Here is a 230,686-nt window from a genome sequence, read left to right on the forward strand (position 1 = left end):
GGGTGCCACTCCTGAGGGTGTTGATCTGACGGCTGCTGTGGAGCAGGAGCCTGCCAGTGGTGCGTTGGAGCTGGCTGGTGATGGGTCGTTCACTTATGAGCCGGAGTCCGGGTTTGTGGGTGAGGATTCGTTCACCTATACCGCGACGAAGGTGGTCGACGATCAGGAGTTGGTTTCGGAGCCGGGTGCGGTGAGCATCGCTGTCACTGAGGAGGATGTGCCGCCGCCGGAGCCGGAGGTTCCTGTGGTGGTTGATCATGCGTTCGAGGTGGAGCAGGATTCGGTGCTCGAGGTGGCGGCTCCCGGTGTGTTGGGGGGTGCCACTCCTGAGGGTGTTGATCTGACGGCTGCTGTGGAGCAGGAGCCTGCCAGTGGTGCGTTGGAGCTGGCTGGTGATGGGTCGTTCACTTATGAGCCGGAGTCCGGGTTTGTGGGTGAGGATTCGTTCACCTATACCGCGACGAAGGTGGTCGACGATCAGGAGTTGGTTTCGGAGCCGGGTGCGGTGAGCATCGCTGTCACTGAGGAGGATGTGCCGCCGCCGGAGCCTATCGAGGTGAACTACGATCTCACCGGTGAGACCTACGTGCAGGCCGCTGACGGCACGTTGCCGCTGACCGGAGTCATTGAATCCACAGTGGATCTTCAGACCGGCGATGTCGAAGCTGATGTCCATCTCGATCCTACCAAGGGAAGCTTCCGGGTATTCGGATTCCTGCCCGCCAGCGCGAACGTCGAGTTCGAACAGGTCGGCAAGACTACCGGTACGTTCGCCAACGGCGAGCTGACGACGAGTTCGGATGTGCTCGTGAAGCTGCCGAGGGTCAACCTGCTCGGCTTCCCGATCTCGAAGCGGGACACCTGCCAGACCGAGGAACCGGCTGAGATCGCGATGTCCAGCACCGACTTCAGCCCGTTCGACGGGGGTGTGCTCTCCGGCGAGTACACGATTCCGAGGCTGGAAGGCTGTGGATTCTTCACCCCGCTGATCAGTGCGCTGACCTCGGGGCCGGGCAACACCATCGAGTTGGACCTCGTGCCCCGGCCGGAAAGCTGATCGGCTCGACAACAGGATAATCCACGAAAGTGGCGCTGTGCCCCTGTTGCCCGTGGTGGCAGGGGCACAGCGCCCACCGTGATGAGAGTGGAAGGTAACCCAGATGCTCAGACGTCGTGAGCTTGTCGCTGTAGCCGTCGTCGCCGGGATGCTCGCGGCGGCCTGCAACTCGGATGCCAGTGGTGACTCGGAGCGTGACCCGGGTGGTGGCTCCGCGCCCGACGATGCGGCGGTTGCGTGGGCGGGAAAGGTATGTGAGTCACTGTGGGAAGGCGGCGAAGCACTGGGGGAAGCCCCAGCGCCAGACAGCGCCGATCCGCTCGCGGCACGCGACGCCGTTCTGGACTTTCTCGGAAACGTGCACGAATCACTCACCGGTCTGGAGGGGACGCTCGAGGATCTCGGCGAGCCACCCGTTCGAGGCGGACCGGAAGTTTACGGTGAGGCCATGGCAACGCTGGAGGACACGCAATCGGCGGTGGCTCGGTCCATCGACGAACTGGACGCCGCCGAGATCGTCGACGGGGAGAGCTTCGAGGCGGCGATGGAACGGGCCGGTGAGACGTTCGCGGAGCTGGATACCCTCGACGGGCCCGCGGGTGAGTTCCGCCAGAACGATGATCTGCGTGCGGCGATGGACGAGGCGCCGGAGTGCCGTTCGTTGTAGCCTCGATATTCGAAACGCGAATCGTTCCGGGTACCCGAAGAACGCGGAGTACGGAGGGGAACCGTGCCCTGGCAGCACGTGAAGCAGGTGAAGCGGCCCGCGCGTGAGCGCGGCGTACCCGTGAACGACCTGCTTTCGCGTGAGGGCGTGCGGCCGCGATTCGAGCACCGGCAACAGTACCCGGTGCGGCAAGATCCCCCGGTGCTCGGTGAGGCGCTGGCCACGGTACGCAATGGCATGCTCGGCGTCGCGCTGCTCGTCGCCGTGCTCGCCTGGGGCGGTCCCGTCGTCTACAACGCGTTGCTCGACAACCCACCGGCAGTGGGCAGTGAGGCCGACTCCGATGACGGTACCGAGGAGGCCGACTGGGCGGATGATCCCCGTTCGCCGCCGACGACGTCCCCGGGACGGGAGACCGAAACCCGGGTGCCGCACGGCTCGCCACCGGGCTGGCAGGACGCCGAAGGCTGGCAGGACTACGTGCCCGAGCGATATCGGGAGTATCTGGAGCGTGATCCCTCCGATGGTGACGGCGGTTGAGCTTGCTTTCCGTTTCCCACCTCTGTGCGCATCGAAGCGCCCCCTTCCGCTGTATCAGGGAGCACGGCGGCGCCGGTAGCTATCCCGCGGCGCTGGACGCCCGGCGAGCGTCACGCTCGGTACCGAGGTTCCGCAGAGTCCTGAGCGCGATCTCGATCATCAGTCGTTGATCCGGATCGTCGAGCTTGTCACCAAGCAGCTTGTTGACCTGCTGCATGCGGTACCGCACGGTTTGTGGATGGACTCCGAGCTGTCGCGCCGTGTCGTTGACGCTTTCCCTGTTCTGCAACCAGCTGAGCAGTGTGGAGCTGAGCCGTGACCGCTGCTTGGGGGTGAGCGAGTCGAACGGTTCCAGCGCCCGCTCGGACAGTTGTGACAGCAGGAACTCGTTGTTGAACAGCAGCAAGTTCGCAAGATGCTGCTCGCACCACAAAATCGGGGTGTCCGGAAGCGCACCGCGCTGAACGAGGTCCAGGGCGTGGCGAGCGGTGAGCAATGAGCGGTGGACATCGGCGAGCGGTACCACGGGACCGACGGCTGCGCGGCGGTCGCCGAGCAACTGGCCGAGTTGCTCGACGTGAGCCTCCGGATCGGCCAGCACGAGGCAGGGCTCCTGGCTTTCCAAGTCGACGAGAACATCGGGATGCAGCACGTGCGTGCAGTACCGGTACTGGTCCTCGTGGAACTCCAGCGCGACCGCGGCAGCTCGTTCGGGCACGGGCCAGTGCGTGGCTGCCGCGAGCTCGTCGATACTCGTCGTGGAGGCGGGCTGATCGGACAGCAGTAATCTGAGCAGTTGGTGCCTGCGGCGTGCGTATGTTCCGGTGGCATGGGCTTGGGCTTCGGTATACCCGGCGACAGCGACCGAGCACAGCTCGTCGGTGTAGCCGAAGATCGCGTCGGCGAGCGCGAACAAGGTGTTGGAGGGAATCCCGACCGCCATCCCGGCGGCATGCACATGCCGCCAGGCCACGCGCGCACCGACCCGCACGGACTTGTGCAGCGCGTCGAGTGTGCGACCTTCGTGGTACTCCACCTTGCCGACATACCGGAACCAGTCGCGCCACTCGGACTTGTCGACCTCACTGCGCCCCAGGTTGTCGACGACCTGTAGTACCGACTTCTCCACGCAGGTCACGAGGATCTTGCCGAACTCACCCTCCAGCGGCTGAGCGTACTCTGGTACAGCCTTCCTGACCTCTTGGATGATGTCCTTGATCATCCTGTTGGCCATCGGGCGGATGTAGTTCTCGAGCTGCGCCTTCGGCACCGCCGCGAAGACCGCTTGTGGGTCGATGCTGGTCAGGCGCAGCCCGTGCTGGCGCTGCTTCGGTGAGTGCACTTGTCGGTCCGTAGTCGCTGTAGCCCCGTTTGGGCCTGTCTGACCACTGTGGTTGAACGCAGCGCTCATGGATCTCGCCCCCGATACGCAGTGAGCGTGACAGACTAGCGAATTACGCGCCGTTGCGAGCCTGGTGAATTCTGTGAACCGCACGATAGACCTGGGCACTTTGACTGTCAATTGGTACAGTTACCGACCAGTAAGATCCCCACTTTCGACGGGGTCCGAGCGGATGACCTGCGCACACACTCGCAACAGTGGCTGGTTCACCTTGTTGTCATGTGACAAACACGTTCTCGCCACTTCGAATTCTATGAGTATTCTTCATGTTCTCCTCGGTGGGTTCCGGATGGGGCGCGAGTGATAGCCGTGCGACACCCGTAGGGCTGCGGGTGCCGTGACGGCTCACCCGGGGGACGCGGGCGCTACCGAGTGCGGTTGATGTCGCGTTGTGGGCTCGCGCGCATCACGGACTCGCAATCTTGTTGGGGACTTAGCAGGTTCGCGAGCACAGTCGCTTGTGGGCTCGCGCTGTGCCAGGATTCGGCTCTACAGCGAGCGGATCGCGTGGCCCATCGGGCGCGCTGAACGTGTGAGGACGGGAGGTCGTGCTCGTGTGGCGAGCCGGTGGCGCTCATCGATCGAAGTGTCGAACAGCGGCTGCGTGGTGTGGCGCCCTCCTCATGCTGCTTTCACTCCAGGTGACGTCCAGTGCGGCGAGCGCGCTCGAGGAACCGGCAGGGCTGACTGACCGGGCGTCACTGCCGAACCCTCAGCACGAGAGTGCCGATTTCTATCGGCCCCCGTCGCCGCTGCCGGAAGGTGGTCCGGGCGAGATCATCCGTTCTCGGCCATCGTCGGCGGGTCCGCGTTCGGCACAGGCGCTCGCCGAGGCCTGGCAGGTGATGTACCACTCCACCGATGCGCTGGGCGAGCCGAACGCGGTGACCGGGACCGTCCTAGTGCCGCGCGACGTGCCCGGCGAGGAAGTGCCGATCGTGGCGCTGGCACCCGGTACCCATGGGCCTGCGGCCCGCTGCGCGCCGAGCGGGATGATCGACGCAGGGGCGTACTACGAGCAGAATCCGCTGAACGAGCTGCTGCGCAGTGGCTATGCCGTGGCGGTTCCGGACTACGAGGGCTACTACGAGGGCGGAGGCACCACCTACCTGGCCGGACGGGCCATGGGCGCGGCCACGCTGGATGTCCTGCGGGCGGCACAGCGGTTGCCCGAGGCGGGCCTCGGCGAGAATGTGCCGGTGGCCGTGCGCGGCTACTCGCAGGGAGGGGCTGCGGCGATGTGGGCGGGTGAGATGCACTCCGGGTACGCCGGCGAGCTCGACCTGGTCGGTGTCGTGGGCGGTGGAGTTCCTGCGGACCTCGTCGAGGTCGCGCTGCCCCTGGACGGGACGTGGGGATTCGGCGTTCTGGCTTACGGCCTGATCGGCCTGGACAATGCCTACCCGGAGCTCGATCTGGACAGTTATCTCAATGAGGAAGGCCGGACGGCATTCGACGAGATGCGTGCCGACGCGTGCACGTTCGAGCTGCTGACCCGGTACGCGGGTGATCGCATCGCGGACTACACCGAACGTAGCCCCGTCCTGCGGCCGGACTGGCTTGCGCGGATCGAGGAGAACGCGCTCGGTGCCGGTTCGATCGATGTACCCGTTTACCTGTATCACGCGACGAACGACGACCTCGTCGCGTTCGGCCAGGCGCGGTCGCTGCGGGATACCTACTGCGATCAAGGAATGGACGTTCGCTGGGAGGAGTACGAAGTCGACTCCCCTGCGCCGCACATCACGATGATCAACGTCGCCGACGCGGGCGTACGGGCGTTCCTTGCCGAACTGTTCGCCGGGAATCCGGTGACAGACGGCTGCTGAACCGGCCGAGGAGGTGTTCATGTATCGCGGGAGCCGAACCCTGCTTACGCTCGCCGCATCGTTCGCAGGCACGCTGGTGCTGGCCGTCGGAGGAGCATCTGCCGTCGCCGAATCGGAATCACGAGCCGACACCCGTTCCACCGCTGAGGAACAATCTACATCGGAAGGTCCGGAGACCTCTAGTTTCGTGCGTGCGTTCCTATACTCGCAGGTGAACTGGGCCGTCGACCCGCCGGGCGCCAACGACTGGGACTGCGAGCCGCCTGCAGACCGGCCTCGACCGGTGGTGCTGGTCCACGGGACATGGGAGAACCGGTACAGCAACTTCGCGAAGATGGCGCCGGAACTGGAGCGTGCCGGCTACTGCGTATTCGCGCTGGACTACGGGGACGATCGCGGAAGCCTCATCGGCCTGCACCCGGCGCTCAAGGGGACTGGCGATATCGCCGGGTCCGCCAGGGAGCTGGGACAGTTCGTCGACGAGGTACTCGATGCCACCGAAGCGTCCCAAGTGGATATCGTTGGACACTCGCAAGGTGGCATGATGCCACGCCAGTACCTCAGGTTCGAGGGTGGAGCGGACCCGGAGAACCCGGAACGCAACAAGGTGCGAAACCTCGTCACGCTGGGTGCGACGCACAATGGCACGACGCTGAGCGGGTTGGCCACACTCGCGGAGTGGTTCGGGCTGCTCGAACCGAGCGAGCTGCTGCTTGGCACGGCAGCCGTGCATCAGGTGCGGGGTTCCGACTTCCTCGAGGAGCTCAACGCCGAGGGGCATACCGAACCCGGTGTCGATTACACCGTGATCGCGACCAGGTATGACCAGGTCACCACGCCCTACGAGTCGACCTTCCTCGAGCCCGGCCCGGGTGCGACGGTGGAGAACATCACGCTGCAGGATGGCTGCCACAGGGATCTGTCGGATCACCTGTCGATGTCGTACTCGCCGCGGGCGATCGGGTACGTCAAGCAGGCCCTGGACCCGGCCGCGGGCGCGCCGCCGTGCGAGTTCCACCGACCGGTGGGCTAGGCAGGACACCGTCCACTGCGGTGTTGTCGAGCAGGCAGGCCGCGAGGAATGGGCTCGCTGTCACTCGATGGAGTGAGCTCGGGTTGGATTGCTGAATAGCCGCCGTACCGGCCTGCGTTCGACAGGGCGACGCGTTCCGGATGCCCGCCTGTCGGATGAGCCGGTCAGGGCACGAATGCACCCGCCGTTCGGGGGAGTCCCCGGACGGCGGGCCCGCTGCCCTCTCGGCGTCGTGCGCGCTCAGGCCTGCGGATGCCGGGTACGGGAGCTGACCACCGGCGTGGGCTGCCCGCCCGAGCTCGGCCGATCCTGGGCGTTGATGATGACCCGAAACGCGACAAAGACGAGCACACCGAGTATCGGAATCCATTCGAGAATCATGGCGCACTCCAATTGCGCGGTATATTCCACCTGATCGAGTGATATGCACACTATCGACCTCGATGTCGGCATATAGCCGCTTGTCCGTCATCGTAGCGCCGGAGCATCCCCGTCGGAATTCGCGACGCACGTACGCAACACAAGAGTGTGACAGGGGTGAAATCCCGCAGGCGGTGTTGTACGACGGGACGAGGTTTCGGTGGTCCTGGAGGGTTATTCACAAGTTTCCGGGCGGGGGTCGGCGCAGCCGACTCGCGAACGGAAACTGCAGGTGGCGCACGGTGCCCGGTGTCGTGGACACAGGAGGCGGGCGCGAAGCGCCTCCGATTCGGGTGGTGGTGGGCGACGGGCGGGAGAATAGCCCGACTTATGAGTAAGGCACTGCCGCCCACTCCCGCGGCAGGCTCGTACCGCCCTGCGGCTCGGCGTGGGCCGTGGCGGACCACCACCGGCTGGCCGGTCTCGCCCGCCGCCGTAGGCTCCCCGGTGAGCACGGTTACCTCGGCAGTGAACGGAGCAGCGTGTGGGTTGGGAATTCTGGATCGACCGCGGTGGCACCTTCACCGACATCGTCGCTAGGCGGCCCGACGGCGGCCTCGCCTCACACAAACTGCTGTCGGACAACCCCGAAGCCTACTCAGACGCCGCGGTAGCCGGGATCCGTCACCTGCTCGGCCTCACCGGCGACGAACCGGTACCTGCCGACCAGGTCGACGCCGTGCGGATGGGCACGACCGTAGCCACCAACGCGCTCCTCGAACGCAAGGGTGAGCGCACCGCGTTGGTGATCACCAAGGGGTTCGCGGATGCGCTGCGGATCGGTTACCAGAACCGGCCCCGCATCTTCGACCGCCACATCGTACTGCCCGACCTGGTGTACGAGCGGGTGATCGAGGTGGACGAGCGGGTCACTGCCGACGGTACCGTGCTGCGGGCACCCGATGTGGACCGGCTTTCGGTGGAGTTGCGGGAGGCGCACCGCCGCGGCATCCGGGCGGTGGCGGTGGTGTGCCTGCACAGCCATCTCTACCCGGAACACGAGCGCTTGATCGGTGCGCTGGCCGAGCGGATCGGGTTCGGGCAGGTCTCCCGCTCCAGCGAGACAAGCCCGTTGATGAAGCTCGTGCCGCGAGGCGACACGGCGGTGGTGGATGCCTACCTGTCCCCGGTGCTCGGCCGTTACGTGGCGCAGGTAAGGGGACAGATGCCCGGGGTGCGTCTGATGTTCATGCAGTCCAACGGCGGGTTGACCGACGCGGGTCACTTCCGGGGTAAGGATGCGATCCTGTCCGGCCCGGCAGGCGGCATCGTCGGTATGGCACGGATGTCGCAGCTGGCCGGCTACAACCATGTGATCGGCTTCGACATGGGCGGCACCTCCACCGATGTCTCGCATTACGCGGGGGAGTACGAGCGCGTGTTCGACACCCACGTCGGCGGGGTCCGGTTGCAGTCACCGATGCTGGAGATCGACACGGTGGCCGCCGGAGGCGGGTCCATCCTGCACTTCGACGGCAGCCGTTACCGCGTCGGTCCGGATTCCGCAGGCGCCGACCCGGGGCCTGCCTGCTACCGCAGGGGCGGTCCGCTGACCGTCACCGACGCCAACCTCATGCTCGGCCGTATCCAGCCCGCGCACTTCCCGCACGTGTTCGGGCCCGGTGCGGACCAGCCGCTGGATGCCGAGGTCGTGCGCGACTGGTTCGCCGAGCTCGCCGCACGGATCACCGAGCACACCGGGGACCGGCGCAGTCCGGAAGAGGTCGCCGAGGGCTACCGGCAGATCGCGGTGACGAACATGGCCGGTGCGGTCAAGCGGATCTCGGTGCAGAAGGGCCACGACGTCACCAAGTACGTGCTCACCACCTTCGGCGGGGCAGGCGGGCAGCACGCCTGCGCCGTGGCGGATTCGCTCGGCATCGACACCGTGCTCGTTCCGCCGATGGCCGGGGTGCTCTCAGCGCTCGGTATCGGCCTCGCCGACGCCACCGCGATGCGGGAACAGTCGATCGAAACACCCCTGTCGCTCGAGGCGATGGAGCGGTTGCACGGCGAGGCCGACACGATAGAGGCGGATGCCAGGGCGGAGCTGCACGCCGAGGGTATCGACGAGCCACGGATCCGCGTGACGCGCCGCGCGCACCTGCGGTACGACCGCACCGACACGGTGGTGCCGGTGGAACTGACGGGTCACGACGAGATGGTCGCCCGGTTCGAGGAAGCACACCGCGCGACGTACTCGTTCCTGCTGGACCGGCCACTGATCGTGGAGGCGCTGTCGGTGGAGGCGACGGGGCTGACCGATCAGCCCGACTTGTCCGCCCTCGGAAGCTCCGCCGGTGAGGTCGGCGGTGCGGTGGCGACGGTGCCGCTGTACAGCGCGGGAGCCTGGCACGAGGTGCCGCTGCACCAGCGGGACACGCTCCGGCCGGGCGACGAGGTCAGCGGGCCGGCGATCATCGCGGAGGCCAACGCGACCACGGTGGTCGACCACGGTTGGCTGGCTCACCTGACAGAGGCCGGTCATCTGGTCGCCGAGCGGGTGCACACCAGGGCGGGAGCGGACGTGGGAACCCGCGCCGATCCGGTCCTACTCGAGGTCTTCAACAACCTGTTCATGTCCATCGCGGAGCAGATGGGATCCCGGCTGGAATCGACAGCACAGTCGGTCAACATCAAGGAACGCTTGGACTTCTCCTGCGCGCTGTTCGATCCGGACGGCAACCTAATCGCCAACGCGCCACACATCCCCGTCCACCTCGGATCCATGGGAACGAGCGTGAAGGAGGTCGTGCGCAGGCGCGAGGGAACTATGCGGCCGGGCCAGGTGTACGCCGTCAACGACCCGTACCACGGCGGCACGCACCTGCCTGACGTCACGGTGATCACGCCGGTCTTCGACAGGGTGGGGGAGTCGGTACTGTTCTACGTCGCTTCGCGCGGTCACCACGCCGAGATCGGTGGCATCACGCCGGGATCCATGCCCGCGGGCAGCACCCACCTCGACGAGGAAGGCGTGCTGTTCGACAACTGGCTGCTGGCCGAGGACGGTCGCTTCCGTGAAGAGTGGACGAGGGAACTGCTGGAAAGCGCGCCGTACCCCTCGCGCAATCCGGAGACGAACCTCGCCGACCTGCGGGCACAGATCGCCGCCAACCAGAAAGGCGTCGACGAGGTCAACAGCATGATCGACCACTTCGGGCTCGATGTGGTGCAGGCGTATATGCGGCACGTGCAGGACAACGCCGAGCAGGCCGTGCGCCGGGTCATCGGCACGCTGTCCGACGGCGAGTTCCGGTACGAAATGGACTCCGGTGCGGTCATCGCTGTACAGATCACTGTGGATCGTGATCAGCGCTCGGCCGTGATCGACTTCGCGGGCTCCTCGGCACAGTTGGACAGCAACTTCAATGCCCCGTCCTCGGTGGTGACCGCGGCCGTGCTGTACGTCTTCCGTACTCTTGTGGCCGACGACATCCCGCTCAACGACGGTTGTCTGCGGCCGTTGACGGTACGAGTACCGCACGATTCCATGCTCGCGCCCGGATACCCGGCCGCGGTGGTCGCGGGCAACGTGGAGACCTCGCAGGCGATCACCGGAGCGCTGTACGGGGCGCTCGGGGTCCAGGCCGAGGGCTCGGGCACGATGAACAACATCACCTTCGGTAACGATCGCTACCAGTACTACGAGACGATCGGCTCGGGATCGGGTGCGGGGGAGGGCTTCGACGGTACCGATGTGGTGCAGACCCACATGACCAACTCCCGCCTGACCGATCCGGAAGTACTCGAGTGGCGCTTCCCCGTGTTGCTCGAGGAGTTCGCGATCCGCCCCGGCAGCGGTGGCACCGGCCGTTGGCGTGGCGGGAACGGCGCGGTGCGCAGGTTGCGATTCCGCGAACCGATGACGGTGTCAACGTTGACCGGGCACCGGCGGGTCCGGCCCTACGGCCTGGCGGGTGGGTCGCCGGGCGCGCTCGGCGTCAACCGGGTCGAACGTGCCGGTGGGGACGTCACCGAGCTCGCCGGGTGCGATTCCGCCGAGCTGGGCGAGGGGGACGTTCTGGTCGTGGAGACTCCGGGTGGCGGCGGCTACGGCAGCACGGATGGTACGGACGCCGCCGACCCGCGCGACGAGTAGGCGGGCCAAGCCGCGGTCGTCGGCTGGCCTCCGGCCGGTTCCGAGTCTCGCGAAACGGGATCACCGCACCGCCGGTACCCGGTAGGCTGGCCCGGCGCGCGCCGGGAATGGCACCAGGCGGAAGGGGCGACGATGGACCGGCAGCTCTGCGAGTTCGACACCCAGGACATCCGGATCGCGGTGGTGATGAGTGGTGGGGTGAGCCTGGCCGTGTGGACCAGCGGGGTGACCATCGAGCTGTCACACTTGGCACAGGCACGCGCCGAGCCGTCCCCTGCGGTGGAGTACCGGGAGATCCTGGACCTGCTGCGCGCGACCGCCACGATCGACGTAGTGGCGGGAACCTCGGCCGGTGGCCTCAACGGGGCGTTCCTCGCGCTGGCGCTCGCGAAAGGCCGCAAACTCGAACGGCTGCGGGAGCTGTGGCGGGATCGTGGTGGCCTGGACGACCTGCTGCGGGACCCGATGCAGCGTGGGGCCCGCTCGCTGATGCGGGGTGACTACTTCACCGATGTGATCACCGGAGGACTCCGTGACCTGGCTGCGAACGGCACGCCGGTGGCCTTGCACGGAGCTGGGCAGGATGCCGAGCACGCGGCCGCGCCGCTCGAGCTGATCCTGACCGGAACCCTGTGGCACGGCCGGAGTTCCACGTTCACCGACGACCTGGGTACCAGCCTGAGCGAGGTGGACCACGACGCCACGTTCCGTTTCAGTACGACCGAGCTGCCCGCGGCCCCGGAGGGAGCTCCCGCCTGCGGTGACCTCACCGACCCCGGGGTGGTGGAGCAGCTCGCCGCGGCGGCGCGGTGTACCTCGTCGTTTCCCGGCGCTTTCGAACCCCGGTGGGTGTCGGTCCACCCGGAGGAGAGCGGTGTGGACAACCGCTACGCTTCCGATGCCGGGCGGGCCGACTTCCGCCGATCCCAGTTCGTCGTCGATGGCGGCGTGCTGCTGAACAGGCCGTTGCGCCCCGCGCTCGACGCGATCTACCGGCAGCCTGCCGATGTCCAGGTGCGGCGGTTGCTGGCGTACGTGGTGCCGAACCCGGCCGAGGCGCCCGCCTACGATGACCACCGCGATGGTGGGAGCACCGGGGTCCCGGACGCCAGGAGCGTGCTGCTGGACGTCGTCACCCGCATGCGCGACACCGACTCCGTCAGTGCCGAGCTCGGCGAGATCGCGGAACGCAACTCGGCGGTCGCGGCACGGCGGCGGGCACGGGCGTCGCTGGCCGCTGCCCTCGCGACTCCGGGGGGAGACGGTTTCGCCGACCGCACCTGGCAGGGCTACCGCCAGGTGCGCACCGATCACGCGGTTCGCACCATCGCGCGGTACCTCGCGCGTGGTCAGGACGGTTCGTCGGGTGGCTGGACCGAAGGTGAGCTGGTCGACGCGTTGCGCGAGCACGACCTGTGGTTCGTCCCCCGGGACGCGACCCTGGATGAGGCGCTACGGCGCACCGGGGAGGAGTGGCCGTGGGGACAGTCCACCGTGTACCGGCTGGGCGAGATGGTGATCGATGTGCTCAAGCGCGCCGTCTGGCTCGCCGATCCGGGAAGCGAACCGAAACGGGTGATCGTGGATTGCCGCCGTTCGATCCACGCGACGCTGCGGCGGATCCGAGCCGAGGCCGCGACGCTGCGCGAGTACTGGCTCACCGCGCCACGCGGCGACTCCCGTTATGGTATCGCGCGGATCCCGGAGCGCATCGGTCGCCGCGACACGACGGCAACCAACCAGGACCAGCTCCACGGCTGGCTCGACCGGCTGCTCGACGGTGCCGACACCGATGTAGCCGAGCACGTCGGGCAGGTGATCAGCACCCGAGATCGCCGGCGGCAGCTGTACGACCAGGCACAACACCTGGCGGATCACCTGTACGGCTGTGCCACCGCGATCATGCGGGTGTGCGAGCGCGGCAATGACACCGTCGACCCGGACGGCGTCGAGCGGGAGCACCTGAACTCGCTCGCCCGGTACGTGCTGGAGGGCTCGGGATCGGCAGGCGAGGTGCTCCGGCGCCTGCTCCGGCTCCACGTGGCGCAGGCGGCCGTCGGTGACGCGATGGCCGATGTGGACCAGGAGGTGGAGCTCGCGCAGGTCGCCGCCGAGCACGGCGACTGCGTGACCGGCACCCAGGCGCATCACTTCGGCGCTTTCTACCGGGGAACCTGGCGGGTGAACGACTGGATCCACGGCAGGCTGGACGCGGTGCATCACATGGTCCGGCTGCTGCTGTCGCCGGAACGCATCCGGCAACTCGGCGATGCCGGGCCCGCACTCGCGGACATCCGCAGGTTGGCGGTCGGCCAAGAGGGACAGGGCAACCCCGATCGCGATTGGCTCGACGGGCGCTGGCAAGCAGAGGCGGCGGAATGCGAGCGGGAGCTCGCCGCGCTCGGCACGGTATCCGGTACCCCGCGTGCGTTGCCGTGCTGCGCCGTGCGGATCGCCGAGCGTATCCAGACTCGAATCCTGCGTGAGGAGCTGCACGCGCTGGCCGTCGCGATCCGCGCGGAAGCCGATGTCCCCGAATCCAGTACGGCCTGGCTGACCTGCTACGACGCCGCCGCGGCCACGGCGGGTCCCGGCGGGATCCCCGCAGGGGAGCTCTGGGAGCTCTGGGAGCTCGCCAAGCAGCGGATCGGGTCGCAGCGGATCGGCGACGAGGTGGGTGCCGACACCTTCGCGCGGACCGCGGCGCGCGCCGCGGCGGTAGCAACCAACGTGGTCGGCTCGCCCACCCGGCCCAAGCCCGTGGCCACCGTGCTCGCCGGGTTCCGCGGTTACGCGCTGGCGGTGTGGACGTTGGTGCGGTTCCTGACGACGGGGAGCAGCTTCGGCACCCGGGTGGTGGACATGGCCCTGGTGGCTGGTGGCCTGCTGCTGGCGGTCACCCTCGTCGTGCCGGGTATCCCGCTGGGGCTCACGCTGGCAGGGGTGGCGCTGATCTCGATCGCTTTCACCGCTGCCGCGCTGTTCGACAGCGGCACCGACACGGGACGGCGCGCCCTCGGCTGGCGCTTCCTCACGCTGGCGGCGATCGCGCTTGCGGCTCTCGCAGGTTATCTCGCTTGGGACATCGCGGCCCACGGCTGGCGCGGCTCGGCGTGGACGCTCGTCCTCAAGGTGGCCGTCGCGGTCGCCATCGTGTTGGCAGGGGTGTGGGTGGCGCGCGCGCAGCGCCGCTGACCGGGTGGGGGGTGAGCCGAAGGACTCCTTCGGTACATATCCGGTACCCGAGGAGTCCTTCGGCTCACCCCCGCCGTGCGATCGTCCGGGCGACAGGCAGCTGAGTCATTCGGGCGCGTATCGCTGGGTGACCTCGGTCCATGACAACAGCGACAGCGCTCCCTGCCTGCTCGCACCACCCGCGATGATCAGCTCGTCGTCGATCACGCCGTAACCCGCGCCGTGGACGGCGAGCACGGAATCCAGGGCTTCCTCCCACTCTTCCTCGTCGGGTGGGAGCACGAGATGCCGATCGATGATGCCTCCGGTGACCAGGCTCGGGTCCTCCCCGTCGACGACGTGGATCGCGTCGCCGAGCGTTCCCACCGCCATTGCGCTCATCGGCTCCGGCAGGCTCGGCCCCGCCCGCCAGGTGCCGGTGTCGGGTTCGTAGACATCGACCCAGTCGAGCAGGCCGCTGGTCCTGCCACCCAGCGCCCACACCTCACCGTCGCGGGCGACGGCACGGAGGTGGTCGCGGTTGTCGCCGAGCGGTGCGCCGCGCTCCCACCCCTCCCCGGGCGTGAAGGTGAGCACTTCCGTCGTCGGCCCCTCACCGCCGACAACGTGCAGTCGGTCGTCGAGCGCCACCATGGCGTGCCCCTGCCTGCCTTCGGGCATCGGCGCGACGGACTCCCATCGTTGCGCGCCGGGTTCGAGCGTCCAGACCTCCGCCCGCGGCGTCCAGTCGGTGATCGACTCGGCTCCCCCCGTCACGTAGATCGTGCCGTCGAGCTCGGCGGCCGCGGCGTGGTGGCGCGCTTCGGGCAGGTCGGGCGCTTGCCGCCAGCCGTCCTCGTCCGGGTCGTAGGCGTGCACCGCCTGCGAGGTGCGCCCGACACCTGCGAGCCCTCCGATGATGAACAGCTCGCCCCCCGCTACCGCCGAGGCGACCTCCCCCCGCTGCTCGGGCAGGTCGGCGGCACGTTGCCAGGGCGGCTCGGCTTCCGGTGCCGGATTGGTGACCACCAGCGCGACCACCGCCACCGCCACGATCACCGCGATCGCGAGGATGGTCACCAGCACGGCGCGCAGCACACGCACACCGGTTCCGGGACGCCGCTTGGCTGCCATCACCCCATGATGGCCGACACCGGAAGTGGACCGTGAACATTCACTCGGGTGGTGGCGTGCCGTCCGCCGGGCGTTAAGGCCCGGTGTTCTCGGTGAGCGGGTCGAGGCCCAGCGCATGCATCATGGCGAGGAACACCTCGGTGTTGTCCAGGAACGCGTTGAACCGGGCGGCTCCTGGCCCGGAGGCGAAGATCGGCACATCCTCCACGGTGTGCACGCAGTTCGTCTGCGTGAGCGGCAGGTTGCCGGTTTGCAGCTCGGCATCGGGGTCCCTCTCGGGGTTGTCGACGGCGTTGCCGGTGTCCTCGTCGAGCAGCGATGGTTCCCGGAACACCGGCTGGTGCCGGAATCCGTCGGTGTGGTCAGGGTGGTTGGACCACCCGTAGAACAGCGACACATCGGGATCGGGGTCGTCCGGGAACCCGTCGCCGTCGGAGTCGGCGTAGGTCGGGAAGCCGGCTGCGGCGTAGACACCGTTGCCCGCCCTGCCGTCGGCCTCGCGCCGGTCATGGGTGCCCACGATGCTCATCGAGTGGTTGTGGTCGGCGGTGACCACGATCAGCGTGTCGTCCCTATCCTCGGCCCACCGTTTCGCCAGCCCGATGGCCTTGTCGAACTCGATCGTGTCGTACACCGCCCTCGGCCCGTCGAGCGGATGCTCCATTTTGTCGATCGAGGCCGCTTCGATCATCAGGAAGAAACCGTTGTCGTTGCGGGAGACCACTTCGAGCGCGGCTTCGGTCATCTCCATCAGCGTCGGCTGGTCGGTCCAGTCGCCGAGCCGGTCGGGGTCCTTGGCGTGCTCGCGGTCCAGGTACACGTCCATGTCGCCGTCGTGGAACAGCCCGAGCAGTTTGTCGGGCGGCCCTGCCGAGGTCACCCGCCGCAACTCTGCGCGGTTGCTGACGTGGGCGAATCCCGCCTGACGGAACTCCTCGATCACATCGCGATCGTCGTCCCGTTCGGACCCTTCGGCGTCGCGGGGCAGGAGGTAGGCGCGGCCCCCGCCCATCCACACGTCCGGCATCCGCTCCGGTTCGAGCGCCTGGTCGGTGATGTCGAGGTACTCGGACCGCCTGCGGGCGTGGGCGAACACGGCCGCGGGGGTGGCGTCCTGGATCTCCGAAGTGGCCACCACACCGATCGACATCCCCCTGGTGCGCTTGAGCAGTTCGGCGACGTTCTCCACGCGAGGGTGACCGTCGGGGTCATCGGCGTTGCTCTCGTAGACGCCCATGGCGTTGACCGAGGACTTGTGCCCGCACATGTAGGCCGACATGGAGTTCGCCGAATCGGTCGCGATCGAATCGGCGCCGGAGGTGCCGACGAACCCCCGGTACTCCATCCGGTCCATCTCCAGCAGCCCGTGGTACTTGCCTTCGGTGATGCCTCGCGACAGGATGCGTGCCGCGGTGATCGCAGGCGATCCCATGCCGTCGCCGAGGAAGAAGATGATGTTCTTGGCCGGGCGCTTGCCCGCGGGAACCCGCACCACCTGGTGTGTCACGCTGGCACGGCTGGTCCTGCCTCGGGAACGCGCGGTGGCCCGCACCGTGTACTCGCCAGAGCCTGGGTATCCCAGCCCGCGATAGGTGACCTCGAGGCTGTCGGTGGCCGAGCTGGTGCGTTCGGGTTCGCCGTCCAGTACCGGTTCCGGACCGTCTGGTCCGTGCACGGTGATGTCGATCCGGGTGGTCCGGGGGTCGACGCCGGTGACCTCCACGCGGAGGTCGAACCGGGCACCCGCCAGCACTGTCGCCCTGTCGATGGGCAGGATCCGGATGTCGGGCACCGGCCTGCCCCGTACCGGGCCGCCGGGCGGGCGGCCGGTCGCCGCGTGCGGCTGCCGCGCCGCCAGCGGACCCCGCGGCACCCGAGGCCGTGGCGAGGTGGCCGCGCCCTGCCTGCGGGGGCTCGCGGCGGCGTTCCCGGAGCCGAGCCCGACGAACGCGGCGGCCGCCACGCCGCCGGTGCCTGCGCGGAACAGTGAACGCCGGGAGAACCCGCGCCACGACTCCGCCTGCTCACCGCTGTCCTGCCCGCCTGGCTGCTGATCGGATCCGTGCTCGTTGCCGTGCGACATGCCGTCCCTTCCGTGGTGTTGCGGGGTCCGCTGAACACCGTGGGATGCGCATGTGGTGATCGATCGACGCGCGCCTGGAGGGTGGATGACACGGGGGTGAACAGTTCGCCGAGTCGACAGCGGCTACCCGGGAAGTTAACCCCGGTCGGCTGCCGTGCTGCGGGTGCGCCTGCCGCTGCCCGCCGCCGCGGTGACATAGCACCACGCGAACAGCGCCCAGGCGGCCGCGAAGATCAACCCGACGGAGATGTAGCCCACGGTCCACAGCACCGCGGGGGTGTCCTCCTTGCGCTCCCGCTGGAGGAACGAGATCTCGCTGATGAACTCGCGTTCCCCGGAGACAGCGGGGATTTCCGCCGCCTCGGCCTCCGGGTCCTCCGGGGCGTACAGCGGGGCGATCGCCATCGTCCGCAGTGGGGTGTGCAGCCGCAGTCCCGTCTTCCACTCGCCGTAGACGGGTAACGGCTCGGTCGTTCGGTAGACGCCGTCGCCGACGCGTTCCAGGGAGGCGTCGTGGAAGTCGCCACCCTGCCAGGACAGGAACCGGAACCAGATCGCGTCCCCGGTGGCATCGGCGGGATCAAGCGAGACGGTGGCGTGCACCCAGCGCGGCTCGGCGTCCTCCTGCGGGTAGGCCACCTCCTTCGCCTCGGAGGTCTCGGTGAGCTCGAACTCCGCGGTCGTTCCTTCTTCGGGGGCCTGCGGCGGGACGGTCACCGCCAGCAGCGCGGTGACCAGCAGCGCCCCGCCGAGCCCTGTGGCGTGCTTGGTCGCGAACCGCCTGCCCGCGGGGCCCGTTGTGGCCGGTTGCCGTGGATCGCGGTGGGCGATGGCCTCGACACGCTGGTGCTGCCAGGCAGCGATCGCCGCCCCACCGACTGCGGCCGCGGTGCCGAGGACGAGGAACGTGGGCATCATCGCGGTGGGCCACGGGTAGGGCATGACCAGCTGCGAGAAGCCCCATTCGGCAGGCATGCCCGCTATTCCGCAGGCCAGCCCGGCGAGCAGCGCGAAGCGGTAGCCCAACTCCTTGCGTGCCATGGCCAGTGCGACGAGCTCCACCACGAGCGCCTGCGCGAGGTAGGGCAGGAACGGTGAGGTGGGCATGTCCAGCGTGGCGGGCACCACCGCGTAGAGCGCCCGCGAGGCGAAGAAGACCGCCAGCACGATGAGGGTGGCCCCGGGGCCGAACTGCATCCGGGCGTAGATCAATGCCCACGCGGAGGCCAGCCCCACCAGCACGACCTGGCTGGCCAGCGGGAACTGCGGCACCCCGAGGTCGAACTCCATCAGGAACGCCGATACGCCCATCAGCCAGGCACCGGCAAGCACCGGCGAGAGCACGCGCACGAAGCGGCCATTGCTGCCGACCTGACGGGACTCGGCCAGCAGCAGCTGGAGGCCGAGGATGACGCATATGCCGCCGCCCACCATCAGCACGTGGGTCGGTCCCCAGAGCGTGACGTCCTGTCCGAAGAGCCGGTGCCAGATGTCGTCGAGAGGGAAGCCGCTGACCGCCACGACCCCTGTCGCGGTGATCAGCACGGCGCCCATCGGCACCCGCCAGTCGCCGGGGAGCCGGAGCGTGCGCGCGGGCAGCGGGTCCCTGGCCAGTGCCGCGCTCATGACGCCGGTGAGGAAGATACCGATCAGGCCGAGGTAGATGGGGTAGTGGGAGGGATTGTCCAGCGGCCCCTCGTCCCTGCCGAAGATGATGTGGGAGGGGACATCCCAGTAGACGCCGACCAGCGCCGCCACCCCGGACAGCAGCGCCGTGCCCATCGGCAGCGCCGTCCAGCGTGGCAGCCCCGTGCGCCGGGCGGCCCAGTCGGCGAGCTTGCCGAGTAGCGTGCGCTTACCCCGGCGTTCGGCCATGCCGAGCCACACCAAGGGGACGACGATCAGCACGAAGATGCCGAACGCGATCAGTACCTGGTCGAGCGCGGCGCCCCCTGCCGGGGCGGAGTGGGCCAGCTGCATCGACGCATCCTTCCGCACGTGTACCCGTCATCCCTGGTCGGAACCGGTCAACCGGGTGTCGATCCCAATATGGCGACTCATAGTAACAGTTACTACCGGTAACAGAAAGGTCCGGGGCGGCTCGTCAGGGCGTGCCCACCGCGTCCCCGCTCGCGCCGGAGCTCCAGCGTCGCATCACCGGGGGCGAGGCGCCACTCGCAGCGCAGCGGCCGGTAGCACCGTCGAACGGCACATGTGTCGCCACGGCGCCGGTAGGCTGCTCCGGGTGGGCCGGGTCGCTCGGGTCGCGAGTACCGGCGCGCCGGTCGACCGTGACGCTCGGGAGGTGACGATTGGCCGGGCACATGTCCCCTGAGGAGTTCCGGGAGCACGGCAAGCGGGTCGTGGATTGGATCGCCGACTACCTGGCGGGCATCGAGCGGCACCCGGTGCGTGCCACGGTAGGCCCCGGCGAGGTACGGGCCGCCTTCCCCGACGAGCCCCCGGAGCAGGGGCGGCCGTTCGAGCAGCTGCTCGGCGAGCTCGACCGCTCGGTGATGCCCGGCATCACCCACTGGCAACACCCGCGTTTCCTCGCGTACTTCCCGGCCAACGCCAGCGGCCCCGCCGTCCTCGGTGACCTGCTCTCGGCCGGGCTCGGCGTGCAGGGCATGCTGTGGGAGACCAGCCCGGCCTGCACCGAACTGGAAACCGTGGTGGTGGACTGGCTGGCGGGGCTGCTCGGGTTACCGGATCAGTGGCGAACGGACGCGCGCGGCGGCGGAGTGATCCAGGATTCGGCGTCGAGCGCGGTACTGGTGGCCCTGGTCGCTGCCCTGCACCGGGCGTTCGGCGAGCGTGGCAACCGCGCAACCGGCACGCTGTACGTGTCCGAGCAGACCCACTCGTCGGTGGCCAAGGCCGCCAGAATCGCGGGGGTGCCTCCCGGCAACGTCCGCGTGGTCGAGCAGGACCCGCGCACGCTGGCCATGTGCCCCGAGCACCTCGGCACGCTGCTGGCCGCCGACCACGCGGCCGGACGGGTCCCAGTGCTGGTCTGCGCCACCATCGGCACCACCTCCACGGCGGCGATCGACCCCGTGCGCGCGATCGGGCAGGTGTGCCGCGAGTATCGGGCATGGTTGCATGTCGACGCCGCCTACGCCGGGGTCGCCGCAGTGTGCGAAGAGCTGAGGTGGATCAACGACGGTGTCGAGTACGCCGATTCGTACGTCACCGACCCGCACAAGTGGCTGCTGACGAACTTCGACTGCAGCGTGCTGTGGGTGGCCGACCGGCAACCGCTGGTCGACGCGCTGTCGATCCTGCCGGAGTACCTGCGCAACGCGGCGACCGAATCCGGGGAAGTGATCGACTACCGGGACTGGCAGGTGCCGCTCGGCAGGAGGTTCCGCGCCCTGAAACTCTGGGCGGTGCTCGGCTGGTACGGGGCAGAGGGGCTGCGCGAGCACATCAGGACGGGGGTGGCGCTCGCGGCGGAGTTCGCCGAGCTCGCCCGCGCGGACGGGAACTTCGCCGCCGATGAGGATCCGAGGCTGGGCCTCGTGTGTTTTCGTCCACTATGGCCGGGATACACGGCCGAGCAAGCCGACAGGGCGACCGGGGCGTTGCTCGACCGGCTCAACGACTCGGGAGTGCTGTACCTGAGCCACACGCGCGTGGCGGGACGCATGGTGCTGCGGGCCGCGATCGGAGCGCCCGCCACGCGCAGCGAGCACGTACACCACGCCTGGCATCGCATCGCGGCAGAGTACCGGGACATGCGTCAGGGGTAGGACAGCGGCCCTACCCCTGACGTCCCGTCTTACTTTCCGCTCAGAAGCAGGGCTCGGTCATCTCGTGCTGCTCGGCCGTAGGCCCGGCGAAGAAGTCCTCGAGCAGGGTCAGGCCCGTGGGTGCGTCGGTGTCGACTTCGTTGAGCAGGCTCTCCCTGAAGACCGCGTCATCGGGTTCGCCCGCGTAGTTGCCCGCCTCATCTGGCAGGATGCCCTCGTAGTCCACCGACTCCAGCGAGCCCGCTGCCTCTCTGAGCCCTTCGCGGGTCAGGTCGCCGGCCTCCACGGCCTGCTCGATGGCCTCCCGCATCGCGTACGACCACGTCCAGCCCGCAGTGTAGCCCTCGTTGGGCGTCACGCCTTCGAGCTCCGCGCGCATCGCCTCGTGCCCTGGCGTGTCGGCATCCCAACTAGCCCACGGAGCCGCATGCAGGTACTGCGCCTCGAACGCATCGGCGGCCGGGCTGTCCAGCAGCGCGGGGTTCCAGGTGGGGCTGGACCCGATGAACGTGCCCTCGAAGCCGCGCGCGGCCGTCTGGCCGACCACGACGGCGGCGTCGGCGGGTGCGGTGGTCAGCATGACCATATCCGGATCCTCGGAGAGGACTGCCTGGATGGCGTCACCCTGGTTGTCGGTGCCGGGTGGGGTTTCCACGGCGCGGAAGTCGAGACCGCGCTCCTCGGCGGCGATCTCGGCGCCACCTGCCGCATCGTCCCCGTAGTCGCCCGCGTAGTGGACCGCGACCACCGATTCGGCGCCGAGCTCGTCGACGGCGTAATCCACGGAGTTCATCGCCTCGAGGCAGTAGTTGGTACCCGCCTGCAGGATGACGTCCTCGAACAACCATTCCGAGGACCACGACGCCGGGGCGCCGATGACGTCGTTGCCCTCCATATCGGGCAGGATCGCCGCGGTCTGCGGCGAGCCGAGGGTCTGGGCGAGCGCCAGGACGTCGTCGCGGATGTCCCGGTAGACCTGGTTGTGGATCTCCGGGTTGTACTGGTTGTCGCGCACGAAACTGGTCACGTCGATGTCGTAGCCACCGATGCCGCCGTCCTCGTTGACCCGGGCCCAGAACGCCTCCTGCGCCTCGGTGATCGGCTGCGCAAGTGCGGCGAACGGGCCTTCGCTCAAGTCAGAGATGGTACCGAGGTAGATGCACCCGTTGTCTTCATTCGGGGTGTTGGGGCAGGGATCCTCGGTGACGCCGACGTCGATCTCGGCGTCACCGTCGCGGAACCCGCAGGCCGAGGCGACGAGCGCCACGGCGGCGAAGCTCGCCACCAGAGCTGCTTTCCGTCTTCTCATGATGATTCCCTCTCGTGTCCGTCTGGTGTGGTTAGTAGGTAAACGGCCAGGCCTTCCAGTAGTTGCGTATTCGGAGCCAGATGCCGAACAGCCCACGTGGTTCGAACAGCAAGAACCCGATGATCAGTGCGCCATACAGGACTCCTTCGAGGATGAAGTGGTTCAACACGGCGGTGGGGTCGGTCGTCAGGAACGGGATGTAGTCGGCCAGCTCGCGGGTTACCGGGTTGAGCATGGTGATGAACAGTGCGCCCATGATCGAGCCGGAGATGGTGCCGATCCCCCCGATGAGGATCATCGCGATGTACTGCACCGACAGCAGGAGGTTGAAGGAACTCGGGTCGAAAAAGCCGATGACAGTGAACAGCAGCGCGCCCGCGCATCCCGCGTAGAAGGACGACACGGCGAAGGCGATGGTCTTGTACTTGGTGAGGTTGATGCCCATCGCCGAAGCGGCCATGTCGCGGTCGCGGATCGCAGTGAACGCCCTGCCCACCCGGGAGCGCGTCAAGTTACGGGCCAGCACCGCGAGGATGATCAGAACGACGAGGATCAGCAGGTAGAGCTTCTGGTCCCCGGTAAGGATCTCGCCGTCGCTGTCGAAGGAGAAACCGAAAAGCTCAGGGACGGCGGCCTCCCTGCCCACCTGCTCACCACCGGTGAGCGAGCGCCACTCGGAGAAAATGTGTTCGCCGAGGAACACCAGACCGAGCGTGACGATCGCCAGGTACAGCCCGCGGAGCCGGGTCGCCAGCGGTGAGATCAGGACACCTGCGAGGCCTGCGACGATTCCGGCGGCCGGGAGCCAGATCAGGATGTTGGTGACGCCGAATCCGATGGTGCGGCCCTCGGGATCGCCCGAGATCGCCGCTGCCGTGTAGGCGCCGAGGGCGAGGAAGAAGGCATGTCCCAACGAGACCTGGCCACAGTAGCCGGTGACCAGGTTGAGCCCGATGGCACCGATGGCTGCGGCGAAGCCGAGCGCGAGGATGTGCAGCGTGTTGTCGTCGAAGACGAACGGCACCAGCAGCGCCACCACCACCAGCGCCACGACCGCGCGGCGTTTCGGGGCAGTGTTGAGCATCCGCATGTGCTCGGCATACGAGGTGAACATCTCCGGTCGCCCGGACAGCCGGGCGCTGCGCCGCCGTGGTGTAGCTTCCGGGGTGGTCATACGCGCTGCACCTCCTTGGTGCCGAACAGCCCGTATGGTCGTACCAGTAGCACAAGCAGCATGACCACATACGGCGCGACGATGGAGAAGTTGTTGCCGAGCCAGGGGGCGTAGTCGGCTTGGTAGGTCGAGACCAGAGCTTCCACCACCCCGACGGTGATGCCGCCGATGACCGCGCCTTCCAGCGATTCCAGACCGCCAATGATGATCGCAGGCAGGGCCTTCAGCGCCACCACCCAGAGCTGCTGGTCGATCCCCGCGCCCGAAGCCGCGAACACGCCAGCGACCGCAGCGAGACCGCCCGCGATAGCCCAGGACAGCGCGAAGACGCCTCCGACGGACACGCCCTGGGTCAGCGCTGTCTCCTGGTCGAAGGCGGTGCCGCGCATGGCAAGGCCGAGGCGCGAGTACTTGAAGAACGCGAACAACACCGTGATCACCACTAGCGTGGTCACCACCATGGCGACGTGCCGTTGCTGCACGCTGATGCCGAGTTCGGCGAGGAACTCCACACGTTGCAGGCCCCACGGGCTGCCGACCTGACGCACGTCGGCGCCGATGAAGCCGCTGAGGACGTTCCGCAGCGCGATGTCGATCCCGATGGTGATGATGGCGATGATGAACACCGGCCTACCGATCATCGGCCGCACCACCGTGCGCTCCAGGCTCAGTGCCAGCGTCGCCACCGCGGCCACGGCCAGGATCACCGCGAGGTAGAAGCCCAGCGGACCGACAAGGTAGCTCACGATGACCGCGCCGGCCATCATCAGCGCCGGCTGCGAGAAGTTGATCACGCGGGTGGACTTGTAGATGATCACGAACCCGAGCGCGACGAGGGCGTAGACCGACCCCATTCCGATGCCTTGCACAAGGCTGCTGAGCAGTTCGGTCATGCTCCTGCCTTCCCGTACATGTCCTCCACGAGGTTCTCGAACTGCTTGTGCAGCGCGGAGCGCTTGACCTTCTGGGTGGCGGTCAGTTCGCCGTCCTCGTGGTCGAGTTCCTTGGGCAGCATGCGGAACTTCTTGATCTGCTCGACCTGGGAGAACTTCTCGTTGACGTGATCCACGATCTGCTGGATCAGGGCGATCACCTCCTCACGTTCGGCGAGGTCGCGATAGGTGGTGTAGGGGATATCTCGCTGCTGTGCCCACTCGCCGACGGTGTCGAGTTCGATGCCGATCAGCGCGGTCAGGTACTGCCTGCCGTCGCCGATGACGACGGCTTCCTTGATGTACTCGCTGGCCTTGAGGGCGTTCTCGATCTCCGAGGGCGAGACGTTCTTGCCGCCCGCGGTGATGATGATGTCTTTCATCCGGTCGACGATGCGTACATGGCTACCATCGACCCACTCGCCGACGTCGCCGGTGTGCAGCCAGCCGTCGCGGTCGATGACCTCGGCAGTGGCCTCCTGATTGCGCCAGTAACCGGCGAACACCCCTGGATGGCGTGTCAGGATCTCGCCGGTGCGTTCATCGATCCGCAGCTCGATGCCCGGCTGGGGCTCACCCACGGTTCCCAGCTTCACCCGGCCCGGCCGGTTGGCGGTGGCGACCGCGGTGTTCTCGGTCATGCCGTACACCTCGTGCATCGGCACGCCGATACCCATGAAGAACTTCAACACCTCGGGCGCGATCGGGGCCGCTCCGGAAGCGGCGAACCGCACCTTGCGCATCCCGATGCGATCCCGCAGCGGCCGGAACAGCACCAGCCAGCCGAGCAGGTACAGCAACCGGGTACGTAGCGTGTGGTTGCCACCGGTGCGCACCAGATCGTCCCCGATGCGGTCAGCCAGCCGCAGCCCCGCCCGTGCGATCGCGCGCTTGACCGGCGAGGCGGAGGCGATCTTGATGTGGATCCCGGCCAGGATCTTCTCCCAGATCCGAGGGACCCCGAACAGGATGGTCGGCTGGATCTCCCGGAGGTTGGCCTGCACCGTGTCGATCGACTCGGCGAAGTTGACCTGCACGCCCGTGGCTGCGTTGAACCACGTGGTGAAAATCCGCTCGGCGACGTGGCACAGCGGAAGGTACGAGAGCATCACGTCGTTCGAGTTGGGCGGGGGAGAGGTGAAACCACCACCGTCCACGAGCTCGCTGATGCAATACTCCACATTGGCCACCGTGAGCATCGCTCCCTTGGGGGGACCGGTCGTGCCGGAGGTGTAGACCAGGGTCATCACGTCGTCCGGTGTCACCAATGCCATGCGCTCGGCGACCGCGTTCGGGTGTTCCTCGCGGTGCCGCGCGCCCCTGGCGAGGAAGTCCTCCCAGGGCATCAACTTGGGGTGGGTGTAGCGTTTACGGATTCCTCGGGGTTCGACATAGACGATCCATTCCAGATCGGGAACGTCGTCGAGGACCTCGAGGGCCTTGTCCACCTGTTCCTGGTCCTCCGCGATGAGGATCCGGGAGCCGGAGTGTGACAGCAGGTACGACACCTCCGCGGGTGGGTTGGTCGGGTACAACCCCACCGTCATCGCCCGCACCGCAACGGTGCCGAGGTCGGCGAACAGCCATTCCTTGCGGTTCTCGGAGTGCACCGCGACCCGGTCGCCAGGGGCGATGCCGAGATCCAGCAGCGCGTGGGCCACAAGCTCGACCGAGTCCCAGTAGCCTGCCCAGGTCACCTCTTGCCAGATGCCGTAGTCCTTCTCCCGCAGCGCCACCTGGTCCGGGGTGTCGCGTGCCCGATCGGCCACCCTGGTGACGATCGTGGTTGTCGTGGTGCGCGGTACGGTTGCCGTGGTCATGCCGCGTGCTCCCCTCCGTTCCCGCTGCCGAGGTAGGCGCGGATCACGTCCGGATTCGACTGCACCTCGCCCGGCGTGCCGGTGGCCAGCGCCTTGCCGAAGTCGACGGCCATCACCCGATCCGCCAGGTCCATCACCAGCCCCATGTCGTGCTCGACCATGATGATCGGGATGTTCAGCTCGTCCCTGATGTCCAGCACGAACCGGGCCATGTCCTCGGTCTCCTCCAGGTTCATCCCGGCGACCGGCTCGTCGAGCAGCAGCAGTTTCGGTTCCATCGCCAGCGCACGGCCCAGCTCCACGCGCTTCTGTACGCCGTAGGGCAGCAGGCCAACCGGTAGGGTGCGCCAGGATTCCAGCTCCAGGAAGTCCACGATCTCCTCGGCGGCTGCGCGAGCGGCCAGCTCCTCCTTGCGCGCGCGGCCGAACCAGGACAGTGCCGCTGCGACGCCGTAGCTCAAGTGCGTGTGGCGGCCGAGCATCAGGTTCTCGATGACCGTCAGGTTGGCGAACAGCTCGATGTTCTGGAACGTCCGCGCCACCCCGAGCTCGGCGATGGCAAAGGGCCGCAGCCCGACGAGATCGTGCCCGGAGAAGGTCACCGAACCGCGCTGTGGCCGGTAGAACCCGGACAGCACGTTGAAGATCGACGTCTTCCCTGCGCCGTTCGGCCCGATGATCGCGAACAGCTCGGCAGGGGCGACGTGGAACGACACCCCGTCGACCGCGGTCACCCCCGCGAACGACAGCTGGATGTCGGCAACGTCCAGGATCGCGTCCGTCTGTTGTGGCACGGCCGTGCTCGCGGTCATGACAGCCACCTCTTCCGCCGCTTGTAGTGCTTGACCTCCCGGAACGACTTGGCCGCTCCTTCCGCGCCGAGACCTAGGTAGAACTCCTGGATGTCGGAGTCAGCCAGTAGCTCATCGGCGGGCTTGTCCATGACGACCTTGCCGTTTTCCAGCACGTAGCCGTGTTGCGCGATCGACAGCGCCATGGTGGCGTTCTGTTCGACAAGCAGCACCGTGGTGCCCTGTTTGTTGATCTCGACGATCAGGTCTTTGATCTGGCCGACGAGCAGCGGCGCCAACCCCAGGCTCGGCTCGTCGAGCAGCAACAATCGTGGGTTCGACATCAACGCCCGGCCCATGGCCAACATCTGCTGTTCCCCGCCGGAGAGGTATCCGGCGGTGGCCCGTTCGCGCCCGCGCAGTGCGGGGAACAGTCCGTAGACGCGATCCAGGTTCTGTTTGATGTTCTTCGGGGAGGTGTGGCCCCCGATGCGCAGATTCTCGTCCACGGTTAGCTCGGCGAAGATTCGCCGCCCTTCGAGTACCTGCTTGATGCCCAAGCTGACGATCGCGGTGGGGTTGGCCTCGTGGATGGGCTTACCGTCCATGGTGACCGACCCCTTGGTCACCTCACCGTCGTGGAGGTCCAGCAGGCCGCTGACCGCGCGTAACAGGGTGGTCTTGCCTGCTCCGTTGGCGCCGAGCAGCGCGACGATCTGCCCTTCGGGTACGTCGAGGCTGACTCCCCGCAACACCAGGATCACATCGTTGTAGACGACCTCGAGGTTGCGGACTGCGAGCATGCGACCTCCGTCTGTAACAGGAAACCCGGTCCATAACACCGTTAACCGGAAGCTTTCACGATTCGCGGCGCCGTTCCAAGGTCTGGAGTCGAAACCGTTATCGAGCTTTGTTCACGTTTATTGGTAACGAGCGATTAGGGACCCTAGCGACGGTCGCGACGACCGGCTTCCTCCAACAGGAGGAGGCCGTTTCGCAGGGCGCCGATGCACTTGTCATTGACGTAGCGGTCTCGTTGTCGCAGGATCCTTGGTTAACCACGCGAAGCTGCGGGAGGTGTGATGCCACCGGGTGCTGCGGACGGAATCGCGGTCGAGGACCAGGTGCGGAAGGGCATGCGGAAGGTCGTGCGGCTGGACGGCGTCTCCGCGGCCATCGGCGGTACCGTCTCGGCAGGCGGTTCGAAGTTGGTGCTCAGCGAGCTGCTGGATATGCGAACCTGCCTGCTGCAGGGCGCGGTCATCCGACCGGGGATCGGGCTCGGCGGGGTCGCCTTGCAGCACAAGCGTCCCGTGGCGGTGGAGAATTACGTGCAGTCGAGCACCATCACTCACCACTTCGACCGGGCCGTCATCGCCGACAATCTCACCGCTGCCGTCGCCATCCCGATGCAGGTGAACGGCGTGGTCAGGGGCGTCATCTATGCGGCGAGTCGCAACGGGCTCCCGCTCGGTGAGCGCACCATCGATGCCGCCATGGGCATCGTGCGGGGCGCGGCGCAGGAGGTCGCGGTCGAGGAAGAGGTGCAGCGGCGGGTGCAGCGCATCGTCAGCAGGCAGCAGGAGGGTGGCGAGTCGGTCCCGGTCGACGAGCTCGTCGAAGTGCGTGAGGAGCTCGTGTCGATCGCCTCCTCGGCCGCGGACGGCGAGGTGCGGCAGCGGCTGTTCGGGCTGAGCGAGCGGTTGACCCGCTCGTCACGGCAGCGTCCCGTCGAGCGCGGCGTCATGCTGTCGCAGCGCGAGTCCGATGTGTTGCTTCACGTCGCCGCAGGACGGACGAACGCCGAGACCGCGGAGTTGCTCGGTGTGCTACCCACGACGGTCAAGACACACCTGAAGAACACCATGCGCAAGCTGGGCACCCGCAACCGGATCGAGACCCTGACCGCGGCGCGCAGGGCGGGGCTGCTCCCGTAGGAGGGTGAGCCGAAGGACTCCTTCGGCTCGCGTACCGGAAACGGCCAGTGGCCTACCAGTCCACCTCCGGGTCAGGGTGGAAATCGATGCCCTGTGCTGCCATCCGCTCGCCGTGAGCGCTTAACCGGGAACGGAAGTCCTCCCAATCCCTGCTCTCCTGCGGTGTCCAGCCGACCTCGGCGACGGCCTGAGTGCGCGGGAAGGCCATCCGCTCGATGTCGCTTTCCTCCTGGACGAGTTCGGTCCACAATGGTGCTTCGACGCCGAGGATCGCTTCCTCTCCTACGCCGGTGAGGTACGTCGCCGGGTCCCATTCATAGGCGGCGCGGGTGCTTACCGCGCCCGCCCAACTATTCCCCCACGGGTCGGAATCGTGGTACTTCATGTCCAAGTAGGAGTGATCAGCGGGGGACATGATCACCTGATTGCCGTCCGACGCGGCCGCGCTGGTATCCGGATGGTCCGCCTCGATCCGCCAGTACTGCACCACGGCGCTCTCCGGCAGGTCCACCGCCGCGTACTCGTGCCACCCCACGGGGCGTTTGCCCGCGTCGGTGATCATCGGCAACACCCTGTCGAAGAACCGCCGGTACTCGGCGTCCGTGGTCGCCTCGGCCTCGTCCCCGCCGATATGGAAGAACTCGCCCGGAGTCAGCGCGGCGACCTCCGAGATCACGTCGGCGGCGAACTCGTAAGTCGTATCGGAATCGATGCACAGCGAGGAGAACCCCACGTGCGTGCCGGTGTACGGCTCGGTCGCGTTCCCGTCGCAGTTCAGCTCGGCATAGGAGGCCAGGGCCGCGTTGGTGTGACCGGGCATATCGATCTCCGGCACGATCGTGATGCCTCGGTCGGCGGCGTAGGTCACGATGTCGCGGAACTCCTCCTGCGTGTAGTACCCGCCGGGGCCACCGCCGACCTCGTTGGCCGCGCCGACCTCGGTGAGGCGTGGCCAGCCGGGGATTTCGATCCGCCACCCCTGGTCGTCGGTCAGGTGCAGGTGGAGGTGGTTGATCTTGTACTGCGCGAGCCGGTCGATGTGGCGCTTGACCACATCGGCCTCGAAGAAGTGCCGCGCCACGTCGAGCATCGCGCCCCGGTAGGCGAAGCGAGGATGATCGACGATCGTGCCGCCTGCCACTGCCCAGGTGCGCTCCACCGGTTCGTCACGCTCGACATCGGCGGGCAGCAGCTGCCGCAGGCTCTGGACGCCGGCGAAGAACCCGCCGCCCGAGCTCGCAGAGAGCTCCACCCGGCCCGGGGTGACCTCCAGCCGGTACCCGTCGGTCGGGAGTTCGTCGGCGGCGTCGTCCAACACGACGAGGGGAAGCTCGTCGTTTGCTCGCTGCTCCTGGCGCACTGGCAGGGTGAACCCGGTGGCGGGCCGCAGCAGTTCGGCCAGGTACTCGGCGGCACTCCCAGCCTCGGACTTCTCGCTGCCCACCAGGATCTCGGTGTCGGCGGTCAGCTCGAAGTTGCCGTCCGCGTCGGGAGTCGTGGCGCGGGGGGCGGGCACGATCTCGTGCAATGCAGGGGTGTCCTCCGGTAGCTCCACGGGGGGCATCGGGCTCTCCTCGGTCGGGGGTTCGGGGCCATCCCCGTTGCCCCCCGACGTGCATGCGGCGAGGAGCAACGCCAGTGCCATGATGATGCTGGTAACGAGACGCGGCATGCCGACCTTCCTACGGGTGGTGACCACTCGACCTTAACGGGCCGGCCGGGGTTCGCGGATCGAGCGGGTGGGCGACGCGCCGTGTTTCGGTCCCGCGCGTACGACCCCTCTACAGTTATGGGCGACCGCGAGAGTCGGCGCGGCTGATGACGTGCGGTGTAACCGAGCGTGAGGGGTGCACGAGTGGACGTGTTCGCAGAGCTCGCCGCGGGCCTGCTGACCTGGGCGTACCAAGTGTTCAGCCCAGGGGTGTGTCCCGGCGACTGGGTGTTCGCCACGAGCGTGGCGGGGGCGCTGATCGGGCTGCTGCCTCCGCTGGGGGCGTTCGTCATCGCCGTGGTGCGCAAGTTCACCGCCAACCGGTACACCCCGGCGACGGTCGGTACATTCGCGACGATCAGCGCGATCTGCGTGCTGATCGTGCCGTGGACGCTGCTGCTGGGTATCTCGGCCACCTACCGGGCGGTGTTCGCGGGTGAGAGCGCCGGCTTGGAGTCCGGGCAGGTCGCCGCGCTGCGGACCACGTATTGCGGTGTCGTCGGGGATCAGGCGGTGTACCTCGGTGGTGGCCCCACGGTGTACGAGACCCTGCTATCGCCTGCCGACGGCCTGCTGTTCCTGGTGCATCTCGGGGGGCTGATCGGTCTGCCGCTGCTGATCCTGTTGCTGATCATGGCGCAGGCGCGTCTCGCGTTCCGCAGGGGACCGGTGTGGCCGGGAAGGTTGTTCTGGATCCCGTTCCTGGCGCTCGTGGTGACCACGGTGGGAATCAGCGCGAACACCGCGATACACGCCTGGCTCGGCTTCCTGGCGGCGAGCCTGCTCGGCCTCGTCCCGCTGTCGATGATCCGCCCGCCGAGCTGGAAGGCGGTGCGGCGCAGTGAACGGCCACGTACCCGCGAACCGGAGCCGGAGCCGCCACGGCAGCGATACCAGCCGACCAGGGTGGCAACCGCCGCAGCACCGATGACAGGCGGCGGGAGGCGGTACCGGCGGGTGCGCAAGCTCGGCCACGGCGGGTTCGGCACGGTGTGGCTGGCGCACGATACGGAGCTGGGGCGGACGGTCGCACTGAAGATCGCGCACCAGCCTGACCAGGAGACCGTGGAGCGCATGCAGCGCGAAGCGCGGGCGCTCGCGGCGGTGAACCACCCGAACTGCGTGCGGGTCTACGACATCATCTCGGAACACGACGGGTTGGCGCTGGTGATGGAATACCTCGAGGGCAAGGCGCTGGCCTTCGCGGTGGACGACGATGGCCCGCTGGGCGACCTGCACGCGGCCAGACTGTGGTCGACCCTGGCCGGCGCGTTGTTGGCCGCGCACGCCAAGGGAGTGCTGCACCGTGACGTCAAACCGTCCAACGTCATCATCGACCCTGCCGGGACACCGCACCTGATCGACTTCGGTATCGCCAGGGCCACCGGCGACGCGAGCATGACCGCGACGGGAATGATGATCGGTACACCCGACTACACCGCGCCGGAGATCGCGGCGGGCGGGCGTGCCGACGCGGCGGCTGATGCCTGGCAGCTGGCGGCCACCGTGAACTATGCGCTGACCGGCAAGCCCCCGCGTGGCGAGCGGGAGACCGCGATGGCAGCGCTGTCCGCCGCCGCACGCGCCGAGCCCGCGACCGAGCTGCCGACACACAGCGCGCATGCCGCGCTGCTGGCCCGCGCCTTGGACACCGACCCAGCGAACCGCCCCACCCTGCGCCAGGTCATCCAGGAGCTGGATGCCTGGATCGCGGGCACCGGCCAGACAGTGCAGGGGCCCGTCACCAGCGTCCTGCCGAAGGGGTAGGCGCTGAACGTGACGTTCAGCGCCTTAGACGGAACGGACGTGACGTTCGGTGCCTCAGGTGAGCTCGGCGAACTTCTCGGTATCGCCCGCCTTACCCGCGACGATGAGGAGGTCGCCGCGGCGCACCACGGTCTCGGCTGTGGCGTAGGTGAAGCCCTCACCGCGGCGTTTGATGCTGACCACGGTCACGCCGTATTTGGAACGCAGCTGGCTCTCGCCAAGCGGGCGACCGACTGCCTCGGCGGGCGCCACGGTCTTGACCATGGCGTAGTCGTCCTCGAACTCGATGTAGTCGAGCATGCGGCCCATCACCAGGTGCGCCACCCGCTCACCCATGTCGTGTTCCGGTAGCACCACGTGGTGCGCGCCCACCCGTTCGAGGATGCGGGCATGTTGCCGGGACAGCGCCTTGGCCCAGATGTTCGGGATGCCGAAGTCCGCCAGCAGCGAGGTGGTGAGGATGCTGGCCTCCAGATCGGTGCCGATGGAAACGACGGCGCGCTTGAACTTGTGTACGCCGAGCTGCCGCAGCGCGTCCGGGCTGGTGGAATCGGCCACCGCCGCGTGGGTGACCGATTCGCTGTACTGGTCGACCAGTTTGGGGCTGGCGTCGATCGCCAGCACGTCGGTCTTCTGCCGGATGAGCTCGAGCGCCAGCGAGCCCCCGAACCGGCCGAGGCCGATGATCACGGCGCGGTTGCCTGCTGCACTGTTCTTAACCAACGATGGGTCGCTCCTCGGGTAGTTCGTAGCGGCGTGGCCGGTCACGTAACGCCAGCGCTGTCGCCAGTGTGATCGGTCCGAGCCTGCCGATAAACATCAGTACCGACATCATGACGTGCACGCCAGCCGGGAGGTCGGCGGTGATCCCGGTGGACAGGCCCACATTGTTCACCGCGGAGACCGATTCGAACAGCACCTTGTCCAGCGGGAAGTCGGTCGCCGCCTGCATTGTGATCGTCGTGATCATGACCAGCGCGACGGTGAGTAGCGCGATCGTCAGCGCTTGTCGCTGTACGCTCGCCGCCAGCCTACGCCCCATCACGTGCACCGTCGGCTCACCCCGGATCTCGGCGAGGATGACATAAGCCAGCAACGCGAAGGTGGTGACCTTGATCCCTGCTGCGGTACTGGCGCTACCGCCGCCGATGAACATCAGCACGTCGATGACCAGCAGCGTGTGCCCCTGCATGTCCCCGGTTTCCACGCTGTTGAATCCCGCCGAGCGCGGCATGGTGGCTGCGAACAGCCCGGCGAGCAGCTTGCCGCCCACCCCGAGCGGCCCCATGGTGTCCTGGTTGTTCCACTCCGCCAGGGTGATGAACAGGAAGCCGATGGCGAGCAGCACACCCGAGGTCAGCAGCGTGATCTTGGTGTGGATGGACCACCGCTTACCGTCCCGCTTCCGTAGCCTGCGCGCCACCTCGAAGATCACCGGGAAGCCGAGACCGCCCAGGATGACCGCGATGATCACCGGCAGCGAGATCCACGGATCGTTCACGAACCGGGACATGCTGTCGTGGTACAGCGAGAAGCCCGCGTTGTTGAACGCCGAGATGCCGTGGAAGATCCCGGTATAGAGGGCCTCACCGAAGGCGTAGTCGTAGGCCGCCAGCAGCCTGCCGGTGAAGAGCAAGGCCACGATGGCTTCCACGGTGAGGCTGATCTTGACGATGCCCGCGGTGACGCTGCGGACCTCACCGAGCTGCAGGCTCTTGGTCTCGCGCTGGGCGGACAGTTGCAGGCCGAGCCCGAACCGCCGGGACACCAGTAGCACCAGTAGGGAGGCGGCCGTCATGATGCCGATGCCGCCGAGCTGGATCATGGCGAGGATGACGATCTCGCCGAAGGTGGTCCAGTACTCGCCGGTGTCGACCACGATCAGCCCGGTGATGCACACCGCCGAGGTCGCGGTGAACAGCGCGGTGACAAACCCGGCCGACCCCGGTTCCTCGCTGGCCGCCGGCAGTGCCAGCAGCACGGTGCCGATCCCGATGGCGATGGCGAACCCACCCAGCACCGCGCGCGCCGGGTGACCCCCTGTCGGCAGGGCCTTGCGGAGTGCGGTGCGGACCCGCCCGCGTGGCGGGCCGGGCACGTTCGGGTGCTCACTCCTCATGAGCCGCGGGGCTCCCGGACGCAGCTCGACGTGACGTGGGCACGCACTCCTGCAACTCCTTCGCTTCGCGTGGTGGGTCCCTCGCTTGTCCGGGAGGGATCGTGTCGCTGGGCAGCAGATCCGCTCACTGGGCCTTGCGCCATAGGGCAGCTTAATCCGGTACAGTGCCGGCCGCACTCGCGCTCCCGCCCCGATCGTGGCGTGCCCGCGGTGAGTTCGGTCACCGCCAGGACGGCAGCCACATGCGCGCGTCCCACTCCTGCTGGGTGATCGCTTCCGCGTTGAGAACCGGCCACAACCAGATAAAGTTCGCCACCGCGAGCCCGATGTACAGCGAGACCGCCAGCAAGCCCGTGGTGCGGCGTTCGTCGCCGGAGTTCGCGCTGCCGAGTAGGTGCCCGAGCACCAGCGTGATACCGATGACCAGGAACGGTGCCATCGGGGCGGCGTAGAAAAAGTACATCTGTCGGTCGAGGTTGGCGAACCACGGTAGGAAGCCGGCCAGGTAGCCGGTGAGCACGAAGCCGTAGCGCCAGTCGAGCCGGAACACCGCCCGCCACAGCGCCCAGGCCAGCAGTGGCAGCGCCAGCCACCACAGCGCGGGCGTGCCGATGAGCATGGCGGCTTCCACGCATTCGGACTGGCCGCAGCCGGTGACCTCCTCACCCGATTCGTAGTGGTACAGCATGGGCCGCAGTCCCATGGGCCAGGTCCACGGTTTCGATTCCCACGGGTGCGGGTCCCCGTCCGGCGTGTCCAGCGTGCTGTGGAACCGGTAGATCTCCAGCGTGTAATGCCCCAGCGAGCGCAACGCGTCTGGCAGGAATGCCAGCGCCCCGTGCCCAACCTGGTTGACCTCCACGTAGTGCCGATCCGTCGCGGTCTCGCTGCCGAGCCAGGCCCACCAACTCGCGAGGTAGACGAGCAGGGTCATCGCGCCCAGCGCGAACGCGGCGGGCAGCAGGTCCAGTCGCAGCGTCGCACGCACTGGCTTGGCGACTCCCGCGGTGCGGCGCGCTGTTATGTCGAAGATCAGGACCAGCAGGCCGGCCGCCACGACGAAGTACAGCCCGGACCATTTCACCGCGCAGGCCAGGCCGAGACACACCCCGGCGCCGAACCGCCACCAACGCATGCCGAGCCGCGGTCCGTACGGGCTCTCGCCGATCCAGCCCTGGCGGACGGCCTCGGCGAGCCGTTGCCGGACCTGCTCCCTGTCGCGTAGCACGCAGCCGAACGCGGCGAGCACGAACAGCACGAGGAAGATGTCCAGCATCCCGATCCTGGATTGCAGGTGCATCATGCCGTCGACGATCACCAGCACGCCAGCCGCGCCGCCGAGCAGCGTGGAACGCGTCAGCCTCCGGGTGATCCGGATGGTCAGCAGGATGATCAGGATGCCGGCCACCGCGGCGGTGAACCGCCAGCCAATGGCGTTGTAGCCGAATAACCACTCACCGACCGCGATGAGCTGCTTGCCGAGTGGCGGGTGCACGATCAGGGTGAAGCCGTAATTGTCCTCGAACCCGCCGTTGCGCAGCATCTGCCACGCCTGCGGCACGTAGTGCTTCTCGTCGAAGACCGGCGTGCCGCCGTCGGTGGGGGAGCCGAGGTTCCACAGTCGCAACACCGCGCCGATCGCGGTGACCACCAGCGTGACGATCCACCCGCGCACCGGGTCCAGCGGCATCGGCCTGCCGAGCAAGGCGAGCTCGCGCTCGTCCGGCGCCTGCCCACCGTCATCGGCCGACCGGGGCTCCGCCCGGCCCCGGCGCGTCCCGCGACGGTGGCGCGGCACGGCCGCACCGGAGGGGCCGGAGGTCATGAGGCGGCCCGCGCCGCGTCCGCCTGCCGCGGTCGCAGGCCCGTCGCACAGAGTCCGGTCACGGGGAACAATGCTATGGGAAGCAGCAGCGCCCCCGGCACGGCCCGCCCGCCGTGCGCACAACCCGCCCGAACGGCGACGACCCCACGAAGGACACCATGGCACCTGCTGACCGGAGCGCGGGAGCGCTCGTGCTCGGCGCGACACCGCTTGGCGACGCGCGGGACGCCTCGTCCCGCCTGGCCGAAGCTCTGGCCACCGCCGACGTGGTGGCAGCGGAGGACACCCGCAGGACGAGGGCGCTGGCCGCGGCGCTGGGCGTTACGCTGGCGGGAAAGGTGGTGAGTTGCTACGACGCTGTCGAGCGCGCCAGGGCCGCGACGCTGGTCGAGGCGGTACGTGCCGGGCAGACGGTGCTGCTGGTCACCGATGCCGGAATGCCCAGCGTGTCCGATCCCGGATACCGACTTGTAGCGGAGTGCGTGGCCGAGGATCTGCCGGTCACCTGTTTGCCGGGGCCATCGGCGGTGACGGCGGCGCTGGCGCTGTCAGGGCTGGCCACGGACCGCTTCTGTTTCGAGGGGTTCGCCCCCCGCAAGCAGGGTGAGCGCGAGCGGTTCCTGGCGGCGCTGCTCGAGGAGCCGCGCACCGCGGTGTTCTTCGACTCCCCGCACCGGCTGGCGAGCACGCTGGCGGACGCGGTGCGGGTGCTGGGGGCGCACCGGCGAGCGGCGGTCTGCCGGGAGCTCACCAAGCCTTACGAGGAGGTGCGGCGCGGCACGCTGGGCGAGCTGGCCGCTTGGGCGGGCGAGGGAGTGCGTGGCGAGGTCACCGTGGTGATCGCGGGAGCGGAGCCGTGCACGCCTGCCGCCGAGGATCTGGTCGAGGCGGTGCGGCGGCGGGTGGCCGAGGGGGAGCGGCTCAAGGCGGCCACCGCGGCGGTGGCCGCCGCCGAGGGGGTGTCGAAGCGGGAGTTGTACGAGGCGGTGCTCGCCGCCCGCGAAGGCGAGTAGGTCACTGCTGCTCGCGGGTGTCCAGCTCGCAGGACTGCTCGGGGCTGGGGTGGCGCTGTTTCGCGGCGGACGGCAGCGTTTCCCGTGCCGGGAGCCACACCAGCGCGGCGACCAGGCTCAACGCGCCTGCGACGAGGAATGCCGTCGTGTAGGAGAGCTGGTCGGCGATCGCGCCCGCCGCGAGCGGCCCGAGGATCGCGCCGATGTCGGCCGACATCTGGAACGTCGCCAGTACCGGCCCGCCGCGCCCTTGCGATCCGACGACGTCGGCCACGGCGGCCTGCTTGGGCGACTGCAGCGTGCCGCTGCCGAGCCCGGCGACCACGGTGGCGATCAGGAACTCGGTCAGCGAGTCGGTGAAGCCGACCCAGGCGGTGCCCGCCCCCGAGGCCACCAGCCCGATCAGCACCAGCGGTTTGCGCCCGACCGTGTCGGCGAGCCTGCCTGCAGGCATGAGCATCACCAGGTTCGCGGCCGCGAAGACCGCGAACGCGATCCCGGCGAAGGCCTCGTCCTGCCGGAGCACCTCGACGATGAACAGCGGGATGAGCGAGATCCGGACGCCGAACACGATCCAGCCGAAACTGAAGTTGGCCAGTAGCGCCGAGCGGTAGGCGTGGTCCCGCAGCGCGTCGGTCAGCCGGACGGCTGGGGCGTCCTGCTGCTCGACGTCGGCGATGAGGGGCGACCGCCGCAGCAACAGCCACACCAGCAGCGTCGCCACCAGCAGCAGGACGGCGTAGAACAGGAACGGGGCACGCAGGCTGATGGTGATCAGGCCGCTGCCCAGCAGCGGTCCGGTGACGTTGCCCGCGAGGAAACCGGCACCGAACAGGCCCGACGCTCTGCCGCGCAGCCCGGCGGGGGTGACCCTGATGAGCAGGGCGATCGCGGAGACGGTGAACATGGTGGAGCCGATCCCGCCGAACGAGCGGAACAACACCAGTTGGGTGTAGCTGGCGGCGAAGGCCGCCGCGCCGGTGGACACCGCGACGATCAGCAACCCGCTGAGGTAGATGCGCCGCTCGCCGAGCAGGCTGACGCCCTTGCCTGCCAGCGGGGCGAACACCAGCCGGGCAAGGGCGAACGCGCTGACGACGAACGACGCGGCGGTGACGCTGACGTCGAAGCTGCGGGCGAACATGGGGATGGCCGGGGCGACGATGCCGAACCCCGCAGCGATGACGAGGTTGGCCGCCGCCAGTACCCATACCTCGCGGGGGAGCCGCTGCCGGGCAGGCGCGGTCGTGGCGTCGTCACGCGTGGCTACCAAGCACGCCCCTTCCCTCTGTTTCTTAGTCATGCTAACTATATGGGCGGTGGGAGCCCAACGTGACGTCCGGTTCCCTAGAGGGAAGCAATGTCCCGTTCAGCTTCATTCCCCGGCGCGAAGTCGGGGTGTCCCATCGCACCCGACCCAGGGGTGAGCGGGGTGCCGAGCAGCCGTTCGAGGGGCGCGGCCTTGTGGCGGCACTCCTGCCATTCGAGTTCGGGATCGGAGGAGGCGGTAATTCCGCCGCCCGCACCGAGGGCGACGTCGAACCCGCCTGCGGTGTTCGCCGCCAGCTCCAGGGTGCGGATGGCGACGTTGAGCTCCATTCCGGCTACCGGTGAAGCCAGGCCCACCGCACCGCAGTAGACCCCGCGCGGCGCGCGCTCCAGCTCGCCGATCAGCTCGGTCGCTCGCACCTTGGGCGCACCGGTGACCGATCCCGGCGGGAAGGTGGCGTGCAGCAGCTCGGCATTGCCCATGCCCGGCGCGAGGGTGCCCGCCACGGTGGACTCCAGGTGCCACACCCCGGGAGCCTCGCGGACAGTCAGTAGCTCGGGCACCCCGACGGTGCCGACGGTGCTGACCCTGCCGAGATCGTTGCGCACCAGGTCGGTGATCATCACGTTCTCCGCGACGTCCTTCTCCGAGGCGCGCAGCCGTTGCGCGTTGGCGTCGTCGGCCGGTCCCCTGCGCGGGAGCGTGCCCTTGATCGGGGTGGAGTGCACGCGGTCGCCGTGCCGGGCGAGGAACAGCTCTGGCGACAGCGACGCGATCGCTCCCCAGACACCGGCGAGGTAGGCCGCCCGGCGCGGGTGCAGCGTGCGGACGCCTTCGGCGAACAGCTCGGCCGGTCGGCCGCTGAAGGTGCCTGCCAGCCGGGTGCAGATGTTGGCCTGGAAGATCTCGCCGTGCTCGATGGCCTCGATGCAGCGGCGCACCGCGTCGATGTGGCCGTGGCTCGATGGCCAGCCGAGCGTGACGGGTTCCCAGCCGCGTGGCGGGCGATCGTCGTCGCCTGCCAGTGTCTCGGCCAGCTCGCGGGCGAGGTCGTCCGGTTCCGGATCCCCGGGGCCGACCAGCGCCTCGAACCACCAGGCTCCCTCGGCGTCCATCCGGAGCACGTGGTCGGCCCACCCCCAGCCCGCGGGTGCCAGGGGCGCGCGCTTACGGGCCGGATCGGTGAGGTCGTAGGAGAGGTAGCCGAACCACCCGCCACCGACCGCGCCCGGAGCGGCCGCCGAACGGTCGGTGATCTCGGGCAGCTCGCCGGGGATGGCGAAGGCGCCGTTGACCCCCGGGCAGGCGGTGATGCCCACGCTGGGGGCGATGACCGCCCGCGAACCGAACCACTGGCCGGTCAGCGCGGCCGGCTGTGGCAGGCCAGCCCGGCGTGCGCGCGCGTCCAGCCGCAGCAGTACCTGCTCCGGCGTGAGGCTGCACAGCAGGGCCCGGCACACCACTCGCATGCCTCCATCCTCGCGCGCGCGAGGATGGAGGGGTCACCCGGGCGGGTGCAGTCGGGCTGAATGTGACGTTCGTTCCATAGAAGGCGCCGAATGTCACGTTCGGCCCCATCCGCCACAGCCGGACCACGCGACGCGCCCCGATCGGCCATCCGTAGGGTTGTCGGGTATGAGCACACCCGTGTTGACCGCGGTGGCCTGGCCCTACGCCAACGGCCCCCGCCACATCGGCCATGTGTCCGGTATCGGGGTCCCCTCCGACGTCTTCGCGCGCTACCAGCGAATGGCTGGCAACCGGGTGCTCATGGTCTCCGGTAGTGACGAGCACGGCACGCCGATCCTGGTACAGGCCGAGAAGGAGGGCCTGACCCCGCGCGAGACGGCGGACAAGTACCACCGGGTGGTCGCCGAGGACCTGCGCGGGCTCGGCGTCACCTACGACATGTACACCAGGACCACCACCGGCAACCACTACGCCGTCGTCCAGGAGATCTTCCTGGCGCTGCACCGCAACGGCTACATCATCCCGAAGACCACCACCGGTGCGGTCAGCCCGTCGACCGGCCGCACGCTGCCCGACCGTTACATCGAGGGCACCTGCCCGATCTGCGGCTACGACGGCGCGCGCGGCGACCAGTGCGACAACTGCGGTAACCAGCTCGACGCCGCCGAGCTCATCAACCCGGTGTCCCGGATCAACGGGGAGAAGCCCGACTTCGTCGAGACCGAGCACCTGTTCCTCGACCTGCCCGCGTTCACCGACAGCCTGGGGTCATGGCTGTCGACCAAGACCGGCTGGCGCTCGAATGTCCTGAACTTCACCAAGAACCTGGTCGACGACATGCGGCCCCGGCCCATCACCCGCGACCTGGACTGGGGCGTGCCGATCCCGCTGGACGGCTGGCGCGACCAGAGCATGAAGAAGCTCTACGTCTGGTTCGAGGCGGTGATCGGGTACTTCTCGGCCAGCGTGGAGTGGGCCCGCCGCAGCGGCGACCCCGACGCCTGGCGCGAGTGGTGGAACAACCCGGACGCCAGGCACGCCTACTTCATGGGCAAGGACAACATCACGTTCCACGCCCAGATCTGGCCCGCGTTGCTGCTCGGCCACAACGGCGCGGGCGACCGGGGCGGCCAGCCGGGACCCTACGGCGAGCTGAACCTGCCGGGTGACATCGTCTCCAGCGAGTTCCTCACCATGAGCGGTTCGAAGTTCTCCACCTCGCGCGGCACCGTCATCTATCTGACCGACTTCCTGCGCGACTTCGGCCCTGACACGCTGCGGTACTTCATCTCCGCGGCGGGTCCCGAAACCCAGGACGTGGACTTCACCTGGGACGAGTTCGTGCGCCGGATCAACTTCGAGCTGGTCAACGAGTGGGGCAACCTGGTGAACCGGGCGGTGTCGATGGCGCACAAGAACGTCGGCGCCATCCCCCGGCCCGCCACACCGAGCGAGGCCGACGCCGAGCTGCTCGCCACCTCCCGGGCTGCCTTCGACACGGTCGGCGGCCACCTGGAGCAGTCCCGGTTCCGCGCCGCAACGGCCGAGGCGATGCGAGTGGTGTCGGCGGCGAACAAGTATCTCTCCGACCAGCAGCCGTGGAAGCTGGGCGACGATCCGGAACGCAGGGACACCGTGCTGCACACCGCGCTGCAGGTCGTCTCGGATGCGAACACGCTGCTCACCCCGTTCCTGCCGCACTCAGCGCAGCGGGTACACGAGCTGCTCGGTGGTCAGGGCACCTGGGCCGCACAGCCGGAGCTGTCCGAGGTGGACGACCTCGACGTGGCCGATCGCCGTAACGCCGTCCTCACCGGCGACTACACCGCTGAGCAGGCGCGGTGGAGTTCGGAGCCGATCGAGCCGGGGCGGCCGCTGTCCAAGCCCTCCCCGGTGTTCGCCAAACTGGACACGGCGCTGGCCGAGACAGGGCCGTCGTGGGCACCGATCCCGAGCTGACCAGGCCTCGACCCATGCCTGCTGGAAGCCGCTGGAGCCGACCGTGAGCCGAGAGCTGCCCCCCGAGCCGGAAGTCCTGCCTACTCCGATCGTCGACGCGCATACCCATATGGACGCCTGCGGCGCGGAGTCGGCAACCGACGTCGCGGCGATGGCCGACCGTGCCGAGCGGGTCGGCGTGGCCGGCGTGCTCACCGTGGCCGACGATCTGGAAGCCGCTCGCTGGGCGGTGCGGGCGGCCTCCTGGGACAGCAGGGTGCGCGCCGCCGTGGCCATCCACCCCACCCGGACGGGCGATTTCGGTGAGCGTGAGCAGGAAGCCGTCGAGAAGCTGGTGATCGCCGACGGCGTGGTGGCCGTCGGCGAGACCGGGCTGGACTACTACTGGGATTTCTCCCCGCCAGCCGCGCAGCGGGAGGCGTTTCGCTGGCACATCGACCTCGCCAAGCGGGTAGGCAAGCCGCTGATGATCCACGACCGGGACGCGCACGAGGACGTGCTGCGCATCCTGGAGGAGGAGGGGCCGCCGGAGACGGTGGTGTTCCACTGCTTCTCCGGGGACGCCGACATGGCGCGCTACTGCGTGGACGCCGGGTACGTGCTGTCGTTCGCGGGCACCGTGACGTTCCGCAACGCGCGTTCGCTGCGCGAGGCCGCGTTGCTGGTGCCGCAGGGCCAGTTGCTGGTGGAGACGGACGCGCCGTACCTGACGCCGCACCCGTACCGGGGAAGGCCGAACGAGCCGTACTGCGCAGCGCACACGCTGTGCGAGTTGGCGCGGCTGCGCGAGGAACCGGTCGCCGGGCTCGCCGCAGCGGTCTCGGCCACGGCGGGCAGGGTGTTCGCCGTCCCGGCATGGGCCGCGCTCGCTGAGGTGGAGCTGGGATGACCGCGAACACCGCCCGAGTCGTGACTACCGAACGTGAGGGCGGGATCAGCGGACTGCGACACGGGGGTCATCGTGTCGTCCGCCCGGGGTGTGATAACCGACACGTGATCGCGTGGGGTGATTGCACAACCTCTTGTGCTCCGTTACTGTCTTGTAACCGTACCGCTCGATCGCAATTTGCTTTGTGGTCGATGCCGGTCCCATCAGCACTTCGGGGGGTGCGGAGCGAGACACCGGAACCGCTTGTGCGAAAGGGATGGATCCCGTGACTGTTGAAGAGTCGCGTAGCCATTCGCGTCACGGCACTCGTCGCAACCCATCTGGTGCATATTCCCCGGCTGGTCAGCTCGCGGGTGATGCGGTGGCTCAGTCGCCGGGCGCGCTCGCGACACTCGACCCGAGCGAACGCTCCTGGCCGGGCACCGACACGGACTTTCCGGACTTCAGTCCGGAACCACGGGTGACCTATCAGGACCTCCGCGCGGCACTCGGGCCACAGGTCGACGACCTGATGCTGGAGGCGGACGTCGATGCCGATGAGCTGATCCAGCTGATCAACGCGCAGACGACGGTGCTGCCGGTGATCCCCGCCGCCCCGGAATCACCGGCCGGTGTGTACATCGACGATGCCGTCACCATCGAGTTCCCCGCGGTCGCTCCCGAGGCCATCAGCGGTGGACAATCGGAGGAGACCCGGCTGGCCACTGCGACCAAGCAGTGGAAGCGCCGCTTCCTCAAGGGCGCGGTCGCCGCCGTACTGCTGTCCCTGGCCGGGGGCGGTGCGAGCGCGATGGCGATGAGCAAGAGCGTGACCGTTGAGGTCGACGGGCACGAGCAGACGGTCCGCAGCTTCGGGTCCACAGTGGGAGATGTCCTCGAGGACGCGGGCATTTCCGTGGGGACCCACGACGCGCTGTCCCCGTCGCCGGACGCCGCGGTCAGCGACGGTGGCGTGATCACCCTGGAGCGAGGCAGGCCGCTGGAGCTCGTGGTCGATGGCGAGGTCAGGGAATCCTGGGTGCGCGCGCCCACCGTTTCCGAGGCGCTGGACCAGCTCGGTCTCAGCGAGCTGGTGGCCGACGGCGCCTGGCTGTCACAGCCCGCCAACGGGCCGGTGCCGGTCGACGGCATGACCCTCGAGATCAAGACGTTGAAGAGCGTCACCGTCGTCGACGGGGGTGACCAGCCCCGCGAGATCACCACCCACGCGGTGACCGTGGAGGAACTGCTGGCCGATCTCGGGCTCGAGCTCGGCTCCTCCGACGAGGTGGTGCAGGACCTCGGCAGTGCCGTCACCGACGGTGGCACCATCGAGATCATACGGACCGGCACCTCGGAGATCGAGGTCACCGAAGAGATCGAACCTCCGGAGGAGGAGATCGTCGATGACAGCCTCGCCTTCGGCGAGCGTGTCGTCGAGGACGAAGGCACCGCAGGCGAGAAGCTGGTCACCTACCGCGTGACCCACCGCAATGGTGAAGAGGTCGAGCGCGAGCAGCTCGCCAGCGAGGTGCTGACCGAGGCGGAGCCCAGAGTGATCCGCGTCGGCCCGGAGATCTCTGACGAGGAGGTCTGGGACCGGCTGGCGTTCTGCGAGTCCACCAACAACTGGTCCATCAACACCGGCAACGGCTATTACGGCGGTCTGCAGTTCGACAAGCAGACGTGGGACGCCTACGGCGGCACCCAGTACGCCGAGTACCCGCACCAGGCCACGCGGGAGGAGCAGATCGCGACCGCGATCAGACTGCGCGACGACAGGGGCGGCTACGGCGCCTGGCCCTCGTGCGCCCAGCAGCTGGGCCTACCGACCTAACGATCGCCGCTACCTGCTCGCCGTGGGTGGGTGCGAGCCGAAGGACTCCTTCGGTACACGATGTGTACTCAAGGGCCCCTTCGGCTCGCCGCCCAGCCCCGGAAGCGACCCGTAAGCTGGACCGCGTGGCCGATACTGTCGATGCTCGCGGCACCGCGGGCGAGCCTGCGCACAAGGACGTGGCGCTGCTTGGCGCCACCGAACTGCGTGAGCTCGCCGCGGACCTGGGGCTGCGGCCCACCAAGAAGCTCGGGCAGAACTTCGTCCACGACGCCAACACCGTGCGCCGCATCAGCAGGCTCGCCGGGGTGGGCGCCGGGGACACGGTGCTGGAGGTGGGGCCGGGGCTCGGCTCGCTCACTCTGGGACTGCTCGCCACCGGGGCAGACGTGACCGCTGTCGAAGTGGACGGCACCCTCGCCGAGCGGCTCCCGACGACCGTCACGGCCAGGGCCCTCGGCGCGGCCGGAAGCCTGGTCGTGCACACCGCCGATGCGCAGCGGCTGCGTCGCGCCGATCTGACCACCACCCCGACTTCGCTGGTCGCCAACCTGCCCTACAACGTCGCGGTGCCGGTGGTGCTGCACCTGCTGGCCGAGTTCCCGTCGATCACCCGTGCCGTGGTGATGGTGCAGGCCGAGGTCGCTGACCGGATGGTCGCGGCACCGGGAAGCCGCGTGTACGGGGTACCGAGTGTCAAGCTCGCCTGGTTCGGCGAGGCCCGCAAGGTGGGCGCCGTGCCGCGTTCGGTGTTCTGGCCGGTGCCCAACGTGGATTCCGCACTCGTCCGGTTCGACCGCCAGCATCGGGACCAGCCGGCGGTCGAAGCGCACCGGGAAGCCGTGTTCGCGCTGGTAGACGCCGCGTTCGCGCAGCGGAGGAAGACGCTCCGCGCCGCGCTCGGGGCACGTTTCGGCTCGGCCGCCCGCGCAGCGGAGCTGCTCGACGCCGCGGGCATCGATCCCGGAGCGCGGGGTGAGCAGCTCGGCGTCGCCGACTTCCGGCGGCTCGCCGTGCAGGTGGCACGGCATCCGTGAGGCGGCTGCCGACGGCGACCGGCGCAGGCCCCGGCGCTCGCGGCTCGGTCGCGGCCGAGTGTGAGTTAGCTCAATGCTAGGCACCGCTGGCTTGCCAGCCGGTGGTCCGGTGAGCTGTAATGCGTGAAGTATCCATCCCGAGCGGCTGAGAGACCTGGCTCGTCGAAGCCGCAGCAACCGCCGCCGGGCAGTGGCACTTCGCCCCTGTCCGGGCGCACGGCAGGTGCTACAGCCAGGTTCGATGGAGGAACCGATGTACATGTCACGAATGCTCACCCGGCGCCGTGTCGTCGACGAGGGACGTCGCACCAACAGCGCCTGTCGCCGCTGACAGGTCCGTCCCGCCGTCCGTCCCACACCACCGCGGTGCCGCGGCCGTTCGACTGCCGCGTGCGCGCGACTCACGAGCCGAGGAGCTATTCGTGCTTTCCGCCGACCACATATCTAAATCCGCACCACTGTCACCGGCCGCTACCGGCGCAACGGGCGCCTCCGCGGCAGGGACCGCGAGAACGCTGTACGACGTGACCATCGAGGTCCCCGAGGGCGCCCGTAGTGGCTTGCTCGGTCCCGCCGGGGCAGGCAAGACCACGCTGTCGGCCATCCTGGGCCTGTGCGAGCACCCTGATTCCGGCGTGGTCCGCGTCGCCGGAACCGACGTCGCCGCGCTCTCACCAGCCGGACGCCGGGAGTGGCGCGGCGCGATCGCGCGCGTCGACACCACCTACGTGCTCCACCCGGAGCGCACGGCCGCGGGTAACGTCGCGGCCCCGCTGGAGCGGGCGGGCTTCGACGCGCCCGCACGCCGGAGGCGGGTGGCCGAGCTGATCGACCTGATCGGGCTCAACCGAGGCGCCGCCTGGCGTCCAGCCGAGCTCACCGAGGGGCAGCGCAGGCGCGTGGCGCTGGCCCGCGCGTTGGCGCTGCGCCCGTCGGTGCTGATCACCGACGGGCTCACCGACGATCTGCCTGCCGAACAGTCCGGCGCGGTGTTGGCCGCGCTGGACAGGGCGTGGGCTGAACTGGGCGTCACGGTGCTGGTGGCCACCACCGATGCCGGCGTGGTGCGCCGGTTCTGTGACCACGTCAGCGTGCTCTCCGGCGGCAGGCTGCTGGAGAGCGGGTCGATGCTCGAGCTGCTCGCCGACCAGAACAGCTACACGGCGCGCAGCGTGCTGCCCGCCGTGGGGCACGCCGAGGATCTCGCGGGCTTCGACGCGGTGGCCGACGTGGTGCTGGTGGGGCATGCCACGGTCGGGTCGCTGCTGCCGGATGCCGGTGCGCGGTTCGGCGTCGAGCTCGCCACGCTCGGCGGCGGCCTCACCCGCATCGGCGACACCCCGGTTGCGCGGTTCCGGCTCGGGGTGACCGGCGAGCAGGCAACGGCCGCGGTGCGCTGGATCGGCGAGCGCGGCGGTTACGTGAGCGAGCTGGACCCGGTCGACACCCGGTTGCCCGGCGTGCACGACCTGCTGGCGGAGGGCGCACGCGAGCTGGCTGGCACCGCCGCGTAGTGGCGCGGACCCCGGACCGGCGGTCACCCGATAGTGGGAGGAGGCGCGTCGTTACGCAGCAGGTATGCGGGACCCCGAGACCGGCGCTAGGTACCCTGAGAACGTGCTAGCCGTCGTGCCCCCGCCCGTGACGGTCCGCGCGCCGTCCAAGGTCAACCTGCACCTGGCGGTCGGTGATGTGCGTGCGGACGGTTACCACGAGCTCACCACCGTGTTCCAGGCGTTGTCGCTGTCCGACGACGTCACCGTCGCGGCCGCGGACGAGCCGGGGGTGGAGGTCTACGGCGAGGGCACCAGCGCGGTGCCGACGGGGGAGAGCAACCTGGCGTGGCGCGCGGTCAGGGAGCTGGCGACCTACGCGGGACGCAGCGAGGAAGATTCCCGCGTCCGGGTGATGATCCGCAAGGAAATCCCGGTCGCGGGTGGCATGGCGGGTGGTAGCGCGGACGCCGCGGCGGTACTGCTCGGACTGTCGGCGCTGTGGGACCTGGAGATCTCCCGCGAGGAACTGATCACCATCGCCGGTTCACTCGGCAGCGACGTGCCGTTCGCGCTGTCGGGTGGCACGGCGCTCGGTACCGGCCGTGGTGAGCAGCTGGTGCCGGTGCTGTCTCGGCATACGTTCCACTGGGTACTCGCATTCGACAGCAAGGGCCTGGCGACTCCGAAGGTGTACCGCGAGCTGGACCGGCTGCGAGCCGCGGGGGACCCGCCACGGCTGGCGGGCCACACGCCGTTGGTGGAGGCGATGGCCTCCGGCGACGCGCGGCAGCTCGCGCAGCTGCTCGGCAACGACCTGCAGGCGGCCGCGGTGTCGCTGCGCCCGAACCTGCGCCGCACCCTGCGCGCCGGGGTGGAGGCGGGTGCGCTCGCGGGTATCGTGTCCGGCTCGGGGCCGACGTGCGCGTTCCTGTGCGCCGACGGTGATTCCGCCGTGGAGGTCGCCGCGCAGCTGGCAGGCGCGGGCGTGTGCCGGACGGTGCGGGTAGCGCACGGGCCCGTGCACGGTGCGCGCATCGTCGATGACGACGACACCACCCAGCCGACCCCGCCACCACAGGTGCACGCCTAGCGGGTGCGAGCCGAAGGACTCCTTCGGTACACCATGTGCACCCGAGGACCCCTTCGGCTCGCCACCCCGGCGAGACAGCCAGGGCCGTGACGCTGCCGGGTGGGCGGGCGCCGGGCATCCGCAGCCGGGACAATGGACGGCGATGGCGAATCTGATCAATACCGAGGCGATCACCAAGACGTACGGCGAGCGGACGTTGCTCCGCGACGTCTCGCTCGGCGTTCAGGACGGTGACCGCATCGGGGTCGTCGGCCTGAACGGCAGCGGCAAGACGACGTTGCTCGAGATCCTCGCCGGGGTGGAGCCACCCGATGACGGCCGCGTGAGCAGGGCGCGCGACCTGCGCCTCGCCGTGGTCACGCAGCGCACCGAGACCGGTGCCGGGACCACGGTCGCCGATGCGGTACTGGCGGGATACGCCGCCGAGCACGAGTGGGCGGCGGACCCGAGGGTGCGATCCATCGTCACCGGCCTCGGTATCGATCGGTTGGGGTTCGACTCGGATGTGGGCAGGTTGTCCGGGGGTGAGCGCCGCCGGGTGGCTTTGGCCGAGGCGCTGGTCGCCGAGCTCGACGTGGTCGTGCTGGACGAACCCACCAACCACCTCGACGTCGAGGGGATCGGCTGGCTGGCAGACCACCTGCTGGCGCGCAAGGTGGCGCTGGTCGTGGTCACCCACGATCGCTGGTTCCTGGACACGGTGTGCAGCCGAACCTGGGAGGTGGTCGACGGGTCGGTCGAACAGTACGAGGGAGGCTACGCCGACTGGGTATACGCCCGCGCCGAGCGGGCGCGGATCGCGCAGGCCACCGAGGAGAAGCGGCGCAACCTCGCCCGTAAGGAGCTTGCCTGGCTGCACCGGGGCGCGAAGGCGCGCACCACCAAACCCAAGTACCGGGTGGAGGCCGCCGAGGCGCTGATCGCCGATGTGCCGCAGCCGCGCGACACCGTGGAGCTGCACGCCTTCGCCCGGCGCAGGCTCGGTAAGACGGTGATCGAGCTGGAGGACGTGACGCTGACGGCGGGAGCCACGCTGGTACTTGACCGCGTGACCTGGCGCCTCGGCCCCGGCGAACGGATCGGCATCGTCGGCGTGAACGGTTCCGGCAAGACCACGCTGCTACGGCTGCTGGCAGGGGCGGCCGAGCCCGACAGCGGCAGACGCGTACAGGGCAGCACTGTCCGGCTGGCCTACCTCGCGCAGCAGCTGGAGGACCTGCCGGGAGAGCGCAGGGTGCTGGAAGCGGTCGAGGACGTGGCGCGGCGGGTCGCGCTCGGCAGACAGGAGTTCACCGCGTCCCAGCTGGCCGAGCGTTTCGGTTTCGGTTCCTCACGGCAATGGACACGGATAGCCGACCTCTCCGGCGGCGAACGCAGGCGGCTCCAGCTCGCGCGGCTGCTGATGACCGAGCCGAACGTGCTGCTGCTGGACGAGCCAACCAACGACCTGGATATCGACACGCTGCAGCAGCTGGAGGACGTGCTCGATTCCTGGCCGGGCACGCTGGTGGTGGTCTCGCACGACCGATACCTGACCGAGCGGGTGTGCGACTCGGTGTACGCGCTGTCCGGCCACGGCAGCATCACCCACCTGCCCGGTGGTATCGACGAATACCTCACTACCCGCGCCCGCACCGCCGAACGCACCCAACAGGGAGGGAACTCCCCGGACCTCGAGCAGGGGGCAGTGCCGACTGCCGCGCAGCAGCGGGCGACCCGTAAGGAGCTGACCAAGCTGGAACGTCAGCTCGATACGCTGACCCATCGAGAGAAGCGGCTGCACGAGGAGCTGGCTCAGGCGGCTACCGACCCAGAGCGGCTGATGGAGCTGCACGGCACGCTCAAGGAAGTGCGTGCCGAACGCGAGGAGCTGGAGGCGCGTTGGCTGGAACTCGCCGAGTACCTCGAGTAGCGGAGACTCCGGTAGCTCCCGATAAGGTCGGGGCATGAGCCGCTTCGTTGACACGTTGATCGCCACGGCCGCGAGCAGCGGCCAGCACAGGGGTATCACCACCGGTGAGCCGAACGAACCGGTGCGCAGGACCTGGGCCGAGGTGCACGAGCAGGCGCGCCGCGTAGCGGGAGCCCTCGTTGTAGGCGGTCTGCGCCCCGGGGCGTCGGTGGGCGTGCTCGCCGCAGCGCCCGCGCTGATCGCGCCGGTGGCGCAGGGTGTCTGGCTGGCCGGCGGTAACGTCACCATGCTGCACCAGCCGACCCCACGCTCCGACCTCGAGGAATGGGCAGAGGACACGGTGCGGGTGCTGCGCATGATCGGATCCGACAGGGTGTTGCTCGGCAATCCCTTCGATCAGCTCGCATCCGTGCTGGAACAGAACGACATCACGTTCCAGATGATCGACGACTTGTTCGAGGCCGAGCCGATCGGCGACGCCGTGGCCTCAGCCGAGGACGACCTGGCGTTGCTGCAGCTGACCAGCGGCTCCACCGCGGACCCCAAGGCCGTCAAGATCACCCACAGCAACCTGTACTCGAACATGACGGCCATGATGGAGCGGTCCCACTTCGACCCGGCCACCAACACGATGGCGTCCTGGCTGCCGCTGTTCCACGACATGGGCATGGTGGGGTTGCTGACCCTGCCGATGACCTTCGGGGTCGAGCTCGTCAAGGTCACCCCCGCCGACTTCCTGAGCAGTCCGCTGCTCTGGCCGGACCTGATCTCCAGGTACCGGGCGACCATGACCGCGGCCCCGAACTTCGCCTACGCGATCACCGGCAAGCGCATGGCCAGGGTGGACGCCGATGATGCCTACGATCTTTCCAGCCTGCGTATCGTGCTGAACGGCGCGGAACCAGTGGACGAGGAATCGATGCGGACGTTCATGGAGGCGGGCGCCCGGTTCGGGTTGGATCGCTCGACGGTCTTTCCCGCCTACGGGCTGGCCGAGTCCACGCTCGCGGTGTCGTTCTCGCACGTGGGATCCGGGTTGCACATGGACGTGGTGGAGGCCCACCCGCTGGAAGCCGAGAACCGCGCGGTTCCGGTGCCCGAGGGCGATCCGCGTCGCGGGTCAGAAGAGGCGCGCTCCTTCGCGATCCTCGGTCCGCCGCTGCCGGGCCTCGAGGTGGTTGTGGTCGACGAGAACGGCACGGAACTGGCCGAGCGCGAGGTCGGGGAGATCAAGGTGCGCGGCGAGGCGGTCACCCCCGGCTACCTCACCGTGGACGGGCCGACGCCCGCGCTGGACGCCGAGGGCTGGTTCCCGACCGGCGACCTCGGCTACCTGGTCGACGACGAGATCGTGATCTGTGGCCGGAGCAAGGACGTCATCATCATGGGCGGGCGCAACATCTACCCCACCGACATCGAGCGCGCCGCCTCAGCGGTGGACGGCGTACGAGCGGGTAACGCAGCCGCCGTGCGGCTGGACGCGGGCACCAGGAGGGAACGTTTCGCGGTGGTGCTGGAATCCAAGCAGGCCGGTGACGAGCAGGCCGAGCGCGAGATCGCCAAGGAAGTCACCCGCCGCGTGGTCGACGCCGTCGAGTTCCGGCCGTTCTCGGTGGTGGTGCTACCCCCTGGCAGCCTGCTCAAAACCCCCTCGGGAAAGGTGCGCCGCGCCGCCACGGCATCCGAATACGCCGAGCAGATCACCAAACACGGCCACGTCTAGTCTCACGCCGTGTCGGGTGTTCCGACACGCCGAGTTGGGCGTTCCGGCACGCGCGCTGAGCCCGGTGGGGCTCAGCGCGCGTGGAACACCGTTTGGGCGGCGGCGAGACCCTTGCTCACCAGCATCTCGACCGCGTCGGCGCAGCTGTCGATGTGCACCGCGAGGTCCCGACGTTCGGCGCTGGAGAAGTCGCTCAGCACGAAATCGGCGGCCGCCGTCCTACCCGGTGGCCTGCCGATGCCGAAGCGCACCCGGTAGTAGTCCTTCGTGCCGAGCGAGCGGGTGATCGAGCGCAGGCCGTTGTGCCCGTTCTCGCCACCACCGAGCTTCAGCCGTACAGCGCCGAAGTCGAGGTCCAACTCGTCGTGGATCACGACCACGCCGGTTGGGTCGATGCCGAAGTACCTGGCGGTGCCCGCCACCGGGCCGCCGGAGAGGTTCATCAACGACCGGGGCTTGGCCAGGACGATCCGGCAGCCTGCGAGCCTCCCGTCGGCAACCTCGGCCCCTGCCTTGTGCTTGCCGAAACGCTCGCCGAGCCGGCGGGCTAGCTCGTCGGCGACGTGGAACCCGATGTTGTGCCGGTTTCCTGCATAGCCCCGGCCGGGGTTACCGAGGCCGACGAGCAGCACCCGCTCGCCCGCCCCCGGCACGTCGTTCGCCTCGGGCACGTCAGCCCCCACCGATGAGCCGGACAGGTGCGGTCACTCCTGCTCGCCGGAGCCCCCGCCGGAAGCCTGCTCCTCGTCCGAAGGCTCCTCGACGACCCCTGCGCCCTCGGTGTCGGCCTCGGCCTCCATGGACTCGGCCGTCGGAGCCTCGTTGACTGCGACGACGAGGGCTTCCGGGTCGGTGAGCAGGGTGACCTCGTCGGGCACCGGGACATCGGCCGCGGTGATCTGGGTACCCGCCTCGAGGCCGTCCACGGTCACCTCGATGTACTCCGGGATGTGCAGGGCATCGACCTCCACCGACAGCGTGTCCAGGTCCTGGTAGATCAGGGTCGCGTTGGCCGCGTCACCGGTGAGGTGCAGCGGCACGTCCACGGTCACCTTCTCGCCGCGCTTGAGCGCGAGCAGGTCGACGTGCTGGATGTAGTTCTTCAGCGGGTGCACTGTGATGCTCTTCGTCAGCGCGAGCTGCCGCCGCGAACCGTCGACGTTGAGGCTGAGCACCGCGTTACGACCGTTCTCGCGGATAACCCTGGCGAACTCGATGGTCGGTAGCGCGAGGTGCTTGGGCTCGCTGCCGTGGCCGTAGAGCACCGCGGGGATCTTGCCGTCGCGGCGGAAGCGGCGCGCCGCGCCCTTGCCGAACTCGGTGCGGGGCTCGGCGGTCAGACGTACCTCGGACACTGGTGTGCTCTCCTTGAGTTCCTGGTGCGAATCGGCGCCGGTCCGGCGCCTGGCTCGGCGGTCAACACAGCCGGTACGAGCAGCGCGAGAGCACGCGGTGCCTCTCGCCACGTCGATCACGCTGGGCCGTGCGGCTCGCCTGTACTCGCTGGCTGCTCGCTGACTGCTTGCTTGGCCCGCCTCGCCGGGGCAACTTCCCTACTCTACCAGCGTGCTGATCGGCGCTTTCGCGCCACACGGGGAGCGTGGACGAACGTGCCGCTGGTGCCCGCGGAGTTCACGCCTGGCCGTCGAACATGCTGGTGACCGAACCGTCCTCGAACACTTGCTGGATTGCGGTGGCCAGCAGCGGCGCGATGGACAGCACGGTCATTGTGGGGAACCGCTTCTCCTCCGGGATCGGCAGGGTGTTGGTAAGTACCACTTCCCTTGCCGAGCAGTTCGCGAGGCGTTCCGCGGCCGGGTCGGACAGGACACCGTGCGTCGCGGCGATCACCACGTCCGATGCTCCCTCCTGCCGCAACGCCTCGCAGGCCTTCACGATGGTGCCGCCGGTGTCGACGATGTCGTCGATCAGCACGCACAACCTGCCCTGCACCTTGCCGACCACCCGGTTGGCCACGGCCTCGTTCGGTTGATCGGGGTCGCGGGTCTTGTGGATGAAGGCGATGGGCCGGTCCCCGAGCTGTTGCGCCCACTTCTCGGCGAGCCGTACGCGCCCGGAATCGGGCGAGACGACGGTGATGTCCTCGGTCCCGTAGTTCTCGCTGAGGTACTGGCACAGCACGTTCTGTGCGAACAGGTGGTCCACCGGGCCGTCGAAGAAGCCCTGGATCTGCGCGGTGTGCAGGTCGACGGTCATGATCCGGTCGGCTCCGGCGGTCTTGAACAGGTCCGCGATGAGCCGGGCCGAGATCGGTTCACGACCTTTGTGCTTCTTGTCCTGCCTGCTGTAAGGGTAGAAGGGCATGATCACGGTGATGCGCTTGGCGCTGGCTCGTTTGAGCGCGTCCACCATGATCAGCTGTTCCATGACCCACTCGTTGATCGGCGGGCACTGGCTCTGGATCACGAAGGCATCGACACCGCGCACCGACTCCTCGAATCGCACGAAGATCTCGCCGTTGGCGAAGGTCCGCGCCTGCTGCGGCGTCACACTCACGTTGAGGTGCTTGGCGACTTCCTCGGCCAGCTCGTGATGCGCACGACCGGCGAACAGCATCAGATTCTTCTTAGGGGTCCCCGACTTGGGGCTCATGGCTGCGACTCCCGATCCGTTTCGGCGTGGTCTGCTGCGGCTTGTGCCTTCCTCGCCGCCTCGGCGGCAGCGGTGTCCGGCCTTCTCCGCTCGACCCATCCCTCGATGTTGCGTTGTGACCCGCCGGACACGGCTAGCGCCCCGGGCGGAACGTTGCGCCGTACGACGGTACCCGCCCCGGTGTGCGCACCGTCGGCGAGCTCGACAGGGGCGACAAGCACCGTGTCCGATCCGGTCCGCACGTGCGAACCGACGGTGGTGTGGTGCTTGGCGACGCCGTCGTAGTTGGCGAAGATGTTGCCGCACCCGATATTGGTCCGCTCCCCGATGGTCGCATCACCGACGTAGCTCAAGTGTGGGACCTTCGCCCCCGGGCCGATGTCGGCCTTCTTGGTCTCCACGAATGCGCCGATCTTGCCGTCCTCGCCCAGCTGGGTGCCGGGACGCAGGTAGGCGAACGGCCCCACCGTGGCACTGCGCCCGATGATCGCCCCGCTGCCGTGCGCACGGATTACCGACGCCTGCGGCCCGACGGTGACATCGGTGAGCGTGGTGTCCGGGCCGATCAGCGCCCCCTCGGCGACGCTGGTAGCGCCGCGCAGCTGTACGCCCGGTTCGATCGTCACGTCCGGCGCCAGTGTCACCTCGGCGTCCACCCAGGTGGTGGCCGGGTCGACGACGGTGACCCCGGCGCGCTGCCACCGATGGACGATCCTGCGGTTGAGCTCGGCACCGAGGGTGGCGAGCTGCACCCGGTCGTTGACCCCCTCGACGAGCCAGGCGTCGTCGACGACGAGCGCCCCGACGGTGTTTCCGTCCGCGCGGGCGATGCCGAGCACATCGGTGAGGTACAGCTCACCTTGCGCGTTGTCTGTCGACAGCCGGTCGAGCGCGTCGGTGAGCACACCGGCGTCGAAGGCGTACACGCCCGAATTGATCTCGTTGATCGCCAGTTGCTCGGGGGAGGCGTCTGCCTGCTCCACGATGGCGCGGACCTCCCCGTCGGTACCGCGCACGATGCGCCCGTAGCCGGTCGGGTCGGCGACCTCGGCTGACAGGATGGTCACCGCGTGACCCGCGTCGTGGTGTTCGGCCAGTAGTCGCGACAGCGTCGCTGTGTCCAGCATCGGAACGTCGGCGTAGCTGACCACGACGGTTCCCGACAGCGAGCGGGGAAGCTCCGCCAGCCCGCAGCTCACCGCGTGACCGGTGCCGTTCTGCTCCGGTTGTATCGCGGTGGTCAGCGGCCTACCCAGCCGGTCAGCCACGGTGTCGAGGTGGGGTGCCACAGCCTGTCGCCCGTGCCCGACGACGACGACGAGATGGTCGGGATCCAATCCCGCCGCGTTCCGTACCGCATGCTCGGCCAACGAACGCCCCGCTACCCGGTGCAGGACCTTGGGGGTCGACGACCGCATCCGGGTGCCCTCGCCCGCGGCGAGGATCACCGTGCTCAACACGTCCTGTCGTGCTCGACCGTTCGGTTCGTTCACCCTGTGACCACCTGTTGCGGTTGGAGATCGTGGTGCGTGGACACCGGGCCGTGACAGCGTCGCGGCGCCGGGATACCCCCGTAGGGGTGAGCTTGGCTACTGCTTCCGGGTGTACCGGGGTACTCGCGTGGCTCGATCTTACGTGTCGTCGTGCCGCGGCCATTGAGGGAGTTGGCCCCGCTCGACGTCGTCGCGTTCGGTGCGGAGCTCGGGCGGCAGGTCGGTGACGGAGTGGGCCGAGGGAAGGTCCGGATCGTCGACCGGGAATCCGTCGGCGGTGGTAGCCGGCCGCGGCACCGGTGCCTCCTCCTGCTCAGCTCGCCGCCCGGTGGTGCAGGCGTCCCTGGGCATGGCTGTGCTGGCTGTGCTGGCTGTGCTGGCTGTGCTGGCTGCGCCTGCTGTGCCGGCTGTGCCGTTCACGCCGGTCACGCCACCCATGTCCGGGTGCTGGTCGGCCTCCGGGGGTGTGACCGGTGCCGCATCCGGGCTGTCCTGCGGCGCGAGCGTATCCGGGCCATCCGCAGGCGCCGCCGGTTCGGCTGCCTCGGCGGTGGCATCCGGCGTGCTCGTCGCGACCCGGTTCCCGCCTCGCCGCTTCGCCTCGTACATGGCCTGGTCCGCGCGGGCGAGTACGGCCTCGGGATGCTCGTCGGGGTCCATGGACACCAGCCCGACCGAGAGCGTGACGCCCTGCGAGAGGTGGCTGGGGATGGCGGCCACCGCCGAGACCGCGCGGTTCATCGCGCCCTTGGCCGAGGACGGCGGCGCGCCGGGCAGCAGCACGATGAACTCGTCACCGCCGTACCGGGCGACGAAGTCGTCACCACGGAGCGAATCGCGCAACGTGCTGGCGATCACCCTGAGCACGTTGTCGCCCTCGGCGTGCGATTGCTCGTCGTTGACGACCTTGAAACCGTCCAGGTCGACCAACGCGACCGACAGCGGCTGCGCCGTCGTGGTCGACGCCAGGCTACGGAGCTGATCGTCGAGCGCGCGCCGGTTCGGCAGGAAGGTCAACGGATCCTGGAACGCCTGAGCGGCGATCGCCCCGTGCTCGGCCGACAGCCGTTCGTGCTCGCGGCGCGTTTGCAGGGTCGCTGCGCGCGACTCCCGCATCGTCCACAGTTCGGCTTCCAGCATGTCGGTGTAGGACAGCAGGGAACAGGGCGGATCTCCCTGCTCGGCGAGGTCGAGGCGCACGATCTCGCGTTCGAGCGTGAGCCGGACCGCGGCCGACACGCCGCGCGCGCGGATCTCGTCGAGGGTAGCGCCGAGGACCTCGACGCCCTCAGCGGTGCGCGCCTCGGACTCCAGGCAGCGGGCGAGGGCGATGGCGACCAGCGGCTTCTCGTGCGAGGCCGACTGGCTGGTCATCGGCAACAGCCGTTGCAGCCGGGGAACGTGCGTGCCGCCCGGGTTCGCCAGCGCCACGGCCGCGGCCAGCGTGCCGATCTGCTCGACAGCGGGCAGGTCCTGCCTGCGGAACAGCGACTCGGCGAACGGTGCCTCCGCAGAGGAGGCCATGGACGCTGCGACCCGGAACTTCTCGCGGGACTCCTCGGACCTGCCGACCCGTTCCAGCCGCAGGCCCCACGCGAGCAACATGGTGATGAGATTGAACACCTGCAGCGTGATCTCGTGTGGCCCCGCACTGTCGCGCAGCGCGCGGTGGGTCATCGTACTGACCTCTTCGGCCACCTCGTAGATAGCCAGCTCGTTGAGCACGATCCAGCAGTCAACCAGCGAGCTGGCCAGCGTGCGGTCGAACTCGCGCCGGTCGACGTCGCCGGAGGGGAGGGTGACGTCGTCGATGATCGCCAGCGCGCGCGCCAGCTCGGTCAGCGCGGCATCCTCCTTGCCTTCACGGGTGAGCCGCCTGCCGAGTAGCGCGTGGGCACCCGCCCGGTGCGGGGCGAGGCCGTACTTACGGGCATGCGCCAGCAGCTCGTCGATGAGGGGTTGGGCTTCGTGCCCTCGGCCGGGGATCGCGAGCCTGCCCATGGCCGCACTGCGGAGCAGGTTGGCGATCAAGCTGGAATCACCGCGGCGTTGTGCCTCCGCGAGGATCTCGTCGATCTCGGCGAGGGTGGCGTCCTGCTCGGTGGGGTCGACCAGCTGCATCGCGGCGCGCAGCTCGCGCGCCCGCCCGGCCAGCCAGGCGTCGGACATATCTGTCAGCGCCGGTTGCCTGGTGGCGTGTCGGTCGTGCGGTCGCTCGCGCAGCTGCGCCACCCCTAGCGGTTCCTCGGGGTCATTCGCCTAGCCTCGGGTGGAGTGCTCCGCCGCCAGGATTCGAACCTGAACCGTCAGAACCAAAATCTGAAGTGCTGCCAGTTACACCACGGCGGATCGTGCCCGGCTGTCATCGTACCCGGATGCTCGTCCCGCGCGGGGCTCCGGGTGGATCACTCCAGCGCGGCGCCGTTCGAATCGACGGCCGGAATCCTCCAGGTATCCGTCACACGGTGGTGTCTGCGCGCCACAACTTCCGGTACCGTAACTTACGGGACCGTAGGAAACTCCAGGGAGCTCTTTCGGAGGGACCGGGTAGCCCTGCTTACGTAGGACGATTCAGGAGAGTGACGCGCATGACGGTAACCCTCGACCGGCCGACCGAACCCGCTGACAAGCACGAGCGTCAGGGGCCGAAGCCGATTATGGGCGGGAGGAGGCCCGTCGGGGTGCAGGTCTCCGTGTATCTCGGGGTGATCATCCCGCTGCTGGCGTTGGCGGCTGCGGTGCCATTCGCCTGGGGATGGGGCCTGACCTGGCTCGATGTGGGGCTGTTCGTCGCCTTCTACCTGATCTCGGCGCTGGGGGTGACAGTCGGTTACCACCGCTACTTCACCCACGGCTCGTTCAAGGCCAAGCCGTGGCTGCGTAAGACGTTGGCCATCGCGGGAAGCACCGCCCTGCAGGGGCCGGTGATCACCTGGGTTGCCGATCACCGGCGGCACCATGCCTTCTCCGACAAGGAGGGCGATCCGCACTCGCCGTGGATGTTCGGTGCCTCGCCGCTGGCGCTGGCGAAGGGATTCTGGCACGCGCACATGGGGTGGTTGTTCGACAGGAACAGCACCAACGTGGAGCGCTTCGCCCCCGACCTGGCCAACGACCCGGCCATCGCCCGCATCGACCGGCAATTCGCGCTGTGGACCGCGGTCAGCCTGGTGCTGCCCGGCGTACTCGGTGGCCTGCTGACCTGGTCACTGTGGGGCGCGGTCACCGCCTTCTTCTGGGCGGGACTGGTGCGTGTGTGCGTGCTGCACCATGTGACCTGGTCGATCAATTCGATCTGCCACATGATCGGCGACCGGCCTTACTCGGCACGGGACCGCTCGGCCAACGTCTGGCCGCTGGCCATCGCGTCGATGGGCGAGTCTTGGCACAACCTGCACCACGCCGATCCCACTTGCGCGCGGCACGGCGTCGGTCGCGGCCAGATCGACATCTCAGCCAGGCTCATCTGGTTCTTCGAGAAGTTCGGCTGGGCGTGGAATGTGCGCTGGCCGACCGACCAGCGGCTATCCAGGCTCGCCGTGACGAAGGACGCGTGACCGGCGGGTACAGCGTCGAGGCGGCGGGCGTCACGACGCCCGCCGCCCACCGCTGTCGCCTCTCGCCTGTAGGCTGACGGCGTGGCGGCCAGACGACGCGCGAAGAAGCAAGCTGCCACCGGGGCGCGGCCTTCGGCTCCCGTTGCCAGGGTCCGCATGACCGGGACCGAGCGCAGGCAGCAGTTGCTGGACGTGGCCAAGGAGCTGTTCGCGGAGAAGGGCTTCGAGGGCGCATCGATCGAGGAGATCGCGCACCGGGCCGATGTCTCCAAGCCGGTCGTCTATGAGCATTTCGGCGGCAAGGAGGGCGTGTACGCCGTCGTCGTCGACCGCGAGACACACCTGCTGCTCGACAGGATGGTCGCCGCGCTGCACGGCGGGCATCCTCGCGCGATGTTGGAGCAGGCGGCGGTCGCGCTGCTCGGCTACGTCGAGGAATCGCATGACGGTTTCCGCATCCTGGTGCGCGACTCACCGGTGGCGAGCTCCTCGGGGACGTTCTCCAGCCTCCTCAACGACATCGCCAGCCAGGTCGAGCACATCCTGGCTCAGCAGTTCTCCGCTCGTGGCTACGACCCGAAGCTGGCTCCGCTGTACGCCCAGGCACTCGTCGGCATGGTTGCGCTCACCGGGCAGTGGTGGCTGGGCGCGCGTAAGCCGAAGCGCGACGAGGTCGCCGCCCATCTGGTCAACCTCGCCTGGAACGGCCTATCCCACCTGGAGGGCAAGCCCAGGTTGCACCTGGACGGCCGCGACTAGCGCGACAAGGTAGTGACCGCGAGCGGCGCACCGGCCGGTGCGCCGCTCGCGGCTACCGGTCAGCGACCGCCGCCGGGCCGTTCGGAGTCCAGCTGGAACACCCACAGCCCGGAGTTGATGTCGCTGGCCAGCGCGTAGCGCTGGAACGGCTTACGGTCCTTGAAGTCCTCGTGCAGGAACACGCCCCATACGTTCGGGAACTCCACGCCTTCCGGCCCGAAGAACGCGAACGGATCCTCGGTCGGTGGCGGCACGAACTGTGCCACCAACGCGTCGTCCTCGCCTGCGACCACTCCGGCATCGAGGTCGCTGGCCTCGATCGCGGCGTCGATGTCGACAACGGTCACACCCTCGGCGTAGTGCGAGAAGTACACCAGGTTGTCGTCGCCCGGCATCCCCGTCCGCACCTTGGGGTCGTGCACGGTCCAGAAACCCGTCGGCAGGTTCTCGGGTGCCTCGCGGGTGGTGTCCATTTCGAACCCGCCGACCGGTTCGGGGTTGGACGGGTCGGAGATGTCGGTGAAGCGCGGGTACCCGAACGCGTGCTCCTGGTCCGACCCCTCCTGTGGCGTCGGATCGAAGACCTCGGGTGCCTCGATCAGCAGGTCACCACCCTCGGCCAGCCATGAGGAGTGCATGGAGCCGCGTGACCACAGGCCCTCGGTGGGGACGTCGACCGAGGAGATCAGCTCCGGAGAGCTTGGATCGGAGACGTCCAGCATCACGGTACCCCTGTCCCAGTAGGAGAGGTAGGCGATGCCGTCGGATGCGGTCAGCGAGTGCACAAACCTCGCGCGCTGGATGCCGTCGGCGTCCGGGCTCTGCGGTTCGATGCCCTCGTCCTGCCAGACTCCCCAGGAACCGACGTTGTTCGGCTCCTCGGGCGCGGAGACGTCCCAGATCTGCATGTCCGGCTCGAAGTGTCCCTCCTCGGGATCACTCTGCCGCTGCTCGCGCAGGATCTCCGCGGTGTAGACGTAGGCCTCGTCACCGTAGGGGCCTGCGTCCTCGCGGACCTCGAGCCAGATCTCGTGGGAACCCGCCCTGGACTCGACCTCGGGTTCGGTCTCCTCGTAGTGCAGCCGTTGCGGGTCTGTGGGATCGGTGACGTCCCATACGCCCCAGCCTCGAGCGCCGTCGGGCTGGCAGTTCTGGATGGATACCGCTGCCAGCGTGCCGGTGAACGCATCGCTGTCCACATCGGCGACGATCACCTTCTCGGTCCACGAGCCAGCCAGCTCGGGCTCGGACGCCGCGTCGGCGAAGGTCGCGCTCTGCTTGGGATTGCGCGGGTTCTGCAGGTCGAACACCCGCACACCCTTGGACCGGCAGAACGGGTAGCTGCCGTCCTCGTCGGGGTCCGCGGCGTTGCCCCAGCTGCCGAGGTAGGCGTAGCGCCCGTGGGCAACGACGTCGGCGTTGAAGCCGCCGGGATCGGCATGCCCGAGGACGTTCACCCCGAACGATTCGCTGTACTCGCCGTTCCCGTTGCCGGTGTGATTGTCCTGATCTCCCTTACCGTCCGGATGTGCGGCCGCCACTGTAGGAAGCGCCGCCCCCACCAGCGCGACAGCAGCCGCGCAGGCAGTGGACAGCACGAATACTCTGCGTCGTGATCGTGTCATACACCTCATCCCTTCCGATCCCTCATCCGGGTGGATCGTTTGGAAGGCGAAGGATGTTACCCGTGTCACATGGCCGCTGTGTGGCGAGCAGTGGGTGCGAGCCGAAGGCCTCCTCGGGTACCGGATATGTACCGAAGGAGCCCTTCGGCTCACCCACCCAGCCGCCTGATGGCTTGGCGCGGCGCCACGTACCCTTGAGAGAGGACCCCTGGCGCGTGTGGTGGGGGCGGGGTACGGCAGAGGTATGCCCGTCCGGCGCGGGTAGGGGTCTGCCCGCATGTTCGCACTTCATCTCGGGGAGGTACGCGCGCCCGTGTCAGCGCAGCTGTCCGGACTGCTGTCCAGTGTCCTACCCACCCCGGCCATCCGTACGATCGTCGAGCGCGCCGATACCCCCGTGCTCGAACTCCACGGTGCACCGCCGGCACGGCAGCTCGTGGCGGCGGCGCTGGCCGCCAGCGGTGGCGCCGATCGGCCGGTGCTGGCGGTCACCGCCACCGGCCGCGAGGCCGAGCAGCTCACCGCCGCGCTGTGCGGCATGCTCGGCGAGGGTGCCGTGGCACTGCTGCCCTCCTGGGAGACGCTGCCGCACGAGCGGCTCTCGCCGCGCGCCGACACCGTCGGCAGGCGGATCGACGTGCTGCACCGGTTGGCGCAGCCGGATCGCGGTGGCCTGCGTGTCGTGGTCACCGCGGTCCGCAGTCTGATCCAGCCGATGGCGCCGGGGCTGGGATCGCTGGCTCCGGTCGAGCTGCGCGTCGGTGAGGAGAGCGAGTTCGAGGACGTGGTCAGCAGACTCGCCGACCTCGCCTACACCCGCGTCGACATGGTGGAAAAGCGCGGCGAGTTCGCGGTGCGCGGCGGGATCGTCGACGTCTTCCCGCCGACAGCGGCGCACCCGTACCGGGTGGAGTTCTTCGGTGACGAGGTCAGCGAGATCCGTACCTTCGCGGTCGCCGACCAGCGCTCGTTGCCGACCGATGACGCCGCGGTCACCGGGATCACCGCGCCCGCGTGCCGGGAACTGCTGCTGACCGAGGACGTCAAGCAGCGAGCCGCCGCGCTGGCCGAGGAACGCGCGGACGACGAGGGGCTCACCGAGATGCTTGGCAAGCTCGCGGCAGGAGTGCCGTGCGAGGGGATGGAATCGCTGATTCCCGCGCTGGTTCCCGGCCAGCTTGAGCTGCTCACCGACGCGATGCCGGAGGGCACGCACGTACTGGTCGCCGATCCCGAGAAGGTGCGGGCGAGGGCGCAGGATTTGGTGCGCAGCGGCCAGGAGTTCCTGGAGGCCTCGTGGATGAACGCCGCGGTCGGCGGGCAGGCGCCCATCGACCTGGGTGCTTCGGCCTACCGGGAGTTCGCCGAGGTGCGCAAGCACGCCACCGACACCGGCCGGTGCTGGTGGACGCTGTCCCAGCTCACCAGCGAGGACGACGACGTCATCGGGGTGGCGGTGGATGCGGCGCCCGCGTACCGGGGCGATCTCGAGCGGGCGGCCGCCGAGCTGCGGGCGCACACCTCCGCAGGCGGGGCCGCGGTACTGGTGGTGGCGGGCGCGGGCACCGCTGCCCGTGCCGTCGAGCAGCTCACCGCCGCCGAGGTTCCCGCGCGAGCGGCCACCGAGGGGCTACCCGAGGCGCCGTCAGCCGGGGTGGTCACCGTGACCTGTGGTGAGATCAGCGACGGGTTCGTGCTTACCGATGCGGGCCTCGTGGTACTCGCCGAGTCCGATGTGACCGGTCGGGGTGCCACGGCAGGCCAGTCGCGTGGTGACCTGAACACCAAGATGCCCGCGCGCAGGCGCAACGCGGTGGACCCGCTGGCGCTCAAGCCGGGCGATTTCGTGGTACACGACCAGCACGGCATCGGCAGGTACGTGGAGATGGTGCAGCGCACCATCGGTGGGGCGACCCGCGAGTACCTGGTGCTCGAATACGCCTCCTCTAAGCGAGGGCAGCCGGGGGACCGGCTGTTCGTGCCGACCGATCAGCTCGACGAGGTTTCCCGCTATGTCGGCGGTGAGACGCCCGCGCTGAACAAGCTCGGCGGCTCGGACTGGAAGAACACCAAAGCCAAGGCTCGCAAGGCGGTCAAGGAGATCGCGGCGGAGCTTGTGCAGTTGTACGCGGCGCGGCAGGCCTCGCCCGGCTATCCCTTCGGCGACGACACGCCCTGGCAGGCCGAGCTCGAGGACGCCTTCCCGTATGTGGAGACTACCGACCAGCTCGCCGCGGTCGACGAGGTCAAGTCCGATATGCGCAGCGGCGTACCGATGGACCGGGTGGTTTGTGGGGATGTCGGCTACGGCAAGACGGAGATCGCGGTACGGGCGGCGTTCAAGGCGGTACAGGCGGGCAAGCAGGTCGCTGTGCTGGTACCGACCACGCTGCTGGCCCAGCAGCACGTGAACACCTTCACCGAGCGGATGGGCTCGTTCCCGGTCGTCATCAAGGCACTGTCTCGGTTCACCGATCCGCCCGAGGCCGAGAAGGTCATGGCGGGTCTGGCCGACGGCGAGGTGGACATCGTGATCGGCACGCACCGGCTGCTACAGACCGGGGTACGTTACGCCGACCTCGGCCTGGTCATCGTCGACGAGGAGCAGCGTTTCGGTGTCGAGCACAAGGAGCACATCAAGTCGCTGCGGACCCATGTCGACGTGTTGACCATGTCGGCCACTCCGATCCCGCGCACGTTGGAGATGAGCCTTGCGGGGATCAAGGAGATGTCGACCATCCTCACGCCGCCGGAGGACCGGCACCCGGTACTGACGTACGTGGGCGCCTACGACGCCAAGCAGGTTGCCGCGGCGATCAACCGCGAGCTGCTGCGCGACGGTCAGGTGTTCTACGTGCACAACCGCGTCTCGACGATCGAGAAGGCCGCGCGTACGGTCAGGGAGTTGGTACCTGACGCTCGTGTCGTGGTCGCGCACGGGCAGATGAACGAGCACAAGCTCGAGAAGATCATTCAAGGCTTCTGGGAGCGCGAGTACGACGTGCTGGTGTGTACCACCATCGTCGAGTCCGGATTGGACATATCTAACGCCAACACGCTGATCGTGGAGCGTGCCGACCAGCTCGGTCTCGCGCAGCTGCATCAGCTGCGCGGCCGGGTGGGTCGAGCCCGGGAACGCGGATACGCGTACTTCCTGTACCCGCCGGAGACCGCGCTCACCCAGACCGCGCACGACAGGCTGGCCACCATCGCGCAGAACACCGAGCTGGGCGCGGGTATGGCTGTGGCCATGAAGGACCTGGAGATCCGGGGCGCGGGCAACATCCTCGGAGCCGAGCAGTCCGGCCACATCGCTGGTGTCGGGTTCGACCTGTACGTGCGGCTGGTCGGCGAAGCGGTGGAGTCGTACAAGAAGGAGCTCGACTCCGCGGGCACCGGTACGGGCGAGGCGGAGGAACCGGCGGAGGTGCGGGTCGATCTGCCCGTCGACGCCCATATCCCGCACGACTACGTACCGGGCGAGCGGCTGCGGCTGGAGGCCTACCGCAAGATCGCTTCCGCTGCCGATGCCGAAGAGCTCGAAGCGGTGGGCGAGGAGCTCGCCGACCGGTACGGCCCGCACCCGCACCCGGTGCGGCGGCTGCTGGCGGTGGCGGCGTTCCGGCAAGTCTGCCGTGCTGCGGGCATTACCGAGGTGACCCTGCAGGGCAGCACGGTCCGGTTCAGTCCGTTGCCGCTGAGCGACTCGCAGCTCGTCCGGCTCAAGCGGCTGTACCCGAAGGCGGTGTACAAGGCGGCGACGACGACGGTCTCGGTGCCGCGTCCCACGGAAGGACCCGCGGGCGGCAGGCTGGGAGCGCCGCCGCTGCGCGACGAGGAGCTGCTCGACTGGTGCACCCAGCTGATGCGTTCGATGACCGCTGCTCCGGTGGCGGCCACGTCATGACGCGGCGTTAGTGCCCCGTGACATGACCTCTGGCACGGGGCACTAGATCCAGCCGTAGCGGCGCGCGATGGCGCAGGCCTCGTGGCGGTTGGCGGCGCCGAGCTTGGCGATCGCCGAGGAGAGGTAGTTGCGGGTGGTACCGATGGTCAGCGAGGCGCGGCGGGCGATCTCGTCGGTCTCGGCCCCATCCGCTGCGTATTCGAGCACATCGGACTCGCGTGGCGTCAGCGGCGAGTCACCGGCACCGATGGCCTCACCAGCCAGCTCCGGGTCGACATAGCGACCGCCATGGCGCACCGTGCGGATCGCCTCGGCGAACGTGCGTGCCTGCACCGTTTTGGGCAGGAAGCCACGAACCCCGACCGACAGCGCCTTCTTGAGGTATCCGGGCCTGCCGTGGCTGGTCACGATCAACGGCAGGCACCCTGGCAGCTGGTCGAGGAGCTGCGCTGCGACCTCGATGCCGTCCGAGTCCGGCAGCTGGAGGTCGAGCACGGCCACGTCCGGCCGGTGCCGAGACGCCATGGCCAGCGCCTCCTGTCCGGTCGCGGCCTGGGCGACCACGACGATGTCACCCTCCAGATCCAGCATGGTCGCCAACGCGTCCCGGATGAGGTGCTCGTCCTCGGCGAGCAGTACCCGGATGGTTTCCCGCTCGACGCGGTCCTGACTCGTCATCCCGCGCTGTCCTTTCCGGGGAACGTCACCGTCACCGTGAACGAGCCCTCGCACGCGTCGGTGGCCAACGTGGCGCCCGAAGGCGCGAGCCGTTCTCGCAATCCGGCGAGCCCGTTGCCTTCCTCGTGCCGGTCGCGGCCTGCCCCGTCGTTGCTGACCACCAGCGTGCGGCCTGCCAGCCGGATCGCGCACCGCGTGGCGCTGCTGTGGCGCAGCACGTTGGTGACCGCTTCACGCACCACCCACGCGGCCATCTCTTGCTCCTGACCGGTCAGCTCCGGTGTGTTCCTCGTCCCGAGCTCGATGTCGCAGTCGATACCCGCCGACTCGAGTAACGATCGCGCCCCGGACAGTTCCGAGTCGAAGCTGACATCCCGGTAGCCGCGAGCGAGCTCGCGCACCTCACGTAGCGAGTCGTGCGCGAGCTCGTGCACCCGCCGCATCCGCTCGGGTGCCCGGTCGTCACCGCGAGCACCGAGTTCGGCCGCCAGCTCGCTGGTGACCGCGATCGCCGAGAGGTTGCGCCCGAGCACGTCGTGCAGGTCGCGGGAGAAGCGCAACCTCTCCTCGGCCACGTCCAGCGCACCCTGCGCGGTACGCGCCCGGTCCAGCTCGCGCACCACCTCCCGCAACCACAGCGATGTCCGCACCGTCGCGATGAAGATCGCGGCGATGGCCAGGTGGATGGCGGCCAGCGTGGGCTCGCGGAACGCCACCAGTGACGCGATCCCCACCACGACCGCCCACGTAGTGGCCGCGTGACTTCGCAGCAGCGGGGACACCGCGATCGTCAGCACATACCCCGTTGCCAGCATGCCCCAGTGCGTGGGCTCGTCACCGGGTGCGGTGTTGGCGGCGGCGACGCAGACCGTGGCGGCTAGCGCGAGCACGGCGAGCGGGGCGAGCGGTCGTTGCCTACCGCCGGGATAGTGGCGCATCGCGAGGTGGAGCTGCCAGCTGCCGGTGCAGCCGAGGAGCACGACGGCGCCGGTGAGCGTGGCGACGGCCGGGGCGTGCTGGCCTGCGGTGAGCTCGGCGATGAGCCGAACCAGTGCGACAGCCGGGAGCACCCACAGCATCACGTGCAGCGTGACCGCCGTGTAAGCGTCGACACGCTGCACCTGGGTGGCATGGCGCCACCACCGGAGCGGGGACGGCGCGAGCGGCATGAGCCGAGCCTGCCACGACCCGCCGCGTTCCCGCATGCCGGTCGGGACCGCGCTCACCTCCGGGGTTCCCAGCGGAAGTACCTGTGCGCCACCATGGCGCCCAGCACCAGCCAGGCGAGCATCACCAGCGCCGGTTGCCAGGCGAGCTGGAAAATCTCGGCGAAGGCCACGCGGTCGCCGCCGGGAGTGAGGCCGAGCCAGCCAAGCATGGTCAGCTCGGCCACCGGTGCCAACGGGAGGTAGGGCACGACCTCACCCACCGACTGCGGGAGCGCATCGGCCACCCACGGCAGGCCGAGCACGCTGATCCCGATGACGGGCAGGCTGGTGATCTGCGCAGCCTCGGAGTTCTTGGTGAACGTGGTGGTGATCAGCGCCAGCGAGGTGAACACCGCGGCACCGCCGAGCACCGCGAGCAGCAGCACGATCGGGTTCTCCGGGGCGGGCAGTCCGAGCGCCAGCGTGCCGACCAATGACATCAGCAGCACCATGCCGAGCGCGACCGTCACCGCGGGTAGCGCCGTGCCGAGGAGGATCTCGGCATCGGAGCACTCGCCGGTACGCAGCCGTTTGAGGACGAGCTCCTCACGGCGGGCCACGTAGGAGGAAAGCAGGTTGTAGTAGACGACGAACAGCAGCAGCACCAGCACAAGCAGGGCCAGCGCGATGACGGCCGCCTCCTGCGGAACCCGGCCGCCGGATCGTGCCGGTATCAGCAACGCGATCGGCAGCAGGGGGATCACGAAGGCGTTGACCATCAGCAGCTTGTTGCGTCGCAGCAAGGTGAACTCGGCCCGCGCTAGCGCGGCAAGGCGATGCGCCGGGGTGACGCCGGGCCGCGTCTCGGCTGGAGCTGCGCTGGCCTTCACGTTGCCGTTCATGCGCTGACCTCCTCGGTGACCGCGGAGCGGGAATCGCCGGCGATGGACAGGAACACCGTCTCCAGTGAGGCGGTACTGGCGCGTAGCCCCGGTAGCCGCACCCCGTGCTCGTCTGCCCACGTCAACAGCTGCGTCAGGGTGCGCTGTAGGTGGTGCGTGTGGATGGTGATGCCGCGTCGTCCGGTGGTGACGGTGGTTCCGTCCAGTTCGGGCAGCGGTAGGTCAGGCGTATCGAAGCTAATCTCGGAGGGATGGTCGGCCACCACGTCAGCCACGGTTCCCAGCCGTTCGATCCGGCCCTCGTGCAGGATCGCGAGCCGGTCGGCCAGCTGCTCGGCCTCGTCGAGATAGTGCGTGGTCAGCACGACGGTGGTGCCAGCGGCGTGCAGCTCACCGATCAGCCGCCAGGTGTTGCGCCTGCTCTCCGGATCCAGCCCCGTGGTTGGCTCGTCGAGGAACAGCACTTCGGGATCGCCGAGCAGTGCCAGCGCCAGGTCGAGCCGCCGACGCTCGCCACCGGAGAGCTGCTTGACGAGCGTCCCGGCACGGTCGTCGATAGCGACCTTCGCCAGGACGTTTCGCACCCGCGTCGCAACAGGCCGGGGCACCGACAACGTGCCTGCCCACATACGTGCGGCCTCGGCCACGGTGAGATCCGTGGGGAAGCCACCTTCCTGGAGCATGATGCCCATCCGGGGTCGTACCAGCCTGCGTTGCCGCACTGGATCGCAACCGAGGACACGCACGGTGCCGTCGCTGGGCGCGACCAAGCCTTCCAGCACCTCCATGGTGGACGTCTTGCCCGCGCCGTTGGTGCCGAGCAGGGCGAACAGCTCGCCCCGCTCGATCCGTAGATCGATTCCGGAGACCGCTTCGAAGCCCGACTCGCCGCCGTAGCGGCGGCGGAGCCGGGTCGTTTCGATGACGGGTGGGTCGTCGCTGATCATGGTCACAGCATCCGTCACACCGGCAGGAGCCGGTAGTGCGTTCCGTCATGGCCGCTGCCGGGCTGTGTCAGTGTTCGGCCATGACGGATGTCATGGGTGCCGCGCGCCGTGCCGGGGCGCTGTCCACTGGATCGGGGTAGCGCACGGCAGCCGAACCTCCACCTGTTGCGTTGTGATCACCATTGGACCACATCGCGTGACGTAACACACGCCAGCACAGTATGAAGGGGGTGTGGACCGGAAGCCGTTGGAGACGCTGATCGCCCTGCTCGCCGCCGTCGGGGTGGTCGGTGTGATGGTGGGTGCGGTGCTGCTCGTCGGCGGGGGAGACGAGCGGCATGCCGCGCGCTACGCGGCGCCGCCCGCGACGGCAGAGCACCCGCCCCCGGATCCGGAACCCGAACGTGAGTCCGCTCCCGAGCCCGCACTGTTCCCTCCTGCGTTGGTCACCAAGATCGACGCGGGCGGCAGCCAGGTCCGGCACGTCGGGCTCGGGTCGTCCGATGCCATCTACGTGCAACCCGTCGAGGGCGGGCTCACCCGGCTGCTGTCGGTGCACTGGGGTGAGCGCCCAGACGTGCTCGGGCCAGTGCGCAGCGCTCGGGAGACCGACATCGAGTTGCTCGGCCAGTTCACCGACGCTGTATACGCCTACTCCGGCTCCGCGTCCCAGCTGGCGGGGCCGCTGGCGGACAGCGGCCTGACCACCGTCGCCCCACACCACTCGAACGCCTTCTACCGGGACGGCTCCCGACCCAGCCCGCACAACCTCTACGTGCGGCCGGGCAGGCTCCCCGGAACGCCCGCGGCTGCGGAGCCGTTCCCGACGGGAGCCCCACCAAGCGGTGGCGAGCCAGTCGACAGCTATCGGGTCGCCTACCAGAGCGCGTCCTACGACTTCGCCTGGTCAGGCGACCGCGACGGTTGGCTCGTCTCGATGAACGGCAGCCCGTTCACTTCAGCCGAGTACGGCAGGCTCGACGCGGGCACGGTCGTGGTGCTGCGGGTGCCGATCGAGGCGGGCCTGGGTATCACCGACTCGACCGGCAGCCTCTCACCCGTCGCCCGCACCGTCGGTCAGGGCGCGGCGGCCGTGCTGCGCGACGGGCGCGCCTACCAGGGCAGCTGGGCGCGCGATGGCGCGAACGAACCGCTGCGGCTGGTCACCGGTGGCGGCGACCCCATCCCGCTCGGCGAGGGCAGGCTCTGGGTGCTGCTCGTGCCCGCGTGAGCCAGGCGCGCCCTCCGTGCCTGTGCCGTCACCCGGTTGTGAGAGGCTAGCCACCGTGGGCAGGATCATGCGTCGTTTCGCGCCGACCATCGCGCTGGCCGGCTCCGCGTTGTTGATCGCCGCCTGTGGGGAGGGGCCGACTCGGGCGTCCTCCGCGGCGGTCGTCGGCGACGAGCGCATCCCGCTGGAGCGCGTCCAGGACGATGTGCGGTGGTTGCTGAACAACATTCCCGAGGTGCGGCAGGCCGACGACGAGGGCAACCTCGGTCTCTACACGCGCCACGTGGTGCAGAGCTACGTCGTCAGCGAGTTGCTCGAGGTGGCGGCCGAGGAGGAGGATCTGCAGGTCGACCGCGAGGTCGTCGACGAGCGGCTCGAGGCGTGGGGCGGTCGTGACGAGGCGCCCGCGATGGTCGGGGTGCCGCCGGAGCGGCTCGAACGGTTCGCCACCGATGTCGCGCTGATCGAGCAGCTGGGTGAGCACTACCTGGATCGGATCTCGGTCGAGGTGATCGGGGCTGAGGTCAGCGCCGACACGCCGGACGACCCGATGCGGGAGCAGGCCGTCGCGCTCGGCGAGGAGATCGCCGCCGACCCGGAGCGGGCCGCCGAGCTGGCAGGCGACGAGGGCAGGCGGGTCATCGACGAGACGTTCACCCCGGCCGAGCTCGTCGCAGGGGGAGCCGCCGAGCTGGCCACCAGCGCGCTGTTCAGCGCCGAGCCCGGTACCGTCACGGTGATCCAGCCCAACCCGCAGCAGCCGGTGTGGTTGGTCGCGCTGATCACCGACCGCACCGTGGACGCCGCCGCAGGCGACGACGATGTCGCGGAAGCTCCGCAGGCCGATCCCAACGTGCTCTACGGCTTCGGGTTGCGCATGCTCGCCCCGGTCGCCGAGGAGGTCGGCGTCGAGATCAATCCTCGCTACGGGGTGTGGGACCCGGTCGGCATGAGCATCGCCGAGAGCGAGGAGCACACGTTCGGCGAGCTGATCCCGTCCCGTACCGCCCAACCGTGAGCCAGCAGGTCACCGGGCAGAGCGGGGCGCGCGTCGCGCACGGTAGCGCGGTGGTGCAGTGCGCCCGGCAATTGTCGGACGCGTTGCCCGCAGCGGCCGTGCCAGTGCTTGGCTCCGCGTCGGCGATCTACGCCACGGCAGGGGTGCCCGACAGCGTCCGGCGGGTCACGGGTGCCGAGCCCTGTCCCGATCCGGCGGTGCTGCGCGCCGAAGCCGCTAGTTCGGCCGTGGTGCTGCTCGTCACCGACCCCGACGGCAAGGCGGCCGCGGCGCTGCACGACGCGGGAGCTCCCCGGATAGCGGCGACGGTGCCCGCACTGCTCGACGCCGTCGGGGTGATGGACCGGTTACGCTCCCCCGGTGGCTGCCCGTGGGACGCCGAGCAGACCCACGAATCACTGCGCCAGTACCTCGTCGAGGAGACCTACGAGCTGCTGGAGGCGATCGAGTCCGGCGACCGGGCCTCGCTCCGGGAGGAGCTCGGTGACGTGCTGCTGCAGGTGCTGTTCCACGCGCGGGTGGCCACCGAGCACGGCACCGATCCGTTCGATATCGAGGAGGTCGCTCGTGGGCTGGTCAGCAAGCTGGTTGAGCGGCATCCGCAGGTGTTCGGCGGCGGTGAGGACGGTGAGAACACGGCAGAGCGGCAGGATCTGCGCTGGGAGGAGCTCAAGCGTTCGCAGCGGGGCAGGCAATCGGCCGTGGACGGTGTCGTTCTCGGGCAACCCGCCGTGGCGCTCGCCGCGAAGCTCGCCCGCCGCGCCCGCCGGGCCGGTATCCCCGACGACCTGCTGCCCAGCGACACCGGTATCGGTGCGGGGCTGTTCCGGTTCGTGGCCATGGCCGAGTGGGCAGGCCACGAACCGGAGGGTGAGCTGCGCGCCGCGGCGAAACAGTTCATCGCCGACCTTCGTGACGCCGAGGCGGCGGCCACCCGCGATGGTGCCGATCCCGCGGCGCTCGATGCTAAGGCCTGGCGGTACTACTGGCCCGAGGCTCGGACAGATTGATGGGTGCGACCGGTGACCGGGCGCTACGCATCCCGCTGCACTGCCAGCCGGGCGCTGACTTCCCCGAGCGCTTCCTGATAGTGCGGTAACGGGTTCATCGCCGAGGCCATGCGGAGCTGGCCGAGCGCTTCGACGAGCCTGCCGAGCCGTTGCAGTGTCTTACCGAGCGCGAAGCGCGCGTAGTCGTCGGCGGGGTCGATCTCCAGCACGTGGTTGAACGCGTGCTCGGCCTTGTGCAGCTGCGCGGAGCGGAAGTAGGCCCGTCCGGCAAGCAACTGCACGCTGGGCTTGTTCGGCTCGACGTCCAGCAGGGGGGCGAGCTCGTTCAGCGCATCCAGCGGTCGGCGGCGGGCCAGCAACGTCTCGGCGCGACGGAACGCCGTGGCGTAGGACGTCCCGTTGCCGTCGGCCTCGGGCGCAGGGGCATGATGATCCTCCATGGCTCCATCGACGGTACCCGCCGTGGGCGCCACGCACGACCGTTCGGCAGGATGGGGCTTCCGGCGGCGTAGGGTTCCGGTACCAGGTCCCGTATAGGCATGGCGTATTGATCCGGCGACGTACTCGGGTGGAACGTATGAACGAAACGCAGGACGGGCAACCGAACCAGACGAGCGCGCGGCAGGTGAACTACCTCGGTCTCGCGCCCTACCTGTACTACGCCGACGCCGGGGAGGCGCTGGAGTGGCTGGTGCGTGTGTTCGGTTTCGCCGAACGGGTGCGTTACGTCGACTCGGCGGGCTTCGTGTTCCAGGCCACGATCATGGCGGGTAGCGCCGAGATCCAGCTGGCCAGTGTCGGGGCGGACTACTGGGAGGCCAAGGGCGTCGGCGGCCCCGTAGGGCAGCTCAACATCGTCTACGTGGACGACGTCGACGCCCAGCACGAGCGGGTGCAGACCGCGCTCGGCGATACCGAGGTGTCGCAGCCCCAGGACCAGCCGTACGGTGCGCGCATCTTCACGGTGCAGGACATCGGCGGGAACAGCTGGACGTTCTGGCAGCACATCTCCGATACCGTGGAGCTACCCGCCGGCTGGCAGGAAATCAGGGCCGATTGAGCTCGCCTCGGCGAACACAGCCGAACACAGCCGAACACAGCCGAGCTCACCACCGGATGCTTGCCCGCGTGCGCTGGGATGACCACCAGCGGCGCCCCGATATCGGGCGCGCCCGGGTGTGCCGCACACGGGTGAGGTTGTCCCCCGTTAGGCTACAAGGCAGTGCTCGGCGACAAGTCGATGAACCGAGCTGGTAGACGACGGAGAAGACGGTAGGCGAGGAGTTCGCGTGGCGGTCATCGAACAGGTAGGTGCACGGGAGATCCTGGACTCGCGGGGCAATCCCACGGTCGAGGTGGAAGTGGCCCTGGACGACGGGACGATGTCCCGCGCCTCGGTACCGTCCGGGGCGTCCACCGGTGAATACGAGGCCGTGGAGCTGCGGGACGGGGACACGGCACGGTATGGCGGCAAGGGCGTGGAGCGCGCCGTGGCGGGTGTGCTCGACGAGATCAACGACGAGCTCTCCGGCGTGGAGGCCGTCGACCAGCGCATCGTCGATCAGAAGCTGGTGGACCTCGACGGCACGCCGGACAAGTCGCGCCTCGGAGCGAACGCCATCCTCGGTGTGTCGCTCGCGGTGGCACGCGCCGCCGCGTCCTCAGCCGAGCTGGAACTGTTCCGCTACCTCGGCGGACCCAACGCGCACGTCCTTCCGGTTCCGATGATGAACATCCTCAACGGCGGAGCCCACGCCGACACCGACGTGGACATCCAGGAGTTCATGATCGCCCCGGTCGGGGCCGAGTCCTTCCGCGAGGCGCTGCGTTGGGGAGCCGAGATCTACCATGCGCTGAAGTCGGTGCTCAAGGGACGTGGCCTCGCCACCGGCCTCGGCGACGAGGGCGGTTTCGCGCCCAGCCTGTCCAGCAACCGGGAAGCACTGGACCTGATCGTGCAGGCCATCGAGAAGGCCGGGTACGCGGTCGGCCAGGATATTGCGCTGGCACTGGACGTCGCGGCCACCGAGTTCTACTCCGACGGCCGCTACACTTTCGAAGGCACTGGCCGGTCCGCCGCGGAGCTGACTGCTTACTACACTGAGCTGCTTGACGCCTACCCGCTGGTGTCGATCGAGGATCCGCTGGCGGAGGACGACTGGGAAGGGTGGACCGAGCTCACCTCCAAGCTCGGCGGTCGCGTGCAGCTGGTCGGTGACGACCTGTTCGTCACCAATCCGGAGCGGCTCGAAGAGGGCATCAACCGCAGCGCGGGAAACGCGCTGCTGGTGAAGGTCAACCAGATCGGCACGCTGTCCGAGACCCTCGATGCCGTGACGCTGGCCGCCTCCTACGGCTACAAGAGCATGATCAGTCACCGGTCGGGCGAGACCGAGGACACCACGATCTCGGACCTGGCTGTGGCGACCGGTGCCGGGCAGATCAAGACCGGTGCGCCCGCACGGTCGGAGCGCGTGGCCAAGTACAACCAGCTGCTGCGGATCGAGGAGAACCTGGGCGACGCCGCCCGGTACGCCGGGGATATCGCTTTCCCGCGCTTCAGCCAGGAGGCGTGATCGCCCATGCCCGGCGACAGCAGGCCCCGCCGGCCCAGCGGTGCGCGCAGACCGGTGCGCGCTGGGCGTGCCGGGCCCGGCGGGGCCGGCCGGGTGTCTGGTGCGATGCGCACGATCGGGTTGACCACGACGCGGCGTGCCGCCGTGGTCGCCCTCGTGCTGTGTGCCCTGGTGTTCACGCTGGCCGTTCCGCTGCGGACCTACCTCGCGCAGCAGGCTGAGATCGCCGAGCAGGAGGAGCGGCAAGAGCAGCTCGAGGCCGAGATCGAACGGCTGGAGGAACGCCGAGCGGAGCTGGATGATCCCGTGCAGGTGGAGGCCGAGGCGCGGGCGAGGCTGCGATACGTGATGCCGGGGGAGACCCCGTTCATCGTGCAGCTGCCGGAGGACACCGCTGAGGCCGCGGGTGCCGATGAGGACGACGGCGAGGACGCCGCCGGCCCGTGGTACGAGCAACTCTGGTCGAGCATCACCGGGTAATGCGGTGGGGTGGCGCTGAACGTGACGTTCAGCGCCTTCTACGGAACGTACGTGACGTTCAGCTCCCCGCTCCCGGGGGTGATCGGAGGGGCACGTCCTCGCGGTATCGCACGTGGTGCCGAGTACCGTGGACGCGTGAGCGTACCGGAGGACTCGCGGTTCGAGCCGGTCACCGAGGTGGACCGGGAAGTGGTGGCCGAGCAGCTCGGTCGGCCACCCCGAGCGTTACGGGCGATCGCCGCCCGCTGCCCGAGCGGGCATCCGGCCGTGGTGCAGACCCACCCCCGACTGGAGAACGGCACCCCCTTTCCGACGCTCTACTACCTCACGTGCCCGCGATTGGCTTCGCTCGTGGGCTCGCTAGAGGCCACGGGAGTCATGCGCGAGATGACCGACCGACTGGCCGCCGACGCCGAGCTAGCCGGGCGCTACCGAGCCGCGCACGAGTCCTACCTGTCCGAGCGTGACGCCATCGAGCCACTCGGCCACGACGTCTCGGCCGGGGGGATGCCGGACCGCGTGAAGTGCCTGCATGTTCACCTGGCTCACCGGCTGGCCGTGGGTGCCGGGGTCAACCCCTTCGGTGACGAAGCGCTGGAGTTGCTCGCGGACAGCTGGCCGTCGGGAGAGTGCGTGGCTGAACAGGCGCCGGCCGGCCAGGACGCGCGGTACGCCGGTGGCTAGGGTGAACGCCATGACGAGGGTTGCCGCGATCGACTGTGGAACGAACTCCATCCGCCTGCTCATCGCCGAGCTCCTCCCGGGGCATGACGGCACCGTTGCGTTGCGTGACCTGCACCGCGAGATGCGGGTGGTGCGGCTCGGCCAGGCGGTCGACGCCACGGGAGCACTGGCGCCCGAAGCGTTGGAACGGACGAGGTCGGCGCTGGTGGACTACGCGGCGGCGGCGGGGCGCGAGGGCGCCGAGCGGGTACGGATGGTGGCGACCTCGGCCACCAGGGACGCGAGCAACACCACCGAGTTCTTCGACATGACCGAGCGCATCCTTGGTGCGCGTGCTGAGATCATCACCGGTGACGAGGAGGCCGAGCTCTCGTTCGCCGGTGCGGTGGCCGAGCACCAGCCTGCGGACGGGCCGTTCCTGGTGGTCGATGTCGGTGGCGGCTCGACCGAGCTGGTGCTCGGCGACTGGGACGGCCGCACGGCGCGGGTGCGGGCGGCGCGGTCGGTGGACATCGGCTGCGTGCGCATCACCGAGCGTGCGCTTCCCTCGGACCCACCGACGGCGGCCGAGATCGAACAGGCCCGCAAACTCGCGGCGGAAACGCTGGTCGAGGCTTACGAGGACGTGGACGTGTCGGCAGCGCGCACCTGGATCGGTGTTGCGGGGACCGTGACCACGATGTCGGCGATCGCCCAGGAACTATCGAGTTATGACTCGGAGCGCACCCACTTGTCGGTGCTCGACCGCGGGGCGATCGAGCGAACCACCGGCTGGTTGCTCGCAGCCGATCACGACACCCGGGCCGCCAACCCGGTGATCCACCCCGGCAGGGTGGACGTCATGGGCGGCGGAGCGTTGATCGTTCAGGCGCTCGCCGAGCAACTCGCCGAGCGCGGCGGCCCGGCCGACCTGGTCGTCAGCGAGCACGACATCCTCGACGGGATCGCCCTCTCGCTGAGTGGCTGACCGGCGAGTGTGGCGCTGAACGTCACGTTCAGCGCCACACCCGCTGCCGTCATCGGTTGGCGGCGGCCCGTACGAACGCGGCCAGGTCCTCCGCCTGCCGCAGCCGGGAGGCATGGTGGATGTACATCATGTGGCCCGCTGGATAGTAGGCCCGCGTGATGTTGTCCAGCAGCGAGTCCGGAACGGCCAGATGTGCCAGAGCGTGCTCCGCAGCGTAATAGGGTGTCGCGCCGTCGTAGTAGCCGAACGACACGTGCAACTTCAAGTGCGGATTCGCCCGCATGGCGGCTGAAAGCTTGTCCGCGACGGTAACGTGGGAGTTCTGGAATTCGGAGTAGGACCACGCCGAGTTCACATCGAAGCTGAGCACCTCGTAGGGCAGGTCGTTCTCGTAGCCCAGCTCGTTGCGTACGTAGTGGTTCAGCGCCGTGGCGAAGGGGCTGTAGATCGCCGAGAAGGAGGGATCGGCCGACATACGCTCCAGCCCGTAGTCCATATCGGATCCGGTGAAGCGCGAGTCGAGTCTGCCGACCACCAGCCTGCGGTGCCGTAACAGCTCGGTGAAGAACCGCAGATGTTCCACCCGCAGGTCCACCCGCTCCACGTAATCCCGGGACAGCCCGGTTAGCGCAGCCAGTCGGGTGGCGATGTCCGCGCGCTCACTCGCGGTCAGCCGGGAACCCCTGGCCAGGGCCCACAGGTAGTCCCGGCTGGCGAACTCCTCGGCCTCGGCGAGCAGCTCCGGCAGCGACCGGTCAGGGTGCATCCCGTGGTAATGGGCGATGGCGGCGTAGGTCGGTACGTAGAGGGCGTAGGCTAGGTCGTTGCCCTTGGTGAAGAACTGCGTGCCGAAGTCCAGCACCGAGGACAGCAGCATCAGGCCGTTCAATGACATGCCGTACTTGGACTGCAGGTGTTCGGCCAGCCCAGCGGCACGGACGGTCCCATAGGATTCGCCTGCCAGGAATTTCGGCGACAGCCATCGGCCGTTGCGTGTGACCCATAGCCGGATGATCTCGCCCACCGAGGTGATATCGGTGGTGAATCCGTGGTAGTCCTTGGGTTTCTTGCCCTGCGCGGCTCGCGAGTAGCCCGTCGATACGGGATCGATGAACACCAGATCGCTGTGTTCCAGCAAGGATTCGGTGTTGTCGACCAGCCCGTACGGTGGGGGTTCCAGCGCATCGACATCCCCGGACAGTGCCCGTCGGGGGCCCAGGATCCCCAGGTGTAGCCACACGCTCGACGACCCGGGCCCGCCGTTGAAGGCGAAGGTCACCGGCCGGTGAGTCGGGTCGGCGCCGTCGAGGGTGTAGGCGGTCAGAAACACCTCGGCCTTGGGTATGTGACCGTCGAAGGCGTCGTCGGTGATCACTTCTTCGCGCAACACCATGCGCCCGGTCTGTGCGGTGTAGTGCAGCGTGGTGTCACGCGTGGTCAGTGCGTGCTGGGTGGTGACCAGGTCATCAGTGGGTGTGCTGGCGGCGCGGTCGCTGGTGGCGGTGCTGTCCTCGGCTGGCGTGGCCGGGTTGTGCCCGGTGTCGTCAGGAGTGGATGTCATGGCGTCACTCTAATGTGCGAGACAATGTCGGCTGTGCCGTTTCCCCCACAGAACGCCGTGCCCGGCTGTGGCGATCCCCGTCCGGCCGACCAGCACAGTATCGCCGAACTCGACAGCGCCATCACCGGCTGCGCCGCATGCGATCGGCTGGTGTCCTGGCGGGAACGGGTCGCACGCGACAAGCGTGCCGCTTACGCCGACCAGGCCTACTGGGGACGTCCGGTACCCGGATTCGGCCCAGCTGACGCGTCGCTGGCGATCGTGGGGTTGGCGCCTGCCGCGCACGGCGCCAACCGGACCGGGCGAATGTTCACGGGCGACCGGTCCGGCGACGTGCTCTACGCCGCGCTACACGCGGTGGGGATCGCCTCGCAGGCGGAGGCGACGCACCGCGACGATGGGCTGAGCCTGTACGGCACCCGCATCACAGCGCCGGTGCGCTGCGCGCCGCCTGCGAACAAACCAACCCCTGGCGAGCGCGATACCTGTCAGCCGTGGCTGGTCAGGGAGTTCGAACTGCTGGCGCCGACGCTACGGACGGTCGTCGCGCTGGGAGCGTTCGGTTGGCAGTCCACGCTGCGGGTGCTCGCCGAGCTCGGCTGGCAGGTGCCGAAACCCCGCCCTCGGTTCGGGCATGGCGCCCACGTGGTGCTATCCGAGCACGACCGCCCTGACTTCCACATCGGGAAACAGTCCTGTGAACTGCACTTGTTCGGGTGTTTTCACGTGTCGCAGCAGAACACTTTCACCGGCAGGCTCACCCCGGCGATGTTGCGCGATGTGCTCGCCGATGCAGCACGCGCCGCGCGGCTTCGGTAACGGTGGCGTGTTAGCTCACAGCACACCGGGCTCGGCTCGTGTTACTCGCGGTGAAGTGCAACGATGGCATTATGAGCGCACGTAAGTCCGAGCCGACCCGCATCCTGATCCTCGGGGGCGGCTACGTCGGCCTGTACACCGCGCTGGGCCTCCAGCGGAAGCTTCGCGCCAACGAGGCTTCGGTGACCGTCGTCGACCCCCAGCCGCACATGACCTACCAGCCCTTCCTGCCGGAAGCGGCCGCGGGTTCGGTCGAGCCGCGGCACGTGGTCGTGCCGCTACGACGTTCGCTCAAGCGCTGTCACGTGCTCACCGCCAGGGTGAACAAGATCGAGCACGAGCGCAGGGCGGTGACCGTCGAAGCCGCCGACGGGCACATCCAGGAGCTGTCTTACGACGTGTTGGTGATCGCGCTCGGTTCCGTCGCGCGGTTGCTGCCGATCCCCGGGTTGGCCGAGCAGGGCATCGCGTTCAAGACTATCGGTGAGGCGATCTACCTGCGCAACCACGTGCTGTCGCGAATGGATCAAGCGTCCAGCACGCTGGATCCCGACCTGCGCAGGCGGCTGTTGACTTTCACCGTCGTCGGTGGCGGGTTCGCGGGTATCGAGGCGCTGGCGGAGCTGGAGGACATGGCCAAGTTCGCCTGCCGGTACTACGCCAACATCGGCCCGAACGACCTGCGCTGGGTACTCGTCGAAGGCGCGGGCCGGATCCTGCCCGAGGTCAGGGAGACCCTCGGCGTCTACACCGTGGAGCAGCTCGAACGGCGCGGTATCGAGGTCTACCTGTCGACGCTGGTGAACTCTATGGAGAACGGCCATGTCGTGCTGTCCGACGGCACCGAGTTCGACAGCGACACCATCATCTGGACCGCCGGTGTGAAGGCCAACCCGGTGCTGTCGTCCTCCGACCTGCCACTGCACCGGTCGGGGCGCGTGCAGGCCACGGCGGCGCTGCAGGTGGCAGGGCGGCCGGGGGCGTGGGCCGCTGGTGACTGCGCCGCGGTGCCCGATCTGTCCAAGACGGAGGACGACCCCACGGCGATCTGCCCGCCGAACGCGCAGCACGCCGTGCGGCAGGCCCGGCATCTGACGAAGAACATCCTGCGTACGTTGCGGCATGGCCGGGCTAAGGACTACCACCACAAGAACGTGGGCTCGGTGGCCAGCCTCGGCCTGCACAAGGGCGTCGCCGATGTGTACAACATCAAGGCCAAGGGGTTCACGGCGTGGAGCATGCACCGCCTGTATCACGTCAGCCGCATGCCGACCTTCAACAAGAAGGCCCGCATCACCGCTGACTGGCTACTCGGCGGCCTGTTCCGCAGGGAAGTCGTGTCGATGGGGCAGATCAACGACCCGAAGGCGGAGTTCGCTCGAGTGTCGGCGCACGAGTAGTGAGGTGAACAACGCGTTCCCGTCGGCCGCCGCACGGAGCACTCGCGAGCTCGCGCGCCCTCGCCCGGGCGTGTAGCTGGCGAACGGCGCAGCTAAGCTCGTGAGTGCCCCCGTAGCCCAATTGGCAGAGGCGGTCGACTTAAAATCGATGCAGTGCCGGTTCGAGTCCGGTCGGGGGCACTGGAAGGAGACTATGCCGTCGCGGTCCGGCCCGACGGCGCTGTTCACGGCCACGGCCTCTCCCAGCCGCAACTCCCAGTAAGCCGCCGTCGCTGAGCAGCGAGAGTGTCACTGCTCACATCGCCTGCGGTGACCTCCGCTCGGGGCGGCGTATCGGCGGAAGCTCGCGCTACTATCCCACAGGGGTGCGTGTTGTCAACGTATCCTCGGTGCCGAGCACCGCTTGCGGGGCACTGGCCCCACCATGAGCTGGAACATCAACCCGATTGTCAGTGTTAACACACGTGGCGTCCGCGCCGACGTAACAAGCGGCAAGTCCATCCGAAGAAAGCGAGGTGACGGTCATGCGCGCAGTGATCAAGAAGTTCTCGAGGTTTGTTACGGATCTGAACCGGGCACATGACGTCGCCCGCGGCTACAGCCCCTACCGTGGGGAGCGCCGGTTCCGGTGATGTCATGGCCACCGGCTCCGCGGCGGGGCCGGGTGGCTTGCCCAGTCGAAAAGTGAACCGGGGTGCGGGGTCGGTGGACACGGCCCCGCACCCCGGTCGCTGTCCGCGGCAGGGATGCCCGGTGCGCGGGACCGCGAGCAGGGCAGCCGCTAGAGTCGCGCTATGACTACTACCGCGTTCGAGTTGGCTGGCCGGGTCCGCTCCGGGGAAGTCGACCCCGTGGAGCTGATCGAGGACACTCTCGCACGAATCTCCGCAATGGACGGGCGGTACGGCGCGTTCCGCGCCGTGCTCGCCGAGTCTGCCCGGGCGGAGGCAGCAGCGCTGCGGCAACGCGATGACCTCGATCGCCTCCCGCTCGCCGGGGTTCCGGTCGCGGTCAAGGACGTCGTCGAGGTGACCGGGCAAACCGCGTGCTGGGGCTCACAGGCATCCCCGACGGGCGAGGCCACCGACGACCACGTCCTGGTGGCCAGGCTGCGTGCCGCCGGTGCCGTCATTGTCGGGTTGACCAGGGTGCCGGAGCTGTGTATCTGGCCGTTCAGCGACGATCCCGAAGCGGTCGCCCGCAACCCGTGGAACACCCGCTACACCGCGGGCGGTTCCTCAGGCGGCAGCGGTGCCGCGGTGGCTTCCGGGATGGTTCCGGTGGCTCACGGCACCGACGGGCTCGGCTCGGTGCGGTTGCCCGCCGCGCTGTGTGGGCTCGTGGGCATCAAGCCGGGTACCGGCGTGATCGCGGAACCCGAGGCGCCGAGCTGGTACGGCATGTCCACACACGGTTCGCTCGCGACGACGGTGGCCGATGCGGCGTTGCTGCTGTCGGTGATGGCGCAGCGCGACGACCTCGCTGAGGTCACCGAGCCGGTTTCGCCGCTACGTATCGCGGTCAGCACCCGCGCACCGCTCGGCACGCCGGTACCGCGCATGCTGCGCGACCCGGTGACGGCGACCGCGGACGTGTTGCGGCAGGACGGGCACGTGGTCACCGGCGACACTCCCCGGTACGGGATCACCACTCCGGCGGGTCTGCTGGCCCGCTGGTTCGCAGGACCGGTCGCTGGCTCGCAGGGTTGGCCGGTCGCTCGGATGCAGCGGCGTACTCGGCGCCACCTGGCGTTCGGCCGCGCCGCGCTGCGGGCGAGGCTGGTGCGTGCCGACACGGCGCTCGGCTGGCAGCGTCGGGCGCGGGAGTTCTTCTCCGACTACGACGTGCTGCTGACCCCGACCTACGCCGCACCACCACCGAAGGCGGCGTGGTGGCACCGTCGTTCCTGGGCGCACAACGCGTTCCAGGCGATCCGGTTCGCACCGTTCACCGGACCGTGGAACCTGGCGGGGTTTCCCGCGATGAGTCTGCCGGCCGGGATCGGCCGCGATGGCGTGCCGCTCGGCGTGCAGCTGGTCGCCCCTCCTGACGGGGAAGCCACGCTGCTCGGTCTCGCGGCCGCAGTGGAACGTATGCTCGGTTGGCAGCGCACGGCGAGCGAAGCGGTGGGGAGCTAGCTGCAGGGAGCAGCACGTCGCGGGTTAACCGTGGTCGGTGTCGGTGCGGGCTTCCCCCGTGCGGGCGCCTTCACCCGAGGTGGTGGTGGAACTCGCCTGGCCGGCCGACGTCTGCCGTGGCGGGGTCTGCGTGCGGGGCTGCCGCTGCGGCAGCTCACCACCCCCGGCGCGCCGTCCGCTACCTGCACCGTCTGCCTGCCAGTCTCGAGGGTCGGCCTGATCGTCGCGTGCGGTGCCGTCCCGGGCTCCTTCGCCGGGCTGCTCCTCGTCTTCCTCGACGCTCGGAATCGGGAGGTCTTCCTCCTCCAGGGGTTCGAGCGCCGACTCGCTGTCGGCCAGCACGTCGTCGGCGCGCTTGAGGCTGTCCCTTGCCCGGGTGCTGATCGCGGAGAGCCGGTCGACGACCGCGTTGGCTTCGGCGATGGTGCGGTCGGCTTCCTGCTGGGCGTGCGCGATCCGCTGCTTGGCTTCCTCCGCCGCCTCGGCGAGCCGCCGCTCCGCCTGGTTCTTGCTCGCGGTCTGCTGGTCGGCGATGTACTTTTCCAGCGCGCTGCGCTGGGACGTCATCGAGGCGTCGAACTCCTGCTCGATGTGGCGTCGCTTGCGCTCTTCCTCCTCGTCGAGCTGCTGCCTGCGGCGGACCGCTTCCGTGGTGAGCTTCTGCACCTCGACCCTGGTCTCCTCCAGCGCCGCTCGGTGCTGCGCGTGTAGTTGCTCGGCTTGTTTGTCGAGCTCTTTGAGTAGCGAGCGGTATCGCTCCCGCAGCGCGATCGACGCCTCGGCGGTTTCCTTCCACCGCTCCTCGGCGGCGGCTTGGGCGCGCGTGGTGATCTCATCGGCCTGCATGTAGGCCAGGTGCCCCACCCGCTGCATCCGCTCGTCGAGATCCTCGAGACGCTCTGGGGGCTCCAGCAGCTCTTCCACCCGGGACTGCAGCTGACCGTTCTCGGTGCGCAGTGTGTCGAGCTTTTCGGTCAGCGAGTTCACCTGTGCCCGCGCCGAGTCCCGGTCCTCGATGAGGCGTCGCACGGTGGTTTCGAGGTTCGCCAGGTATTCGCGTACCTGGTTCCGGTCGAAACCGTTCCACACGTGGTCGAACTCGCGCTGTAAGGGCGTCACGGCGTCGTCTCGCTTCGGGCTGGGCGAAGTCATGCTTCGACGTTACCTGCGTACGGTGAGTTGTGGTCGTCCGGCGCGGCCGCCACCCCAGGATGTGTACCGCCCCTCCAGCCTAGCGGTTGGTCCACCCACTGTCCGGCGGGCGGTGCCCCTTCTGGGGTGGCGACCGCCGGAGCATTGTCTCGGCGGGTGGACCAAAGCTTGGGAGGAGTACTGCGGGTGGGAGCCGGCGGGTTGCCCGCTTACCAGTGGAAGCCTCGGGTGAGCTTGACCAGTGCCGCGGCGGCACGGCCGAGCTGTTGCTCGCCGCGGCCGATCTTGAGTTTGCCCTCTCCTCCCGCGGCCACCGAATCGGGGAACACGCGGAAGGCCTGGTATGCCACGGCGTCGACCAACCCGGGTGCCACGGTGTAGGCAGCGTTGATGAGCTGCCCGCTTGGGGTGCCGATGTGCTTGGGGCGTTTCGTCAGCGCCTCCACCACCATGTCCGCCGCTTGCTCAGGGGATTTGGTGGGGAACGCGTCGTAGAGCTTGGTCGGCCGGATCATCGGCGTGCGCACCAGCGGCATGTGGATGGTGGTGAAGGAGACCCCGTCGCCGTGCATCTCCACCGCGGCGATCTTGCTGAAATAGTCCAGCGCCGCTTTCGACGCCACGTATGCCGAGAATCTCGGCGCGATGCCCTGTACGCCGATCGACGAGATGTTGACTATGTGTCCGAACTTGCGCCCGGTCATATGTGGGAGCAGGCCGAGGATCAGCCGTACGGCGCCGAAATAGTTGATGGCCATGGCGCGCTCGTAATCGTGTATGCGGTCGTAGGACAGCCGGATGGAGCGGCGGATGGACCGTCCCGCATTGTTGACCAGCATGTCCACCCGCCCATGATCGGCGAGCATCGCGTCGATGGTCTTGGTCACCGACTCGTCGTCGGTGAGGTCACATGGATATACGGAGGCCTGGCCACCCGCTTGGACGATCTCCGTGCGCACCTCTTCCAGCTCGGCTCGCCTGCGCGCGACCAGCAGCGGGTAGGCCCCCTCGGCCGCGACGCGCAGCGCGGTGGCCCGCCCGATCCCGGAGGACGCACCGGTGATCACCACCCGCCTGCCGTCGAGCACACCGCCCGGCCCGTGCTTGCGGGCACGGTAGGGGTCGAGGTGCTCGCTCCAGTAGGCCCACAGCGATGCCGCGTATTCGGCGAGCCGGGGGACCTCGATGCCGTCGGCAGCGAGGTGCTTGCGTGTTTCCACCGAGGCGAACACCGAGGGGAACGCGAGGTTGTCCAGCAGTACTGGTGGCAGGCCGACCCGCTCCAGCAGCGCGTCGCGGGCGATGGTCACGCCGGGGACGTAATCGGACATCTTCGCCAGCCGCAGGATGTTCTTGCTCAGCGATTCGCCGAGCTCGGCGGTGATGGTCGGCGCGCCAGCGGCACGGGCGAACGCGTTGTACACCGAGGTCACCGGCTGGGGCTCCGGGTTGACGAGGTGGAACGCGCGGTGATTGAGCCCTTCCTTACGCACCAGCGCGTGCAGCGCCTTGGCGACGTAGTCCACCGGGACGATGTTCGTGTCACCGATGTCCGGGGCGACGGCGGGCAAGCTCGGCAGCGAGGTCAGCTTGGCGATCGCGGGGAACAGGTAGTACGGGCCGTCGATCTTGTCCATCTCGCCGGTGCCGGAGTGGCCGACGACCACGGCGGGTCGGTAGACGCGCCACGGCACGGCCGACTGGGCGCGCACCAACCGTTCGGATTCGAACTTCGTTCGATGGTACGGGGTGGGAAGCTGCTGGCCCACGTCGAACATGTCCTCGGTGAAGGTGCCGCGATAGTCGCCTGCGACTGCCACCGACGACACGTGGTGCAGGCAACCCGCTTCGATGGCCTGGCACAGCGCGATGACGTTCGCCGTGCCGTCGACGTTGGCTCGGACGTTGCTCTCGTCGTCGGCGGTGAGGTCGTACAGGGCGGCGAGGTGTACGACGTTGTCGACGTTGCCGCGGAGCGCTTCGAGCTCGTCGGCGGTCATGCCGAGTCGCTCCGTCGTCACGTCGCCGGTGACCGTGGTGATCTTGTCGGCGTTCGGCCAGCGGGCGCTGAGCTTGGTGATCTTTCCTTCGGAGCCGGGGCGCACCGCCAGCCATACCCGCTCGGTGTCCGGATCGGCGAGGATCAGCTCCACGTAGTGCCTGCCGATCAGTCCGGTCGCGCCCGTTACCAGGTAGGTGGTCATCGGTCCTCCTCCGGTCGGCTCCGTCGCGCGTTCGCCGAGCACTCGGCGCGCTGCGTCGGTGTTTGTAGCATTCTGCTCCATCACCTCTAACGAAGCCACTACCGAGCAGCTACGGTGCGCTACGTTACGGTCACGCGTGCGGCAGCTCCTGTGATCGACCTGCCTCACCGGGCCGCGCGTGCCGTTGATCGCGATGGGATTGACGTGCGCAGTGTCCGTTACGGGTAAGCTGAGCGCTGTGTGGTCAGGGAACCGGCCGCTCGCCGCGGCCGTTGTACCCAGTACATGCTATGACCTCGATAGTCCCCGAAACGTGCGAGCAGATCCAGGAGGATCCAGGTGCGTACCAGTAGCAATCCCGCGTTCCGCAACCTGCCGGTAGGCGGCGCGGCAGGCGGCTCATACGGCTTCGGTCAGCCACAGCAGGCTCTCGGTCAGGCGGGGCCTGAGGCAGCCACCGGCGTCGATGAACGTCCGATCACCGTCGATGACATCGTCCTCAAGACCGGGGCCTGCCTCGGCACGGCACTCGGCGTCGGTGTGATCACCGCGATCTGGGCGCAGACGCAGATCGCAGCTGGCACTACGGGCGGCATCTTCGGGGCCATGATCGGCGGAATGCTGGTCGGCCTGGTGCTCGCGCTGATCATCATCTTCAAGAAGCTGCCGAGCCCGGCGCTGACACTGGCGTACTCGGCGGCTCAGGGTGTCTTCCTCGGCGCGATCACCGGCATGTTCACCGCTATGTTCGGCAACCAGATCGCGCTCAACGCGATCCTCGGTACCGCCGGCGTGTTCGCGGTGATGCTCGTGGTCTACCGCACCGGGGCGGTGAAGGTCACCCCGAAGTTCACCAAGTGGATCATCGGGGCCATCGGCGGTGCGTTCATCCTGATGCTGGCGAACCTGGTGCTCGGGTTCTTCGGTATCAACATGGGGCTGCGCGACGGTGGCACGCTGGCGATCATCTTCAGCCTCGTGGTGATCGGTATCGCGGCGTTCAGCTTCCTGCTCGACTTCGACATGGCCGACAGGATGATCCGCGAGGCCGTGCCCGCGAAGTGGGCATGGTTCGTGGCGTTCGGGCTGATGGTCACCCTGGTGTGGCTGTACCTGGAGATCCTGCGCCTGCTGTCGTACTTCCAGGAGTAGATCGCGGATGAGGAAGAGGGAGCCGGACGTGACGTCCGGCTCCCTCTACGGCTCTACGGCATGGATGCCGCGTCCGGCCATGGCGTGGCTCAGCTCAGCCGCTCGAGCACCATCGCCATGCCCTGGCCGCCGCCGACGCACATGGTTTCCAAGCCGAACTGCTTGTCGTGGAACCGCAGCGAGTTGATCAGCGTCGAGGTGATGCGCGCCCCGGTCATGCCGAAGGGGTGGCCGATCGCGATGGCGCCGCCGTTGACGTTGAGCCGTTCCAGGTCGATGCCCAGATCCCGGTACGACGGGATGACCTGGGCGGCGAACGCCTCGTTGATCTCGACCAGGTCCATGTCGCCGATGGCCATCCCGGCGCGGTCGAGGGCCTGCAGGGACGCCTCCACCGGCCCATAGCCCATGATTTCCGGTGACAGGGCGGTCACCCCGGTGGAGACGATGCGCGCCAGCGGCGTGAGACCCAGCTCTGCCGCCTTGGTGTCGGACATGATCACCACCGCGGCCGCGCCGTCGTTGAGCGGGCAGGCATTGCCCGCGGTGACGCGACCGTCCGGCCGGAACACCGGCTTCAAGCCGGACACACCCTCCACGGTGACCCCTGGGCGGGGACTGTCATCCGCCGATACCGTCGTGCCGTCCGGCAGCGTCACCGGCGAGATGTCGGTGGCCCAGAATCCGTTCGCGATGGCCTTCTCCGCAAGGTTCTGCGAGCGCACCCCGAACTCGTCCATCTCCTCCCGAGAGATGCCCTTCGACCTCGCCAGGTGCTCGGCCGTCTGCCCCATGGCGATGTAGATGTCCGGCAGCTGGCCGCTGTCCCTGGGATCCTGCCACGAGTCGGCACCCTGCTCGGCCGCTTGCGCGGTGCGTGCCTTGGCTTCATCGAACAGCGGATTCTGTGTATCGGGATGCGAGTCGGAGGTGCCCCTGTCGAAGCGGGACACCGTTTCGACTCCGGCCGAGACGAACACGTCACCCTCACCGGCTTTGATCGCGTGCATCGCCATCCGGGTGGTCTGCAGACTGGAAGAGCAGTACCGGGTGATGGTCGTGCCGGGCAGGTGGTCGTAGCCGAGCAGCACCGAGACCACACGCGCCATGTTGAACCCGGACTCGCCGCCGGGTAATCCGCAGCCGAGCATCAGGTCGTCGATCTCGGCCGGGTCCAGCTGTGGCACCTTGTCGAGTGCGGTACGCACCATCTGTGCGGTGAGGTCGTCCGGCCGCATGTCCACAAGTGAGCCTTTTCCCGCCCGACCGATCGGGGAACGGGCAGTCGAGACGATGACGGCTTCCGGCATGACAGGTTCTCCTTACACGCGAGTGGCGACCGTGGCGCTTGGCCTGCCACGGCGATTGCGCAGTATGCCCGGCGCCGAGCGGGGCCGTCCAGCACGGGTACCGCTGCTCGGGCTGGACGCTACCGGGCGAACGGGACCGCCGCGACGGGGCGCGGTGCTCTGCCGTGCGCTCGGTCGCGGGATAGGCTGGGAGCTGAGCGGAAACACCGCGACGGTCACCATACGGCGCACACCATGCGCACGCGGAGGAACGGGGAAGATCGATGGACTACGTCGAGCACGTCATCGACCTGGTCGGCGACACGCCGCTGGTCAAGCTGAACTCAGTGACGTCGGACAGTATCGGTGAGGACGGGCCGATCGTGCTCGCCAAGATCGAGTACTTCAATCCCGGCGGTAGCGTGAAGGACCGGATCGCCGTACGTATGGTCGACGCCGCCGAGCAGTCGGGCGAGCTCAAGCCGGGTGGCACGATCGTCGAGCCCACCTCGGGCAACACCGGCGTCGGGCTGGCGATGGTCGCCCAGCGCAGGGGGTACCGTTGCGTCTTCGTCTGTCCGGACAAGGTCAGCCAGGACAAGCAGGATGTGCTCAAGGCCTACGGCGCCGAGGTCGTGGTGTGCCCGACCGCCGTGCCCCCCGACCATCCGGATTCCTACTACCAGGTCTCCGACCGGTTGGTGAACGAGATCGAGGGTGCGTGGAAGCCGAACCAGTACGCGAACGCGGCCAATCCGGCCAGTCACTACAGCTCGACCGGCCCGGAGCTGTGGCGGCAGACCGACGGCCGGATCACGCATTTCGTGGCTGGCGTCGGCACCGGCGGGACCATCAGCGGCACCGGCAAGTACCTCAAGGAGGTCTCCAGCGGTGAGGTACAGGTGGTCGGGGCCGATCCGGAAGGTTCGGTGTACTCCGGGGGCACCGGCCGCCCCTACCTGGTCGAGGGCGTCGGTGAGGACTTCTGGCCGGAAACCTACGACCACACGATCGCCGACGAGATCATCGCGATCTCGGATGCGGCGTCGTTCCACATGACCCGCAGGCTCGCCGCCGAGGAGGGGCTGCTCGTCGGCGGCTCCTGCGGGATGGCGGTGGCGGCTGCTCTGGAGCTGGGCGGGCGCCTCGCGGCGGAAGGAAAGAACGACGCCGTGATCGTGGCGTTGCTGCCCGACGGCGGGCGCAGCTACCTCACCAAAGTCTTCAACGACGGGTGGATGTCCTCGTACGGCTTCCTACCGCCGGACTCTTCGGATGCGACGGTGGCCGATGTGCTGCGGCGCAAGGACGGTTCCATCCCGGAGTTGGTGCACACTCACCCGAACGAAACGGTGGCTGAAGCCGTCACGATCCTGCGCGAGTTCAACGTCAGCCAGATGCCGGTGGTCAACGCGGAGCCGCCGGTGATGGCCGCCGAGGTCGTCGGCGCGGTCAACGAACGCGAGCTGCTCGACTCGCTGTTCGCGGGTAAGGCGGCACTGGCCGACCGGCTCGACCAGCACATGTCGGCGCCCTTGCCCACGATCGGGGGAGGTGCGCCGATCAGTACCGCGATGCGGGCGTTGACATCGGCTGACGCGGCGCTGGTGCTGATCGGCGGTAAACCCGCAGGCGTGGTCACGCGGCAGGACCTGCTGGCCTTCCTCGCGGGAAGCTGACCGGTAACGCGGCGGCTGGGGAGCACCGGACGGGGCGTGCCCTGCGGCTGGCCTGGCGTGTCCGATAGCGTATGGGCCAGCGAAGAATTCATGCCTTTGTCAAGGGGGTTGACGACCCAGATGAGTGCTCCCCAGCCACCGGACCTGCCACCGGAGGGGACCGATCAGGCACACGGTCCGCCGAGCCACACCCAGCAGGAGGAGCTGCCGAACGAGCCACCGCAGCAGGAGGACGGTCCGTTCGGAAGCACGCCGGAACCCACACAGATGGTGCAGCCGGGCCAGCCGCCGCAACCGGACTCCGAGACCCGGCAACCGGACGAGCCGGAATCGACGCAGGTGGTGCAGCCTGGCCAGTCCGAGAGTCAGGTGCCCCAGTCGCCCGGACCGCAGGAACCCACCTCCACCCAGGTGATGCAGCCGCCACAGGGTAACCCGGGCGCGGCCTCGACACAGCTCGTCACGCCGGACATGCAGCCGTCAGGGGGTATCCCGTATACGCCGCCACCGAGCGCGACTGACAACCCGGCTGCCATGGGGCAGCAACCTCCCGGGTTCGGGGGGCAGCCCGGTGGGTTCGGTGGGCAGCAACCGGGTACGCCGCAGCAGCACGACCCTTACGCCCAGTACGGCCCGTACGGGCAGCAGCCCGGTCAGCCGTACGAGCCCTACGGCCAACCGGGCCAGTACGGCCAACCGGGCCAGTACGGCCAACCGGGCCAGTACGGCCAGCCCGGCCAGTACGGCCAGCCCGGCCAGTACGGCCAGCAGCCGGGCGGGTTCGGGCAGCAGCCCAGTGGCTACGGCGGGCAGCCACCGTACGGGTACGGGCCTTACGGGCAGCCGGGCGTCTTCGGCGGGCCGCCCCCGCCGCAGGCGATGATGGGCGCGCCCGGCGGGGGTGGCCAGCTCGCGACCGGGGGAGTCATCGCAGGCGCGGTGGCAGGTGTGCTCGGGCTGGTCGCGCTCATCCTCAGCTTCGTGGACATGAGCGAGATCGGCGACTATGCCTCGTTCTACGACCGGCAGCCGGACATGTTCGACGAGGCGGGCTTCGCCTCGCCCGGGTTGCTGTGGTTCTACATCATCATGGTGCTCGTCGGGTCGCTCGCGGCGATCGCGGGCGGCGTGCTGACCGCCCTGGCAGGCAAGCTCGCCGCTGCGGTGCGGACGGTCGCGCCGATCCTCTGCGCCGCGGGTGGTGTGCTGCTCGGGGTGTTCGGCGTGATGCTGTGGATCGGCGCGACCCCGTCGGCCGATGCCGGCATCGAGGAAGTGGGGCCGGGACTGCTGGTGCTGTACATCGTGGTCGGTGCCGTCGTCCTCGCTATCGGGGTCCTCGGCTTGCTCCCACCGACCGCTCCCGCGCTCGGGCTCGGCGGTGGCAACGGCGGGCCGTCCGGTGGCGGCCACGGCCACCCCGGCCAGCAGGCAGGCGGATTCGGCCAGTTCCCTGGGATGACGGATCCGCAGGGACAGTACAGCCAGCCGACCGCGTTCGGGGCCCCTGGTCCATACGCCCAGCAGGGCCAGTTCGGCCAGCAGCCGCCGGGTCCGCCGAGCGGTGGTTTCTCGCAGCCGGGCCAGCCGGGCCAGCCGGGCCAGCCGGGCCAGCCGGGCCCGCCCAGTGGCGGTTTCCCGCAGCCGGGCCAGCCGGGCCAGCAGGGCCAGTACCAGCAGCCCGGTTACGGGCCGCCACCACAGCAGGGCTGACGCCCGACGGGCAACTCCCGCACCGTGTCCCCTCCCGACCTCGCTCCGGAAGGGGACACGGTGCGTCCCCACCCGTGGCTGCCCGCGGACCGATCGTGGCGACGACGTAGGCTGGCGGAATGGTTCAGGAGCCCTTACGTTTCGGTTTCGAGACACGTGCGATCCACGCTGGTCAACAACCCGATCCGCGTACCGGCGCGGTGATCGTGCCGATCTACCAGACCTCGACCTATGCCCAGGATGGGGTGGGCGGCACCCGCGAGGGCGATTACGAGTACTCGCGCACGGCCAACCCCACGCGTACCGCCTGTGAAGAGGCGATCGCCGCGCTGGAGAACGCCGAGCACGGCCTGTCCTTCGCCTCGGGCATGGCCGCGACCGATGCGGTGATCCGTGCCGTACTGCGCCCAGGCGACCACCTGGTACTCGGTAACGACGCATACGGGGGCACGTTCCGGCTCATCGACAAGGTCCTTACCGGCTGGGGAATCGAGTACACGGTGGCCGACTTGACCTCACCGGACGAGGTCCGTGCCGCGATGCGGCCCGCGACCAAGCTGGTGTGGTGCGAGTCGCCGAGCAACCCGCTGCTGGGGATCTGTGACTTCGCCGCCCTCGCCGAGCTGGCCCATGCCTCCGGTGCGTTGCTGGCGGTGGACAACACCTTCGCGACCCCGTACTTGCAGCAGCCGCTGGACTCCGGTGCTGATGTAGTGGTGCATTCCACCACGAAGTACCTGGGTGGGCACTCCGATGTGGTCGGGGGCGCGGTGGTCACCCGCTCCGAAGAGTTGCGTGAGCAGCTGTTCTTCCTCCGCAACTGCTCGGGGGCGGTGCCGAGCCCGTTCGATTCCTGGCTGACGATGCGGGGAATGAAGACCCTGGCGGTGCGGATGGAACGGCATTGCGACAACGCAGAACAGCTGGCTGCGGCGCTGGTCGAGCATCCGAAGGTGGACCGGGTCTACTACCCGGGCCTGCCGCAGCACCCGGGACACCAGCGTGCGGCCAAGCAGATGCGGCGGTTCGGTGGGATGGTCTCGTTCACCCTCAGCAGCGGCGAGCAACACGCGTTGGAGGTGGCGGCGCGCACCGAGCTGTTCGTGCTCGCCGAATCCCTCGGTGGTATCGAGTCGCTGATCGAACATCCGGGGCAAATGACCCACGCCAGTGTGGCTGGCTCGCTGCTGCAGGTGCCTGCGAACCTGCTCCGCCTCTCGGTGGGTATCGAGAACGCCGACGACCTGATCGCCGATCTGCGTGCCGCGCTCGGTTGAGCATGGCGGGTATGTCCTACCCGGACAGGGCGCTGGGGTCCTGCTCCTCGCGCGGTTCGGTCGGTAGACCGTCGGGGTCGACGCAGCCGCCGATCAGCTGCACGTGGCTGTCGTAGCGGACGTACATGCCGGGCTCGTCGCAGGCGGATTGCTGCACCGTGAAGAAGGCGGCCCCGGTCAACGCCAGCGCCGAGCCGAATGCCCCGCACAGCGCCATGATCTCGCGGACACGTCCATGACCCGCGCCCGCCAGGAAACCTTGCCCCAGGCCCATTGCGCTCTCCTGCGTCATCGTCGGGGCGGAAGCTACTCCGCCACCATCGGCACGCCAACACCCGCACCAACCAGCCACCGACCGCTCACAGCCGGTGCGCTACGGCGGGTCGATGACCACTCGCGGGTACCGGATGAGGTATCACACGGGTTTCACGCCTGCTGGCCCCAGCTTACCTACCGGTAGTGGGCGGTGTCGCCGGGCCGGGGTGAGTTCGGCAACAGGGTGGCATGATCGGGCGCCATGGACCTAGTCACGATCGACCGGATCGAAGCCGCACGTGAACTCCTATCGGAGGTGGTGCGGCGAACCCCCATGGAGCACGCGAGGGATCTCGGTGACTCGCATGGTGGTGATGTGCACTTGAAGTGCGAGAACCTGCAACGGACGGGCTCGTTCAAGATCCGCGGCGCCTATACCCGGATCCATGGCCTCGACGAATCGGAGCGGGCGCGCGGCGTCGTCGCGGCCAGCGCGGGTAACCACGCGCAAGGGGTGGCGCTGGCCGCCTCGCTGGTGGGAATCCGATCGACGGTGTTCATGCCGGAGCGCGCCCCGCTGCCGAAGCTGGCAGCCACCCGCGCCTATGGCGCGGATGTCCGGTTGCACGGCAGTGTGCTGGAGGAGACCTTCCGGGAGGCCACCGCGTTCTCGGAGCGGACGGGGGCGGTGTTCATCCATCCCTTCGACCATCCCGATGTCATCGCGGGCCAGGGCACCGTAGGGCTGGAGATCCTGGAGCAGGTGCCCGACGTGGCCACCGTGCTGGTCGCCACCGGCGGTGGTGGGATAGTCGCGGGGATCGGCGCGGCGCTCAAGGCTCGTAAGCCGGACACCAGAGTCGTCGCGGTGCAGGCGGCGAATGCCGCCGCGTACCCGCCGTCGCTGAGCGCGGGGAAGCCGGTGCAGCTGACCAGCACGCAGACGGTCGCCGACGGGATCGCGGTCGGTTCCCCTGGAATGGTGAGCCTCGCGCACGTCGAGGCGCTTGTCGACGACGTGGTTACGGTCAGCGAGGAGTCACTGTCGCGGGCGGTGCTGCTGTGCCTCGAACGGCGCAAGCTGGTGGTCGAGCCCGCGGGCGCCGCCGCAGTGGCGGCGCTGCTGGAGCACGAGGGCGCCTTCCGTCCGCCGATCGTGGCGGTACTGTCCGGCGGGAACGTCGATCCGCTGCTGCTGCTGCGCATCATCCGGCACGGCATGATCGCCGGTGGTCGGTACCTGTCGCTGCGGCTGCGGGTGCGCGACATGCCCGGATCGCTGGCGGCGTTGCTGACCCGCGTCAGCGAGCTCGGCGCGAACGTGCTGGACGTGGAACACTCCCGCACCGCGGGCGCGCTCGAGCTCGACGAGGTCGAAGTGTCGATCAACCTGGAGACCAGGGGGCCGGAGCACTGCGCCGAGATCGCCGTTGAGCTGCAGCGCGCGGGCTACACCGTGATCTCGTGACCCGGTTTCCCGGCGCGGGGTTGGCGAGCCGAAGGCCTCCTTCGGTACATATGTGGTACCCGAGGAGTCCTTCGGCTCACCTCCCCGCTACAGGTTGCCCCGCCGAGCCTGCTCCCGCTCGATCGCTTCGAACAGCGCCTTGAAGTTGCCGACGCCGAAGCCGAGCGAGCCGTGGCGCTCGATCAACTCGAAGAACACCGTCGGGCGGTCCCCGATCGGCTTGGTGAACAGCTGGAGCAGGTAGCCGTCCTCGTCACGGTCGACAAGGATGCCGTGCTCCTGCAGCGTCTCGATCGGAACCCGCACGTCGCCGATCCGTGCCCGCAGTTCCGGGTCCTCGTAGTAGGAATCGGGCACCGCCAGGAACTCGACTCCCGCCGCGCGCATGTGCGACACGGTGCTGATGATGTCGTTGGTGGCCAGTGCGATGTGCTGGCAGCCCGGCCCGCCGTAATACTCCAGATACTCATCGATCTGCGAACGCTTCTTGGCTACGGCTGGCTCGTTCAGCGGGAACTTCACCCGGTGATTGCCGTTGGCCACTACCTTGCTCATCAACGCGGAGTATTCGGTGGCGATGTCGTCACCGACGAACTCGGCCATGTTCGCGAAACCCATGACCCGCCGGTAGAAGTCCACCCAGTAGTCCATCTTGCCCAGCTCGACGTTGCCGACACAGTGGTCGATCGCCTGGAAAAGGCGTTTCGGGGCACCTGGTGCGCGCGGGACGGTGCCCTCACGCTCGACGTAGCCAGGCAGATAGGGGCCGTGGTAGCGGGATCGATCGACGAGGGTGTGCCTGGTCTCGCCGTAGGTCGCGATCGCAGCCATCCGTACCGTGCCGTGCTCGTCGGAAACGTCGTGTGGCTCGGTCAGCACGGTCGCTCCCTCGGCACGGGCGTGGTCGGTGCAGGCGTCCACGTCGGCGACCTCCAACGCCAGGTCCACGACACCGTCGCCGTGCCTGTGGTGGTGATCGAGCAGCGGCGAGGACGGCTGCACCCCTCCCTTGACCACGAACCGTGCCGAGCCGGAGCGGAGCACGAAGGCCTTGTGATCGGCGTTGCCGGTTTCCGGGCCGGAGTAGGCCACCAGCCGCATACCGAAGGCGGCCTGGTAGAACCATGCGGCCTGGGTGGCGTTGCCCACGACGAACACGATCGCGTCCATCGCTTTCACCGGGAACGGGTCCCTGGTCTCGTCGTAGTCGACGAGCCCAACAAGCTGGCGGAGCTGGTCATAGCTCACGTCGTCCATCGGCTCAGGGGAACTGCGCAGCTCGGGGGTGTGTGTCATGACGAACTCCTCGCGGGCTGTCGGGATGCTGGTACAGCGCCGGTTGTGTCGGCCTGGTGGATAGGTCCAGCATCCCCATGCGAGGCAGCTTGCGCAAAAGTCTCAGTTACAAGTGGGCAGTATGTACAATCATTCCGGGGTATATGCCGACATAGTGAGCAATATGTATAGGTTCACGGGAGGGAGCGCGCGTGCCCGGCTCGTCACTGGATTCGCTCGACGCCCGGTTGCTGTTGTTGCTGTCCGACGAGTCGCGGCTGGGGGTGCTGGAGTGCGCCCGCAGGCTCGGCGTGGCCCGCGGGACGGTGCAGGCGCGGCTGGACCGCCTGACGGAGCGGGGGGTGCTACGCGGCTTTCCCCCGGATGTGGATCCCGCCTCGCTCGGCTACGGGTTGACCGCGTTCGCCGTGCTGGAGATCGCCCAGGGGCAGCGTCAGCAGGTGGCCGAGGCGTTGGCGGCCATCGACGAGGTGTGCGAGGTGCACGCCACCACCGGCCAGGGTGATCTGTTCGTGCGCATGGTCGCTCGGTCGAATGACGACCTGCAACGTGTGATCGATACGGTCGTCGATGTGCCCGGGGTGCGGCGGACGTCGACCTCCATCGCGTTGTCCACCCCGGTACCGTCGCGCATCCGTCCGTTACTGGAGCGCATCGCCGAGGGGGATCGTGGCCACGAGCGCGGGCACGCGTAACCGCCCTGGCCGCACCGGGAGGCGATCGCGGGGGATTTCGGCGCCCCCCGGTACGTGCCGGACCTCGTCGTTGATGGAGCAGGCTCGGTTCAGCCGGTGTAGGGAACCGCCTTGATCAGCGTGACACGCAGAGTGCTGCCGTTGGGCAGTTCGTACTCGCGCTCCTCACCCTCCGAAGCTCCGAGCAGCGCCTTGCCCAGGGGTGACTCCGGTGAGTACACCTCGATGTCGTCCTGGTCGCCTTCCTCACGCGTGGCGAGGAGGAACTGCTCCTCCTCCTCGTCGTCCTCGTAGCGGACGGTGAGGACCATGCCCGGCTCCGCGCGTCCCTCGGTTTGCGGAGCCTCGCCGACCTTGGCGTTGCGCAGCAGCTCCTGGAGGTACCGGATGCGAGCCTCCTGCTGCCCCTGCTCCTCCCGGGCGGCATGGTAGCCGCCGTTCTCCCGGAGATCGCCCTCTTCGCGACTTTCGTTGATCTTCGCGGCGATGACCGGGCGATTCTCGATCAGCTCGTCGAGCTCGCGCTTGAGCCTGTCGTAGGCATCCTGCGTCAACCAGGTCACCTTGGCGTCGCTCACGGTCACCATCTCCTCGGTACGTGTACCGACGCGGGTATTCGCGCCGGCCGTGCCACCGGCGGGCAACGGTCCGCCGACGACACAGATAACGAAAGACACGGCCCGCTGCGGACCGTGCCGATAGACGAGGGTACCACGATGAAACGGGTTCCGCGTGGTTTCTTGCCTCCCCCGGCTGCTTCCCGCCCAGCTCAGGTGGGTTCGATGTCCAGTGTGCCAGTGTTGTGACGATCCCGCACGGCTGTGGCCGCGGTTACTCTCCGTCGTTCCGCCTCTCGGGCTCGGCGGGAACGAGGTACTCGGGCACGGTGTAGGAGCAGGCGTAGCTGTCGGCCGTGACAGGGGGACGCGCGCTGCGCACCGTGGTCGTCACCACGGTGTCGTTGCCACCGTCCTCGCTCACCGGCGGGACGTAGACCTCCTTGCGGCCGCCCTCGCCACCGGTCTCGTCGCGTACCCGGACGATGCACACCGCGGGCTGCTCGGGTTCGTTCCTGGTGACGCGGATGGTGATTTCCATGCTGTTGTCCGACTGCTCGCTGAACGCGACGCGTTCGGCCGTGATGGGTTCGGTACCCAGGTTGGAGTAGCCGAGGAACGCGGCACCGCCTGCGGCCAGGAGCGCGATCAGCCCGTAGGCCCACCGCCGCCATCGCCGCGACCCGCGGGTGGCAGCGGGGCCGTAACGGCCCTCGGGAAGTGACGACCCGTTGTCGCTCACAGCGAACCCTCCTGGACCCCGATGTCGTACCGATGGGGAGAATAGAATCCGGGTATCCAGGGTCCAGTATCCCCACCGGAGGCCGGTGTGACGTACGTGGGACCGCGGGAAGGGGTCAGGCGAGCATGGTGAACGATACCGGCGGGCTTCGCATGATGGCGGTGCACGCTCACCCGGATGACGAGTCGAGCAAGGGCGCGGCGACCATGGCTCGATACGTCGCCGAAGGGCGCCACGTCCGGGTGGTGACCTGCACCGGCGGCGAGGCGGGCAGTGTGCTCAACAAGGCGATGGACCGGCCAGAGGTACACGCGAATTTGACCGAGATCCGGCGCGAGGAGATGGCGACCGCCGCGAAGATCCTCGGCGTGAGCCATCGCTGGCTCGGGTTCGTCGACTCCGGGCTGCCAGAGGGCGAACCGTTGCCGCCACTGCCGGAAGGCTGCTTCGCGATGGCGCCCCTCGAGGAGTCCACCGCTGCGTTGGTCGCGGAGATCCGCGAGTTCCGGCCGCACGTGCTGGTGACCTATGACGAGAACGGCGGTTACCCGCACCCGGATCACATCCGTTGCCACGAGGTCTCCGTCGCGGCGTTCGACGCGGCGGGCGATCCGGACAGGTTCCCCGATGCGGGCGAACCATGGCAGCCGCTCAAGCTGTACTACACCCACGGCTTCTCCCGCGCCAAGCTCAGTACCTTCCACGAGGGGTTGCTGGCCAGAGGGCTGGACTCCCCGTACGGTGAGTGGTTGGGCAAGTGGGATCCCGACAAGGCCGACGTGATGGAGCGGGTGACCACCCGAGTGCACTGTGCCGACTACTTTCATATCCGCGACGAGGCTCTCAAAGCGCACGCCACGCAGATCGACCCGAACAGTCGGTGGTTCGCGGTCCCGCTGGACATGCAGCGGGACGTGTGGCCAACCGAGGAGTACGAGTTGGTCCGTAGCCTGGTGGACAGTACGCTTCCCGAGCAGGACCTGTTCGCGGGGATCGAGGAATGAGCCGTGAGCTTACCCACAATGGTGACCAGCATCGCTGAGCAGGCCGGTCGGGTCGCGACGATCGTGCTCGCCGACCAGCCCGGTCAGGGTGATCATGGCGGTCAGGGCGAGGACTTCGGCAAGTCCTCGCCGGTGGGCCTGCTGTTGTTGCTGCTGTTTCTCATCGCGGTCGGGTTGCTGGTGCGCTCGATGAACCGGCATCTGGGTCGGGTTCCCGGCAGTTTCGACGGCGATGGACGCTCGACGGATCCCGGCTCCGATGACCAGCCGGATTCCGGATCCGAGGGCGAGTCGGCTACCGGGTCGACCTGCGCGGACAGCGACCCCGGCGATGACGAACCGGATCCGCGCACTGCCGCCGGTTCGACCCGAGGGAGTCGGTGACCGCGCGCCGAGCTCTCTGCCAGGCTGGGGGTATGACGAATCGCCTGAGCACGGCCACGAGCCCGTACCTGCTGCAGCACGCGGACAATCCCGTCGACTGGTGGCCGTGGTGTCCCGAGGCGCTGGCAGAAGCCAAGCGCAGGGACGTGCCGATCCTGCTGTCGATCGGGTATTCGGCCTGTCACTGGTGCCACGTGATGGCGCACGAGTCGTTCGAGGATCCCGAGACAGCGGAGATCATGAACGCGAACTTCGTCAACGTGAAGGTCGACCGGGAGGAACGCCCGGACATCGACGCGATCTACATGACGGCCACCCAGGCCATGACGGGCCAGGGTGGCTGGCCCATGACCTGTTTCCTCACGCCAGAGGGTGAGCCGTTCCACTGCGGGACCTACTACCCGGCGCGGCCGCGGCTTGGCATGCCGTCGTTCACCCAGCTCCTCGACGCAGTGGTCGAGGCATGGCGCGAGCGCCGCGAGGAGTTACGCGAAGCGGGAAGCAAGGTGGTCAACCACTTGGCCGAGCAGACCGGTCCGCTGAGCGAATCCGCGGTGACGTCCGAGACGTTGGACGAGGCGGTGCGGACGCTTCGAGGTCAGTTCGACGAGACGAACGGCGGCTTCGGTAGTGCGCCCAAGTTCCCACCGTCGATGGTGCTGGAGTTCCTGCTCCGCCATCACGAGCGCACCGGCTCGCAGGACGCGCTGGAGATGGTCACCTCCTGCGCTGAGGCGATGGCGAGGGGCGGCATCTACGACCAGCTCGCGGGTGGTTTCGCGCGATACTCGGTGGACGCGCACTGGACCGTGCCGCACTTCGAGAAGATGCTGTACGACAACGCGCTGCTGTTGCGCGCCTACGCACACCTGGCTCGCCGTACCGGCTCGCCACTGGCCACCCGGGTGGCAACCGAGACGGCGGATTTCCTGCTGCGCGAGATGCGCACGCCAGAGGGTGCGTTCGCGGCCTCGTTCGACGCCGATACCGAGGGATCCGAAGGACTCACCTACGTGTGGACCCCGGACCAACTGATCGAGGTGCTCGGCGCCGAGGACGGGCGGTGGGCCGCCGAGGTGTTCGGAGTCACCGAGGAAGGCACCTTCGAGCACGGCACATCCACGCTCCGGCTGCCTGCCGACCCGGACGACGAGCAGCGCTGGCAGCGATTACGCCACGCGTTGCTCGCCGCCCGTGTGCGGCGGCCGCAGCCGGACCGGGACGACAAGGTGCTCACCGAGTGGAACGGTCAGGTCATCACGGCGCTGGCCGAGGCGGGAACGGCACTAGGCGCGACACGGTTCGTCGAAGCCGCGGCCGAGGCCGCGGACTACCTGCTCGACCATCACCGCTCGGCAGACCGGCTGCTACGCACCTCGCGCGACGGTGTGCCCGGCCAGGCGCAGGGCGTGCTCGGTGACTACGCCTGCTTCGCCGAGGGGCTGCTGGCACTGCACCAGGCCACCGGCCAAGGCAGGTGGCTGGCCGCGGCTATCACGCTGCTGGACACCGCGCTGGAGCGGTTCGCGCACCCGGAGCTGCCTGGGGCGTTCTACGACACCGCACACGACGCCGAGTCGCTGGTACATCGGCCGTCCGAGCCCGGCGACAACGCCAGCCCGTCCGGGGCATCGGCGCTGGCTTCGGCCCTGCTGACGGCTTCGGCAGCGGCAGGAGCCGAGCGTTCGGGTCGGTACAGGGACGTCTGTGAGGCCGCGCTGCGCCGCGCGGGCCTGCTGGCCGAGCGAGCACCCCGGTTCGCCGGTAACTGGCTGGCGGTGGCCGAAGCGGCGTTGGCCGGGCCGGTACAGGTGGCCGTGGTCGGCACCGATGCGGCCGAGCGTGACGAGCTGCGCGCTACCGCCGCCGGTGAGGTACACGGGGGAGCGGTGGTGCTGGCCGGTGAGCCGGACGCCGAAGGTGTCCCGTTGCTGGCCGATCGGCCCACCGTCGACGGCAGGCCCGCTGCCTACGTCTGCCAGGGCTACGTGTGCGAACGCCCGGTTACCACCCCCGCGGAGCTGTCTGCCGCCCTGCAGTGAGGGGAAGGCGCTGAACGTCACGTTCAGCGCCTTCTACGGAGTGAACGTGACGTTCTTTCCGTCTACGGCACCGAACGTCACGTTCAGCTCCCACCTCTACCGGGGGCGTGAGCCGTAGTCGCCGAACGGGTCGTCGCGTTCGCGCACCGCCTGCCGGATACCGATCTCACCGGCTCGGGCGACGAAGGCCTGTCCCTCGGCGGTGTGTCGCGCGATGCCGTCGAGGAAGGTGCCGAGGGTGCGGGAGGAGGCGAAGCCCATGTTCTCCGCGGTCTGGTTGCACAGGAGCTTGATCATCTCCAGCTGGTTGCCGGGGAGCCGGGCCATCCGCTCGGCCAGCGCCGTCGCACGCTCGGTGAGCTCGCCGTCCGGCACGCACTCGGCGATCAGCCCGATCTCGGCTGCCGTCGGCGCCGGGATCTCGTCCCCGGTGAGCAGGTACCGCTTGGCCTGCTCGAAACCGAGACGGTAGACCCACATCGCCGTGGTCGGTGTGCCCCACACCCGCGCAGGCGGGTAGCCGAACACGGCGGAGTGGTCAGCCATGATGACATCGGCACACAACACCATGTCCGTGCCACCAGCGATGCACCAGCCATGGACCGCGGCCAGCGTCGGCTTCGCCGCGTACCACAGCTTGAGGTATACCTCCACGAACCGCGACAGCTCGCGGTAATCCATGGCCGAGTCCCATGGTCGCTCGGAGGCTTCCTGCTCGGCCTGGTACTCGGTGGACCAGTCCAGCCCGTATCCCGCGCAGAACGCGGGCCCCTCGGCGCGCAGCAGCATCACGCGCACCTCAGGGTCACGGTCGGCCTGGTCGATGGCCTCGGCCAGCTCGTCCCGCAGCTGTGGCGTGATCGTGTTGTACTGCTCGGGGCGGCACAGCACGATAGAGCGAACGCCGTCCGAGGTCTCGGTGCGCACGGCCCGGCTCATGCCGCGACCCTCGCACGGTCAAGGATCGCGTCGATGCCCGCAGCGCCGAGGGAAGCGGGCAGCGTGCCGAACACCGCGCCCCGGTCGCCTGCGATGCGGCTGGCGCAGAACGCGTCGGCCACTGCGGGGTCACCGTGCCGCACCAGCAGCGAGGCCTGCAGTACCGTGGCCATGGTCTCCACCAGCCGCCTGGCGCGGTACTGGACCTCGCCGGTGTCGGTGAGCTCCTTGCCGAGCGCAGTGATGGCGTCGTCCAGGCGTTGATCGGCGCCCTCGGCCTTGCTGATCTCGGCGTGGAAGGCCTCGACCGACTCCGGCTGCTTGGCCATCGCGCGTAACGTGTCCAGCGCGGCGACGTTGCCGGAGCCTTCCCAGATCGACACCAGCGGCGCCTCGCGGTAGAGCCGCGGCATGCCGGATTCCTCGACGTAGCCATTCCCGCCGAGGCATTCCAGCGCTTCAGCGGCGTGCTCGGGCCCCCGTTTGCAGACCCAGTACTTGCTCGCGGCCAACCCCAGCCTGCGGAAAGCGGCCTCTTGCTCGTCGCCCGCAGCCGCCCGGTCGGTTGCGCCCGCCAGCCGCATCGCGACCAGCGTCGCCGCCTCGGCCTCCACCGCGAGGTCGGCGAGGACGTTGCGCATCAGCGGGGCATTGATCAACGTGTCGCCGAACGCGGCGCGGTGATCGGCGTGGTGCACCGCCTGCACCGTGCCGTGGCGCATCCCGGCCGCGGCGCCGAGAGTGCAGTCCAGCCGCGTCATGTTCACCATGTCGATGATCGTGGGCACGCCCCGTCCCGGCTCGCCGACCGGCCAGCCGATCGCGTCCTCGTACTCGATCTCGGCGGAGGCGTTCGAGCGGTTACCGAGCTTGTCCTTCAGCCGTTGGAGGTGGATCCGGTTCCTCGTGCCATCCGGCAGCACCCGGGGCAGCAGGAAGCAGGTGAGCCCGTGCTCGGTCTGTGCCAACGTCAGGAAGATGTCCGACATCGGCGCCGAGGTGAACCACTTGTGCCCGGTCAGCGAGTAGCTGCCGTCGGCGTTCGGGGTGGCGGTCGTGGTGTTGCGGCGCACGTCCGAGCCACCCTGCTTCTCGGTCATCGACATGCCCGCGATGAGCCCGCGCTTGGTGCCGGGCACCCGGAGCCCGTAGTCGTACTCGGGCGAGGCGAGCAGCGGCTCGTAGGTCGCCGCCAGCTCTGGGGAGTGCCGCAGCGCGGGCACGGCCGCGTAGGTCATCGAAATCGGGCATAGGTGACCTGGTTCGACCTGCATCCAGAGGTACATCTTGGCCGCGCGGGCGACGTGTGCTCCGATGTCGCGTTGCCGCCACGGCGCGGCGTGCAGCCCGTGTCGGACGGAGACATCCATCAGCGTGTGCCAGTACGGGTGGAACTCGACCTCGTCGATGCGGTGCCCGTACCTGTCGTGGGTACGAAGCACGGGCGGGCACTCGTTGGCCAGCCGCCCCCAGCCCTGAGCTTGCTCGCTACCGGCGAGGGCGCCCAGTTCGTGGAGCTCGGCGGTGGCCCAGCCCGCGCCCTCCCGCTCGACGGATTCCAGCAGCGCGGGATCGTTGGCGAGGTCGCGGTCGACCAGCGGTGGCACCTGATTGGTGACCTCATGGGTGTGCGGCATGGTGTCCTCCGTTGCCGTCGGGTGGGGTGTCGCATGCGCTCCCGCCGAGCGCCTGGATGGCGAAGGTGCACAGCGTGGGTATGGCGTCGGCGTCGGCGCTCTCCGCGGTCAGCGGTCCGATCATGACCTCGGCGACGGCGCCGACGAGCGCCGCAGCCGCGATGTCGGCGTCCTGGGCTGGTAACACGCCTGCCGCGACACCTTCGGAGATGCGGCGGGCCACGATGTCGCGGAACGCCTGTCGGAACACCAGCCGTTGCTGCTCCACGGGGGCATCCACGGGCTCGGCGAGCAGGGCGTAGGCCAGCCGGGGTGCTTTCAGCGCGCGGGTGGCAAAGGTCTCGATCACGGCGGTGATGCGGTCGGTCACTTCTGATGCGCTGGCCGAGGCTTGCTCGACCGCGGCGACCTCGCGCTCGACCACCCTGCGGAACAGCTCAGCGACCAGCTCGGCCTTGCTGGGGAAGTGGCGGTACACGCTGCCGGTGGCCACGCCCGCCGCTGCGGCCACGGCCGCCACCGAACAGCCCGCGTAGCCCCGTTCGGCCAGCAGCCGTACGGCCGCGTCCAGCAGCAGCTCGCGCTGGGCGTCGAGCCTGGCCTGTACGTCAGGGGTCCTACGGTAGGGCATGGTTGTAGTGAACCAGTGATTCACTACTTCACGCAAGGGCGCGTCCGCTCGCTATGCGGGCGCCGGGTGCCGCGGCTATGATCGCCTTCCAATCCCGCTTACCTGCTACAGAGGGCCAGCCACCCGCTGATCCCCCCTCGCGGCTGGAGGAGATCAAGAGACACACGCTAGGCGTACATGGCCAGCCAGATGGCGATGTAATGGGTGATTGCGGCCACGGCGGTGAAGGCGTGGAAGACCTCGTGGTAGCCGAAGGTCTCCGGCCACAGCCGGGGACGCCGGGTGGCGTAGACGACGCTACCCGCGGTGTAGAGGGCGCCGCCGACAAGTAGCAACACCAGCGCGGCGACGCCGGCATGCTGGAGCAGGTCGGGCAGCACGAACACGGCGACCCAGCCGAGCGCGATGTAGACCGGCACGCCGAGCCACGCGGGCGCCGCGGGCCACAGCAGCTTGAGGGCCACGCCTGCCAGCGCGCCGCTCCACACTACGGCCAGCACGACGTAGCCGGTCGGCTGGGTCATGGCCAGCAGCGTGAACGGGGTATAGGTGCCCGCGATGAACAGGAAGATCATGGAGTGGTCGAGCCGTCTCATCCACAGGTAGATGCGGCGGCTCCGCCAGGTGCGCCGGTGGTACAGCGCGCTGACCCCGAACACGCCGAGCACCGTCAGCGCGTAGATCGACGTGGCCAGCGCCGCCAGTGCGGAGACCGTCGACGCCGCGAGCGCAACCAGCGTCGCTCCCGCCGCGAGCGCGACGAAGAACGACCACAGGTGGATCCACCCTCGCAGGCGCGGCCGGTAGGCGACCTCGAGGATCGGGCTCCTGGTTGACTTCCCCGCAGGTGAGGTGTTCGTCGCAGCACTCACGCCAGCAAGGTTACGCCAGCGTAGGTTGCCATGGCACTCGGTATGGGACGTGGCGCTCGGCACGGTCCGTGTCACGGGGTCGCGACGGCCTGCGTAGGCTGCTGGGGCGTGAGTGTCCGGTCGTTCCTCTCCAGCCTCGTGTACAGCGCCTACAGCCGGAGACTGATCAAGCAGGCAGGCGGGCGCACGCCGCGGCATATCGCCGTGATCCTCGACGGCAACCGGCGGTGGGCCAGGGAAGCGGGTTTCACCGACGTCAGCGACGGCCACCGCATCGGTGCGCTGAAGATCGCGCACCTGCTGCAGTGGTGCCGGGAGGCGGGCGTCGAGGTGGTCACGCTCTTCCTGCTGTCCATGGACAACCTCAAAAGGGAGAACGAGGAAGTCCATGCGCTGCTCGAGATCATCGCCGGGGTGGTCGACGAGCTGGCTGGCCAGAGCCAACCGTGGCGGCTGCGCATCGTCGGCGCGCTCGACATGCTGCCCCACGACATCGCGACGCAGCTCAGCGCCGCCGCGATGCGTACCAGCTCGCGCTCGGGCATGGAGGTCAACGTGGCTGTCGGTTACGGGGGCAGGCAGGAGATCGCCTACGCGGTGCGGCGGCTGCTCGAGCAACACGCCAGCGAGGGGACGTCGATCGAAGAGCTCGCCAGGACCCTCGACGTGGATCATATTTCGGAATATCTCTACACGTCCGGTCAGCCGGATCCGGACCTGATTATCCGGACCTCGGGAGAGCAACGTTTGTCCGGATTTTTGTTGTGGCAGTCGGCGAACTCGGAATTTTGGTTCACTGAAGCATACTGGCCTGCTTTCCGGCGCGTCGATTTCTTGCGAGCGCTACGCGATTTCGCGTGCCGGGAGCGGAGGTACGGTTCGTAGCCGGGGCCGCCGGCCCCGGGGGAGTGGCCCCCGGGGCCGGCGGACGGCTAGTTGCTTAAGGAGTCCGCCACCAGGGCCGGAGTCAGTGCGACGCCGGTGTACGCGCTCGACACCAGTGAGGCCGCACCGTATCCCGCGGCGCCCCCGCCCTCGTTGAACTGGTGGAAGGCTTGCTCGTAGGTGATGTTCCCGTCACCGACGTGCGGCTCGTCCACGGCGTCGGCAGGCACGGCCGCCGCCGTGCCGCCGAGCATCATCAGTCCAGCTGCGGTTGCTGCCACGAAACCGGCTTTCTTAATCACGATATTACTCCTCGATGTTCCGGATACTTTCGATTCCGGATCGCGTTCTCGGCGCGGTCCGTAATGGAAACTATCGCCGCTCGAACTGTTCGGCGAGCGCGGTTGCACTATTGTGTGACGGCTGCGTGTCGCTATTCCCCGAACAGGTGATCCTCTATTGGTAAGTACGGTTGAAAATCATGAGATACCGCCGGTTTTCGATAAAATACAATATATACTCTAAAGTAATGAAAAAGGACATAGTGTCCTGTCGGGATCGGGGCACGAGCGCCGGTGAGCACGAGGCGACCGCGCGCTGACCGTGATGGGATGGTGACGTGACGAGTTGGCCAACCCCGGGTGTTGCGTCCTGCGCGATGGGCGGGCAAGCGGGTAGTTTTCGGAGGTGATACCTCGCGATCAGGAGCGGGGTATCGCGGGAGGCCCTGGTCGTGGCTGCACGGTAGCCGAGCGACGAAAGGAGGGCACGGAACGCACGCGGAGGTCGGCACCCGGCTTCTGTGGTACCACGCTCCCCGGTCCGGGAGGCGCTCGGAACGGGGCATACCAGCCAGGGCATTGCCCGGCCGAACCGAGTGTGGGTGTGGTGCCACGCCCGATCAAGGGAGATTGCCGTGACTGCGCAGCGTTCGTCCTGCTCCTCGTCCCGTGGACCTGCCGCCAGCCGTCCCGAGATCGCGCCGCATGCGACCGCGTCGGACCGGAAAGCCCCGGGTGAGCACGCCCCGACCCCGCAGACGTACGTGCTGGACACGTCGGTGTTGCTCGCCGACCCGTGGGCGATGACCCGTTTCGCCGAGCACCACGTCGTGCTGCCGTTGGTGGTGGTCGGCGAGTTGGAGGCCAAGCGGCATCACCCCGAACTGGGCTGGTTCGCCCGCGAGGCACTGCGCCTGCTCGACGACCTGCGCAGGAAGCACGGCAGGTTGGATCATCCCGTTGCCGTTTCAGCGGAAGGCGGGACAGTACAGGTCGAGCTCAACCACTCCGATCCGGAAGTGCTCCCCGCAGGTTTCCGCACCGACAGCAACGACCACCGGATCCTGGCGTGTGCGCTGAACCTCAGCTCGGAAGGTCGTGAGGTCACGCTGGTCACCAAGGACGTGCCGCTGCGCGTCAAGGCCGGTTCGGTCGGTCTGGTAGCCGATGAGTACCGCGCGCAGGAGGTGGTGCCGTCGGGGTGGACCGGCATGGCCGATGCGGACGTGCCCAAAGAAGCGCTGGACCAGCTCTTCGCCAACAAGGCGGTCGACCTCGCCGACTTCGGTCGTGCCGACCTCACGGAACTGCCGTGCCACACTGGCGTCCGGCTGCTGGCTGGTACGGCGAGCGCGCTGGGCAGGGTCACCGCCGACAAGACGGTGCGGCTGGTTCGCGGTGACACGGAGGCATTCGGGGTGCACGGCCGGTCGGCCGAACAGCGCATCGCGCTCGATCTGCTGCTCGACCCCGAGATCGGCATCCTCTCCCTCGGTGGGCGTGCCGGTACCGGGAAGTCGGCGCTGGCCATGTGCGCGGGTCTCGAGGCGGTGATGGAACGCAGGTCACACCGCAAGGTGGTGGTGTTCCGGCCGGTGTACGCGGTGGGCGGGCAGAACCTCGGTTACCTGCCCGGCACCGAGAACGAGAAGATGCAGCCGTGGGCGCAGGCCGTGTTCGACACGCTGGGCGCGCTGGTGAGCCAGAACGTGCTCGACGAGGTCTTCGACCGCGGCATGCTGGAGGTGCTGCCGCTGACCCACATCAGGGGCCGTTCGCTGCACGACTCGTTCGTCATCGTCGACGAGGCCCAGTCCCTGGAACGCAACGTGCTACTCACGGTGCTGTCCCGGCTGGGAACGGCCTCGCGGGTGGTGCTCACCCACGACGTCGCGCAACGGGACAACCTCCGCGTGGGGCGTTACGACGGGGTCGCCGCGGTGATCGAGAAGCTCAAGGGACACCCGCTGTTCGCGCACATCACGCTCAACCGCTCGGAACGCTCACCGATCGCGGCGCTGGTCACCGAGATGCTCGAGGAACACGGCTGACGGGAAGTGGGGGCCGAACGTGGCGCCGGTGCCGTAGCAGGCATCCGACGTCACGTTCGGCCCCCGGAGCTCACCAGCCGTACGGGGTGGGGTGTCCCTCTGCGAAGCCCGCAGTGGACTGAACCCCGACGACGGCGCGTTCGGCGAACTCGGAGAGGTTCCGCGCGCCCGAGTAGGTGCAAGCCGAACGCAGACCCGAGCAGATCGTGTCCAGCAGGTCCTCCACTCCGGGGGCCTTCGGGTCAAGTGCCATGCGAGAGGACGAGATGCCTTCCTCGAACAGCGCTTTCCGTGCCTGGTCGAACGGGCTCTCGCCGCTGGTGCGGGCACCGACGGCACGCTTCGATGCCATCCCGAAGGACTCCTTGTACGGCCTGCCGTGCTCGTCGTAACGCAGATCGCCGGGAGACTCGTAGGTACCGGCGAACCACGAGCCGACCATCACGGCCGAGGCGCCCGCGGCCAGCGCCAGCGCGACGTCCCTCGGGTGCCGCACCCCGCCGTCGGCCCAGACGTGCGCGCCCAGCTCCCGCGCGGTTCGGGCGCACTCGGCGACGGCGGAGAACTGTGGCCTGCCGACACCGGTCATCATCCGCGTCGTGCACATCGCCCCTGGGCCGACCCCGACCTTCACCACGTCGGCGCCTGCCTCGACGAGGTCGCGGGTGCCCTCGGCGGTGACCACGTTGCCCGCCACGACAGGCACCTCGGGCGAAACCGAGCGCACCGCCTGTAGCGCGCTTCGCATCTTGTCCTGGTGCCCGTGCGCGGTGTCCACGACGAGTACGTCGATCCCCGCGTCGAGCAGCGAGCGGGCCTTGGTGGCGACGTCCCCGTTGACGCCGATCGCGGCAGCGACCCGCAACCGCCCGTGCCGGTCGACCGCAGGCGTATACAGCTCGGCCCGCAGCGCGGCAACCGGGGTGAGCACACCTGCCAGCCTGCCAGCCTGGTCGAGTCCGAGCGCGAGCGAGCCACCCCGCGAGTGCAGCTCGTCGAAGACCTTGCGCGGTGGCGTGTCCACGGGCAACGTGACCAGCGGCGGCTCGGCTACCTCGCCGAGACGCGTGAACCGGTCGACGCCGGAGCAGGTCTCCTCCCGCACGATCCCGACCGGCTTGCCGTCGTCGTCGACGACGACGGCCGCGCCGTGCGCGCGCTTACCGATGAGGTTCAGCGCGTCCACCACGGCGTCGCCAGGGGTGAGGACCAGCGGGGTGTCCCAGACGGTGTCCCTGTCCTTGACCCAGGACACGATGTGTGCCACGGCGGTGGGATCGACGTCCTGGGGCAGCACCACGAGCCCGCCCCTGCGCGCCACGGTTTCCGCCATACGCCTGCCCGCGACGGCGGTCATGTTCGACACCACGATCGGGATCGTGGTGCCCGTGCCGTCGAGTCCGGCGAGGTCGACATCGAAGCGGGACTCGACAGACGTGCGCGTCGGCACGAGGAACACGTCGTCGTACGTCAGCTCGTGGCTGGGCGTCTCATCATTCAAGAACCGCACACCACCACGCTACGCGCCCAGCACCGGCGCCGGGCGCGTAGCCCCCGTGTCCGGCATTCGGACCTACCGAACGCCGGACACGGGGTGCCACAGCGCCGGACACGGGGTGCCACAGCGCCGGACACGGGGTGCCCGGGCGCGGCCGGACCCGTCAGTGAGGGCGGGCCATACGGAGCAGGTCGAGGGCCTCGTCGAGCTGCTCCTCGGTGATGCGGCCTGCCTCGACGTGCCCGCGCTCCACGACGACCCGGCGGATCGGCTTGCTCTCGGCCAGCGCCTGCTTGGCGATGGAGGCAGCCTCCTCGTAGCCGATGTAGGCGTTCAGCGGGGTGACCACCGAGGGCGAGCCCTCTGCGTAGGCGCGCGCGTGCTCGGCGTTGACCTCCACGCTGGCCAGCACCTTGTCCGCGAGCAACCGCGACACGGCCGCGAGCAGCCGTGCGGATTCCAGCACGTTGCGCGCGATCACCGGCAGGTTCACGTTCAGCTGGAAGTTGCCCTGCGAGCCTGCGAAGGCCACTGTGGCGTCGTTGCCGATGACCTGCGCGACGACCTGCAAAGCCGCCTCGGGGATCACCGGGTTGACCTTGCCTGGCATGATCGACGACCCTGGTTGCAGGTCCGGCAGCGCCATCTCGGCCAGCCCGGTGCGTGGCCCGGAGCCCAGCCACCGTAGGTCGTTGGCGATCTTGTTGATCGACACGGCCGCGGTGCGCAGCTGCCCCGAGGTCTCAACCACACCGTCCTGGCTGGCTTGGGCCTCGAAGTGATCGCGAGCCTCGGTCAGCGGCAGCCCGGTCACCGTGGCCAGCTCGTTGGCCACCGCGGTGCCGAACCCAGCGGGTGCGTTCAGCCCGGACCCCACCGCGGTACCACCGATCGCCAGCTCCGCGAGCCGGGGTATCGACGAGCGGAGCCGCTCGACACCGAAGCGCACCTGGCTGGCCCATGCGCCTGCCTCCTGCCCGAACGTGACGGGAACGGCGTCCATCAGGTGCGTACGCCCGGCCTTGACCAGGTCGGCCCACTCGGCAGCACGCCGCTCGATCGTGCCGGCCAGGTGCTCCAGCGCCGGGATCACATCCGTGAGCACCGCCTCGGTCGCGGCGATACGAATGCTGGTCGGGAAGGTGTCGTTCGACGACTGTGAGGCGTTCACGTGGTCGTTGGGATGAACGTCACGGCCGAGCGAGCGGCTGGCCAGGGTCGCGATGACCTCGTTGGCGTTCATGTTCGATGAGGTGCCCGAGCCGGTCTGGAACACGTCGATCGGGAAGTGATCGTCGTGCTCGCCCGCCGCGACCTCGTCCGCGGCGGCGGCGATGGCCTCGGCCATCTCCGGTTCGAGCACGCCCATCTTGCCGTTCGCCCGTGCCGCCGCGGCCTTCAGCAGTCCGAGCGCCCTGACCTGGGCGCGTTCCAGCCCCCGTCCGGAGATGGGGAAGTTCTCCACAGCACGCTGGGTCTGTGCCCGGTACAGCGCGTCGGCGGGGACGCGGACCTCGCCCATCGTGTCGCGTTCGATGCGGTACTCAACGTCAGTCATGTACTCGAGTCTCGCGCACGGCCTCAGCGGGCGAGAACTGGGCAAGCCCTGTCCGTGCCGACTACCGTGGATCTTGCGGAGTGGCCCGGCCCGCCACACTGGTCGGGCGGAAGGGAAGTGCGGGATGAGTGCACCCGAGCGGCAGCCCGAGACACACCAGGTCGACATCGCCGTCATCGGTGCGGGGCCGACCGGCCTGTTCGCCGCGTACTACGCGGGGTTCAGGGGACTGTCGGTGGCGGTGGTCGATTCGCTACCGGAGCCCGGCGGGCAGATCACCGCGATGTATCCGGAGAAGAAGATCTACGACGTCGCGGGATTCCCCGAAGTACTCGGCAAGGACCTGGTGGCCAACCTCGTGGCGCAGGCCGATTCGGCGAAACCCACCTACCTGCTTGGCCGCAAGGCCACCACGCTCGACGACGCCGAAGGCGGTGCGGACTCCGGGCTCGTGCTCGGGCTGGACGGCGGTGCCGCGGTACACGCCGGGGCGGTACTGATCACCGCCGGGATCGGCGAGTTCACCCCACGCCCGCTGCCTGCCGCGGACGGGTGGCTCGGTAAAGGCGTGGTGCACTTCGTGCCCGAGCTGGACAAGCACCGCGGCGAGCACGTGATCGTGGTCGGGGGTGGCGACTCGGCCTTCGACTGGGTGCTGGCGCTGCACCCGATCGCGGCCAGCGTCACACTGGTGCACCGCAGGAGCCGGTTCCGCGCGGCGGAGAGCGTGATCCGGGAAGTCGAGGACCTGGGTGTATCGATGATCACCGACGCCGAGATCGTCGAGCTGCGCGGCGATCCGGTGCTGAACGAGGTGGAGATCGCGCCGAAGGCGGGCGAGCGGCTGGTGCTGCCGGCCGATACGGTGGTCGCCGCGCTCGGCTTCGTCGCCGATCTCGGCCCGATCTCCTCATGGGGGCTGGAGGTCACGCGCAAGTCGATCAGCGTGGACTCCACCATGGCCACCGCCCGCGAGCGGGTGTACGCCGCGGGTGATGTGGCCTCCTATCCCGGTAAGGTCAACCTCATCGCTACCGGCTTCGGCGAGGCGGCCACCGCGGTGAACAACATCGCCGTGGCGTTGCAACCCGGCGCGAAGCTGTTCCCCGGGCACTCCACCGATATCTAGCCTGAGCCTGCCCGATCCGCCATGGGGTTATCCCGCCGTGTCTCCTGATGCGCCGGTCACCTCGTCGGTCCAGGCCGAGTACGGGTCCGCCTCGGAGGCGATGGACGGGCCCTGGCCGCAGGCGTCACCGTCGTAACCCGGTCTGCTCACCAGGCCGACCAGGGTCCACTGACCGTCGTCGTTGCCCAACGCGGGACCTCCGGAGTCGCCGTAGCAGGGACCGGCATCCCCGCCGGGGTTGTCCAGGCACAGCTCCACAGCCCCGTCGATGTCGTCGCACGCCTCGCTGCCGACCACCTCGGTGTCCAGCTGCTGCAACGTGTCGGGCTGCTCGCCGCAGTCCGCCTCGGGGCAGCTCTGTCCCCAGCCAAGCAGCCGCACCGGGGTTCCCTCACCGGCGGGTTCGCCGAGCCCGACCTGTTCCGTCCTGACCGGCTCGCGCAGCCGGACCAGCCCGACGTCACCGCCGGGGTCGTCCCAGTCGAAGTCCGGGTGCGCGTGGAGCTCGTCCGCGGTGGTGACCACGCCACCGGAGGAGCGGCTGGTGCTGCCGATCCGCAGTGTCACGCTCGCGGGGTCGCGGTCCGCGACACAGTGCGCCGCGGTGATCACCCACTCGGGATCGATCACCACCCCGCCGCAGTAGTGCTCCCCGCCCTGCGAGAGCACCGCCATGAACGGGTAGATCTGGTCGGCATCGCTTCCCCCGACGATGGTCGGGGAGGGTTGGCCCGGCTCCGCGGTGGCCGAATGTCCTGCCAGCGCGCCGAGCGACACGACCAACGTCGCCGCGATCGCCACCGCTATCGCCCGGGCGGCTGCGCGTTCCGCCCGCCCGGTACCGCGCCGCGATCCGGTTCGCCGGGGTGCGACGGCCGCGTTCACGGCAGCGGCGGGACGACCCGTCCCACGGTGTCGGTGCTGCCGTCGAAGTCGACCGAGGCGTATCCGCGGAGCTTGTTCAATCGGTGGTACCCGTCGATGACCCGGACGGTGCCCGACTTCGAACGCATCACGATGGACTGGGTGGTGGCGCCACCCGCGCGGTAATGCGTACCGCGGAGCAGATCGCCGTCGGTGACCCCGGTGGCGCAGAAGAACACGTTCTCGCCACGGACCAGATCGTCGGTGGACAGGACCTGGTCGATGTCGTAGCCCTTGGCTGCGGCACGCTCGCGCTCTGCGTCATCCTTGGGCCACAACCTGCCCTGCAGGGTCCCGCCGAGGCACTTCATGGCCGCCGCGGCGATGATCCCTTCCGGGGTGCCGCCGATACCGAGCAGCATGTCCACCCCCGTGGACGACCGGGCCGCGGCGATGGCGCCCGCCACATCGCCGTCGGTGATGAACCGGATCCGGGCGCCCGCCTCGCGCACCTCGCGGACCAGTTGGTCGTGGCGCGACCGGTCGAGGATGCACACCGTCACGTCGCTGACATCGCTGTGCTTGGCCTTGGCGACACGGCGGATGTTCTCGGCCACCGAAGCCGAGATATCGACCACATCGGCCGCCTCGGGACCGACCGCGAGCTTTTCCATGTAGAACACCGCCGAAGGGTCGAACATCGCGTGCCGCTCGGCGACGGCGAGCACGGCCAGCGCGTTGGGCATGCCCTTGCTCATCAGAGTGGTGCCGTCGATCGGGTCGACGGCGACGTCGCAGGCCGGGCCGTCACCGTTGCCGACGTGCTCGCCGTTGTACAGCATCGGCGCTTCGTCCTTCTCGCCCTCGCCGATGACGACGACGCCGTCCATGGAAACGGTGCTGATGAGCTGGCGCATCGCATCGACGGCCGCGGCGTCGCCGCCGGTCTTGTCCCCCTTGCCGACCCAGCGACCCGCGGCCATGGCAGCGGCCTCGGTCACCCGAACCAGCTCCATGGCGAGGTTGCGATCCGGTCGTTCCGTGCGTGTGGCCGATGTAGCCTGCTCGCTGGAGCTGCTCATCGCTCTCCTCCCGTCGCTCGCGTACCCGACTGCACGCCTGGCACCCTGCGGGGAATTGTTCCAGATCGTGGCCCGCTCGCACGGCCGCCCATTGACCCTGCGCAGCCGCGCATCTCACCCGGTGGGACCATGGGAGCGTGAGTGAGCAGGCACGTGAGGAGCAGGATGGTGCCGCGCCACCCGGCGAGCAGGGCAGCGAGCAGCCGGGAGAGCAGGCGCCGCAGCTGGATGAGTCCACGGCCAAGCGTCTCGGTCAGGGCGTGCGGGATCTGGTGTTGTCGCTGGCGATCCTGCTCGGCATCATCGCCGTGATCAGCATGATCATCGGCTCGTGCGAGTTCAGCCCCGGCGGCCCGTCGGTCGATCCGGACGCCGCGCCCGAAGTGGACGCCGGTCAGGAGCTGCAGCGCATGGCCACCCGGGTGGACTTCCCGGTGCGTTCGCCGGAGCTGGGACAGGATTGGCAGGCGACGTCGGCCAACTCGGCGGCGGCCGTCAACCCCGAAGCCGACACCATCGTCCGCGTGGGGTGGCTCACACCGGGCGGCGAGTACATCCGGTTGTCGCAGTCGCCAGCCCCCGCGCCGTACGTCGTGGCCGACGAGACGGAGCGCTCGCCGGGCGCGCTGGAGGCCACCGGCGAGGTCACCGTCGGCGACCACGAGTGGCAGGAGTACCCGGCGCTGGAGAACGAGGTCGCTTGGGTCGTCACCCTCGACGAGGTGCAGGTGATGATCACCGGCAGTGCAGGCGAGAAGGAGTTCGGCGAGATGGCCCGTGCCGTGCTGGAGGCCGAGCCCGCGACGTGAGTCGCCCGGCTCGCCCCTACCCCTGTTTCCCGTTCGGCTCGGTCGCCGAAGCGCCTGCCTCCCCGTCCTCGTCTGCCTCCCCGGTGTCGTCGACCGTGGCGAGCGCGGCGTCGATGCGTTGCCGTGCGCCGTCGAGGTGGCGTTCGCAGACCTGCGCGAGCACCTCGCCCTTCTCCCACAGCGCCAGGGACTCCTCCAGCGACAGCCCGCCTGCTTCCAGCGCGCGCACCACCTCGATGAGCTGGTCGCGGGCTTGCTCGTAGCCGAGTTCCCGTAGCTGGCGAAGTTCGTCGCCCTGCTCGTCCTGCTCGGTGTGGGTGGTGTCGCTATCGGTCATCGTGTGCGTGCTCTCCCGCTGTCGGAACCTGGGAACGTGTGGCCGCCTCGCGCCCGGAGCCCGGCCCGTCCGCCGAGAAGGGCTGTTGCGGCGATGACCCGGTGAATGATCCCGCCTGCCGGATGGTGGCCGAAGCTGCCACGGGTGTCACATCGTGCACGGTCGCCCCGATCGCCCCGTCACCGACCCGGATCCGCAACCGGGTCCCCGGCTCGACCTCGGCGACCGAGCGCAGTACGGCGTGCTCGCCCCCGGCCGTCGGGTACTGCACCACCGAGTACCCCCGTTCCAGGGTCGCCGCCGGGCCGAGTGCGGCCAACCGTGCCCTGGCGGAGGCGAGCATGGCCTGCTCGGCTCCGAGGATCCCCACGACCGCACGCCGTGCTCGCTCCCGGTACTGCACGACCTGCTCGCGCCGTTGCTCGATCGGGCCGTAGGGGTCGGCGAGCGCGGGGCGGCTGCGAACCTGTTCGAGGGCGCGTCGCTGCGTGTCGACCCAGCCGCGCAGCGCGCGGCGGGACCGTTCCCGCAGTTCGCGAACGCGGGCGGCTTCCTCTGCGACGTCGGGCACGATGCGCTTGCTGGCATCGGTGGGGGTGGAGCATCGGAGGTCGGCGACATGATCCAGCAACGGCGTATCCGGCTCGTGGCCGATGGCGCTGACTACCGGCGTTCCCGCGGCGGCCACCGCGCGGCACAGGGCCTCGTCGGAGAACGGCAGCAGGTCCTCCACGCTGCCGCCACCGCGGGCGATCACGATCACCTGGATGCCGGGGTCGGAGTCCAGTTTGGACAGCGCGTCGAGCATCTGGGGCACCGCCTGTGCCCCCTGCACCGCGGTGTTGATCACCGTGAACCGTACCGCGGGCCAGCGTGCCTGCGCGTTGGCCAGCACGTCGCGCTCCGCGGCCGAAGCGCGCCCGGTGATCAGTCCGATGCCGCGTGGTAGGAACGGCAGCGGGCGCTTGCGCTCCGCGGCGAACAGCCCTTCCGCATCGAGCAGCTTGCGGAGCCGCTCGATGCGAGCGAGCAGCTCGCCGATGCCCACCGCCCGGATCTCGCTGGCACGCAGGCTCAACGTGCCGCGCGCGAGGTAGAAGTCGGGTTTGGCGTGCACCACCACGCTGGCGCCCTCGCGCAGCGGCGGCTCGGTGCCGCGTAGCAGGGCCATCGAGCAGGTCACCGACATCGACACGTCGGCGGAGGGGTCGCGCAGCGTGACGAACGCCGTGCGGGTGCCCTGCCGCGCCGAGATCTGGGTCACCTGACCCTCCACCCACACGGGGCCGAGCCGGTGGATCCAGTCGGCGATCTTGCGTGCCACCGTGCGCACGGGCCACGGGTTCTCCGCCGTGGGTCGGTCCGGGGTGGCGTTGCCTGCCGAAGCCGTCACGAGCCGCTCTCGGGTCGGGTGCCCTCCCCGGACTCGCGCCGGAGCGTGGCGATGCGCCGGGACAGCATGCCGGTGAATGACGCGCGGTTCGCGTGTGCCTGCTCGTAGGCGAGCAGCTCCTCCACCTGCTGTGCCGTCAGTTGCCGGAGCCGTGCCCTGACCTGCGGCAGGGTCAATTCCCCGTACTGCGGCAGCCAGGAAGGGCCCGCGGTGCCTTCGGTGCTCATCGTGCCTTCCGTGGCCGTCGAGCCCCCGGTGCTCCCGGTTTCCCCTGTGTTCTCTGTGCTCGCTGTGCTCTCGGCGTCAGTCTCGGACTGCTCGCCGAGCCTGCTCCCGGCGAGTGCGCGTTCCTCCTCGGCCCACGGATCGTCCATCGCCTCGGTGGGCAGTTCCGGGTCGCCGCCCCGACGCGAAGGGCCGACCGCGGACGCGTGGCCGTTCCGGCCCGTGCCCGCGGTGGCCGTGTGGTTGGTTGCCGACCGTGCCTGGCTTGCCCCATGCGCGGCCGCTCCAGGGGAGTTTCGGGTTGGCCGTGCGGCGGCTCCGGGAAGGTCCTCGTCGAAGGTGGCCCAACTCGGCGTGTCGTCCTGGGGTTCCTGGAGCTCGGCGAGCGCCTCGTCGCCCTTGACCGCGAGCTCGGTCACCTGCTGCTGCAACCGCATGGCGAGCTGCATTACGTGACTGGCCACCGTGACAGGCAGGCCGGTGAGCTGCCGCGGCAGGTCCCTGGCGTGTTCCAGCGCGCTGACGGCGAGCCCCGTGGCGACGCGCACGGGCAGCGGGAGTGACTTCATGACCCCAGTCTCTCGCACGAGGTGCGGCATGCCCAGGCTGGCTCGCCGGTGCCTGCCTGGAGCCTAGCCGTATGACCTGCCGGATCGGGGCGACGGGTATGAGTACGGTCACCGGGGGCCGTCTCGCCGCTGGCGGCGTCCCCGTACCCGGTCCGTATGCTGGGGGCATGACTGCAGCCAGCCAGCAGGGACCAGCGGCGGGCAAGCGCGTATTGCTGGCCAAGCCACGCGGCTACTGCGCGGGGGTCGACCGCGCGGTCGTGACCGTGGAGAAAGTGCTCGAGCAGTACGGGCCGCCGGTCTACGTGCGCAAGGAGATCGTGCACAACCGGCATGTCGTGGACACCCTCCGCGAGCGCGGGGTGATCTTCGTCGAGGAGGTCTCGGAGGTTCCCGAAGGTGAGCTCGTGGTGTTCTCCGCGCATGGGGTCTCCCCTGCGGTGCACGCCGAAGCCGCCGAGCGGAACCTGCGCACCATCGACGCCACCTGCCCGCTCGTGACCAAGGTGCACAAAGAAGTGAATCGCTTCGATCGCCAGGACTACGACATCCTGCTGATCGGCCACGAGGGCCACGAGGAGGTCGAAGGAACCGCGGGCGAGGCGCCGCACAACGTGCAGCTGGTGGACACCGAGGAGGACGTGGACAAAGTCGACGTCCGCGACCCGTCGAAGGTGGTCTGGCTGTCGCAGACGACGTTGAGCGTCGACGAGACCATGGAGCGGGTCGACCAGCTCCGGGAGCGGTTTCCCAACCTGGCGGATCCGCCCAGCGACGACATCTGCTACGCCACCTCCAACCGCCAGGTGGCGGTGAAGGCGATGGCAGGCGAGTGTGATCTGGTGCTTGTCGTGGGATCGCAGAACTCCTCGAACTCCAAGCGGTTGGTCGAGGTGGCGCTGCAGGCGGGCGCGAGTGCGGCCCACCTGATCGATTACGCCTCCCAGGTCGACGAGAACTGGTTGGACGGGGTGACCACGGTCGGCGTCACCAGCGGAGCCTCGGTGCCGGACTCGCTGGTCATGGAGCTTCTGGACTGGCTGTCCGAGCTGGGCTGGAGCGACGTCGAAGAGGTCACCACCGCGAACGAAAAGATCTCGTTCGCGCTGCCGAGGGAGCTGCGCAACAGCTCCAGCGTGCGGTAGCGGTGCCCGTGCGGCAGCGGGAAGTCAACGTTCTGGTGGGCGCCTGCGGGGCGCCCCTGGCCCGCGCCGCGGTTGGCCGGGCTGTGGTGGTCCGTCCGGTGGTTGCGGGCGCTGCCTGCGCTGCGGTGATTCGCCCCCGCGCTCGGGGGCGGGTGGCCTGCCTGCCTGCCGTTCCGCTTCCCACGGTCGCGGCCCCCGGGTGTCGCGTACTGCCCTTGTGGCATCGCCCCGCGTGGGCCGAGGGGCGCGGTTCCCGCCGGTGCCCTCGGCGCGATCGGCTCCCGGCCGTTGCCTGCCGGGCCGTTCGCGCTCGCCCGTCGTCCGGCCCGGCCGGTCACCGCCGGTGCGTTCGGACGGTCGGGGTTCGGGGCGTTTGCCGCGTCGCTCGGGTCTGTCGCTGCTGTCGCGCTCGGCCTTTGCCGGTTTGCGGCGCGCCGGATCGCGCTGCACGAGGAGCCGTAGCAGGCCGATCATCAGTGTCGTGGCCGTGGCCGCCGCCATGATGGGAAAGCCATGGATGATCGGGGTGCCGACCGCGAGAACCCGGGAGAGCGTGTCGGCGTCCCCTGGGATTCCCGAGGCGTACAGCACCACGCCGGGAACCACCAGGGCGAAGATCAGTGGTGGCTGGATGACGGGCCCGAACAGGTTACGCCTGCGCACCGCGCAGACCGCCAGCACGGCCCCGGCGAAGAATCCCGCCTCGAAGATCGTGCCGATCTCACCGTGCAGCCGGGCATCCACCACGGCGGCGCCTGCCGCGAGCAGTAGCGCGATCGCCGTCGCCCAGGACCAGGACAGGCCACGCCCGCTCCCGACGAGCGGGCGCTCGTCCCAGGCGGGCGCCTCGTTGGCGTCCTCGATGTCGTCGGCGTCGCGGCGTTCCCTGGAGCTGGCCACGAGATACCACCCTAGCGGGCGGGGCCGGTCGCGCGGTGGTCCGGTCGCTAGCCGGAGGAGCCGGTCGGCGACGGCTCCTCGCCGCGCCGCACCTCGGCGACCGAGGAGGGGCTTGCCGCGGCCTCGGTGAGCGGGGCGACCGTGCTACGGAAGCGTTCCAGGGCGTCCAGCTCCTTGCGCCGGGCGGCGATGAAGCGCTGCAGGTGGGTTGTGGATACGTTGACCGCGTCCACCGCGCCGCCAGCCGCCCGGTGTGCCGTGGCGGCCTGGGTGCGGAGGTGCTCGACATCCTCGGCCAGCGCGCGGTCACTGCCTGCGAACAGCGCGGCCGAGGCCAGGATCGCGAATCCGGTGGGGCCGCAGAGGAACACGCGGCGATCCAGCAGCCACCTGAGCAGTTCCTCGTCGGTGTCGAGCGCGGTGACCACCGCCGCGTCCGACGGTACGAACATGATCACCCCGTAGATCGCGTCCGCCCAGCGCTCGTACCCCTTGCCTGCCAGCTCGGCAGCCCGGGAGCGGAGGTTGCGCACGTGCACCCGCAACGCCTCCCGCCGTTCGGCGGGATCGTCGGTTTCCATTGCTTCGGCCCAGCAGGCCATGCTGGCCTTGGCGTCGACGGGAACGCTGCGCCCACCACCGACGTGCAGCACCAGGTCCGGCTTGGCGGCGCCGCCGCCAGCCAGGTCCGACTGCACCGTGAAATGCAGGCCCTCGCGCAGGCCGAGCGCACGCGCGGTCTGCGTCAGGACCTGCTCGCCGAGCTCGCCACGGCCGGAGATGGAGGCGAACGCCACCTGGTAGCGGCGCAGCGCGTCCTGCTGCTCGTCGAGCCTGGCCCGTTCGGCGGCGAGATCGCTGACGGCGCGGTCCACCCGCCGCATGCTGTCGTCGTACAGCCGCCACAACACCGCGACGGCCACCCCGAGCAGCAGCGCGAGCACCACAGCGGCAGTGGTGATCACCGTCGACGTCACGGGTTCCTCACTTCCTCCCTCGATGATCCAGTACGGGGCCAGCATCGCAGCAACCACCGACAGTACTGATCGGTGATCGGTAGTGACCGCGATCGCCTGTCCGCGCGCTGCCGCCGCCGACACGGCGGCGACCGTGATGATCGTCGGTCACGGGGCGAGCACTACCGTGGAGCCATGCGACTGCTGCACACCTCCGATTGGCACCTGGGGCGCACCTTTCACGGTGCCGACCTGCTCGCCGATCAGGAGTCGGTGCTGGACCGTCTCGTCGAGATCACCGCGAGCGAGGGTGTCGACGCCGTGCTCGTCGCAGGCGACATCTACGACAGGGCCGTCCCTTCGGCGGAGACGGTGCGGGTGGCCACCCGCGCGCTCGAGCGGATCAGGCGGGCCGGGGCCGAGCTCATCATCACCTCGGGTAACCACGACTCCGCCGCGCGGCTCGGCGCGTTCTCCGGTTTCGCCGCGGCAGGGGGCCTGCACCTGCGCACCACGATCGAGGAGCTGGCAGAGCCGGTGCTGCTGCCGTGGGACGACGCGGCCACCGGGGGCGTCGCGGTGTACGGCATCCCGTACCTGGAGCCGGAGCCGGTACGGCACCTGCTGGGGATCGACGAGCGAGGGCACACCGCCGTGCTCGGTGAGGCGATGCGCCGCATCCGCGCCGACCTGGCAAGCCGGGAAGGCACCCGAGGGGTGGTGCTGGCCCACGCCTTCGTCACCGGCGCCGACGCATCGGGGTCCGAGCGCACCATCGCGGTCGGCGGGGTGGAGCAGGTTCCGGCCTCGGTGTTCGACGGCGTCGACTACGTCGCCCTCGGGCACCTGCACAGTCCCCAGCGGGTCACCGAGACCGTGCGCTACTCGGGCAGCCCGCTGGCGTACTCCTTCGCCGAACGCGCCGACCGGAAATCGGTCTGGCTGGTCGACCTCGAGCACGGCGGGGTGACCGGGGTGCGGCGGTACGAGCTGCCAGTCCCGCGTGCGCTGGCGACCGTGACCGGCACCCTGGAGGAACTGCTCAGCGGTGAACAGTACGCCGGGCTGGAGGAGTGCTACGTGGCGGCGACGCTGACCGACCCGGTCCGCCCGCTGGAGGCCATGCGGAAGCTGCGGGAACGCTTCCCGTACGCGGTGCACCTCGAATGGCTGCCGGACGGTGACAGCGGCCGTGTGCCGCTGCGGTACGCCGAGGCGGTTCGGGGGCGTACCGACCGGCAGATCACCGGTGGTTTCCTGGCCGACTGCCGGGGAGCGGAACCGACGGGCACCGAGCAGGCCTGGCTGGACGAAGCACTGGCGTGGGCGGGCACCGCCGAGCGGCCCGGCCACGCCGGGGACGGGGGTGATGCGGAGTGAGGCTGCACCACCTCGAGGTCAGCGCGTTCGGCCCGTATCCTGGCCGGGAATCCGTGGACTTCGACGCGCTCGGCACCGACGGCCTGTTCCTGCTGCACGGCGATACCGGGGCGGGCAAGACCACGCTGCTCGACGCAGTCGCGTTCGCGCTGTTCGGCACCGTTCCCGGGGCGCGGGGCGAGGTCAAACGGCTGCGGAGCGATCTGGCCGACGGCGAGACCCCCACGGAGGTCAGCCTCGAGCTCACGGTGTCCGGCACCCGCTTGCGCGTGATCCGCAGCCCGGAGTACGAGCGGCCGAAAAGGCGCGGCAGCGGCACCACCACGCAACCGGCCAAGGCCTCGCTGACCTGGATTTCCGGGGTGCCGAGCGGGTACGCGCCCGAACCGATCATCAGGATCGACGAGGTCTCCCGCACCATCGGCAGGCTGCTCGGCATGAGCGCCGAGCAGTTCTTCCAGGTCGTGTTGTTGCCGCAGGGAGAGTTCGCGCGCTTCCTCCGTGCCGAGACGGGTGAGCGGGAGCAGCTGCTCGAGCAGCTGTTCGCCACGCACCGGTTCGCCGACGTGGAGCGCTGGTTCCGGGAGCGGCGCGCGCAGCGTGGTCGGGAGCTGGAGCTGGCGCGGGCACGGATGCGGGAATGCGCCGCGCGGTTCGCGCAGGTAGCGGGACTCTCGCAGCCGGAGGCGCCGGACAGCGCGTGGATCGCCGAGACACGGCGGCATGCCGCCGGGGAGCTCGAACGCGCTCGCGCCGCCGAGGCACGGGCACGCCAGGCGCGGGACCGCGCGGATGAGCTGGTCACCGCGCGGCGCGAGCGGGCCGAGCGGGTGCGCAGGGTCGCGGCCGCACGCGAGAAGCTGGCCGCCGCCGAGCGGCAGGCGCCGGAGATCGAGCGTGCCAGGCAGGAGCTGGCGCGGGCGCGGAGTGCGTCGACGGTGCTGGCCGCTCAGCAGCTCGCCGACAGGATCGGCGACGAGGTCGAGCGTGCCGAACAAGCTGAGCAGCGGCATACCGACGAGCTGCTCGGGCTCGGCGAGCAGCCCTCGGACGGTTCGGCGGCCGAGTTGCGGGCTCGGGCGGGCCGTATCCGGGAGGAGGCGGGAGCGCTGAGTACCGCCATTGCCGAGGCCGAGCAGCAGCGCGTGGACGAGCGCTCACTGGCAGGGCTGAACGAGCGCGCGCAGCGCGAGGCGGCGCGCGCCGCGGACCTGGCCGAGCAGGCACGGGCGGCGGTGGACGAGCACCAGCGCACCCGGCAGCACCTGCTCGACCTGCGGGCACGCCGGCTGGCCGGGATGGCAGCCGAGCTGGCTGGGCAGCTGGAGACCGGCAGCCCGTGCGCGGTGTGCGGGTCGGTGGACCATCCGGCTCCTGCCCGGCCGGTCGAGGGTGCGGTGACCGAGGCCGCCGAGCGCGAGGCCGAGCAGGTCGAGCAGCAGGCACACCGGGAACGCGAGAAGCTGGAGACCGCGCGCGCAGAGGCCGATCGTGCCGCCGCCAAGCTGGAGGCCGACAGGGTGGCGCTGCGGGATGCCGTGACCGAGCGGGCGGAGCGGCTCGTCGCGGCCAGGGGCGAGTACGACAGTGTCGAGGACCGGCGCGCCCATCTGCTGTCCGTGGTGTCCACACTGGAGTCTCTTGCCGAGGCGCGTGCCGAGCTCGTCGCGGGCAGGCGCAGGCTCGCGGAGCAGCGCGAGGCGGTGGCGAGCGCGGTCGCCGAGGCAGGTTTCGAGTCCCTCGACGCGGCGCTGGACGCCGCGCGGCCAGCCGGGACGATCACCGAGCTGGAGGAGCGGATCAACCAGGCGGAGGTGGCAGAGGCCGCCGCGCGCTCGGTGCTTGCCGAGCCGGAGCTGGCCGATGTCTCCCCTGACGAGGAGGTGGATCTGGCCGGGGCGCGGCAGGCCGCTGCCGCGGCGCGGGAGGAGGCCGAGGGGGCGCTGGTCACGCTCCAGGCCTGCGAGCGCACCGAAGCCGAGCTGGCGACGATCGGCGAGGAGCTGGACGCGCGGCTGGCCGAGCTGGCCCCCGCCGAGGCCGAGTTCGCCGAGCTGGATGCGCTCACCGACGTGGTCAACGGGCGGGGGCAGAACGCGCGCCGGATGTCGCTACGTTCCTACGTGCTGGCCGCTCGCCTCGAGGAGGTGGCGCTGGCTGGTACGCACCGGTTACGGGCGATGAGCCAGGGACGCTACGCGTTCGTACACTCCGACGCGGCCGGTGCCAGGGGGAAGCGGGGCGGCCTCGGGCTCGATGTGCTTGACGATTTCTCCGGCGCCGTAAGGCCGGCGAAGACACTCTCTGGCGGGGAGTCCTTCCTGGCCTCGCTGGCGCTCGCCCTCGGGCTCGCCGACGTGGTCGCCGCCGAGACCGGAGGGACGCTGCTCGACACGCTGTTCATCGACGAAGGCTTCGGCACCCTCGATGCCGAGACCCTTGACGTGGTGATGGGCACGCTGGACGAGCTACGCGCGGGGGGACGCGTGGTCGGGCTCGTCTCGCACGTCGAGGAGCTCCGCCAGCGGATCCCCACCCGCCTGAAGGTGATCAAGTCCCGCACCGGTTCCGCGCTGCGGCTGGAAGCGTAGGCGGTCCGGCAAGGGCTGAATGGCCTTCGTTCCGTAGCAGGCGTTGATCGTCACGTTCAGCGCCCACCCCGGGCACCGGGGTGGCGCTCGTGGTCGAGTAGCCACCGCTTGACGGTCAGGCCCCACTGGAAGCCGCCGAGGGAGCCGCCGCTGCGGAGCACGCGGTGGCACGGTACGAACAGGGCAGCGGCATTGCGCGCACAGGCGGAGGCAGCGGCCCGCACGGCAGTCGGGCGGCCTGCGATCGCGGCCAGCTCGGTGTAGGTCACCGGCTGTCCAGGGGGGACATCACGCAGCACCGACCACACCTGCTCGCCGAAGGCGCCGGATCGCTGCCGCACCGGGATGCGCGCGGCGGCGTCCACCTCGCCTGCGTGATAGGCGTGCACCGCTTCGGTCACCGGCCCGAGCTCGGCGGCCGAGCGCAGCTGATCCGGCGCGAGGCCGGTGCCGATCCTTGCGACTAGCTCGTCCACACGCGACGTCCAGCCGGAGGCCAGTACGGCGCCGTCGTGCGCTACGATGGCAGTGAAAGGGCCGACAGGTGTGTCCATAGTGGCCCATTGTGCGGTGGTCGTGGTGCTTCCCGTTGTGGTCATGCTGCGCTCGCTTTCGTCGTGGTCCTGCCGGTGGCGGCGTGGGCGCGCCACAAGTGCATGCCCGCGTAGGACCGCCATGGCCGCCAGCGGCGCGCGTGCTCGGTGAGCGCGGTGGCGGTGGCTGACAGCCCGAGCGTGGTCGCGCCTGCGCGCAGCGCGCGATCGGTGACCGGCAATACGTCGGGTGCGCCGAGGGCGCGCAGCGTCACGTAGTCGGCGGTCCACCGCCCGATACCGGGAATCTCGCACAGCTGCGCACGCAGCGTGTCGGGGTCGCAGCCGACGTGGAGGTCGATACGGCCGGTGGCCAGCTGCTCGGCGGTGGTCAGGATCGCCTCGGTCCTGGCGCGCGGCCCGCGCAGTACCCCGGCGCCGCCTTCGGCGATCATCTCCGACGAGGGGAACAGTAGGTCGGGCTCGGTCGTGCCGACGTTGGCCGTGGCGTCCACGTTGTCAGCAGCGGCCGCCGCGCCGCCATCCCGGCCATCCCGGCCATCCCGGCCTGCCGCGTGCCACCGCAGCGGCGTGCCGAGCTCGCGTGCCAGCCGTCCGGCGGCCGTCCTGGCGGCGGCCACCGATATCTGCTGGCCGAGCAGGGCGCGGATCAGCAGCTCGGCAGGGTCGACCGTGCCGGGAACGCGGATACCGGGCGCCGCACCGACGGCGGCGGCGAGCACGCCGTCCGCGGCGAGCACAGCATCGATCGCGACCGGGTCGGCGTCGGCGTCGAGTAGCCTGCGTAGCCGGGTGACGGCGCTGGTGAGGTCGCGGACGTCGGTGAGCCGAAGCGCGCACCGGACGTGGTCGGTGGCGGGTTCGAGGTGGGCCGACCCCACCCCGTGAGGCAGGCGCAGCGTGCGGGCGTAGCTCGCCGGATCACCGGAGGCCGAGGTCGTTACCGCCTCGACCCCGGCAACGGCCCTGGCTGCCAGGTAGCCGAGCAGGCCATCGGCGTCGAAGGGGAGCCGTACCGGCAACCGCAGACGCAGCTGCACGCCGCCATGCGGGGTCTGACCGGGCTCCGGCGTCCTGCCGGTCTGCCCTGCCGCCCTCGCGGCGCGCAGCCGCGAGGGCGGCAGCCCGAACACCTCTCTGATGGTCTCGTTGAACTGCCGCACGCTGGAAAAGCCCGCGCCGAATGCGACATCGGCCATGGGCAGCGCCGAGTGCTGGATGAGGACCCTGGCCGCGTGCGCGCGGTGCGCCCTGGCCAGCGCCAACGGCCCGGCGCCGAGTTCGGTGGTCAGCACCCTGCCCAGCTGCCGCGAGGAGTAGCCGACCCGGCGCGCTAGCCCATCGACGCCTTCGCGGTCGACGACGCCGTCGGCGATCAGCCGCATCGCCCTTCCCACCAGGTCGGCGCGCAGGTCCCACTCGGGAGAGCCGGGTACGGCGTCCGGAAGGCACCGCCTGCAGGCCCGGTACCCGTCGCGCTGCGCGGCCGCCGCCGTCGGGTAGAAGCGCACGTTCGGCGGCCGGGGGGTCAGCGCGGGGCAGGAAGGGCGGCAGTAGATGCCGGTGGTGCGCACGGCTGTGACGAACTGCCCGTCGAAGCGGGAATCCCTGCCGGTCACCACGGCGTAGCATCGGTTGAAGTCGCGCCACAACCCCGCCTCGCCCGCTGACCAGGCTTCCTTCGTCGTCATGAGCTCGATCGTGCCACGAGGACACGACCGGTGCTGGCGGGAATCGGACAGCACCACCCCACGGGGAGTCCGGTGAGGCGCCGATTCGTGAACCACATCGCCCGGCAGCCGAGCATGCGCCCACCGAGGTCCGCTCCGCCAGGGAACGGACCCGTACACTGGATCCCCGTGACCTTGACCCTCGGTATCGTTGGCCTGCCCAACGTCGGAAAGTCGACCCTGTTCAACGCGCTGACCCGTAACGAGGCCGTGGCCGCGAACTATCCGTTCGCCACCATCGAGCCCAATGTCGGGGTGGTGCCGCTGCCGGATGCCCGGCTGGACACGCTGGCCGAGATGTTCGGCTCGGCGCGCACGGTTCCAGCGACGGTGTCGTTCGTCGATATCGCCGGACTGGTCAAGGGCGCCTCCGAGGGCGCGGGGCTGGGTAACCAGTTCCTGGCCAACATCCGCGAGGCGAACGCGATCTGCCAGGTCATCAGGGTGTTCGACGATCCGGATGTGGTGCACGTCGACGGCAATGTCGATCCGTCGAGCGATATCGACACCATCAATACCGAGCTGATCCTCGCCGACATCCAGACCCTGGACAAGGCGCTGCCCCGGCTGCAGAAGGAAGCAAGGACCACCAAGGAACGCCGTCCCGAGCTGGACAACGCCACCCGTGCCAGGGAGATCCTCGACGAGGGGCGCACGCTGTTCGCCGCGCAGGACGAGGTCGATCTCGGCGGACTGCGCGAGCTGTCGCTGCTGACCGCCAAGCCGTTCCTGTACGTGTTCAACGCCGACGAGGGGGTGTTGACCGACCCTGCGCGACGCGAGGCGCTCGTCAAGCTGGTGGCACCCGCCGACGCGGTGTTCCTCGACGCCAAGGTCGAAGCGGAGCTGTTGGAACTCGACGATCCCGAGGCCAGCAGGGAGCTGCTCGCCTCGGTCGGGCAGTCCGAGCCCGGCCTGTACTCACTGGCCAGGGCAGGTTTCCATACCCTCGGGCTGCAGACGTTCCTGACCGCGGGGCCGAAGGAAGCCCGAGCGTGGACGATCCGGCAGGGCGCGACCGCGCCGGAAGCCGCGGGTGCCATTCACACCGATTTCCAGCGCACCTTCATCAAGGCCGAGGTGATCTCGTTCGACGCCCTCGTCGAGGCCGGATCGATGGCCGCGGCGCGCGCAGCGGGCATGGCGCGGATCGAGGGCAAGGACTATGTCATGGCCGACGGCGACGTGGTCGAGTTCCGCCACGGCGCGGCCTCCGGAGGCAAGAAGTGAACGCTCCCGCTGCCACGGCCCGGATGTCGCGCTGTGGGTGATCGAGACGGTGACAGCCTCCGCCGGGAGGTGCCACCCAGGATCGTGGTCGGCGCAGCGCTGGTACGTGCCGGTGCGGTGCTCGCGGCGCGGCGGAGCCACCCTGCTGAGCTGGCCGGGTACTGGGAGCTTCCCGGCGGACGGGTGGAACTCGGCGAGTCCGAAACGGACGCGGTGCGCCGGGAGCTCGGTGAGGAGTTGGCGCTCGATGTCTCGGTCGGCGGCAGGCTCGGCTGGGATGTCGAGCTCGCCCCCGATACCGTGCTTCGCGTCTACCGAGCGAGCCTGGCCGATCCCGGCGCGGAGCCGGTCGCCCGCGAGCACGCCGCGTTGCGCTGGGTCGGCGCTGGCGAGCTGGACGAACTGTGCTGGCTGCCAGCCGACCGGGCGATCCTGCCGGAGTTGCGACGCGCGCTACGCGGGCGAGAGACGCCGGATGCCACCGGCATCCAGACGTGAACCAGGGTCGTACTCACCAGTCGGGTACAAAAATCGAGTATCACCAGTGCGGTAAACAGGTTTCACGGGCCGCTGCCGCGACTACTCTTGGAACATGTATGTCGCAGTGAGCACCTACACAGCACCGATCAACGAGATCGACTACGTACTGCCGGAGCATATCGAGTGGCTCGAGCGGCACTACGATTCGGGGGACTTCCTGGTCTCCGGCAGGCGAGAACCCCGGGTCGGCGGAGTGATCATCGCCAGACCGATGCTACGGGGCAAGCTGGACGCGATCCTGGCGACCGACCCGTTCTCGTACCGCCACCTGGCGCGGTACGACGTCTACGAGTTCGCGGCAACCAGGACCGCACCGGAGCTCAACTGGATCAACGAGACGGTCGCGGGCTGAGCCCGCCCGCGGTCGCGTGCCGGTGCCGTGACCCGGGGACGGGCGAGCTCAGCAGGGCCGATGTGTGCTGGTTCACAGGTGACGCTCGGGTAGCCTGAAAACGACCGCGCTCCCCATCGGCGTCGACCGAGGCCGGCTGGTAGGGCACTGCGGTCGGCTAGCCCTTCTCGCGATCTCAGGAGCCCATGCGTGTCCGTAGCAAGCGACATCACCAGCACGACGCGCACCGACCTGCGAAACGTCGCGCTCGTCGCGCACGTTGATCACGGCAAGACCACGCTCGTGGACGCGATGCTGCGGCAGTCCGGCGCCTTCGCCGAACGCGGGGAGCCGGTGGATCGCGTGATGGACTCGGGCGAGCTCGAGCGCGAGAAGGGCATCACAATCCTTGCCAAGAACGCTGCCGTCCGCCGCGAGGGCAGCGATGGCCCGGTCACCGTCAACGTGATCGACACCCCGGGCCACGCCGATTTCGGCGGCGAGGTCGAGCGCGGCCTGGCCATGGTCGACGGCGTCCTGCTGCTTGTCGACGCAGGCGAGGGGCCGCTGCCGCAGACCCGGTTCGTGTTGCGCAAGACGCTGGAAGCCGGCTTGCCGGTGGTGCTGGTGGTGAACAAGGTGGACCGGCCGGAGGCGCGGATCGCCGAAGTGGTGGAAGCCACCTACGACCTGCTGCTCGAACTGGCCGCCACGATCGACGGGATGGACGATGCCGCGCTGGAAGCGGTCGTCGGTATGCCCGTGGTCTACACCTGCGCGCGGGACGGGATCGCGAGCCTGACGGCGCCCTCCGACGGGCAACGTCCGGACGGCGACACCCTCGACCCGCTCTTCGACACGCTGCTGGAACGCGTCCCCGCGCCCGAGGTGGTGCCGGACGCGCCGCTGCAGGCGATGGTGACCAACCTGGACGCCTCGCCGTTCGTCGGCAGGATCGCGTTGACCCGGATCCACGCGGGCAGGTTACGCCGGGGACAGACCGTGGCCTGGCTGCGGGCCGACGGTTCGACCGAGCAGGTGCGTATCAGCGAGCTTTACCGGATGCAGGGCCTGGAGCGGGTATCCGCCACCGAGGCGGCAGCGGGCGATCTCGTCGCGATCGCGGGCATCAGCGAGATCACGATCGGCGACACCCTGGCCGATACCGCCAACCCGGAAGCGCTTCCCCGTATCTCGGTGGACGAGCCCGCCATCTCGATGACGATGGGAGTGAACACCTCACCCCGTGCCGGGTTGGGTGGCGGCGACAAGCTGACCGCCCGGCTGGTGAAGTCCCGGCTCGACCAGGAACTGATCGGCAACGTCAGCATGCGGGTACTGCCAGCCGACCGCCCGGACACCTGGGAGGTGCACGGGCGCGGTGAGCTGGCGCTCGCGGTGCTGGTCGAGCAGATGCGCAGGGAGGGCTTCGAGCTCACCGTCGGCAGGCCCGACGTGGTGACCCGCACCGTGAACGGGGCGCTGCACGAGCCGTACGAGCGGCTCAGCCTCGAGGTGCCCGAGGAGCATCTCGGCAGCATCACCCAGCTGCTCGCCGCGCGCAAAGGGCGCATGGAGAGCATGTCCGGGCACGGTACTGGGCGGATCGCGCTGGACTACCTCGTTCCGGCGCGTGGCTTGATCGGGTTCCGCACCGCCTTCCTCACCGAGACAAGGGGCGAGGGCATCGCCAACCAGTCCTTCGAGGGCTACTTCCCGTGGGCAGGCGAGATCCGCCCCCGGCACTCCGGCTCCCTTGTCGCCGATCGCGCGGGCACGGTGACCACGTACGCGCTGATGCAGCTCGCCGACCGCGGCACGTTCTTCGTGGAGCCGGGCAGCCCGGTCTACGAGGGCATGGTGGTCGGTGAGCACCAGCGCCCCGAGGACCTCGAGATCAACATCACCAAGGAACGCAAGCTCACCAACATGCGCTCCGCCACCTCCGAGGAGCTCGAGCGGCTGGCCCGGCCGAGGAAGCTGGCCCTGGAGGAGGCGCTGGAGCTGTGCGCCGACGACGAGTGCGTCGAGGTCGCACCCAACGCCATCCGGGTGCGGAAGGTCACCCTGGATACGAACCAGCGGAACAAGGAACGCTCCCGGGCGAGGAGCAGGGACGCCGCCGCGGGAGGGCAGTCCTAGCGAGACAGGAGGTGCGCAGGCGATGCGGCGTCGAAGCCGCCTGCTGCCTGCCAGACTGCTGGCGGGTCTGGCCGCCGTCTCGCTCGCGGTGACCGCCTGCACCGGCAACCCACCACCCCCGCAACCGACCGAACCGACCCCTACTGGCGCCGCGGAAGCCGAGCCCGACCCGGATCGGATCGTCGTCGGGGTCGACTCCATCGAGGGTGGGTACAACCCGCACAAGCTCGCCGACGCCTCGACGGCCACCGCGGCCCTTGCCCGGCTGCTGCTGCCCTCGGTGTTCCGCGAAGGGCCGGACGGCGAACCGGTGCTGGACGAGACCGTTATGGACGGGGCCGAGGTGATCGAGGAGGATCCGTTCACCGTCGAGTACCGCATCAGGCAGGACGCCGCATGGTCGGACGGGGCACCGATCCGGGCAGCGGACTTCCTCTACCTGGCCGAGGTCATGCGTGCCGAGCCGGGCACGATCGACCCTGCCGGGTACCGGCTCATCGACGACATCGCCTCGCGGGACGGCGGGAAGCGGGTGGAGGTGCGGTTCCGCGAACCGTACCCCGGGTGGCGCTCGCTGTTCGTCAACCTGTTGCCCGGTCACCTGTTGAAGGACTCCCCAGGCGGCTGGCCGGATGCACTGGCGGACAGCTTCCCCGCCTACGGCGGGCCGTTCGCCATCGAACACCGCGACACCGCCCGAGGGGAGCTGGTGCTCGAACGCAACGAGCGGTACTGGGACGAGCCAGCTGAGGTGGATCGGATCGTGCTGCGCGAGGCGAGCCCGCAGGAGCTGGCCTCGTCACTGCGGGCAGGCAGTGGGCAGCTGGCGTTGACGGCCTCGCCGGGCGGCAGACGGGCGCTGCAGCGTCTCGGCGATGAGGTCGAGCTGCACACCGTCGCTCGCCCGGAGATCGCCGAGGTGCAGCTACGGGCCGCGAGTCCGCTGTTGGCCGACGAGCACCTGCGCGAGGCTGTGGTGGCACTGCTCGACAGGGAGGCGCTGCTCGACGCCGGGGCAGGGGCGGGCGAGTGGGTCAGTGCCGACGCGCAGGTGCTGCCACCCTCGGCGCGGGAGTACACGGCGACGATGCCGGAACGGTTCCACGCAGCCGATGCCGACCGGGCGGAGCGCGCGTTCGGCGCCGCCGGGTACCGGCAGGTGGACGGGCGTTGGCAACGCGCGGGCGGTCAGCCGCTCGAGCTGGTGATCGGTGTGCCCGGTGAGCGCGAGCCGTACGGCCGGGTCGCCGAGGAGCTCGCCGGTCAGCTGGAGCGGCACGGCGTCAGCGTGGAGATCGAGCCGGTGGCGCCGCGCGAGCTGGTCGCCATCGACGCCGACGCCCCTGCGGGTGGCCCCGGTACCGGCGTGCCGGAGGCCGGGCGGGACGGCATGCCGGACATCGCGGTGGCAGGTAGGGCCGTGGGGCACGATCCGGCCGCCACCCTGGCCTCCCGCATGGCGTGCCTGGCGGAACCCTCGGGACGGACCGGAGGTTCCGAGGACGGCGGCTCCGGTGAGGCCGGGGACAGTGAGGGTGACCCCGTCGGGCCGGTGGCGCAGCCCAGGCTGTGCACCGCGGAGGTGCGTTCGGCGGTGACCGAGGTGCTGACGGGGGAGGCCGAGCTGGCCGAGGTGCTGGATCGGGTCGAGCCCGAGCTGTGGCGGCGCCACACCCGGATTCCGTTGTTCCAACGCGCGGACACGCTGGCGGTCACCGGTGAGATCACCGGCGTGGAGGTGGGCGAGTCGATGGCGGGCGCGTTCGGATCGGCCGCCGAGTGGCGGTCGCGACGGTAACGCAGTAGGCGGCCACGGGGAATGATCTCGCTCACCCCGGTGGCACACATGAGACAGTGGCACAGAGTAGCCAGACCGCGGGTCGTTACGTTGCCTAACGGCCCCGCCGAACGTATTAACCCGTTCGGCGGATGGGGTGGCGTGAAGTGCATATCCGCAGGTGATCGCACTCCTCGCTCAATCGCGAGATCGTGGTGAAAGAGGTCACCCTTTGGTCACGATCTCTCGCGAACTGGTGACTCGGCGTGTTCCGCTTCCTAGTGTTCATCGGCGAGCTCGCCATACCGACAATGTGTGGTGCGTCATACGCTTCGGCCACACTCACCGGAGCGACGAGGGCCGCGCATGCCTAGCTGGCCCAGTGCGAGGAGGACACAGGACGTGATGAGAAGACCACGATTCGCTACCGCGACAGCGCTTGTCGCGAGCGGCGCGCTCGTGCTGAGTGCGTGCGCCGACAACGGAGAGGACGAAGCCGCGGACAACGGCGACGTCGGGGGCACGATCACCCTTGCGTGGCCCCAGCCGTACGACAGCTTCAACAACACAACCGCCGGGGCGAACTCGTTCGCCAACGGCATCGTCAACGAGTGGGTGACCACCGGCTTCTGGAACTACGCCGGGGAGGACGGCGAGGTCACGCCGAACGAGACCTTCGGTAGCTACGAGCAGGTCTCCGAGGAACCGCTGGCCGTGGAGTACTCGATCCACGAGGATGCCGTGTGGTCCGACGGTGAGCCCATCGACTGTGCAGACGCCATGCTGTGGTGGGCCGTGCAGAGCGGCCAGGTCGGCGACTTCTCCCAGGTCAGCACCATGGGAATCGAGGACACCGTCGAACCGGAGTGCGAGCCGGGCGACAAGGACTTCACCCTCGAGTACGAACAGCCCTTCGCCGACTGGCACAACAACGGACCCGGGCAGGGCAACAACGCGATGATGCCCGCGCACGTGGTCGCCGAGCAGGGCGGCCTGTCCACCGAAGAGCTCATCGAGGCGATCCGCGAGGGCGACGACGACGCCCTGACCGAAGCTGCCGAGTTCTTCAACGAGGGCTGGCTCATCGACGGGGCGCTGCCGGAGGAGGAGATCATCCCGTCCTCCGGGCCGTACAAGCTGGATTCCTACGCCGAGGGGCAGCACGTCACGCTCACCTACAACGAGAACTACTGGGGTGAGCCCCCGAACACCGGGACCATCGTGATCCGCGAGATCCCGGAGGAGCAGCAGGTCCAGGCGCTGGAGAACCGGGAAGTCGACATCATCAACCCGCAGCCGACCGTGGACATGGCCAACCAGATCGAGGCCGCCGAGGCCGCGGGCATCGAGTCGACCGTCGACGACCAGTACTCCTACGAGCACCTGGACTTCAACTTCGACAGCGGCCCGTTCGCGGACAGCCTGGAGCTGCGTGAAGCGTTCGCGCTGTGCGTGCCGCGGCAAACCATCGTGGAGAACCTGATCCAGCCGGTGCAGCCGGATGCCGAGGTCAAGGACGTCCGCAACATCGCGCCCTGGGACCCCGGCTTCGACGAGGCCATCGACCGGTCCTCGGAGTTCATCGAGGAGTACGGCGAGCAGGACATCGAGCGGGCACGCCAGATCCTCGAGGAAGAGGATGCGGTCGGCACCGAGGTCCGGCTGGAGACGCTGGACAACGAGCGTCGCAACAACGCGGGCACGCTGATCGTGCAGAACTGCGAGGAAGCCGGCTTCGACATGGAGTTCGTCTCCACCGGTGACTTCTTCGACACCGATGGCGGCTTGAGCCAGGGCACCTTCGACGTGGCCATGTTCGCCTGGATCGGCTCCTCGGTGCTGTCCAACTGGAACTCCACCTACGAGACCCCGGACGAGTGCACCGCGGAGGCCAAGGGCAACAACAACGGTTGTTACTCCGACCCGGCGATGGATCAGATGCTGGACGACATCCTGCGGGAGACCGACCGCGACGAGGCGCTGTCGATCGCGGCGGACATCGAGCGTCACCTGTGGGAGGACCTGGTCACCATCCCGCTGTACCAGCACCCGAACATCGCCGCCTGGCAGCCGGACATCGAGAACCTCGTGATGAACCCGACCCAGACCGGCCTGGTGTGGAACATGCCGGAGTGGAGCAGAGGGTGACGTGGAGTGACCGGTCGGGCTCGGCAGGTGAGCCGAGCCCGACCCCCTCCGCGTGACGAGGCTGGGTTCCGCACGAGCAGCCCAGGACTGGGAAAGTAGCCGCGTGCGGACCGGAGCTCGGAGCACAACAGCGGCGGGGCCGGTGAGATCGACCATCCGGTCCCGCCGCACCGTGCGCGCGATCCCATCCCCCTAACCTCTGCGACCCTGAGGAGACCTCAGCGCCATGCTTGCCTTCATCGCGCGGCGCCTGGTCGTGTCAGTCCTGGTGTTCCTCGCCGCCACCGTCGTCGTGTTCCTCATGGCGGTCAACGTCGGGGATCCGCTGGCCGAAGCCAGGCAGCTGCCGAGCGGTCCGGCCCAAGAGTCCGCGATCGCCGAGATCACCGAGCGGATGAACCTCGACGAACCCGTCTACATCCGCTACTTCCTCTGGCTGGGAGGGGTGCTTACCGGCGACCTCGGTGTCACCGCGACCGGCCACAGCGTCAACGCCATGCTGGAGAACGCCGTGGGCGCCACCCTGCAGCTGGTGCTCGGCGCCACGGTGCTGTCCATCGTGATCGGTATCAGCATCGGCGTCATCTCCGCGCTGCGCCAGTACAGCGGGCTGGACCTGTCGGTGACCTTCGCCGCGTTCCTGTTCTACTCGTTGCCGGTGTTCTGGGTGGGCACGCTGCTGAAACAGTTCGTGGCCATCGATCTGAACAACTGGCTCGCCGATCCCACGCTGGCGCTCTGGGTGATCGGTCTGGTCGCGTTGTTCGTGGCGCTGTTCTGCGCCTCGCTGGTCGTCGGTGACCGCCGCACCAGGCTGACCACGTTCGCGGTCGGCTTCCTCGGAATGGTCGCCCTGCTGTGGGCGCTGTCGGAAACGGGTTGGTTCGCCGACCCCGGACTGGGTGTGTTCGTGATCGCCGTGACCGCGATCGCGGGCGCGGTCGGCTTCACCACGCTGTTCAGCGGGCTGGACTGGAACAGCCCGGTGATGCGGGCTGCGATGACGGCCGCGGTGGCGGGGATCGTTTGCGCGCTGGTACTCGATCCGGTGCTGGCCGATCCCAACCTCGCGACCATCGGCCTGCTCGCGCTGATCACCGCGGCGGTGTGCTTCGCCTTCGGCTGGGTGATCGGCGGTGAGCTCTACCGTCGCTCGGCCATCCAGGCGGCGATGTGGACGGGCCTGTTCACCGGAGCGTTGATCTTCGTCGACAGGATGCTGCAGTCCTTCGCCTCCTACAGCGAGATGAAGGGCGGGCGCCCAGTGTCCACCATCGGGGCGGGAACACCCAACTTCGAGGGCACGTTCTGGCAGTCCGGGCTTGACTCGGTCGGTCACCTCGCGCTGCCCACGCTGGCGCTGATGCTGATCTCGTTGGCTACCTACACCCGCTACACCAGGGCGAGCATGCTGGAGGTGATGAACCAGGACTACGTGCGCACCGCGCGCGCCAAGGGGCTGCCCGAGCGTGCGGTGGTCACCAGGCACTCGCTGCGCAACGGCCTGATCCCGATCACCACGCTGACCGCCTACGACATCGGTACCGTCATGGGCGGTGCGGTGGTCACCGAGACGGTGTTCGGCTGGCGAGCCATGGGCCGGATGCTGCTGGACGGCATCCAGAACGGCGATCCCGGGCCGATCATGGCGTTCTTCCTGGTCGCGGGCGGGGCGATCGTGGTGTTCAACATGATCGCCGATATCACCTACGGCTTCCTCGACCCGCGGATCCGGCAGGCCTAAGGGAGGGTGCAGCGATGAGCGATGTAGATACCACGCGAACCCGGGCCCAGGCCGCCACCGACGCGGCGCAGGGCATGGGCGTGGAAGCGCGCAGCCAGGCGCAGCTGGTGCTGCGCCGGTTCCTCCGGCACAAGGGCGCGGTCGCCGGGCTGATCGGCCTGGGCGCCATCGTGGTGCTGGCGATGAGCTCGATCGGTTTCGGACCGATCCCCGGCTGGTGGCCTAAGGATTTCGCCACCACCGGCACCTTGGTGAACGAGGGGCGGCCCACGCTGAGCGTGTGGCCGAGCTTCCTCGGTGGCCCCGGCTTCCAGATCGGCGAGCACCCGTTCGGCCAGGACAACGTCGGCCGCGACTACTTCGCGCTCACCATGCGCGGTGCCCAGGTGTCGCTGATCATTGCGTTCATCGTGGGGATCGTGGCCACCTTCGTCGGTACCGTGATCGGCGCGGTCGCCGGGTACTTCCGCGGCAAGGCCGAGGCGTCGCTGATGCGGCTGACCGACGTGGTCATCACCATCCCCACGCTGCTGTTCGCCGGGCTGGTAGCGGTGATGTGGGGGCAGCAGGGGATCGTGGTGCTCGGGCTGGTGCTCGGGCTGGTCACCTGGACACCGACCGCGCGGTTGATCCGGGGCGAGGTGCTGTCGATCCGGGAGAAGGAGTTCGTGACCGCGGCCCGATCGTTCGGGGCCTCGTCGGTACGGATCATCACCAAGCACGTCCTGCCGAACACGGTAGGCATCATCATCGTCTCGGTGACCCTGGCGATCGCCACGGCGATCATCCTGGAGTCCGCGCTGTCCTTCCTCGGTCTCGGGGTGCAACCACCGGACACCTCGCTCGGCCGGATCATCAGCGACTACCAGAACGCGCTGACCGTGCGACCGTGGCTGTTCTACTGGCCGGGGCTGTTCATCATCGGCATCGTGCTGTCGGTGAACTTCATCGGCGACGGCCTGCGGGACGCCTTCGACCCACGACAGAACCGGGTGCGTGACTGACGGAATGGCGGACACAATGTCGACGAATTCGGACCCCTTCGGCGGCAGCGGGATCGGGGGCACTGGTGACACCAGTACCGGGGTGCATACGGGCATGACCCTCGCCGACCTGGATCCTCCGCTCGACGACGAGATCCTCCGGGTGGAGAACCTGACCGTGGAGTTCCCCACCGACGACGGGGTCGTCAAGGCCGTGCGCGGGGTGGACTACACCGTGCGCTCGGGTGAGGTGCTGGGCATCGTCGGTGAATCCGGCTCTGGCAAGTCGGTGTCGTCGATGGCGATCATGGGGTTGCTGCCCCGCAACGCCCGGGTGCGCGGCCGCATCGTCTACCGAGGCAAGGACCTGCTGGCCATGCGGGAGAAGGAGCGGCGAGGGCTGCGGGGCGAGAAGATTGCCATGATCTTTCAGGACCCGATGACCTCGCTCAACCCGGTGCAGACCATCGGGGATCAGCTGGCCGAGGCGGTGCTCTCGCACCATCTGGTCCCCCGCAAGCGGGCGTTCGCGCGGGCGCGGGAGATGCTCGACCTGGTGGGTATCCCCCGGGCGGCAGAGCGGCTACGCAGCTACCCGCACGAGTTCTCCGGCGGGATGCGCCAGCGCGTGATGATCGCCATGGCGATCATCAACGACCCCGACGTGATCATCGCCGACGAGCCGACCACCGCGCTGGACGTGACGGTGCAGGCGCAGATCCTGGAGAAGCTGCTCGAGGTCAAGGACGCGGTCAACGCCGCGATCGTGATGATCACCCACGACCTGGGGGTGATCGCGGGGATGGCGCATCGCGTGCTGGTGATGTACGCGGGCAGGCCGGTCGAGCTCGGCGACGTGGACGTGGTGTTCAACCAACCCCGCATGCCCTACATGGCCGGGCTGCTCGGCTCGCTGCCCTCGCTGGATGCCACCAGGCACGAGCGTCTGCGGCCCATCGAGGGCACCCCGCCGTCGCTGATCAACGTGCCGCCAGGGTGCCCGTTCTCGCCCCGGTGCCCGATCGCCGATGACAGCGCCTGCCTGACCGTGGAGCCGGATCCGGCGCCGACCGACCGGAACGACCACGTCGCCGCCTGCCACCACTGGGGCAAGCTCGCTCAGGCCGACGACCCGACGGCATTCTTCCGGCAGGAAAGCGAGAGGGCACGATGAGCGTGATGGCCGAAGACGCGCGAAACGAGGTGTCGCGCGGCTACCGCGACGCCCTGCTCGAGGTGAACGACCTCGAGGTGACTTTCCCCGTGCGCGGCGGCAGTGGTTTGTTCCGCCGCAAGGTGGGGGACGTGCATGCTGTCAGCGGGGTCTCGTTCGACATCGCGCAGGGTGAGACGCTGGGCATGGTGGGCGAGTCCGGCTGCGGGAAGTCCACAACCGGGCGGGCGCTGCTGCAGCTGATCAGGCCCAGCTCCGGTTCGGTGCGCTTCGAGGGTGTCGAGCTGACCACGATGCGACCGCGACAGCTGCAGGCGGTTCGGCGCGACCTGCAGATCGTGTTCCAGGACCCGTTCGCTTCGCTGAACCCGAAGATGCCGGTCAACGACATCATCGGCGAGCCGTTGCGGGTGCACCGGCAGTGGCGACCCGGTGGCCCCGAGCGGGTGGCCGAGCTGCTCGAACTGGTGGGGTTGAGCCCCGAGCACGGCAACCGGTACCCGCACGAGTTCTCCGGCGGTCAGCGGCAGCGCATCGGGATCGCCAGGGCGCTGGCGCTGCGCCCGAGGATGCTGGTGCTCGACGAGCCGGTCTCCGCGCTGGACGTGTCGGTGCAGGCCGGGGTGGTCAACCTGCTGGAGGACCTGCAGCGGGAGTTCGGGCTGGCGTACCTGTTCATCGCGCACGACCTATCGGTGGTGCGGCACATCTCGCACCGGGTCGCGGTGATGTACCTGGGCAAGATGGTCGAGACCGGCACGCGGGAGCAGATCTACCAGCGCCCGTCCCACCCGTACACCAAGGCGCTGCTGTCGGCCGCCCCCGCTGCGAATCCGGACAGCGAGCGGAGCAGGGAGCGGATCATCCTCGGTGGCGACGTGCCGAGCCCGATCGACCCGCCGAGCGGCTGCCGGTTCCGCACCCGCTGCTGGAAGGCGGCCGAGATCTGTGCCACCGAGGAGCCCGCCCTCGTCGACCGCGGTGAAGGCCACCCGGTCGCCTGCCACTTCCCGGAGTAACCCAAGCCGTGTCGGGTCCGCAGGCACCCCGTGTCGAGAGCCCGGGCATGTCGAGGTGCTGAACACGGGGTGTTGTAGCGGTAGACATGGTGTGCCGGCGCGCCAGACATGGGGTGCCGGAACGCGTGGCACGGCGGAGGAGCCATTACAGTGGCTGCGTGGACGACAGGTTGCTGCTGGTACACGCGCATCCGGACGACGAGTCGTTGACCACGGGCGGGACCATCGCGCGCTACGCTGCGGCCGGGGTGGAGGTCACGTTGGTGACGTGCACGCTGGGCGAGGAAGGGGAGATCATCCCACCCGAGCTCGGGCAGCTCGGGGCGGACGCCGCCGATCAGCTCGGCGGTTACCGCGCGGGTGAGCTCCAACGGGCGTGTGCCGCTCTCGGGGTGCACCGGCATTACTACCTCGGTGGGATCGGCCGGTGGCGGGATTCGGGCATGGCGGGCTCCGCGTCCGCACGGCACCCTCGCGCCCTGGTGGCTGGCGCCATCGCTGAGCAGGTCGAGCAGCTGCGCGCCGTGCTGGACGAGGTGCGCCCCCAGGTGGTCGTCACCTACGACGCCGACGGCGGCTACGGGCATCCCGACCACATCAGAGCGCACGAGATCACGATGGCGGCCACAGCTGACGCGGATCCGGTGCGGCGCGTGCTGTACACAGTGGTCCCCCGTACCCCGGCCGGACACGCGCTGGCTGCATTGCGCGAGTACGACGGGTTGCCGTTCACCGTGCCGGACCTCGACGAGCTACCGGTCGTGGCCGACGAGCGGGCGCACGTGGCGGTGGACGTGGCAGGCCACACCGACGCCAGGCTGCGCGCGTTGCAGGCACACCGCACACAGGTCAGCGTCTGGCGCGACCAGGCGGGTAACGGCGCGTGTTTCGCGCTGTCCAACGGGATGGCGTTGCCGAACGCGGATACCGAGTACTTCGAGCTCGCCCGTGATGTGAGCGAGGACGGCACGGGCCCGCGGGCGGGCGGCGCCGTCCTCGCTCAGCATCCGGAGGTGGCAACGGACCTGTTCGGTGGGATCCGATGAGCTCATCCGGCACACGCGAATGGCTGCTGCTGGCCGTGCTCGTCGTCGATGCCGTGCTGCTCGCGGTGCTGCAGCTGTTCTTCCTGCCGATGCGGTTGGACGGTAGGGTGCTGCCCGCCGCAGGCGACCTGCCAGTCCCTGTGGTCGTGGTGCTGGCGATGGTGACGACGCCGCTGCTGGTGGCCCAGGCCGCGCGCTGCGCGGCCGCACTGGGGCGTACACCGCTACTCGCGGGGCTCCCGCTGCTGGCGTGGCTGGTGGCCTTGCTGCTCCTCGCGGTCGGAGGGCCGGGTGGCGATCAGGTGTTCCTGCCCGACTGGCGCACCGCCGTGCTGCTGGCTGGTGGTGCGCTGCCCGGCGCGTTCGCCTTGGGACGCGCCTTGGGGTCGGGAAAGGCTGGCGCGCGCCGGGACGGCAGCCGGGCCGCTCCTACCGCGTCTACCGGGCCAAGCTCGGCCGCCACACCAGGTGCGCAGGCGCAGCGTGCCGGAGCGGGGGAGTGACCGGCGATGGCGACAAGAGTGACCGACCGGCAGGTCGTCGCGGTGCTACGACCGTTCGTGCGGGCCACCGGGCCGGTGCTCGACGTGCTCCGCGAAGCCGATCCGCTCAGCCTGCGTGCCAGGGCCGCGGCAGCGGCCGAGCGGGGCGATGTCCCTGACGAGCTGGGGCACTTGCCACCGGCGGTGCGCAGGTGGCTGCTCCGGCGGTTGGGATCCTGGCGCGTTCCCGGCACGCCCGCGTGGCGCCGGATGTCCCCTGCCCAGCGTGAGCGGTGGTGGATCAACCGTGTCGGCCGGTTCACCGCGCTGCTCGCCTCGCTGCCCGGGCTCGGTGGGGCGCTGGCACGGCGGTTTCCGGTGCAGAGCGCGCTGAGCGCGGCCTCGCAAGGGGTGCTGCTGTGTGCTATCGCCGGTGAGTACGGCATGACCGGCCACGCCGAGCGGGTGCGGATGATCGCCTGGGTGCTGTTCGGCAGGGACATCGATGGCGACCTGGCTGCCGGGAAGGACCCGTCCCACGATCAGGTCAGTGAAGATGCCGAGACGGCGGATCTGGGCAGGGAGCTCGGCGGCGCCGGGCAGTCGCGGCGTGGGCTCGGCTTGACGGCGGTGGCGCGGACGCTGTGGCGGCTCGGTCGTTCGCTGCAGGCGATCGGAGACGAGCTGGACGCCCGCCCCCGCGGGCGGTTCTGGCAGCGGTGGCTTGGCGCCATCCCGGTAGTCGGGGTCGTTGGCAATTACCTCGGCGAGCGCTCGGCGCTCAAGCGGGTGGCCCGCGCCGCGCGCGCCTACCGGCTCGCACAACAGCGCCCCCACCAGTGACGGCGGTGCCGGTTTCCGGCGCGGGGGTGCGAGCCGAAGGACTCCTTCGGTACATATACGGCACCCGAGGAGTCCTTCGGCTCGAAACCGAGCCGGCCTCACCGGTGCGGTACGGGTCAGCGCCAGAACATGAACGCCGAGAAGCCCGCTCGTGCCACGTCCACGTCCCCGCCGAGCAGGCCGTACACGGTGTCCGACAGCGTCCAGAAGGCGGTTCCCACCCCGGGGACCCCGATGATCAGCGCGAACAGTGCCAGTGGTGCCCAGGGACGCGCCTTGGCGCCGAGCTCGCGGGCGCGCGGTGACAGGTACGGTTCCAGAGCGCCGTAGCCGTCGAGACCGGGCACCGGGAGCATGTTCAGCACGAACGCCAGCACTTGCACCATCGCCAGATACGACAACCCGATCTGCAGCCCGACCGGCATGCTGACGGCGGTGATCAGCACGATCAGCGCCATTCCCACGGCCAGGTTGGCCAGCGGCCCAGCCAGCGATACCGCCGCGGCGACAGCGCGGGTGCGCAGCGCGCCCCTGTTGATCCACACAGCCCCGCCCGGTAGCGGGATCCCACCGATGGCCAGCAACAGCAGCGGTAGTGCCAGCGACAACATCGGATCGGTGTAGCGGCGGATGTCCAGCGTGAGGTAGCCCTTGGTGGCCACCGACGCGTCGCCACCCCGGTAGGCCACGAAAGCGTGACCGAACTCGTGCAGGGTGAGCGAGACCGCCCACCCGCCGAGCACGAGCGCTACGACCCCGATCGTGCCGAGGACGGTGCGGCTGTCGAAGTCGATGATCGTGGCGTCACCGACACGCTGCGCTGCGAAGGGAGCGTCGAACGCGAGCAGCGTGGCACCGAGCAGGGTGACGCCGAGCAGGCCGAGGAAGACCGGGCTGGGACGGGTGGCGGATCGGCGCATCTCCCCGAGTTTCCCGGTCGATGGCGTCGCTGCCGACGCCGGGTCAGGTTGCTGATCAGTGCACGCGGGCCGAGGATGAGGTCGGAAGAGGGACCGGGCACGCCAGTGCCGCAGGTGCTCTCGGGTATGTCGGCGTGTCGACTTGCGCCCAGGTCACTTTTTTATCCCCCAACCATGGGACTCCGCTTGACCGAATAGCATCACAGCGGTGTAATCACATTGATGTCATTCGCTGCAGCCCAGGTGGGTTGTATCGATCCGGCTCCGGGACACGCTCGACGTGGCCTCCCCGGTGCCGGGAGAGAACCGGCGTTGGAGTGAGAGGGGTCCTGCGCCGGTCCGGTGAGTGCCGGAGCCTCTCCGGCCGTACCGGGAAGCGAGTGATGTCCGCCAACTTCAACGCGTGGAAGCAAGGAGGCGGACGTGCGAAACGCGGACGTGAGCCACCAGTCGGGGGCGGGAATGCGCTGGACAGAGAACTCCGATCGGGAGGTCGACGTTCTCGCAGACCTGTTTGGCCTCGAGCAGGAGCAGGACTGGCAGGAACGCGCGCTGTGCGCGCAGACGGACCCGGAGGCGTTCTTCCCGGAAAAGGGAGGGTCGACGCGGGAGGCCAAACGCATCTGCCAGGGATGCGAGGTCCGTGCGGAGTGCCTGGAGTACGCGCTCGCCCATGACGAACGTTTCGGTATCTGGGGCGGGCTTTCCGAGCGGGAGCGGCGCAAGCTCAGGAAGCGGGCGGTCTAGACTCGGACCGACCTGCTTCTTGTCCCGCGAGCTCGGAGGCGTGGCCGCATGCACACCGCACCGGTTCTCGCGGTCCTGGTGTGCCACAACGGACAGCGCTGGTTGCCACGAGCGCTGGCGGCGCTACGGGAAAGCACGGTCCGGCCCAGCCGGATAGTCGCCGTCGATACGGGGTCGGCCGACGACACGGCGCGGCTACTGGCCGACGCCGCGAGCGGGGAGAACCCGATCATCAACGATCGGGTTACGCTGCCAGCCGACACCGGGTTCGCCGCCGCCGTGGCGGCCGGGGTCGATCACGCGAGCGAGGTGGCCGAGCCGGACGGGGATTCGGTCGAGTGGATCTGGGTGCTGCACGACGACTGCGCCGTCGATCCGCACTGCCTCGCGGCGCTGCTCAATGCCGCCGACGCGTCCCCATCGGCTGGCATATTGGGGCCGATCGCGCTGGACTGGGACGAACCACGGCTGGTCGTGGAGGCGGGTCTGACCACGGACGCCGCCGGGCACCGACGGGCCGATGCCGGGCTGAGCTCGATGCCCGTGTCCGGCGGCGAGCGGGGACAGGCGATCACCGCCGAACAGAGCTCCGAAGTGCTGGCCACGCCGAGCGCGGCAGCGCTGGTGCGCCGGAAGCTGTGGGACGATCTCGGCGGTTTCGACACCGACCTCCCGCTGCTGCGGGAGGATCTCGATCTCGGTTGGCGCGCCAACCGGGCGGGTTGGACCGTGCTGTGTGTCCCGACGGGCAGGGTGCACCACGCGCGCGCGGTGACGACGGGGCAGCGCGAACCGGCGGCGCTCGACGCCGCCGGTTACGCCGGATCCGCCGTGGCGGATCGGGTCCACGGTGTCCGTACCTACCTGGTCAACTGCTCGCGTATCGCGTTCCTGCTCGGCGTGCCGAGGTTGGCCGTACTCGCGGTGGTCCGGTCGGTGGTCTTCCTGCTGCTGGCGAAACCGCGCCGCGCGAGGGCGGAGCTGGCCGCGGGCGCCGTCCCGTTCCGGCTGGCCACGTTGCGCGCGGCTCGCCGTGTCCGCGCCTGCGCCGATACCGGGCGCCGCGTACCGAGCGTGCGAGGTCTGTTCGCCGGTCGGTGGCAGCGGGTGCGTGGTGCCGCGCGGGGCGCGGTGACGGCTATGGTGCGTCGCAAGGTGGCCGGTGACCTGGCCAGGAACCAGGCGGCCGAGCCCGAGGCAATGCGAAGGGTGACCGCGCTGGGAACGCTGGCGGCCACGCCGTCACGGTCCGAGTGGGTGCCGCCGGACCAGCCGATGTCGGCGGCACGACCGCTCACGGTACGCGGGCCGGATGGCGGGCGCTCGCGGGAGCTGCTGGCGGTGCCGGTGCCTGCGAGCCCGGCGGACGCCGACACCGGGGTCGCCGATGGCAGCGAGACAGCCACGGGCGGCGGCGAGCGCACCGCCGTCGCGACCGGTGAGGGCGCGGCGCCCGCACGCGAGGGACAGGCCGCCGACGCCACGGCGAGGCCGAGCCCCGGACGTGGTGCGGACCGGCCCGAACTGGTCTTCGTCGAGGTCCGGCGGGCGCGGGTGCTGGCCGCGACGCTGCTGGCGCCGCCCGTGCTGCTGGTACTCGCCCTCACCGCGCTGGCGGTGGTGTTGCACTTCGACCGGCTGGCAGGCGAGTTGGTGGGTGGCCGGCTGCTGCCCGTGGGCGACCTGGGCGAGGTGTGGTCGGCCTATCTCGCGTCATGGCATCCCGCGGGGGGCGGTACGTCGGCGCACGCACCCCCGGCGCTGGCGGTGCTCGGCATCCTGGGGGCGCCGCTGTACCCGGTCGGCGGTCCGTCGCTCGTGGTGACGGCGGTGCTGCTGCTGTCGGCCCCGCTGGCCGGGTTGAGCGCCTACCTGGCCACCAGGAGACTGCCTGTGGCCCGGTGGGTGCGGGCGGCGCTCGCGGTGGGCTACGCTCTGCTGCCTCCGGCACTGGCGGCCGTTGAGCAGGGACGTGTCGGGGTGGTGGTGGCACACCTGCTGCTCCCTCCGGTGGTCGCGGGGATCGCCACGGTGCTGCGGCCGAGCCTGGCAGGCGACCCGGCCGCGACCCGGTGGCTGCCGAGGTCGGTGACGGTGGCTGTGGGGCTCGCGGTGCTCGGTGCGTTCGCGCCGCTGACTCACCTGGCAGTGCTGGTGGGACTGCTGGTCGGCTTCGTGGTTGTGCCGTCGTCAGCTCGGATGGCGCGGCGGATCAGCTCGATGGCGGTGGTGGCGCTGCTGCCGATCGCGCTACTGCTGCCCTGGCCGGTCACCCTGATCACCGATCCCGAGCTCATCGTGCACGGCATCGGCGCCGGGGTACCGGAGGTGCCGGCACACGCCGGGCTGCTGCTGTCTCTGCACCCCGGCGGCCCCGGCGCCCTGCCGGTCGGGGGGTTCCTGCTGGCGGCTGCCCTCGTGGCGCTGGTGTTGCGGCCGACGCTACGGGCGGCGGCCGGGCTCGGCGCGCTCATGCTCGGCGGTGCGGGGCTCGCACTGCTGCAGGCGGTGCCCGTGCCGCCTGCCGAGGGAGGCCAGGCGCGGCACGCCTGGGCGGGCGAGCCGCTGCTGATGATCGCGATCGGGTTGCTGCTGATTCTGCTCACGGCCGCATGGCGGGTGCCGCGGAGGGGGCAGGCGAGTGCCGACCAGGGGCAGGCCGTAGACGATCCGCGACCGCGCCATGGGCCGCTGTCGCGGGGCCTTGCCGTGGGCACCGCGGTGGGGTTGCTGGCCGTATTCGTGCTCGGCGCCGTGATCCCGGCCGGTGAGGGGCCGCTGCGCCCGGCCGAGACGGCGCGGCTGGCGCCATCGGTGGCAGCGGAGCTGGCGGATAGCGGTGAGTCGGTGCTGGTGCTGCGCGCCGACGGCGATCCACCGCGGCAGGCGGCCGGGGGGATGCCTGCGTTCGGTGACGGCGACCTCCCGCTGCCCGAGGGCACCCCTGAGCGGCTGCTCGACTGGCAGCGGGCACTGATCGGCGGGCCCGAGCGGCCACGCGGCACCGAGCAGGAGGTTCGGGACGCGATGACCGCCGCGCGCGCGGCCGGGGTGCTCATGATCGTGCTGCCGCACGGCGTGCCTGCCGATGGCCTGCTCGCGGCGGGGGGAGATCTGGTGACCTCGGCCGCGCCCACCGCCGATGGCAGGCACGTGGTCCGCCTCACCCCGGTGGGTGGGCAGGTGACCCTCATCGCCCCCGAACTGAGCAGGCGTGCCGTCGACGGGCAGCCGCCACCGGCTGAGGTCGCCGGCGACGGGGTCGCGGTGGTCGATGCCCGGCTCCCCGACGTGCGGGCGCGCGTCTCGGACGGCGCGGCGGGACGGCTGCTGGTGCTGGCGGCGACCTACGATGCCGGGTGGCGGGCCGCGATCGACGGCGAGCAGGCGCCGATCGTGCAGGCATGGGGGCATCAGGTCGCTGTCGAGGTCCCCACCCGCGAGGCCGAGGTGGTGGTGGAGCATCCCGGCACGACCCGGACGCTGTTGCTGCTCGCGCAACTCGGCGCGGTGCTGTTCAGTGTGCTCACCGCGATTCCGCCGCGCCCGGGCCGTGCAGGTCACGCAGGTAACCCTGCTCGCGCGGGCAGCGGGCCGCGCAAGCACCGGGCGGCATAACACCCCGACGCGTGACCAAGCCCCCTGACGCTCAGTGGCCCTCGATGATGTCGGGGTCGAGCCCGAGGTACACCGCGATCTGCTCCACCAGCACCTGGTGCAGGAACTCGACGAGGGTGTCGTGCTCCGGCGCTCGCATCTCGATGGGGCGGCGGTAGAGCACGATGCGGGCGCGGGTGGGAAGCCCCGCCTGGTCGACGCCCGCGGGGACGAGCCGGGAAAGCGGGACGGACCCGTCGTGCAACACGCCCTCGCCGTCGCTCGCGGGCGCAGTCTTGCGCACGTCCGGGACGTCGTCGACGGCTACGTCCAGGTTGACGAGCTCGGCGTGCCATCTGGCCTCGATCGGTTCGAGCGCCTCGACGACCGCGGCGTCGAAGCGTTCCGATTTGCTCGACGAGGCGGGCAGCGTGGCAGGCAACAGGGGTCCGCGCAGGCCACGCCCTCGCCGGTCCCTGCGGAGCCTGCGGTGCGAACGAGAGCTGCGAGTGGATCCCACGGTGTGAAGGGTACGCGGGCCGTGGCTGCTGTGTCGTCCCTGCCAGCCCTGCCAGCCCTGCCAGCCCGCACCGGCCCGTGCCGAGCATGATCGACAGAGTGGGGAACCCTGCGGGCCCGGCGTGCCATCGCGACACCGCCCGGCCGAAGGGCTACAGTCCGGAACTGTGCCAAGCGTACGCGTATGTTCCCGCACCGGCTGCTTGCAGGCCGCCGTCGCGACGCTGACGTATGCCTACAGCGACTCCACGGCCGTCGTCGGCCCGCTGGCGATCGCGTCCGAGCCCCATTCGTACGATCTGTGTGAGCATCACGCGATGCGGTTGACCGTCCCCAAGGGGTGGGAGGTCGTGCGCCACGAGGGTGAGTTCGGGTCCACCGAGCCGTCCGGTGACGAGCTGACCGCGCTCGCTGAGGCGGTCCGTGAGGCGGGCAGGCCGCACGGTGTGACCGCCGAGGAGGAGTCCGGGCACCAGCACCCGGCTGCCCGGCGCGGTCACCTGCGGGTGCTGCCCGACCCGGTGGACCGGTGACGTCGGTGCTCGCCGGGACGGTCGATGACCGGGCGACCGATGGACAGCCCGGCTCGCCGCACGAGTAAGCTCTCGGGCACCGCCCGCGGCGCGATAGGTGCCGCGCTCCCTGCGTGGTGGGTGCGGCGTTCGAAGAACGGCACAGGAGAAGGCGTGAGGGATCTTTCGGGGATCGTCAAGGCCTACGATATCCGCGGCATTGTTGGTGAGCAGCTCGATGCGGAGCTCGCCGCGCAGTTCGGCGGGGCCTTCGCCAGGTTGGTCGTGGCCGAGGCGGCCTCGGCTGTGGTGATCGGGCACGACATGCGCCAGTCCTCGCCCGGCCTCGCGGAAGCGTTCGCCGAGGGGGTCACGGCGCAGGGCATCGACGTGATCCGGATCGGACTGGCCAGCACCGACCAGCTGTACTTCGCCTCGGGGATGCTGAACGTGCCTGGGGCGATGTTCACGGCGAGTCACAACCCCGCCGAGTACAACGGGATCAAGCTGTGTCGCGCTGGTGCGGCGCCGGTGGGTCAAGAGTCGGGGCTCGCCGAGATCCGCGAGGTCGTAGAGCAGGGTGTACCGGAGTTCGCGGGCGCCAACGGCACCGTCACCGACCGCGACGTCCTCGACGATTACGCGGCGCACCTTCGCAAGCTCGTCGACCTGTCCGGTTCGCGCCCGCTGAAGCTGGTGGTGGACGCGGGCAACGGCATGGCGGGACACACCGTTCCGACGGTGTTCGACGGCTTGCCAATCGAGATCGTGCCGCTGTATTTCGAGCTCGACGGGACCTTCCCGAACCACGAGGCGAACCCGCTCGACCCGGCGAACCTGGTCGATGTGCAGCGGATGGTGCGGGAGGTGAACGCCGACGCGGGTATCGCCTTCGACGGCGACGCCGACCGGTGTTTCGTGGTCGACGAGCGCGGCGAGCCGGTGTCGCCGAGCACGATCACGGCGTTGGTGGCCGTGCGTGAGCTCAGCAGGGAGCCGGGCGGCACCGTCATCCACAACCTGATCACTTCCCGTGCCGTTCCCGAGATCGTGGCCGAGCACGGTGGGGTGCCGGTACGCAGCAGGGTCGGACACTCGTTCATCAAGGCCACCATGGCCGAAACGGATGCGATCTTCGGCGGGGAGCATTCGGCGCACTACTACTTCAGAGATTTCTGGCGGGCCGATACCGGTATGCTCGCGGCCATGCACGTGCTTGCCGCCCTCGGCGAGCAGGAGCGGCCGCTGTCCGAGCTGGCTTCCCGCTACGAGCGCTACGTCGCCTCCGGCGAAATCAACTCTACTGTGGATGATCAGGTCGCTCGGCTGCGCGCGGTGAAGGAAGCTTTCTCCAGCCGTAACGGCACGCGTGTCGACGAGCTCGACGGGTTGACCGTGGAGCTTCCCGGTGGGGCGTGGTTCAACCTGCGTGCCTCCAACACCGAACCGTTGCTGCGGCTGAACGTGGAGGCCGCCGACGAGGATACGGTGCGGTCGCTGACCGACGAGGTGCTGACGATCATCCGCGCGTGACCCGTACCGCGGACGGTGTCGGATCGCGCCGTTCCGTGGTATGGAGGAAGCAGTAGGGAGGAAGCATGGCCTTCACTGTTGACAAGCAGCTGCTGGAGATCCTGGCCTGCCCGGCGCGGGATCACGGCCCGCTGGTGAAGGGAACGACGAGCGATCCGGGTGCGGACGTGCTCACCTGTACCGAGTGTGGCCGCCAGTACCCGATCCGTGACGGCATCCCCGTGCTCTTGCTCGACGAGTCCCACCGTGGCGGTGACGGTGGCGACACCGAAGCACAGGAGGACGAGCCCGATGACCCGGACGTCACGCGTACCCATGGTGCTTGATGACACCCTGCTGGACGATCCAGCCCGGCTCGCCGACGCCGATACCGCCGGGGTGTTGCGTGCCGCGGCAATGGCCGGTGCGCAGGTTCGTGCGAGCCACGAGCAGGCGGCCGAGCTTGACCTCGCAGGCAGGCTCGGCGGTCATCAACCAAGGGCGTTGATCCTGCTCACCAGGACCGGCACGGGTGCGGCCGTCGCCCGGATGCTCGTCGCGTCGCTGACCCCCCGCTGCCAGCTTCCCGTCGTGCTCGCCGACACGGTCCCGGAATGGGCCGGACCGCTGGACGTGGTGTACGGGCATACGCACGACCCTGGCGATCAGGAGCTGGCGGAATCGTTGGCGCGGGCGTGCCGGCACGGGGCAGGCGTGGTGATCTCCGCGCCCGCCGACGGTCCGGTCGCCGCGGCGGTCGCGGGCAGGGGGAAGGTGTTGGCGCCCCGGTCCGAGTTGCGCTCCCGCCGGGATGTCACGCACGCGCTTGCTTGTGGCCTGCAGGTCATCTCGGCCATGGGGCTGCGCGAGGTCGATCCGGTCGCGCTGGCCGACGAGCTCGACGCCGAGGCCGCGCGGAACCAGCTGGGACACGAGTCGTTCGTCAACCCGGCCAAGTCGCTGGCACTGCGGCTCGGTGACCGGATCCCGCTGCTGTGGGGGCTCGACCCGCTGGCAACGGCCGTGGCCGGTTACGCGGCCGAGGCACTGGCCACCGACGCCGCGATGGTGTGCGACGTCGCCGACTACCGGCACGCGGTCACGCGCACCGCGCTGCACCGTGCCGCGGTGTCGCTGTCGGAGTCGCATGACATCTTCGCCGACCCGTACGAGTCCGGCGCGGCCACCACCGGCCCCGAATTGCGGGTGATACTGCTCGCGGTGCGGGACGGGCCCGAGGTGGCGGCTACCAGAAGGATGGCCGAGGACACGCTCGGTGCCGCGGACATCATCGACGCGGCCGAGGAGGTCACTGCGGAGGAACCGGTCCGTGCCGCGGTACTTGCCCTGCGGTTCGAGCTCGCCGCGATCTATCTGGGGCTGGCCACCGGCACGATCGGGGGAGCGGGCCAGTTCGCTCCGGCGTAGCTCGGCCGCGCGGCGATCGTTGATACTTTCGCGGTCATCGATGGGAGCGTGACGATTCTTGGATTTGCTGCGCAACGCGGTGCGCGCCTACGCGTGGGGATCGCGGTCGGTGATACCGGAGCTGCTCGGTAAGCCGACCCCAGCCGCTCACCCGGAGGCCGAGCTGTGGATGGGCGCGCATCCAGGGGACCCGTCCGCGGTCGAATCGGCCGACGGCAGCGAGTACAGCCTACTCGACATGGTGGAGGCCGATCCGGCGAACCAGCTCGGCGATGCCTGCGTGCGGCGATGGGGGAACCGGCTGCCGTTCCTGTTGAAGATCCTCGCTGCCGAGGAACCGCTGTCCATGCAGACGCATCCGACCATGGAGCAGGCCCAAGCGGGCTATGCCAGGGAGGAAGAGGCCGGTATAGCCAGGGACGCCGGTGAGCGGAACTACCCGGATCCCACGGCCAAGCCCGAGCTGGTTTGCGCGCTGACCGAGTTCCACGTGCTCGCGGGTTTCAGGGACGCCAACCGCACCGTGAAGTTCCTGCGCGCCATCGAGACGCCGTGCCTGAGTGGTTACACCGACCTGCTGGCCGGGCAGCCGAATGCCGACGGGCTGCGCGCGCTGTTCACCACGTGGATCACGTTGCCACGACGGACCATTGACACGCTGCTGCCCGAGGTACTCGACGCGTGTGCCACGCACGCCGAGGCCGGAGGGGAGTTCGCGAGCGAGTGCCGGACGATCACCGAGCTCGGTCACCGACACCCGAGTGACGCCGGTGTACTGGCCGCGTTGCTGCTGAACCGGATCGTGCTGCGGGCGGGTGAGGCGATCTACCTGCCGCCCGGCAACCTCCACCTCTACCTGCACGGTACCGCCGTGGAGATCCTCGCCAACTCGGATAACGTGCTGCGGTGCGGTCTCACTCCGAAACACGTGGATGTCCCCGAGCTGCTGCGGGTGGTGAACTTCACCAGCGGGCCGACCCCGGTGCTGCGAGGTCAGCGGGCGGACGAGACGGACCGCAGGCTGGTGTACGTGACCGAGGCCGCTGAGTTCGAACTGTCGCGGTTGTATTGGCCGTCGGGCGACCGGCAGGCGGCGGCGGTGCCCGTGGCGGGGCCGCGGATCCTCGTGTGTACCCAGGGTGAGGTGCGGCTGCGCGTCAACGGGGAGACGCGGCACGACGTGCGGTTGCCGCGGGGCAGGTCGGTGTGGCTGCCCGCTTCGGACCCGGCAGTGACCGTGTGGCCCACCGAGGACGCGGGTGCCAGCCAGGTCTTCTGTGCCTCGCCGGGAGCGCTGTAGCGCGCGGTCGGCCGATGCTGGACCACGGAGGCCGCTGGGCCCGGGGGCCGAGCAGGCTCGAAATCGGGACGCACGTCACGGTAAGGTGATCCTATCTTAGGTTAGGGTTACCTACCGGGATGTGTGTTCGTGTACCCGCGACCTCGGTGAGGAGGCCCGATGACGAGGCAGGCGTTCCGGCGGCTGGGCGCGGTCGCCTTCGCCGCGGCGCTGTTTGTCGTCCTCGTGGCCTGCGGTACGGACGTGACCGGCGATACCGGTGAGCAGGCCGCGGAGGAGGGTGGCGGCCAGAGCACCCTGACGATCTACTCGGGGCGTAACGAGGAGCTGGTCGGCGGCATTCTCGAGCACCTGGAGGACACCACCGGGTACGAGATCGAGGTGCGCTACGGCGACAGCGCCGAGCTGGCCGCGCAGCTGCTCGAAGAAGGCGATCGCACCGACGCCGACCTCTTCTTCTCCCAGAACGCCGGCGCGCTCGGCGCGTTGCGCGAGGCGGGGATGCTGCGCGAGCTCCCGGAGCGCACGCTGGAGGTCGCGCCGGAACGCTTCCGTGCCAGCGATGGCACCTGGGTGGGAACCTCGGCGCGCGCCCGCGTGGTCGTCTACGACCCCGATCAGGTGGATGTCGACGACGTCCCGGGAAGTATCGATGAGCTCGTCGACGAGACCTGGGAAGGCGAGGTCGGCTATGCCCCGTCGAATGCCTCGTGGCAGTCCTTCGTCACCGCGTTGCGGGTGCTGGACGGTGAACAAGCCGCCCGCGACTGGTTGATGGACTTCCGTGCCAACGAACCGGAGGCGTTCGAGTCGAACACCCCGATCCTGGAAGCCGTCGACAGCGGGGAGATCGCGCTCGGGCTGATCAACCATTACTACCACCAGGCCTGGGTGACCGAGCGCGGTGCGGGCGCGGTCAACGCCGAGCGGCACCACCCGGACGGCGGCGACGCGCTCGGACTCGTCAACGTGGCCGGCGTCGGTGTGCTGGATACCAGCGAGGCACCCGAGGCCGCTGTGCACGCGATCGACTTCTTGCTGTCGGGCACCGCGCAGCAGTACTTCGCCGACGAGACGGCCGAGTACCCAATGCGGCAGGACGTCACCTCGACCAGGCACGAGCTCGGCGAGCTCGACGAGCTGCCCGGTCCCGATATCGACCTGTCCCGGCTATCCACGCTCGACGACACCCTCGAGCTGCTCCGCGACGTGGGGCTGTCCTCGTGATCGGTACGCAGGCAGCTCCCCCACCGCGGCCGCGTCGCCCGCTGGCGAGGGCGCTGCTGCCCGACGCGGTACGTAACGCGCCGCTGCTGGCCACGGCTGGGCTGGGTGTCGCGGTACTGGTGCTGATCCCGCTCGGTTATCTGGTGGTGCGCGCTTTCGAGCGGGGCACGGATACCTTCGCCGCCCACGTCTTCCGCGAGCGTACGTTCGACCTGCTGCTGCGGAGCCTGACGCTGGCCGCCGCGGTGACGCTGGCCTGCGTGGTGATCGGCGTCCTCGCGGCCTGGCTCGTGGTGCGCAGCAACCTGCCGTTCCGGGGTGTGTTCGCGGTGCTGTTCACGCTGCCGCTGGCGATCCCGTCCTACGTCGCGGGCTTCACCTGGATCTCGGCTTGGCCGGGGCTGGCGGGATTCCCCGGCGCGTTCCTCGTGCTGACGCTGGTGTCGTACCCCTACGTGCTGTTGCCGGTGATGGCGGCGTTGCGCTCCACCGACCCCGCTCTCGAGGAGGTGTCCCGCTCGCTGGGGCACGGCCCGGTGCGCACGTTCCTCCTGGTGACGCTGCGCCAGGCGCGCCCGGCTGCGCTGGCCGGTGCGCTGCTCGTGGCGCTGTACGTGCTCAGCGACTTCGGCGCCGTCGCGCTCATGCGGTACGAGGCGTTCACCGTGGGTATCTACACCAGCTACCGTGCGAGCTTTGACCGCACGCCGGCGGCCGTGCTCGGCTGCGTTCTGGTGCTGCTTGCCGTGATCATCACCGTCGCGGAGCGTAGGGCACGGGGCAAGGCGGCGCTGACCGGCCAGGCCCGCGTCGGCGCAGGTGCGGCCAGGCAGCCGGATATCGTGCCGCTGCGCCGTGCCCGACCGTTGGCGCTGCTGGGTTCGGTCGGGCTGCTCGCCGTCGCCCTCGGCGTTCCGCTGGCCAGCCTCGGCCGGTGGCTGGTCTCGGGCGCTTCCGCGCAGGTGGACGTCGGCAGGTTGCTGTCGGCAACGTGGACGACGGTGCAGGTTTCGGCGCTCGGGGCCGCGCTGACGGTGCTGCTGGCGCTACCGGTTGGCGTGCTGGTCACGCGGTATCGCGGGTCGTTTTCGCGGGGAATCGAACTGGCCAGCTACGCGGGCCACGCCCTGCCGGGGATCACGGTGGGGCTGGCGTTGGTGTTCCTCGGTGTACGCGTGGTTCCGGGGCTGTACCAGGAGCTGCCGATGTTGGTGTTGGCCTACGCCGTGCTGTTCCTGCCGCTGGCGGTCGGCGCGGTGCGCACCGGGATCGCGGCGTCGCCGGTGCGGCTGGAAGAGGTGTCGCGCTCGCTGGGCAAGGGTACGACGATAACCCGCTTGCGAGTGACGCTGCCGCTGGCCGCACCGGGTATCGCCGCTGGAGCAGCGCTGGTGTTCCTGACCGCTGCCAAGGAGCTACCTGCGACGTTGCTGTTGCGCCCGACCGGCAGCAGCACGCTCGCCACGGAACTGTGGACGTTGACCGAGGTGGTCGCCTACGGCGCCGCCGCGCCGTACGGCGCCATGCTGATCCTGATCGCCGCCGTCCCGTCGGTGGTGCTCGGCCACAAGCTGCGTAGCCGTGGCCGCGACTCGGAAGCAGGAGGATGAAACCGATGACCGATTTGGTGATCACCGAGTTGTCGGCCGGATACGACGGTCACACCGTGTTGCACGATCTCGATCTCCGGGTCGAGTCCGGCCAGCTCGCCGCCGTGCTTGGTCCGTCAGGGTGCGGCAAGACCACGCTGTTGCGGGTCATCGCCGGTTTCCACCGGGCAACCACGGGGACGGTGGCGCTAGGGGACCGCGTCGTGGCTGGCGCTGGACGTCACGTGCCGCCGGAACGCAGGCGGGTGGGCGTCGTCCCGCAGGAGGGCGCGTTGTTCCCGCACCTGAGCGTCGGCGCGAACGTGGCGTTCGGCCTGGGCAGCCCGCGACGCCACCGCGACCGGGTCGCCGAAGTGCTGGAGCTGGTCGGGTTGCGCGGCTACCAGAAGCGGATGCCGCAGGAACTCTCCGGCGGGCAGCAGCAGCGGGTGGCGCTGGCCAGGGCGCTGGCTCCGGAGCCTGCCGTGGTGCTGCTCGACGAGCCGTTCAGCGCGCTCGACGCCGGGCTACGCGCCGAGGTGCGTGGCGATGTGCGGGAGGTGCTCCACGCCAGTGGCGCCACCGCCGTGCTGGTCACCCACGACCAGGAGGAGGCGTTGAGCATGGCCGACCGGGTGGCTGTGCTCCGTGACGGCACCATCGCGCAGTCGGGCACCGCGCAGCAGGTCTACGCCGAACCGGAGGATCTCGCGGTGGCGCTGTTCGTGGGGGAGGCGGTGCTGCTGGATGCCACCGCGGCCGGTGGTGCGGCGACGAGCTGGCTCGGTACCCTGCCGATCGCCGAGCGGCATGAGGGTAACCCGGACGGCTCCGGGGTCGCGGTGGTTCGGCCGGAGCAGCTCCGGCTGACCGTCACCGCGGATGGCGCGTCCGCGGACGCCCAGGCCGTGGTCGGTGACGTGATCTTTCACGGGCACGATGCCACGGTGCTGCTCGACCCGGTGCACGACGGGCGGGCGGCGCCGGTGCTCAGTGACAAGGGGCGTATCCGCGCGCGGGTGCAGGGTGCGGCGCACGTGCGCAGGGGAGACAAGGTGCGTATCGATGTGGACGGTGTGGCGCGGTTCTTCCCGACACGTCCTGACGGCAGCCACACCCTCTCCGGCGTCGGTGACGTGCCGGTGCCGTGGGCCCGGGACGGGGCCGTTGAGCAGCCCTCACGTGCGGGGCTTGCCGACGGCGGGTAGGTCGCCGAACAGCGTGTGCTGCTCCGTGCCGTTCCCGTTGGCGTGGCCGGGACGCTCCAGCCCAGCGGCCATCGCCACCGCCCGGTCCCATTCGGGGTCGATCAGGTAGTCGGCGTGCCGCAGCACGCCCGGTTCCCATCGCCTGCAGCTGTCGCTGCGGGGGATGGGGTCGGGCAGCCAGTGATCGCCGCCGAGCACCAGGGCCCCGCTCGGGCTGGGATAGGCGGCAGGCAGCGGGCCGACACCGCCATCGGTGAGGTAGCCGACGCCGAGCAGCCTGCCCTCCAGGATCTGGTGACGCCAGGTGGTCACGCCGCCGCCGAAGGGGTCGGTGCCGCGGCACAGGCCGCGCCAGCGCCCATCGAGCGAGCCGTACAGGTTCGCCAGCGCGGTGTGGGGCAGTAACGACGGGAAGGCCCGCTGGTAACCCCACTGCAACGGCGTGCCCGCGGTGAGCAGCCCGAGGCGCGAACGCTTCTCGTCGTCCAGCGTGGCTGCCAGTCGGGCGGTGGCCAGCAGCGCGAGCAGCCCACCGTGACTGTAGCCGGAGATGACCACGCGCGCGGGTGGATCCTCGAGGTGGTGCCTGGCGCGGGCGGTCAGGTCACCGACGACCTTGAGCGCGTAGGACGGCGGCACGATCGGGTGCGCCGCCCGTGGCCAGAAGTAGACGAGATCGGCAAGCGCACCCAGGTGGCGGTTGCGTTCCGGGCTGCGGGCCGCGGTATAGACCACCCGCAGCAACCCTGCCGCGAGCAATCCCAGCGCGACCACGCCGAACGCGGACAGCGGTTGCAGCCAGCCGGGTTGTGGGATGTCGAGCATGCGCAGCACCACCAGCGCCAGCGCGCCGCCCGCCAGCAGCAGGGCAACGGCCGAGACCAGGCGGTGCAGGTGCTTGCGTTCGATGACGGAGGTGGCCCAGGCGGCGGCGGCGCGCCTTCGGTCGGTGCGGGATTCGTGCAGCATTTCCACGATGCGGGGGCAGCCCCTGGCCCGCCGTCGCATCGGGATCGCCAACCCGTACAGGCCGGCGAGCAGCACCACCGCGATGATGGTGCCTGCGCCCCAGAGCAGGGTGAGGGCGGTGTAGCTCGGCGGCAGCGGGAGCTCGCGCACACCGAGCAGTTCCCGGACGGCGATGGCCATCCCCGCACCGAACCCCGCTCCAGTCAGGCTGGCCAGTATCAGGGTAGGGGCGGCGGCCCAGCCGCCGAGCCACGGGCGCAGCCGCTGCGGCAGCGAGCTCCACTGCACCCGGCAGAGCACGGTGTAGGGCACCAGCAGTGAGGCGAAGGCGAGGCAGCCGGCGAGCAGCCCGACCCCGACGCCTTCCACCATGCGGTCGATCCCCGGCACGCCGGGCGCGCCCGCTCGTTCCAGCGGCAGGTGCAGCGCGACCGCCACACCGACCAGTGCCACCGCCGCGATGGTGAGCAGGCCGAGGGCCGCGGGCGAGAACACGGTACGTAGCCAGCGCGCACCCTCGTCGAGCATAGCGGCGGCGACGAGCACCACTGCCAGCACAGCCAGCGCTGCGGCCCACACGACCGCGGTGCCGGTGTCGACAGGTGCGGTGAACGCGCCGCCGATCGGGAGCAGCGCGACGGCGGCCAGCGCGGCCAGCGTGTGCAGCCCGCGGAGCACCCGGGCGTTGTGGCTGGCCACCAGCGAGACGCCGGGCAGCTCCGCGGCAGGATTGGGGCCCGAGGGCGTGCTCGGCTCGCCGGGACCGACCCAGCGCTGCGACGAGACCCGGTGCAGCAGCCCGATCAGCAGCAGCAGCGGTACCACGCCGAGCGTGGTGCGCAGCAGCTCGTGCTGCAGCACGGCGGGGGTAGCGCCCAGGCAGGACCGCTGGGCTGCCGGGCCGTCGGACAGGCAGGTGGCCGCGATCAGATCCAGGGTGACCACGCCCAGCTGGGTGATGAACAAGACCGTGAGCAGCACCCCGACCACCCGGAGGAGGGCACGGAGACAGGCCGATAACGCGGCCGCGAACCGGTGACCGCGCGGCGGGGCAGGCAGCATGCCCTGGGCGACGTTGGCCAGCGCGAACGGGAACAGCAGCGCCCAGGTGGCTTTGACCGCACCGCCCGAGGTCATCTTGTGCCACAGGTAGCCTTCCAGCGTGCGGGGCAGTGCGCGGCGCAGCGCCTGCAGCACCGGTCCCGGTGCGGGCCTGCGTTGCCGGTCGGAGGGACGCACGATCCTGGCGGCTTCGTCGCCTGCGACGGTGACGACCGAGACGGTGTCGAGCAGCCGCTCGCCGCTGAGGCCCACGAGGCCGGGCACGCGCAGCTCGACCACGCGCGTGTCCGGGCCGGGAATGGTCACGTGGTGGCCTCCAAGCTGGATGCTCCGTCGACGTACAGCACACCCACGACGCCGTGCCGCCGTCAATGTCAAGGTCCCGACGGTAGCGCGGGGAGCTGCGAGATCGAGTGCGCAACACGGCCAGTTACCACCGGTCACCTCGACGGGTGGGGTGCGATCCGGACCGAGGGTGACGGTGGGTGGACACGCCGTACCAGGCGTCACCCTGGGCTGGCGCACGTCTACGCTGATCGCCGTGGGCAGGCTGGTTGTGATCGAAGGGCTGGACGGTGCCGGGAAGAACACCCTGGCCGAGGCGCTGACCGGGGCGCTGCACGCCGCGGGAGCGAGTGTGGCGCGCAGGGCGTTCCCGCGCTACGGCGAGGACATCCATGCCGATCTGGCACGGGAGGCGCTGCGCGGCGAGCTCGGCGAGCTGCCCGGATCCGTCTACGGCATGGCCCTGCTGTTCGCCCTCGACCGGCACGGCGCCGCCGCCGACATCAGTGAGGATCTGCGGCGGCACGATGTGGTGCTGCTCGATCGCTACGTGGCCTCCAACGCCGCCTACGGGGCTGCCCGGTTGCAGCAGGACGCGGGCGGGCCGTTCGTGGAGTGGGTGCGCGCGCTGGAATTCGACCGGCTGGGGTTGCCGGTTCCCGACAGCCAGATCTGGCTCCGCGTGCCCGCCACCGTCGCCGGGCGGCGTGCGCAGCACCGGGAGCGTGCCGATGCCAACCGGGCGCGGGACGCCTACGAGTCGGACGACGATCTGCAGCGCCGGTGCGATGCGGTGTACGGGCAGCTGGTCGAGCGGGGCTGGATGGCGCCGTGGCAGGTCGTCGACGGTGCCGGGGACGTCGATGCCGAGGCGCTGGCCGCCACCGTGTGACGCGCGGTGGCCGCGCGGCCGGAGGTGTGTATCCCGGCCGGTCATTGCTCCTGTCGGAGTAGCGCGATGCCCCGTTCGGGAGTTTTCCGTGCGCACTGGAGGGTCACGCGGTGTGGCTGGTGGGATCAATGCGAACATGTCCCTATGAAGGCACGCGTGCTCGTTGTCGACGATGATCCCGCGCTCGCTGAGATGCTCACCATCGTGCTGCGCGGGGAGGGGTTCGAGCCCACGGTCGTGGCGGACGGTACCCAGGCACTGCCGACGTTGCGGGAGCTCAAGCCCGACCTGGTGTTGCTCGACCTGATGCTGCCCGGCATGAACGGCATCGACGTCTGCAAGGCCATCAGGGAAGAGTCCAACGTTCCCGTGGTGATGTTGACGGCCAAGAGCGACACCGTCGACGTGGTGCTGGGCCTGGAGTCCGGAGCCGACGACTACATCGTCAAGCCGTTCAAACCCAAGGAACTCGTGGCGCGCGTGCGGGCACGCATGCGGCGCACCGAGCCGGAGCCCGCCGAGACGTTGACGATCGGGGACCTGACCATCGACGTACCGGGCCACGAGGTCACCAGGGACGGTAAGCCGATCTCGCTCACCCCGCTGGAGTTCGACCTGCTCGTGGCGCTGGCTCGCAAGCCACGGCAGGTGTTCACCAGGGAGGTGTTGCTCGAGCAGGTGTGGGGTTACCGGCACGCCGCCGACACGCGCCTGGTGAACGTGCACGTGCAGCGGCTGCGTTCCAAGGTGGAGCGGGACCCGGAGCACCCCGAGGTCGTGCTGACGGTGCGCGGTGTCGGGTACAAGGCCGGCCCGCCGTAGCAGGCCGCCCGAGCGGCACACACCCGGCGGCACAGCGCCACGGGGGACCCGTGAACAACACCGGTTCAGCGCCGTAGGGTTGGAACTGTGACGAACCCGGTCGGCCGTGTCCACGATGTGGTGCGCACGCTCGGCTGGCCCGTGGGCCGGGCGGCGGGCGCCATCCGCGGATGGTGGCATGCGCTCGGCAGGTTGTGGCGGACCTCGCTGCAGTTCCGCGTGACTGCCTCGACACTCGCGCTGTCGGCTGCGGTGGTGTTCCTGCTTGGCATGGTGCTACAGAACCAGATCACCACCCGCCTGCTCGAGATGAAAGAAGCCGACGCGATCGAGCAGACGCGGGCGGCCGTGGAGATCGCCGAGCACGAGCTGGTGGGCATCGAAGCGGATCCGGAGACGGTGGGCACGCGGCTGGAGAACGCGCTGACCCAGATCACCAGCCCCGCCCCCGGTGCGGGCGACACCGGCAGCGGTGCGGCTGGTGCGTTCGAGCCGGTGCTGGCCAGCGGCGGTTCCGACCGCCCTGAGGAGGACACCGTCGCCGCGGGCGCCTACCACAAGGTGCCCGACGGCATGCGGGAGTTCGTCGAATCCGGCCTGGAGAGCACCCAGATCCACACCGTCGCGGGCGAGACCTACCTGATCGTGGGCGCCCCGATGACGTCCACACCGCGCCAGCCGCAGCTGTACATGCTGTTCCCGTTGGCATCGGAGATCAACACCGTCGCGACGGTGCAGAACACCCTCGTCTTCGGCGGTATCGTGCTGCTCGGGCTGCTCGCCGCCATCGCCAGCCTGGTGACCAGGCAGGTTGTGCTCCCGGTGCGGCGCGCGGCCAACGCCGCGGGGCGGTTCGCCGAAGGCGAGCTGGACAAGCGCCTGTCCGTGGTCGGTGAGGACGACCTGTCCAAGCTGGCGATCTCCTACAACGAAATGGCCGCGAGTATCCAGCAGCAAATCCACCAGCTCGAGGAGTTCGGACAGCTACAGCGTCGCTTCACCTCGGACGTCTCGCACGAACTACGGACCCCGCTGACGACGGTCCGGATGGCGGCCGACGTGCTCTACGCCTCGCGCGAGCAGTTCCCGGATGGGCTGTCCCGCTCGACCGAGCTGCTGGTGGACGAGCTCGACCGGTTCGAGGCGTTGCTGCGCGACCTGCTCGAGATCAGCAGGTTGGATGCGGGCGTGGAGGAGCTGGCCGCCGAGGACCTCGATGTCCGTACGCTCCTCGAACGCGTGCACGAGCAGATGCGCGGGCTGGCCGAGAGCGCGGGTAGCAGCATCGAGCTCGACCTGCCCGAGGAGGAGATCCGCGCGGACCTGGATGCGAGGCGGGTCGAGCGGATCCTGCGCAACCTACTGGGCAACGCGGTCGATCACGGCGAAGGGCTGCCGGTGCGGGTGCAGCTCGCCGCGGACGACAACGCGCTGGCGATCTCGGTGCGAGATTACGGTGTGGGACTGCGTGTCGGCGAGGCCGATCTCGTGTTCAGCCGGTTCTGGCGGGCCGATCCGTCCCGCAACCGGCGGACCGGCGGCACCGGCCTCGGTCTCGCGATCAGCCAGGAGGACGCGCGGTTGCACGGCGGAGAGCTGGTGGCGTGGGGTATGCCCGGCTACGGTTCGTGCTTCCGGCTGACGCTGCCGCGACGGATCGGCGGGAGTTTCGAGGTCAGCCCCCTGGCCCTGCCACCCGACCCGCCGGAGATCCCGGACAGCCCGGAGGGCGTCACCCAGCCGATGCCGCAGATCGGGGGCGTCGAGCACGACGAGCGTTCCGCCGACCCCGACGGCCACGCCGAGCCCGCAGACACCGCTGTCGATGCTACCGGTGATTCGGGTGAGGCCGCGGCTGACAGCGACGCGGCTGGCAGCGATGCGGACGCCGGGTCATGGGGATCCTCAGGTGGCCCCTCGGATCGGGAAGGGGTGCATCGATGAGTACCGGCGCGTGGGACACGGTGACCGGCGTGACTCGCGCTCGCCGCCGGCGCGTGGGGCTGCTCGCGGGTGCGCTCGCCGCGATCCTGCTCGCTGGTGCGTGCGCCAACGTGCCGGAGAGCACGCAGCCGCAGGCGATCGGCGTCGACGAGGACCGCACGGACGAGCAGGCCGAGATCGAAGGTCCTGCCGAGGACCTGTCCGCCCAGGAGATTGTCCGCGAGTTCGTCGAGGCCAACGCGCTCGGCGGGCAGCACGAGGCGGCACGGCTGTACCTGGACAGCGAGTCGCAGCAGGCGTGGCGGCCGTCGAGCAGCATGGTCATCCTGGACAACTCGTTCGACACGGTCCCCGTCGAGGACGATCAGCCCACCGCCGACGACGAGACCAGGCTACTGCTGCGCGGTACCCAGGTCGGGACGTTGCGCGGCGACGGTTCGTTCGAGCCCGTCCGCAGGGACTACGAGCGCACGATCGATCTGCGGCAGCGAGAAGACGGGCAGTGGCGGATCGTGGACCCGCCCGAGGAGGTCGCCACCACCGAAGGCGATTTCACCGGCAACTACCTGCGCGTGCCGTTGTACTTCTTCGCCCCGGACAGCGACGTCCGCGTGCCCGACCCGCGGTACCTTCCCCGCCGACCGCAGGCGGCGCAACCGAGCAAGGTGATCGACCTGCTGCTGGAGGGGCCTTCCGGTTCGCTGCGTCACGCGGTGGACAACCCGCTCGGTGAGGACGTGGAAACCGAAACCAACGTCACCGGAGCCCCCGACGGTGCGCTGGTGGTTCCCCTGACCGGGCTCGACGGGACGAGCGAGGACACCCGCGAGCGGATCGCCGAGCAGGTCGTCATGTCGCTGGACAACGTGACCTCCAGCCGGGTCAGGATCCTCTCCGACGGCGCCCAACTACTGCCCGGCGACGAGGATCTGCGACGCGCGGAGATGCCGGACCATTCGGGGTTGATCGTGCCGAGCGCCGACCTGCCCGGGATGTCCGTGGTGGGCAGCGAGCTGCACTCGCTCGGTACCGGTGAGCCCATCCCGGGACCGGCGGGTCGGGGCGAGTACGATCTCGTGACCGCGGCGCAGTCGACCGACGGCGAGCAGCTCGCCGTGGTCGAGCGGGAGGACGGCGGCGATGGCCGCTCGTTCCTGCGGGTCGGGCCGACTGCCGGTGAGCTACCTCGCGTGGAGCTCGAAGGCGAGGAGCTGACACGGCCGACATGGTGGCCGACGCTGTCCGAGGGCAGTGCCAGCAACGAGGTGTGGACGGTCGTCGACGGTGAGGAGGTCGTGCGGGTCGTGCAGACCCAGGAGGGCGCGTGGACGCCGCTGACCGTCGACGCCAGCGAGCTGGCACCGTTCGGTGAGATCACCGGGCTCCGCCTGTCACGGGACGGCACGCGCGCCGCGATCATCGCCGACGAGAACCTCGTGGTCGCGGGCGTGGAGCGGGACGAGAACGCCACGACGTTGCGGTCGCCGCGGGTGCTGCGGGAAGGCAGGCTCGCCGAGGTGGTCGACGTCGACTGGATCGCCCAAGACACGCTCGTCGCAGCCACCTCCTCCGAGTCACGGCCCGTGGTGCAGGTCAGCGCCGACGGGTTCCGGCTGGATTCGTTCCGGGACGCCAACCTCACCCCGCCGGTCCATGCCATTACCGCGGCACCGGGCCGCTCGGTGGTGGTCTCCGACGTGCTCGGCCAGTGGGTGAGCTCCGACGTCGGTGACGTGTGGCAGCAACACCCGCAGTCGCAGGGAGCCGGTTCGCTGGCCAAGCCGTTCTACCCGGGATAGGTGCCGTGGGCGCCTGCTTGCGCGGCGATGACGCGGGCCCGCGGTGTCGGTGCGGCGTGCGAGGCTGCCGCCCGTGGAGCCCTTACCGGCTGTGCGTGCCGTGCGTGCGGCGTTCGAGCTGCTCGTGCCGCAGACCTGCGCGGGGTGCCTGGCACCAGGCACGCCGTGCTGCGCGCGGTGCCGCGAGACGTTGCGGTGTCCGCGGCGGCTCGACAGCGCGAACGTCACGGCGAGCCCGCGTACGCCAGTCGCGACGTACGCGCTGGCCGAGTATCGCGGGGTGCCGCGCAGGCTGGTGCTGGCGTACAAAGACGGCGGGCGGCGTGACCTGGCGAGGGTGCTGGGTGCTGAGGTGGCGCGGGCCTGTTTGGCTCTCCGGGTGCCCCAATCGGGGCCGCTGTGGCTGGTTCCCGCACCGTCCCGTGCCTGTGCGGCCAGGGCGCGTGGTGGTCAGCACATGCTGCGGGTGGCCCGTGCGGCCGCGCGCGACCTGGCGGTGCTTGGCTGGCATATGGGCGTCGCACCGCCGCTGCGGCTTGCCAGCGGTGCGCGGGATGCCGTCGGGCTCGACCGGCGGCAGCGCGTCGTGAACCTCAGCGGGCGGCTGCGGGTCGAACGTCGCAAGCTACCGCCGCCGGGCTCCGCCGTGGTCCTCGTCGACGATGTGATCACCACAGGAGCGACGGCGGCTACGTGTGTTCAGGCCCTGCTGCGGCACGACGAGTACCACCCGGTTGTGTTGGCGGTGACCGCGACGGGATACGCGAGCGGCACGCTACTGCGGGTAGTCGATCCCGCGAGCGCCTCGCCGTGAGAGTTCGTTCGGTCGAGTGTTGTTACCACGCGCGCATCCATCCATCGCGCGACACATCGGGGCACGCGGGGGGAACGTTGACCGGGGCTTGTGCGTTATACGGGTATGCGGCCCGAACTCGCCCTTCGACCGGCACAGGCCACGGGGTTGTTCGCGGGCCGCGCGCTGCCGTCTCGTGCCGCCTTGAACCCGTGCTGCGGCGGCATCCTCCCTGGGCATCAGCACGCTACCGCGTGTGGCGGCCACCTGTGTCTTGAGCCGCCGGGTGTCCCCCGTTACCGCCTCATTCGCCGTGCGGTCGGACGCATGTCAGCGGGGAAGTGGATCATGTGCCGCGGTGTGCCGGTTACCCACCGGGTGCGGCTACGGCCCGTCCACCCCGATCCGGTCACGGTGCGATATCCCCCGGCTCGGGGGCTGTTGCGAACGGCGAATGGCGGCTAACGTGCAGCGCTATCGGGTAGTCCACCGACCGCAGGGAGGTGACAAGTCGATGTCCCTCGTGCCGGTCGACGAGCGGCGCCGGGTGCGGCCCGCCACCGGCACAGTCAGTCATCAGCAATCTCGCGATCGTTGAGCGAGGAGGTCGTGTATGGACATCGTCGTGAAGGGCCGCAACGTGGAGGTGCCTGACCACTATCGGACGCACGTCAGCGACAAGCTGGCCAGGCTGGAGCGTTACGACAGGAAGATCATCCGTTACGAGGTCGAGCTGTTCCACGAGCCTAACCGCAGGCAGTCGAAGAAGTGCCAGCGGGTCGAGATCACCGGTAAGGGCAAGAGCTCGCCGGTGCGTGCCGAAGCGAGCGCGGCGGATTTCTACTCCGCACTGGATGCCGCGGTCAACAAGCTCGAGAACCGGCTTCGCAAGATGCACGACCGCAGGCGGGTGCACTACGGGCGCCGGTGCCCCGAATCCGTCGCGGAAGCCACCTCCGTCACCGCGATGGGCTCCACCACCCCCTTCGCCAACGGGCGCAGGCCCGCGTCACCGACCGCGGTGCTCGAGTCCCCCGCGCCGGTCGACGCGCACGCCGCGTCCGGGCAACCCGCGGGCAGCGTGGGCAGCGCCGCCGTCGAGGTCGCGGGTGGAGCCACAGAGGGCGTGCCCGACGTCGATGTTCCGGAGCAGCGCTGGGACGACGGCATGGTCGAGCACCTGCCGGGGCGGATCGTGCGCGAGAAGCAGCATTCCGCGAAACCGATCACGGTGGATCAGGCACTCTACGAGATGGAGCTCGTCGGTCACGACTTTTACCTGTACAACGACGTGGACGCCGGTAAGCCGAGCGTGGTCTACCGCAGGAAGGGATTCGACTACGGGGTGATCCGCCTGGGTTAGCGCGGGCGCGGGCGGCGGGGCTCGCCGCGCGCCCGAGCTCCGAGGCGGGGCTCACCCGGAGTTCACACTGACACCACGGCTGCCCCGGGAGGATCCTCCCGGGGCAGCCGTGTGTATTGGGTGATACGTGCATGCGTGGGCGTGGCAGGGTTGCCTACGATGGAGACGACGGCGCGGTCCACCCTCGAGGCGGCCGTGCGGCGCCGGGCAGTGCATCGCGCTGCTGGCGTGACCGACGACCACACCGAACGAAAACAGCGAGGTCGAACCGGATGGTTTTGGATCGCCTGCTCCGCGCGGGTGAGGGGAAGCTGGTCAAGAAGCTGCGCCGGATCGCAGACCAGGTGAATGCCCTCGAAGACGATGTCACCGGCCTCTCGGACGGCGAGCTGCAGGCCAAGACCGATGAGTTCCGCAAGCGGTACGCCTCCGGCGAGTCGCTGGACGACCTGCTGCCCGAGGCGTTCAGTGTGGCGCGGGAGGCGTCCCAGCGCGTGCTCGGCCAGCGGCACTTCGACGTTCAGGTGATGGGCGGTGCCGCGCTGCACCTTGGTCAGGTCGCCGAGATGAAGACCGGTGAAGGCAAGACGCTGACGTCGGTGCTCGCTTGCTACCTCAACGCCATCTCCGGGGACGGCGTCCACGTCGTCACCACCAACGACTACCTGGCCAAACGTGACTCCGAGTGGATGGGTCGTGTCCACCGCTTCCTGGGCCTCGAGGTCGGCGTGATCATGGCGCAGATGCCTGCCAAGCAGCGCAGGGCCGCGTACCAGGCCGACATCACCTACGGCACCAACAACGAGTTCGGGTTCGACTTCCTGCGCGACAACATGGCCTGGAGCCTGGACGACTGCGTGCAGCGCGGCCACAATTTCGCGATCGTGGACGAGGTCGACTCGATCCTCATCGACGAGGCGCGTACCCCGCTGATCATCTCGGGGCCCGCGGACCAGTCGTCCCGCTGGTACACCGAGTTCGCCAGGCTCGCGCCGCTGATGGCCAAGGACGTGCACTACGAGGTCGACGAGCGCAAGCGCGCCGTCGGTGTCACCGAGGCAGGCGTGGAGTTCGTCGAGGACCAGCTCGGTATCGACAACCTCTACGAGTCGGCGAACACGCCGCTTGTCGGGTATCTCAACAACGCGCTCAAGGTCAAGGAGCTGTACCAGAAGGACAAGGACTACATCGTCCGCAATGGTGAGGTGCTCATCGTGGACGAGTTCACCGGCCGCGTGCTGGCTGGCAGGCGCTTCAACGAGGGGCTGCACCAGGCGATCGAGGCCAAAGAAGGTGTGGAGATCAAGGCGGAGAACCAGACGCTGGCCTCGATCACGCTGCAGAACTACTTCCGCCAGTATGACAAGCTCGCCGGGATGACGGGTACGGCCGAGACCGAGGCCGCGGAGTTCCACCAGACCTACAAGCTCGGCGTGACCCCGATCCCGACCAACCGGCCGATGGTCCGCGTCGACCAGGCGGACCTGATCTACAAGACTGAGCAGGCCAAGTTCGAGGCCGTGGCCGAGGACATCGACGAGCACTACCGGCGCGGCCAGCCGGTGCTGGTAGGGACCACCAGCGTGGAACGCTCGGAGCACCTATCCAAGCTGCTGGTCAAGCGCGGTGTCCCGCATGAGGTGCTCAACGCCAAGCAGCACGGCAAGGAGGCCTCGATCATCGCGAGGGCCGGCCGTAAGGGCGCGGTGACCGTCGCCACCAACATGGCCGGTCGCGGTACGGACATCGTGCTCGGCGGCAACCCCGACATCATCGCCGACGAGGTGTTGCGCGAGCGCGGCCTCGACCCGGTCGAGAACTCCGAGGAGTACGAGCGGGCGTGGCCGAAGGTGCTGGAGGAAGTCACCGCGCGGGCCGAAGCGGAAGCCGACGAGGTGCGCGAGCTGGGCGGGCTGTACGTGCTCGGCACCGAACGGCACGATTCCCGGCGGATCGACAATCAGCTGCGCGGTCGTGCGGGCAGGCAAGGTGACCCCGGCGAGTCCCGGTTCTACCTGTCGCTTGGCGACGAGCTGATGCGGCGGTTCAACGCGAACATGGTGGAGCGGGTGATGTCCACCATGCGGCTGCCCGACGACGTGCCGATCGAGCACAAGATGGTCACCAAGGCCATCAAGAGCGCGCAGACGCAGGTCGAGCAGCAGAACATGGAGATCCGTAAGAACGTCCTCAAGTACGACGAGGTGATGAACCGGCAGCGCAAGGTCATCTACTCGGAGCGCCGCCGGATCCTGGAGGGCGAGGACCTGCGCGAGCACGCGCTGAACATGCTGCAGGACGTGGTCACCGCCTATGTCAACGAAGAGACCAAGGAAGGCTACGCCGAGGACTGGGACCACGAGCGGCTCTGGAACGCGTTGGGTGCGCTGTACCCCGTCTCGGTGACCTGGGAGGAGCTCGGCGAGAAGTACCCGGACCTGGACAGCGATGTGCTGCTCGATGAGCTGCTCGACGACGCGAGGGCGGCCTATGAACGCCGCGAGGCGGAAGTCGAGGCCGCTGCGGGCGAGGGCGCCATGCGCGAGCTGGAGCGGCGTGTCGTGCTCTCGGTGCTGGACCGCAAGTGGCGGGAACACCTCTACGAGATGGACTACCTCAAGGAGGGCATCGGGCTGCGCGCGATGGCGCAGCGTGACCCCGCCATCGAGTACCAGCGCGAGGGTTACGACATGTTCCAGGCGATGCTGGAATCGCTGAAGGAGGAGACGGTCGGGTACCTGTTCAACCTGCAGATCGAGAAGTCCGAGCCGGACCAGGTCGCTCCGGAGGAAGCCACCGAGATACCGGCGCCGAGCCAGTCGGGCGGTAACGGTAAGCGTGACAAGCAAGGGGGCAGGCACGCCAAGCCCGCCCCGCCGCAACCGCAGGTGGAGGACGAGACCGTGCCGCCAGCGTTGCGGGGCAAGGGACTCGAGGGCAGGCGCGAGACCGCCCTGACGTTCTCCGGGCCGAACGAGTCCGGGGGCGTCACCAGGCGCGGAGCCGCCGCCGAGAAGCAACGGTCCGCCGGAGAGTCCTCATCGGGTGGCGGTTCCCGGCGCGAGCGCAGGGCCGCGGCGCGCGCCGCCGCGAAGAAGGGCAAGAAGGGCTCCCGCTGAGCCCACGGCCCACCGGCGTGCGACGGCGCAGTGACCGTCGTCAGGCAGCGCTGCCCGCGCCGCCGGAAGCACTCGCGGTGCCTGCGGCTCGGTGCCGGTGGGCGGGCGAGAGCAACAGCTCGAAGCGCGTGCAGACCCAGCCGTGCCAGCGCGCGTCCATGCGCGCCAGTGCGGCCAGCGCGTGGGCGGGTCCGTGGGCGGTCGCGCATACGTGGAGGGTGTGGGTCCCGGTCCGCTCGCCGTGGACCGGACCGAACACATAGCGTGCGCCGGGTGGTCGCCACGGTGGCCGTTGCAGCATGCGGTACACCGCTTCACCGACCTCTGCACGTAGTTGGGCCGGGTATCGCTGACCGGCCGTCACTTCGGTGAGCGCGAGCAGCAGCGACCGCAGTGCGTGCCGCCCGGGTGGTGGCGGCACCCGGGCAGGCACGCTCTGCCCTGGCTCGGGGATGGTCGTGTCAGCGGTGGCCTGCCGTGCAGCAGGCAACACCAGCTGGTCCCTGCCCGCGCCTGCCCGGCGGGGGCGACGGCGGTCGGCAGGCTCGTACGGCACGAGCGGCCGCACGTCGGGATCGCATCGGGTGTGTGCCGTGGAGGACATGCGCGCTCCTCGATGGGACCGTGATCGGGTGGCGCCCGTCCGGCCATGGAGACCTCAGGCGCCCGTTGGTTCACCCAGCTAGAGGCGGGTCCGCGATGGCGCGGGACGGTTGTTCACCACACGGGTGAACCGGCGCCACCGGGCGCGGCCGCCGCGAAGCCGTGGTGGTCACGGCGCGCCAGCTCGAAGCAGAGCACGGCCGCGGCAGCGGAGACGTTGAGCGACTCGACTCCACCCGCCATGGGGATCGACAGCCAGCCGCTGATCAACTCGTGCACATCCGAGCCGATGCCGCCGGATTCACTGCCCAGAACGAACGCGGCAGGCGCATCGACCGGGGTGTCGAACAGCGAGTGGTCCGCGGCGGAGTGTAGCGCGTACAGCGGGTAGCCTGCCCCGAGCAGTTCCTCGGCCGCGGCGGCGGCGGTGGCGCAGCGCAGCACCGGTGCGCGGAATCCCCCCCCCGCCGATGCCTTCACCACCAGCGGGTCGAGGGAGGCTACGCCCTTGCGGGGGACGACGATGCCGTCGATGCCCGCTGCGGTGGCGGTGCGCAGGATCATCCCGACGTTCGCCTGCGTGGTGATCCCGTCGAGCAGCAGCACCCGGCGGGGTGCGTCCTCGCCGGTGAGCGCGGCCGCCAGCGGCCGCATGCGCGGGGCCACCACATCGGCCAGCACGCCCTGATCCTGCTTGCCGTTACCCGCCAGGACCTTCACGCGGTGCGCGCTGGCGGTGTGCACCGCGATACCACGTCGCCCGGCCGCGCGGCGGATCTCCCGTGCGGTGTCGCCGCGCGCCGTGTCGGCGATGACGACCTTGTCCACCGCGAGGCCGGTGTCGTCGAGCACCTCGAGCACGGGCTTGCGCCCGTACACCGTGATGAACCGGTCCTTGGGTGAGCTCACGCCGTCCGCCACGTCTCCAGCATCCCACGAGCCGGGATCGGGGGGCACCGCGTGGGCCCGCACCACGCGAGCGAGCTGTGGGCCCACGCGGTGCCCCGGCCGGTACTGCCCTCCGGGCCGCACGCGGGTGTGTCAGTATCGGGTCATGCCCGATCGTCTCTCCGCGGTGGACGCCTCCCTGATGTACATGGAGGACGCGTCCACGCCGATGCACGTGGGAAGCCTTGCCGTGTTCGAGCGCCCCGCGACAGGCTTCGATTTCTGTAGCGTGCGCGCGCTGGTCCAGCAGCGGCTGAGCTACCTGCCTCGCTACCGGCAACGGGTGATGGCCGTACCGGGTAACCTCGCGCGGCCGGTGTGGGTGGACGACGTGGATTTCGACATCACTTACCACGTTCGTCGTTCCGCGCTGCCCGAACCGGGTACCGACGCGCAGCTGGCCGAGCTGGTGGCACGGCTGATGTCCCGGCCGCTGGATACCGAGCGGCCGTTATGGGAGATCTACTTCGTCGAGGGACTCAGCGGTGACCGGGTCGCGCTCATCACCAAGACCCATCAGGCCGTGGTCGATGGCGTGGGCACGATCGAGCTGGGACAGCTGATCCTCGACGACACCCCGGCCGAGCCGGACGAGGGCGAGGACCTGTGGCGGCCGAGGCCGCAACCGAGCAAGACCGAGCTCGTCGCCGAGGCCGTCGGCGAGACCGTGCAGCAGCCGGGTGTGCTGGTGGACAACGCCCGCTCGCTGGCCGCCGACGCGGCGGGCGTGCTCGGCAGGGTGACCGGGGTGGCGGGCGGCATCGCCGCGACCCTGCGCACGCTCGCGCGACCGGCCCCGCGGTGCCCGCTGAACGTGGAGGTTTCCGCTGGTCGGGTGTTCGCCGGCGTACGGACCCGGCTGGCGGACTACCGGGAGATCCGCGCGGCACACGGCGGCACGGTCAACGACGTGGTGCTGGCTGCGATCACCGGGGCACTCCGGGAATGGATGCTGAGCAGGGACGTGGTGTTGACCGATACCACCACGGTGCGAGCGCTCGTGCCGCTGGCCGTGGTGGATGCCGACACGATGGCGCACTCCCCGGCAGGGATCGTGGGCAACGAGGTCGTGCCGCACCTGGTGGACCTGCCGGTGGGCGAGGCAGACTCGGTTGTGCGGCTGCAGCACGTCAGCCACGGCATGCGGGAGCACCGTGACAGCGGCAGGTGGGTAGCTGCCCGATCGCTGGCCCGGATGGGGGGTTTCGCGCCCCCGACACTGCACTCGCTGGGAGCCCGCGCCGCAGGTACGCTGTCGAACCGGATCTTCAACCTGGTGGTCACCAACTCGCCCGGCCCCCAGGTGCCGATGTACGCGGCGGGCGCGCGCATGTCGGAGATGTTCCCGATCGTGCCGTTGCTGCGCAACCACGCCCTGGCCGTCGGTGTGACATCCTATGACGGCGGTGTCTATATCGGACTGAACGGGGACAGGAAGGCGGTGCACGACATCGACGCGTTCGCGACCATGCTGGAGGAATCCGTGGCGGAGCTCAAGGAGTACAGCCGATGAGGGTCTACGTGCCCGCTACCGTGGGCATGCTGCAGGAGCTGGCTGAGCAGCAGGAGATCAGCCCGGTCAGCGGTACCGCCTTCGCCGTGACCCCCGCGCTACGGGAGTTCTACACCAGCGGCTCGACCGAGGAGCTGGAGTACGCGGCCATGCAGGACGCCGCGCGGGCCTCGCTCCGGCTGCTCACCGGTGAGCGGGACCGGGCGACCGAGGATGAGCGGCCTGCGCGGCGCAGGGCGGTGATCTCCGCGGACATCGACGACGTCACACACCGCTCGGACCTGGACGCCGCCGTGGTGCGGATCGCGGGCGCGATCCCGCTCAGCAAGGTGGCCGCGGTGCACGTCGATACCTCGGAGGCAGAGGAGGCCGTCGAGGCGGCAGTGGACGCCATCGATGCAGCCGACCTCGGTGATCCCGACGCCGAGCTCACCCTCGGCGACGTCGAGGACCACGAGCTTGCCTGGTACGCACCCCAGGAGCTGTCGCTGCTGTTGCAGCTGCTGTAGGGGCGTGGCGCCGACCGCCTCCCCGGATTCGTGTGGCCGCCCCACGATGGCATGGTTCATGTCAGGATGGGTGGCACAGCCCACAAGGCTTTGCTGAACGAATTCGGGAGGCGAGATACCCATGGACGCGATCACCTCCGTTCCCACCCCCAGGAACGAGCCGGTGTACACCTATGCTCCGGGCAGTGCCGAGCGTGAGTCGTTGCAGCGCACGCTCGCCGAACTGGCCTCGGGTACCAGGGAGCTGACCCAGACGATCGGGGGCGACCAGCGGATGGCCCGCGGGGAGTCGTTCGACGTGGTGGCTCCCCACGAGCACGGGCACGTGCTGGGCCGCTGTGGCCAGGCCAGCGAGGAGGACGTCGCCGAAGCGGTCACCGCCGCGAAGGAGAGCGCTCCCGCGTGGCGGCAGCTGCCGTTCGACGAGCGTGCCGCGGTGATCCTGCGCGCGGCCGACCTGATCTCCGGACCGTGGCGTGACACCATCAACGCCGCGACCATGCTGGGACAGTCCAAGTCGGTCCACCAGGCCGAGATCGACGCTGCCTGCGAGCTGATCGACTTCCTGCGGTTCAACGTGCACTTCGCGCGCCGCATCCTCGCCGAGCAGCCGATCTCGGTGCCTGGCACGTGGAACAGGATGGAGTACCGCTCGCTGGAAGGGTTCGTCACGGCGATCACGCCGTTCAACTTCACCGCCATCGCGGGCAACCTGCCGACCGCGCCCGCGCTGATGGGCAACACCGTGGTGTGGAAACCGACGCCGACGCAGCAGTTCGCGGCGCACTACTTCATGCGCGCGCTGGAGGCCGCGGGTATGCCGCCCGGTGTGATCAACATGGTCACCGGTGACGGGGCAGCGGTGAGCAAGGTGGCACTGGCCGACCCGGACTTCGCCGGCCTGCACTTCACCGGCTCGACGGGAACCTTCAAGAAGCTATGGCGCACCATCGCCGACAACCTCGACTCGTACCGGCACTACCCGCGGATCGTGGGCGAGACCGGCGGCAAGGACTTCATCGTCGCCCATCCGTCGGCCAATGCCGACAAGGTCGTCACGGCGATCGTGCGTGGCGCGTTCGAGTATCAGGGTCAGAAGTGCTCCGCCGCGTCCCGAGCCTACGTGCCGCGGTCACTGTGGCAGGGCGGGCTGCGCGAGCAGCTTGTCGATGTCACCAAGACGATCAGCTACGGCGATATCCGAGATTTCTCCAACTTCGGTGGCGCGGTCATCGACCACCGCGCTTTCGCCAAACACAAGGCTCTTCTGTCCAGTGTGGAGTCCGATCCGGAGTTGGACGTGATCGCTGGTGGGTCGTGCGACGACTCCGTCGGATACTTTGTGGAGCCGACGGTGCTCACTTCCACCAATCCGAAGCATGACGTGTTCGCCACTGAGTACTTCGGACCGATCGTGGCGGTGTACGTCTACGAGGACGCCGAGTACTCGGACATCCTGCGGCTGGTGGACTCGACTGCACCGTACGCGCTCACTGGCGCGGTTTTCGCCGACGACCGGCAGGCCGTCGCGGAGGCCCACGACGCGCTGCGGTACACGGCGGGGAACTTTTACGTCAACGACAAACCAACGGGCTCGGTGGTCAACCAGCAGCCGTTCGGCGGCGCCAGGGCATCCGGCACCAACGACAAGGCGGGCTCGCTGTTCAACATGGTGCGGTGGGTCAGCCCCCGCGCCGTCAAGGAGAACTTCGACGCGCCGACCGACCACACCTACCCGCACATGGGCTGATAGCGGGGGTGGTGAGCCGAAGGACTCCTTCGGTACATATCCGGTACCCGAGGAGTCCTTCGGCTCGCCCTCCTGTCAGTTGGGCATCTCCTCGAAGTCCTCCAGGTCCTCGATGCCCTCAAGCTCCTCGAGCTCCTCGAGCTCGTCGAGGCCACCCATGGGCATCTCGGACGCTTCGCCGACCTCGTCCTCGGGGGGCGCCTCCACTGTGACCGGCTCGCCCCAGTCGCTGTAGGTCACGGTCATCGAGGACTCAGCCATTCCGGGGGGCATGTGCTCGCCCATGTGCTCGGCCATACTCGCCATTACCGCGCCGATGTCCACGGTGTACTTCAGCGGCAGCTCGTTCTCGCCGATCCACAGCTCCACCGGCACCGTGCCGAACTCGACATCCCCCAGGCCGCGCTCGATTTCCGGCTGCAGTTCGGCGACGTACTGCTCGATGACCTTGTCGGCGTCCATCTCGATCAGGTAATAGGTGGCCGCTTCGCCGTCGAGCTCGGTGTCGAAATCGCTCTCGACGATCTCACCGGATTCGGCGAGTGCGTCGAGCGTGTGGCTCGGGTCGTTCTGTTCGATCATGCTCTCGTCGACGAACGGTGAATCCTCGATCGACGTCGCGACCCACGGCTTGTCCGGGTCATCGGACATACCCATACCCATGCCCATCCCCATGCCGCCGTTCGACGCCTTGACGTAGAGCACGCCGTCGACCAGCCGCATCTCGGTCTCGGAGCCCATGGTGTCCATGGTCATGGCCATGGCTGAGTCAGCGCCCGCGAACTCGCCTTCCCCGGAGGCGGTCGTCGTCATGCCCGCCATGTCCATCTCCATGGTGAACTTCGCGGTGGAGTGCTCCTGAGCGCTCGCGCTGGCGACTGAGGCCAGCTCGGTGACGTCCTCGAACGTGGTGATCCCGCTGCCGCACGCGCTCAGCGCCAGCAGACCGGTCGCTGCGCCGGTCGCCACGAGGGACGTCCGCAGTGATTTCCGCATGTGCTTCTCCCACAACGTTTGCTGCGCGCCCTGATGCCGCATCGATCTACCTGGATGCGACGCGCGCCCGGATTCAGGTTTCCAGGTTACCCTCCGCAGCCGGGAGAGGGTCGCCTTATGGCGTGATTGCGCGCTCCGGCCTCGACCGGTTCCCGCGCGGCAGGTCGGCGGGCTGCCGAGGCACGACCTACTCCTGCGCCGTTCCCATGCGGGAGGCCAGCAACCTCCGTAGTGAGCGCAGCCGCCCGACCGTAGCGGCGTCGGCGTCGAGGAACCGCTCCAACGTGCAGTCCGGGTCGTCCTGGCCACCGAGGTGCCCGCAGCCTGATGGGCACTCCTCGGCAGGCTCGGCGAACTCCGGGAAGGCCGAGACGATATCGCTCGGCGTGACGTGAGCGAGCCCGAAGGAGCGTACGCCGGGGGTGTCGATGACCCACCCACCGCCGGGTAGAGGCAGTGCTATCGCGGTCACCGACACGTGCCTTCCCTTGCCGACCGCGCTCACCTCGCCGGTGCGTAGGTCGGCGTCCGGCACGATGCGGTTCACCAGCGTGGACTTGCCAACGCCCGAATGGCCGACCAGCGCCGATACCCGGCCGGTGAGCAGCTCGACCAGCTCGTCGACCGGCTGGTCGTAGCGAGTGATGATCGACGGGACGGCCAGGTCCGCGTACCGGGACAGCAGCTCGTCCGGTGCGGCCAGATCGGCCTTCGTCAGGCACAGCACCGGCTCCAGCCCGCCCGCGTAACAAGCCACCAGGCAGCGATCGATGAAGCCGGTACGCGGAGGTGGGTCGGCCAGCGCCGTGACGATCAGCAGCTGCTCGGCACCGGCGACCACGACCCGCTCGTACGGGTCGGTGTCGTCGGCGGTCCTGCGCAGCACGCTGCTGCGGGGCTCGACGCCGACGATGCGGGCGAGCGTGCCAGGAGCACCGCTGGTGTCACCCACCAGTCTGACCGTGTCACCGACGACCACCGGGGTGCGCCCCAGTTCCCGCGCGCGCATCGCGACGACGACGCGGTTCGGGTCGCCGTCGATCGCGCAGTTCCACCGGCCGCGATTGACCGAGATCACCAGGGCCTGCACGGCATCGGCGTGCTGCGGGCGGCGCTTGCTCCGTGGCCGTGATCCCTTGCCTGGCCGGACCCGGACGTCGGACTCGTCGAGATCGCGCCAGTCCCTGTGCGGCAACGCATCCCTTCTTTCGCTGCTTGCCCACGCGGCTGCTCCCCGACGATGATCCCCTATGCCCGTGTACGGCACCAATGCCGGGTCACCTGCTCGCGCAAGCTCGCGCGGTGCCGGTGTACGTGCGAGGATGATCGGTGAGCCCGGGGTGACCGTACGGTTCTAGTGTTGGGTGAGGCGAGACGGGATGTGTGGGCGGTACGCGGCGACGAAGGATCCCGCCACCATCGCGCGCGAGTTCGACGCGGTCGACGAGAGCGTGGGGGAGTGCGCGCCCAGTTACAACGTCGCTCCCGGTAAGCCGGTACCCGTGGTGGTGCGGCGGCACCTGCGGTCCGCGGACGGTGAGGTGCTCACCGACCGGGAACCCACGACCAGGGTGCGTGCGATGACCTGGGGCTTGGTTCCGTTCTGGGCGAAGGACCGGGGGATCGGTCATCGCATGATCAACACGAGGGCGGAGACCGCGTCGACCAAACCGGCCTTCCGGAAAGCGCTGGCGCGGCGGCGGTGCCTGCTCCCGGCGGATGGCTGGTTCGAGTGGCAGCGGCTCACCGCAAGGGGCCGCACGATCAAGCAGCCGTACTACATGACACCGGCAGACGGTGAAGGGCTCGCCTTCGCGGGGATCTGGGAGACCTGGCGTGACCCCGAGCTTCCTGACACCGCCGCGCCTCTGGTGACGTGCTCGGTGCTGACCACAGCGGCTGCCGACTCGCTGTCCGAGATCCACGACCGGATGCCGCTGGTGCTGCCGAGGCAGTCGTGGGACGCGTGGTTGGATCCGGATCGGCCGGACGTCGCCGAGCTGCTCGCGCCGCCACCTGCGAGCCTCGCGGCCGCGCTCGAGGTACGGCCGGTGTCGACCAGGGTGAACAACGTGGCCAACGACGGTCCCGAGCTGATCCAGCGGGCCGAGCAGGCAAGCGATGACCGGCAACCGTCGCTGTTCGACGACGAGGGTAATCCATGACCACCGCGACGATCCAGACCCGGTACGGCCCGGCGCGCGCCGAGTTGCACTGCGCGGAGGAGGGCAGCGCGGCGTTGCTGCTCGGGCACGGCGCGGGTGGCGGCATCGACGCCAAGGATCTCGTGGTAGTCACCCGGGCCGCGCACGACGCCGGGGTGCACGTCGCGCTGGTCGAACAGCCCTACCGGGTCGCGGGGCGCCGGGCGCCCGCGCCGCGCAGGCAGCTCGACGACGCGTGGTTGACCGTAGCGGACGAGCTGGCCGAGCGTTGGTTCGACGAGATGCCGATGATTTTCGGTGGCCGGTCCTCCGGGGCGCGGGTGGCCTGCCGGACGGCCGAGGCGGGCTCCGCCGTAGCCGTGCTGTGCCTGGCGTTCCCGGTGTGCCCGCCCGGTAAGCAGGAGGCGCGGGCGAGCAGGCAGGCCGAGCTCGACGCGGTGACCGTGCCGGTCCTCGTGGTGCAGGGCGAGCAGGACCCCTTCGGCCGTCCCGACCCCGGACGGCATCACGAGATCGCGATGGTGCAGGGCAATCACGCGCTCGACACCGACCTGGATGCCGTGTCCAGGGTGACCACCGAGTGGCTCGGCAGGGTGCTCCGCCCGCTGGTGTGACCCGCACCGGTCTGCTCGTCAGGACCGTCACCTTCGTGCCTGCGTGGCCTGGGGCACGCCACGGAATGCGGCCACGAGAGGTGACGTTACACCCGGTATGCCGATACCGACCGTGACGGGCGAGCCCAGGGTTCGCACGGTGCCGCGGGCACCGTCGGGCACCCTGGCGCCGAGCCGCGTATCCTCAGCGGGGACGTATGCGTACCCGACCATGAACGCCTTACAGGGCGGGTCCGGTGCCGGCGCGGAACCGGGAGGAAGCGGTTTGGCTGACCAGAGCCAGCAGGAACGGGCCGAGGGCAATGATCAGGGCCCCGGCCAGGAGCGGAGCGGGCAGGAGCAGGCCGAGCTCATCGCGCGGTTCGAGCGCGACGCGATGCCGCTGCTCGACCAGCTCTACTCGGCGGCCATGCGCATGACCCGCAATCCGGCGGATGCGGAGGACCTGGTCCAGGAGACCTACCTGAAGGCCTACCGGGCCTTCGCGAGCTTCACCGAGGGCACCAACCTCAAGGCCTGGATGTACCGCATCCTGACCAACACCTACATCAACGGTTACCGCAAGCGCCAGCGCCAGCCCGCCGAACAGCCAACGGAGGAAATCCAGGACTGGCAGCTCGCGCAGGTCGCGGGCCACACCTCGGGAGGACTGCGCTCTGCCGAGGTGGAGGCGCTGGACAGGCTGCCCGACACCGATGTCAAAGCGGCCCTGCAGCGGCTGCCGGAAGAGTTCCGGCTGGCTGTCTACCTCGCGGACGTGGAAGGCTTCGCCTACAAGGAGATTGCCGAGATCATGGAGACCCCCATCGGCACGGTGATGTCGCGGTTGCACCGTGGCCGTGGCCAGCTACGGGAGTTGCTGGCCGACACCGCGCGGGAGCGGGGGTTCATCCGGGACTCGCGCGAGGAGGTGGCGCGATGACCAGCACCAGTTGCGGCGAGCAGGACGGCCCTGACTGCACGCAGGTCCTTGCCGAGGTCTATCGCCTGCTCGACAGGGAGTGCCCGCAGGAAAAGGAAGCCGAGCTGCGCAGGCACCTCGAGGAGTGCCCGCCGTGCCTGGAGCAGTACGGCATCGGCGAGCAGCTGAAGAAGCTACTCGCCCGCAAGTGCGGTGGCGAGCATGCCCCTGACGGGCTGGCGGAACGGCTCCGCGAGACGATCCGGGCGACCGTGGCCGAGCGCACCGGCGACGACGTCCTCGCCCCTGGCGCGGACACGGAAGCGCGCGAGGCCTGAGCGCCACGCCATTCGGGAGCCGAAGGGGTCCCCGGGTACAGCATATGTACCGAAGGGGCCCTTCGGCTCGTACCCGAACGTCAGGAGTGTGGCTTCGTGCCGTGATTGGCCGCGTTCTTCTTCCGCATGCGGCGCTTACGGGTGCGCTTCGACACGGTCCCTCCTCGGACTCGGGTCCTGACCACCTCGCGGTGGCCCTCGTGAGCCAGTCTGGCACGGCTGCGGCCGCCACCGCCAACCTCTCGCGCCGATCCTGCCCGCGCGGCGCTGTACTCATGTCGAGCTCTGGTCCGGCCGCCGAGGGCGAGTCCGCCGGTCGCGACCCTCTTCCGGGCGTACCGCCCGGCGGTTTGATTGGATGACATCGTGTCTACGCTTGCCGACCTGCTCGCCGAGCACACCGGGCTGTCCGGTGAAGCGGCCGATCATCTCCAGACGGTCGTCGCCGAGTGGCAGCTGCTCGCCGACCTGTCCTTTTCCGACTTCCTGATGTGGGTGCCGGTGCAGCGCGGTGACCACGCCAGGATCGACAGCGACACCGAGTTCGTGTGCGTGGCCCAGGCGCGGCCGACGACGGGGCCGACGGCGCATCCCGAGGACGTGGTCGACTCCCGGGTGACGATCGAGGACTATCCGCTGCTCGTCCGCGCGATCCGCGAGGTCCGGATTTTCCGGGAGCAGGACCCGCACTGGCATCACGACGTGCCGATGCGCAGGGAAGCGGTCCCGGTGACCTACCGGGGCCAGGTGATCGCCGTGCTCAGCAGGGAATCCACGTTGGTCACACCGCGCGTGCCGAGCTCCCTCGAGATCGCCTATATCAGCAGCGCCGCCGACCTGTGCCAGATGATCGCCGACGGCAGCTTCCCCAATCCCGAATCATTGACCGGGGTGCATGCCAGCCCCCGGGTGGGGGACGGGTTCATCCGGGTGGATTCGTCCGGGGCGGTGGTTTTCGCCAGTCCGAACGGCCTGTCGGCCTACCATCGGATGGGGCACGAGGCGGATCTGGTCGGTGAGCACCTCGTGCCGTTGACCAAATCGCTCATCGCCGATCCCTTCGATGCCAGTGAGATCGCCCAGCGGATCAACGACGCGCTTGAAGGGCGGCCCGGCAGCAGGGCGGAGGCGGAGTCGCGGCCGGGAGCCGCCGTGCTGTTCCGCGCGATACCGCTCCGTCCCTCGGGGGTCGCCGCAGGGGCACTGGTGCTGGTGCGCGACGTGACCGAGGTCAAGCGCAGGGATCGGGCACTGTTGAGTAAGGACGCCACGATCCGGGAGATCCACCACAGGGTCAAGAACAACCTGCAGACGGTGGCGACACTGCTGCGGCTGCAATCGCGCCGTACCGCGAGCGATCAGGCACGCCAGGCGCTGGAAGAGTCGGTGCGCCGGGTCTCGTCTATCGCCATGGTGCACGAATCACTGTCGGTGTCGGTGGACGAGCGGGTCGATCTCGATCACCTGCTGGACAAGGTGCTGCCGATGCTGGGCGAGATCTCAACCGCGGAGTCTCCGTTGCAGCTGACAAGGGAAGGATCGTTCGGTGTCGTGGTGGCCGACATCGCCACCCCGCTGGTGATGGTGCTGTCGGAGCTGGTGCAGAACGCGGTCGAGCACGCGTTTCCCGGCGGCTCCGGCGGGACGGTGGTGGTGCACGCGCACCGCACCGCTCGGTGGCTGGATGTGGCCATCTCGGACAACGGCAAGGGGTTACCCGCGGGCTTCTCGGTGGAAAGCGCTAACGGTCTCGGCCTGCAGATCGTGCGCACCCTGGTGGAATCCGAACTGCGCGGTTCGCTGTCGGTACGCGCGCGCCAGCCGAAAGGGACGGAGGCATCGCTGCGCATTCCCTTGGTGCGGAGATTGTGAGCGCGTCGGCTCCGCCGCACCACGGGCACGATGCGGGGTCATGCCGTTATGGCAGCCGGACAGCATTGGAGGCCGGCACCTTCAGGTGCCGGCCTCCAATGCTGGTAACCGGTGTACGGCCGGTTCGTCAGGCCGTACGGGTGCCGATGCTGGCACGGCGACGCTTCAGCGCACGCCGCTCGTCCTCGCTCATGCCGCCCCATACGCCCGCGTCCTGGCCGGTGGCCAGTGCCCAGGCCAGGCAGTCGGACGCGACGGTGCAGCGGTGGCACACAGCTTTTGCCTCGGCCTCCTGCACGAGCGCAGGACCCGTGGTCCCCACAGGAAAGAACAGCTCCGGGTCCTCGTCTCGGCAGGCCGCGTGGTGGCGCCAGTCCATCTCGTGAGCTCCTTCGTGGCGACGCGGGTAAGCCGCGCCACGGTCGTCATGGCGGTCGTTTTCTCGGGGTGCTTGTGAATGCTTTCACGAAGCGCCCGATCGAGCAAGGGTTTTCGGAAGATCGGTGAGTGAGCTCACCCGCCAGAGGTATTGCTCTGACCTGCGAATTCCCTCACATCACGGGGCGCGAAGGCCAGCCGCGTTGCTGCGAACGGCACCTAGATATCGGTAAGTGGTATAAGCCCCTTCGGTCGCGGTGATCACGTGACCCGCGAGAATGCCGCCTGGCCGTCGGATCCGGCTCGCCCGCCGCGCCACGCCCGGGAACGGGGGTCGGTGTGCACGGACCGGGACGATCACGCCAGGCGCGGAGACACCAGCGATCACGCCAGCACGGTGAGCGCGTCCGGCACCGAGGTGAAATCCACCATGGACGCCGTTCCCACATAATCACCGTCAACCTGGACGTTCACCGGCTCCTCGGCACGCACGCCGAACTTGGCGACGTCGGCGTACCTGATCACGCCGCGAGCGTGCCGCAGGCCGCGGTTGCTGAGCGCGCCGGCCAGGTGCTTCAGGACGCTGGGCACCCCGAGGCTGCGCAGCCCGATCACGGCAAGACCCGTGTCGAAGGAGCATCCAGGAGCCAGCCGGATCGGGCGGGATCCCAGGTAGCTCCACGGGTCGGTGTTGCAGACGAACACGCTGCGGGCGGTGGCTTCCTCGTCGCCGGGAACCTCGATGGCCAGCGACGGTCTCCCCAGCGGCGGCCGGAAGTAGCGGGTGGCGGCGACCCTGGTGTACAGCGCGGGACCCGCTTGCTTGCCGCGGATCCGGTCCACGCCAGCGACGACGTCGGCGTCCCATCCGAGTCCCGCGCTGAAGGTGAACAGCCTGCCACCCGCCGCCCCGAGGCCGATGCGGCGCGTGCGCCAGTGCGCGAGCGCCTCGAGGAGCACGTGGGTGGCCTCGAGCGGGTCGGAGGGCAGCCCGAGGGCCCTGGCGAAGACGTTGGCCGAGCCTCCGGGCACGATCGCCACCGCCGGTGCGGCCGGGTGCGGCACCGCTACGGAACCGCTCACCGGCTCGGTGTCACCGGCGAGCCCGTTGACGATCTCGTTGACCGTGCCGTCCCCGCCGTGCGCCACGACGACGTCGAACCCGTCGGCACGTGCTCGCGCACCGAGGTCGGTCGCGTGGCCCCGGTACGACGTCTCCACGAGCGTGACCTCGGCCCTACTGGCCACGGCATGTGCGATGACATCCCGGACGCCGGGTGTGGTCGAGGTGGCCCGCGGGTTGACGATCAGCAGTGCTCGCACAGGGGCAGCCTACGTCTCGTGCGGGCCCGTTCCCTCCTTCCGCGGTCGTGTTCTTGTTCACGCGCCCGGCGCCGCCGGGCGCGTCTCTCTATCCTTCGCACCCCGATCGGTGACCGCTGCTCACCGACGATGGTTTGATCGTCGCGCCCGCGGTCGGGCCGGGAAAACGGCCAACCGAGTGATTCATGGCACGCCCGCGCTACGTACTGTCATCGCCTGTGCCCGGCGGGAGGGCGGACCGGGCGCGATGCCTCCTGGAGGGGCCGGTGCCTTACCATCGAGGGGGAGTTCGCCGATGCGGGAAGGTCGTGACGCGTGCGGGTCGCCGATGTGATGTTGCCTGCCCCCAAGGAGGTGCGGCTGGCAGGCGCGCTGGTCATGGTGCCCGGCATCCTCGGGGTCGGCTTCGCGTTCACGTTGCTGTTCTCCGCGCTGCTCGGTTCGCCGACCACCGAGGGCGGCAACAGCGTGTACGGCGAGGCCGCTTACTACGTCGTGCTCGGCGGTGGCACGCTCGCCTGCGGAGTCGCACTGCTGCTCGGCCAGCTGTGGGCCCGCGCCCCCGCTGTCGTGGTGGCGGTGGTGCAGGGCGGGGCCGCCTGGTACATGCTGGCCTCCTCCCGCCCTGAGCTGGGGGTGCCGGTGATGGCCGCGGCGATCGCGATCCTGGTGTTGCTGTTCCGTGAACCCTCCCGCGCCTGGGCGCTCGGTCTGGAGGCTCAGGACGTCGGTGACGACGACGGTGGTGATGCGCGGCGTGGCGGTCAGCGGGGTGGTCGCTGAGTGATGCTTGCCGCTTGTCCGGCAAGGGCGGTGAGTTCCCGACCGGTGAGCCGGTACACGGTCCACTCGTCCATGGGGACGGCCCCGAGCGAGCGGTAGAAGTCGATCGCGGGGGTGTTCCAGTCCAGCACCCACCATTCGAGCCGGGCGTAGCCCTGCCTGGCGCACTCGGCGGCGAGCTCGGCGAGCAATGCCCTGCCCAGGCCCGAGCCGCGGTAGGTGGGCCGGACGTAGAGGTCCTCCAGGTAGATCCCGTGCACCCCGCGCCACGTCGAGAAGTTCAAAAACCACAGCGCGAATCCCACCACCGCGCCGTCGACATCGGCGACATGGCCGTACAGCGCGGGCCGGGGACCGAACAGCGCCTCGCTGAGCTGCTCGCTGGTGAGGTGGCATTCCTGCGGTGCCTTCTCGTAGTCGGCCAGCTCGTGCACCAGCGTGACGACGTCGGCGACATCAGCTTCGGTGACGGGCCGGATCTGACTCTGCATCGCGGTGACCTCGGTCGTGAACGTGGACGGGCCGGCTCCACGTATACCGCACGGCTGCGGCAACGAGGCATCGCCGGTAGGGTTACCGGCAAGTAACATAATGGCCTGTGACAGACTGCTGATCACTGAAAGGACCGGCACCGATGACGACGACCCCGACACTGGCCCTGTGGCGCAGGCTCAGCGCGTTGCCGGGCGGTAACCGGCTGTTCTCGGCCGCGATCGCGCTGCGCGTGCCCTACTTCGGGACGATCCTGCCGACTGTGCACGAGATGCAGCCGGGACGCTGCGTGGTGACGGCCCCGAAGTGGTTCGGCGTGTACAACCACATCCGCACCTTCCACGCGATCGCCGCGTGTAACCTCGCCGAGCTCGCGATGGGCATGCTGGCCGAGGCGACGGTACCGCCGACACACCGCTGGCTGCCGAAAGCGATGAGCGTCGAGTACGTCGCCAAGGCGACCACCGGGCTGCGCGCGGTCGCCGAGCTGGACCACGTCCCCGCCTTCGGTGACCATGCCACCGATGTGGAGGTGCCGGTGACCGTGTACGACAAGCACGGGACACCGGTGGTGACCGGTGCCATCACGGTGTGGGTGGCGCCGCGTTCGTGACCGAGGTGACGGTCAGCCGTGGTGCGTGCGGAGCTGTTCGTAACGAGCGCGGCACGCCTCGTAGCGCGGCAGCAAGCCGTGCGCGGCGGCCTCGTCCAGCGTAGGGGCGGCGGCGTCCTTGGCGGACAGCACGGGTTCGGCGTCGGCAGGCCACGGCAGGTCGAGTGCGGGATCCAGCGGGTTGATGCCGTGCTCGGCGGCGGGGTTGTACGGCGTGGAGCACAGGTAGGCGGTCACCGCGTCCTCGGTCAACGCCAGGAAGGCGTGCCCGAGCCCTTCGGAGAGGTACACCGCCCGGTAGTCCGTGGCATCCAGCCGGAGGGCCTCGTGGCGGCCGAACGTGGGCGAGCCCACCCGCACGTCCACCACCACGTCGAGCACGGCCCCCCGCGCGCAGTAGAGATACTTGGCCTGCCCCGGCGGGGTGTCGGCGAAGTGGATACCCCTGATCACGCCGCGCCGCGACACACTGTGATTGGTCTGCGCGACGTCCAGCGGGTGGCCGACGGCTTTGGTGAAGGCCGGTTCCTGGAACGGTGCGACGAACAACCCACGGTCGTCGGGGAAGCTGTCGGGAAGGAACTCGTAGGCATCCGGTATGCCCAGCTCACGTGCTTGCATGCCGGTAGCTTGGCATCCACGCGGGCGGTCACGCAGGCGAATCGGGCAAACGTAACGCCGATGTGGCGGTGACCGGTGGTCACGCGACAGCGGGTACCAGCGGGAGAACCGATGGTGTGATAATCACCGCACCCGGGGAGTAGGTCGCGCGGTCGACCTGCAACACTAGGAGAGACGTAGACACCGATGTTCGTCGCGCTCGCCGCGTAGCAACAGCTTGGCGGCGCTTGCCGGAGCCGTGACGCGCTGGATGCCACCGCACCCGCGCCGACCCGGAAGGAACGCTATATCCCGTTCCCCGCGCGCCGTGGATAGGCGCGCGTCATTATCCAGTACGGCCGTACGAGTCACCTGCCGACCAACCGGTTCAGCCACGGGGTGGTCATCGCGACGGACCACCGTCGATGGCGATACCGGGCGCCGGTGGGTGGCCGACCTCGGCCGGCGCTCGAGTACACGATGGCAGGAACACGATGACCGAGAACGATCGCTTTACCGCAGCCGAGGACGCCCGCCCCGTGACTGACGAGGAGGTCTTCGACCTTCACGAGGACGGCAAGCTGGCGGTAGGCGCGGTAACCCCGATCTCGGACGCGCGCGAACTGTCCATCGCGTACACCCCCGGTGTGGCCAAGGTCAGCGGCGCGATCGCCGAGAACCCGGCGCTGGCTGCCCGCTACACCTGGGCGAGCAGGCTGGTGGCCGTGGTCAGTGACGGCACCGCCGTGCTCGGTCTCGGCGATATCGGCCCCAGCGCGTCACTTCCGGTGATGGAGGGCAAATCCGCGCTGTTCAAGGCGTTCGCCGATCTCAACTCCATCCCGCTGGTGCTCGACACCACCGACCCGGAGGAGATCGTGACCACGCTGGTGCGGATGCGGCCGTCGTTCGGGGCGGTGAACCTGGAGGACATCGCGGCACCGCGCTGCTTCGAGATCGAGGACCGGCTCACCGAGGCACTCGACTGCCCCGTGATGCACGACGACCAGCACGGCACGGCCATCGTCGTGCTGGCGGCGTTGCGTGGTGCCAACATCGTGCTGGATCGGGATCTGAGCGACCAGCGCGTGGTGATCTCCGGGGCGGGCGCCGCGGGCGTGGCCTGTACCCGCATCCTGCAAGCGGCGGGTGTGGGCGATGTGACCCTGCTGGACTCCCGTGGCATCGTGCACTCCGGCAGGCAAGGGCTGCACCGGGTCAAGGCCGAGCTGGCGCGGACCACTAACGCCGCGGGGCTGACCGGCGGGCTCGCCGAGGCCATGGCCGGCGCCGACGTGTTCATCGGCCTGTCAGGCGCCACCATCGACGAGGGGCTGTTGGCGACCATGGCGCCGGATCCGATCGTGTTCGCGCTGTCGAATCCGGACCCCGAGGTGCACCCGGACCTCGCGAGGCGCTACGCCAGCGTGGTCGCCACCGGCCGGAGCGATTTCCCCAACCAGATCAACAACGTGTTGGCCTTCCCCGGCGTGTTCAGGGGAGCGCTGGACGCGGGTGCGCGGACGATCACCGACAACATGAAGATCGCGGCAGCGGAAGCCATCGCGTCTGTTGCCGCAGAGGAGCTGTCGGTCGATCACATCGTGCCGAGCGCGCTCGACCCGCGCGTCGCCACGGAAGTGGCCACCGCGGTGGCCAAGGCGGCTGGCGAGGACGGCGTGGTCTGAGACCATCCGTGAGAAACCGCCGACCGGACGGGTCCGGTCGGCGGTGATGGATTCATCCGGATCGACCCTTCCGCGGTCGACCGTTCGGCGGTAGTGGCAGGAAGCGGTGTGTGCTTTCCCGGTGACGCGTGACGAGTGCGCGTCGCCGGGAAAGTTCCGCGCGTATTTTCCTGCCCTTATCGTCGACGTTCCTACGAAAGTTCCTTGCGTGAGCCTTGCGGTCGTGCGTTCTCGGACGAGCGTGGGGACTTTCGTTCTCCTTCGCGTATTCTGCCATTTTCTTCCTGCCCCATGTGAACGCGCCGTTCAAGCCTCAGTGCTCGACGATCGAAGTGGTGGACAGGGAGATCTGCGGCTAACGCGAAGGCAGTGAGAATTCAAGTCCTATTTTCCTCCTGGCCGTCCCTTTAACGTTTTTTCACGCTCTATAGAGCGCGAAAAGGGTTCACGAGCGGCATCCGGTACATGGGTGCCGCCAGCGACGGTCCAGGAGGAAACCCATCGTGACACGGAGTAAGAGATGGCGTGCGAGGGCATGGTCGAGTATCGGGATAGCCGCTACCGTTGCCGTGCTCGGCGCGACGGCGGGAACCGCGGTCGCAGGGGAGGACGGCGATATCAGAGCAGCGGGTGATCCCGATGCGATCGAGGACAGCTACATCGTGGTGTTCCACGACAGCGTGGGTGCGGCGAGCGCGGAAGCCGCGGCACAGAGCCACGCAGCACGCAGGAACGCCGAGGTGGAGCACACGTACTCGGCGGCATTGCGAGGGTATGCCGCCGAGATGAGTGAGCGCGACGCCCGCAGGGCGGCGAACGACCCGGAAGTGGCTTACGTGGAACAGAACACGGCGGTCGAGTTGCACCAGGAACAGCATGACCCACCGTCCTGGGGCCTCGACCGGATCGATCAGCGTGAGCTGCCGCTCGACGGGGTGTACCGCTATGAAACCACCGCGCCGGACGTCGACGCCTACATCCTCGACACCGGCATCAGCTACAGCCACAACGACTTCGAGGGTCGGGCCGAACCCGGTTACGATGCCGTCGGCGACGGACGTAACGGCGACGACTGCAACGGGCACGGCACCCATGTGGCAGGCACCGTCGGCGGTGCCGAGCACGGTGTGGCCAAGGGAGTCACGCTGCACAGTGTGCGCGTGCTCGACTGCGACGGTCGGGGCACCAATGCCGGCGTGATCGCCGGTGTCGACTGGGTCACCGACAACCACGACGGCCCGTCTGTGGCGAATATGAGCCTCGGTGGCGGTGCCTCGTCCGCGCTGGATGACGCGGTGCGGAACTCGGTGAACGCCGGGGTGACCTACGCGGTGGCCTCCGGCAACGACGACGCCGATGCCTGCAACTACTCACCGGCACGGGTCGCTGAAGCGCTGACCGTCAACGCGACGACCTCGAGTGACGCCCGCTCGTGGTTCTCCAACTACGGCACCTGCACCGACATCTTCGCCCCGGGAAGCGACATCACTTCCGCCTGGATCGGTGGGGACACCGCCACCAGGACCATCTCGGGAACGTCGATGGCGGCACCGCACGTGGCAGGGGCGGCCGCGCTCTACCTCGCGGACAACCCGCAGGCGGCGCCGTCCGAGGTGAACGGTGCGATCACCAGCCAGGCCACCGAGGGAGTCGTGAGTAACCCGGGACCGGGCTCGCCCAACAGGCTGGTCTACACCGGTGCGACCAACGACGACCCTGGCGACCCCGACCCCGAGCCGGAGACCTGTAGCGCCACCAACGACGAGCGGGTCGACATCCCCGACAACGGGCCTGCGGTGACCAGCGAGATCACCATCACCGATTGCGACCGTGCTGCCGCGGCCGACGCCGAGGTCGACGTGGACATCCGGCACAGCTGGCGGGGTGACGTGGTGATCGACCTGATCGCGCCGGACGGTACCCAGTACAACCTCAAGCAGGCCAACTTCTGGGATTCGGGCAACGACGTCCGGGAGACCTATGAGGTCGACCTGGCCGCCCACCACGCGGAAGGCACATGGACGCTGCGCGTCCAGGACGTCTACTGGGGTTACACCGGTTACCTGGACAGCTGGTCGCTCGCGTTGTGACCGGTGCCCGCGACCTCCGCCGCGGTAGCGGACGGTAGGCGAGGCCAGGCAGTAAGAAGCCCCGGCGCCGAGGGGGAGGGGTGCGCCGGGGCGACTGCCGGCCCTGGGGGTCGACCGGCTTCGCGTTCTACGGTAACCCGCCCGCAGGCACGGTGACAAGCATCGCACCTGCCGCTCGCGAGCGGTGGATCCGCCCGCGTGGGCGGCAACGCTACGCGAGCGCTTCCTCGATCAGGGCCCGCTGCTCCACCTCGTGCACCTTGGGCGACCCCGCCGAAGGTGCGGCCATCGGCCTGCGCGAGACCACCTTCAGCGGCTGCTGGAACACGTCGGGCATCCGCCGCGGCAGGTTGAGCCCGAAGAACGGCCAGGCACCCTGGTTCTCCGGTTCCTCCTGGGCCCAGACCACCTCGCTCGCCGACGGGTAACGCCGGAGTGCCGCATGGAGCTTGTCCTTCGGGATCGGGTAGTACTGCTCGATGCGGACCAGCGCGACGTCTTCGATCTCCCGCTTGGCGCGCTCGACGGACAGCTCCCAGTACAGCTTGCCCGAGGTGAGCAGTACCTTGCGCACCTTGGCGGGATCCACCTGGTCGTCGTCGATCACCGAGAGGAACCGCGAGGAGCCGGTGAAGTCCTCGATGTTCGAACGCACATTCTTGTCCCGCAGCAGGCTCTTGGGGGTGAACACCACGACGGGACGATCCACACCGTCCAGTGCGTGCCTGCGCAACAGGTGGAAGTAGTTGGCGGGAGTGGACGGCACCGTGACGGTCATCGAGTGTTCGGCGCACAGCTGCAGGAACCGCTCGATCCGCCCCGACGTGTGATCGGGCCCCTGGCCCTCGTGGCCGTGCGGCAGCAGCAGCACGACACCGGAGTGCTGACCCCACTTGGCCTCACCCGAGGAGATGTACTCGTCGATGATGACCTGGCCGCCGTTGACGAAGTCGCCGAACTGTGCCTCCCAGAGCACAAGGGCGCTGGAGTTGGCCACCGAGTAGCCGTACTCGAAGCCGAGCGCGGCGAACTCCGACAGCGCCGAGTCATAGACCATCACCCGGCCCTGCCCCTCGCCGAGGTTCTGTAGCGGCGCGTACTCCTTGCCGGACTCCCGGTCGATGAGCACCGAGTGCCGTTGGGTGAACGTGCCGCGCCGGGAGTCCTGACCGGACAGCCGCACCAGCCGTCCCTCGACCGCCAGCGATCCGAAGGCCAGCAGCTCGGCGAAAGCCCAGTCGATGTCCCCCTCGCGGGACATCTTCAACCGGCGCTCCATCACCGGCTTGACCCGAGGGTGCGGCGTGAAGCCGTCCGGCGGGTTGCCGAAGACGTCGCCGATGCGCTTGACAACGTCGTGCGAGACCGCGGTCGGTACCTGCGCGGGCAGCTGCTGGTGGTGCTCCACCGACGGGCTGGCCTTGACCGGGTGCTTCTCCAGCTCGCGGACCTCGTTGAAGACGTGCTCGAGCTGGCTGGAGAAGTCCCGCAGCGCGTTCTCGGCCTCCTCGACCGAGAGGTCGCCGCGCCCGATCAGCGACTCGGTGTAGATCTTGCGGACGCTGCGCTTGGTGTCGATGATGTCGTACATCGCGGGCTGGGTCATCGAGGGATCGTCGCCCTCGTTGTGGCCCCTGCGCCGGTAGCACAGCATGTCGATGACGACGTCCTTGTTGAACGCCTGGCGGTAATCCACTGCGAGTTGGGCCACCCAGTACACTGCCTCCGGGTCGTCGCCGTTGACGTGGAACACCGGGGCCCCGATCATCTTCGCGACGTCGGTGGCGTAGTGGGTGGAGCGGGCGTGCTCCGGCGCGGTGGTGAAGCCGACTTGGTTGTTGATGATGACGTGCACGGTCCCGCCGGTGCGGTAGCCGCGCAGCATCGCGAGGTTCAACGTCTCGGCGACCACACCCTGACCGGCGAACGCCGCGTCCCCGTGCAGCAGCACGGGTAGCACCGTGAAGCCCTCGCTGCCCTTGTCCAGGATGTCCTGCTTGGCTCGGACGATCCCTTCGAGTACCGGGTTCACGGCCTCCAGGTGCGAGGGGTTGGCGGTCAGCGACACCTTGGTCTCGCCGTCGCCGAACATCCGGAAGTACTTGCCCTCGGCGCCGAGGTGGTACTTGACGTCACCGGAGCCGTGCGCCTGACCCGGATCGAGGTTGCCCTCGAACTCCTGGAAGATCTGCGAGATCGGCTTGCCCACGATGTTGGCCAGCACGTTGAGCCTGCCGCGGTGCGGCATGCCGATGACGACCTCGTCCAGTTCGTGCTCTGCGGCCTTGTCCAGCACGGTGTCCAGCAGCGGGATCACCGTCTCGCCGCCTTCCAGCGAGAACCGCTTCTGCCCTACGTACTTGGTCTGCAGGAAGGTCTCGAACGCCTCGGCCGCGTTGAGCTTGCTCAGGATGTACTTCTGCTCCGCTGTCGGCGGCTTGTCGTGTTTGACCTCGATCCGGTCCTGCAGCCACAGGCGCTCGTCGGGGTCGACGATGTGGGTGTACTCGATCCCGACGGTGCGGCAGTACGAGTCCCGCAGCACACCGAGCACGTCGCGCAGCTTCATCCGCTGCTTGCCCGCGAAACCACCGACCGCGAACTCCCGGTCGAGGTCCCACAGCGTCAGGCCGTGCGAGAGGATGTCGAGGTCCTCGTGCCTGCGCTGCCGGTAGTTGAGCGGATCGGTGTCGGCCATCAGGTGCCCGCGCATGCGGTAGGCCTCGATCAGCTCCAGCACCCGGGCCGTCTTGTCGATCGCGCCTTCCGGGATGTCCTCCACCCAGCGCACCGGCTCGTAGGGCAGCCGGAGCGAGGTGAAGATGTCGTCGTAGAAGCCGTCCTCGCCGAGCAGCAGCCCGTGGATGTGCTTGAGGAACTCACCGGACTCGGCACCTTGGATGATGCGGTGGTCATAGGTCGAGGTCAGCGTCATGATCTTACTGACGCCGAGGTCGACCAGGGTGCTCTCGCTGGTTCCTTCGAAGTGCGCCGGGTACTGCATGGCACCGACGCCGATGATGCAGCCCTGACCGGACTGCAAGCGGGGCACCGAGTGGTTGGTGCCGATGCCACCCGGATTGGTCAGCGAGATCGTGGTGCCCGCGAAGTCGTCGGCGGTGAGCTTGTTCGTGCGGGCCTTCTTGATGATCTCCTCGTAGGCCTGCCAGAACTGCAGGAACGACATGTTCTCGACCTCTTTGATCGAGGCCACGACCAGGTGGCGCTGGCCGTCCTTGCCCTGCATGTCGATCGCGAGGCCGAGGTTGACGTGCTCCGGCGTGACGGCGTGCGGCTTGCCGTCGATGAGCTCGTAGTGCCGGTTCATGTTCGGGAAGTCCCGCAACGCCCGCACCATCGCGTAGCCGATGAGGTGCGTGAACGAGATCTTGCCGCCGCGGCTGCGCTGCAGATGATTGTTGATCACGATGCGGTTGTCCGCCATCAGCTTGGCGGGCACCGCCCGCACGCTGGTGGCGGTCGGCACCTGCAGCGAGGCGTCCATGTTCTTGGCGATCGCCGCCGCGGGGCCGCGCAGCGGTGTGGCGTCGCGTTCCTGACCGTCGGCGCCGTCACCGCCTGCCTGCCTGCCCTGCTGTGCCGCCGGGCGCGGCTGGGCGGTGGCCTGTTGGGTCTGCTGGGGCTGCTTGGTCTGATGCTGGGCTCGTTGCTGGGCTTGTTGCTGGGCTTGTTGCTGGTCCTGCCCGCTGTCTGCAGCAGGCGCCGTACCCGCGCTCTGCTGCTGCTCCCGGGTGTCCTGCCCGGAAGCCTGCCCGGGTGTCTGCTGCCCGGACCGTGCGTCCCGACGCGCGGCCGTTGCCGGACCCGGTGAGCCGTCGGTGGCCTGTGTCGGTCGGAAATCGGCGAAGAAGTCGTGCCACGCGGCGTCTACCGAATCCGGGTCGTTGAGGAACCGCTCGTACATCTCCTCGACGAGCCACTCGTTGGGACCGAACTGGGAAGCAGGAGTGCTGCTGGACACGACTAGATTTCGCCTCGATTCGTTCCGGTTGCCTGTGCCTGTTCAGCTTCGTTGTCGGGTTCTCGTCCCGGGCGCCGGTCTCCTCGACCTGTTACGTTCCCGTCTCCACCAGGCTATCGCTTCCACCCCCTCGGATGGCGAGCTGTCCCTGATCGATCGTCTCCGTGCCCGCTCGCCAGAGCTGGGCATACGTGCCGTCGCGCCGGAGTAGCTCAGCGTGGCTACCCTGCTCGACGACGCGCCCGCCGTCGAGCACCAGGATCCGGTCGGCCCGTGCGGCCGTCGCCAGCCGGTGGGCCACGATGATCGTCGTGCGATCGCGCGCGAGGTGCTCGCTCGCTGCCAGCACAGCGGACTCGGTGTGCGGGTCCAGCGCGGCCGTGGCCTCGTCGAGCAGCAGGATGTCGGGATCGACCAGCTCGGCCCTCGCCAGCGCCACCAGCTGCCGCTGACCGGACGACAGCGACTGTCCGCGCTCGCCGACCTGCTGATAGAAGCCCGCCGGCAACGCTGCGATGGCATCCAGCGCGCCGATCGACCGCGCCGCACGTTCGACCTCGAGGTCAGTCGCGTCCGGGCAGGCGTAGCGGATGTTGTCGGCCACTGTCCCCGCGAAGAGGTGACCCTCCTGGGGGACCACCCCCATGCGGCTGTGGAGCCGTATGGGATCGAACCGGCGGGCGTCGACGCCGTCGATGGCGACGCTGCCCTCGCTGGGGTCGTAGAATCGCGCGATCAGCTTGACCACCGTCGACTTGCCCGCGCCCGTGGGTCCGACCAGCGCCACCGTCTCGCCAGGCGAGACGTCTATCGACAGCTGTCGCACCGCGGGGTGCTCGGCCCCTGCGTAAGTGAACGTCACCTCCCGCAGCGACACCGCGCCGCTGAGCCGTTCCGGCATCTCGGCGGGCCGTTCGGGAGCGGGCACCGAGGTGGGGGTGCCGAGCAGGTCCGCGATGCGGCGCAACCCGACCTTGGCCTGCTGGTAGGCGTCGAACACCCCGGACAGCTGTTGCACGGGGGAGAAGAACATGCCGAGGTAGAGCAGGAACGCCATGAGCACGCCAGGTGTGATGCGGCCATCGGCGACGTCGTGCCCGCCCACGTAGAGCACGCCCGCCTCGGCCAGTCCGGACAGCAGGGTCACGAACGGGAAGTAGGTGGCGATGTAGCGCTGCGCGCGCAGCCGGGTGCGCCGGTAGGAATCGCTGCGGTCGGCGAAGTCCCGTGCGGTGTGCTGCTCGCGCGTGTACGCCTGGGCCACGCGCAGACCGGTGACGTTCTCCTGCATTTCGGCGTTGACTGCGCTGACCTTCTCCCTGGCTTCGGTGTAGGCGACCGAGACACGGGACCGGAAGACAGCCGTGGCCACGACCAGCACCGGCAGCACCGACAGCGTCAGCAGCGCCAGCTTCAGGTCGGTGACCAGCAGCGCCACCGCGACGCCTGCGATGGTCAGCAGCGAGACGACGGCGTTGGCCAGGCCGGTCTGCATGAACCGGGAAAGCGCGTCGACGTCGGTGGTCATCCGCGTCATGATCTTGCCGGAGAGCTCGCGCTCGTAGTAGTCGAGCCCGAGCCGTTGCAGATGCGCGTAGCTGCGGACCCGCAGCAGGTAGAGCATGCTCTCGCCAGCCCGCGCGGTCAGCCGGGTCTGCGCGGCGATCACCAGCCAATTCGCTGCCACGATCAGCGCCCCGATCGCGGCCACCGCCAGCACGACCGGCAGCGCACCCTCGGCCACACCGTGGTCGACCCCGAACCGGTACAGCGAGGGCAGCGCGATGGTGGCCAGCGTGTCGGCGGCGACCAGCGCGATCACCATCGCCAGCAGCCAGCGCACCGCCCGCAGCAGCCGCAGCGGTCGGAACTCGGGATCGGGGGCGGTGGGATCCTCGCCGTTCAGCAGGGGCGTGTCGGTCGCGTCCGGAAGCGCGCGTACCGCCTGGATGAGTTCGGGTGTCGGGGGTGTATCCAGCGAAGCGCCGAAACCCTTGCCGCCGTGGCCTCCCCCGGAGCTACTCGACGTTGCCCGTGTGGCGGCGGTGCTGGCGTAGTCCACCTGACCGGCGGCCGCCTGCCCCGGCCAGAGGTGCGGGCTCTGCCCGTCGCTCGCGGTGTCCGCTGGCCGTTGCCCGCCGCCGTCGGCGGTGTCGGTGTCGGTGAGGTCGTCGATGTCTTCGGAAGAGCCCGCGGTGAGCTCGCGGAACAGCGGGCAGCGGGCCTCGAGCTCGGCTTCGGTGCCGGTATCGACGACCCGGCCGCCGTCGAGCACCGCGATACGGTCGGCCAGGCCGAGGGTGGAGCGGCGGTGCGCGATCAGCAACGTGGTGCGGTCCGCGGTCACCTGCGACAGCGTCCGGTGGATCGCCGACTCCGTCGTGGTGTCGACCGCGGAAGTGGCGTCGTCGAGCATCAGCACGCGAGGGTTGGTCAGCAACGCGCGTGCCAGGCTGAGTCGCTGGCGCTGACCCCCGGACAGGGTCAGGCCGCGCTCACCGACGACGGTGTCGTAGCCGTCGGGCAGCTGGGTGATGAACTCGTGCGCCTGCGCCGCCTCGGCCGCGGCGATGATGTCCTCCCTGCTGGCGTCCGGGCGACCGTAGGCGATGTTCTCGGCCACCGTGGTGGAGAACAGGAAGGCCTCCTCGAATACCACACCGATGGCGCTGCGTAGCGAGGCGATCCGCAGCTCGCGCACGTCGTAGCCGCCGCCGTGCCCCGCCCCGTCCACGTCGTGGGTGCCGCCAGGTGGCCCGATGGTCACGGCGCCTGCGTGCACGTCGTAGAAGCGCGGCAGCAGCAGCGAGATCGTGGACTTGCCTGAACCTGCGGTACCGACCACGGCGACCGTCTCGCCAGGCTCGACGGTGAGGCTGAAGTCGTCGAGCACCGGATCGTCGCGGGTGTAGCCGAACCGGACCCGATCGAACCGCACGCCGAGTGGCCCTTCGGGCAGCTCGACGGCATCGGGCCGCTCGGTGACCTCGGGCTGCGCGTCGATCAGCTCGTAGACGCGCTCCGCGCCCGCGCGGGTGAGCTGGGCCTGCACGATCAGGTTCGCGATCATTCGCGAGGGCCCGATCAGCGCCGAGACGTAGGCGGCGAACGCCAGGAACACCCCGAGGCTGATGTCGCCGCGCAGTGCCAGGAATCCCCCGAGACCGAGCACGGCGACCTGGCCGGCCGCGGGCAACGCCGAGGTCGTCGCGGTCGGCACGGCCGACAGCCTTGCGGCGCGCAACCGCTCGGCGAACAGCCTGCGCGCGAGCCGTTCCAGCGTGCCGGTCTCGGCGCGTTCCCTGCCGAAGCCCTTGACCACCCGTACGCCGGTCACCGTCTCTTCGACGTGCTGGGCGATGTCGGCTGCGCGCTGCTGCGCCGACCAAGTAGCGGGGAACAGGCGCTGCCTGCTGATACCGACGACCACGGCGACGGCGGGGGCCACGATCAGCGCGATCAGCGTCAACAGCGGCGACATCCACAGCATCGCCGCCAGCGCGAACACCCCGTAGATCAGCGAGCCGAGCGCGAGCGGCAGCTGCATCATGAAGCCCGTGAGCAGCTGCAGGTCGCTGATCGCGCGGGAGGCGATCTGGCCGGTGCGCATCGAGTCCTGCTTGCCGCCGTCGAGCCGGGACACCGAGCGGAACACGGCGTTGCGCAGGTCGTGCTGCACATCCAGGGTGAGCCTGCCACCGAGGTAGCGGCGGGCGAACGCGCTGCCGAACGTGAGCAGCGCCAGCCCTGCCAGCGCGAGCGCGATCGTGCCGAGCCGGTCGGGCTCTCCAGCCACGGCGTCGTCCACGCCGACCTTGACCAGCAGCGGTCCGGCGGCCTGTAGACCGACCCCGAGCATCGCGGAGCCGAACGCCAGCACCACCACGACGGGATGCCGCCAGCAATCCGCGGCGAGCCTGCGCACCCAGCCACCGTGCGGTGGACCGGTGGAGCCTGCTGTCACGTCCGGCTCCGTAGTCGGAACCGCCGTCACATCGGGCTCCCGCGCATCGAAGGGCTCACGACTACCAGGTTAGGCCCGGGTGACGTCGCGGTGTCCGGGTGGGAACCCCTCGTGTGACCCACACCCGCACGCCCCGCCGGGCACATGCCTGCGGGCACGTCATTCCCAGCGGAAGCGGCCTGCGGCGACGGCCGTCGCGGCAACGAGCACCCCGGCCAGCACCAGCAGCGGCAGCCAGAGCTCGGTGACGGGCTGTCCCGTCCACAGCCCTTGCAGCAGCTCCACGAGCTGGGTCAGTGGTGAGAACTGGGCGACCTGGCGCACCCCGTCTGGCATCACCGCCAACGGCACGGCCGCACCCGACAGCAGGATGAGCGGGTACACCAGCACGTTGCCCAGCATCTGAGCCACCCCCTGGGAGGGGAGCAGCGCGGCGAGTGCATAGCCGACCGCGAGGAAGGTGAGGATGCCGAGCAGCGCAGCCGCCGACACCGCGAGCAGCGCAGGGGCGAGGTTTCCCTCCGGCCGCGCGCCGAAGGCGATTATGCCAACCGCGAGCATGACGAGGATGCTCAGCAGCGACAGGGCCAGCCGCACCAGGACGTCGGCGCCGATGTAGCTCAGCGGCCGCAGCGGCGTGGCGCGGAACCGCCGTAGCGCCCCGGTCTCGCGCTGGGTGACCAGATCGATGGGCAGCACGACGAAGCCCCCGATCGCGACGACGATCGCGGTGAAGCTCACCAGGTTAGCGTCGACGAAGCCCCGGTCACCGAACTCGACGACGGGCTCGTTGCCGAAGATGAGCCCCATCATCAGGGCGAACAGCGGCGCGAAGGCGATCATGAAGAATGCCGCGACGGGTTCGCGGGCCGTCCGCTTGGCCTGCACGCCAGCCAGCTTGGCCAACGCGGTCATGCAGGCACCCCCTCCCGTATGTGCCTGCCGGTCAGCGTCAGGAACACATCCTCCAGGGTGGGTTGTTCCGTGCGCAGGTCCTGCGCCCACAGGTCGGCGTCGGCAAGCACACCGAGCACGTCGTGCGGGAACCGGTTGCCGTGCCCGCGCACCACGATGCGGTGGGAGTCCCGCTCGACCGCCGAGACCCCTGCGACCGCGCGCAGGGCTTCCATCGGGGGATCGCCGTTCACCGTGAAGCTCAGCTTGCTGTCGACGCCGAGCGAGGCGATGAGGTTCGGTATGGTGTCGAGCGCGACGATCGTGCCGTGATCGACGACGGCCACCCTGTCGCACAGCCGCTCGGCCTCCGCCATGAAATGCGTGGTGAGCACGATCGTGGTGCCGCTGTCGCGGATATCGGAGATCACGTCCCAGATCGCCAGGCGGGCCTGCGGATCGAGGCCGGTGGTGAGCTCGTCGAGGAAGACGAGGTCGGGAGCGTGGACCAGGGCTAGCGCGATGAACACGCGCTGCCGCTGGCCGCCGGAGAGTTTCTCCACGTACGAGCTCGCCTTGCCACCCAAGCCGAGGCGTTCCAGCAGGGGCCGCCAGTCGGCGGGATGCGCGTAGAACGAGGCGAACAGGTCGAGGGCCTCGCTGACCGTGATGCGTTCGGGCAGCGCGGAGAGCTGGAGTTGCACGCCGATGCGTTCCCGCACCGTCCGGGGGTCACGTTCGGGGTCGGCGCCGAAGATCTCGACCGTGCCCTCGTCACGGGCGCGCAGCCCTTCGATGCACTCCATCATGGTGGTCTTGCCCGCCCCGTTGGGGCCGATGATGCCGAAGATCTCGCCCTGGCGGACCTCGAAGGTGACGCCATCGACGGCGCGGAGCTCACCGTAGCGCTTGGTGAGGTTCCGGCAGCTAATCGCGGCGGTCGCCGCCGCCGCTGTCCCGGTCGCCGTGGTCATCGCCGGGCCCCCCTTCGTCGTTTTCGCCGTGGACATGCTTGCGCACCTCCTCGAACAGCGCTGTGGAGCCGTGCAGGTTCCGCATCAGCAGTTCGATCGTCACCAGCGCCAGCCCTTGCTCCGGGTCGGCGAGCACCAGCAGCTTGTCGCCCGGCCCGATACCGAGATCGCGTCGTGCCTGTGCGGGGATGACGACCTGCCCCCGCTCGCTTACCGTCACCGAGCCGTAGAAGCCCCGACCCCCTGGTCCGTAGAAGGCCTTGCCCTGCTTGCTGTCCTGCTGCTGGCCGCCCTGCTGGTTGTCCTGGTCGCCGTGCCGGTTGCGCGCCATCGACCCGTGTGCTCCCGTCTTCCGATCCAGCATCCACGTGCTGCATGCTTTACACAACATATCATGTAAAACGTGTGCCTTCGGTGCTCGTCCTACCGCGTTCCGCCTGCGAAACGTGCACCCCGGGGCACGTTTCGCAGGCGGAACGCGGTGTGTTGACGGAACGTCGGTTATCTGGTTCATTAGTAATGTAATGAACCACTGAAGTCACGAGGTTGCCGTGTTCGATGACCAGAGCCCGATCTACCGGCAGATCGCCGAGCGGATCAAAGCGGAGGTGTTGAACGGGGCGCTCAAGGGGGGCGAGCAGGTCATGTCGACCAACCAGTACGCGGCGTTCTACCGGATCAACCCCGCCACCGCGGCGAAAGCCTTCCAGCAGCTGGTGGACGAGGGGGTGCTCTACAAGCAGCGCGGGATCGGCATGTTCGTCAGCGAGAGCGCGCGCGACAAGCTCGTCGCCGAGCACCGCGAACGCTTCTTCACCGAGGTCGTGGACCCCATGGTGGCCGAGGCGCGGGCCATCGGAGTCCCGCTGCGCTCGGTGATCGACCGGATCGAGCTTCACGCAGCCGACGGCGGCGACGACCAGGGGGTGCGGTGATGAGCACGCGGATCGAGGTCGACGACCTCGGGTTGGTCTACGGCAGCACGCGGGCGCTCGACGGGTTGTCGTTCACCATCGACGGCCCCGGCATCTACGGGCTGCTCGGGCGCAACGGCTCCGGCAAGACCAGCCTGCTCTCGGTGCTGGCCGGATTCCGCAAAGCCACCGAGGGCCGGGTTCGTCTGGACGGCGAGCCGGTGTTCGAGAACGAGCGCAACACCCAGCGGATCTGCCTGATCCGGGAAACCGGCGACACCGTCGATCACGACTGGCCGGAGGACAAGGTGCGGCACGCGCTGGATTTCGCCGCCCGCACCCGTCCCTACTGGGACGAGTCCTACGCCGCACGGCTGGTGGATCTCTTCCGGCTCCCGCTGCGCACCAGTGTCACAGCGCTGTCCCGGGGGCAGCGAGCCGGACTCGCCGTCATCCTCGGGCTCGCCTCGCGCGCTCCGGTGACGCTGTTCGACGAGGCCTACCTCGGACTCGACGCCCCCTCGCGGTATGCCTTCTACGACGAGCTGCTTGCCGACTTCATGTCCCACCCGCGCACGGTCGTCGTCTCCACTCACCTGATCGAGGAAGTGAGCCGGTTGTTCGAGCAGGTGCTCATCATCGATCACGGCAGGTTGCTGCTGCACGAGGACGTCGAGGCCATGCGGGCACGGGGTGCGTCGATCACCGGTCCGGCCGAGGAGGTCGACCGGCTCGTCACCGGGCTGCCGGTGTTGTCCGAGCAACGGCTCGGCCGCACCAAGTCGGTGACCGTGTTCGGCGAGCTGGGCGAGCAGCACCGGGAAGCCGCGAGACAGCGTGACCTCGAACTGGGTCCGGTCTCGCTGCAGGATCTGTTCGTTCACCTCACCACCGGCGGCGCCGAGCAGCCGGGGCCGTTACCGGGACTCGGGCAGCAACCACGCCACGGAGGTGACGCATGACCGTGTCCGCTACGCGAACCGCCAGGAGCGTTTCCGGCGAGATCGCCAGGGAGGTGCTCGACGGCGAGCTCCGCCGGAAGGTGCTGAGCGTGCGCGACATGGTCGTGCTGTGGGTGGTCTACCTCGCTGTGGTGGCGCTCATCGGGTTCGTGCTGTGGTTCTGGGCCACGCCCGGCAGCATGTGGGAATCGGCGCTCTCGGTGGTGAAGGTGTTCGGACTCGTGCTCGGGATCTACCTCACCGCCGTTTACTTGCCGCTCTACGTCTGCCACGGCTACACGCGGTGGCGTTTCCTCGCCCGGGCGGCGGGTTTCTGCCTGGTGTTCTCGGTGGTGGTCGGGGCGCTGCTCGCGGCGGGATATCTCGTGGAGCTCGTCGCCTTCCGCGCACTGGGGTGGCGGGTCGAGCTGTCCGAACAGCACCTGTTCACCGCGTCGACCCAGGTGCACCTGCTGCTTGCCGAGTACGTGCCGCTGGTTGCGACCTACATCGTGGTAGGTGCGATGCTCGGCGCGGCGTTCTACCGCACCGTCGTGCTCGGGCTCGCGCTCATCCCGGTAGCCCTGGTGTTGCTGGTCGGCCCGCAGGCCGTGCTCGGCGTCGGCCAGTTCGGGCCGCTCCCGCTACCGGGCATCGATCTGGCGCCCTCGGGGACACTGACCGCGCTCCTGCTCACCACCGCCGCGGCCAGCGTGCTCATCGCGGCGGTGGTCACCGCTGCCATCGCCAGGGACATCCCCATCCGCACCAAGTCCGGTTGACGCGGCCGGACCGAACTGGAGGGAGGTAGGTCCGTGCCCGTGATCGAGGTAGCGAACCTGCGCAAGGCCTACGGCGAGACGGTGGCCGTAGACGATGTCAGCTTCACCGTCGACGAGGGCGAGATCTTCGGCATCGTCGGCCGCAACGGGGCGGGCAAGACGACCGCTGTGGAATGCGTCGCCGGGTTGCGCACCCCGGATGCCGGGAGCATCACCGTGGCAGGGCTCGACCCGCGAGCCGACCGCGACCGGCTGCGGCGGGTGCTCGGGGTGCAGCTGCAGGAGTGCAGGCTGCCGGAGAAACTGCGGGTCGGCGAGGCGATGTGGCTGTACCGCTCGTTCTACCCCGATGGCGCCGACCCCGGCACGCTGCTGGCAGGGCTCGGGCTCGACGGCATGCGCGACACCGCGTTCGAGGACCTCTCCGGCGGGCAGCAGCAGCGGTTGTCGATCGCGCTTGCGCTGGTGGGCGACCCGCGCATCGCCGTGCTCGACGAGCTCACCACCGGGCTCGATCCGCAGTCGCGGCGGGAGACCTGGCGGCTGATCGAGAACGTGCGCGCCTCCGGTGTCACCGTCGTGCTGGTGAGCCACTTCATGGACGAGGTGGAGCGGCTGTGCGACCGGCTGGCGGTGCTCGATCGAGGGCGCCTCGTGGCGTTGGATACGCCCGCGGGCCTGGTGGAGCGGGTCGGTGGCGAGCAACGCATCACGTTCCGGTGCGCGCAGGAGCTCGACGAACCGGCACTGCGTGCCCTGCCCGAGGTCGACAGTGCCAGCAGTGATGGTCGGCAGTGGACGATCATCGGATCCGGGAACCTGCTGTACGCGGTCAGCGCGGAGCTGGCTCGCCAGCGGATCACCCCGGCGGGCTTCCGCGCCGAACAGGCGAGTTTGGACGATGCGTTCCTGGCGTTGACCGGGCGCAGCCTGGACGGTGACACCGGTGTGACCGAGGTCGACCAGCGAGGGGAGGTGCGGTGATGACCGGGTTGCCGCAGATGACGGTCGTCGAGGCGAAGATGGTCTGGCGCGACCCGGCCGGGCTGCTGATCCCGCTTGGCCTCCCGCTGCTCATCCTGCTCATGCACGGCATGGGCGGCCAGGGTGAGCTGGTCCCGGAATTCGGTGGCTTGAGCGGTTTCGATGCGGTGGCGGTGCCGATCGCCCTGACCATGATCCTGGCCATCGTCGGCATGGTGAACCTGCCATCCTTCCTCGCCGGATACCGCAAGCATGGCGTGCTGCGCAGGTTGTCGGTCACCCCGGCCAAACCCGCCGCGCTGCTGCTGGCGCAGGTGCTGGTCAACCTGGGGCTGGCCACCGTCGGCCTGGTGGTGGCGCTCGCGGTCGCCCGGCTCGCGTTCGACCTGTCGGCGCCGCGCGAGCTCGGCTGGGCCGCGCTGGCGCTGGTGCTGGGCGCGGCGGCCATGTACGCCGTCGGGATGCTGATCGCCGCGCTGGCCCCCTCGGTCAACGCCGCGATCGCCATCGGCCTGGTCGCCTTCCTCGGCACCATGGCAGCCGGGGGCGGCTTCCTTCCCGCCGAGCACCTGCCGGGCTGGTTGGCTACGGCTGGCGAGTTCACCCCCTACGGTGCCGCGTTGCAGGCCCTGCGGGACGCCTGGATCGGCGAGGCACCGCAGGTGCTGCACCTGGCGGCGCTAGCCGGGGTCACCGTGCTCGCGGTCTCGGCCGCCGCCCGGCTGTTCCGCTGGGAGTGATCGTGGGTGCGAGCCGAAGGGCCTCTTCGGTGCATATCGTGTACCCGAGGAGTCCTTCGGCTCGCACCCCGACGGTGACTGAAGCCGACTGAAGCCGACTGAAGTGGCACGTACCGTCGTCTGACGGATTCCGCGAGGCGCGGGCCGCCCTAGCGTGGAGTGCACCCCATCCGAGAAGCGATGAAGGAGTGCACGACATGAGCGAGCAGACACTGCGGTTGGCGATCATTATCGGCAGCACCCGCAACGGTCGTTTCGGACCCACGGCCGCGCGGTGGTTCGCCGAGCGGGCAGCCGAGCGGAGCGACTTCACTGTCGACGTCATCGATCTGGCCGAGGCGAACCTGCCCGAGCGGCTCATCGATGACGGCGACCCGGTGCCGGAGGCGGTGACCGCGCTGGCGCCCCGGCTGGCGGCAGCGGACGCCTTCGTCGTGGTGACCCCGGAGTACAACCACAGCTTCCCCGCGTCGTTGAAAACAGCTATCGACTGGTACTTCGACGAGTGGAGCGCCAAGCCGGTCGCGTTCGTCTCCTACGGCGGTATCTCCGGTGGGCTGCGTGCGGTGGAGGCGTTGCGGCTGGTTTTCGCCGAGGTGCACGCCACCACGATCAGGGAGACCGTGAGCTTCCCCAACTTCCCTGACGCCTTCGACGCCGAGGGCAGGCCCGTTGACGCCATCGGTCCGAACGGCGCGGCCAAGGCACTGCTCGACCAGCTCGCCTGGTGGGCCCGGGCGCTCGCCGAGGCGCGGGCCAAGCGCCCCTACTCCGGCAGCGCGGAATGAGTGGACGACCGGCGCCGACGGGGCCAAGACCGCACCAGTCGGCAGCCGGTGTAGCCACGGCGGCGGCAGACGGCGACACCGGGGGCGGCAGCGCCGGCAACGGAAGCACCAAGGGAAAGGGCAAGCACATCATGTCCGCGATCACAAGAGCGGACCTGGCCATCACCGCATCCGGGCTGGTCAAGGTCTTCGGTAACACCCGTGCTGTCGATGGCGTTGACCTCGCTGTCCCCATGGGCGGCGTGTACGGTGTGCTCGGTCCCAACGGGGCCGGGAAGACTACCACCATCCGGATGTTGGCCACGCTGCTGCGGCCGGATGCAGGCGAGGCGCGGGTTTTCGGGCACGACGTGCTGCGCGAGCCCGATACGGTGCGCGGCAGGGTGAGCCTGACCGGTCAGTTCGCCTCCATCGACGAGGATCTCACCGGTAGCGAGAACCTCGTGCTGCTCGGCAGGTTGCTCGGCCATCGCAAGGTGGCCGCGCGCGACCGCGCGGCCGAGCTGCTGGCGGCCTTCGACCTGGCCGAGGCCGCGGGCCGGCAGGTCAAGCATTACTCCGGCGGCATGCGTCGCAGGCTCGACATCGCAGCCAGCATCGTCGTCACCCCCGACCTGCTGTTCCTTGACGAACCCACGACCGGTCTCGACCCGCGCAGCCGCAGCCAGGTATGGGACATCGTGCGCACGCTGGTGGATGCCGGAACGACCGTGCTGCTCACCACCCAGTATCTGGAGGAGGCCGACCAGCTCGCGGACCGGATCGCGGTGATCGACCACGGATCGGTCATCGCAGAGGGCACTCCGGACAAGCTCAAAGCCAAAGTTGGTTCGGGGACGGTACAGGTGCGGCTGGCCGACGCGACGCAGCGCGACCACGCGGCGCGGGTGCTCGGCGCCGTGCTTGGCTCGGCGCCCCACCTCGAGGGTGATCCCGCTGTGCTGACGGCCAGCATCGACAGCGACCGGACCGGGGCCGCTGACGCCGCGACCGGTGCGCTGTCCCGGCTGGCGAGCGCCGGTATCGACGTGTCCGCCTTCGCGTTGGGCAGGCCCAGTCTCGACGAGGTGTTCCTGACGCTGACCGGGCAGCAGGCCGGGCAGGACAACGGTGCCGGTCACGGCACCGCAACCGGGGAGGAGGCAGCAGCATGACCACGATGAGCATTGACGCTGGCCGCGATGCCGAGCGGCTCCGGCAGGCGATCGCCGCGAGGGCGCGCCCCGGGCGTCCCGGTGCATTGTCGGCCTCGTTCACGCACGGCTGGCGCGCCATGCTGAAGATCAAACACGTTCCCGAGCAGCTGTTCGATGTCACCGCCTTCCCGGTGATGATGACGCTGATGTTCACCTACCTGTTCGGCGGTGCGCTGGCCGGGTCGACGGGCGAGTACCTGCAGTTCTTCCTGCCGGGCATCCTCGTGCAGACGATCGTGATGATCACCATGTACACCGGGTCAGGGCTCAACACGGATATCACGCGAGGTGTGTTCGACCGATTCCGGTCACTGCCGGTCTGGTCCCCCTCGGCGCTGGTTGGCGCGCTGCTCGCGGACGCGGCCCGCTACACGGTCGCGGGCGCGGTGATCATCGTCCTCGGCCTCGCGCTCGGCTTCCGCCCCGGTGGCGGGGTGATCGGGCCGGTGGCGGCGCTGGCGCTGATCCTCCTGTTCGCCTTCAGCCTGTCGTGGATCTGGACCGCGCTGGGAATGCTGATGCGCACCGAGAAGGCGGTGATGGGGGCCAGCATGATGGTGCTGTTTCCGATGACGTTCGTCAGCAACATCTTCGTAGACCCGTCCACCATGCCCGCTGCGTTGCGATCGGTCGTCGACGTCAACCCGATCAGCCACTTGACAACGGCGGTCCGGGGGTTGATGCACGGCACCGTGACCGCAGGGCAGATCGGCGTGGTGCTGGTGGCGTGCGCGGCGCTGGTCGTGGTGTTCGCGCCGCTGAGCATGCGCATCTACCGCACGAGGACGTGAGCGCCATGTACGCGGTTCGGCAGTACGAGTTCGGCTCTCCTGACACGCTGCGCTACGAGCGGGTCGCCGATCCCGAGCCAGGACCGGGCCAGGTGCGGATCGCGGTCACCGCGGCAGCGGCGTACCCGCACGACATCGCCGTCCGCAGCAGCGCTGGGAACGCGGCTCGCTGCCCACTGCCCGAGCTGCCGGTGATCCCGGGCCACGAGGTTGCTGGCACGGTCGATGCGGTCGGTGCCGGGGTGGACGGTGCGTGGCTCGGTCGTCGCGTGGTCACCCAGCTCGGGCTGGCCAGCGGCGGGTACGCCGAGCTGGTGGTACGCGAGGTCGCGGCGCTGCACGCGATCCCGGACGGGCTGGACGACGCGGTCGCGGTCGCGGTGCTCGGCGCGGGCAGGGCCGCGCTGGGCATCCTCGACGTCGCCCGGCCGGGTGCCGGCGACATCGTCCTGGTCACCGCCGCGGCGAGCGGGGTGGGCACGCTGCTGGTGCAGGCCGCTTGCGGCGCCGGAGCCACGGTGGCCGGTGCGGCTGGCGGCCCCGATGAGCTCAAGCAGGTCCGCCTGGCTGGGGCCGATCTCGCGGTGGACCGCTCGTCGGCGGGGTGGTGCGAGCTGCTGACGGCGCAGCTGTACGGCAGGCGCCCGACCATCGTCGTCGACGGGGTCGGTGGCCAGATCGGCTGCCAAGCGAGGGATCTCCTCGAGGTGGGCGGGCGTCTGGTGGTGCACGGCTGGTCGTCCGGCACCCCGACCGAGATCGGAATGACCGAGCTGTACGAGCGGGAGCTGACCGCATCGGTGATCTCCGGAGGACACCCGGCGCCGTGCCGCGGCGGGGTGCGCGCGCTGGAGGAACGCGCACTCGCCGAGGCAGCGCGCGGCACGCTGGACCCTGTGGTGCGACGCCACCCGCTGCGACAGGCTGCGCAGGTGCAGGCCGGGCTGTCCATCAGTGGCGCAGCGGGCGCCGTGGTGTTCGTACCGTGACCCCAGGTGCTGCCGGGAACGACCGGAAACAGCCGCCGGTGACGGGCTGTTACCGGTAATGTGGCGACCATGCTCTATGGGCGGGATGCGGAGCTGGCCAGGATCGAGGCGCTGCTCGACGGCGCGCGTGCCGGTCGCAGCGGGGCGTTGGTGCTACGCGGTGAGGCGGGTATCGGCAAGTCCGCGTTGCTGGAGCACGTCGCCGCCGCGGCGACGGACATGCGGGTGTTGCGCGGTACCGGCGTGGAATCCGAGGCTGACCTGCCGTTCGCCGGGCTGCATCTGCTGCTGTCCGGTGTGGTCGATCGAATTGGCAGGCTACCCGAGCCGCAGGCGGATGCGCTGCGCGCCGCGCTCGCACTGCAGCCTGCGCAGCCGGGCAGCCGGTACCTGGTCGGCCTTGGGGTGTTGACGCTGCTGGCCGAGCTGGCCGAGGACGGGCCTGTGCTGTGCCTGGCCGACGACGCGCACTGGCTCGATCACGGCTCGGCGGAAGCGCTGCTGTTCGCGGCACGCAGGCTGGAGGCCGAGGGCGTGGTAATGCTGTTCGTCGCGCGCGACCTGCACGCCCCGTCGTTCTCCTCACCGGGCCTTGCCGAGCTCCGGCTCGGGAGGTTGGATGACGAGGCCGCCGCTGAGTTCCTCGCCGAGCATGCCGGTGACCTGCCACGGCACGTGCGTGCGCAGATCCTGCACGAGTCCGGCGGAAACCCACTGGCGTTGCGGGAACTTCCCGTCGCGCAGCGCGAGGGGTTGCTGGTGGCCGACCCGTACCGCGATGCGGCGCGGTTGCCGGTACACAGCAGGATCCAGGAGATCTTCGCCGATCGGATCGCCGCGCTGCCCGAGGCCACTCAGCTCGCGCTGCTGGTGGCCGCAGCCGACTCCACCGGGGAACTCGCCGTGGTGCTCCCCGCGGCGCAGCGGCTGGGTGCGGGGATCGATGATCTGGAGTCCGCCGAGGATCGGCAACTGGTGCGCACCGTGGAGGGTCGGGTGGCGTTCCGGCATCCGCTGATGCGCACCGCCGTGTACCAGAACGCGACGCTTGTCAAGCGGCTGCGCACACACCAGGCCCTCGCCGAGGTTTTCGCCGAGCGTGACGACATCTGCCAGCGTGCCTGGCATCTGGCCGCGGCCAGTACGGGACCCGACGAGGAGGTGGCTGCCCTGCTCGAACGGGCGGCTGAGGCTGACCAGGCGGTTGGCGGCTTCGGCTCGGTCGCCGCCGCGTATGAGCGGGCGGCCTCGATGAGCCCTGATCCCTCGGAGAAAGTGCGGCGGCTGACCGAGGCGGCGCGGTGGGCTTTCGATTCCGGGCAGCTCGATCGCGCGGCTACGCTGGCCGATACCGCGAGCGCGCTGACAGGCGACCCGGAGACCCGGACGACCATCGCGTTCATCAACGCCAGCGTCGCCGACGAGCAGAACCGGCCGATGGAGGCGCACCGGATCCTGCTGGATGAGGCGTGCTCGCTCGGTGCGCAGCCCAGTGGTGAGCAACGCACGGCGCAGCCCCTGATGTTCTTCTATGCGGTGGAAACGGCCTGGATGGCGGGAGATTTCGGTGCGTTGGACAGGGCCGCGCGGTTGGCAGCGGAGTACGCGGGGCAACAGCCCTTCCTCCCGGTGGAGCGGTTGGCGCGTGCCGCTGGCGGGCTCAACCACCGTACGGCGGGGGGCGTTGCCGACGGCGTGGCGGCGGTGCGGGAGCTGCTCGACCAGTACACTCAGCATGCCTATGGCCTTGGCGCGGTGAAGCTGACGCCGATGCTGGCATGGTGGCACCTGCTGCTCGGTGATCACCGAACGGCCCACGAGCTGGCGATGGAAACGGAGCGGTCCAGCCGCCGCCACGGCGCTATGGGGGCCCTGCCGCACGCGCTCGCGGTGCTGGCGCGCAGCCAGCTTCACCTCGGCCAGCACGGCAACGCCAAGGCCAACGCCACGGAAGGGCTGCGGCTGGCCCGCGAGATCGGTCAACGGCAGACCGTGGGATACCTCGGTGCCGTGCTCGCCCATCTCGCTGCGTTGGAAGGAGACGAGGCCGGCTGCACCGCGCAGGTCGACGAGGTCCGTGGACTCGGCGGGGGACACAGCTCGTACCGGGCCTCCTGTGCGATGGCGCTGCTCGACCTCGGGCTGGGTAGGCACGAGGCCACGGCCGAACGGCTTACCGAGCTCGCGGCGGGCGCCAATCGCATGGACATCCTGTCAGGGATCCCCGACTTGGTCGAGGCCGTGACGCGGCTCGGCAAACCCGAAATCGCCGAGGAAGGACTGTCCTGGTACACCGCGTGGGCCGAGGCGGCCGGCCAGCCGTGGGCGCTCGCGGTGCTCGCGCGATGCCGGGCGTTGCTGGCAACCCTGCGCGCGGACGAGAGCGAGATCGAGCAGTATTTCGTCACGGCACTCGGCGAGCACCGGCGTGCGTCCGGCGCGGACGGGCGTGACGACACCAGCGCCGGAGCAGGGGATCGGCCATTCGAGCGGGCGCGCACCGAGCTGGTCTACGGCGAGTGGCTGCGGCGGTGCCGCCGCATGTCCGACGCCCGGCCCCACCTGCGGGGTGCGCGCGACACCTTCGAGCGGCTGGGCGCGGTGCCCTGGGCGGAGCGGGCTGCGGGCGAGCTCCGCGCCACGGGGGAAAGCCTCGCGTCCGAGGCGGACGAGGCAGGGCTGCTTGGCAGCCTCACCCCCCAGGAGTGGCAGGTGGTGCAGCTCGCCGCGACCGGGATGACCAACAGGGACATCGGATCGCAGCTCTTCTTGAGCCCGCGCACGGTCGGTTACCACCTGTACAAGGCGTATCCCAAGCTGGGCATCGCCTCACGTGCGGAGCTCGGCAGGTTCGACTGGAGCGCTGCCCGCTGATCACCAGCGCGATCCTACGCCGGCTTCCCGTGCTCGCGACCATCAGGACTGGCGAAAGCCCAGTCAGTTGACGGATTCGGGCCGGAACGATCCACCTTACGGTAAGGGCGTAGCACTATCCGCGCATCGTGGTCGAGCCGGCCAGCTCGACCGAAGCAGGCAGGAGTATCGCGACATGTACGCCATCCGGCAGCATGAGTTCGGGCCAGCCGAGGTCCTTCGTTACGAGGAGGTTCCCGAGCCGGAGCCGGGACCCGGCCAGGTGCGTATCCGTATGGAGGCGGCAGGAGTGCACTGGCTGGATGCGGTCATCCGGGCGGGCGCCGCCGACAGGCTTCCGTTCCCGTTGCCCGAGCTTCCGATCATCCCGGGACGGGAAGTAGCAGGTCGTATCGACGAGCTAGGGTCCGGGGTGGACCGGGCGTGGCTCGGTTCCCGGGTCGTCACGCACCTGGGTCTTGTCAGTGGCGCCTACGCCGAGTTTGCCGTGCGGGAACTGCAAGCGGTCCACCCGCTGCCCTCCGGAGTCACCAGCGAGGTCGCCGTCGCCATGATCGGCGCGGGACGTATCGCGATAGGAATCACGTCGCTGGCCCAGGTGTCACCGGATGACGTGGTGATCGTCACCGATGCGGGCGGCGGCGTCGGGTACCTGGTGGCACAGGCGGCTCGCAACAGCGGCGCTGCCACGCTGGCGCTTGTGGACGGTTCTGCGGCGGGAGACCGCGTGTACCGGATGGGGGTCGAGGCCGTGGTCGACTGCGAGCAACCCGCGTGGCAGGAGCGCCTGCGCGAGGAACTCGGGCCGCGCGAGGCCACGATCGTCTTCGACGGGGTCGGTGGCGACGTCGGCACGGCCACCCTCGAACTGCTCCGGGTAGGCGGGCAGTTCGTGATGCACGCCTGGCGCCCCGCGAACGGTCCGCCGGAGCTGTCCTCCGACGAGATCTACGGGCGCGGGTTGACTGCCAGCGCCGCCAACGGTGAGCGGCTTGACCGGCGTGGTGGCTCGCGATGCCTCGAAGCGCATGCGCTGGCCGAAGCCGGCGCGGGTAGGCTCACTCCGGCGCTGCACAGTTTCCACCTCGCCGACGCCGCCAAGGCGCATCGCGCGCTGGAAGCCGGTGAGACCCGCGGCACCGTGGTGCTGACCGCGTGAAACCGGCCCGACCCCGCCGTGGCGGCAGCCTTCGCGAAGCCGGGCCGGTGCGTGCGGCCGTCAGGTGATGTCGCGCCGCTGGGTGGCCATCCAGCCGCCGCCGAAGACGATGGCCGACCAGCCCACGAAGATCAGCCCCGACAGCCACCAGGCGTGTGCCCCGGTGGCACCGGCCGCGGCGCGCATCGCGGTATCCACCCAATCCGGGACGGTGTCGGCGGCGCCGAGGAACAGCTCTGCCGCCATCGATCCCGTGACCCCGTTGATGGAGCCGTTGGGTAGGAAGCCGATGACCTCGGGGGCGTGGATCGTCAGGATGAAGTGGGCGCCGTTCTCGATGGCCAGGAAGTACAGGATGAGCAGGGTCACGACCGCGGGGACGTTGCGGATCAACGCGCCTGCCCCGACGCCGAATAGGGTCATCAGGATGCTGGCGAGGACGCCGACCATGGCCATACTGATCCAGCCCCCTGCGGTCGGCATGCGATCCGGGTCGGTGGAGACGAGGATGCCGATCGCCACCGCCGCGACGATGGCCAGCCCGTAGAAGGCTCCCCACCCGATGTAGACCAGCAGCTTCGCGGTCAGCGCGGACACCCGGTTCGGCGCGGTGAGGAAGGTCGTGGTGATCGTCTTGCTGGAGAACTCCGAGCTGATCGCCAGCGCGCCGAACACCAGGGGGAACAGCGTCGCGAGGTTGATGCTCCTGGCGATGGCGAAGTAGCTCACGATCCAATCGCGGGAGTCGATGCCGAGCGCTATCTCGAGATCCCTTGGTGCATCGTCCTGCAACGTGTCGACGAACGCGGTGCCGAGGAAGCCGGTACCCACTGCCCAACCGAAGGCGACCAGGACGGTGGGGATCAGCAGAGCCCACCACAGGTGGGTGGTCGTGATCTTGCGGAACTCGGATTTGACGAGCCTGCTCATCGGTCCTGCCCTCCCCACGACGTGCCGCCTTGCTCCGGGCTCTGGTCCCCGGCCTGCGGTGGAGCCTCACCCTGCTGGGGCGGTGGCTGCCACGGTTGCTGGACGGGCCCCCCACCAGGCAGCGGACCGCCGGGCGGCGGAACCTGGCCGGATGGCTGGTTATAGGCGTGCTGCGGGGCGGCGGCGTACTGCCCGCTGGTGAGCTGGAAGTACAGCTGCTCCAGGTCGACGCGTTCCTCCTCGACGCCGTACATAGCCACGCCCGCCGCGGCGGCGATATCGCCGACCTGCTTCACCGACGCGCCCTCGACGGCGATCCGGCCGTCCTGAAGAGAGGAGACGTTGGTAATCTGTCGCTCGCTGAGGGCGGTGACCAGCGCCTGCGGGTCGCCCGCCGCCACGAAGACCCGGGGGCGCTGCGAACGCCGCAGGTCTTCCAGCTGCCCGTAGTACATCGTCTGGCCCCTGCTGATGATGACGACCTGGTCGATGGTCTGCTCCACCTCGGCGAGCAGGTGGCTCGACACCAGTACCGTGCGCCCCTGCTGCGCGAAGCCGCGCAGGAACTGGCGCAGCCAGGCGATCCCCTCCGGGTCGAGGCCGTTGCCTGGCTCGTCGAGCACGAGCACCTGGGGGTCACCCAGCAGGGCGGTGGCCAGCGCGAGCCGCTGTCGCATACCCAGCGAGTAGCCGCCGACCTTGCGGTCGGCCGCGCCGGACAGCCCGACGAGATGGAGCAGCTCGTCGGCCCGCTGGTCGCCGACCCCGATGGCGGCGGCGAAGACGCGCAGGTGGTTGCGGGCGGTGCGGCGCGGGTGGAAGCTCTGTGCTTCGAGCACTGCTCCCACGACGGAGGCGGGATTGCCGAGCTCGTTGAAACGGCAACCGTTGATCATCGCGATCCCGGAGGTCGGTCTGACCAGACCGAGGATCATGCGTAGCGTGGTCGTCTTGCCCGCGCCGTTGGGGCCGAGGAACCCGGTCACCGAACCGGGCTCCACCTTGAAGCTCAGGTTCTGTACGGCGGGGACCGTACCGAACGTCTTGCTGATGCCCTCGACGGCGATCCGGCCGCTCCCATCGTGCATGTCGCCTCCCTGATCACGCGCCTACTGGGGAGCCATCTTGCCCCATACCCGGGTCGGCGGTTCGAGGGTGGGGCGGGTGTGGCGATGTGGGACCGGTCACCGAGGGGGCGGTCGCGGGTAACGGTGCGGTCGGCATGGCTACCCCGTGCGGCGAGCCGCCGCATCATCGCCTACACTGGAAAGTGGCGGCCCGCTCCCGGTGACCCCCAGGCTGGTTGAGCGGGCCGCCCCTTACTTTCTCCAGTGCCTTTTTCTCGACGGTCGCGTTGTCGGTGGGCGTGTCGCAGGACGGGGTCTCGGTTACGACGCGGGCGCGTGCGGCTCGGCCGCCGCAGGCGAGGCGGGTAACGGGAACGCGGCGCACAGCTGTTCCACCTGGTCGCGTATCCTGCCGCGCACCGCCTCAGGTAGCTCGTAGTCCACGTCCGAATGGGGGACGGTCGCGCGCAACACCGTGTCGATCAGGCTCGCGCACCGGCTCGCCTCCGCGGGGCCCATGCCGCGCGCCGCGAGCGTGTTCGTGCCGAGCTGGATACCGCTGCCTACTCGGGGCGGCTTGGCGTCCATGGGGAGCCGCTGCCTGCTGACCAGCAAGCCACAGGAGGCGAGCGCGCGTTCGGCGACGACGCCGGTGACGCCGCCGGAGAGCACGTCCACCACCACCGTGTGATTGTCCGTACCGTCGCTGAGAACCGGCCGTCCCGCACCGATGAGGCGGGTGGCTAGCGTGTGGGCGCTGGCCTTGATGCGGCGTGCCACCTCACCGAAATCAGCGCGCATCACCTGGTGCAGCGCGCAAGCCTTGGCCGCGAGCATGGTGCCGCGGTCGGGGCCGTGATGGGCCAGTGGAACCATCGCGTCACGGAGGCGAGCGCGTACCGAACGGTTCCCCGGTCCTGCGGGCATCGCCGCGTCGGCTCCGGCGAGCACCACGCCGCCGCTCAGCCCGTAGAGCTGGGCGTCGGTGCCGGTGGTCGTGACGTGGGCGTGATCGATCGGGTTGGGGTGCTCGCCCGCGACGACCAGCCCGGCCACCGAGGATATGTCGGCGAGCAGGATGGCACCGCAGTCGTCGGCGATCGTGCGGAGCCGGATGTAGTCGGGTGTGCGGGGGTAGGCGCTGGCACCGCACACGATCATCGCGGGGCGGTGGCGGCGAGCCAACTCAGCGAGATGGTCGTAGTGGATCCGGCGGGTACCGTCGAGCCCGTACCCGACCACGTGGAAGTACCTGGCCACCGGGGAGTCCGGGGACGCGTGCAGGGGGTGGCCGCCGCTGTCTGTGTCGAGCGCGAGGATCGTGTCCCCCGAGGTGAGAAGGCCGAAGTACACCGCGAGGTTCGCGGCGGTGTGCGATTCGGGCAGCGGGTCGGCGTAGCTGGCGCCGAACGCCTGCCGCGCACGTTCGCAGGCCAGCCCTTCGATCGCGCGCCACGTGCGGGAACCGTCGTTGGCCATGCGCTCCTGGGAGGTAGGCAGCGGGCCCGGGCACACCGCGCCGGTCGCGCACGCCAGCACGGCTGGGGAGGTGGGGCTGGCCGACGCGAGCAGCGACAGCGTGCGGGACTGCTCCTCGTCGTCGCTGGCCATCAGGCGGAACAGCGCCGGATCGTCGCGGCGCAGGTAGCGCGCCGCTGGATCGATCGATCGCGTCATGGCTGGCAGGCCCGCTGATCCACGGCCAGCGTGGTGCCGTGTTCGGGTGTGTCTCACCGGCCTGTCCTTTCTCCACGGGTCTCAACGGGCCGGGCTCCGGAAGGTGCCCGACCGTCGTACGGCCGGAGTGTGGCCGTGCCGTTAGCGTCGTTAGCGGACCGGCACGCCCGCGGACAGCAGTTCGTGGTGGAGCTGCTGCAGCTCGGAGCTCGGTTCGAGACCGAGCTCGGTGTTGAGGGTCTTGCGCAACGAACGGTAGGCCTCCAGCGCTTCACTCCGCCGGCCGCTGCGGTCGAGCACCTGGATGAGCTGCGCGTGCAGCCCCTCGTCGAGCGGGTTGTCGGTCACGAGTGCTTTGAGCTCCCCGATGAGCTCGCGGTGCATACCGGCCGCCATTTCCGCTTGTATCCGCAGGTGATGCGCGTTGCGCTTCTGCTCGTACAGTTCGACGGCGTCGGCGGTCAATCGGGGCCCGCATTCGACGTTGGCGATCGGTGGGCCGGACCACAGTGACAGCGCGGCGCGCAGCGTGCTCGCCGCCTCCTGGTGACGTTGCTCGTGCAGGGCTTGGCGGCCCTGGTGGCACAGTTGCCGGAAGACGAACACGTCGACCTGCATCGGGTCGATCGCGAGCTGGTACCCGGGGGCCTTGGTCAGCAGCAGCCGGTCCGCGTCGAGTGCGATGCCTTCCCGTTCGATCAGCTTCCGCACCTGGTACACGTACGTCTGCAGGGTGGTGCGCACGCTCGGTGGCGGCGCGTCGGCCCACAGCTCCTCGACGAGGGCGTCGGACTGGACCACCCGGCCCGCTCGCAGCAACAGCATGGCCAGCAGCTGCAACATCTTCGGCGCGGTGGGGGCACAGTCGCGGCCGTGGTGCAGTATCTCGAGTGGACCGAGCAGCGTGAATCGCAGGGGGTGCCCTGCCTGTTGCCGTAGCAAGTCGGTCGCCTGGTCGTTCGCCGTATCCCTACGAGCGAGGTCGGTTCGAAGCATCGTGCGTCACCTCGGCGTGTTCGAAGATGCGGTCCGTGACCTCTCCTGAGCCCACGGGGGCTGCGTTACACGCTGGCAGCGACCGGACGGGTACGGACAGTGTTGGCCGCACGAAGGTGATGGTGCGCTGTTCCCGGGCCATTGGTGCGCCGTTCCCAGGCGGGATGTGAAAAACGCATTGCCGACGCATGCGCCGCGCACTGGTTGTCGCTGTGACGGCTGTCACAGACTGAGGGGCATGGTTGAACACCATGTGACCGCACAGGAGGAAACATGAACGAGGCAACGACCCAGGTTGTGACAGCTATTCGCAGGCGATCCGGAGGTGCTGCCTGCCAGGCGGGTGCCGCCACGGCGAGGTCCGGCGCGTTGCGGATCGAGCGGTTCGATCACTGGCGTAACCCGACCGCCCTGCGGATGAACGCCACGACGACGTGCTGGTGCTTGGCCGACGACGACGTGGAGGCGGCGGCCTGATGAGCGCACCGACCGATCCGGCACAGTTCGTGGGGTTCAAACGCCACCTCAACGTCGTCGTGGCAGGCGACGACGCCGTCTTCCTGTTCTCCGAGAGCGGGGTCACGGCGTTGCGCGGCGAGCGGATCGCCGCTCTCGCGGCTTTGCTGGACGGTTCCCGGGATCTCGCGACCGTGCTCCGCGCCCAGCCCGCTGGTATGGGCGCGGAGCAAGTCGCGGACCTGCTGGGCGAACTCGCAGAGGCCGACCTCGTCGCGGTGCGTCCCTGCGATGACGGCGCGGCGGATGCCTGCGAGACGGCCTACTGGGATGCCTTCGGGTGCTCGGACGCGCGGCCCGCGGGCCGGGTGGAGCTGCTGACGGTAGGCGAGGTACCCGGTGCCGCGGAGGTAGCCGGCGCGTTGCGGCGTGCGGGCGTCACGGTGATGGAGGGTGTGGGCACCGCGGCGAGCGGGCCTGGATCGGAGGGTACGCGCGGTGCCGACGTGACCGTCGTGCTGTGCGACGACTACCTCAACGCGGGCATCGCGGGGATCGAGGCGCGGCAGCGCGATGCGGGGCGGCCGTGGTGGCTCGCCAAGCCCGTCGGCACCCAGATTTGGCTGGGACCGGCCTTCAGCCCGGGAGTCACCGCTTGCTGGCACTGTCTTGCCACGAGGCTGTGGGGGCACCGGCATGCCGAGGCCTGCGCGCAGGCCACCCTCGGTCGTGACGGTCCGGCCGCGCGACCGCCTGCGGCGACACCCGCCACCGTGGGGACCGCCGCACACCTGATCTCTCTCGAGGTGACGAAGTGGCTGGCTGGGCACCGTCACGAGGCGCAACAACGCGTGTGGACGTTCGACAGTCGAACCCTCCACAGTGAATCGCATGAGCTACGGAACCGGCCACAGTGTTCTGTATGTGGCGACAGCGACCTGGTCCGCAGGCAAGGGTGGCGCCCCGTGGTCCCGGGAACCGTGCCGAAAGCCAGCCGCGGCAGCGGCGGTGACCGGGCGGTATCGCCGGAGGATGTCCGCGAACGCTACCGGCACCTGATCAGCCCGGTGACCGGCATCATCAAGGAGATCACCCGCGATCCGCGCGGGCCCGCGCTGATGCATTCCTACCGCTCGGGGCCGAACACGGCCGTGCGATCGACCGGGATGGGTGCGCTGCGATCGAGCTTGCGTAGCGAGAGCGGCGGCAAGGGAGTCACCGCGCTCGAAGCGGAGGTCGGCGCCCTGTGCGAGGCCATCGAGAGGTACAGCGGCAGCTTCCACGGCGACGAGCCACGCGTGACGGGCAGCTTCAGGGAACTCGGCGAACACGCGATACACCCGAACAGTTGCATGCTCTACGAGGAGCGGCAGTACGCGACGAGGACGGTGTGGAACGCGACGCACGCGCCTTTCCAGTACGTGTGCGATCCGTTCGACGAGGCCGTCGTGATGGACTGGACACCGGTGTGGTCGTTGACGAACGGCCGTCACCGGTTGCTGCCGACGGAGATGCTGTACTACGGCGCCCCCCGCCACGGGCCGAGCCGGATGGTGCGCGCGGATTCCAACGGCAACGCCGCGGGCAGCAGCCTCGAGGACGCGATGCTGCAAGGCCTGCTCGAGCTCGTCGAGCGGGATGCCGTGGCGCTGTGGTGGTACAACCGCACCAGGATGCCCGCGATCGACCTGGACGCCTTCGGTGATCGGTGGTCCTGTGAGCTGCGTGCGCTCTACGAGCGGCTGGGGCGCCAGGTGTGGGTCCTCGATCTCACCGCCGATCTCGGCATCCCGGTGATGGCCGCGGTGTCGCGACGTACCGGAGCGCCCCGCGAGGACATCATGTTCGGCTTCGGCGCGCATCTCGATCCGCGGACCGCGTTGCGCCGCGCGCTGACCGAGCTGAACCAGCTGACGCCCGCGGTGCTCGATCTCGACCTCGACACCGATGACGGCGGTGAGGATCGCGATGCCGTGCACTGGTGGCGGCACGCTACGGTGGCCAACCAGCCGTACCTGCTGCCCGACACCGGTGTGCCCGCTCGCGGCCCGGCGGACCTGCCCGACACCTCGACGAGCGATATCGGTACCGATGTGGAGGCGGTGCGCGCAGCGCTGGAGTCACGGGGGATGGAGGTCCTCGCGCTGGATCAGACCCGCCCCGACATCGGGATGCCGGTGGTGAAGATGATCGTTCCCGGGATGCGCCACTTCTGGGCACGCTTCGCGCCGGGCAGGTTGTACGACGTTCCGGTCGAGCTCGGCAGACTGGCCGGGCCCACCCCCTACGTGGAGCTGAATCCGCTGCCACTCTTCTTGTGATACCTACCCGCCAGACCCCGTCCCGCTGCGGTGGCCCTGGCCGAGGCGCGAACGGGTCCTGGCGCGGACCTATGCTGCGCGACACGCGTCGCCTATACTGCTTGATCGCGACAAGGGCCGACAGGGAGGCGTCATGGTGTCCGGTCAGGAGCCCGGAACGAGCGAGTTATCGGGTTTCACCGGGCAGCACGGAGCGGGGCAGCCGGGAGCGGACACCAGGCGGGACGGATCCGGTGAGTCCGGGATGGCGGCGCGCGCGTACGCGCATCTGGTGCCGGATATGGCGCCGCGGCTGGCTGTCGCGATCAGCACCGCGGTGATCTGTGGTTTCGGTGTCGTCGCGGTGTTCAGCGTGATTCAGCAGGAACTCGACGCCCCGGCGCTAGCGGTTCTCTACCTCGCGGGGCTGCTCGCCGTGCAGCTCGGTTACTTCAGCAGACCGTCGGTGCGTTACCGCACGCGAACCACGGCGGTGGCACTGGTGGCGCAGGCGTGCCTCGTCTACCTACCGTTCGTCCAGTTTGGTGCCGCGTGGCTCGGGCTTCCCGGTTTCCTGGCCGGAAGCGCGCTGCTGAGCCTGGCACCTCCGGTATCGGTCGTGCTGTTCGGTGCCGTGGTGCTCAGCGTCGGCGGCGCGCACATGGCGCTGGGTACCGAACCGACGTTGATCATGCACGGCGTGATTTCCACGGTGATCACGGGCCTCGTGGTTTTCGGCATGACACGGTTGGCCAGGATGGTCGCCGAGCTGAACGCGGCGAAGGACGAGCTCGCGCAGATGGCGGTGGCGCGGGAGCGATTGCGTTTCGCCAGGGACCTGCACGATCTGCTTGGGCTGAACCTGTCGGCGATCACGATGAAGAGCGAGCTCACCAACCGGCTCATGGCCGACCATCCCGAACGGGCCAAGGAGGAGCTCACCGAGATCCTCGCTATCTCGCGCAAGGCGCTCGCGGACGTACGTTCGGTCGCGAGCGGTTACCGGTTGCTCTCCTTCGACGACGAGCTCCGCTCGGTCGAGACGGTGCTGACCGCGGCCAACGTCGATGTCCGGATCCGGCGTTACGTCGACGATGTGCCCGCCTGGGCGGGGTCGGTACTGGCGACGGTGCTGCGCGAGGGCGTCACCAACGTGCTACGGCACAGCAAGGTCGAGCATTGCACGATCACCTGCCGGGAGGTGGAGGGCACGATCGAGCTGGAGATCGTCAACGACGGGGTCACCGAGCACGACGGGAACACGCAGCCGTGGGAGGGCAGCGGCTTGGACAACCTGGGGCAACGCGTGCGGGAGTACGGTGGGAACATCGAAGTCGGCAGGCGCCAGGGGAAGATGTTCCGGCTTTCCGCCTCGTTACCGCGAGAGGCCGGGTGAGATGCCCCGTCACGGCGTCAGATCCACCCCGACTCCTCGGCGATGCGGATGGCGTCCACGCGGTTGCGCGCGTTGAGCTTGTTCACCACCGTCGTCAGGTAGTTGCGCACCGTCCCCTGCGACAGGTAGAGGGTGGCGGCGATCTCCTTGGTGCTGGAGCCCTGCGCGGTGTGGCGCAGGATCTCCAGCTCGCGCGGGGTGAGCGGGCAGTGCTCCGACTCCCACGCCGCCAGCGCCAGGTCCCCGTCGAAGATCCGCCTGCCCGCCGCGACACCGCGGATGGCGTTGGCGAGGGCATCCGCAGGAGCGTCCTTGACGATGAAACCATTGACGCTGGCCGCCAGTGCCCGGCGGACGGTGCCTGGCTTGCCGAGTCCGGTCACGATCAGTGTGCGGCAGCCGGGTAACTCCTGGCGCAGTTCTGCTGCCGCGACGAGCCCGTCCTTACCGGGAAGATCGATGTCGATGACGGCGACGTCCGGCCGGTGCTCCAGCGCGGTGGGTACGATCACGTCTCCCGAGGAGACCTCGGCGACCACGGTCAGGTCGGGTTCCAGGTCGATGAGCGCGCTCAGAGCACCGCGAACCAGGTGCATGTCCTCGGCAAGCAAGACGCTGATCACTCGACGACCCTTCATGTGTTCCAGTGGCGTTCCCTGACCTTTTTATCACTCGATGGAGCAAATCAGGTCGTCCAAACGGAGCAACTTGCAGGCTCCCCGGTGACTGGCTCGAATGTCAATATCAATCCGCTATCACATTGCTCGCGGCGCTCGGATTCCGCTCGCACGGAACGGAAAGTTCGTCGATCGATACCGGTACGCGGGCACATTGGATGCGTTCTCGATCGTGGTATCGAAACGGGATGGATAGGCCTTCGACCGGCATCCGAGGAGGTGCGCGCAGGCTGGGGACATCCGGTCGTGACCGGAGCGGCCGGAGTGAGTCCGGTGAGGTGTGAAGGAGTGCGATGGTGGTGCGCCTGTGCGAGACAACCGGTTGCCGCGACGGGCGGCGCGGTCACCGGCGGGCCCGTCCAGCCGTGCCAGGACTGCGGTTGTGCCCGCCGTGCAGGCAGGCGGCGGCGCGTTGCCTCACCGAGCTCCCCGACCTTTACTCGGCTTGCGAGCGCGCCCTCGCCCAGCGGGGTGGGCGCGACGTGGAACGGGTGCGCGGTGGGAGGCCACAGGGGATCCGGCTCAACGACGACGCGGTCGCCGCCCGTTCCGACATCGTGGACCTGCTGACCTCCTGGTCCTCGCTGGTCTCCGAGGATCGGGAGGTGGCACCGCCCGCGGACCGGGAAGTGCCGACGCTGGCGAGTTTCCTCGCCAGCCACCTCGACTGGCTGGCCGCCCATGCCGCTGCCGCCGACTTCGTCGCCGAGCTCACCCACCTGCGCGGTGTCGCACGCCAAGTGATCCAACCGGGCGACCGGCTCACGCTGGAGATCGGGCCGTGCCCTCGCCCGGGGTGCGGGTGGCCGGTACGGGCGATGACACGTTCGGCCGATGGCATGCCGCCTCGGGTCGGGTGCGAGGCGGGCCATACGTGGCATCCCGACCAGTGGTTGCTGCTCGACGGTCGTACCGGGCACCGGTCAGGCAGCGGTCGCGGCGGGCAGGACGACGAGGGGCGGGCCGCATGACGGAACGAGCGAACGGGCGGCGCCGCAGCGTGCCCACTGAGCTCGCCGCACTCGCTGCCGGGGTGTCCGAGTCGACGATCCGGAAATGGGCGAGCCGGGGCAAGCTGACCCGCCTGGGCACACCCCACCGCGCGGAATACGATCTGGACGAGCTCTACCGGCTCGTGGCGCGGCGAGAAGGTGGTACGTGATCATTTTTGCGGGTAACTCCGGGTAACCCGTGAAAACGTATCGTGCGACATGCGGATACGTGCATCAATTGTGTGGCGGTACGCGTAGTGACGTCGCGTACCGCCCATTTTTATATGTTCAGGCGATTTCGAAAGATTCGACCCGGATGTTGACATGGTATCGGTGATCTGTCACGCTAATTGCGGGGCGGAGCTGTGTCCACAACACACTCCGGAACGTTCGGTCTCTTTCCCTTCCATGGCCCCGTCCACGCAGCAGCCCGTCCGTGGTGCCTGTTTGCCCTACCCGGCAACGCGCAACGGCATCGCGGCGAGCCTGACTGGATTCCTGCGACTCCCGGGAACGAGGTGACCGCACCATGCACGGCAACTCCCCCACGAAGCCCCGACCGCGGCCACCGGTGGCGTCGGTACCGGTACCTCGGCAGCCGGTAGCGGAACCGGCGGGCGGCCTCGACGAGCTGCGCGCCTCGCTGTTCGCCTCGTTACCGCGCGCCGACCAGCGGAAGCGAGCGCGGGAGTACCTCGACGGGCTGCTCGCTACCCACGGTCGCAAGTCTATTCGCAACATCGCGGCGGCGGTGAGCGGGCGCGCCGCCGAGCAGCGATTACATCACTTTATCTGCGAATCTACATGGGACTGGACCCCGGTACGCCGGACGCTCGCGCGATATGTCGCGGTCACCGCCCCCGACCACGCTTGGGTGGTGCGCCCCATGCGGCCGCCGAGGAACGCCCGCTGGGTGCTCGGTGTCTGGTCCGCGTGGCGGCGGGCCAGCGTTCCCGTCAACTGGCGGTTGCGGCCTGCCGGTGATCATCACCGGCAGGGGAAAGGGTCGCTGCCGCGTAGCACCCCGCAGCGACCGGAATCGGTCCTCGAGGGGGTGGTGGGAAGTTGCGCCGAGCTCGTACGGGACTGGGGGCTCCGGCCGCGCCCTGTGGTGATGGATGCCAGGGGCAGTGATGTCCCCGCCCTGGTCGGTGGGCTGGCGGCGCTCGGCTTGCCGGTGCTGTTGCGGATCGGGGCGGGCACGCTGCTGCATCCGGCCTGTTCGGCCTCGCGCGCTGCCGATCGCGGCATGCCTGCGGGTGAGCTCGTTGGCATGGCTCGCGGGCGGTTCGCGTCCGGCAGTGACGGCTCGGAGGCCGCGGTGGCCACGGTACGGGTTCCGGGACAGCCGGGCACCCACGCGGGTGAAGCCGTCAGTGCGTCACTGGTGGCATTCGGCGGCACCGGGACGAAAGTGACCGCCCAGCTGTGGCTAGCTACCCACAGCGACGTCGCCGCCGGGGTACTGCGTCGGATGAGCATGCTGGTCCAGCGGGTGGATGACGATCGCCTGCACATCGCCGACCGCGTGGGCATTGGGGACTTCACAGGGGGGTCGCTACGCGGCTGGCACCGGCATGTCACGCTCGCCTCGGCCGCGCACGCCGCGATGGTCTTCTCACGCGGGACGAGCGAAACTTGAGCACCACACGTCCGGTGATGTATAGAGTGATCCTGTCACGCGCCGGAGGAGAGGAGTAAGCATGGATGCAGGCGTACTGCGCCTGGCGATCATTATCGGCAGTGTCCGGGAAGGACGTTTCGGTCCGACGGTGGCCCGGTGGTTCGTACGAGAGGCGGAGGCCTTCGGCAGGTTCTCCATCGACGTCATCGACCTGGCCGAGGCCGACCTTCCGGTCGTGCTGACGGATGAGCCTCCTGCCGAGGTGGCCGCGGTGACCCCGCGGCTCGCGGCGGCGGATGCCTTCGTCATGGTCACCCCGGAATACAACCGCGGTTACCCGGCCTCGCTGAAGAGCCTCATCGACTGGCATTTCGAGGAATGGCAGGCCAAGCCGGTCGGTTTCGTCTCCTACGGCGGTCGTGCGGGTGGCATGCGCTCGGTGGAGCAGCTGATTCCGGTGCTTGGCGAGCTTCACGCGGTGACCATTCGCGAGGCCGTGAGCTTTCACGACGCGTGGGATCAGTTCGACGACAGCGGTCAGCTGAGGGATTCGGACGCCGCGCACGGTGCGGCGAAGGCGATGCTCGATCAACTGTCCTGGTGGGCGCTCGCGCTTTCCGAAGCGCGGGCGAAACGACCGTACAACGCCTGAGATCGACAGTTCCGTACCGCTGACCGGGCGGTACGGAACAGGGGAATGCCCGGGCCGGTGGTACCGGCCCGACAACAGAACACCGACACCGGAAAGTGCCGGGGACGGCGAGAGCCTCCCCGGCACTTTTTCGTGGCCGGGTTTCCGGAAGGTAGCACGGTACGGCACAGGGAGAGAGCACGATGAAGGTCTTGTTCATGGCAGGAGGCAGCAGGGCGCCGATCTTCTCGAGCGCCTCGCTCGCCACGGCGACGCGGAGCGCGGGACACGGCGTGCTGGTCGCCACGATGGAAGCGGTGGCTCCCGTCGTGGCGAGCCTCGGGTTGCCGCCCGTGGTGATCTCGTCGAGGAGCAAGCAGCGGTTCGCGCACGAGGACGCGGACGTGCGCGAGTCGCGCAACGGCGGAGACACGGTGACCGAGATCCGCTTCGGCGGTCAGGTACGGCCGGACGATCCGGAGGAGGAAAAGCGCAGGGTCGGCCACTGGTACGGCGAGCTCGCCGCGGAGAGCCTTCCCCGGTTGCGAGAGATCGCCCGGCACTGGGAGCCGGATCTCGTGGTCGGGGGAACGCTCAACTACGCAGCGCCGTTCCTGGCCAGGCAGCTCGGCATCCCCTCGGTGCGGCAGTCCTGGGACGCCAACGATCCGACCTCCTACGACGAGGGAGCCGAGCGGGCGCTGTGGCCGTCGATCCGGGAACTCGGCCTGCGGGGACTCCCGGAACCCGACCTGCGGATCGAGGTCGCTCCACTGAGCTTGCTGCCCGTGAGCGAGCCGCAGGCCCAGATGATGCGATGGGTTCCGGTGAACCAGCAGCGTGCGCTGGAACCGTGGATGTTCGGCAAGGGGGACCGGCGGCGCGTGCTGATCACCGCGGGCAGCCGGGTCGGCGAGGGTGACGGCTCCGTCGACTTCTTCCGCGAGCTCGCCCGCAACCTGGCGCCCCTGGATGCCGAGATCGTGGTCGCCGCGCCCGAGGAGATCGCCGCCGAGCTCAGGGCGGAATGCCCCGAGGTTCACGCGGGCTGGGTCCCGCTGGACCTCGTCGCGCCGACCTGCGACCTCGTTGTGCACCACGCCGGGGGCGTCACCGGGATGACGGCGCTGAGCGCCGGCGTGCCACAGCTGCTGATCCTGCAGTCGCCGTCGGTGGACGAGTCGCGTCGGCTTGCCGAGTACGGCGCGGGCATCACCCTCGAACGCGAGGCGCAGACGCTGGAACGGATCTCCTCGGCCTGCGTGGAGCTGCTTACCGACCCGTCGTACCGGAATCGCTCGCGGGAGCTGGCTGCCGAGATCAACTCCTTCCCCACCCCCAATGAGGTGGTGCCCGTACTGGAGAAGTTGGTGGTGTCCCGATGACGATGAGAACGGTACATGCCGGATCCGGTGTGGTTGGGCGCATCAACCCGTGCCGCCTCATCGAGCTTCCGGAGTACGTCGACCCACGTGGTCGCCTGTCCGTTGTGGAAGCCGACAAGGACGTGGCGTTCGACATCAAACGGGTCTACTACCTCTACGACCTACCGAACGCGACGGTCAGGGGAGCGCACGGTCATCGCGAGCTCGAACAGCTCGTGATCGCGTTGCACGGCGAGTTCGACGTGATGGTCGACGACGGCTACCGCCAGGCTCGCTTCCATCTCGACCGGCCGAGCACGGGGCTGTACATCGGGCCGATGGTGTGGCGTGACCTGCTCGGCTTCTCCAGTGGCGCAGTGGGTCTGGTGCTGGCCTCCATGCATTACGACGAGGCGGATTACTACCGCGACTACGAGGAGTTCTTGCGAGCAGCGAGGAGCGTGGCATGACCGTTCCCTTCCTTGACGTCAAGGCGGTGCACGCGGAGCTCGGCCCGCTGATCGAGCAGGCGATGTGCCGGGTAGCCAGATCCGGGTGGTACCTGCTCGGGCCCGAGCTGGCTGAGTTCGAGTCGGAGTTCGCCGCGTACTGCGAGACCTCGCACTGTGTCGGTGTGGGTAGCGGCGCTGACGCGCTCGAACTGACGCTGCGGGCGCTGGACGTGGGACGTGGCGACGAGGTCATCGTGCCGTCGCACACGTTCATCGCCACGTGGCTCGCCGTCTCGGCCGTCGGGGCGACGCCGGTGCCCGTCGAGCCGGACGAGCGGTGGTCGACTATGGACCCGGACCGTGTCTCCGCGGCCGTCACGTCGCGGACGAGGGTCATCATGCCGGTGCACCTGTACGGGCATCCGGCCGACCTCGAGCCGATCGAGCGGGTCGCCGAGCGGCACGGGCTCGCCGTGGTGGACGATGCCGCCCAGGCGCACGGGGCCCGGTACCACGGGCAACGCGTCGGCTCCCGCGCCACGGCGACGGCGTTCAGCTTCTATCCCGGCAAGAACCTCGGGGCCCTCGGCGACGGCGGTGCGGTGGTCACCTCGGACGCCGCGCTTGCCGACCGGGTGCGCATGCTGCGGAACTACGGTTCGCGGCAGAAATACCGGCACGAGGTCCGTGCCACCAACTCGCGGCTCGACGAGGTACAGGCCGCCGCGCTGCGCGTCAAGCTGGGCCACCTCGATTCGTGGAACGCCAGACGGCGCTCGGTCGCCACCCGGTACCGTGCCGAGCTGGCCGGGATCGAGGGCATCACGCTACCGAGCGTCGCGTCGTGGGCGAACCCGGTGTGGCATTTGTTCGTGATCCGGTGCGGGGCGCGTGACCGGCTGCGCGAGCTGCTGTCGGCCAGGGGGATCGACACCCTGGTGCACTACCCGGTACCGAACCACCTGGCACAGGCTTACGCGGACCACGGCTGGACGCGCGGATCGTTCCCGCGAGCCGAAAGCCTCGCCCGCGAGGTGCTGAGCCTGCCCATGGGCCCGCACATGCCGGAACACGACGTCACCAGCGTCGTCGAGGCGGTCCGCGTGGCCGCGGGCGAGCTTCCCCGACCGCTCGAGCAAGCCGCGTGACGCGCGGGATCCCGAGAAACGACCCGACCACCGGCCCGGCCGGTTGGCGTTCTGCCGAAACGCCCACAGAGATGAGCAAAGTGAGGTAAGACTATGTACGGTCATGACGCCGCGGAACTCTATGATCTGCTGCACGCCGAGCGCGGCAAGGACTTCGCGGCGGAGGCGCGCTTCGTGCGCCGGCTGATCGCCGAGCGGAACCCGACCGCGAGCACGCTGCTGGACATCGCCTGCGGCACGGGTGCTCACCTCGAGCATCTCGCAGGCAGTTTCGACCGGGTGGCCGGGCTGGAGCTGTCCGAGTCCATGCTCGCGATGGCGAAGGCCAAAATGCCAGAGGTGGAGCTGCACCACGGTGATATGCGCACCCTCTCCCTCGGGGATACCTTCGACGCGGTGATCTGCCTGTTCGGCTCGATCGGCTACGTCGACTCGGTCGACGAGCTGCACACCACAGTGCGGCGATTCGCCGAGCACACCAGCAAAGGCGGGGTCGTGGTGCTCGAACCGTGGTGGCAGCCCGACACCTTCACCCCGGGACACATCTCGGGCGATGTGATTACTGTGGACAACAGGACGATCGCTCGGGTCTCGCACGCGTCGCGGCTTCCGGACGCGTCACACATGCAGGTGCACTACGTCGTCGCCGAACCCGAGGGCGGTATCCGGCACTTCACCGAGGAGCACATCTGCAAGCTGTTCCCCAGGCAGGAGTACGAACGCGCCCTCGAGGGCGCGGGCTTGCGCGTCGAGTACTTCGCCTGCGGACTGTCCGGCAAGGGCCTTTACGTGGGAACTCGACGTTAACCAGGGGAGGTATGTGTGGACCACGCGCTTGTCAAGCACGACTCGAAACCCGCGTTGCAGCAGCCCGAGTGGAGTAGCGCGGCGCAGCTGGCGCGGGTGCGCCGCGAGCTGGCAGGTCGGCCGCCGCTGGTACGGGCGAGCGATACGCGTACGCTGCGCTCGCTGCTAGCACGGGTCGCAGGCGGCGAGGCGACGGTGTTGCAGTGCGGGGACTGTTCCGAGGATCCGGACGAATGCACCGCCGAGTACGTCGGGCGCAAG

General features: G+C 69.2%; 186 protein-coding genes, 2 tRNA genes, 1 pseudogene and 1 riboswitch (1 of these 190 cut by a window edge). Of the genes and pseudogenes, 115 read left to right on the top strand and 74 right to left on the bottom strand.

From position 1 onward, the window contains the following. The 3 genes from F8178_RS02995 to F8178_RS03005 all read left to right on the top strand — a co-directional run. Positions 1-1,057 (top strand): Ig-like domain-containing protein (locus F8178_RS02995; protein ID WP_317493071.1); only part of this gene is annotated, 1,057 nt, incomplete at its 5' end. Positions 1,058-1,160: 103 nt separating this feature from the next. Continuing rightward, positions 1,161-1,724, top strand: a complete 564-nt coding sequence (locus F8178_RS03000) for a hypothetical protein (RefSeq protein WP_317493072.1) — start codon at positions 1,161-1,163, stop codon at positions 1,722-1,724. Between the two features lie 63 nt (positions 1,725-1,787). Beyond that, a complete protein-coding gene (locus tag F8178_RS03005) occupies positions 1,788-2,264 on the top strand; it encodes a hypothetical protein (protein ID WP_317493073.1) in 477 nt (158 codons plus the stop codon). Positions 2,265-2,343: 79 nt separating this feature from the next. On the opposite strand, the gene F8178_RS03010 is transcribed toward F8178_RS03005, so the two are convergent. Next, a complete protein-coding gene (locus F8178_RS03010; RefSeq protein WP_317493074.1) occupies positions 2,344-3,606 on the bottom strand; it encodes a helix-turn-helix domain-containing protein in 1,263 nt (420 codons plus the stop codon). Between the two features lie 683 nt (positions 3,607-4,289). Between F8178_RS03010 and F8178_RS03015 the strand changes: the two genes are divergently transcribed. The 4 genes from F8178_RS03015 to F8178_RS03030 all read left to right on the top strand — a co-directional run bounded on the left by F8178_RS03015 (position 4,290) and on the right by F8178_RS03030 (position 14,245). Continuing rightward, positions 4,290-5,495 carry a lipase family protein gene (locus F8178_RS03015; RefSeq protein ID WP_317493075.1) on the top strand — a complete coding sequence of 402 codons (1,206 nt, stop codon included), beginning with the start codon at positions 4,290-4,292 and terminating at the stop codon, positions 5,493-5,495. Positions 5,496-5,514: 19 nt separating this feature from the next. Beyond that, positions 5,515-6,528: an alpha/beta fold hydrolase gene (locus F8178_RS03020; RefSeq protein WP_317493076.1), complete on the top strand. Its 1,014-nt coding sequence runs from the start codon at positions 5,515-5,517 to the stop codon at positions 6,526-6,528. A 904-nt stretch (positions 6,529-7,432) separates the two neighbouring features. Further along, positions 7,433-11,050 (top strand): hydantoinase B/oxoprolinase family protein, encoded by a 3,618-nt coding sequence (locus F8178_RS03025; RefSeq protein WP_317493077.1) that lies wholly within the window; start codon positions 7,433-7,435, stop codon positions 11,048-11,050. 132 nt (positions 11,051-11,182) lie between these two features. Next, a complete protein-coding gene (locus F8178_RS03030; protein WP_317493078.1) occupies positions 11,183-14,245 on the top strand; it encodes a patatin-like protein in 3,063 nt (1,020 codons plus the stop codon). A 105-nt stretch (positions 14,246-14,350) separates the two neighbouring features. Here the strand turns inward: F8178_RS03030 and F8178_RS03035 are convergent, their stop codons facing one another. The 3 genes from F8178_RS03035 to F8178_RS03045 form a co-directional block, all read right to left on the bottom strand. Then, on the bottom strand, positions 14,351-15,358 hold the full coding sequence (locus F8178_RS03035) for a kelch repeat-containing protein (RefSeq protein WP_317493079.1): 1,008 nt from the start codon (positions 15,356-15,358) through the stop codon (positions 14,351-14,353). A 73-nt stretch (positions 15,359-15,431) separates the two neighbouring features. Then, on the bottom strand, positions 15,432-17,441 hold the full coding sequence (locus tag F8178_RS03040) for an alkaline phosphatase (RefSeq protein WP_317493080.1): 2,010 nt from the start codon (positions 17,439-17,441) through the stop codon (positions 15,432-15,434). Positions 17,442-17,576: 135 nt separating this feature from the next. Beyond that, positions 17,577-19,421: a hypothetical protein gene (locus F8178_RS03045; RefSeq protein ID WP_317493081.1), complete on the bottom strand. Its 1,845-nt coding sequence runs from the start codon at positions 19,419-19,421 to the stop codon at positions 17,577-17,579. 344 nt (positions 19,422-19,765) lie between these two features. Between F8178_RS03045 and F8178_RS03050 the strand changes: the two genes are divergently transcribed. After that, entirely contained in the window at positions 19,766-21,196 is a 1,431-nt protein-coding gene (locus F8178_RS03050) for a pyridoxal-dependent decarboxylase (protein ID WP_317493477.1), read from the top strand. Between the two features lie 40 nt (positions 21,197-21,236). On the opposite strand, the gene F8178_RS03055 is transcribed toward F8178_RS03050, so the two are convergent. Genes F8178_RS03055 through F8178_RS03080 form a run of 6 tightly spaced genes read right to left on the bottom strand, consistent with a single transcriptional unit; the run spans position 21,237 to position 28,025 of the window. Next, complete coding sequence (locus F8178_RS03055) at positions 21,237-22,505, bottom strand: ABC transporter substrate-binding protein (protein WP_317493082.1); 1,269 nt, start codon at positions 22,503-22,505, stop codon at positions 21,237-21,239. Between the two features lie 31 nt (positions 22,506-22,536). Further along, entirely contained in the window at positions 22,537-23,679 is a 1,143-nt protein-coding gene (locus F8178_RS03060) for a branched-chain amino acid ABC transporter permease (protein ID WP_317493083.1), read from the bottom strand. Next, entirely contained in the window at positions 23,676-24,572 is an 897-nt protein-coding gene (locus tag F8178_RS03065; protein WP_317493084.1) for a branched-chain amino acid ABC transporter permease, read from the bottom strand. Before F8178_RS03065 ends, F8178_RS03060 begins: the two co-directional genes overlap by 4 nt. Next, positions 24,569-26,431: an AMP-binding protein gene (locus F8178_RS03070; protein WP_317493085.1), complete on the bottom strand. Its 1,863-nt coding sequence runs from the start codon at positions 26,429-26,431 to the stop codon at positions 24,569-24,571. Before F8178_RS03070 ends, F8178_RS03065 begins: the two co-directional genes overlap by 4 nt. After that, a complete protein-coding gene (locus F8178_RS03075; RefSeq protein ID WP_317493086.1) occupies positions 26,428-27,243 on the bottom strand; it encodes an ABC transporter ATP-binding protein in 816 nt (271 codons plus the stop codon). Before F8178_RS03075 ends, F8178_RS03070 begins: the two co-directional genes overlap by 4 nt. Further along, the gene (locus tag F8178_RS03080) at positions 27,240-28,025 is read right to left on the bottom strand and encodes an ABC transporter ATP-binding protein (protein WP_317493087.1); all 786 of its coding nucleotides are present in this window, start codon (positions 28,023-28,025) and stop codon (positions 27,240-27,242) included. Before F8178_RS03080 ends, F8178_RS03075 begins: the two co-directional genes overlap by 4 nt. A 279-nt stretch (positions 28,026-28,304) precedes the next feature. On the opposite strand from F8178_RS03080, the gene F8178_RS03085 reads away from it, so the two are divergent. After that, the gene (locus F8178_RS03085; protein ID WP_317493088.1) at positions 28,305-29,159 is read left to right on the top strand and encodes a LuxR C-terminal-related transcriptional regulator; all 855 of its coding nucleotides are present in this window, start codon (positions 28,305-28,307) and stop codon (positions 29,157-29,159) included. Between the two features lie 52 nt (positions 29,160-29,211). Here F8178_RS03085 and F8178_RS03090 read toward each other — a convergent pair whose 3' ends face one another. After that, entirely contained in the window at positions 29,212-30,831 is a 1,620-nt protein-coding gene (locus tag F8178_RS03090) for a beta-N-acetylhexosaminidase (RefSeq protein WP_317493089.1), read from the bottom strand. 183 nt (positions 30,832-31,014) lie between these two features. On the opposite strand from F8178_RS03090, the gene F8178_RS03095 reads away from it, so the two are divergent. Then, the gene (locus tag F8178_RS03095; protein WP_317493090.1) at positions 31,015-32,637 is read left to right on the top strand and encodes a serine/threonine-protein kinase; all 1,623 of its coding nucleotides are present in this window, start codon (positions 31,015-31,017) and stop codon (positions 32,635-32,637) included. 54 nt (positions 32,638-32,691) lie between these two features. Here the strand turns inward: F8178_RS03095 and F8178_RS03100 are convergent, their stop codons facing one another. The 3 genes from F8178_RS03100 to F8178_RS03110 all read right to left on the bottom strand — a co-directional run bounded on the left by F8178_RS03100 (position 32,692) and on the right by F8178_RS03110 (position 36,581). After that, complete coding sequence (locus F8178_RS03100; RefSeq protein WP_317493091.1) at positions 32,692-33,360, bottom strand: TrkA family potassium uptake protein; 669 nt, start codon at positions 33,358-33,360, stop codon at positions 32,692-32,694. Further along, positions 33,353-34,756 carry a potassium transporter TrkG gene (locus F8178_RS03105; protein WP_317493092.1) on the bottom strand — a complete coding sequence of 468 codons (1,404 nt, stop codon included), beginning with the start codon at positions 34,754-34,756 and terminating at the stop codon, positions 33,353-33,355. The genes F8178_RS03100 and F8178_RS03105 overlap by 8 nt, the downstream gene beginning before the upstream one ends. Positions 34,757-34,976: 220 nt before the next feature. Then, positions 34,977-36,581 (bottom strand): dolichyl-phosphate-mannose--protein mannosyltransferase, encoded by a 1,605-nt coding sequence (locus F8178_RS03110; RefSeq protein WP_396344962.1) that lies wholly within the window; start codon positions 36,579-36,581, stop codon positions 34,977-34,979. Positions 36,582-36,739: 158 nt separating this feature from the next. Here F8178_RS03110 and rsmI point away from each other — a divergent pair, with 158 nt between their 5' ends. Then, a complete protein-coding gene (rsmI, locus tag F8178_RS03115; RefSeq protein ID WP_317493093.1) occupies positions 36,740-37,594 on the top strand; it encodes a 16S rRNA (cytidine(1402)-2'-O)-methyltransferase in 855 nt (284 codons plus the stop codon). Position 37,595: 1 nt separating this feature from the next. Here the strand turns inward: rsmI and F8178_RS03120 are convergent, their stop codons facing one another. Both F8178_RS03120 and F8178_RS03125 read right to left on the bottom strand, forming a co-directional pair. Then, positions 37,596-38,897: an MFS transporter gene (locus tag F8178_RS03120; RefSeq protein WP_317493094.1), complete on the bottom strand. Its 1,302-nt coding sequence runs from the start codon at positions 38,895-38,897 to the stop codon at positions 37,596-37,598. A gap of 44 nt (positions 38,898-38,941) precedes the next feature. Continuing rightward, on the bottom strand, positions 38,942-40,333 hold the full coding sequence (locus F8178_RS03125) for an aminodeoxychorismate synthase component I (RefSeq protein ID WP_317493095.1): 1,392 nt from the start codon (positions 40,331-40,333) through the stop codon (positions 38,942-38,944). Between the two features lie 166 nt (positions 40,334-40,499). Here F8178_RS03125 and metG point away from each other — a divergent pair, with 166 nt between their 5' ends. The 8 genes from metG to F8178_RS03165 all read left to right on the top strand — a co-directional run bounded on the left by metG (position 40,500) and on the right by F8178_RS03165 (position 52,256). Beyond that, entirely contained in the window at positions 40,500-42,293 is a 1,794-nt protein-coding gene (gene metG, locus F8178_RS03130) for a methionine--tRNA ligase (RefSeq protein ID WP_317493096.1), read from the top strand. Between the two features lie 43 nt (positions 42,294-42,336). Beyond that, positions 42,337-43,182: a TatD family hydrolase gene (locus tag F8178_RS03135; RefSeq protein ID WP_317493097.1), complete on the top strand. Its 846-nt coding sequence runs from the start codon at positions 42,337-42,339 to the stop codon at positions 43,180-43,182. A gap of 361 nt (positions 43,183-43,543) precedes the next feature. After that, a complete protein-coding gene (locus F8178_RS03140; RefSeq protein WP_317493098.1) occupies positions 43,544-44,998 on the top strand; it encodes a ubiquitin-like domain-containing protein in 1,455 nt (484 codons plus the stop codon). Between the two features lie 125 nt (positions 44,999-45,123). Continuing rightward, complete coding sequence (rsmA, locus tag F8178_RS03145) at positions 45,124-46,035, top strand: 16S rRNA (adenine(1518)-N(6)/adenine(1519)-N(6))-dimethyltransferase RsmA (RefSeq protein WP_317493099.1); 912 nt, start codon at positions 45,124-45,126, stop codon at positions 46,033-46,035. A 129-nt stretch (positions 46,036-46,164) separates the two neighbouring features. Beyond that, positions 46,165-46,283, top strand: a riboswitch (SAM riboswitch). A 174-nt stretch (positions 46,284-46,457) separates the two neighbouring features. Beyond that, entirely contained in the window at positions 46,458-47,549 is a 1,092-nt protein-coding gene (locus tag F8178_RS03150) for an ATP-binding cassette domain-containing protein (protein WP_396344963.1), read from the top strand. Positions 47,550-47,652: 103 nt separating this feature from the next. Further along, positions 47,653-48,621 carry a 4-(cytidine 5'-diphospho)-2-C-methyl-D-erythritol kinase gene (locus tag F8178_RS03155; RefSeq protein ID WP_317493101.1) on the top strand — a complete coding sequence of 323 codons (969 nt, stop codon included), beginning with the start codon at positions 47,653-47,655 and terminating at the stop codon, positions 48,619-48,621. 142 nt (positions 48,622-48,763) lie between these two features. Then, positions 48,764-50,533 (top strand): ABC-F family ATP-binding cassette domain-containing protein, encoded by a 1,770-nt coding sequence (locus F8178_RS03160; RefSeq protein ID WP_317493102.1) that lies wholly within the window; start codon positions 48,764-48,766, stop codon positions 50,531-50,533. A 34-nt stretch (positions 50,534-50,567) separates the two neighbouring features. Next, a complete protein-coding gene (locus tag F8178_RS03165) occupies positions 50,568-52,256 on the top strand; it encodes a fatty acyl-AMP ligase (protein WP_317493103.1) in 1,689 nt (562 codons plus the stop codon). 71 nt (positions 52,257-52,327) lie between these two features. Here the strand turns inward: F8178_RS03165 and pth are convergent, their stop codons facing one another. From pth to F8178_RS03195, 6 genes and pseudogenes are all read right to left on the bottom strand, one after another. Further along, positions 52,328-52,927, bottom strand: a complete 600-nt coding sequence (pth, locus tag F8178_RS03170) for an aminoacyl-tRNA hydrolase (protein WP_317493104.1) — start codon at positions 52,925-52,927, stop codon at positions 52,328-52,330. Positions 52,928-52,960: 33 nt separating this feature from the next. Beyond that, a complete protein-coding gene (locus F8178_RS03175) occupies positions 52,961-53,611 on the bottom strand; it encodes a 50S ribosomal protein L25/general stress protein Ctc (RefSeq protein ID WP_317493105.1) in 651 nt (216 codons plus the stop codon). A 277-nt stretch (positions 53,612-53,888) separates the two neighbouring features. Then, complete coding sequence (locus F8178_RS03180) at positions 53,889-54,869, bottom strand: ribose-phosphate diphosphokinase (RefSeq protein WP_317493106.1); 981 nt, start codon at positions 54,867-54,869, stop codon at positions 53,889-53,891. Further along, positions 54,866-56,362, bottom strand: a complete 1,497-nt coding sequence (gene glmU / locus F8178_RS03185; RefSeq protein WP_317493107.1) for a bifunctional UDP-N-acetylglucosamine diphosphorylase/glucosamine-1-phosphate N-acetyltransferase GlmU — start codon at positions 56,360-56,362, stop codon at positions 54,866-54,868. Before glmU ends, F8178_RS03180 begins: the two co-directional genes overlap by 4 nt. A gap of 489 nt (positions 56,363-56,851) precedes the next feature. Then, a pseudogene (locus F8178_RS03190) lies at positions 56,852-58,531 on the bottom strand (diguanylate cyclase); the annotation flags it as partial. Positions 58,532-58,639: 108 nt separating this feature from the next. Beyond that, positions 58,640-58,711: transfer RNA gene (locus tag F8178_RS03195), tRNA-Gln, on the bottom strand. A gap of 239 nt (positions 58,712-58,950) precedes the next feature. Between F8178_RS03195 and F8178_RS03200 the strand changes: the two genes are divergently transcribed. Further along, complete coding sequence (locus F8178_RS03200; protein WP_317493108.1) at positions 58,951-59,919, top strand: acyl-CoA desaturase; 969 nt, start codon at positions 58,951-58,953, stop codon at positions 59,917-59,919. Positions 59,920-60,075: 156 nt separating this feature from the next. Then, a complete protein-coding gene (locus tag F8178_RS03205; RefSeq protein ID WP_317493480.1) occupies positions 60,076-60,678 on the top strand; it encodes a TetR/AcrR family transcriptional regulator in 603 nt (200 codons plus the stop codon). Positions 60,679-60,737: 59 nt separating this feature from the next. On the opposite strand, the gene F8178_RS03210 is transcribed toward F8178_RS03205, so the two are convergent. Continuing rightward, the gene (locus tag F8178_RS03210; RefSeq protein ID WP_317493109.1) at positions 60,738-62,303 is read right to left on the bottom strand and encodes a hypothetical protein; all 1,566 of its coding nucleotides are present in this window, start codon (positions 62,301-62,303) and stop codon (positions 60,738-60,740) included. A gap of 277 nt (positions 62,304-62,580) precedes the next feature. On the opposite strand from F8178_RS03210, the gene mfd reads away from it, so the two are divergent. Then, on the top strand, positions 62,581-66,210 hold the full coding sequence (gene mfd, locus F8178_RS03215; RefSeq protein ID WP_317493110.1) for a transcription-repair coupling factor: 3,630 nt from the start codon (positions 62,581-62,583) through the stop codon (positions 66,208-66,210). 42 nt (positions 66,211-66,252) lie between these two features. Here mfd and F8178_RS03220 read toward each other — a convergent pair whose 3' ends face one another. From F8178_RS03220 to F8178_RS03235, 4 genes are read right to left on the bottom strand one after another with little or no spacing between them, the layout of a single operon-like run. After that, the gene (locus F8178_RS03220) at positions 66,253-66,888 is read right to left on the bottom strand and encodes a response regulator transcription factor (protein WP_317493111.1); all 636 of its coding nucleotides are present in this window, start codon (positions 66,886-66,888) and stop codon (positions 66,253-66,255) included. Beyond that, positions 66,885-68,114, bottom strand: coding sequence for a histidine kinase (locus tag F8178_RS03225; RefSeq protein WP_317493112.1), 1,230 nt, complete (start codon positions 68,112-68,114; stop codon positions 66,885-66,887). The genes F8178_RS03220 and F8178_RS03225 overlap by 4 nt, the downstream gene beginning before the upstream one ends. Beyond that, positions 68,111-68,938: an ABC transporter permease gene (locus F8178_RS03230; protein ID WP_317493113.1), complete on the bottom strand. Its 828-nt coding sequence runs from the start codon at positions 68,936-68,938 to the stop codon at positions 68,111-68,113. The genes F8178_RS03225 and F8178_RS03230 overlap by 4 nt, the downstream gene beginning before the upstream one ends. After that, complete coding sequence (locus F8178_RS03235) at positions 68,935-69,885, bottom strand: ABC transporter ATP-binding protein (protein WP_317493114.1); 951 nt, start codon at positions 69,883-69,885, stop codon at positions 68,935-68,937. The genes F8178_RS03230 and F8178_RS03235 overlap by 4 nt, the downstream gene beginning before the upstream one ends. Before the next feature lie 232 nt (positions 69,886-70,117). On the opposite strand from F8178_RS03235, the gene F8178_RS03240 reads away from it, so the two are divergent. From F8178_RS03240 to F8178_RS03250, 3 genes are all read left to right on the top strand, one after another. Continuing rightward, complete coding sequence (locus F8178_RS03240; RefSeq protein ID WP_317493115.1) at positions 70,118-71,116, top strand: DUF3048 domain-containing protein; 999 nt, start codon at positions 70,118-70,120, stop codon at positions 71,114-71,116. Between the two features lie 67 nt (positions 71,117-71,183). Further along, positions 71,184-72,134, top strand: coding sequence for a hypothetical protein (locus tag F8178_RS03245; RefSeq protein ID WP_317493116.1), 951 nt, complete (start codon positions 71,184-71,186; stop codon positions 72,132-72,134). Further along, positions 72,131-73,144: a MazG family protein gene (locus F8178_RS03250; protein WP_396344964.1), complete on the top strand. Its 1,014-nt coding sequence runs from the start codon at positions 72,131-72,133 to the stop codon at positions 73,142-73,144. Before F8178_RS03245 ends, F8178_RS03250 begins: the two co-directional genes overlap by 4 nt. Before the next feature lie 23 nt (positions 73,145-73,167). On the opposite strand, the gene F8178_RS03255 is transcribed toward F8178_RS03250, so the two are convergent. Then, entirely contained in the window at positions 73,168-73,584 is a 417-nt protein-coding gene (locus F8178_RS03255; protein WP_317493117.1) for a tetratricopeptide repeat protein, read from the bottom strand. A 137-nt stretch (positions 73,585-73,721) separates the two neighbouring features. On the opposite strand from F8178_RS03255, the gene F8178_RS03260 reads away from it, so the two are divergent. The 5 genes from F8178_RS03260 (at position 73,722) to F8178_RS03280 (ending at position 77,851) form a co-directional block, all read left to right on the top strand. Continuing rightward, on the top strand, positions 73,722-74,204 hold the full coding sequence (locus F8178_RS03260) for a VOC family protein (protein ID WP_317493118.1): 483 nt from the start codon (positions 73,722-73,724) through the stop codon (positions 74,202-74,204). A gap of 229 nt (positions 74,205-74,433) precedes the next feature. Continuing rightward, complete coding sequence (gene eno, locus F8178_RS03265; protein ID WP_317493119.1) at positions 74,434-75,720, top strand: phosphopyruvate hydratase; 1,287 nt, start codon at positions 74,434-74,436, stop codon at positions 75,718-75,720. A gap of 105 nt (positions 75,721-75,825) precedes the next feature. Beyond that, positions 75,826-76,200, top strand: a complete 375-nt coding sequence (locus tag F8178_RS03270; protein WP_317493120.1) for a septum formation initiator family protein — start codon at positions 75,826-75,828, stop codon at positions 76,198-76,200. A 135-nt stretch (positions 76,201-76,335) separates the two neighbouring features. Then, entirely contained in the window at positions 76,336-76,884 is a 549-nt protein-coding gene (locus F8178_RS03275) for a DUF501 domain-containing protein (RefSeq protein WP_317493121.1), read from the top strand. A gap of 10 nt (positions 76,885-76,894) precedes the next feature. Further along, positions 76,895-77,851: a Ppx/GppA phosphatase family protein gene (locus tag F8178_RS03280; protein ID WP_317493122.1), complete on the top strand. Its 957-nt coding sequence runs from the start codon at positions 76,895-76,897 to the stop codon at positions 77,849-77,851. A gap of 49 nt (positions 77,852-77,900) precedes the next feature. Here the strand turns inward: F8178_RS03280 and F8178_RS03285 are convergent, their stop codons facing one another. After that, positions 77,901-79,412, bottom strand: a complete 1,512-nt coding sequence (locus F8178_RS03285) for a S10 family serine carboxypeptidase-like protein (RefSeq protein ID WP_317493123.1) — start codon at positions 79,410-79,412, stop codon at positions 77,901-77,903. A gap of 24 nt (positions 79,413-79,436) precedes the next feature. On the opposite strand from F8178_RS03285, the gene F8178_RS03290 reads away from it, so the two are divergent. The 4 genes from F8178_RS03290 to F8178_RS03305 all read left to right on the top strand — a co-directional run bounded on the left by F8178_RS03290 (position 79,437) and on the right by F8178_RS03305 (position 83,769). Continuing rightward, on the top strand, positions 79,437-80,231 hold the full coding sequence (locus F8178_RS03290; RefSeq protein ID WP_396344965.1) for a uracil-DNA glycosylase: 795 nt from the start codon (positions 79,437-79,439) through the stop codon (positions 80,229-80,231). A gap of 71 nt (positions 80,232-80,302) precedes the next feature. Beyond that, positions 80,303-81,631 (top strand): NAD(P)/FAD-dependent oxidoreductase, encoded by a 1,329-nt coding sequence (locus tag F8178_RS03295; RefSeq protein ID WP_317493124.1) that lies wholly within the window; start codon positions 80,303-80,305, stop codon positions 81,629-81,631. A gap of 106 nt (positions 81,632-81,737) precedes the next feature. After that, positions 81,738-81,811, top strand: a tRNA-Leu gene (locus F8178_RS03300). A gap of 614 nt (positions 81,812-82,425) precedes the next feature. Then, a complete protein-coding gene (locus F8178_RS03305) occupies positions 82,426-83,769 on the top strand; it encodes an amidase family protein (protein ID WP_317493125.1) in 1,344 nt (447 codons plus the stop codon). 24 nt (positions 83,770-83,793) lie between these two features. Here the strand turns inward: F8178_RS03305 and F8178_RS03310 are convergent, their stop codons facing one another. Further along, positions 83,794-84,921 (bottom strand): DivIVA domain-containing protein, encoded by a 1,128-nt coding sequence (locus F8178_RS03310; RefSeq protein ID WP_317493126.1) that lies wholly within the window; start codon positions 84,919-84,921, stop codon positions 83,794-83,796. A 209-nt stretch (positions 84,922-85,130) separates the two neighbouring features. Further along, on the bottom strand, positions 85,131-87,125 hold the full coding sequence (locus F8178_RS03315; RefSeq protein WP_317493127.1) for an SDR family oxidoreductase: 1,995 nt from the start codon (positions 87,123-87,125) through the stop codon (positions 85,131-85,133). A 339-nt stretch (positions 87,126-87,464) separates the two neighbouring features. Here F8178_RS03315 and F8178_RS03320 point away from each other — a divergent pair, with 339 nt between their 5' ends. Then, a complete protein-coding gene (locus F8178_RS03320; protein ID WP_317493128.1) occupies positions 87,465-88,277 on the top strand; it encodes a Bax inhibitor-1/YccA family protein in 813 nt (270 codons plus the stop codon). Between the two features lie 89 nt (positions 88,278-88,366). Here the strand turns inward: F8178_RS03320 and F8178_RS03325 are convergent, their stop codons facing one another. Beyond that, on the bottom strand, positions 88,367-89,587 hold the full coding sequence (locus tag F8178_RS03325) for an acetyl-CoA C-acetyltransferase (protein WP_317493129.1): 1,221 nt from the start codon (positions 89,585-89,587) through the stop codon (positions 88,367-88,369). Between the two features lie 263 nt (positions 89,588-89,850). On the opposite strand from F8178_RS03325, the gene F8178_RS03330 reads away from it, so the two are divergent. From F8178_RS03330 to F8178_RS03340, 3 genes are all read left to right on the top strand, one after another. Next, positions 89,851-91,245 carry a cystathionine beta-synthase gene (locus F8178_RS03330; RefSeq protein WP_317493130.1) on the top strand — a complete coding sequence of 465 codons (1,395 nt, stop codon included), beginning with the start codon at positions 89,851-89,853 and terminating at the stop codon, positions 91,243-91,245. A 120-nt stretch (positions 91,246-91,365) separates the two neighbouring features. Beyond that, positions 91,366-92,958, top strand: coding sequence for a hypothetical protein (locus F8178_RS03335; protein WP_317493131.1), 1,593 nt, complete (start codon positions 91,366-91,368; stop codon positions 92,956-92,958). A 119-nt stretch (positions 92,959-93,077) separates the two neighbouring features. After that, the gene (locus F8178_RS03340) at positions 93,078-94,235 is read left to right on the top strand and encodes a cystathionine gamma-synthase (RefSeq protein WP_317493132.1); all 1,158 of its coding nucleotides are present in this window, start codon (positions 93,078-93,080) and stop codon (positions 94,233-94,235) included. 16 nt (positions 94,236-94,251) lie between these two features. Here F8178_RS03340 and F8178_RS03345 read toward each other — a convergent pair whose 3' ends face one another. After that, positions 94,252-94,509 carry a hypothetical protein gene (locus F8178_RS03345; protein WP_317493133.1) on the bottom strand — a complete coding sequence of 86 codons (258 nt, stop codon included), beginning with the start codon at positions 94,507-94,509 and terminating at the stop codon, positions 94,252-94,254. 243 nt (positions 94,510-94,752) lie between these two features. On the opposite strand from F8178_RS03345, the gene ilvA reads away from it, so the two are divergent. Next, complete coding sequence (gene ilvA / locus F8178_RS03350) at positions 94,753-95,958, top strand: threonine ammonia-lyase (protein WP_317493134.1); 1,206 nt, start codon at positions 94,753-94,755, stop codon at positions 95,956-95,958. 87 nt (positions 95,959-96,045) lie between these two features. On the opposite strand, the gene hppD is transcribed toward ilvA, so the two are convergent. Next, positions 96,046-97,254 (bottom strand): 4-hydroxyphenylpyruvate dioxygenase, encoded by a 1,209-nt coding sequence (gene hppD, locus F8178_RS03355; RefSeq protein ID WP_317493135.1) that lies wholly within the window; start codon positions 97,252-97,254, stop codon positions 96,046-96,048. Positions 97,255-97,445: 191 nt separating this feature from the next. On the opposite strand from hppD, the gene F8178_RS03360 reads away from it, so the two are divergent. Next, positions 97,446-97,949, top strand: a complete 504-nt coding sequence (locus tag F8178_RS03360) for an Lrp/AsnC family transcriptional regulator (RefSeq protein ID WP_317493136.1) — start codon at positions 97,446-97,448, stop codon at positions 97,947-97,949. 89 nt (positions 97,950-98,038) lie between these two features. Here F8178_RS03360 and greA read toward each other — a convergent pair whose 3' ends face one another. Together greA and F8178_RS03370 are read right to left on the bottom strand one after the other, a co-directional pair. After that, positions 98,039-98,536: a transcription elongation factor GreA gene (greA, locus tag F8178_RS03365; RefSeq protein WP_317493137.1), complete on the bottom strand. Its 498-nt coding sequence runs from the start codon at positions 98,534-98,536 to the stop codon at positions 98,039-98,041. Positions 98,537-98,780: 244 nt separating this feature from the next. Then, complete coding sequence (locus tag F8178_RS03370) at positions 98,781-99,248, bottom strand: DUF4307 domain-containing protein (protein ID WP_317493138.1); 468 nt, start codon at positions 99,246-99,248, stop codon at positions 98,781-98,783. A 125-nt stretch (positions 99,249-99,373) separates the two neighbouring features. Here F8178_RS03370 and mca point away from each other — a divergent pair, with 125 nt between their 5' ends. From mca to F8178_RS03385, 3 genes are read left to right on the top strand one after another with little or no spacing between them, the layout of a single operon-like run. Further along, a complete protein-coding gene (mca, locus tag F8178_RS03375) occupies positions 99,374-100,252 on the top strand; it encodes a mycothiol conjugate amidase Mca (RefSeq protein ID WP_317493139.1) in 879 nt (292 codons plus the stop codon). Between the two features lie 18 nt (positions 100,253-100,270). Then, positions 100,271-100,636: a hypothetical protein gene (locus F8178_RS03380; protein WP_317493483.1), complete on the top strand. Its 366-nt coding sequence runs from the start codon at positions 100,271-100,273 to the stop codon at positions 100,634-100,636. 32 nt (positions 100,637-100,668) lie between these two features. Continuing rightward, entirely contained in the window at positions 100,669-102,678 is a 2,010-nt protein-coding gene (locus F8178_RS03385) for a thioredoxin domain-containing protein (protein WP_317493140.1), read from the top strand. Between the two features lie 96 nt (positions 102,679-102,774). On the opposite strand, the gene F8178_RS03390 is transcribed toward F8178_RS03385, so the two are convergent. The 4 genes from F8178_RS03390 to F8178_RS03405 form a co-directional block, all read right to left on the bottom strand. Further along, positions 102,775-103,617, bottom strand: coding sequence for a crotonase/enoyl-CoA hydratase family protein (locus tag F8178_RS03390; protein WP_317493141.1), 843 nt, complete (start codon positions 103,615-103,617; stop codon positions 102,775-102,777). Continuing rightward, complete coding sequence (locus F8178_RS03395; RefSeq protein WP_317493142.1) at positions 103,614-105,254, bottom strand: acyl-CoA dehydrogenase family protein; 1,641 nt, start codon at positions 105,252-105,254, stop codon at positions 103,614-103,616. Before F8178_RS03395 ends, F8178_RS03390 begins: the two co-directional genes overlap by 4 nt. Then, entirely contained in the window at positions 105,238-105,885 is a 648-nt protein-coding gene (locus F8178_RS03400; protein WP_317493143.1) for a TetR/AcrR family transcriptional regulator, read from the bottom strand. Before F8178_RS03400 ends, F8178_RS03395 begins: the two co-directional genes overlap by 17 nt. 167 nt (positions 105,886-106,052) lie before the next feature. Further along, positions 106,053-106,706 carry a hemolysin III family protein gene (locus tag F8178_RS03405; RefSeq protein ID WP_317493484.1) on the bottom strand — a complete coding sequence of 218 codons (654 nt, stop codon included), beginning with the start codon at positions 106,704-106,706 and terminating at the stop codon, positions 106,053-106,055. Positions 106,707-106,865: 159 nt separating this feature from the next. On the opposite strand from F8178_RS03405, the gene F8178_RS03410 reads away from it, so the two are divergent. Continuing rightward, positions 106,866-107,642, top strand: coding sequence for an isoprenyl transferase (locus tag F8178_RS03410; RefSeq protein ID WP_317493144.1), 777 nt, complete (start codon positions 106,866-106,868; stop codon positions 107,640-107,642). 47 nt (positions 107,643-107,689) lie between these two features. Here the strand turns inward: F8178_RS03410 and F8178_RS03415 are convergent, their stop codons facing one another. Next, a complete protein-coding gene (locus tag F8178_RS03415) occupies positions 107,690-107,944 on the bottom strand; it encodes a hypothetical protein (RefSeq protein WP_317493145.1) in 255 nt (84 codons plus the stop codon). Positions 107,945-108,558: 614 nt separating this feature from the next. Between F8178_RS03415 and F8178_RS03420 the strand changes: the two genes are divergently transcribed. Continuing rightward, positions 108,559-109,974, top strand: a complete 1,416-nt coding sequence (locus F8178_RS03420) for a PhoH family protein (RefSeq protein WP_396344966.1) — start codon at positions 108,559-108,561, stop codon at positions 109,972-109,974. 70 nt (positions 109,975-110,044) lie between these two features. Here F8178_RS03420 and F8178_RS03425 read toward each other — a convergent pair whose 3' ends face one another. Beyond that, positions 110,045-111,484: a GuaB1 family IMP dehydrogenase-related protein gene (locus tag F8178_RS03425; protein ID WP_317493146.1), complete on the bottom strand. Its 1,440-nt coding sequence runs from the start codon at positions 111,482-111,484 to the stop codon at positions 110,045-110,047. A 151-nt stretch (positions 111,485-111,635) separates the two neighbouring features. Continuing rightward, on the bottom strand, positions 111,636-113,030 hold the full coding sequence (locus F8178_RS03430; RefSeq protein WP_317493147.1) for a class II fumarate hydratase: 1,395 nt from the start codon (positions 113,028-113,030) through the stop codon (positions 111,636-111,638). Positions 113,031-113,154: 124 nt separating this feature from the next. Here F8178_RS03430 and F8178_RS03435 point away from each other — a divergent pair, with 124 nt between their 5' ends. Further along, positions 113,155-114,159 carry an NAD(P)/FAD-dependent oxidoreductase gene (locus F8178_RS03435; RefSeq protein WP_317493148.1) on the top strand — a complete coding sequence of 335 codons (1,005 nt, stop codon included), beginning with the start codon at positions 113,155-113,157 and terminating at the stop codon, positions 114,157-114,159. Between the two features lie 27 nt (positions 114,160-114,186). Here the strand turns inward: F8178_RS03435 and F8178_RS03440 are convergent, their stop codons facing one another. Beyond that, positions 114,187-114,960 (bottom strand): serine protease, encoded by a 774-nt coding sequence (locus F8178_RS03440; protein WP_317493149.1) that lies wholly within the window; start codon positions 114,958-114,960, stop codon positions 114,187-114,189. An 80-nt stretch (positions 114,961-115,040) separates the two neighbouring features. Continuing rightward, the gene (gene glpX, locus F8178_RS03445) at positions 115,041-116,105 is read right to left on the bottom strand and encodes a class II fructose-bisphosphatase (protein ID WP_317493150.1); all 1,065 of its coding nucleotides are present in this window, start codon (positions 116,103-116,105) and stop codon (positions 115,041-115,043) included. 137 nt (positions 116,106-116,242) lie between these two features. Here glpX and F8178_RS03450 point away from each other — a divergent pair, with 137 nt between their 5' ends. Next, positions 116,243-116,914 (top strand): DUF4245 domain-containing protein, encoded by a 672-nt coding sequence (locus F8178_RS03450; protein WP_317493151.1) that lies wholly within the window; start codon positions 116,243-116,245, stop codon positions 116,912-116,914. Positions 116,915-116,930: 16 nt separating this feature from the next. Here the strand turns inward: F8178_RS03450 and F8178_RS03455 are convergent, their stop codons facing one another. The 3 genes from F8178_RS03455 to F8178_RS03465 are packed head-to-tail and all read right to left on the bottom strand — an operon-like array spanning position 116,931 to position 119,438. Next, positions 116,931-117,251, bottom strand: coding sequence for an exodeoxyribonuclease VII small subunit (locus tag F8178_RS03455; protein ID WP_317493152.1), 321 nt, complete (start codon positions 117,249-117,251; stop codon positions 116,931-116,933). Beyond that, positions 117,241-118,644 (bottom strand): exodeoxyribonuclease VII large subunit, encoded by a 1,404-nt coding sequence (gene xseA / locus F8178_RS03460; protein WP_317493153.1) that lies wholly within the window; start codon positions 118,642-118,644, stop codon positions 117,241-117,243. Before xseA ends, F8178_RS03455 begins: the two co-directional genes overlap by 11 nt. Continuing rightward, positions 118,641-119,438 carry a lipid droplet-associated protein gene (locus F8178_RS03465; RefSeq protein ID WP_317493154.1) on the bottom strand — a complete coding sequence of 266 codons (798 nt, stop codon included), beginning with the start codon at positions 119,436-119,438 and terminating at the stop codon, positions 118,641-118,643. Before F8178_RS03465 ends, xseA begins: the two co-directional genes overlap by 4 nt. A 167-nt stretch (positions 119,439-119,605) precedes the next feature. On the opposite strand from F8178_RS03465, the gene F8178_RS03470 reads away from it, so the two are divergent. Continuing rightward, complete coding sequence (locus tag F8178_RS03470; protein WP_317493155.1) at positions 119,606-120,583, top strand: 4-hydroxy-3-methylbut-2-enyl diphosphate reductase; 978 nt, start codon at positions 119,606-119,608, stop codon at positions 120,581-120,583. A gap of 24 nt (positions 120,584-120,607) precedes the next feature. On the opposite strand, the gene F8178_RS03475 is transcribed toward F8178_RS03470, so the two are convergent. Then, entirely contained in the window at positions 120,608-121,483 is an 876-nt protein-coding gene (locus F8178_RS03475) for a DUF6542 domain-containing protein (RefSeq protein WP_317493156.1), read from the bottom strand. Between the two features lie 47 nt (positions 121,484-121,530). After that, complete coding sequence (locus tag F8178_RS03480; RefSeq protein ID WP_317493486.1) at positions 121,531-122,460, bottom strand: DNA recombination protein RmuC; 930 nt, start codon at positions 122,458-122,460, stop codon at positions 121,531-121,533. Between the two features lie 174 nt (positions 122,461-122,634). Between F8178_RS03480 and F8178_RS03485 the strand changes: the two genes are divergently transcribed. Further along, positions 122,635-123,819 (top strand): exonuclease SbcCD subunit D, encoded by a 1,185-nt coding sequence (locus tag F8178_RS03485; protein ID WP_317493157.1) that lies wholly within the window; start codon positions 122,635-122,637, stop codon positions 123,817-123,819. After that, positions 123,816-126,410, top strand: coding sequence for an SMC family ATPase (locus tag F8178_RS03490; RefSeq protein ID WP_317493158.1), 2,595 nt, complete (start codon positions 123,816-123,818; stop codon positions 126,408-126,410). Before F8178_RS03485 ends, F8178_RS03490 begins: the two co-directional genes overlap by 4 nt. Before the next feature lie 56 nt (positions 126,411-126,466). Here F8178_RS03490 and F8178_RS03495 read toward each other — a convergent pair whose 3' ends face one another. Together F8178_RS03495 and F8178_RS03500 are read right to left on the bottom strand one after the other, a co-directional pair. Further along, positions 126,467-126,964, bottom strand: coding sequence for a methylated-DNA--[protein]-cysteine S-methyltransferase (locus F8178_RS03495; RefSeq protein WP_317493159.1), 498 nt, complete (start codon positions 126,962-126,964; stop codon positions 126,467-126,469). 41 nt (positions 126,965-127,005) lie between these two features. Next, entirely contained in the window at positions 127,006-128,655 is a 1,650-nt protein-coding gene (locus F8178_RS03500; RefSeq protein WP_317493160.1) for an AlkA N-terminal domain-containing protein, read from the bottom strand. Between the two features lie 168 nt (positions 128,656-128,823). Here F8178_RS03500 and ychF point away from each other — a divergent pair, with 168 nt between their 5' ends. The 13 genes from ychF to F8178_RS03565 all read left to right on the top strand — a co-directional run bounded on the left by ychF (position 128,824) and on the right by F8178_RS03565 (position 144,153). Then, positions 128,824-129,924 carry a redox-regulated ATPase YchF gene (gene ychF / locus F8178_RS03505; RefSeq protein WP_317493161.1) on the top strand — a complete coding sequence of 367 codons (1,101 nt, stop codon included), beginning with the start codon at positions 128,824-128,826 and terminating at the stop codon, positions 129,922-129,924. Positions 129,925-129,957: 33 nt separating this feature from the next. Then, a complete protein-coding gene (locus F8178_RS03510) occupies positions 129,958-130,422 on the top strand; it encodes an NUDIX domain-containing protein (protein WP_317493162.1) in 465 nt (154 codons plus the stop codon). Between the two features lie 94 nt (positions 130,423-130,516). Next, positions 130,517-130,816 (top strand): YciI family protein, encoded by a 300-nt coding sequence (locus tag F8178_RS03515; protein WP_317493163.1) that lies wholly within the window; start codon positions 130,517-130,519, stop codon positions 130,814-130,816. Positions 130,817-131,005: 189 nt separating this feature from the next. Beyond that, the gene (typA, locus tag F8178_RS03520) at positions 131,006-132,937 is read left to right on the top strand and encodes a translational GTPase TypA (RefSeq protein WP_317493164.1); all 1,932 of its coding nucleotides are present in this window, start codon (positions 131,006-131,008) and stop codon (positions 132,935-132,937) included. A 22-nt stretch (positions 132,938-132,959) separates the two neighbouring features. Next, entirely contained in the window at positions 132,960-134,735 is a 1,776-nt protein-coding gene (locus tag F8178_RS03525; RefSeq protein WP_317493165.1) for an ABC transporter family substrate-binding protein, read from the top strand. A 384-nt stretch (positions 134,736-135,119) separates the two neighbouring features. Next, positions 135,120-136,862: an ABC transporter family substrate-binding protein gene (locus F8178_RS03530; protein WP_317493166.1), complete on the top strand. Its 1,743-nt coding sequence runs from the start codon at positions 135,120-135,122 to the stop codon at positions 136,860-136,862. 226 nt (positions 136,863-137,088) lie between these two features. Beyond that, the gene (locus F8178_RS03535) at positions 137,089-138,606 is read left to right on the top strand and encodes an ABC transporter permease (RefSeq protein WP_317493167.1); all 1,518 of its coding nucleotides are present in this window, start codon (positions 137,089-137,091) and stop codon (positions 138,604-138,606) included. 14 nt (positions 138,607-138,620) lie between these two features. Continuing rightward, positions 138,621-139,610, top strand: coding sequence for an ABC transporter permease (locus F8178_RS03540; RefSeq protein WP_317493168.1), 990 nt, complete (start codon positions 138,621-138,623; stop codon positions 139,608-139,610). Positions 139,611-139,704: 94 nt separating this feature from the next. Continuing rightward, positions 139,705-140,763, top strand: coding sequence for an ABC transporter ATP-binding protein (locus tag F8178_RS03545; RefSeq protein WP_317493487.1), 1,059 nt, complete (start codon positions 139,705-139,707; stop codon positions 140,761-140,763). A 5-nt stretch (positions 140,764-140,768) separates the two neighbouring features. Continuing rightward, positions 140,769-141,782 (top strand): oligopeptide/dipeptide ABC transporter ATP-binding protein, encoded by a 1,014-nt coding sequence (locus F8178_RS03550; RefSeq protein ID WP_317493169.1) that lies wholly within the window; start codon positions 140,769-140,771, stop codon positions 141,780-141,782. 158 nt (positions 141,783-141,940) lie between these two features. Beyond that, a complete protein-coding gene (gene mshB / locus F8178_RS03555) occupies positions 141,941-142,828 on the top strand; it encodes an N-acetyl-1-D-myo-inositol-2-amino-2-deoxy-alpha-D-glucopyranoside deacetylase (RefSeq protein WP_317493170.1) in 888 nt (295 codons plus the stop codon). Then, a complete protein-coding gene (locus F8178_RS03560) occupies positions 142,825-143,331 on the top strand; it encodes a hypothetical protein (RefSeq protein WP_317493171.1) in 507 nt (168 codons plus the stop codon). Before mshB ends, F8178_RS03560 begins: the two co-directional genes overlap by 4 nt. A 6-nt stretch (positions 143,332-143,337) precedes the next feature. Continuing rightward, positions 143,338-144,153 carry a hypothetical protein gene (locus tag F8178_RS03565; RefSeq protein WP_317493172.1) on the top strand — a complete coding sequence of 272 codons (816 nt, stop codon included), beginning with the start codon at positions 143,338-143,340 and terminating at the stop codon, positions 144,151-144,153. A gap of 116 nt (positions 144,154-144,269) precedes the next feature. On the opposite strand, the gene F8178_RS03570 is transcribed toward F8178_RS03565, so the two are convergent. Beyond that, on the bottom strand, positions 144,270-145,073 hold the full coding sequence (locus F8178_RS03570) for a site-2 protease family protein (RefSeq protein WP_317493173.1): 804 nt from the start codon (positions 145,071-145,073) through the stop codon (positions 144,270-144,272). Between the two features lie 462 nt (positions 145,074-145,535). Between F8178_RS03570 and F8178_RS03575 the strand changes: the two genes are divergently transcribed. After that, a complete protein-coding gene (locus F8178_RS03575; RefSeq protein ID WP_317493488.1) occupies positions 145,536-145,820 on the top strand; it encodes a WhiB family transcriptional regulator in 285 nt (94 codons plus the stop codon). Between the two features lie 48 nt (positions 145,821-145,868). Further along, positions 145,869-149,438: a glycosyltransferase family 2 protein gene (locus tag F8178_RS03580; protein WP_317493174.1), complete on the top strand. Its 3,570-nt coding sequence runs from the start codon at positions 145,869-145,871 to the stop codon at positions 149,436-149,438. A gap of 31 nt (positions 149,439-149,469) precedes the next feature. Here the strand turns inward: F8178_RS03580 and F8178_RS03585 are convergent, their stop codons facing one another. After that, entirely contained in the window at positions 149,470-149,937 is a 468-nt protein-coding gene (locus F8178_RS03585; protein ID WP_317493175.1) for a metallopeptidase family protein, read from the bottom strand. Positions 149,938-150,103: 166 nt separating this feature from the next. Between F8178_RS03585 and F8178_RS03590 the strand changes: the two genes are divergently transcribed. From F8178_RS03590 to F8178_RS03625, 8 genes are all read left to right on the top strand, one after another. Further along, entirely contained in the window at positions 150,104-150,469 is a 366-nt protein-coding gene (locus F8178_RS03590; RefSeq protein WP_317493176.1) for a DUF3499 domain-containing protein, read from the top strand. A gap of 153 nt (positions 150,470-150,622) precedes the next feature. Continuing rightward, positions 150,623-151,981, top strand: a complete 1,359-nt coding sequence (locus F8178_RS03595) for a phosphomannomutase/phosphoglucomutase (RefSeq protein WP_317493177.1) — start codon at positions 150,623-150,625, stop codon at positions 151,979-151,981. A 65-nt stretch (positions 151,982-152,046) separates the two neighbouring features. Further along, entirely contained in the window at positions 152,047-152,307 is a 261-nt protein-coding gene (locus tag F8178_RS03600) for a Trm112 family protein (RefSeq protein ID WP_317493178.1), read from the top strand. Continuing rightward, the gene (locus F8178_RS03605; protein WP_317493179.1) at positions 152,273-153,388 is read left to right on the top strand and encodes an SIS domain-containing protein; all 1,116 of its coding nucleotides are present in this window, start codon (positions 152,273-152,275) and stop codon (positions 153,386-153,388) included. Before F8178_RS03600 ends, F8178_RS03605 begins: the two co-directional genes overlap by 35 nt. A 58-nt stretch (positions 153,389-153,446) precedes the next feature. After that, on the top strand, positions 153,447-154,688 hold the full coding sequence (manA, locus tag F8178_RS03610; protein WP_317493180.1) for a mannose-6-phosphate isomerase, class I: 1,242 nt from the start codon (positions 153,447-153,449) through the stop codon (positions 154,686-154,688). A 159-nt stretch (positions 154,689-154,847) separates the two neighbouring features. Continuing rightward, entirely contained in the window at positions 154,848-155,915 is a 1,068-nt protein-coding gene (locus tag F8178_RS03615; RefSeq protein ID WP_317493181.1) for an extracellular solute-binding protein, read from the top strand. Continuing rightward, positions 155,912-157,525 carry an iron ABC transporter permease gene (locus tag F8178_RS03620; RefSeq protein ID WP_317493182.1) on the top strand — a complete coding sequence of 538 codons (1,614 nt, stop codon included), beginning with the start codon at positions 155,912-155,914 and terminating at the stop codon, positions 157,523-157,525. The genes F8178_RS03615 and F8178_RS03620 overlap by 4 nt, the downstream gene beginning before the upstream one ends. Positions 157,526-157,530: 5 nt before the next feature. Next, positions 157,531-158,712, top strand: a complete 1,182-nt coding sequence (locus F8178_RS03625; protein WP_317493183.1) for an ABC transporter ATP-binding protein — start codon at positions 157,531-157,533, stop codon at positions 158,710-158,712. Here the strand turns inward: F8178_RS03625 and F8178_RS03630 are convergent. After that, on the bottom strand, positions 158,683-161,043 hold the full coding sequence (locus F8178_RS03630) for a hypothetical protein (RefSeq protein ID WP_396344972.1): 2,361 nt from the start codon (positions 161,041-161,043) through the stop codon (positions 158,683-158,685). The genes F8178_RS03625 and F8178_RS03630 overlap by 30 nt on opposite strands. 241 nt (positions 161,044-161,284) lie before the next feature. Between F8178_RS03630 and F8178_RS03635 the strand changes: the two genes are divergently transcribed. From F8178_RS03635 to secA, 7 genes are all read left to right on the top strand, one after another. After that, positions 161,285-161,920 carry a dTMP kinase gene (locus F8178_RS03635; protein WP_317493185.1) on the top strand — a complete coding sequence of 212 codons (636 nt, stop codon included), beginning with the start codon at positions 161,285-161,287 and terminating at the stop codon, positions 161,918-161,920. Between the two features lie 144 nt (positions 161,921-162,064). Beyond that, positions 162,065-162,742 carry an MtrAB system response regulator MtrA gene (gene mtrA, locus F8178_RS03640; RefSeq protein ID WP_317493186.1) on the top strand — a complete coding sequence of 226 codons (678 nt, stop codon included), beginning with the start codon at positions 162,065-162,067 and terminating at the stop codon, positions 162,740-162,742. Positions 162,743-162,829: 87 nt separating this feature from the next. After that, positions 162,830-164,686, top strand: coding sequence for an MtrAB system histidine kinase MtrB (gene mtrB / locus F8178_RS03645; RefSeq protein ID WP_396344967.1), 1,857 nt, complete (start codon positions 162,830-162,832; stop codon positions 164,684-164,686). Then, positions 164,683-166,485, top strand: coding sequence for an LpqB family beta-propeller domain-containing protein (locus tag F8178_RS03650; protein WP_317493187.1), 1,803 nt, complete (start codon positions 164,683-164,685; stop codon positions 166,483-166,485). The genes mtrB and F8178_RS03650 overlap by 4 nt, the downstream gene beginning before the upstream one ends. Positions 166,486-166,558: 73 nt before the next feature. Continuing rightward, entirely contained in the window at positions 166,559-167,299 is a 741-nt protein-coding gene (locus F8178_RS03655; RefSeq protein WP_317493188.1) for a ComF family protein, read from the top strand. Between the two features lie 592 nt (positions 167,300-167,891). Continuing rightward, positions 167,892-168,641 (top strand): ribosome hibernation-promoting factor, HPF/YfiA family, encoded by a 750-nt coding sequence (gene hpf / locus F8178_RS03660; RefSeq protein WP_317493189.1) that lies wholly within the window; start codon positions 167,892-167,894, stop codon positions 168,639-168,641. 272 nt (positions 168,642-168,913) lie between these two features. Beyond that, positions 168,914-171,760 (top strand): preprotein translocase subunit SecA, encoded by a 2,847-nt coding sequence (gene secA, locus F8178_RS03665; RefSeq protein ID WP_317493190.1) that lies wholly within the window; start codon positions 168,914-168,916, stop codon positions 171,758-171,760. A gap of 40 nt (positions 171,761-171,800) precedes the next feature. Here secA and F8178_RS03670 read toward each other — a convergent pair whose 3' ends face one another. Both F8178_RS03670 and F8178_RS03675 read right to left on the bottom strand, forming a co-directional pair. Beyond that, entirely contained in the window at positions 171,801-172,364 is a 564-nt protein-coding gene (locus F8178_RS03670; protein ID WP_317493191.1) for an Rv3235 family protein, read from the bottom strand. A gap of 113 nt (positions 172,365-172,477) precedes the next feature. Beyond that, a complete protein-coding gene (locus F8178_RS03675) occupies positions 172,478-173,284 on the bottom strand; it encodes an RNA methyltransferase (RefSeq protein WP_317493192.1) in 807 nt (268 codons plus the stop codon). A gap of 133 nt (positions 173,285-173,417) precedes the next feature. Here F8178_RS03675 and F8178_RS03680 point away from each other — a divergent pair, with 133 nt between their 5' ends. The 3 genes from F8178_RS03680 (at position 173,418) to pruA (ending at position 177,083) form a co-directional block, all read left to right on the top strand. Beyond that, positions 173,418-174,824, top strand: coding sequence for a wax ester/triacylglycerol synthase family O-acyltransferase (locus F8178_RS03680; RefSeq protein ID WP_317493193.1), 1,407 nt, complete (start codon positions 173,418-173,420; stop codon positions 174,822-174,824). Then, positions 174,821-175,333 (top strand): DUF6912 family protein, encoded by a 513-nt coding sequence (locus F8178_RS03685; protein ID WP_317493194.1) that lies wholly within the window; start codon positions 174,821-174,823, stop codon positions 175,331-175,333. The genes F8178_RS03680 and F8178_RS03685 overlap by 4 nt, the downstream gene beginning before the upstream one ends. Positions 175,334-175,454: 121 nt before the next feature. After that, positions 175,455-177,083 carry an L-glutamate gamma-semialdehyde dehydrogenase gene (pruA, locus tag F8178_RS03690; RefSeq protein ID WP_317493195.1) on the top strand — a complete coding sequence of 543 codons (1,629 nt, stop codon included), beginning with the start codon at positions 175,455-175,457 and terminating at the stop codon, positions 177,081-177,083. Between the two features lie 75 nt (positions 177,084-177,158). On the opposite strand, the gene F8178_RS03695 is transcribed toward pruA, so the two are convergent. Together F8178_RS03695 and rsgA are read right to left on the bottom strand one after the other, a co-directional pair. Beyond that, positions 177,159-178,079, bottom strand: a complete 921-nt coding sequence (locus F8178_RS03695; protein WP_317493196.1) for a hypothetical protein — start codon at positions 178,077-178,079, stop codon at positions 177,159-177,161. A 187-nt stretch (positions 178,080-178,266) separates the two neighbouring features. After that, positions 178,267-179,274, bottom strand: a complete 1,008-nt coding sequence (gene rsgA, locus F8178_RS03700) for a ribosome small subunit-dependent GTPase A (protein WP_317493197.1) — start codon at positions 179,272-179,274, stop codon at positions 178,267-178,269. A gap of 184 nt (positions 179,275-179,458) precedes the next feature. On the opposite strand from rsgA, the gene F8178_RS03705 reads away from it, so the two are divergent. From F8178_RS03705 to rsrA, 4 genes are all read left to right on the top strand, one after another. Then, complete coding sequence (locus F8178_RS03705) at positions 179,459-180,244, top strand: SOS response-associated peptidase (RefSeq protein ID WP_317493198.1); 786 nt, start codon at positions 179,459-179,461, stop codon at positions 180,242-180,244. After that, positions 180,241-180,858 (top strand): alpha/beta family hydrolase, encoded by a 618-nt coding sequence (locus F8178_RS03710; protein WP_317493199.1) that lies wholly within the window; start codon positions 180,241-180,243, stop codon positions 180,856-180,858. The genes F8178_RS03705 and F8178_RS03710 overlap by 4 nt, the downstream gene beginning before the upstream one ends. Before the next feature lie 211 nt (positions 180,859-181,069). Then, positions 181,070-181,780, top strand: a complete 711-nt coding sequence (locus tag F8178_RS03715) for a sigma-70 family RNA polymerase sigma factor (protein WP_396344968.1) — start codon at positions 181,070-181,072, stop codon at positions 181,778-181,780. Further along, a complete protein-coding gene (rsrA, locus tag F8178_RS03720; protein ID WP_317493201.1) occupies positions 181,777-182,097 on the top strand; it encodes a mycothiol system anti-sigma-R factor in 321 nt (106 codons plus the stop codon). The genes F8178_RS03715 and rsrA overlap by 4 nt, the downstream gene beginning before the upstream one ends. Positions 182,098-182,177: 80 nt before the next feature. Here rsrA and F8178_RS20385 read toward each other — a convergent pair whose 3' ends face one another. Then, positions 182,178-182,252, bottom strand: a complete 75-nt coding sequence (locus F8178_RS20385) for a 50S ribosomal protein bL37 (RefSeq protein WP_396344973.1) — start codon at positions 182,250-182,252, stop codon at positions 182,178-182,180. A gap of 211 nt (positions 182,253-182,463) precedes the next feature. Between F8178_RS20385 and F8178_RS03725 the strand changes: the two genes are divergently transcribed. Then, positions 182,464-183,969, top strand: coding sequence for a histidine kinase N-terminal domain-containing protein (locus tag F8178_RS03725; protein ID WP_317493202.1), 1,506 nt, complete (start codon positions 182,464-182,466; stop codon positions 183,967-183,969). A 127-nt stretch (positions 183,970-184,096) separates the two neighbouring features. Here the strand turns inward: F8178_RS03725 and F8178_RS03730 are convergent, their stop codons facing one another. Further along, a complete protein-coding gene (locus F8178_RS03730) occupies positions 184,097-184,348 on the bottom strand; it encodes a WhiB family transcriptional regulator (RefSeq protein WP_317493203.1) in 252 nt (83 codons plus the stop codon). A 383-nt stretch (positions 184,349-184,731) separates the two neighbouring features. Then, entirely contained in the window at positions 184,732-185,670 is a 939-nt protein-coding gene (locus tag F8178_RS03735) for a diacylglycerol kinase family lipid kinase (protein WP_317493204.1), read from the bottom strand. A 315-nt stretch (positions 185,671-185,985) separates the two neighbouring features. Between F8178_RS03735 and F8178_RS03740 the strand changes: the two genes are divergently transcribed. Then, positions 185,986-186,453, top strand: a complete 468-nt coding sequence (locus tag F8178_RS03740) for a hypothetical protein (protein ID WP_317493205.1) — start codon at positions 185,986-185,988, stop codon at positions 186,451-186,453. Here the strand turns inward: F8178_RS03740 and F8178_RS03745 are convergent. Continuing rightward, the gene (locus tag F8178_RS03745) at positions 186,435-186,944 is read right to left on the bottom strand and encodes a GNAT family N-acetyltransferase (protein WP_317493206.1); all 510 of its coding nucleotides are present in this window, start codon (positions 186,942-186,944) and stop codon (positions 186,435-186,437) included. The two genes, F8178_RS03740 and F8178_RS03745, sit on opposite strands and share 19 nt — an antisense overlap. Positions 186,945-187,087: 143 nt before the next feature. Between F8178_RS03745 and F8178_RS03750 the strand changes: the two genes are divergently transcribed. Next, complete coding sequence (locus F8178_RS03750) at positions 187,088-187,558, top strand: hotdog fold domain-containing protein (RefSeq protein ID WP_317493207.1); 471 nt, start codon at positions 187,088-187,090, stop codon at positions 187,556-187,558. A gap of 12 nt (positions 187,559-187,570) precedes the next feature. Here the strand turns inward: F8178_RS03750 and F8178_RS03755 are convergent, their stop codons facing one another. Further along, positions 187,571-188,179: a dTDP-4-dehydrorhamnose 3,5-epimerase family protein gene (locus F8178_RS03755; protein ID WP_317493208.1), complete on the bottom strand. Its 609-nt coding sequence runs from the start codon at positions 188,177-188,179 to the stop codon at positions 187,571-187,573. 473 nt (positions 188,180-188,652) lie between these two features. Here F8178_RS03755 and F8178_RS03760 point away from each other — a divergent pair, with 473 nt between their 5' ends. Beyond that, positions 188,653-189,846, top strand: a complete 1,194-nt coding sequence (locus F8178_RS03760; RefSeq protein WP_317493209.1) for an NADP-dependent malic enzyme — start codon at positions 188,653-188,655, stop codon at positions 189,844-189,846. Positions 189,847-190,349: 503 nt separating this feature from the next. Continuing rightward, entirely contained in the window at positions 190,350-191,936 is a 1,587-nt protein-coding gene (locus F8178_RS03765) for a S8 family serine peptidase (RefSeq protein ID WP_317493210.1), read from the top strand. A gap of 211 nt (positions 191,937-192,147) precedes the next feature. On the opposite strand, the gene F8178_RS03770 is transcribed toward F8178_RS03765, so the two are convergent. The 5 genes from F8178_RS03770 to F8178_RS03790 form a co-directional block, all read right to left on the bottom strand. Continuing rightward, positions 192,148-195,918 carry a multifunctional oxoglutarate decarboxylase/oxoglutarate dehydrogenase thiamine pyrophosphate-binding subunit/dihydrolipoyllysine-residue succinyltransferase subunit gene (locus tag F8178_RS03770; protein ID WP_317493211.1) on the bottom strand — a complete coding sequence of 1,257 codons (3,771 nt, stop codon included), beginning with the start codon at positions 195,916-195,918 and terminating at the stop codon, positions 192,148-192,150. A gap of 91 nt (positions 195,919-196,009) precedes the next feature. Next, positions 196,010-199,882 carry an ABC transporter ATP-binding protein gene (locus F8178_RS03775; protein WP_317493212.1) on the bottom strand — a complete coding sequence of 1,291 codons (3,873 nt, stop codon included), beginning with the start codon at positions 199,880-199,882 and terminating at the stop codon, positions 196,010-196,012. Positions 199,883-200,041: 159 nt separating this feature from the next. Next, positions 200,042-200,797 (bottom strand): ABC transporter permease, encoded by a 756-nt coding sequence (locus F8178_RS03780; protein WP_317493213.1) that lies wholly within the window; start codon positions 200,795-200,797, stop codon positions 200,042-200,044. Next, positions 200,794-201,750, bottom strand: a complete 957-nt coding sequence (locus F8178_RS03785) for an ABC transporter ATP-binding protein (RefSeq protein ID WP_317493214.1) — start codon at positions 201,748-201,750, stop codon at positions 200,794-200,796. Before F8178_RS03785 ends, F8178_RS03780 begins: the two co-directional genes overlap by 4 nt. Next, on the bottom strand, positions 201,704-202,114 hold the full coding sequence (locus tag F8178_RS03790; RefSeq protein ID WP_317493215.1) for an AbrB/MazE/SpoVT family DNA-binding domain-containing protein: 411 nt from the start codon (positions 202,112-202,114) through the stop codon (positions 201,704-201,706). The genes F8178_RS03785 and F8178_RS03790 overlap by 47 nt, the downstream gene beginning before the upstream one ends. A gap of 187 nt (positions 202,115-202,301) precedes the next feature. On the opposite strand from F8178_RS03790, the gene F8178_RS03795 reads away from it, so the two are divergent. The 11 genes from F8178_RS03795 (at position 202,302) to F8178_RS03845 (ending at position 213,908) form a co-directional block, all read left to right on the top strand. Continuing rightward, a complete protein-coding gene (locus F8178_RS03795; RefSeq protein WP_317493216.1) occupies positions 202,302-202,685 on the top strand; it encodes a GntR family transcriptional regulator in 384 nt (127 codons plus the stop codon). Further along, the gene (locus F8178_RS03800) at positions 202,685-203,626 is read left to right on the top strand and encodes an ABC transporter ATP-binding protein (RefSeq protein ID WP_317493217.1); all 942 of its coding nucleotides are present in this window, start codon (positions 202,685-202,687) and stop codon (positions 203,624-203,626) included. The genes F8178_RS03795 and F8178_RS03800 overlap by 1 nt, the downstream gene beginning before the upstream one ends. Continuing rightward, entirely contained in the window at positions 203,623-204,387 is a 765-nt protein-coding gene (locus tag F8178_RS03805; RefSeq protein WP_317493218.1) for a hypothetical protein, read from the top strand. The genes F8178_RS03800 and F8178_RS03805 overlap by 4 nt, the downstream gene beginning before the upstream one ends. Before the next feature lie 33 nt (positions 204,388-204,420). After that, the gene (locus tag F8178_RS03810) at positions 204,421-205,371 is read left to right on the top strand and encodes an ABC transporter ATP-binding protein (protein ID WP_317493219.1); all 951 of its coding nucleotides are present in this window, start codon (positions 204,421-204,423) and stop codon (positions 205,369-205,371) included. Then, positions 205,371-206,111: an ABC transporter permease gene (locus F8178_RS03815; protein WP_317493220.1), complete on the top strand. Its 741-nt coding sequence runs from the start codon at positions 205,371-205,373 to the stop codon at positions 206,109-206,111. The genes F8178_RS03810 and F8178_RS03815 overlap by 1 nt, the downstream gene beginning before the upstream one ends. Before the next feature lie 197 nt (positions 206,112-206,308). Beyond that, positions 206,309-206,899, top strand: a complete 591-nt coding sequence (locus tag F8178_RS03820) for an NAD(P)H-dependent oxidoreductase (RefSeq protein WP_317493221.1) — start codon at positions 206,309-206,311, stop codon at positions 206,897-206,899. 131 nt (positions 206,900-207,030) lie between these two features. After that, positions 207,031-208,053 (top strand): ATP-binding cassette domain-containing protein, encoded by a 1,023-nt coding sequence (locus tag F8178_RS03825; RefSeq protein ID WP_317493490.1) that lies wholly within the window; start codon positions 207,031-207,033, stop codon positions 208,051-208,053. Positions 208,054-208,058: 5 nt separating this feature from the next. After that, entirely contained in the window at positions 208,059-208,886 is an 828-nt protein-coding gene (locus F8178_RS03830) for an ABC transporter permease (RefSeq protein WP_317493222.1), read from the top strand. Between the two features lie 5 nt (positions 208,887-208,891). After that, a complete protein-coding gene (locus F8178_RS03835; protein ID WP_317493491.1) occupies positions 208,892-209,875 on the top strand; it encodes an alcohol dehydrogenase catalytic domain-containing protein in 984 nt (327 codons plus the stop codon). A 69-nt stretch (positions 209,876-209,944) separates the two neighbouring features. Further along, positions 209,945-212,749: an AAA family ATPase gene (locus tag F8178_RS03840; protein ID WP_317493223.1), complete on the top strand. Its 2,805-nt coding sequence runs from the start codon at positions 209,945-209,947 to the stop codon at positions 212,747-212,749. Positions 212,750-212,924: 175 nt separating this feature from the next. Continuing rightward, on the top strand, positions 212,925-213,908 hold the full coding sequence (locus tag F8178_RS03845) for an alcohol dehydrogenase catalytic domain-containing protein (RefSeq protein ID WP_317493224.1): 984 nt from the start codon (positions 212,925-212,927) through the stop codon (positions 213,906-213,908). A 60-nt stretch (positions 213,909-213,968) separates the two neighbouring features. Here F8178_RS03845 and F8178_RS03850 read toward each other — a convergent pair whose 3' ends face one another. The 4 genes from F8178_RS03850 to F8178_RS03865 all read right to left on the bottom strand — a co-directional run bounded on the left by F8178_RS03850 (position 213,969) and on the right by F8178_RS03865 (position 218,578). Beyond that, complete coding sequence (locus F8178_RS03850; protein WP_317493225.1) at positions 213,969-214,838, bottom strand: hypothetical protein; 870 nt, start codon at positions 214,836-214,838, stop codon at positions 213,969-213,971. Further along, a complete protein-coding gene (locus tag F8178_RS03855; protein WP_317493226.1) occupies positions 214,835-215,926 on the bottom strand; it encodes an ABC transporter ATP-binding protein in 1,092 nt (363 codons plus the stop codon). The genes F8178_RS03850 and F8178_RS03855 overlap by 4 nt, the downstream gene beginning before the upstream one ends. Positions 215,927-216,226: 300 nt before the next feature. After that, on the bottom strand, positions 216,227-217,582 hold the full coding sequence (gene glyA, locus F8178_RS03860; RefSeq protein WP_317493227.1) for a hypothetical protein: 1,356 nt from the start codon (positions 217,580-217,582) through the stop codon (positions 216,227-216,229). A gap of 150 nt (positions 217,583-217,732) precedes the next feature. Further along, positions 217,733-218,578 (bottom strand): AfsR/SARP family transcriptional regulator, encoded by an 846-nt coding sequence (locus F8178_RS03865; RefSeq protein ID WP_317493228.1) that lies wholly within the window; start codon positions 218,576-218,578, stop codon positions 217,733-217,735. 273 nt (positions 218,579-218,851) lie between these two features. Between F8178_RS03865 and F8178_RS03870 the strand changes: the two genes are divergently transcribed. The 3 genes from F8178_RS03870 to F8178_RS03880 all read left to right on the top strand — a co-directional run bounded on the left by F8178_RS03870 (position 218,852) and on the right by F8178_RS03880 (position 222,730). After that, complete coding sequence (locus F8178_RS03870) at positions 218,852-219,055, top strand: hypothetical protein (protein ID WP_317493229.1); 204 nt, start codon at positions 218,852-218,854, stop codon at positions 219,053-219,055. Then, a complete protein-coding gene (locus F8178_RS03875; protein WP_317493230.1) occupies positions 219,055-221,355 on the top strand; it encodes a TOMM precursor leader peptide-binding protein in 2,301 nt (766 codons plus the stop codon). The genes F8178_RS03870 and F8178_RS03875 overlap by 1 nt, the downstream gene beginning before the upstream one ends. Before the next feature lie 133 nt (positions 221,356-221,488). Beyond that, on the top strand, positions 221,489-222,730 hold the full coding sequence (locus tag F8178_RS03880) for a histidine kinase (protein ID WP_317493231.1): 1,242 nt from the start codon (positions 221,489-221,491) through the stop codon (positions 222,728-222,730). Between the two features lie 17 nt (positions 222,731-222,747). On the opposite strand, the gene F8178_RS03885 is transcribed toward F8178_RS03880, so the two are convergent. Continuing rightward, on the bottom strand, positions 222,748-223,353 hold the full coding sequence (locus tag F8178_RS03885) for a response regulator transcription factor (protein WP_317493232.1): 606 nt from the start codon (positions 223,351-223,353) through the stop codon (positions 222,748-222,750). A 347-nt stretch (positions 223,354-223,700) separates the two neighbouring features. On the opposite strand from F8178_RS03885, the gene F8178_RS03890 reads away from it, so the two are divergent. The 9 genes from F8178_RS03890 to F8178_RS03930 all read left to right on the top strand — a co-directional run. Next, positions 223,701-224,378 (top strand): hypothetical protein, encoded by a 678-nt coding sequence (locus F8178_RS03890; protein WP_317493233.1) that lies wholly within the window; start codon positions 223,701-223,703, stop codon positions 224,376-224,378. After that, positions 224,375-224,569, top strand: coding sequence for a hypothetical protein (locus F8178_RS03895; RefSeq protein ID WP_317493234.1), 195 nt, complete (start codon positions 224,375-224,377; stop codon positions 224,567-224,569). Before F8178_RS03890 ends, F8178_RS03895 begins: the two co-directional genes overlap by 4 nt. Positions 224,570-224,928: 359 nt before the next feature. Continuing rightward, positions 224,929-226,041 (top strand): transposase, encoded by a 1,113-nt coding sequence (locus tag F8178_RS03900; RefSeq protein WP_317493235.1) that lies wholly within the window; start codon positions 224,929-224,931, stop codon positions 226,039-226,041. A 61-nt stretch (positions 226,042-226,102) separates the two neighbouring features. Continuing rightward, positions 226,103-226,675, top strand: a complete 573-nt coding sequence (locus F8178_RS03905) for an NAD(P)H-dependent oxidoreductase (protein WP_317493236.1) — start codon at positions 226,103-226,105, stop codon at positions 226,673-226,675. Positions 226,676-226,857: 182 nt separating this feature from the next. Continuing rightward, the gene (locus F8178_RS03910) at positions 226,858-228,039 is read left to right on the top strand and encodes a nucleotide disphospho-sugar-binding domain-containing protein (RefSeq protein ID WP_317493237.1); all 1,182 of its coding nucleotides are present in this window, start codon (positions 226,858-226,860) and stop codon (positions 228,037-228,039) included. Next, a complete protein-coding gene (locus F8178_RS03915; RefSeq protein ID WP_317493238.1) occupies positions 228,036-228,488 on the top strand; it encodes an FdtA/QdtA family cupin domain-containing protein in 453 nt (150 codons plus the stop codon). Before F8178_RS03910 ends, F8178_RS03915 begins: the two co-directional genes overlap by 4 nt. Next, a complete protein-coding gene (locus F8178_RS03920) occupies positions 228,485-229,618 on the top strand; it encodes a DegT/DnrJ/EryC1/StrS family aminotransferase (RefSeq protein ID WP_317493239.1) in 1,134 nt (377 codons plus the stop codon). Before F8178_RS03915 ends, F8178_RS03920 begins: the two co-directional genes overlap by 4 nt. A gap of 93 nt (positions 229,619-229,711) precedes the next feature. Next, complete coding sequence (locus F8178_RS03925) at positions 229,712-230,425, top strand: class I SAM-dependent methyltransferase (protein WP_317493240.1); 714 nt, start codon at positions 229,712-229,714, stop codon at positions 230,423-230,425. A gap of 15 nt (positions 230,426-230,440) precedes the next feature. Next, positions 230,441-230,686: the start of a 3-deoxy-7-phosphoheptulonate synthase gene (locus F8178_RS03930; RefSeq protein ID WP_317493241.1), read on the top strand. Its footprint extends 927 nt past the window's final position; the window shows 246 of its 1,173 coding nt (coding positions 1-246); its start codon is at positions 230,441-230,443; the stop codon falls past the right edge of the window.

Origin of the sequence: Haloechinothrix sp. LS1_15 (genome assembly GCF_033042135.1) — a bacterium.
Classification (GTDB): Bacteria; Actinomycetota; Actinomycetes; order Mycobacteriales; family Pseudonocardiaceae; genus Haloechinothrix.

Excerpts from the sequence above, each read along its gene's own strand:
- F8178_RS03600 (WP_317493178.1), top strand. The coding sequence starts at position 152,047 with ATGGCCTTCACTGTTGACAAGCAGCTGCTGGAGATCCTGGCCTGCCCG.
- F8178_RS03570 (WP_317493173.1), bottom strand. The coding sequence starts at position 145,073 with ATGCGCCGATCCGCCACCCGTCCCAGCCCGGTCTTCCTCGGCCTGCTC.
- F8178_RS03615 (WP_317493181.1), top strand. The coding sequence starts at position 154,848 with ATGACGAGGCAGGCGTTCCGGCGGCTGGGCGCGGTCGCCTTCGCCGCG.
- F8178_RS03685 (WP_317493194.1), top strand. The coding sequence starts at position 174,821 with ATGAGGGTCTACGTGCCCGCTACCGTGGGCATGCTGCAGGAGCTGGCT.
- F8178_RS03575 (WP_317493488.1), top strand. The coding sequence starts at position 145,536 with ATGCGCTGGACAGAGAACTCCGATCGGGAGGTCGACGTTCTCGCAGAC.
- F8178_RS03815 (WP_317493220.1), top strand. The coding sequence starts at position 205,371 with ATGACCGGGTTGCCGCAGATGACGGTCGTCGAGGCGAAGATGGTCTGG.
- F8178_RS03800 (WP_317493217.1), top strand. The coding sequence starts at position 202,685 with ATGAGCACGCGGATCGAGGTCGACGACCTCGGGTTGGTCTACGGCAGC.
- F8178_RS03305 (WP_317493125.1), top strand. The coding sequence starts at position 82,426 with ATGACTACTACCGCGTTCGAGTTGGCTGGCCGGGTCCGCTCCGGGGAA.
- F8178_RS03255 (WP_317493117.1), bottom strand. The coding sequence starts at position 73,584 with ATGGAGGATCATCATGCCCCTGCGCCCGAGGCCGACGGCAACGGGACG.
- F8178_RS03075 (WP_317493086.1), bottom strand. The coding sequence starts at position 27,243 with ATGACCGCGAGCACGGCCGTGCCACAACAGACGGACGCGATCCTGGAC.
- F8178_RS03400 (WP_317493143.1), bottom strand. The coding sequence starts at position 105,885 with ATGCCCTACCGTAGGACCCCTGACGTACAGGCCAGGCTCGACGCCCAG.
- F8178_RS03390 (WP_317493141.1), bottom strand. The coding sequence starts at position 103,617 with ATGAGCCGGGCCGTGCGCACCGAGACCTCGGACGGCGTTCGCTCTATC.
- F8178_RS03030 (WP_317493078.1), top strand. The coding sequence starts at position 11,183 with ATGGACCGGCAGCTCTGCGAGTTCGACACCCAGGACATCCGGATCGCG.
- F8178_RS03015 (WP_317493075.1), top strand. The coding sequence starts at position 4,290 with ATGCTGCTTTCACTCCAGGTGACGTCCAGTGCGGCGAGCGCGCTCGAG.
- F8178_RS03055 (WP_317493082.1), bottom strand. The coding sequence starts at position 22,505 with ATGAGAAGACGGAAAGCAGCTCTGGTGGCGAGCTTCGCCGCCGTGGCG.
- F8178_RS03910 (WP_317493237.1), top strand. The coding sequence starts at position 226,858 with ATGAAGGTCTTGTTCATGGCAGGAGGCAGCAGGGCGCCGATCTTCTCG.
- glyA (WP_317493227.1), bottom strand. The coding sequence starts at position 217,582 with ATGACGCGATCGATCGATCCAGCGGCGCGCTACCTGCGCCGCGACGAT.
- F8178_RS03545 (WP_317493487.1), top strand. The coding sequence starts at position 139,705 with ATGACCCTCGCCGACCTGGATCCTCCGCTCGACGACGAGATCCTCCGG.
- F8178_RS03260 (WP_317493118.1), top strand. The coding sequence starts at position 73,722 with ATGAACGAAACGCAGGACGGGCAACCGAACCAGACGAGCGCGCGGCAG.
- F8178_RS03805 (WP_317493218.1), top strand. The coding sequence starts at position 203,623 with ATGACCGTGTCCGCTACGCGAACCGCCAGGAGCGTTTCCGGCGAGATC.
- rsrA (WP_317493201.1), top strand. The coding sequence starts at position 181,777 with ATGACCAGCACCAGTTGCGGCGAGCAGGACGGCCCTGACTGCACGCAG.
- ilvA (WP_317493134.1), top strand. The coding sequence starts at position 94,753 with ATGGACCTAGTCACGATCGACCGGATCGAAGCCGCACGTGAACTCCTA.
- mca (WP_317493139.1), top strand. The coding sequence starts at position 99,374 with ATGGTGAACGATACCGGCGGGCTTCGCATGATGGCGGTGCACGCTCAC.
- F8178_RS03705 (WP_317493198.1), top strand. The coding sequence starts at position 179,459 with ATGTGTGGGCGGTACGCGGCGACGAAGGATCCCGCCACCATCGCGCGC.
- F8178_RS03160 (WP_317493102.1), top strand. The coding sequence starts at position 48,764 with ATGGCGAATCTGATCAATACCGAGGCGATCACCAAGACGTACGGCGAG.
- F8178_RS03530 (WP_317493166.1), top strand. The coding sequence starts at position 135,120 with ATGAGAAGACCACGATTCGCTACCGCGACAGCGCTTGTCGCGAGCGGC.
- mfd (WP_317493110.1), top strand. The coding sequence starts at position 62,581 with ATGTTCGCACTTCATCTCGGGGAGGTACGCGCGCCCGTGTCAGCGCAG.
- F8178_RS03565 (WP_317493172.1), top strand. The coding sequence starts at position 143,338 with ATGGCGACAAGAGTGACCGACCGGCAGGTCGTCGCGGTGCTACGACCG.
- F8178_RS03915 (WP_317493238.1), top strand. The coding sequence starts at position 228,036 with ATGACGATGAGAACGGTACATGCCGGATCCGGTGTGGTTGGGCGCATC.
- F8178_RS03650 (WP_317493187.1), top strand. The coding sequence starts at position 164,683 with ATGAGTACCGGCGCGTGGGACACGGTGACCGGCGTGACTCGCGCTCGC.
- F8178_RS03290 (WP_396344965.1), top strand. The coding sequence starts at position 79,437 with ATGTCGGCTGTGCCGTTTCCCCCACAGAACGCCGTGCCCGGCTGTGGC.
- F8178_RS03110 (WP_396344962.1), bottom strand. The coding sequence starts at position 36,581 with ATGACCTCCGGCCCCTCCGGTGCGGCCGTGCCGCGCCACCGTCGCGGG.
- F8178_RS03715 (WP_396344968.1), top strand. The coding sequence starts at position 181,070 with ATGAACGCCTTACAGGGCGGGTCCGGTGCCGGCGCGGAACCGGGAGGA.
- F8178_RS03515 (WP_317493163.1), top strand. The coding sequence starts at position 130,517 with ATGTATGTCGCAGTGAGCACCTACACAGCACCGATCAACGAGATCGAC.
- F8178_RS03495 (WP_317493159.1), bottom strand. The coding sequence starts at position 126,964 with ATGGACACACCTGTCGGCCCTTTCACTGCCATCGTAGCGCACGACGGC.
- F8178_RS03875 (WP_317493230.1), top strand. The coding sequence starts at position 219,055 with ATGAGCGCACCGACCGATCCGGCACAGTTCGTGGGGTTCAAACGCCAC.
- F8178_RS03045 (WP_317493081.1), bottom strand. The coding sequence starts at position 19,421 with ATGCAGCTGGCCCACTCCGCCCCGGCAGGGGGCGCCGCGCTCGACCAG.
- F8178_RS03465 (WP_317493154.1), bottom strand. The coding sequence starts at position 119,438 with ATGAAGTCACTCCCGCTGCCCGTGCGCGTCGCCACGGGGCTCGCCGTC.
- rsmI (WP_317493093.1), top strand. The coding sequence starts at position 36,740 with ATGGCACCTGCTGACCGGAGCGCGGGAGCGCTCGTGCTCGGCGCGACA.
- F8178_RS03895 (WP_317493234.1), top strand. The coding sequence starts at position 224,375 with ATGACGGAACGAGCGAACGGGCGGCGCCGCAGCGTGCCCACTGAGCTC.
- F8178_RS03485 (WP_317493157.1), top strand. The coding sequence starts at position 122,635 with ATGCGACTGCTGCACACCTCCGATTGGCACCTGGGGCGCACCTTTCAC.
- F8178_RS03855 (WP_317493226.1), bottom strand. The coding sequence starts at position 215,926 with ATGCACGATGGGAGCGGCCGGATCGCCGTCGAGGGCATCAGCAAGACG.
- F8178_RS03020 (WP_317493076.1), top strand. The coding sequence starts at position 5,515 with ATGTATCGCGGGAGCCGAACCCTGCTTACGCTCGCCGCATCGTTCGCA.
- F8178_RS03785 (WP_317493214.1), bottom strand. The coding sequence starts at position 201,750 with ATGACCACGGCGACCGGGACAGCGGCGGCGGCGACCGCCGCGATTAGC.
- F8178_RS03470 (WP_317493155.1), top strand. The coding sequence starts at position 119,606 with ATGACTGCAGCCAGCCAGCAGGGACCAGCGGCGGGCAAGCGCGTATTG.
- F8178_RS03550 (WP_317493169.1), top strand. The coding sequence starts at position 140,769 with ATGGCCGAAGACGCGCGAAACGAGGTGTCGCGCGGCTACCGCGACGCC.
- F8178_RS03125 (WP_317493095.1), bottom strand. The coding sequence starts at position 40,333 with ATGCGAGTGGTGTGCCGGGCCCTGCTGTGCAGCCTCACGCCGGAGCAG.
- hpf (WP_317493189.1), top strand. The coding sequence starts at position 167,892 with ATGGACATCGTCGTGAAGGGCCGCAACGTGGAGGTGCCTGACCACTAT.
- F8178_RS03105 (WP_317493092.1), bottom strand. The coding sequence starts at position 34,756 with ATGAGGAGTGAGCACCCGAACGTGCCCGGCCCGCCACGCGGGCGGGTC.
- F8178_RS03335 (WP_317493131.1), top strand. The coding sequence starts at position 91,366 with ATGAGTGCTCCCCAGCCACCGGACCTGCCACCGGAGGGGACCGATCAG.
- F8178_RS03880 (WP_317493231.1), top strand. The coding sequence starts at position 221,489 with ATGGTGTCCGGTCAGGAGCCCGGAACGAGCGAGTTATCGGGTTTCACC.
- F8178_RS03830 (WP_317493222.1), top strand. The coding sequence starts at position 208,059 with ATGAGCATTGACGCTGGCCGCGATGCCGAGCGGCTCCGGCAGGCGATC.
- F8178_RS03870 (WP_317493229.1), top strand. The coding sequence starts at position 218,852 with ATGAACGAGGCAACGACCCAGGTTGTGACAGCTATTCGCAGGCGATCC.
- F8178_RS03295 (WP_317493124.1), top strand. The coding sequence starts at position 80,303 with ATGAGCGCACGTAAGTCCGAGCCGACCCGCATCCTGATCCTCGGGGGC.
- F8178_RS03850 (WP_317493225.1), bottom strand. The coding sequence starts at position 214,838 with ATGAGCAGGCTCGTCAAATCCGAGTTCCGCAAGATCACGACCACCCAC.
- F8178_RS03780 (WP_317493213.1), bottom strand. The coding sequence starts at position 200,797 with ATGACCGCGTTGGCCAAGCTGGCTGGCGTGCAGGCCAAGCGGACGGCC.
- F8178_RS03310 (WP_317493126.1), bottom strand. The coding sequence starts at position 84,921 with ATGACTTCGCCCAGCCCGAAGCGAGACGACGCCGTGACGCCCTTACAG.
- F8178_RS03245 (WP_317493116.1), top strand. The coding sequence starts at position 71,184 with ATGCGTCGTTTCGCGCCGACCATCGCGCTGGCCGGCTCCGCGTTGTTG.
- F8178_RS03220 (WP_317493111.1), bottom strand. The coding sequence starts at position 66,888 with ATGACGAGTCAGGACCGCGTCGAGCGGGAAACCATCCGGGTACTGCTC.
- F8178_RS03865 (WP_317493228.1), bottom strand. The coding sequence starts at position 218,578 with ATGCTTCGAACCGACCTCGCTCGTAGGGATACGGCGAACGACCAGGCG.
- F8178_RS03695 (WP_317493196.1), bottom strand. The coding sequence starts at position 178,079 with ATGCGGAAATCACTGCGGACGTCCCTCGTGGCGACCGGCGCAGCGACC.
- F8178_RS03840 (WP_317493223.1), top strand. The coding sequence starts at position 209,945 with ATGCTCTATGGGCGGGATGCGGAGCTGGCCAGGATCGAGGCGCTGCTC.
- F8178_RS03210 (WP_317493109.1), bottom strand. The coding sequence starts at position 62,303 with ATGACACGATCACGACGCAGAGTATTCGTGCTGTCCACTGCCTGCGCG.
- F8178_RS03820 (WP_317493221.1), top strand. The coding sequence starts at position 206,309 with ATGAGCGAGCAGACACTGCGGTTGGCGATCATTATCGGCAGCACCCGC.
- F8178_RS03085 (WP_317493088.1), top strand. The coding sequence starts at position 28,305 with ATGCCACCGGGTGCTGCGGACGGAATCGCGGTCGAGGACCAGGTGCGG.
- F8178_RS03435 (WP_317493148.1), top strand. The coding sequence starts at position 113,155 with ATGAGTGCACCCGAGCGGCAGCCCGAGACACACCAGGTCGACATCGCC.
- F8178_RS03560 (WP_317493171.1), top strand. The coding sequence starts at position 142,825 with ATGAGCTCATCCGGCACACGCGAATGGCTGCTGCTGGCCGTGCTCGTC.
- F8178_RS03330 (WP_317493130.1), top strand. The coding sequence starts at position 89,851 with ATGGACTACGTCGAGCACGTCATCGACCTGGTCGGCGACACGCCGCTG.
- F8178_RS03535 (WP_317493167.1), top strand. The coding sequence starts at position 137,089 with ATGCTTGCCTTCATCGCGCGGCGCCTGGTCGTGTCAGTCCTGGTGTTC.
- F8178_RS03825 (WP_317493490.1), top strand. The coding sequence starts at position 207,031 with ATGTCCGCGATCACAAGAGCGGACCTGGCCATCACCGCATCCGGGCTG.
- F8178_RS03710 (WP_317493199.1), top strand. The coding sequence starts at position 180,241 with ATGACCACCGCGACGATCCAGACCCGGTACGGCCCGGCGCGCGCCGAG.
- F8178_RS03500 (WP_317493160.1), bottom strand. The coding sequence starts at position 128,655 with ATGACGACGAAGGAAGCCTGGTCAGCGGGCGAGGCGGGGTTGTGGCGC.
- F8178_RS03905 (WP_317493236.1), top strand. The coding sequence starts at position 226,103 with ATGGATGCAGGCGTACTGCGCCTGGCGATCATTATCGGCAGTGTCCGG.
- F8178_RS03605 (WP_317493179.1), top strand. The coding sequence starts at position 152,273 with ATGACCCGGACGTCACGCGTACCCATGGTGCTTGATGACACCCTGCTG.
- F8178_RS03325 (WP_317493129.1), bottom strand. The coding sequence starts at position 89,587 with ATGCCGGAAGCCGTCATCGTCTCGACTGCCCGTTCCCCGATCGGTCGG.
- F8178_RS03345 (WP_317493133.1), bottom strand. The coding sequence starts at position 94,509 with ATGGGCCTGGGGCAAGGTTTCCTGGCGGGCGCGGGTCATGGACGTGTC.
- F8178_RS03670 (WP_317493191.1), bottom strand. The coding sequence starts at position 172,364 with ATGTCCTCCACGGCACACACCCGATGCGATCCCGACGTGCGGCCGCTC.
- F8178_RS03050 (WP_317493477.1), top strand. The coding sequence starts at position 19,766 with ATGTCCCCTGAGGAGTTCCGGGAGCACGGCAAGCGGGTCGTGGATTGG.
- F8178_RS03000 (WP_317493072.1), top strand. The coding sequence starts at position 1,161 with ATGCTCAGACGTCGTGAGCTTGTCGCTGTAGCCGTCGTCGCCGGGATG.
- F8178_RS03230 (WP_317493113.1), bottom strand. The coding sequence starts at position 68,938 with ATGAACGGCAACGTGAAGGCCAGCGCAGCTCCAGCCGAGACGCGGCCC.
- F8178_RS03065 (WP_317493084.1), bottom strand. The coding sequence starts at position 24,572 with ATGACCGAACTGCTCAGCAGCCTTGTGCAAGGCATCGGAATGGGGTCG.
- F8178_RS03060 (WP_317493083.1), bottom strand. The coding sequence starts at position 23,679 with ATGACCACCCCGGAAGCTACACCACGGCGGCGCAGCGCCCGGCTGTCC.
- F8178_RS03070 (WP_317493085.1), bottom strand. The coding sequence starts at position 26,431 with ATGACCACGGCAACCGTACCGCGCACCACGACAACCACGATCGTCACC.
- F8178_RS03845 (WP_317493224.1), top strand. The coding sequence starts at position 212,925 with ATGTACGCCATCCGGCAGCATGAGTTCGGGCCAGCCGAGGTCCTTCGT.
- F8178_RS03580 (WP_317493174.1), top strand. The coding sequence starts at position 145,869 with ATGCACACCGCACCGGTTCTCGCGGTCCTGGTGTGCCACAACGGACAG.
- F8178_RS03380 (WP_317493483.1), top strand. The coding sequence starts at position 100,271 with ATGGTGACCAGCATCGCTGAGCAGGCCGGTCGGGTCGCGACGATCGTG.
- F8178_RS03035 (WP_317493079.1), bottom strand. The coding sequence starts at position 15,358 with ATGGCAGCCAAGCGGCGTCCCGGAACCGGTGTGCGTGTGCTGCGCGCC.
- F8178_RS03925 (WP_317493240.1), top strand. The coding sequence starts at position 229,712 with ATGTACGGTCATGACGCCGCGGAACTCTATGATCTGCTGCACGCCGAG.
- F8178_RS03790 (WP_317493215.1), bottom strand. The coding sequence starts at position 202,114 with ATGCTGGATCGGAAGACGGGAGCACACGGGTCGATGGCGCGCAACCGG.
- F8178_RS03750 (WP_317493207.1), top strand. The coding sequence starts at position 187,088 with ATGACGACGACCCCGACACTGGCCCTGTGGCGCAGGCTCAGCGCGTTG.
- F8178_RS03525 (WP_317493165.1), top strand. The coding sequence starts at position 132,960 with ATGCGGCGTCGAAGCCGCCTGCTGCCTGCCAGACTGCTGGCGGGTCTG.
- F8178_RS03430 (WP_317493147.1), bottom strand. The coding sequence starts at position 113,030 with ATGACTGACGTTGAGTACCGCATCGAACGCGACACGATGGGCGAGGTC.
- F8178_RS03395 (WP_317493142.1), bottom strand. The coding sequence starts at position 105,254 with ATGCCGCACACCCATGAGGTCACCAATCAGGTGCCACCGCTGGTCGAC.
- F8178_RS03280 (WP_317493122.1), top strand. The coding sequence starts at position 76,895 with ATGACGAGGGTTGCCGCGATCGACTGTGGAACGAACTCCATCCGCCTG.
- F8178_RS03730 (WP_317493203.1), bottom strand. The coding sequence starts at position 184,348 with ATGGACTGGCGCCACCACGCGGCCTGCCGAGACGAGGACCCGGAGCTG.
- F8178_RS03040 (WP_317493080.1), bottom strand. The coding sequence starts at position 17,441 with ATGTCGCACGGCAACGAGCACGGATCCGATCAGCAGCCAGGCGGGCAG.
- F8178_RS03625 (WP_317493183.1), top strand. The coding sequence starts at position 157,531 with ATGACCGATTTGGTGATCACCGAGTTGTCGGCCGGATACGACGGTCAC.
- F8178_RS03745 (WP_317493206.1), bottom strand. The coding sequence starts at position 186,944 with ATGCAGAGTCAGATCCGGCCCGTCACCGAAGCTGATGTCGCCGACGTC.
- F8178_RS03835 (WP_317493491.1), top strand. The coding sequence starts at position 208,892 with ATGTACGCGGTTCGGCAGTACGAGTTCGGCTCTCCTGACACGCTGCGC.
- pruA (WP_317493195.1), top strand. The coding sequence starts at position 175,455 with ATGGACGCGATCACCTCCGTTCCCACCCCCAGGAACGAGCCGGTGTAC.
- F8178_RS03385 (WP_317493140.1), top strand. The coding sequence starts at position 100,669 with ATGACGAATCGCCTGAGCACGGCCACGAGCCCGTACCTGCTGCAGCAC.
- F8178_RS03755 (WP_317493208.1), bottom strand. The coding sequence starts at position 188,179 with ATGCAAGCACGTGAGCTGGGCATACCGGATGCCTACGAGTTCCTTCCC.
- metG (WP_317493096.1), top strand. The coding sequence starts at position 40,500 with ATGAGCACACCCGTGTTGACCGCGGTGGCCTGGCCCTACGCCAACGGC.
- F8178_RS03540 (WP_317493168.1), top strand. The coding sequence starts at position 138,621 with ATGAGCGATGTAGATACCACGCGAACCCGGGCCCAGGCCGCCACCGAC.
- F8178_RS03205 (WP_317493480.1), top strand. The coding sequence starts at position 60,076 with ATGACCGGGACCGAGCGCAGGCAGCAGTTGCTGGACGTGGCCAAGGAG.
- secA (WP_317493190.1), top strand. The coding sequence starts at position 168,914 with ATGGTTTTGGATCGCCTGCTCCGCGCGGGTGAGGGGAAGCTGGTCAAG.
- glpX (WP_317493150.1), bottom strand. The coding sequence starts at position 116,105 with ATGAGCAGCTCCAGCGAGCAGGCTACATCGGCCACACGCACGGAACGA.
- F8178_RS03180 (WP_317493106.1), bottom strand. The coding sequence starts at position 54,869 with ATGAGCCCCAAGTCGGGGACCCCTAAGAAGAATCTGATGCTGTTCGCC.
- F8178_RS03680 (WP_317493193.1), top strand. The coding sequence starts at position 173,418 with ATGCCCGATCGTCTCTCCGCGGTGGACGCCTCCCTGATGTACATGGAG.
- F8178_RS03200 (WP_317493108.1), top strand. The coding sequence starts at position 58,951 with ATGACGGTAACCCTCGACCGGCCGACCGAACCCGCTGACAAGCACGAG.
- F8178_RS03270 (WP_317493120.1), top strand. The coding sequence starts at position 75,826 with ATGCGCACGATCGGGTTGACCACGACGCGGCGTGCCGCCGTGGTCGCC.
- hppD (WP_317493135.1), bottom strand. The coding sequence starts at position 97,254 with ATGACACACACCCCCGAGCTGCGCAGTTCCCCTGAGCCGATGGACGAC.
- F8178_RS03455 (WP_317493152.1), bottom strand. The coding sequence starts at position 117,251 with ATGACCGATAGCGACACCACCCACACCGAGCAGGACGAGCAGGGCGAC.
- F8178_RS03090 (WP_317493089.1), bottom strand. The coding sequence starts at position 30,831 with ATGCCGCGTCTCGTTACCAGCATCATCATGGCACTGGCGTTGCTCCTC.
- mtrA (WP_317493186.1), top strand. The coding sequence starts at position 162,065 with ATGAAGGCACGCGTGCTCGTTGTCGACGATGATCCCGCGCTCGCTGAG.
- F8178_RS03235 (WP_317493114.1), bottom strand. The coding sequence starts at position 69,885 with ATGATCAGCGACGACCCACCCGTCATCGAAACGACCCGGCTCCGCCGC.
- F8178_RS03165 (WP_317493103.1), top strand. The coding sequence starts at position 50,568 with ATGAGCCGCTTCGTTGACACGTTGATCGCCACGGCCGCGAGCAGCGGC.
- F8178_RS03080 (WP_317493087.1), bottom strand. The coding sequence starts at position 28,025 with ATGCTCGCAGTCCGCAACCTCGAGGTCGTCTACAACGATGTGATCCTG.
- F8178_RS03285 (WP_317493123.1), bottom strand. The coding sequence starts at position 79,412 with ATGACATCCACTCCTGACGACACCGGGCACAACCCGGCCACGCCAGCC.
- F8178_RS03920 (WP_317493239.1), top strand. The coding sequence starts at position 228,485 with ATGACCGTTCCCTTCCTTGACGTCAAGGCGGTGCACGCGGAGCTCGGC.
- F8178_RS03315 (WP_317493127.1), bottom strand. The coding sequence starts at position 87,125 with ATGACCACCTACCTGGTAACGGGCGCGACCGGACTGATCGGCAGGCAC.
- greA (WP_317493137.1), bottom strand. The coding sequence starts at position 98,536 with ATGGTGACCGTGAGCGACGCCAAGGTGACCTGGTTGACGCAGGATGCC.
- F8178_RS03900 (WP_317493235.1), top strand. The coding sequence starts at position 224,929 with ATGCACGGCAACTCCCCCACGAAGCCCCGACCGCGGCCACCGGTGGCG.
- F8178_RS03760 (WP_317493209.1), top strand. The coding sequence starts at position 188,653 with ATGACCGAGAACGATCGCTTTACCGCAGCCGAGGACGCCCGCCCCGTG.
- F8178_RS03120 (WP_317493094.1), bottom strand. The coding sequence starts at position 38,897 with ATGACTAAGAAACAGAGGGAAGGGGCGTGCTTGGTAGCCACGCGTGAC.
- F8178_RS03340 (WP_317493132.1), top strand. The coding sequence starts at position 93,078 with ATGGTTCAGGAGCCCTTACGTTTCGGTTTCGAGACACGTGCGATCCAC.
- F8178_RS03890 (WP_317493233.1), top strand. The coding sequence starts at position 223,701 with ATGGTGGTGCGCCTGTGCGAGACAACCGGTTGCCGCGACGGGCGGCGC.